The sequence below is a fragment of the Pantoea sp. ICBG 985 genome, from assembly GCF_002928365.1.
GTDB classification, from domain to species: Bacteria; Pseudomonadota; Gammaproteobacteria; order Enterobacterales; family Enterobacteriaceae; genus Pantoea; species Pantoea dispersa.
In genome coordinates, this window is sequence record NZ_POWM01000004.1 from 115,344 (window position 1) to 346,029 (window position 230,686).

The window sequence follows — 230,686 nt, forward strand, 5'->3', positions numbered from 1 at the left end:
ACTGGCGCTGCCGGTGGCGTGAGATCAACGGTGAAGGTGTACGGCGCGGACTCCGGCCCGACGTTGCCTGCCGGATCGGTGACGCTGGCCGTCAGGCTGTGACTGCCCGCTTCCAGGGCGGTATCTGGCGTGAAGCGCCAGCTGCCGTCATTGCCGGCGGTAGCCGAGCCGATGATCACGCCGTTGTCGCGCACGATCACCACGCTGTCAGGCTCGGCGCTACCGCTCAACACTGGTGTGGTGTCGTTGGTCGCCCCGCCAGAGGCCACCGGTACGGCCGGATCAACCTCATCGTTCACCAGCAGCAGGCCGGTCGGCTCGGCCGGTGCCGTGGTATCCACGGTAAAATCAATCGCCGCGGACGGTGCGCTAACGTTGCCCGCCGCGCTGGTTACCGTGGTGGTCAGGCTATGTTCGCCCTGGCTCAGCGCCGGTACCGCGAAGGTCCATGTCCCACCTTCACCCACCAGTACGCTGCCCAGCACCGTATTGCCATCAAGGATGGTGACGGTGCTGCCGGCGTCGGCGGTGCCGCTCAGCTGCGGCGTGGTGTCGTTGGTCGCGGTGCCGCTGTTAATCGGCTGCAGCGTCTCGCCGTTATCGTTGTTCAGCACGACATCAGCGGCGGCAGACGGTGCGGTGAGATCGATAGTGAAATCAAACGCATCAGACGCCGGCCCGCTGTTGCCCGCCGTGTCGGTGACAATGGTGGTCAGGCTATGCGTGCCCGCCTCCAGTGCCGGATCCGGCGTGAAGCTCCAGTTGCCGTTTGCATCGGCCTGCGCCGAGCCAATCACGCTGCCATTGTCGTAAATCGCGACGAGGCTGCCCGGCTCCGCGCTGCCGCTGAACAGCGGCGTGGTGTCATTAGTGACGCCATCCGCCGCGATCGGCAGCGGCGTTGCGCCCTGATCGTTAACCAGCAGCAAGTCTGCGGCGGGCGCCGGATCGGTGAGATCGATGTTCACCTCCAGCGGAGCAGAAGGTGCGCTGGTATTGCCAGCCGGACTGGTTTCGGTCGCCGTCAGGCTGTGCTGCCCCTCGCCCAGCGCGGTGGCTGGCGTGAAGCTCCAGCTGCCGTCGTCGTTAACCGTGGTGGTGCCCAGCACGGTATTGCCATCCGAGACGGTGATGGTGCTGCCGGCGGTGCCGCTGCCGCTCAGGACCGGCGTGGTGTCGTTAGTGGCACCGCTGGTGATCAGCACCGGCGTGCCGCTCTGATCATCACTGAGCTGCACATTGCCCGGCGCGGCTGGCGTGGTGGTATCAATGGTAAAGCTGAGGGCGGCCGAGGGTTCGCTGGTATTGCCAGCGGTATCGGTCACCGTCGCCGTCAGGCTATGGTCGCCCGCTGCCAGCACCGGTGCGGTGAAGCTCCAGCTGCCGTCGTTGCCGACGGTGGCGGTGCCCAGTACCGTATCGCCATCGGAAATGGTCACGGTGCTGCCCGGTTCCGCGCGGCCACTGAGCACCGGCGTGGTGTCATTGGTGAGGCCATTGCTGACCGGCACCGGTGTACCGCTCTGGTCGTTGCTGAGCAGCAGCTCGCTGGCCACAGCAGGGGCGCTGGTATCGACGATGACAATCACCGCCGTACTGCCCGGCCCGGTATTGCCCGCCGTGTCGGTAACGGTGGACGTCAGGTTATGCTGCCCTTCGCTCAGCGGAGCGGTCGGGGTGAAGCTCCAGCTGCCGTCGCTGCCTGCCGTCGCCGTGCCCAGCACCGTATCGCCGTCGCTGACGGTCACCGTGCTGCCAGGTTCAGCGGTACCGCTTAGGGTTGGCGTGGTGTCATTGGTGCTGCCGCCCGCGGCAACCGGTGTGCCGTCGCCATTGCTGAGCTGCAGATTGCCTGCCGCCGCTGGTGCCTGCGTATCGACGGTGACGGTTACCGGTGTTGACGCCGGGCCAGTATTGCCGGCCGCATCGGTCACGGTGCTGGTCAGGCTATGGCTGCCATCGCTGAGGGGCGGCGTGGTGAAGCTCCAGTTGCCATCGTTGCCCACCGTGGTGCTGCCAATCACCGTACCGCCATCGGAGATAATGACCACACCGCCAGCTTCGCCGCTGCCGCTCAGGGTTGGCGCAGAGACGTTAGTGCTGCCTGTGCCCAGCGGATCGCCGTCACCGTTGGTCAGCTGGATGCCAGTCGGTGCTGCGGGCGCGACGGTGTCGATGGTGATGGTGATTACCGGCGAATCCGTCACCGTGCCGCTGCCGTTATCGGCGCTGGCGCGGAATGCGTAGGTGCCGTCGGCCAGCGCTGCTGGCGTGAAGCTCCACTGTCCGTTGCTGCCCGCGACAACGCTGCCCAAAACCGTGCTGCCGTTGTACAGGGTGACGAGATCGCCCGCCCCGGCCTGGCCGCTGAGAATCGGCGTGCTGTCGGTGGTGCTGTCGTTATTGGCCAGTTCGACCAGCGTGCTGCCGTTATCATCGGTGACAATCAGCAGGCTGCTGGTGGCCGGCACGCCCGCCTCAATGTTGACCGTGAACACCGGCGATGCCGGGCTGACATTGCCGGCCGCGTCAGTCACTGTGGTGGTCAGGCTGTGCTGCCCGTTGGTGAGCGCATCTGGCGTAAAGCTCCAGCTACCGTTGCTGGCGGCGGTAACGCTACCGAGCAGCGTGGTGCCGTCATAGATACGCACCACCGCGCCCGCTTCTGCCGAACCGCTCAGGGTTGGTGTGCGATCGTCGGTGGTCTGGCCGGAAGCCAGCGCACCGGTGGCGCTGCCCGCGTTATCCGTCACCTGCAGGCCGCTGACGGCAGCAGGCGCGGTGGTGTCAACGCTAAAGGCGATCGGCGTTGATGCCGGGCTGACGTTGCCGGCGGCATCGGACACCGTGGTGCTCAGGCTGTGATTGCCCTCGCCCAGCGCTGGCGTGGTGAAGCTCCAGCTGCCGTTACTGCCCACGCTGACGCTGCCGAGAACGGTGTTGCCGTCGCGAATCGTGACAATACTGCCGGCTTCCGCCGTGCCGCTCAGCAGCGGTGTCGCATCGTTGATCGCGCTGCCGCCCGTCACCGGCTGTGCGGTACTGCCGGCATCGTTCAGCAGTGCCAGATCGCTGGCTGCCGCCGGTGGCGTGGTATCAACCGTAATGTTCAGGGTGACGGTGTCAATCACATTGCCGTCAACGTCGGTAATGGTGGCGCTGAACGCGTGGCCGCCCTCACTCAGGTTGCTCAGGGCAAAGCTCCACTGCCCATTGCCGTCGGCGGTGGTGCTGCCGAGCAGATCGCCGCCGTCAAAGATGCGGACGAGGCTGCCCGCCCGGGTCAGGCCGGCGAGGGTCGGGCTGTCGTCATTGGTGACGGCGCCGTTTTGCAGTGAGACGAGGGTATTGCCGCTGTCGCCCACCAGCTCAATGCTGGCGCTGGCGGGTGGCAGCGCAGCGTCCACATTGACCACAAATTCCGCGGTCGCGCTGCTGACGTTGCCCGCCGCATCGGTTTGCGTAACGGTCAGGCTGTGGCTGCCGTTGCTGAGCGCTGGCGTGGTAAAGCTCCAGCTGCCGTTGGCCCCGACAAGAGTATTGCCCAGGAGCGTGCTGCCGTCGTAAATGCTGATCAGCGCACCGGCTTCGCCGCTGCCGCTCAGGGTAGGAGTGTTGTCATCGGTGGTAGCGCCCGACGTCAGCGGGCCCTGGCTGGCACCCACGTTGTCGATCACCTGCAGATCGCCGATCGCCGCCGGTGCGGTGGTATCGACGGTGACCACGATAGCCGCTGACGCCGGACCGGTGTTGCCGGCGCTGTCGGTTACCGTGGTAGTCAGGCTGTGATTGCCGTCGCTGAGCGCTGGCGTGGTGAAGCTCCAGCTGCCGTTACTGCCGACAATAGCCGTGCCGAGCACGACGTTGCCATCGCGTACCGTAACGGTGCTGCCGGCCTCTGCCGTGCCGCTCAGCACCAGCGTGTTGTCATTGCTGCTGCCGCCGGCGGCAACCGGCGTCACCGTGCCATTGCTGTCGCCGGTCAGCAGCAGATCGCCTGCCGCACCGGGCGCCACGGTATCAATGGTGACCGTCAGGGTGACGGAGGTGGTGACGTTACCGGCGGCGTCGGTGGCAACCGCGCGGAACGCGTAAGTACCATCTGCCAGCGTGGCGGGAGTGAAGCGCCACTGACCGCTGCCGTCGGCAATAGTACTGCCCAGCAGCGTGGTGCCGTTGTACAGCGTGATGACGGCGTTAGCGCTCGCCAGGCCGCTCAGCACCGGCGTGCTGTCTTTGGTACTGGCGCCATCGCTCAGCGTGCGCAGCGTGGCATCGCTATCGTCGGTAATTTGCAGCGAACTGCTGGTTGACGGCAGGCCCGCCTGAATCGTCACCACAAACGGAGAGGACGCAGCGCTGACATTGCCGGCAGCGTCCGTCAGCGTCACGGTCAGGCTGTGGCTGCCATTGCTCAGCGCTGGCGTGGTAAAACTCCAGTTGCCGTTCGCGCCCACCAGCGCCGTGCCGAGCAGCGTCTGACCATCGTAAACGCTGACGACAGCGCCCGCTTCACCACGGCCGCTCAGGGTCGGCGTGTTATCATCGCTGCTCGATCCGTTTGGTACCGGCGTGGTGCTGCCGCCGTTGTTGTTGGTCAGGGACACGTCCGTGGCCACTGCCGGTGGCTGCGTATCGACGGTGAAATCAACCGGGCTGGTGGCCGGACTGGTGTTGCCGGCAGCATCGGTGACGGTAACCGTCAGGCTGTGCTGTCCTTCACCCAGGGCGGGTGTCGTGAAGCTCCAGCGGCCATCGGCACCGACGGTGACCGTTCCCAGCAGCGTGGTGCCGTCGTAAATACTGACAATGGTCCCCGCTTCGGCCGTGCCGCTCAGCGTAGGCGTGTTGTCATCGGTGCTGGTGCCGCCCGTGATAGCGCCCTGCACGCTGCCCGCGTTATCCGTGATCAGCAGATCGCTGACTGCCGCCGGTGCCGTGGTATCACCGCCGCCGCCATTGTCGCCGCCGCCGTTATCCCCACCACCGCCGCCGCCACCGCCGTTGTTACCGGCGATCAGCGCACCGATACCGGCCAGTGCGGCGCCGGCGATACCAAAGGCGGTCAGTGTTCCGTCACCCGTGACGTTTTCCGCTAACAGCCCTTCCGTGCTGTCGATAGACACAAACTGGAAGCCTTCTGTGCCGGGATCTTCCACCCACCACAGCGCGCCTTTGTCGTCCTGCAGCACCAGATCGCTGTCGCCGTTAGCATCGTAGAATTTATGAATAACAACGACTTCACCGGATTTAGTGGTGACCACTAAATCACTACCATTGCGTGTGAAAGACTTAATATCAGCCTGATTAAGGTTGAGCTTAACCACACTGGGAGCAGTTAAATTAACCTGATTACCGCTCACTTCAGTAGCAATCGTTCCGCCCTTGGGCGTTACAGAGATATTGTTCATTTTATCGATATCCCGCGCAGTTATAAGCTTAATGGCATCCATAAAAACGCCCGGTATCGCCAGACACCGGTATTCTTCGCGAATAATTCAATGAATTACTCACATCCTCTCCAGGCCGGTTTCATCTGCCAGAGGCACAGTGAAAACGCGCTGAGTCGTTATTTGCCGCCCGTGCGAAAAACAGCTCTGCCGAACTCTTTTCAGACTTGCGCCAACAAATCAGTGAGATAGACGCTCTTCCAGTGGTAGCCTTGCATGCCGTAAATTGATTTTTGCGACAGCAAATCAACCTGACGTTGATGTTCAACGCCCTCAATAATCACGCCGCGACATAATTGATTGAGGTGGTCGAGCAGAATGTCGAAAGTGCGATCTTCGCCAAATTGCCAAAAAAATTTTTTATCAATCTTGACGATGTCGAATATTCCGCTATCGAGCATGGTCAGGTTGGAATAACCCGGACCAAAGTCATCGAGCCATAACGGGGCCGGCGTGATTTTGGCTACGCCTTTCAGGATCAGCAGGTCGGCGCTATTAAAGCGTGCGGTGAAGAAGGCAGAGATTTCCAGCCGTAATCGCGTCAGCGCGGCCAGTTTTCTTTGTATTTCAGCATCTTTAAAAATGCCTGAAACAATATCTCTGTCTACATTAACGCTGATGACCTGCTCAAACCCCGCATGGTAAAGCTGAATAAGTTTTTCGACCTGGTGGAGGAATAACTGCCATTTTTCGTCAGCAGAAAGCCGACTGAAGAACCCTGCATCCCTGTCAGGGTTACGCTTATTATTGGTATCTGCATCATCTGCGAAACGCGTCAACAATTCCCATGCCACCACTTCACCGGAAATAGCGTGAACCGGCTCCAGCATCAGAATGTAGTCGGATTTGCAGCGCATTTTACGATCCTTACACTGGCTGATAGCGCGTTAAACCGTCAGCTTTTCTCATGTGATTCGTAAGGGAAACATCGATAAAACTTAACACCTTAACTGAAGGTTAACTTACAACTTACATTTTGAAAAATAGATTTCAGTGAACAACAGCGTGAACTTTAATCGTTTAAACCAATCAATAAAGCTTCATTTTCACTGCATGTTTCACATAAAGATCAGATAATTCTTAGATTTCAGATTTTGCTTATCGGCCCTGACAAAAAATAAAATCCATACTCAATTGATTAATAAGTAATAAATTATACGTCATTGGTATAAATTCTGGCTTTGCCCTTAAGATGAGATATTGCACTGTTTAAAGTGGGATTCCAGAAAGCGTCAAAAAAACGATAGCCTGCACATCGCTCACCTAACGCCTTATGCTTAAATTTTTATTATAGATAGCCAGAAACTCATAAAAGAAAGATTGGTCATTTGCGGGCAGGTGCAACACTAAACCACAGATTTAAAAAACGTTTTTTTCGCTACCGATGCGCTTTCGCTGCTGAATTAAGCAGATAGCTTTTGTTAATAAACGGTTTGAATTTGCTGTTTCGGCCGGGATAATTTCAGAGTGATAGCGATCACGAATTGAATAAATGGCGGGAGGGATTGTCAGGGAAGGTGATAATAACGGGCTCCAGCCGGAGCCCGTTGCGGGAAATACATTTACTCGTCTTCGAGATAGGTATAGCCGTAAAGCCCACTCTCAAACTCTTCAAGGAACTGCGCCCGCAGCTCTTCGTCAATATCCTGCTGCTGTTTTACCTGATCGCGGAATAACGTCATCAGATCGTTAGGATTGAGCTGCACGTATTGCAGCATATCCGCCACGGTATCCCCTTCATCAGACAGCTGCACTTCTACGCTGCCATCCGGGAAGGCGAAGACGTCAACCGCTTCGGTATCGCCAAACAGGTTGTGCATATTGCCGAGGATTTCCTGATACGCCCCGACCATAAAGAAGCCCAGCATCGGTGGATTATCCACATCGTACTCCGGCATTGGCATGGTGGTGGCAATACCGTCGCCGTCAACGTAGTGATCGATGGTGCCATCGGAATCACAGGTGATATCCAGCAGTACCGCGCGACGCTGCGGAGTTTTGTTCAGCCCTTCCAGCGGCAGCACCGGGAACAGCTGATCGATGCCCCACGCATCCGGCATCGACTGGAACAGCGAGAAGTTGACGTAAATCTTGTCCGCCATGCGCTCCTGCAGCTCATCAATGATCGGCCGATGGGCGCGGTTGCTCGGGTCAAGGTGCTGCTGAATATAGTGGCAGATGCTGAGATACAGCTGCTCTGCCCAAGCGCGCTGACCGAGATCGTAGGTGCCTGACGAATAGCCGGTATGGATGTCGAACAGGTCCATCTGGCTGTCATGCAGCCATTCGCGCAGCGAACGGCGTACGCTCGGCTCGTGCATCTCCTGCCAGGTATCCCACAGGCTCTGAATCGGGCGCGGTGAGTCGGCATCCGGTGCGACCGGCGTACTGAATTCATTGCGCTCAACGCCGATGATGTTGGAGACCAGCACGGTATGGTGCGCGGTCACCGCACGCCCCGATTCCGTAATCACGGTCGGATGTTCCAGACCGTGCTCTTCACAGGCGTCGCCGATGGCCCAGATCACGTTATTGGCGTATTCGTTCAGGCCGTAGTTGACTGAGCAGTCTGACTGCGAACGTGTGCCTTCGTAGTCAACCCCAAGCCCGCCGCCGACGTCAAAGCACTTGATGTTGACGCCCAGCTTCGCCAGCTCAACATAGAAGCGCGCCGATTCACGCACGCCGGTGGCGATATCGCGAATATTGGACATCTGCGAGCCGAGGTGGAAATGCAGCAGCTGCAGACTATCGAGACGACCCGCTTTGCGCATGATATCGACCAGCTGCAGCACCTGCGATGCCGCCAGACCAAATTTGGATTTCTCGCCGCCGCTCGACTGCCACTTACCGGAGCCCTGCGATGCCAGACGGGCGCGAATGCCGAGGCGCGGCACCACGTTCAGCCGCTCGGCTTCTTCCAGCACCAGGCGCACTTCGGTCATCTTCTCAATCACCAGATAGACTTTATGGCCGAGCTTTTCACCAATCAGCGCCAGACGGATATATTCGCGGTCTTTATAGCCGTTACACACAATCACCGAGCGGGTTTTCCCAGCGTGCGCCAGCACCGCCATCAGCTCAGCTTTGGAACCCGCCTCCAGCCCCAGCGGCTCGCCGGAGTTGACCAGCGATTCAATCACGCGCTTATGCTGGTTAACTTTGATCGGGTAAACCAGGAAGTAGTCGCCCTTATAGCCGTAGGATTCACGCGCGCGTTTAAAGGCGGCATTAATCGAACGCAGACGGTGCTGCAGAATTTGCGGGAAGCAGAACAGCGCAGGCAGGCGCTGGCCGTCGGCCTCGCGCTCTTTAACCAGCTTCGCCAGGTCAACGCGCACTTCCGGCTGATCCGGATCCGGACAGACGCTGATGTGGCCGAGTTCGTTGACGTCGTAATAGTTGTTTCCCCACCAGGCAATGTTGTAGGTGCGCAGCATTCTGCTTGCGTCCTGATCGTTCATCGCCACCTCCTGCATCGAGCGGAGTACACCCTGTTCGCCAGCTGACGAACCCTTGATATTCTTCATGTCGTCAGACATCACGAACCTCAATTTTCCGTTGAAATATGAAAAAGTTGCCGGATTTTGCTGCTACTGCGCCGGATGGAAATTTCCTCATTCTGCTTATCTTGCCTCAGCAGGTTACCGTGCGCCTTACTGAGGTTAAGTGTAAAACACCGTGCCGGAAGCGGTGCACAACGGGGCAAAATCGTCCCGCATCACCTCACCACAGGCGAGTGAAACACAGCAGAGAAACTGGGGGAATAGCTTAGCCGGCGCTCGTGTCGGGATAATTACCGCAGCGCAGAAAACTTCGACGAGAGAAAAGAGCAGAACTGGAAATGGAAAGGCGTGCCAGCGCGCCAGAACGGCGCCGTGAACCGAAGAGAGCGAAAATGTGGTTCATTGTTTTTATCACCTCCAGCGCCTGCTAACAGCATGCGGAAACGGAGTGGATGAAAATCAGATCAACAGCCTCTGACAGCGCGACGCACGGGGGCGTCATCCATGGGACAACTGCGGCGTTTTATACAGTCTGACGCGGCAAAATGCAAAATCTTTGTCGGCGCGCTGCGGCGGGTGTCAGGAAAATATTCCAGTTGATCTGTAGCGATAAATGCGGATGGCGAAAAAGCACTGGAAAAACGCGCACTGAGTGACCTAAAATAGCCGTCCAGATGGTTTTCCATCTAAACTGATTAACATCCAGGCGGTGTGAGCCTGGTACGCTGACACTTCCTACTGCTTGCGGCTTTGCCTGAAGGGGCGTCGAGCTGGCATCATCCCGCTTACGCTATGCAGTCGAATTCAAACCATTTGCAAGGTAAAGAACAGAATGGCTAAACACCTTTTTACATCCGAGTCCGTATCAGAAGGACATCCTGATAAAATCGCCGATCAGATTTCCGATGCCGTGCTGGACGCCATCCTTGAACAGGATCCCAAAGCACGCGTCGCCTGCGAAACCTACGTAAAAACCGGTATGGTGCTGGTTGGCGGTGAGATCACCACCAGCGCCTGGGTCGATATCGAAGAGATCACCCGCAATACCGTACGTGAAATCGGCTATGTTCATTCCGATATGGGCTTTGATGCTAACTCCTGTGCGGTGCTGAGCGCGATTGGTAAACAGTCGCCGGACATCAACCAGGGCGTAGACCGTACCGATCCGCTGGAACAGGGCGCGGGCGACCAGGGCCTGATGTTTGGTTACGCCACCAATGAAACCGACGTGCTGATGCCGGCACCGGTGACCTACGCGCACCGTCTGGTGCAGCGTCAGGCTGAAGTGCGTAAAAACGGCACGCTGCCATGGCTGCGCCCGGATGCCAAAAGCCAGATTACCTTCCAGTACGACGGCGGCAAGATTGTCGGTATCGATGCGGTAGTGCTGTCAACTCAGCATTCAGAAGAGATTTCTCAGGCCGATCTGCGTGAAGCGGTGATGGAAGAGATCATCAAGCCGGTACTGCCGACCGAGTGGATCAACGCCAGCACCAAATACCACATCAACCCAACCGGTCGTTTCGTGATCGGCGGCCCGATGGGCGACTGCGGCCTGACCGGTCGTAAAATCATCGTCGATACCTACGGCGGCATGGCCCGTCACGGCGGCGGCGCGTTCTCCGGTAAAGATCCATCGAAAGTTGACCGCTCAGCGGCTTACGCTGCGCGCTACGTGGCGAAAAACATCGTTGCCGCTGGCCTGGCCGATCGCTGCGAAATCCAGGTTTCTTACGCGATTGGTGTGGCAGAACCGACCTCAATCATGGTGGAAACCTTCGGTACCGAGAAAGTTTCAACCGAACAGCTGACGCTGCTGGTGCGTGAGTTCTTCGACCTGCGTCCATACGGTCTGATTCAGATGATGGATCTGCTGAAGCCAATCTACAAAGAAACCGCTGCCTACGGTCACTTTGGTCGTGAACACTTCCCGTGGGAACAGACCGACAAAGCCGCCCAGCTGCGCGAGGCCGCAGGCCTGTAATCAACGCGGGTGCGGGCAACGGCTCTCACCCCGATCTTCTCTTAGCGGAGAAGGTAAAATCGAGCCCGCGCAAGCGGGCTTTTTTACTGGCGAAATTTCCACGCTTTCGTCCCTGACCGCTTCCCCTATCCCGCCTCTGCACCATCACACTTTTTGTCTATACCACCGCAGGCGCATTTTTCAGCGCTGTCTACACTGTTAGCACTGCGCTTACAACAAAGTGTTAACGATTACATTTTGAAATCCTTTTAATATCTTCAATTTAGAGATTTTTCAGCGTAGTAACGGTGATTAAAATGCGTTATTTTCAGCGTCGTCTGATAGCCGATATTTATAGTGATGTCAGAAACTTAAAGGGTGCTATACCTTACTGGTTATGTGACTGATTCGGGCAAAAAATGCTGGATTACAGGGTTTCAGCGTGTGTAACCGATTACATCGATGTGATCGCACTCACTTTTTCCCGCAGGCAGCTTACTTAACATTGATAAAAACAAAGATGGATAAACTTCGGAGGCAATATGCCTGGTAATACTCACAAAAGCAGAACCTCAAACAAGGCGATGACCCTGTTTGTCTGCTTTCTGGCCGCTCTGGCGGGCCTGCTGTTCGGTCTGGATATCGGCGTTATCGCCGGTGCTCTGCCCTTCATCGCGAAAGATTTCAACGTTACCGCACATCAGCAGGAGTGGATCGTCAGCTCAATGATGTTCGGTGCTGCGGTCGGTGCCGTGGGCAGCGGCTGGATGTCTTCGCGTCTCGGCCGTAAAAAGAGCCTGATGGCCGGTGCCATCCTGTTCGTTATCGGTTCACTGTGGTCGGCGATGGCGCCAAACCCGGAAATGCTGATTGCCGCACGCGTGGTGCTCGGCCTTGCCGTCGGCGTTGCCTCTTATACCGCCCCGCTGTATCTCTCGGAAATCGCACCAGAGAAGATCCGCGGCAGTATGATTTCCCTGTATCAGCTGATGATCACCATCGGTATTCTCGGCGCTTACCTGTCGGACACCGCGTTCAGTGCCTCGGGCGACTGGCGCTGGATGCTGGGCATCATCACTATTCCAGCGGTGCTGCTGCTGGTTGGCGTGGTGTTCCTGCCAAACAGCCCGCGCTGGCTGGCGGCGAAAGGTGACTTCCGCGATGCACAGCGCGTGCTGGACCGCCTGCGTGACACCAGCGAGCAGGCGAAACGCGAGCTGGATGAGATCCGCGAAAGCCTGAAGATCAAACAGTCCGGCTGGCAACTGTTCCAGAGCAACAGCAACTTCCGCCGCGCGGTGTTCCTCGGCGTGCTGTTGCAGGTGATGCAGCAGTTCACCGGCATGAACGTCATCATGTACTACGCACCGAAAATCTTCGAAATCGCCGGCTTCGCCAATACCACGCAGCAAATGTGGGGCACCGTGATCGTAGGTCTGGTGAACGTGCTGGCCACCTTTATTGCTATCGGTCTGGTGGATCGCTGGGGCCGTAAACCCACGCTGGTGCTGGGCTTCCTGGTGATGGCAGCCGGTATGGGCATCCTTGGTACCATGCTGCACATTGGCATCAACTCTGCCGGTGAGCAGTACTTTGCCATCGCCATGCTGCTGATGTTCATTGTTGGTTTCGCGATGTCAGCCGGTCCGCTGATTTGGGTACTGTGTTCTGAAATTCAGCCGCTGAAAGGGCGTGATTTTGGTATCACCGTCTCTACCGCGACCAACTGGATTGCCAACATGATCGTTGGTGCCACCTTCCTGACCATGCTGAACTCGCTGGGCAACGCGCCGACTTTCTGGGTCTACGCCGCGCTGAACGTGTTCTTTATTCTGCTGACGGTCGCGCTGATTCCGGAGACCAAAAACGTCTCGCTGGAGCACATCGAGCGCAACCTGATGTCGGGCAAAAAACTGCGCGATATCGGCCAGCAGTAAGGCCAGATGCGTTAACCGGGGCTGCCGCAGGGCGGCCCTTTTTTTATCTGCCGCCGGTGCGCATGCAGTTGCGTACCCCGCTGCAACGCCTTATGCTGCCGCACATGAAAACGCCACGTCTGCCTATCGCCCTGCAACAAGCCGTCATGCGCTCGCTGCGCCATTTTTTGCAGCTGGCTCAGCAAAAACTCGAACGTCATTTCGAAGAGCCAACGCTGGTTTATCAGCAGCGCGGCACGGCCGCAGGCACCGCGTGGCTGGAGCAGTGGCAAATTCGCCTCAACCCGGTGCTGCTGCTGGAAAACCAGCAGGCTTTTATTGATGAAGTGGTGCCGCATGAGCTGGCGCATCTGCTGGTGTGGAAAACCTTCGGCCGCGTACCGCCGCACGGCAAAGAGTGGAAGTGGATGATGGAGGACGTGCTGGGCGTGCCCGCCCGCCGCACCCATCAGTTCGCAATCACTTCGGTGCGCAGCAATACCTTCCCCTATCGCTGTCGCTGCCAGCAACATCAGCTGACGGTACGCCGCCACAACCGCGTGGTGCGTGGTGAGAGCGAATATCGCTGCGTGCATTGCGGTACGCTGCTGCAACCCGGTGAATACGCAGCGGATTAGTCCGCGATTCTCATTCCCCGCGCCCGGCCATTCTGTTACCCTGCCGCCCTTTTTCGGTACCAGGTTATTTTTTGGAATATGTCTCGCAAAACGCTGTTATTACTCTCTCTGCTGGTCGCGCCGCTCAGCGCGTACAGCCTCAGTCTCACCCATTACAACCAGAACAATTTTCAGCAGGCGAAAGTGGTCGCGGCAAAGATCAACGCGGATGCGCCGGCGGATTTTTACTGCGGCTGCAAAATCAGCTGGCACGGTAAAAAAGGCGTGCCGGATCTGAGCAGCTGCGGCTATAGCGTGCGCAAGAACGCCAACCGCGCGGAACGCATCGAGTGGGAACACGTCATGCCGGCGTGGGAGTTTGGTCATCAGCGTCAGTGCTGGCAAAATGGCGGACGGAAAAACTGCAGCAAAGACGCAGACTACCGCCGCATCGAAAGCGATCTGCACAACCTGCAGCCAGCCATCGGCGAAGTGAACGGTGACCGCAATAACTTCCAGTACAGCCAGTGGAACGGTGACGAGCAGCAGTACGGTCAGTGCAGCATGAAGATCGATTTTAAGCAGAAGCGCGCCGAGCCTCCCGAGCGCGCGCGCGGCGCCATCGCCCGCACCTACTTCTATATGCGCGACCAGTATCATCTGCGCCTGTCACGCCAGCAAACCCAGCTGTTCACCGCGTGGAACAAGCAGTATCCGGTCACGCCGTGGGAGTGCGAACGTGACCAGCGCATCGCCACGGTGCAGGGAAATCACAATTCCTGGGTACAGCAGGCTTGCCAGCGCTGAAAGCGCTACCCTACACTAGCTTTTTTCGATTGGGCCGCATCGCGCGATGCGGCATAACGCCGGCAGGAACCGCATGCGCATACCCCGCATTTATCACCCCGAAGCTCTAACCGTTAACAGTGAAGTTCTGCTTGATGAGGATGCCGCCAACCACGTCGGCCGCGTGTTGCGCATGAGCGCCGGACAGCAGATCGAGCTGTTTGATGGCAGTAATCTGACTTTTAGCGCCGAAATCACCCAGGCCGACAAAAAGCGTGTAAAAGTAAAGGTCCTTGCCAGCCAGCCTGACGATCGCGAATCCCCGCTGCACTTACACCTCGGTCAGGTGATGTCGCGCGGTGAAAAAATGGAATTCACTATCCAGAAATCGATCGAACTGGGCGTGAATGTGATTACGCCCTTGTTTTCTGAACGCTGTGGCGTAAAGCTGGATGCCGAACGCCTGGCGAAAAAGATTCAGCAGTGGCAGAAAATTGCCATCGCCGCCTGCGAGCAGTGCGGTCGCAATCGCGTGCCGGAAATCCGCGCCGCGATGACGCTCGAAGCCTGGTGTGCCGAAGCGGATGACGGCCTGAAGCTCAACCTGCATCCGCGCGCCAGCCACAGCATCAATACGCTGCCGCAGCCGGTTGAGCGCGTACGGCTGCTGATTGGCCCGGAAGGCGGCCTGTCGGCAGAGGAAATTGCCATGACGGCGCAGCACGGCTTTACCGATATCCTGCTCGGTCCGCGCGTTTTGCGCACCGAAACCACGGCGCTCACCGCCATCACGGCACTTCAGGTGAGGTTTGGTGACCTCGGTTAAGGGATACTTTCAGCCCGAAGACACACGCAGATAACTGACCAGCACAACGCTTTCGCACGGAACGGGGTGGCTGAATTCCCCTTTGAGGAGAGAATAATGATTAAGCTTGGCATCGTTATGGACCCGATTTCGTCCATCAACATTAAAAAAGACTCCAGCTTCGCCATGTTGCTGGAAGCACAGCGCCGCGGTTATGAAATTCACTACATGGAGATGGGCGATCTGTCGCTGCGTGGTGGCGTGACTTACGCGCGCACCCGGCTGCTGAGCGTCGAGCAGAACTACGATCAGTGGTATACGTTTGGCAGCGAGCAGACTATCCCGCTGGCCGATCTTAACGTGGTGCTGATGCGTAAAGACCCGCCGTTTGATACCGAGTTCATTTACGCAACCTATCTGCTGGAGCGCGCGGAAGAGCAAGGCACGCTGATCGTTAACAAACCGCAGAGCCTGCGTGACTGCAACGAAAAACTCTACACCGCCTGGTTTGCCGACCTGACGCCAGACACGCTGGTGACGCGCAACAAAGAGCAGCTGCGCGCGTTCTGGCAGGAGCATGGCGATGTAATCTTCAAGCCGCTCGACGGCATGGGCGGCGCGTCGATTTTCCGCATCAAAAAAGATGATGCCAACTTCGGCGTGATCACTGAAACGCTGACCAACCACGGTCAGTTCTTCTGCATGGCGCAAAATTATCTGCCGGCGATCAAAGACGGTGATAAGCGCGTGCTGGTGGTCGATGGTGAACCGGTGCCATACTGCCTGGCACGCATTCCGCAGGGCGGCGAAACCCGTGGCAACCTCGCCGCCGGTGGCCGCGGCGAAGCCCGTCCGCTGAGCGACAGCGACTGGGAAATTGCCCGCCGCGTAGGTCCGACATTGAAAGCCAAAGGGCTGATTTTTGTCGGCCTCGATATTATCGGTGATAAACTGACAGAAGTTAACGTCACCAGCCCAACCTGCATCCGCGAAATCGAGGCGGCGTTCCCGGTCTCCATCACCGGCATGCTGATGGACGCGATTGAAAAACGTTTGGGCTGAGGATGCCGCAGGAGTGAGAGCTCCGTGAACCACCCAAAGCCGGTGCAGCCGTTCAGCACCGGCTATTTTTGGTAAACGAGTGAGAATGAATTTACAGCACCATTTCTTGATTGCGATGCCGTCGCTGCAGGACCCTTTCTTCAAACGCTCGGTGGTGTATATCTGCGAGCATAACGAAGAGGGTGCCATGGGTTTGATCGTTAACAAGCCGATGGACAACCTGACGGTCGAAGGCATCCTGAAAAAACTTAAAATCAGCCCATCAGAACGCGATCCTGCCATCAAACTGGACAAACCGGTGTTTGCCGGTGGCCCGCTGGCGGAAGATCGTGGCTTTATTCTGCACTCAGCCCAGCGCGTGTTCTCCTCCAGTATCCGCATTTCTGACAATACGGTGATCACCACTTCACGCGATGTGCTGGAAGCGATCGGCACGCGTGAACAGCCAGAGAACGTGCTGGTAGCGCTGGGTTATTGCGCATGGGAGAAGGATCAGCTGGAAAATGAGCTGCTGGAGAATGCCTGGCTGACCACGCCGGCCAATACGCAGATCCTGTTCCAGACGCCGATTGCCGAACGCTGGCGTGAAGCCGCGCGCAGCATGGGTGTGGACATCCATAACATGACCAGCGATGCAGGGCACGCCTGATGGCCAGTGAAACGCTGCTCGGCTTTGACTTCGGTACCAAAAGCATCGGCGTTGCCATCGGGCAACAGCTGACCGGCACTGCGCGCCCGCTCACCGCGCTGAAAGCGCAGGACGGCACGCCGGACTGGGAGCTCATTGGTAAGCTGCTGAAAGAGTGGCAGCCGGATTACGTGGTGGTTGGCCTGCCACTCAACATGGACGGTAGCGAACAGCCGCTGACGGCGCGCGCACGCAAGTTTGCGAACCGGCTGCACGGCCGCTTCGGCGTGCGTGTGGAGCTGCAGGATGAGCGCCTGAGCACCGTTGAAGCGCGTGCCGATCTGTTCGAACGCGGCGGCTATCGCGCGCTGCAGAAAGGCCATATCGATTCGCAGTCCGCGGTGATTATCCTGCAGGACTGGTTCGAGACGCATTAAATCAGCCCGGACGCGGCCGCGCGGTTTCGCGCCGCCGTGTCGGCGGTTCTCAGGGCACGTCCCTGCTCAAATCAATCCCGCCTCGCGCCGGGCCTGCTCGCTCTGGGCGAAAGTCTGCATCCCTGCCTGCGCGCCGGTCTGCAACACACCGGGCAGCTGATGCATTTTGCCTTCGCGGATCAGGTTAGCGACCGCCGGCGTCGCCACCAGTACTTCAAACAGGCCAATGCGGCCGCCGGCTTTGGCGGCGACTAAACGCTGCGCCAGCACCGCTTTCAGGCTGCCGGCCAGCTGCGTGCGCACGAGGTTTTTCTCCTCGGCCGGAAACACATCCACCAGCCGGTCCACCGCCTGCGTCGCGCCGCGCGTATGCAGCGTGGCCAGCACCAGATGGCCGGTCTCAGCAGCGGTCAGCGCCAGCCGGATGGTTTCGCTGTCGCGCAGCTCACCCAGCAGGATCACATCCGGATCTTCACGCAGCGCCGCTTTTAATCCGAGCTGAAACGAAGCGCAGTGCGTGCCGATTTCGCGCTGCTGAATCAGCGAACGCTGGCTGTGATGGACGAACTCGATCGGATCTTCCAGCGTGATAATGTGGCGCGCCTGCTGACGATTGAGGCTATCCACCAGCGCTGCCAGCGTGGTGGATTTGCCGCTGCCGGTCGCGCCGGTGATGAGGATAAGCCCCTCCTCCAGCTGCAGCAGCGAGCGCACCACGTCCGGCAGCTGCAGGCGCGCTATATCCGGTGGCTGGCTGGCAATCAGCCGCAGCGCCAGCGCCAGTCCGTGACGCTGGCGGAACAGATTGGCGCGCAGCCGGCTGCCGTTGCCGAGCGTGATGGCGAAATCGACGTGACCGCTGCTGGCTAACTCGCTGCGCTGCGCGGCGCTAAGCCACTGCTCGCTAAAGGCCTGCAGCCAGCGCTCAGGCAAGCTGTGCTGTTGCGGTATTGGCTCCAGCACGCCCTGCCGGCGCCAGTGCGGTAAATGTCCGCTGCAAAGGTGCAGATCGGCCGCATTATGCTTTACACTAAGCGCCACAACGTCATCCAAATCCATTTAACTTCTCCTGACTATGACTTCCATTGAGCACAACTTACAGCAAGTGCGCGAGCGGATCGCTGCTGCCGCCGCACGTTGCGGCCGCGCGCCAGAAGAAATTACGCTGCTTGCAGTGAGCAAAACCAAACCTGCGAGCGCTATCGCAGAAGCCATTGCCGCCGGACAGCGCGCCTTCGGTGAAAATTACGTGCAGGAAGGGGTTGAAAAAGTTGCCGAACTGGCCGCACATCCTGATCTGCAATGGCACTTTATCGGGCCGTTACAATCCAATAAAAGCCGTCTGGTGGCGGAAAACTTTGCCTGGTGCCATACCGTTGACCGTCTGCGTATCGCGCAGCGGCTGAACGATCAGCGTCCGGCCGCGCTGCCGCCGCTCAACGTGTTAATTCAGGTAAATATCAGTGACGAGCACAGCAAATCTGGCATCATGCTGGAGGCCGTCGCCGGGCTGGCACAACAGATTGCCGCCCTGCCGCGTTTGCGCCTGCGTGGACTGATGGCAATTCCGGCGCCCGAGCAGGATTACGCGCGCCAGCTGGCGGTGTGCCAGCAGATGGCCAGCGCGTTTCGTGCCTTGCAACAGGACTATCCTGGCGTCGATACGCTTTCTCTGGGAATGAGCGACGATATGGATGCGGCGATTGCCGCAGGCAGTACGATGGTGCGCATCGGCACCGCGGTATTTGGCGCGCGGGATTATGCACGCCCTTCACAACAATAATTGAGGAACCTCATGTTAACACTGACGTTTTTAGTCAAAACGCTGATTGATCTGTACGTGATGGTGCTGCTGCTGCGCATCTGGATGCAGTGGTCACGCTGTGACTTTTACAATCCGCTGGCGCAGTTTGTCGTGAAGATCACCCAGCCGATTGTTAAACCGCTGCGCCGCATTTTGCCGGCGCTGGGACCGATTGACACCGCGTCACTGCTGCTGGCATTCGTGCTGACCACGCTGAAATATCCGATTCTGCTGCTGATTCAGGTCGGGGTGTTCTCCGTCGATCCGACCAACCTGCTGGTGGGCCTGCTGTCACTGGTCAAATCCGCCGGCTATCTGGTGTTCTGGGTGATCATCATTCGCTCGCTGATGAGCTGGATCAGCCAGGGACGCGGCGCGATGGACTATGTGCTGATCCAGCTGACCGAACCGCTGATGGCACCGATTCGCCGTATCCTGCCGGCGATGGGCGGCATCGATTTCTCGGCGATGATCGTGATTCTGGTGCTGTATGCGCTGAACTTCCTCGGTATGGACCTGTTCCCGGGTCTCTGGTACCTGCTGTAATTCGTTAATCTGGAACTGTTATGCAAAAAGTTGTGCTCGCCACCGGTAATCCGGGCAAAGTACGTGAACTGGCCGATCTGTTAGCGGCCTTCGGCCTGGATATCGTGGCGCAAACCGAGCTGGGCGTAGAGTCTGCCGAAGAGACCGGGCTGACCTTTATCGAAAACGCCATCCTGAAAGCGCGTCACGCGGCGCAGATCACCGGCCTGCCGGCGATTGCCGATGACTCCGGGCTGGCGGTCGATGCGCTGGGCGGCGCGCCGGGCATTTACTCGGCGCGCTATGCCGGCGTTGATGCCAGCGACCAGCAGAATCTCGACAAACTGCTGCAGGCACTGGAGCTGGTGCCGAACGGCGAGCGCCAGGCTCAGTTCCACTGCGTACTGGTGTACGTGCGTCACGCCGCTGACCCGACGCCACTGGTGTTCCACGGCAGCTGGGCCGGGGAGATTACCCGCGCGGCCGCCGGTGAAGGCGGTTTCGGTTATGATCCGATCTTCTACGTGCCGGCGCTGGGTAAAACCGCCGCCGAGCTAAGCAAGGATGAAAAGCGTGCCGTGTCGCACCGGGGTAAAGCATTGACGCTGCTGCTGGAAGCGATGCGCAATGCCTGAGTTACCACCGTTAAGCCTTTATATCCACATCCCGTGGTGCGTGCAGAAATGTCCGTACTGCGACTTCAACTCGCACGCGCTCAAAGGCGAAGTGCCGCATAGCGAGTATGTACAGCATCTGCTCAAGGATCTTGACCAGGATCTGCCGCTGACCGCCGGGCGCGAAGTGCGCACCATCTTTATCGGCGGCGGCACGCCCAGCCTGCTGAGCAGCGAGGCGATGCAGCAGCTGATGGACGGCGTGCGTGCGCGCCTGCCGCTGGCGGCGGACGCCGAAATCACCATGGAAGCCAATCCGGGCACGGTGGAAGCCGATCGCTTCAGCGGCTATCAGCGGGCGGGCATTAACCGGATTTCGATTGGCGTGCAGAGTTTCAGTCCGCAAAAGCTGACGCGCCTGGGCCGCATCCACGGTCCGGACGAGGCGGTCCGCGCGGCACAGCTGGCGGCCGGTCTCGGCCTGCGCAGCTTTAACCTCGACCTGATGCACGGCCTGCCGGATCAGTCGCTGGAAGAGGCGCTGGACGATTTGCGCCAGGCGATTGCCCTCAACCCGCCGCATCTGTCGTGGTATCAGCTGACCATTGAGCCCAACACGCTGTTTGGTTCACGCCCGCCGGTTTTGCCGGATGACGATGCGCTGTGGGATATCTTTGAGCAGGGTCATCAGCTGCTGAGCGCCGCAGGCTATCAGCAGTATGAAACCTCGGCCTACGCCAAACCGGGCTATCGCTGCGAGCATAACCTGAACTACTGGCGCTTCGGTGATTACCTCGGCATCGGCTGTGGCGCGCACGGCAAGCTGACGCAGCCGGACGGGCGCATCGTGCGCACGGTGAAAACCCGTCACCCGCGCGGTTTTATGAAGGGCAACTATCTGGATAAGCAGCATGACGTGCCGGACGAGGACAAGCCGTTCGAGTTCTTTATGAACCGTTTCCGCCTGCTGGAAGCCGCGCCGCGCGCCGACTTTCAGCGCTACACCGGGCTGGAAGAGGCAGTGATTCGCCCGCAGATCGACGCAGCCATTGCCGCCGGTTATGTGCAGGAGCAGCCAGAGCACTGGCAGATCACCGAAAAAGGCAAACTGTTCCTCAATTCGCTGCTGGAGCTGTTCATGTAAATTCAGCGGAGAAGGCGCGCGCCTTTTCCGCTGGCAGCCGTGCTGTCCGGCACGGCTGCATCTGTTACGCTCAGGCGACCATCACCTCATTATTGATTAACAGCGTCGCGCTGTGGTCGACACTCTCAAAAACCTGCCACACTTTGCCACCGCTCTGCTGCGTCCCCTGCTGCTGCCACTGCTGATAAAATTGCGTGCTATCGCTGAGCTGCACCACGTCGCCGGCATCACCATCAATCAGCCAGCTGCGCGTGCGCTCTGGCAGCAGCACATCCTGGTGCGCCTGCTGCAACAGCTGCTGCGCATCCAGCTGCAGCAGATTGTCTCCTGAGCCAGTGAGATCGATATGCTGCAGGCCGCTGATATGCTGCGTCAGCTGCTGATAATCAAGCTGCTGATGTTCTCCTTCCAGCACCAGCGCAGAGAAGCCCTGCAGCAGTTGTCCGCTGTGCGCCGCCAGCCACTGCTGCACATCATTCAGATGCAGCTGCGCGCCCTCCTGTTCCTGCGTTTCCGGCAGCGTATGGTGCTGTATCAGGCTCTCATCTTTGCCCCAGCGCACAGTATCAATAATCCAGCCGACATCGCGCTTCACCAGCACGTTCCAGCACAGCACTTTTTTATAGGTATCCGGATCTTCACCTGAATGGACGTCAATATAGCCAATCTGCTGGCCCGCCGGAGCCTGCCAGCTAAAGGTGTTCAACCCCTGCTCAGACCGGCTGGCGCCACCGGGCTGCAGGTATTCGCGCCCCAGCAGCTCACCGCTGGGTGAAAAGATATCCACGTAGGTATCGCAATTGTGGAGATAGCCATAATTGAACTCCACGTAATTGGTGGCACCAAAATCAAACTGCACGACTGAATGATCCAGCATCTCAATCGCTTTGCTTTCATAGCCATCCGGCCGGTTCATGATGCCGGTATAGAAACAGTTGTTGCTGGTGCCATGTTTCAGTTCGGTGACTTTCAACCCGCCGTACTGATACACCCGGCCGGTTTGCCAGCTGGTATTGGCGCGACAGTTCCAGTTCTCTTCGCCAGAACTGTGCTTCACGCCAGAGTCATAGTTAATCATCCAGTTGGGCGCATAGTTGCTGATGTTACCCGCCAGATCGACTGCTTTTACCGTAAAGTTGTTGCTACCCGGCTGCATGTCGCGGTCCGGAGTAATCTGCCAGCGGCCATCGGCCCCCACCGTCGCGCTGCCGGCTGCCACGCCGTTCTGGTACAGCGTCACCTGACTGTAAGGCTCAGCCTGTCCGGAAAAATCGAGCCGCTTATCGTCGGTGGTCTGGCCCGGCAGCACCGGCTGGATGGTGCCGACGTCATCGATAGCCTGCAGGATGGTGGGCGTGTTGATACGGGTGTCGATGGTCAGCGTCCAGCTGTCGCTCCATTGACTGACGTTGCCAGCCTTATCGCTGCTGCGGCTGCGAAAACGCCAGTCGCCGTCGGGCAGCAGATCCTGCGGCGGCGTCCAGTGCCAGTGGCCGTTGCTGTCGACGGTGGCCGTACCGCCGACAACCCACTTTCCGCCCGGTGCGGCATACTGAATGCGCACCACGCTGCCAGGCTCGGCTTCGCCGTGCAGTTCCGGCCGGACATCATCGGTGGGTTTGCCGCGGCCAAACTGGCCCTGATACAGCCCGCGATTGTCGTCGTAATAGCTGAACGTCGGCGTTTCCGGGGTAAGCGTATCGAGATGAAAGGTCCACTTCGGCGACGGCTGACTGCGGTTGTCGGCGCGGTCCTCGGCCTGCGCCGTCAGGTTATAGGTTCCGTCCTGCGGCAGATCGAGCTGCGCCTGCCAGTTGCCCTGCGCATCGGCACGGACAGAGGCGAGAAGTTGGTTGCCATTATAGAGATAAACCAGCGCGTTGGCTTCGGCCTGCCCGCGTACCACCGGCTGATCATCGTTGGTATAGCCGTTACGGCGGATGCTGTTACCGTCCTCCACGCCGCCGGTAACGTGGTCTTCAATGGCTTCAATGATCGGTCTGGCGGGCGGATGGGTATCGATATTGTAATCCACGCGCGTGGGTGCGCTGTGATTGCCGGCGGCATCCACGGCGGTGAAGGTGAGCTGGTATTCACCATCGGCCATCGGCTGCGGCGGCATCCACTCGAAGTGGCCATTGATCACCGGCACGCGTAGCGGATTGCCACCGTTAACCGTCACGATGACTTCAACGGCGTCCGGCGTTTGCACCGTTCCCTGCCAGCGTTTTTGCGGATCGTTGTACCAGCCGCGTTCGGCAACGATAACCACAGGGGGTGATAAAACCGGATGTGAACTGGAAGCAGAGGTGTCAGAAAATAACATGAAATTTCCTTAAAAATTAATAAGTTCAACAGGCTGAATGCCCGTTGATATAGTTATTAATGCGGAAATTTTGCCGTTATCAGATTCGTCCCGAATCTAAGACAATCTGTTAAATCACGGCTTAAAAGCTGCGGGGATAAAAAAAGGCGCCGCTGTTCAGAAGAACAATGACGCCGTGATGTTCCGTGCATTGAGCGGCAACGCGGCTGGGTTAGCCCTTTACGTTCTGCATCAGCGTCTTGCGCTGGCTTTCCAGTGCGGTCACCCGGTTACACACTTCATGACCGAAGTTCTGGAAATCCTGCTCCTGATTGTTCCATTCAGTCTGAATCGACTGCTGTAGCCCGCCGAGGTTGCCCATCAGCGCCTGCAGCGGATTGCTGCCGCTGGCGGCCTGTTTGGTACCCATCTCGTTCAGGCTATCCTGCAACACCCCGCCCAGCGTGCTCTGCACCAGCTTCTCGCCGTCGGCGCGCACCTGCTCAATGGCCTGATGATGGAAGGTCAGGCCATCCGGGCGATGCTCGATGATGCGGTTCATCTGCTGCTTCAGCTGACCGTTCAGCGTGGTCAGGCGATTGCGCACATTGCTGTCCGAGCCGAGTTTTTCGACAATCACTTTATCCAGCGCCACGCGGCCCCGCTCCAGACGGGTGGTTGCGCCGCTGTCGACCCACGGCAGATCGCGACGCAGCGCGTTCTGGTAGTCAATCGCCTGCTGGCGCGTGGCGTTATCGACGCTCACCGACTTGCCGTTGAACTGCACATCGCCCTGCGGCGTGATTTCAAGATTGCCGTTGCTGCCCACCACCTGCACGCTCTGGGGCTTGATGATCACATCATCCTTTGGATTGACGCTGCACTGATAGTCAGCATGCGCCTGAGCTGCCGCCAGCAGCAGCGCGGCGAGAAGAGCCTTACGAACCATGAAATCTCCTGCAGATGTGAATAGTCTGATAAGCGGTGGCATTGTGCTGCGTCTGGCGATGCGCAATAAATTGCGCCGCTACGAAAGGTGCATTGGACAAGCGAATCAACCAACACGCACTGAATGTGTAGCGGCGCGATTCATCGCGCGAAGTTATCGCCAGTGGTGATACTTAGTCCCACCAAACGTCGAAGAGTTCAGTGACCTGAATATCGGCGAGATTTTTCTTTTCCAGCCAGTTACGCACCAGCTCGCGGTGCGCGTCGGTGCATTTGCCGGTCTGCTGCAGACACACCAGCCCTTCCCACACCAGATAGCCGCTGCCGTCATAGGCCAGACCATTCGGATCGATCACCTCATTGATGAACTGATCGAGCGTGGCATCCACCTCTTCCTCACTGGTGCCTTCGGCAAAACGCCAGGCAACAGAGAAGCCCAGCTCCTGAAACTCATCAACATGCAACTTTTTACGTAAACGGCGGCTACGTTTTACAGCCATTATTTCACCCTCTCAAACATCAGATCCCATACGCCATGGCCCAGTCGCTGCCCGCGCTGCTCAAATTTGGTTAACGGACGCGTTTCCGGACGCGGCACGTAATTCTGGCTCTCCGACTGATTGCTATAGCCATCGATGCTGCTCATCACTTCCAGCATGTGCGTGGCGTACTCTTCCCAGTCGGTCGCCATGTGGAACACGCCGCCAAGCTTCAGCTTGCGCAGCACCAGCTCGGCAAACGGTACCTGGACGATGCGGCGCTTGTTGTGGCGCGCCTTATGCCATGGATCCGGGAAAAACAGCTGCACCATGCGCAGCGAATTGTCCGGCACCATGTTTTCCAGCACTTCCACCGCGTCGTGACACATCACGCGCAGATTCTGCACGCCAGCCTCTTTGGCCGAGGCCAGGCAAGCACCGACACCCGGCGCATGCACTTCAATGCCGAGGAAGTTCTGATGCGGATTGTTCTGCGCCATGGTCACCAGCGAGGCGCCCATGCCAAAACCAATCTCCAGCACCAGCGGCGCTTCGCGGCCAAACAGCGCGACCATGTCCAGCGGCTGCGGCTGATACTCGACGCCCATCTCCGGCCAGTAATTGTCGAGCGCGAGCTGCTGTCCTTTCGTTAAGCGCCCCTGGCGGCGCACAAAACTGCGGATACGGCGCAAAGGCCGCCCGTTCTCATCAAATTCCGGGGTGATGACGTCATTAATCATGTTGAAACCTGCTGGTTAGCCTGTTCAGGGAAACGGGCATTATGCAAAGTTAAGTAACAGAAGCAAGCCTTTGCAATCTTCCGGTTTACACCCTGATGTCTCTGTGCTGGAATTCCTGCCTGATTGTAGAGTAAACACGGAAAATTTCCTTCTTATGATGCAGGCGCCGCAGTTCGCGCAACAGGTGCTGGAGTGGTACCAACGCTTTGGCCGTAAAACTCTGCCGTGGCAGCTGGAGAAAACGCCCTATAAGGTGTGGCTCTCCGAAGTGATGCTGCAGCAGACGCAGGTTGCCACCGTTATTCCCTATTTCGAACGCTTTATGGCGCGCTTCCCCACGGTTGCCGACCTGGCCGCCGCGCCGCTTGATGAAGTGCTGCATCTGTGGACCGGCCTCGGCTATTACGCACGGGCGCGTAACCTGCACAAGGCGGCTAAACAGGTGGTTGAGCTGCACGGCGGCGTATTCCCGCCTCATTTCGATGACGTCGCGGCGCTGCCGGGCGTCGGCCGCTCCACGGCGGGCGCGATCCTGTCGCTGTCGCTCGGCCTGCATTTCCCGATCCTCGACGGCAACGTAAAACGCGTGCTGGCGCGCTGCTATGCAGTGAGCGGCTGGCCGGGCAAAAAAGAGGTGGAGAAGCGGCTGTGGCAGATCAGTGAAGACGTCACGCCAGCGGAAGGCGTCAGCCAGTTCAATCAGGCGATGATGGATCTCGGCGCGTTAGTGTGTACTCGCTCCCGCCCGAAATGCGAAATCTGCCCGCTGAATAGCGGCTGCGCGGCCTATGCACAAGGCAACTGGGCTGATTATCCCGGTAAGAAACCGAAAGTCACGCTACCAGAGCGCAGCGGCTGGTTCCTGATGCTGCAGCACGGCGACGAGGTGTATCTGGAGCAGCGTCCGCCGGTGGGTTTGTGGGGCGGCCTGTTCTGCTTCCCGCAGTTCACCAGTGAGCAAGCGCTGACTGACTGGCTGGCGGCGCGCGGCATCCACGCGAAGCCGCAGCAGCTTACCGCGTTTCGCCACACCTTCAGCCATTTCCACTTAGATATTGTGCCTATGTGGCTGGCGTGGCCTTCCTCCGGGTCGCTGATGGATGAAGCCGGCGGTCTCTGGTATAACTTAGCGCAACCACCGTCAGTGGGGCTGGCCGCGCCGGTAGAGCGCCTGCTGCATGAGCTGCGCCATCCCCGGCAGCTTCAACTGCGAACCAGTTTGACCGAAGAGGAAGAGTAATGAGCCGCACCATTTTTTGTACTTATCTGCAACGCGACGCTGAAGGCCAGGACTTTCAGCTCTATCCTGGCGAACTGGGTAAGCGCATCTACAATGAGATTTCCAAAGAAGCCTGGCAGCAGTGGATGTCCAAGCAGACCATGTTGATCAACGAGAAGAAGCTCAACATGATGAACCCGGAAGATCGCAAAGTGCTGGAGAAGGAGATGGTGAATTTCCTGTTCGAAGGCAAAGATGTGCACATTGAAGGTTACACCCCGCCAGAAAAATAAACGTTCAGGGCCTCCCTTTGAGGCCCTCTTTTTCGAGTCAGGCACGCATTCACAATGAATAAAAAACTGATAGCACTGCTGGTCATCGCACCCCTGTTAGTCTCCTGCTCCGGACAAAAAAAATCGCAGTACCATGAAGAGTGGGTTAAGGACACCAACGGTTTTGACATTCTGATGGGGCAGTTTGCCGCCAACATCGAGAATATCTGGGGAATCAATGAGGTTCTGATCGCCGGCCCCAAGGACTACGTCAAATACAGCGATAACTATTACACCCGCAGTCACATCAACTTCGACAGCGGTAGCATCACCATTGAGACCATTTCCGGCACCGATCCGATGGCCAGCCTGCGTCAGGCCATCATCACCACGCTGTTGATTGGTGACGATCCGGGCAACGTCGATCTCTACTCTGATGCCAACGATATTCAGATCAGTAAAGAGCCGCTGCTGTACGGCCAGGTGCTGGATAATACCGGTCAGCCGATCCGCTGGCAGGGACGCGCCGGTAACTTTGCTGATTACCTGATTCAGAACAAACTGCAGAAACGCACCTCCGGGCTGCACGTTATCTGGTCGGTGACCATTCCGATGGTGCCTAACCACCTCGACAAACGTGCGCACAAATATCTGCCGCTGGTGCGCAAAGCGGCCGAACAGTATGGCGTTGATGCCTCGCTGATTCTGGCGATCATGCAGACCGAATCGAGCTTTAACCCCTATGCGGTAAGCAACGCCGATGCGCTGGGTCTGATGCAGGTGGTACAGCATACTGCCGGGGTCGATGTGTTCCGCATGAAAGGCAAATGGGGTAAACCGAGCCGCAGCTATCTGCTCGATCCGGCCAATAACATTGATGCCGGTACCGCATATCTGTCGCTGCTGCAGAAGAGCTATCTCGGCGGGATTCAGGATCCGCTGTCGCGCCGTTACGCAGTGATCACCGCTTATAACGGCGGGGCGGGCAGCGTGCTGCGCGTGTTCTCCAGCGATAAAGACCGCGCCTTCGCCACCATCAACGGCATGTCACCGAGCCAGGTGTATCAGACGCTGACCACCAACCATCCGTCGGCCGAGTCGCGCCGCTATCTGTACAAAGTGAGCCAGGCACAGCGCAGCTACCACCGTTATTGATTAGCGCTCATCGCCACCTTCTCCCGCCTGCGGGAGAAGGTGCCGTGTGGTGGGGGAACCGCCCCCTCCTACAACATCATGTTCGCCACTAACCGCTTGTGCCCGCTGTCATCCTCCTCGGTGTAAACCCCCTGCAACTCCGGTGAAAAGCCCGGCAGCAGATTGATACCCGCTTCCAGCGCGAGGAAATAGCGCTGCACTGCCCCGCCCCAGGTTTCGCCTGGCACCACGCACAGCACACCCGGCGGATACGGCAGCGCCCCCTCGGCGGCAATGCGCCCTTCGGCGCTGGCGATCGGCACCAGCTCAACGTCACCGCGAATATACGCCTGATGCGCATCCTGCGGATTGACCTCGACTTTCGGGAAACACGCCTGGCGGAACATGTCGCGCTGCAGATCCTTGACGTCGTAGCTGACGTACAAATCGTGCATCTCCTGGCAGAGGCGACGCAGCGTGTAGCCCTGATAGCGCTCAACGTGCCTGCGATACACGCTCGGCAGCACTTCGGCCAGCAGCGCATCTTCCCGCACGTGCTGTTCAAACTGCTCCAGCATCGCCACCAGATGCGCCATTTTTTCCGGCGTTTCCGCTGGGGTCAGCAGGAACAGGATTGAGTTGAGATCGCACTTCTCCGGCACGATACCGTTCTCGCGCAGATAGTTGGCGAGAATGGTGGCCGGAATGCCAAAGCGGGTGTATTCGCCGCTGGTGGCATCGATGCCTGGCGTGGTGAGCAGCAGTTTGCACGGGTCCACCAGATACTGTCCGGCATCGTAACCGGCAAAACCGTGCCACTTCGCACCCGGTTCGAAGCTGAAATACGCCGGATCGGCGGCGATGGTGGCGGTTTCTGCCGCCTGCCATGGCTTGCCGTGCACCTGCTCCGGCAGGAAGGGCTGAATCAGGCTGCAGCGCTCGAGGATTGCTTTGCGTGCCTCAATGCCCAGCGTGACGCAGTCATACCACATACTGCGCCCCGCTTCGCCCTGATGCATTCTGGCGTTGATATCCAGCGCAGCGAACAGCGGATAGAACGGGCTGGTTGAGGCGTGCAGCATAAACGCGTTGTTCAGCCGCTTGTGTGGGCAGAAGCGTTTCTGGCCGCGAATGTGGTTATCTTTCTTGTGAATCTGCGAAGTCTGCGAGAAGCCCGCCAGCTGCTTATGCACCGACTGGGTGACAAAGATCCCCGGGTCGTTCTCGTTGAGCTCCAGCGTCAGCGGCGAGCAGCCGGCCATCAGCGGAATAAACTGCTCATAACCCAGCCATGCCGAATCAAACAGAATGTAATCACACAGATGCCCGATGCGATCCACCACCTGGCGCGCGTTGTATACCGTGCCATCGTAGGTACCAAGCTGGATGATCGCCAGCCGGAACGGGCGCGGCTGATCCGCGCGCTGTGGCGCGACCTGGCGCACCTGCTCGCGCAGATACGTCTCGTCGAAACAGTGCGCATCAATGCCGCCAATGAAGCCAAATGGATTACGCGCCGCTTCCAGATAAACCGGCGTGGCGCCTGCCTGGATCAGCGCACCGTGATGGTTAGATTTATGGTTATTGCGGTCAAACAGCACCAGATCGCCGCGCGTCAGCAGCGCGTTGGTCACCACTTTGTTGGCGCTGGAGGTACCGTTCAGCACGAAGTAGGTTTTATCGGCGTTGAACACGCGCGCGGCATATTTCTGCGCATCCTTGGCCGAGCCTTCGTGGATCAGTAAATCGCCCAGCTTGACGTCCGCGTTACACATATCGGAGCGAAAGACGTTCTCGCCGTAGAACTCATAAAACTGACGTCCGGCCGGATGGCGGCGGAAAAACGCTCCGCCCTGATGACCCGGGCAGGCAAAGGTGCTGTTCTGCATATCGACATAGCGCGTCAGGGTGTCGAAAAACGGCGGCAGCAGTTCCGCCTCGTACGCCTGCGCCGCCTGCTCCAGCGCCTGCCACTCTTCCGCTGCGCCGTTGATCTCTCCGGTCACGCCCGGCAGCGTCAGCACTGCGTCATCAAAGGCGTTCGCGACAAACACCGGCAGATTGAAGCCGGTCTGGCGCAGCAGCGTCAGCACGCCGCTGCGTGTATCGGCCAGCGAGACCACTACCGCGGCTACGTCGGTGAAATCGGTATTATCCAGCGTCACCACGTCGCGCGCGGTGTTGAGACTCAGGCTTGGCGCTACCGCTACGCTGGCAGCAATTTTCAATGGGTTCATAACACAAATCCCCGTAATGAAGGATGAGTGGGTGCCAGTGGCACAGCAATGAGGAAATTTCCCCGGCGAATAACGTCCGACGGCCGCAACCGATAGACATCAGTAAAGCCAGATCGCGTCTGTCTTTACTCATATCCAACAGCGAACGGGGCGTAGCCTCACCGCATGGTGAGCGGGAAATGCGAACAACAGATGACAGAGGCGCGCTTGTCATGAAGCGCACGGCGACAAGTGCAGATGTGCATTGTACCGGACATGGCGGCGTCCTCAGCGATGAAGATGGGGAAGAAATTCGGGCGACATGATGGCATCTTTTTTTACCGGGAACAACCAATCAGCGCGGAATTTTAATGCAGAACACCAACGTGCTACTTCATTGATTTACATGAATAATAGTTAAGGTGTCTATTTTTAACTGCCTGAATAGTCGAAGATTACGCAAAGTTATGCAGAATGTAACGCCGGTGCGATAGCGACCGCATGCCGCGCCCATCCGCCTGGCACTCCCTAAGACAGAAGCGTACTATGGAGCGCACTTCTTCCAACCAGCCGGAGGCTGCATGTTCAAGGCACTGGTCATTGAAAATGATGAACAGGGATACCGCACATCCCTGCAGGATCTGTCAGAACAACAATTGCCCGATCAGGATGTTACCCTCGAAGTAAGCTACTCCACCCTCAACTACAAAGACGCGCTGGCCATCTGCAATAAAGGGCCGATTGTGCGCCAGTTTCCCATGGTGCCGGGCATCGATTTTGTTGGCCGGGTGATCCACAGCCGTCATCCGGAGTGGCAGCAGGACGATGTTGCGCTGCTCACCGGCTGGGGCGTGGGTGAAAAACACTGGGGCGGGCTGGCGCAGAAAGCCAGCGTCTCCGGCGACTGGCTGGTTAGCGTCCCGGCGGCGCTCAGCCCGCTGCAAACCATGGCGATTGGCACCGCCGGCTTTACCGCGATGCTGTGCGTGCTGGCGCTGGAAAAACAGGGCATCACACCGCAGCACGGTCCGGTACTGGTTACCGGTGCCAGCGGCGGCGTGGGCAGCTTCAGCGTGAGCCTGCTGGCGCGTCTCGGCTATGAGGTGGTGGCATCCAGCGGCCGCGCCAGCGACAGCGCCTACCTGCTCGATACGCTCGGCGCCTCCGCGATTATCGACCGTAACGAACTGAGCGCGCCCGGCAAACCGCTGGCGAAAGAGCGCTGGGCCGCCGCGATCGATAGCGTCGGCAGCCACACGCTGGCCAATGTGTTAGCCGGGATCCAGCGCGACGGCGTGGTCGCCGCCTGCGGCATGGCGCAGGGCCTCGATCTGCCCACCAGCGTCGCGCCGTTTATTCTGCGTGGCGTTACGCTGGCCGGCGTGGACAGCGTGATGTGCGCCAAACCGCTGCGTCAGCAGGCGTGGCAGCGTCTGGCGGAGCTGGTTGACGGCGCGCTGCTGGAGCAAATGACCAAAGTGATTCCACTGAGTGAGGCGCGCGCAGGCGCAGAACAGCTGCTGGCGGGCCAGGTGCGTGGGCGGCTGATTGTCGATTGCCGCCAGGCGCCCTGACCCGGTGCAGGTGCAGTTATGGCCGCAACTGTATCTGCGGCCGATCCTGCGCTGGCGGCGTAACCACCTGCAGGTCGGCCCGATACCAGCGCGTCAGGATCGGTTCGGTCATTACCGCGTGCGGCGCGCCCTGCGCCACCAGCTGGCCGTGGTGTAACAACAACACCCGATCCGACCACAGTGAGGCCAGATTCAAATCGTGCAGCACCGCGCAGACGCTAAAACGGCCATTGCGCGTCAGCCGGTGCAGCAGGCGCAGAGTGGACTGCTGCCAGTAGAGATCGAGCGCGGAGGTGGGTTCATCCAGCAACAGCCAGCCGCGCGGGCCGTCGTCATGCCACAGCTGCGCCAGCACCCGGGCCAGCTGCACGCGCTGCTGCTCCCCGCCCGACAGCGACCGATAGTCGCGCTGCGCCAGCGGCGCACTGCCAGTTAACTGCATCACCTCCTGCACCACCGCCTGGCAGTTACCGGCCGGCCAGGGTGCGCGCCCCATCGCCACCACGTCGGCAGCCGGCAGCGGAAAGGTGACGCTGTTTTGCTGGCGCATCACCGCGCGGCGCTGCGCCAGCGGTTCGCGCGGCCAGGCCGCCAGTGGACGATCGCCCAGCCAGCACTCACCGGCGTCCGCGTGCAGAAAGCCGGTCAGCAGCCGCAGCAGCGTCGACTTACCGGCACCGTTAGGACCGATCAGGGTAACCATTTCGCCCGGCGGCAGCGTCAGGGAAACATCATCGATTAAGGTACGCGTTCCCCGGCAAAACCGCAGTCCGCGCGCCTGCAACTGCTCACTCATTCAGCCCCCTTTGCTGGCGCAGAATCTGCCACAGGAACCACGGCCCGCCCAGCAGACTGGTTAGCAGCCCGACCGGCATTTCGGCCGGAATCACCACGGTGCGCGCCAGCGTATCCGCCAGCAACAGCAGAATCGCTCCCGCCAGCGCCGCGCCCGGCAGCAGCCAGCGGTGGTCACTGCCGAGACAAAAACGCATCACGTGCGGCACCACCAGCCCGACAAAACCGATAATGCCGCTGACCGCCACCGCCGTGCCCACCAGCAGCGCACTCAGCACCAGCAGCTGGCGCTGCGTGCGTTTAACATCGACGCCCATATAGTGCGCGTCCTCTTCGCCCAGCTGCAGCAGATTGAGGCGACGCGCGCGCGTCTGCACCAGCAGCAGCGCCGGAACGATCAGCAGCGCACACACCAGCAGGCTCGGCCACTGGGCACCCGTCAGGCTGCCCATGCCCCACAGCGACAGCTGACGCAGCTGCTGGTCGTTGCTCAGCCAAGACAGCACGCCAACCGCCGCGCCGCATAGCGCATTAATCGCAATGCCCACCAGCAGCAGGCGCGCCAGCTGGCCCTGCGCCAGCCGGCTAAAGCTGAAGATCAGCAGCGTCACTACCAGGCTGCCGGCAAACGCTGCCAGCGAGGGCAGCCACAGCGCCAGCAGCGGCGGCAGGCTGAGCGGCAACACCACTGAGAGCGCCACCGCCAGCCCGGCACCGCTGCTGATCCCCAGCAGTCCGGGATCGGCCAGCGGATTACGAAACAGCCCCTGCATCACCGCGCCGGACACCGCCAGCGCCATGCCAGTCAGCACCGCCAGCAATACGCGCGGCAGGCGAATTGTGAGCCAGATTTGCCAGGCCAGATCGCTGAGCGGCGCCTGCCACAACGTGCGCAGCGACAGCGGCATCGCGCCGAGGTTGGCCGCCAGCAGCATGCACACCAGCATGCTGATACTCATTAACATCAGCCAGCGCATCATCAGGCGGTTAATCATGCTCCACGGCTTCCGCCGCATGGCGCAGGCGCAAAATCGCGTCCGGCGTATCGAGGCCGAAACTCAGCAGCGCCATCTCATCAATCACCAGCAGCGCGTGATGCTGGCCCGCCGGCGTCAGCTGCAGGCCCGGCAGCGCCCACACCGCCTGTTCGCCACCCAGCGTGCGCAGACCCTCTTCGCCGACCACCACCAAATCCGGTGCCGCCGCCACGACGCCCTCCTGCGACAGCTGCTGATAATGCGGCACCGCGCCCATGGCATTAATCAGGCCGGCAGCGCGAATTGCGCCGTCAGCGCCGGTCTGCGCACCAGCCGCCTGGGTGCGTAAGCCGCCGTGCGCCATGATAAACAGCACTTTCACCGGCAGCGGCTGCTGCGGTAGCTGCGCACGCTGTTTGTTGACCTTGTCGATCAACGCGCGGGCCGCCTGTTCACGCTGCAGCGCTTTGCCAATGGTGGCGATTTTGTCCGTGATGGCATCGAGGCGGTTATCCCCACTGACTTCCACCACCGTTACCCCGGCGTCCGCCACCTGCTGCAACACCAGCGACGGTTTAGCCAGCGCGCTGGCCAGTACCAGCGTCGGTTTCAGTGCCAGAATGCCTTCCGCGTTGAGCTGGCGCATATAGCCGACATCCGGCAGCCTGGTGGCCGCCGCCGGATGCTGGCTGGTGCTGTCACGCGCCACCAGCTGCGCCTGCGCATCCAGCGCGTAGACGATCTGCGTTACATCGCCCCCGATAGTAATGATGCGCTGCGCCGCCCACGCCGGCAGCGTCAGCAGAGTAAGCAGTGTCAGGATCAGCGCTTTCATGCGGCGGCTCCTGTCGGCGTCAGCGCCATCACCTGCTCGCGCCAGCGTGCCTGTTCCGGCGTGCCCTCGCTGCGCTGGCCGTACAGCTGGGCAATCTGCGTGCCATCGGCAGCGAACAGCTCCAGACTGGTAACGAAGCCATCGCCGCCCGGCTTGCGCGTCACCCAGCTCTCGTGAATGCGATCCGCCATCAGATGCAGCGTGAACGTGGGATTAAAAACGTTAATCCAGTTATCCAGCGGCACCACTTTCCCGATAGTGCCGGTAAAGATCTGGGTACAGCCGCGATTGCCGACGAAAATCATGATTTCATTGCCATCCTGCTGTACCTGGGCCAGCAGCGTTGCCAGCGCGGTGTTGCTCACCTGACGCGCTAAATCATCCGGCACCGCGCGAAACGCCTGCGGCCGCGAGAGATGGTGACGCTTCAGCAGGCCAAAGAACTGATGCACATCGGTCATGGCACGCCACTCCGCTTCGACAGTGCCGGCATCCGCCCTGTCGCTGAACGGCGGGGCGCTGACCGGCTGCGGCTGCAGCTGAGGCGCGTGCGCCAGCCGGAAGCGCTCAATTAACGCCTGCCACGCCGGCATCTCCGTTTGCGCGGTGGTGTAGATTTTCAGCACCGCATCAGCGTGACGATCGAAAATCTGTATGCTCTGCCGTTCGCCGTGCGCGGTCTGCTCGTGCAGGAAGAAAGCACTGTGCCACTGCGCGGGAAACAGACGCTGGTCGAGCGCACGCGGATTAAGCACCAGCCCGCCATGTTCGCCGAGATGCAGATTGCTGTAGGTTCCCACCTGTTCGTGCACCGCCCAGGCATTGCGCGTAATACTTTTGGTCTCACCCACTGCCGCCAGCGCCGTCAGCAGCGCCGGAAAATCGGCGCGCAGCGGCTGCGCGTCGTGGCCCACGCGCGCTTCGCATAGCTGTGCTTCCCCTATGCCCATCAGCGCGGCTAAATCACGCGCGTACATTTTTGGCTGCTGGCCTTTCAGCGCCAGATAGTGTTGATAGCGTTGATGCATTGCGCTTGCTCCCGTGAAAATGCCCTGCGCCACCGCAGGGCGAAAAGTGATTAGAAGTCGACGTTCACGCCCAGTTGCCAGGTGCGTCCCGGCATCACGGCCAGATTGATGTCGTTGCGCTCCTGCGCGCTGGCGCTGGTCAGCGTGCGGCTGCTGAGGTAATCCCAGTATTTACGATCGGTAATGTTGTAGACACCGCCGCTCAGCCTGACGTTTTTTGTCAGCTGCCAGTATGCGGTGGCATCGATCAGGCCGTAGCCCGGCACGCGCATGTATTCGCTGCTGGCGTCGCTGATGGCCGCCCCGCTGTTGCTGTAGCTCTCACGGTTGGTGGCGCTGGCCTGTTTGCCTTTGACGAAGGTGGCGGTGAGCGCCGCGCCGTAACCGCGCGCTTTGTCGTCCCACGCGACGCCGACAATCGCTTTTAGCGGCGCGACACTGTCGAGATCGATGTATTTGTCGCCCAGATAGCGGGATTTCGCTTTCCCCTCGCTGTAGCCGAGCGCGAACGTGCTGCTCAGGCCATCCACCGTCGGGAACCAGCTGCCGTAGTTGACGCGGGTGCTGATCTCCGCCCCATAAATGTAGGCTTTGTCGCGGTTCTCAGCCTGATAACTGGTGTAGATGTTGGCCGGAACATTGACGAACATCGCCGGGTTGGTGGCGCGACGATAGCGGGTGTAAGCAATAAAGTTTTTGTAGGTGTTGTAGAACACCGAGGTATTGAGGGTGATGCCGTCAGTCGGCTGTCCTTTCAGACCCCACTCAAAATTGTTGCTGGTCTCGGTTTTCAGATCGGCATTACCAATCAGCGCATACTGCGCGCTGCCGGCGTAGCTTGAACCAAGGTTCCACGAGCCGTACAGCTGGCTGGTGGTCGGGAACTCCACGCCGCGCTTATATTGCAGCCAGGTGGTGAGCGCCGGGTTGATATCGTACTGGAAGGTCAGTGACGGCAGCACTTCGGTGTCTGAATTGGTCTTGCCGTACAGTTTTTCCACCTGCTCTGCGGTCAGCACCGTGCTGCCGTTGGTCAGATCGCCGAGGTTCTTCGGTTTGGTGCTTTGATGAATAACGCGCACGCCGGGAATCACCGCGAAATTGTGGCTATCGAGATCGAAATTGATTTTATCCTGCAGATAGCCGGCCACGGTCCAGGAACGGCTGTCCGACTGCGGCTGGGTGATGATGCCGAAGGTGCCCGGGTTCGGCTCCTGGCGGAACGGACGCTCGCTGTTCTCCACGCGCGCGTTGACGCCGCCGCTCAGTTCGTGGCGGCCGAGGGTTTTGCTGGCGCGCGTGTCAAACCCTAAGGTATCGACGTTGTAGTCAGAGTAGACGAAGCCGTACTGACTGGCGCTGGTCGGTAACCAGGTGGTGTCGTGCGCCTCGGTTTGCTGCCAGTAAATTCGCGTGGTCAGCGTATCGATCATCTCGTTGTACGGCGTCCACTCGTCGGCAAGGTTAATGCCCCAGCGGCGCGAATCGCTCTGCTGTTGCGCAGTGCCCCAAATAGTGTTGCCGCTGCTGCTGTCCCAGGTATCGTAGTGGGTGTGATTGGTTTTGTGGTAGTAGTCGAAGGTGGCGCTCAGCTTGTGCTGATCGTTTGGCTGCCAGATGCCCGACGTCATAAAGGCATCCGAGTGCCAGTTGGCCGGGTAGGCGTCTTTTACGCCGCTGTTGTTGCGCGTCTGCTGGCCGTCGCGGCGGCTGTAGACAAACAGGCCGCGCAGTTCATCATCCCCTGCCGCCGCGGTGATGCCGTTGTGCCAGCTGCGGTCTGCCGAACTGTAGTCGCTCTGATAACCGAAATAGTGGGTTTTATCGCTGCTGAGATAGTCGTCCGGCGACTTGTTATGAAACGATACGTTACCGCCGATTGCGGTGTTAGGTTGTTCCACCGATGTAGCGCCCTTCTCAATTTCGACGCTGCCAAACATATACGGGTCGATGTAGTCGCGACCAATACCGAAGGTATTGTTACCGGCGCGACTGACGTACGGACGACCGGTGGCGTCCGGTACCGGAATGCCATCAATATCCAGACCGACACGGTTACTTTCCAGACCGCGAATGTTGTAGCCGGTGTAGCCTGCACGGTCAAAGCCGCTTTTACCGGCTGACGAACCGCCCGCCGCGCCAGTGGCGCTGACCAGCGGCTCATAACGCATGATCGAACCGAAGTCATTGGCGCCGCGTTTTTGCAGATCGCTGGCGGTGAGCGTGGTTTTGCTGCCGGCCTGCTGCTTAGGTGCGGTAACGGTCATTACCGGTTCATTGCTGCTGTTGTTCTCTGCGGAACGCGCCAGCGTACTGCTGTCGCTGGCGGCATAGCTGCAGGCTGCGTGAATGGCTGAAGCCAGGACAGCGACGTTAAACAGACGCTGCCGGAAATTTCCCTGAAGGTGTAAAGACATGCGCGAAATACCTGGTTAATTGTTAGTATTCGCTCACTTATTTGCTGCCAGAAAACCACGGCTTTATGCTAAAAACCGTGAAACAGCGCGTCACGCTGGCCAGATAATGTTATCGATCCCGGCACCTGTGGCACAGTGTCATGTGCGCTTGAGTGCACAGCTGCCGTATATAACTGGCCGCGGTGCCGCAGGGATGCCTGTGGGATTTATAGAGAGTAAAATGATGGCGAAAACAATTTAATGCAATTGCTAATCATTATCAATATCATTTGCATCAAGATGTATCTTTGTGCGCACAATTTGTTAACCCATGATTAATCAGGCACTAACAGGAGGGATAAGATGGCAGATAAACCGGCAGTAACCATTCACTATTGTACCCAATGTAACTGGCTGCTGCGTTCGGCGTGGATGGCGCAGGAGCTGCTGCATACCTTTGCCGGCGATCTCAGCGCGGTCACGCTCCAGCCCGGCAGCGGCGGCGTGTTCGAGATTAGCATTGATGGTCAGGTAATTTGGGAACGCAAACAGGAAGGCGGCTTTCCCGATGCGGCAGCACTGAAGCAGCGGGTGCGCGATGTCTGCTGGCCGGATCGCGAACTGGGGCACGTGGACAAGAAGAAACCGTAACGCGCTTAGCTGTTGGCGATCTTCTCTGCCGCGTCCTGCAGCGCCGCCACGACAATTTCCACCGTGGCCGGTGAAATCTGCTCCTGCGATAGCCGGTGATTGAGCGTATAGCGAAGCGTATGGATCGCCTGCTCCACCTGCGGAATGCTGCGGTTGTTGACCAGGATCGCCAGCGAAGTGAGCCGCCCGATAATCACCGCCACGTTTTCGCCATTTTCCGCCAGCAGCGCGCGGCCCGCATCGTTGAGCGCGTAGGCTTTGCGCGTGGCCTGGGCATCCACCACGCGAATGGCGTCCATCTCTTCCAGCAGCGTCAGGTTGGGATAAATAATGCCGGGGCTGGGGGAATATTCGCCTTTCGACAACTCTTCCACCGATTTGATCAGCTCATAACCGTGCGCCGCGCCGCTGGCCAGAAAGTGCAGCATCAGCAGGCGAATATCACTGGCATCCAGCATCCTTTCGCGCCGCTTTCTGCGTGCGCCGGCACAGCTGGCACGCTGTGCCGCATCGGCGTGCTCTGGAACATCCCGCTGCTGTTTCATCGCCTTCCCGGGGTCAGTTGAGGGAGGTTGATAGTAGTCTGGTGCCTGGTAAAATTCAACACAGGCGGCAGCGGGCGGGCGCCGGTTATTTCTGATGCCAGTAAGCGACGGCGCGCACCAGGTCGCTGTGCGCCGCACGTTGCTGCGTAAAGTAATCGCTCAGCTGTTTCACCGCCGCGCCTTCGCCGGTCAGCCAGATGAAGTAGTCATCAGCAGGCAGCATAATCGGGTCCAGCAGCGGCGTCAGCGCCTCAGTCTGCATGTTGCCGCTGCCGAGCCAGCTCACCGTGACGTCCGGCAGGTCGCCAAGATACGCGCGGCCGACTGGCTCATCAACACAGGCCAGCAGATGAATCTGCTGTGCCTGCATTTCCTGATAGCGGCGCTTAAATGCCGGCAGACCGGTCTCATCGCACACATAAATCTGACAGGCATAATCCACCGGCACGACGCATGAGCCGCGCGGGCCGCCCATCGCAATGCGATCGCCCGGCTGAGCGGCACTCGCCCAGCTGCTGGCGACGCCGCCGTCGTGGATGTAAAAATCCAGCGTCAGCGAATCGCTGCCGTTAAAGGCCAGCGGCGTATAGTCGCGCGCCGCCGGACGCACGCCGTCAGGCCAGACGATGCCTTCGTCGGTCATGTGTGGTAGCGCCAGCGCACCGCTCGGCGTATCCGGGAAAAACACTTTGATATGGTCGTCAAAAGAGGGCGAGTGGAAACCCGCCAGATCGCTGCCGCTAAAGACGATGCGCCAGAAGGCATCGGCCACCCGCGTTTTGCTGGCGACGGTGATGTGACGGAAGCGTAATTCATTGCGCACGCGTTGTGGAGCGCGGTGGTGAGTCGGGTTTGGCAACGTTTCTCTCCCTGCAGCGACGGTCCCGCGCTACTGCGCTGCCGCACACCGCTGATGGTGCATGTTATCGAAAATCATTCTCATTAAACGCCTTGCAAGATACCTATGATATATTTTCGATGCAATGCCGAAAAATGCTATTGGCGAAAACGGAACCGGTTTTTGCAAGGTGAGGAAGCGTTTTTTGGCGGGGATTTTCACGGCTTGAGGTCGCCATAAATGGCGACCCTACAGCGTGTCAGCGTATTTTTGAAAGGTAACGGCTGTCGGGGATGTGAATGACGAAAAACAATGCCGTTGAATATCTGCACGGCAGAACTGCGCATAAAAAAAGCGGAGAGTTGCCTCTCCGCTTGTTTCTGTCTGCGCACCCGATTAGCGGGTCAGATCGTCAAAGAACTTCTTTACGCCGTCGAAGAAGCTTTTCGAACGCGGGCTGTTTTTCTCGCCGGTGGGTCCGCCGAAGCTCTCTTCCAGCTCGCGCAGCAGCGCTTTTTGCTTGTCGTTGAGGCTGACCGGGGTTTCCACCACCACGCGACACAGCAGATCGCCGACCGCACCGCCGCGCACCGACTTCACGCCTTTGCCGCGCATGCGGAACAGTTTGCCGGTCTGGGTTTCTGCCGGCACTTTCAGCTTCACGCGACCGTCGAGCGTCGGCACTTCAATCTCGCCGCCCAGCGCTGCCATGGCAAAGTTGATCGGCACTTCGCAGTACAGGTTGTTATCTTCACGCTCGAAGATCGGGTGTTTCTTCACCGAAACCTGCACGTACAGATCGCCAGCCGGTGCGCCGTGTTCGCCCGCTTCACCTTCTCCGCTGAGGCGGATACGGTCGCCGGTATCGACGCCTGCCGGGATTTTCACCGACAGCGTTTTCTGGCGCTCAACGCGGCCATGGCCGTGACAGGCGTTGCACGGATCTTTAATCACCGAGCCGCGACCGTGACAGGTCGGACAGGCTTGCTGCACGGTAAAGAAGCCCTGACGCATCTGTATCTGGCCCGCACCGTGACAGGTCGGACAGGTCTGCGGCTGGGTGCCCGCTTTGGCGCCGCTGCCGTGGCAGACATCACACTCTTCCAGCGTTGGAATGCGGATCTCTTTGGTCACGCCGCGTACCGCTTCTTCCAGCGTCAGTTCCATGTTGTAGCGTAAATCGGCGCCGCGTGAGGCGCGCTGACGGCGACCACCACCAAAGATATCGCCGAACACGTCGCCAAAGATATCGCTGAAGTCGGCACCGCCGCCACCAAAGCCGCCGCCGAAGCCGCCACCACCGCCCTGCTCAAACGCCGCATGACCGTACTGATCGTAAGCTGCACGCTTCTGCGCATCGGTGAGGATTTCGTAGGCTTCCTTGACCTCTTTGAATTTCGTCTCGGCCTCTTTATCGCCCGGATTACGGTCCGGGTGATACTTCATCGCCAGGCGCTTATAGGCCTTTTTGATTTCGCGCTCATCGGCGGATTTTGAGACGCCTAAGATCTCGTAAAAATCACTCTTAGCCATTTTTCTCTGCCCTTAACATGATCGCACGGGCGTGGAGAAATCTCCGACGCCCGTGCTGGTTTCAACGGCTGTCAGGCCAGCCGTCGCGCCCGGTCAGGGGCAATTATTTTTTATCTTTCACTTCTTCGAATTCAGCGTCGACAACGTCGTCATCTTTCTTCGCCGAAGCGTCGCCGGCATCCGCTGCGCCGGCCTGAGCCTGTTGCTGCGCCAGTTCCATCAGCTTGCTGGACACTTCCATCAGCGCCTGCATTTTGGCTTCGATTTCTGCTTTATCTTCGCCTTTCAGCGCGGTGTTCAGCTCGTTCAGGGCAGACTCGATCGGTGCTTTGTCTTCCGCTGACAGTTTGTCACCGGCTTCGTCCAGCTGCTTACGCGTGCTGTGCGCAATCTGGTCACCCTGGTTACGCGTCTGCACCAGCTCTTCGAATTTACGGTCTGACTCGGCGTTAGCTTCCGCGTCACGAACCATTTTTTCGATCTCTTCCTCGTTCAGGCCAGAAGAAGCTTTGATGGTGATCTTCTGCTCTTTACCGCTGTTTTTGTCCTTCGCAGACACGTGCAGAATACCGTCAGCATCGATGTCGAAGGTCACTTCGATCTGTGGCATACCGCGCGGCGCAGGCTGAATACCGTCGAGGTTAAACTGGCCCAGCGATTTGTTATCCGCTGAACGCTTACGCTCACCCTGCAGCACGTGAATGGTCACGGCAGACTGGTTGTCTTCAGCAGTCGAGAACACCTGGCTGTGCTTGGTTGGGATCGTGGTGTTCTTGCTGATCAGCGACGTCATCACGCCACCCATGGTTTCGATACCCAGCGACAGCGGGGTCACGTCCAGCAGCAGAACGTCTTTTACTTCACCAGCCAGCACGCCGCCCTGTACCGCAGCACCCACAGCGACTGCTTCGTCCGGGTTCACGTCTTTACGTGGCTCTTTACCGAAGAACTCCGCCACTTTCGCCTGCACCATTGGCATACGCGTCTGACCACCGACCAGGATCACGTCGTTGATGTCAGAAACCGACAGGCCAGCGTCGTTCAGCGCCACTTTCAGCGGCTCAATTGAACGGGTAACCAGATCTTCCACCAGTGATTCCAGCTTCGCGCGGGTCACTTTAATGTTCAGGTGCTTAGGACCAGTCGCATCCGCCGTGATGTACGGCAGGTTAACGTCGGTCTGCTGCGCAGAAGAGAGCTCAATTTTCGCTTTCTCTGCGGCTTCTTTCAGGCGCTGCATCGCCAGCGGATCGTTGTGCAGATCGATGCCCTGATCTTTCTTGAATTCGGCAACCAGGTAGTTGATCAGACGGCTGTCGAAGTCTTCACCACCCAGGTGGGTATCACCGTTGGTCGCCAGTACTTCAAAGGTTTTTTCGCCGTCGACTTCGTCGATCTCAATGATAGAGATGTCGAAGGTACCGCCACCCAGGTCATATACCGCGATGGTGCGGTTGCCCTGACCTTTATCCAGGCCGTAAGCCAGTGCCGCTGCGGTCGGTTCGTTGATGATACGTTTTACGTCCAGACCCGCGATACGGCCGGCGTCTTTAGTCGCCTGACGCTGCGCATCGTTGAAGTAAGCTGGAACGGTAATAACCGCTTCGGTTACCGGTTCACCGAGGAAATCTTCCGCGGTTTTCTTCATTTTTTTCAGCACTTCTGCAGAGATCTGCGGCGGTGCCATTTTCTGGCCTTTCACGTCCAGCCATGCGTCACCGTTGTCAGAACCGATGATTTTGTACGGCATGATTTTGATATCACGCTGCACTTCTTCGTCCTGGAAACGACGGCCGATCAGGCGCTTGATTGCAAACAGGGTGTTCTGCGGGTTGGTCACCGCCTGACGTTTAGCCGGTTGACCGACCAGAGTTTCGCCATCCCCGGTATATGCAATGATTGACGGTGTGGTGCGATCGCCTTCGGCGTTTTCAAGCACGCGTGCTTTGCCACCGTCCATAATCGCCACACATGAGTTGGTTGTACCCAGGTCAATACCAATAATCTTACCCATCTAAACGTCTCCCACTTAAATTCTTTGCCAAATTGGGTTGTGAAGCAGAGATGCGGTCACGCTGACCACTTTCAACTGCTGCGGCAGATTTTTTTGCTGCCTCACAATGCTTGATGACAACTAAATGGGGCCGCTTCGAAGCGCATCAAGGGTTAAAACTAAAAAAAATTTAGATTCTCTTACCGCGTGAGATCAAAGTGCGGCAAAAGCCACCTGATTATGATGCAGCGCCCCGCGCCCCACCGCTGTTGGCGCGGGCGTTAAACCAATAAACAATAACGCTGCTGCTGAGGAATTATGGGCAACACCACGCTGGCGAATCCCGCCCCACTGGGCCTGATGGGTTTTGGTATGACCACCATCCTGCTCAACTTACACAACACCGGTCTGTTTGAAATGGATGTGATTATCCTGGCGATGGGCCTCTTTTATGGCGGCATCGCGCAAATCCTTGCCGGGCTGCTGGAGTATAAAAAAGGCAACACCTTCGGCCTGACCGCCTTTACTTCCTACGGCAGTTTCTGGCTGACGCTGGTGGCGATTCTGCTGCTGCCAAAAATGGGACTGGCCGCGGCCGCCGATGGCCATTTCCTCGGCGCTTATCTGGCGCTGTGGGGACTCTTCACGCTGTTTCTGTTCTTTGGCACGCTGCGGGCCGCAAAAGTGCTGCAGTTTGTGTTTGCCAGCCTGACGCTGCTGTTTGCGCTGCTGGCTATCGGTCATCTGCTGGATCACGCGGCGCTGCTGCGTATCGCTGGCTGGGTGGGCATCGTCTGTGGTGCCAGCGCCTTTTATCTGGCGATGGGCGAAGTGCTGAACGAGAAGTTTGAGCGCAGCGTGTTGCCGATTGGCGAGTAATCAACGGCGCGCGGAGCCGTGCCGCTCCGCGCGCTGTCATTACGATGAATGCAGCGAAACATCCAGCTGCGCATTAGCCTGGCGGCTGTCATGCCATAACCACAGCGCCACCAGCATGCCGATCAGCGCCAGCGCCAGCACGTACCAGGCCGGCGCCATCGGCGTCAGCGACATCATTAGCGTCACACTGATCGGCGTCAGGCCGCCAAAGATGGCGTACGACACGTTGTAAGAGAAGGAAATGCCGGTGAAGCGCACCGCCGCCGGAAACGCCCGCACCATAACAAACGGCACCACGCCGACCACGCCCACGCTCAGTCCCGCCAGACCGTACCAGATGAACAGCATCTGCGGCGTGCCGCCAAGCTGCTGGAAAAAGCTCCAGCTGCACAGCGCCAGCAGCAGCGAACCAATCAGTAAGGTACGCGCCGCACCGTAGCGATCGACGATCCAGCCCGCCAGCACGCAGCCGATCAGCAGCATCACGGTCGCGAAACTGTTGGCCTGCAGACTGAGCGCCGCCGGCACGCCATGCTGTTTCTGCATCAGCGTCGGCGCCATCAGAATCACCACCACAATACAGGCTGATAATAGCCAGGTAAGCAGCATCGACACCGCAATGCCGCGCTTATGGCTGGCGAGAATGGTCTGTAGCGGCAGCTTTTCCGCCAGCGCTTTGCGCTGCTGCATCTGACGAAATACCGGGGTTTCATGCAGCCAGCGACGCAGATACATCGCCAGCAGGCCAAACAGGCCGCCGAGGAAGAAAGGAATGCGCCAGCCGTGATCGCGTATCGCCGCCGGCGAGAGCGAAGTATTCAGCACCGTCGCCACCAGCGAACCGAGCAGAATGCCGGCGGTTAAGCCCGCAGTCAGCGTGCCGCAGGCAAAACCGATGCGCTTCTCTGGCACATGCTCCGCAACAAACACCCACGCGCCCGGCACCTCGCCGCCAATGGCCGCGCCCTGCAGCACGCGCATCAGCAACATCAGTAACGGTGCGGCAATGCCAATGCTGGCGTAGGTGGGCAGCGCGCCCATCGCCAGCGTCGGCAGCGCCATCAGCAGAATACTCAGGCTGAACATCTTCTTACGCCCGACTTTGTCGCCAAAGTGCGCCATGATGATGCCGCCCAGCGGGCGCGCCAGATAACCGGCGGCGAAGATGGCAAAGGTCTGCACCTGACGCAGCCATTCCGGGATGTCTGGCGGAAAGAACAGCTCGCCAATCACCGCAGCGAAGAAGACGAAGATGATAAAATCGTAGAATTCCAGCGCCCCGCCCAGGGCAGCCAGCGCCAGGGTTTTGTAATCCTGGCGGTTGAGTCGACGCGTTGTCAGCGAATCCATAAGAGTGCGGTATCCAGAGGCCATGTCAGTATAGTTGTAAAGCTGCGGTTACTATACCGTCAATATTTTGCCACACCAGTCACTCTGCATTTTATGCCTGAAAACGGCAATTTTCAGACGTTTGTCTCACGCCGTGCGCTTTTCGGGCGAAAAGCTGCTACCATTTCCGGGTGGGTTTCGACGTAAGGCCCTTCCAGCAGCTGTAAACAATAGGGTACAGCCGCGAAAATCCCTGGCACTTTCACCGTACCGTCATCCGCTTTCAACCCTTCCAGCGTCTCTTTAATCGATTTCGGCTGTCCCGGCAGATTGAGGATCAGCGACTGCTTGCGGATCACGCCCACCTGGCGTGACAGAATCGCGGTCGGCACAAACTGCAGGCTGATCTGCCGCATCTGCTCGCCAAAGCCGGGCATCTCGCGGTCGGCTACCGCTAAGGTCGCATCCGGCGTGACGTCGCGCCGGGCCGGACCGGTACCGCCGGTGGTCAGCACCAGGTGGCAAAAACGTTCGTCGACCAGCTCGCAAATCGCCTGCTCAATCATCGGCTGTTCATCCGGAACCAGGCGGGTTTCAATCTCAAACGGTGTCGCCAGCGCAGCGCTAAGCCAGCTTTCCAGCGCCGGAATGCCCTGATCCTGATAGATGCCGTTAGCGGCCCGATCGGACACGGAAATTAAGCCAATACGTAAAGTATCCATAGAGTTATCGCTGTGTTGACCGCGGGGCGGTGAGAAAAAGGGGAATGGCAGAAAGGATAATACAAAGCATCAGCGAGGGAAACGCGAAAACCGTGGCGACCGGCAGCCGCCACGGCACATCACCTTACAGCAGTTCGGCGATCATCTTCTCAAGTTTGCCCTGGTCGATGGCAAAGTTGCGGATACCTTCGGCCAGTTTGGTCACCGCCATTGGATCCTGGTTGTGCTGCCACAGGAATTCCGCTTCGGTCATTTTAGCCGGACGCGCTTTCACTTCGCCGCTGTAGCTCAGTTTACGCTCTACGCTGCCTTCGCTCTCGGCCAGCTCTTTCAGCAGGCCTGGAGAGATAGTCAGGCGGTCGCAACCGGCCAGCTCAATGATTTCGCCGACGTTACGGAAGCTGGCGCCCATCACCACGGTTTCATAGCCGTGCTGCTTGTAGTAGTTGTAGATCTCAGACACGGATACCACGCCTGGATCTTCATGCGCTGCGTACTCTTTCTTGTCGGTGTTCTGCTTGTACCAGTCGAGGATACGGCCAACAAATGGCGAAATCAGGAACACGCCCGCTTCGGCACAGGCACGCGCCTGGGCGAAGGAGAACAGCAGCGTCAGGTTACAGTTGATGCCTTCTTTCTCCAGCTGCTCCGCCGCGCGGATGCCCTGCCAGGTTGAGGCCAGTTTGATCAGGATACGATCGTTGCTGATGCCGGCATCGTTGTACAGTTTGATCAGGCTGCGTGCTTTCGCGATGCTCGCTTCGGTGTCGTAAGAGAGTCGCGCGTCAACTTCAGTAGAGATACGTCCCGGGATCAGTTTGAGAATTTCCAGACCAATGTTGACGGCCAGCTTGTCAGAAACCAGCGCCAGCTGCTCTTCTTTGTTGCTGCTCTGCTGACGTGCCCAGCTAATGGCTTCGTCAATCAGTTTGCGGTATTCAGGGATTTGCGCAGCGTTGAGGATCAAAGAAGGGTTAGTGGTGGCATCCTGCGGTTGGTAGAGTTTCATTGCCGCGATATCACCGGTGTCGGCGACCACAGTAGTCAGCTGACGCAAGGAAGTAAGTTTGTCCGTCATGGTTCTCTTTTCTCTTAAGTTGACTGTCAGGGTGTAAAAGGCTGTTGCGATAATATCACGCAGGCTAAGCGGCGCAACATCGCCGCGTGCCCTTTACGATAGCGCTAACAAATGGGAGCGATTTGCCGATCTGTGCAGCTTTTTTGCTACACTCGTCGCGACATTTTTCCCATCCATCCCCTGAATACAGCGGGTCAACGAGGACAGACACAATGCTGATGGTTATCTCGCCAGCCAAGACACTGGATTATGAAAGCCCGCTGGCAACGTCACGGTTTACCCAACCGGCGCTGTTAGAAAAATCACAGCAGCTGATTGACGTGGCGCGCGATCTTTCCCCGGCGCAAATCGCTTCGCTGATGGGCATCAGCGACAAACTGGCGCACCTCAACGCCGACCGTTTCAGCCAGTGGCAGCCGCCCTTCTCACCCGATAATGCGCGGCAGGCAATTCTGGCCTTCAAAGGTGATGTTTATACCGGTTTGCAGGCAGAGACCTTCAGCGAAGCCGACTTTGATTTTGCCCAAAAACACCTGCGCATGCTTTCGGGCCTGTACGGCCTGCTGCGCCCGCTGGATTTGATGCAGCCGTACCGCTTAGAGATGGGCATCAAACTGGCGAATCCGGCCGGCAAAGATCTCTACAGCTTCTGGGGCGACCTGCTGACGCAAAAGCTCAACGACGCGCTGGCGGAACAGGGCGATGACGTGCTGATCAACCTCGCCTCCGATGAGTATTTTAAAGCCATCAAGCCGAAGCAGCTGAATGCCGAGCTGGTTAAGCCGGTGTTCCTCGATGAGAAAAACGGTAAGTTCAAGGTGATCAGTTTCTACGCCAAGAAGGCGCGTGGCCTGATGAGCCGTTATGTGATTGAGAAGCGCCTGACGAAACCGACGCAGCTGAAGAAGTTTGATGTTGACGGTTATTTCTTTGATGCGGCGGAGAGTAAGGGTAACGAGCTGGTATTTAAGCGCCGCGAGCAATAACGCCAGCTTCACCTGAATCGTAGCGGCGCAAATCATTGCGCGTCTGTTAAAAACCCGCGCGTTAAATCGCGCCGCCAGAAAAATGCATAACGGGCCGATGTGACCGGCCCGTAAGATATTTACTTCAGCAAAAACGCCCGCAGCGCGGCGAAATCCGCCTTCATGGCATGCGACAGCAGCGGCAAATCGGCGCGCGCGGCCAGCGCTTCCGGCAGCGGCAGCGGCTGGCCGAGAATCTCTTCCACGCTCTCCTTAAACTTCGCCGGATGCGCGGTGCCGAGGAACAGGCCAAACTCCCCTTCCTGCAGCTGATCGCGCAGCAGACGATAGGCAATCGCCGCGTGCGGTTCTGACAGGTAACCCAGCTCTGCCAGCTCGCGCATGGTGGCTTTGGTGGTCTCATCCGACACCGCGCCGTAGGCCAGATCGGTCAGGCGCCAGGTTTTGCGGCGGAACAGCTCTTCCACACGCGGCCAGTTGTTAGGCTGGCTGACATCCATCGCGTTCGACAGCGTTGCCACGGTCGCGTTCGGCTGCCACTGACCGTCGGCAAGGAAGCGCGGCACGGTATCGTTGGCGTTGGTCGCGGCGATAAAGCGCTTGATCGGCAGACCGAGCGATTTCGCCAGCAGACCGGCCGTGAGATCGCCAAAGTTACCGCTTGGCACCGACACCACCAGCTGATTACGTTTCTCCTGCGGCAGTTGCGCGACCGCCTCGAAGTAATAGCAAATCTGTGCCAGCAGACGGCTGATATTGATGGAGTTAGCCGAGTTCAGGCCGATGGCTTTCTTCAACTCTTCGTCATCAAACGCCTGCTTAACCAGCGCCTGGCAGGCATCGAAGTCGCCGTCGATCGCGATGGTTTCAATGTTGCCGCCCAGCGTACAGAACAGCTTCTCCTGCAGCGGACTGATTTTGCCCTGCGGATACAGGATGACCACGCGCACGTTTTCCATGCCGTAGAACGCGTGCGCCACCGCTGCGCCGGTATCGCCGGAGGTCGCGGTCAGAATGGTGATCTGCTCATCCGCGCCAGACACGTACGACAGCATCTGCGCCATAAAGCGCCCGCCGAAATCTTTAAACGCCAGCGTCGGACCGTGGAACAGTTCGAGGCAGGCCACATCGTCGCTCACCTGGCTCACCGGTGCCGGGAAAGCAAAGGCGTTCTTCACGCGCTCGGCCAGCTGGTGCGCGGCAATTTCATCGCCGATGTAAGCAGAGAGAATCTTGCTGCTGCGGCTGACGAAATCCATCTCCAGCATCGCATCAATGTCGGTCAGCTCGAATTCCGGCAGTTCCAGCGGGAAAAACAGCCCCTGCTGCGAGCCGAGGCCCTGTTTCACGGCCTGCGCGAAGCTAACCTGCTCGTTATGATCCTTAAGGTTGTAGAGTTTCATGCGTTATCCCAGTTTACGTGCGCCAGCCGTATCAAGACGGCAGATATGGACGAAGCCTTCCTCATTCTGCAGATAGTGCTGGCTCAGCCAGTCTGCCATCCGCTGTGCCGTTGCCATCTCGTTGCAAACGGCGAAAAGTGTCGGGCCAGAGCCCGAAATACCGCAGGCCAGCGCGCCAATGTCGCTGGCCGCCTGCCGCGCCTCCGCAAAGCCCGGCAGCAGTTTGGTGCGATACGGCTCGGCGATCACATCCTGCATCAGTTTAGCCGCCAGCAGCGGCTGACGGGTGTGGCAGGCGTGAATAAAGCCGGCCAGCAGACGACCATGTTTGATGGCATCCTGCTTGCGATACTGCGCCGGCAGGATGGCGCGTGCTTCCGCCGTGGAGACTTTGATGCCCGGATAAGCCATTACCCACAGCCAGTCATCAAAGCACGGCACCTCCTGGCTGATGATCCCGTTCTCTTCAATCATCAGCTGTACGCCGCCGAGGAAGCACGGCGCGACGTTGTCATAGTGCACGCTGCCGGAGATGCGCCCTTCCAGCTCGCCCATCAGCGCCAGCAGCTCGGTATCGTTAAGCGGCTGGCCGCAGAACTCATTCATTGCCATCAGGCCGGCCACCACCGAGCAGGCGCTGGAACCGAGGCCTGAGCCAATCGGCATGTTTTTCTCCAGCGTCATCGCCACCGGAACGTCTTTACCAATCGCCTGGCAGAAACGCTGCCAGCACTGGTAAACGATGTTTTCCTGCGGATCGGCGGGCAGTTTGCTGACAAAGCGCCCTTTATTCTGCAGGCTAAACTGCTCTGCCGCTTCGACCGACACGCAGTCGCCCAGCAGCGAGCCATCCACCGGCGAAACCGCCGCGCCCAGCACATCAAAGCCGACGCTGACGTTACCTATCGAGGCCGGTGCATAAATTTTTACCATCATTAAACTCCCAACTTCCACGTCAGCGTGCGCAGCAAATCGGCAAACACACCCGCCGCGGTGACATCATTCCCCGCGCCATATCCGCGCAGAACCAGCGGGATCGGCTGATAATAGCGGCTGTAAAACGCCAGTGCGTTTTCGCCGTTCTTCACTTTGTACAGCGGATCGTTGCCGTCCACCGCATCGATTTTAACTTTGCAGGCGCCGCCCTCTTCAATCGCGCCGACGAAGCGTAACACTTTACCCTCATCACGCGCTTTGGCAACGCGCGCGGCAAAGGCGTTGTCCAGCTCCGGCAGCCGCGCCATAAACTGATCGACGTCGGCGATGTCCGTCAGGCTGGCGGGCAGCAGCGGTTCGATGTCGATGTCGCTCAGCTCCAGCTGATGACCCGCCTCACGCGCCAGAATCAGCAGCTTACGCGCCACGTCAGTACCGGACAGGTCGTCACGCGGATCCGGCTCGGTAAAGCCCAGCTCGCGCGCCATGCGGGTGGCTTCGGACAGCGTCACGCCCTCATCCAGCTTGCCGAAGATAAACGACAGCGAGCCCGACAGGATGCCGGAGAATTTGATCAGCTCATCGCCGGCGTTCAGCAGGTTCTGCAGGTTTTCAATCACCGGCAGACCGGCACCGACGTTGGTGTCGTAAAGGAACTTACGGCGCGATTTCGCCGCCGCCGCACGCATCTGCTGGTAGTAATTCCACGACGAGGTATTGGCCTTTTTATTCGGCGTGACCACGTGGAAACCTTCGGCAAGGAAGTCTGCGTACTGATCGGCCACCGCCTGGCTGGAGGTACAGTCGACGATCACCGGGTTGAGCAGATGGTACTCTTTCACCAGACGAATCAGCCGGCCGAGGTTAAACGGCTCTTTGGCTTCCGCCAGCGCCGCCTTCCAGTTGCTGAGGTCGATGCCGTGCACATTAGTCAGCAGCGCATGCGAATTGGCGATGCCGCACACGCGCAGATCGATATGCTTGCCCTTCAGCCACGCCTGCTGACGGTGCAGCTGCTCAAGCAGCGCGCCACCGACGCCGCCGACGCCCACCACAAACACTTCGATCACCTGATCGGTGGCGAACAGCATCTGATGCACCACGCGTACACCAGTGGTGACGTCATCGTTGCTGACCACGACCGAAATGGAGCGCTCAGAGGAGCCCTGGGCAATCGCCACGATATTAATGTTGGCGCGTGCCAGCGCCGAGAAGAATTTAGCGGAGATGCCGCGCAGCGTGCGCATGCCGTCGCCCACCACCGAAATCACCGCCAGCTGCTCCAGCACGTCGAGCGGATCGAGCAGGCCATCTTTCAGTTCGAGGTAGAATTCCTCTTCCAGCACGCGACGCGCGCGCGCCTGCTCGCTCTGCGGCACGCAGAAGCTGATGCTGTATTCGGAGGAGGATTGGGTAATCAGCACCACGGAAATGCCGGTGCGCGACATCGCGGCAAACACGCGCGCCGCCATGCCCACCATCCCTTTCATGCCCGGACCGGAGACGTTAAACATCGCCATGTTATTCAGATTGGTGATGCCTTTTACCGGATTTTCATCCACTTCGCCTTCGCCGCCAATCAGAGTGCCCGGCGCCTGAGGATTGGCGGTATTTTTGATTAAGCACGGAATCTGGAACTGAGCAATCGGCGCGATGGTGCGCGGGTGCAGCACTTTGGCGCCAAAGTAGGAGAGCTCCATCGCCTCCTGATAGGACATCGACTTCAGCAGACGCGCATCCGGTACCTGACGCGGATCGCAGGTGTAAACGCCATCGACATCGGTCCAGATTTCACAGCAGTCCGCGCGCAGACACGCCGCCAGCACGGCCGCCGAGTAGTCGGAGCCGTTACGCCCCAGCACCACCAGCTCGCCCTTCTCATTGCCGGCGGTGAAGCCCGCCATCAGGATCATGTGGTCGGTCGGGATCTGGCTGGCCGCGATACGCCGGGTGGATTCGGCGATATCTACGGTTGATTCAAGATAGTGGCCCACCGCCAGCAGTTTCTCGACCGGATCGATCACCGTCACTTTGTGGCCGCGCGCCTGCAGCAGCGCTTCCATGATGGCAATCGACAGCTTCTCACCGCGACAGATAATGGCGGCGTTGACGGCATCCGGGCACTGCCCCAGCAGGCTGATGCCGTGCAGCACCTGTTTCAGCTGGGCAAACTCCAGCTCAACGCGGGTTTTCAGGCCATCGTAATCGAAACCTGGCTGAGCATCGGCCAGCCCCTGCAGCAGTTCGGCAAAAATGCGTTCGGCATCGCTGATATTCGGCAGCGCATCCTGGCCGCTGATGGTTTTCTCAATCATCGCTACCAGATGATTGGTGATTTTCGCCGGCGCAGAGAGCACGGTGGCAACCTGTCCCTGTTGCGCATTGCTTTCCAGAATGTCTGCCACGCGGAGAAAACGTTCCGCATTGGCTACCGAGGTTCCGCCGAATTTCAGCACTCGCATGATTGAAGCTCTCCTGAATTTTTGCCGAAAAAAAAGCCCGCACTGTTGAGGTGCGGGCTTCTTTCTTTTGTTTTTCCTGTATGCGTCAGCCCGCACCGTTACCTGTGGTAATGGTGGTGGTAATAATAATGGTGGTGTTCAGGCTGTGGTTACGCATTGAGATTTTTTCTGTCTGTCTTTGTCTTGTCCGTCTGCCTTCCAGAAGTAAAGCAAAGCGCACGTTAAGTCAACGAATTTGTCTTTGCACCCGAATGGTGCTGCTGCGCAGTACTGCGCCGCAGACGCCGAATCGGATTGCGATCGTTCAGGCAGCGTCACAGACGCCCGATCACTCACTGTCCGGAGCCGGTTTTCCCGAGCAATTATCTATAAGTTTTTTTTCTACGTCGTGCAGCAAACGGTGCAGCATGGCGCTGTCGCGCTGCTCAAGCAGACCGATGCGCTGATCGATCCAGTCCGCCAGCTTGGCATCATTGCTGACGTCCAGCGTCACCAGCAGCTGATGAAAGCGCTGACGCAGCGCCTGCAGCTGCTGCGCGTTAGCCGCCTCAACCGGCGCGGCTGCCACCTGATGCAGCGCCGACAGCTGATAGCAGTACACCATCACCGCCTGGCCGAGATTCAGTGAAGGATAGTCCTGCGCCATCGGAATGCCGGTCAGCAGATCGACCTGTTCCAGCTCCTCATTAGTCAGCCCGCTGTCTTCACGGCCAAACACCAGCGCGATGCGATTCAGCCACTGACGCTTCTCCTGCAGGATGGTTTCGACCTGCGCCGGCGTGGCGTAATAGCGAAACTTCGCCCGGCTGCGGGCGGTAGTGGCCACGGAAAAATCGACATCCGCCAGCGCAGCGCTCAGCGTGTCATAGGTTTTCACATGGTCAAGAATCTCACCGGCGCCGTGGGCCACTCGCCGCGCGGCCGGATCCTGCCAGGCGTCACTGGCGACAATACGCAACTCGCTAAATCCCATGGTTTTCATGGCGCGGGCGGCCGCGCCGATATTCTCCGGGCGAGCGGGTGAGACAAGGATCAGGGGGAAATGCATGATTTTTCCATCGAACGGTTAATAACCCGACCTATGTTGGCATGCAGGCGACAAAATACCAACCGCACGGGCCTGAGAAAATAAGATGTTAAGGATGTTAAAACAGGGCAAAAATGCCGGGCAGGCGTAATTATGCGTAATAAGCAAAATTTATGCGCTAAACCCATATTAAAACATTATTTTTCATGCAATTGAAAAGTTATTACCTGCAGGTTTTACTTTTGCGCTGATGCAGCTGAAATGTAGCGAAAATGCTGCTTTTTGTGAGCTAAGCTGGCATTCCAGTAGAAGTTTTTCATAAAAGTGTTAACGTGCTACACTTGCATTTGATATAAGTCAACGAAGCGTTGTTTTTATGCTTATCGGTTGTTGTTGGTGCTGTTAGGTTGCTGTTAATACGGTTAGGATAAGCGCCAGTCCGATACCCACGGGGCACGCAAATATTCATCCTGACTGGCTGAGCTAACACTGAAGTTGACGTAGATGGATGGTGTATTCCGAAGATCATTTCGTACACCGGTTGCGAACGGCCCACTGTTCAGTGGAACAGTTATGGCAACCGCCGTACGCCCTGTTTTCGATTTGTTGGCAAATTTTAGGTAGCGAAACATGCAGACCCCGCACATTCTTATCGTTGAAGACGAACTGGTCACGCGTAACACCCTCAAAAGTATTTTTGAGGCCGAAGGTTACGTGGTCTATGAAGCCACCGACGGCGCCGAGATGCATCAGGTTTTGACCGATAACGACGTCAATCTGGTGATTATGGATATCAACCTGCCGGGCAAAAACGGTTTACTGCTGGCGCGTGAACTGCGCGAACAGGCTAACGTCGCCCTGATGTTCCTCACCGGCCGTGATAACGAAGTGGATAAAATCCTCGGTCTGGAGATCGGTGCCGACGACTACATCACCAAGCCATTTAATCCACGTGAGCTGACGATTCGTGCGCGCAACCTGCTGTCGCGTACCATGAATCTGGCGATGCCGAGCGAAGAGCGCCGTCAGGTCGAGAGCTATCGCTTCAACGGCTGGGAACTGGATATTAACAGCCGCTCGCTGATCAGCCCGAACGGCGATCAGTACAAGCTGCCGCGCAGTGAGTTCCGCGCCATGCTGCACTTCTGTGAAAACCCAGGCAAAATCCAGACGCGTGCTGACCTGCTGAAGAAGATGACCGGTCGCGAGCTGAAGCCGCATGACCGCACGGTGGATGTCACCATTCGCCGCATCCGCAAACACTTTGAGTCGACGCCGGATACGCCGGAAATCATCGCCACTATCCACGGCGAAGGCTACCGCTTCTGCGGCGAGCTGCAGGATTAAGCGTCCGTCGCGAAACAAAAAAACGCCCGTCAGGGCGTTTTTTTATCGGCTCAGTGCCACGGCATAATCGGCACCGCGCTCAGCGCATTTTTCGGTGAACCATCGACCACTTTATCCGAATAGCTCAGGTACACCAGCGCATGACGTTTCTGGTCAAAGAAGCGCACCACCTGCAGCTTTTTAAACACCAGCGAAGTGCGTTTGCGAAACACCACTTCACCCTGCGCCTTGCCCTGCGCGATTTTATCGCTAAGCTCTATCGGTCCCACCTGCTGACAGGAGATGGCCGCGTCGGAAGTATCTTCCGCCAGACCCAGTCCGCCCTTAATACCGCCGGTTTTTGCCCGGCTGATATAACAGGTTACATTTTTAACGTCGGGGTCGTCGAAAGCTTCCACCACGATCTTATGATCGGGGCCAAACATCTTGAATACGGTGTCAACGGAGCCGATCTCCTCGGCCAGCACGCTCTGACTCAACATAAATGTTGCCAGCGTGACTATAAGATTGCGAGCTATTGTCATTGAGTTACCATTGCAAACGGAATAGATGTGAATGTAATGTACTGTTAATCGAACCGAGAACCAAACCTAACGGGTTTCAACCCGCATTGATGTAGCACAGTTAACTGGCAAACCACCCCCGCGCCGTTGTGCAATTCGTGCTACTATTCGGTGACTTCATCGTTGCGCCACCAGAGAGTTATGAGGATGTTTTATGGACCAAGCCGGTATCATTCGCGATTTGCTTGTCTGGCTGGAAAGCCATCTGGATCAACCCCTTTCGCTCGATAACGTTGCGCTAAAAGCGGGCTATTCCAAGTGGCACCTGCAGCGAATGTTCAAGGAAGTTACTGGCCACGCCATCGGCGCGTATATCCGCGCCCGCCGGCTGTCCAAGGCCGCCGTCGCGCTGCGTCTCACCAGCCGGCCGATCCTCGACATTGCGCTGCAGTATCGCTTCGATTCGCAGCAAACCTTTACCCGCGCGTTTAAAAAGCAGTTCAATCAGACACCTGCGTGGTATCGCCGCTCGTCGGAGTGGAATTCGTACGGCATTCGCCCGCCGATTCGCCTCGATGATTACCCGATGCCGCAAGCGCAGTTCGTCACGCTGCCGGAAACTGTGCTGGTGGGGCAAACGCAAAGCTATACCTGTACGCTGGAGCAGATCTCCAGCTACCGCGACGAGATGCGCATCCACTTCTGGAAGCAGTTCCTGCTGGAGACCGATACTGTGCCACCGGTGCTGTATGGCCTGCATCAGGTACGCGCCAGCCATGAGAAGGATGATGAGCAGGAGATTCTGTACACCACGGCGGTGCCGGCCGACCAGCAGGCGCTGAGCATGCAGTCAAACCAGAGCGTGATTCTGGAAGCCGGGGATTATGTGCAGTTCAGCTATCAGGGACCGCGCACTGCGCTGCAGGAGTTTATTCTGCTGCTGTACGGCACCTGTATGCCGACCCTCGGCCTGGTGCGCCGTCAGGGCCAGGATATTGAGCGTTTCTATACGCACGGTGGCAAGAAGCGCAGCGAGCCGCCAATGGAGATTCGCTGCGAATATCTGATTCCGATTCGTCCGCAGCAGTAACGGGCGGTGCGGATGGTCGCCATGAATGGCGACCCTACAGAAGCATCGCCGTTTGTCGCCGATGCGTACTGACCGTGCTCCCGTAGGGTGCGCATTGATGCGCACCGATTCAACCGCATCAACAAGCCCCTACCGTTTGTCGCCGATGCGCATTGCCCATGCACCCCGTAGGGTGCGCATTGATGCGCACCGATATGCGATCATTTATTCGCACCGATACGCGGTCATTCTGCGCCATGCGCTACCGCGATTAACGCTGCAGCTCATCCAGCGCCGGGGCATCCAGATGCGACACATCGCCTGCCGTCTCCACCACCCAGCCGGCGGCGAGCCAGGCGCTTTGCTGATGATCGACGCGCGAAATCGAGCAGTTACGCAGACGCAAACGGCGCTCCGCATGGGCCGGCAGCCCCAGAATGGTACTCACCAGCACACCCAGCGCCATGCCGTGGCTCACCAGCAGCGGGCGGCTACCCGCCGGCAGATCGAGACAGGCATTGAGCGCGTCATGCATGCGCGTCGCCATCTCTTCCATCGACTCACCACCCGGAATCCGGCCGCCTTCGGTGCCATCCACCAGCGCTTTACGCCAGCTCTCCTCTTCCGCCGTCAGGCCGTCGAGCGGACGCTGCTCCAGACAGCCCATATTGAGCTCGCGCAGGCGGGCATCGAGCGTCACCGTACAACCGCAGGCATCAGCGATAATCTCCGCGGTGCGCCGGGTACGTCCTAAATCGCTGGCAATCACGTGAGTAATGCCCAGCGATTTCACGCGCTCGCCCACCTGATGCGCCTGCTGCTCACCTTTATCCGTCAGCGGACTGTCGGACTGCCCCTGAATGCGTCGGGCCGCATTCCAAACCGTTTCACCGTGACGAACAAGATAGACCTGTAACATGCTTAATTTCCGTTATACTGCGACAAATTTGTCTTGAGGGTTCAGGTAATTATGTACCATGTTGTCGCAGCCACCATCAATCCGGCAAAAATCCGCGCAATTGCTCAGGCGTTCAACGACGTTTTCGGCGAAGGATCCTGCCATATTGAAGGGGTCGAGGTCGAGAGCGGCGTCGCCGCGCAACCCTTAAGCGATGCCGAAACGCGAACTGGCGCACGCCAGCGTGTGGCGAACGCGCGTGATGTGCGGCCACAGGCGGATTACTGGGTGGCGATTGAAGCGGGCATCGAAGGCGACTGCGCCTTTGCCTGGATGGTGGTGGAGAATGCGCAGCAGCGCGGTGAATCCCGCTCTGCCAGCTTTACACTGCCGCCGGTGGTGATGGCCGGTCTGGCTGCCGGGCATGAGCTCGGTGACGAAATGGCGCGCTTAACCGGCGTGGAGAATATCAAACACAAGGGCGGTGCGATTGGCGCCTTCACCCACGGCCTGCTGAGCCGCTCCAGTGTCTATCATCAGGCCCTGATTCTGGCGCTCTGTCCATTCACTCACCCGCTGTATCAGCAGTAATCAGCTGCGCCCGAGGCGCGCTTCCAGCCAGCGTTTCAGCTCGGGCGGCGCCTCTTTCAGACTATTGGATCCGCGGGTGATGGTGGCAATCCCGACGCCCAATTCGTTTTTCAGCTCGCGCTGACTGATATCACCGTTGATCAACGCTTCGATAATGCGCAGGCGCGTGCCTAAGGCTTCGCGCTCATCCGGCGTCATCATCAGCTGCAGCAAGGGCAGCGCTACGTCATCGGAAAACGCGTTGTGCATCAGGTCGATGAAACGCAGCCAGTTGTCTTCAACCGGCTGCGGGGAAAGGGGTTGGCTCATGAAGGCTTCCGTACTCATTAACGAGTACGGAAGCATAACACAGTCAGTAACGGCGATTCCACTCACCGTCGGCGAGAATCTTATCCGGCTTGCCCATGAAGTAGCGGTAATAGGCATCGTAGGCCAGCACGTTTTTCACGTAGCCGCGGGTTTCCGAGAAGGGAATGGTTTCGATAAACGCCACCGCATCCAGTTTGCCGCCGCTGGTATTCAGCCAGCTGCGCACCCGCCCCGGGCCGGCATTATAGGCGGCAGAAGAGAAGATGCGGTTCTGACCAAACTGCTGATAGACATACTCCAGATACTGCGTACCAATCTGAATATTGGTCTGCGGATCGAGCAGCTGGCTGCTGTTAACGTAACCCGGAATGTTGTACATCTTCACGGTATGGCTGGCGGTGCCCGGCATCACCTGCATCAGGCCACTGGCGCCAACCGGTGAGCGCGCTTTCGGGTTCCACGCACTCTCCTGACGAGAGATCGCCATGGCGTAGCTTGGCGTGATGCCTTTATCGCTGGTGTATTGCTGATACAGATTGCGCCACGCCAGCGGGAAACGCTCTTTCAGGCTGTCCCACATTTTCGCGGTGATGGTGGCCTGCACGCTGAGATCCCACCAGTCCTGTTCATTGGCGTAGCGCGCCAGCATCTGCTGCTGGGTATGAGTTTTGCTGCTGATCAGGTTGGCCCACTCGCTGCGCGCCAGGTTATCCAGCCCCCAGTACATCAGCTCGCGCACGCGCGCCATCTCCGGCCCCTGCACCACGCTATTGTCCGCCGCCGGGGCCTGATCCACCTGCAGCGGATACTCGACGCCCAGACGCTGTGCCGCCACCATCGGATAGAAACCGCGCTGCTGCATCAGCTTACGCAGAATCTCTTCCGCTTCCTCTTTGCGCCCCTGCGCCATCAGTAAATCGGCCTGCCAGTATTGCCACTCATCTTTCTCTTTGGCTTCCACCGGCAGACGGGCAATCCAGGTGTTCAGGCCGCGACGGTCGTTTTCACTCAGCGCCAGCCGCACGCGCCGCTCAATCAGCGCGGTGGATTCGCTGTTCATCACCACCGCATCGCGCCAGCGCGCCTGCTCCGAGGTGAGATCGGCACCCATCATGCGCCACACCACCGTCTCTTTCAGATCCTGCTCTTCCGCCGGACTCATCTTCTGCGCCTGAACCAGCTGCGGGATCATCATGCGCGCGTTGTCCATATCCTGACGCGCCACGCGGGCAAAGGCGTAGCTGGTGGCCATGCGGGTAAAATCGGTCGGGCCGAGGGTGCTGGCAAAGGTGGTGACGGTCTGGGGATTCTGCTGCAGCGCAATCAGCGCGCTGGCGGTGGTTTGGTAATCCGCCGGCAGCATTTTCGCCAGGTAATTAACCAGGCTGTCGTTGCCGGCTTTCATCGCCAGCCGGATACGTTCGAGGATGGTGATCGGCGACAGCTGCCCTGAGGCCTGCCACACCGAGAACAGCTTGTCGCAGTCGTTCGGTAACGCGGTCCCGCGCAGCCAGATGGCTTTGGCCCCGTCAAACGCCGCCTGTTGCTGGCCAGTCGCCCATTTGGCGTAGTACCAGTTACAGCGCGCCTGCACCGGCTTCGGCTCATCCGGGCTGAAGCTGAGCACGCCCGGCCAGTCCTGGCGGTGCGCCAGCACGTTAACAAAGCGCGTCTGCAGCGAGCGCGCCGGCGGCAGCGTCGGATACTGCTGTATAAAGTTTTTCACCGCCAGCCCGGTCTCCTGATCGAGATCCTGCGCCAGCAGGCGGTACTGCAGGTACGGATAGAGCGGATAATCCTGCAGCGTTGGCATCAGCTGCTCAACCTGGTCCATCTGTTTGTTGTCCCAGGCCTGTTTGATTTGCGCATAGCGCTGTCGTTGCTGATCCAGCGAATCGGCCCACACGCTGCCGGCCGTGCTGACCAGACAGATCCCTATCATCCAGTTACGCCACTTCTCCACTCCGCTCTCCTCATTGCTGCGCTCCAGCTTATGCCGGACTCCCTTCATGCTAACCAGGCCAACCGGCTCTTGCCACGTTCTTCACAAAATTTACCCAGGCGCACCGTGATTGTTCAGCGTCTGCGCCGCAATTGTGCAAATAATCATTAGAAAAACTTATTACCCATCAAATAGCTACGTGTTTTCATTCAGTTACAACTCTGGCACGTGCTTTGCTCTGTTGAATGCCATCTTGTATACCAGCTGGAATTCACTCATGGCATCGACCTTCGGTTTTACGCTTCAGGATTGGCAACGTTGCGCACAGCAGGATGCACAGCAGATCCCTGCACTGCTGGCCGCACATCTCGACGCACTCGATAACCAGGATAATGCCTGGCTGTACCTCGCTTCGCCGGCCCAGCTACTGGCGCAGGTTGAACCGCTGCTGGCGGCGTATCAGCGCAATCCGGCCGCGCTGCCGCTGTTTGGCGTGCCGTTTGCCGTCAAAGACAACATCGACGTGGCAGGCTGGCCGACCACCGCCGCCTGCCCGGCGCTGACGTATCAGGCGGCGGCCGATGCCTTCGTGGTGGCCAGGCTGAAAGCGGCAGGCGCTATCGTCATCGGTAAAACCAACCTCGATCAGTACGCGACCGGTCTGGTTGGCACCCGCTCGCCGTATGGCGCGGTGAGCAACACCTTTAATCCGGCCTACGTCAGCGGCGGCTCCAGCTCCGGCTCCGCGTCAGTGCTGGCGCGCGGCCTGGTCGGCTTCTCGCTCGGCACCGATACCGCCGGCTCCGGCCGCGTGCCGGCAGGTTTTAACAATATCGTCGGACTGAAGCCGACCAAAGGCTGGTTCTCGGCCAGCGGCGTGGTACCGGCCTGCCGTCTCAATGACACCATCTCGGTGTTCGCCCTGACGGTTGCCGATGCCTTTAGCGTCGCCAGCATCGCGGGCGGCTACGACGCCGGTGACGCCTATGCGCGCCAGTCGCTACGCAGCGCACCGGCCAGTTTCCAGCCGCAACCCTCGCTGGCGATCCCTGCCGCGCCGCAGTTTTACGGTGACCAGCAGGCGGAAGCGGCGTGGCTCAGCGCGCTGGAGCAGCTCACGGCGAGCGGTGCGACGCTGCACCCTATCGACTTCGCCCCTTTCCATCAGCTGGCAGAGCAGCTCTATTACGGCCCGTGGGTGGCCGAGCGCACCGTGGCGGTCGGCGAGATGCTCGACCGCCCGGAAGAGATGGATCCGGTGGTGTACGGCATCGTCAGCAGCGGCCGCCAGTACAGCGCCGTCGAGGCGTATCAGGCCGAATACCTGCGTGCCGAACTGACGCGCCAGATCCAGCAGACGCTGGCCCGGTTCGATGCGCTGGTAGTGCCGACCTCGCCCACCATCCATACGCTGGAAGAGATGCAGCAGGAGCCGGTGCACTACAACTCGCAGTTCGGCACCTATACCAACTTCACGAACCTGGCCGACCTCAGCGCGCTGGCGCTACCTGGCCCGTTCCGCGCCGATGGGCTGCCTGCGGGCATCACGCTGATCGCCCCGGCGTGGCACGACCGCGCGCTGGCGACGTTTGGCCTGCGCTGGCAGCAGCAGCTGGCGCTGCCGCTCGGGGCCACCGGCAAAGCGCTGCCGCCGCAGCCCGCCGCGCTGCCGCCGTCGCCTGACCACGTGCGCGTGGCGGTGGTCGGTGCCCATCTCACCGGCATGCCGCTGAATTTCCAGCTCACCACGCGTCAGGCGGTGTGGGTCGAAGAGACGCAAACCGCCAGCCACTATCGCCTGTTCGCCCTGCTCGACGGCCCGATCAAAAAGCCCGGCCTGCTGCGCGGCGACAGCGGTGCCGCCATCACCGTCGAACTGTGGGACATCCCGCTGGCGCGCTTTGGCGAATTCGTCGCGGAAATCCCGGCGCCGCTCGGCATTGGTTCGCTGACGCTGGCGGATGGACGCATCGTGAAAGGCTTTATCTGCGAACCGGCAGCGCTGACGCAGGCGCTGGAAATCACTGAATTCGGCGGCTGGCGCAACTGGCTGACGTCACAGGGGAATCACTAATCATGTTCAGCACCGTTCTGATTGCTAACCGTGGCGAAATCGCCTGTCGTGCCATCCGCACCCTGAAGCGCCTCGGCGTAACCAGCGTGGCGGTCTATTCGGATGCCGACCGCAATGCGCGTCACGTTACCGAAGCCGATGTGGCTATCGCCCTTGGCGGTGACAAAGCCAGCGACAGCTATCTGCGCATCGACAAAATTCTGGCCGCTGCGCAGCAAAGCGGCGCGCAGGCCATCTGGCCCGGCTACGGTTTTCTCTCCGAGAGCCTGCCGTTCGCCGCCGCCTGCGAAGAGGCCGGCATCGCGTTTGTCGGCCCGACCGCGCAGCAGATTGGCGAATTTGGTCTCAAGCATCGCGCCCGTGAGCTGGCCGCCAGCGCCGGCGTGCCGATGACGCCGGGCACGCCGCTGCTCAGTTCGCTGCAGGACGCACTCAGCGCGGCGGAAGATATCGGCTATCCGGTGATGCTGAAAAGCACCGCCGGCGGCGGCGGCATCGGTCTGACCCGCTGCGCTGACGCCACGGCACTGGAAAACGCGTGGGAGAGCGTGCGCCGTCTGGGCGAGCAGTTTTTCAGCGATGCCGGCGTGTTTCTTGAACGCTGCATCGATCGTGCGCGTCATGTGGAAGTGCAGATTTTTGGCGACGGCAAGGGCAAGGTGATTGCGCTGGGCGAACGCGACTGTTCGCTGCAGCGCCGCAATCAGAAGGTGGTGGAAGAGACGCCGGCCCCTAATCTGCCGCAGGCCACGCGCGAAGCGCTACTGGCTTCAGCGGTGCGGCTGGGCGAGCTGGTCAATTACCGCAGCGCCGGCACCGTGGAGTACATCTATGACGCCGCGCAGGACGCGTTTTATTTCCTCGAAGTGAACACCCGCCTGCAGGTGGAGCATCCGGTGACCGAGTGCGTCACCGGCCTTGACCTGGTGGAGTGCATGCTGCAGGTGGCGGCGGACGATGCCATCGACTGGGATCGTCTGCAGCAGGCACCGCACGGCGCATCAATTGAGGTGCGGCTGTACGCCGAAGATCCGCTGAAAAACTTCCAGCCGAGCCCGGGCGTGTTAACCCACGTCAGCTTCCCGCCGGGGGTGCGCGTCGACGGCTGGATCGAGACCGGCAGCGAAGTGACGGCGTTTTACGATCCGATGGTAGCCAAACTGATCGTGCATGGCGAAACGCGCGACGCCGCGCTGGCGAAGCTGCAGCGGGCGCTCGACGCTACCCAACTGCACGGCATCGCCACCAATCTCGATTATCTGCGTCAGATCGTGGCGACCGACGCCTTCCGCAGCGGCAACGTCTGGACGCGCTTCCTTGACGGCTTTACGCCGGCGGCCAGCGTCATCGAAGTGCTGCAGCCGGGGACGTTCAGCAGCATTCAGGACTTTCCCGGCCGCCTGGGCTACTGGGACATCGGCGTGCCGCCGTCCGGCCCGATGGATGACTTCGCCTTCCGCCTGGCCAACCGTATCGTCGGCAACCACGCCAGCGCCGCCGGGCTGGAGTTCACCCTGCAGGGCCCGACGCTGCGTTTCCACAGCGATGCACTGATTGCGCTGACCGGTGCCGACTGTCCGGCCGATCTCGACGGCAGCGCGGTCGACTACTGGCAGCCGGTGGCGGTGAAAGCCGGACAAACCCTGACGCTGGGCCGCGCGCAGAGCGGCTGCCGCACCTATTTAGCGGTGCGTAATGGTTTCGATGTGCCGGAGTATCTTGGCAGCCGCGCCACCTTCTCGCTGGGCCAGTTTGGCGGCCACGCCGGACGCACGTTGCGCGTCGCCGACATGCTGCCGATCTCCCAGCCAGCGCTCGCCGCCTGCACCACGCCAGCCCCGGTCAGCGACCCCGAAGCGCTGGATCGCGCGCTGGTGCCGCACTACGGCAGCGAATGGCGCATTGGCGTGCTGTACGGCCCGCACGGCGCACCGGATTTCTTCACCCAGGCTGCCATCGATGAGTTCTTTGCCAGCGACTGGCAGGTGCATTACAACTCCAACCGGCTGGGCGTCCGTCTGGTCGGGCCTAAACCCAGCTGGACGCGCGCTAACGGCGGTGAAGCCGGGCTGCATCCGTCTAACGTACACGACTGCGAATACGCCATCGGCGCGGTGAACTTTACCGGTGACTTCCCGGTGATCCTGACGCACGACGGCCCAAGCCTTGGTGGCTTCGTCTGCCCGGTCACCATCGCCAAAGCCGAGCTGTGGAAAGTCGGCCAGGTCAAACCGGGCGATCGTATCCGCTTCCACCCGATCAGCGCCGACGAAGCGGTCGCGCTGGAGAAAGCCCAGGCGCACAGCGTAACCACGCTGCGCAGCCAGCACGCACCGGCCTTCGCGGTGCCGTCACTGGCAGCGAGCGACATCGGTTCTGCCACCCTGTTAGCGGCGCTGCCGGCAACCGCCACCACGCCTGCTGCGGTCTACCGCCAGGCGGGCGACAAATATGTGCTGATTGAGTACGGCGATAACGTGCTGGATCTGGCGCTGCGCCTGCGCGTACACCTGCTGATGCAGGCGCTGCGCCAGCGCGCAGAGCCCGGCATCGAAGAGCTGTCGCCCGGCGTGCGCTCGCTGCAGGTGCGCTATGACAGCCTGGTGATCGGTCAGCAGCAGCTGATGACGCTGCTGCTGGAGCTGGAAGCCAGACTGGGCGACGTCAGCGCGCTGAAAGTGCCGTCGCGCATCGTCTGGCTGCCGATGGCGTTTGAAGACAGCGCCACGCTCGGCGCGGTGGAGCGTTACAAAGAGACGGTTCGCGCCAGCGCGCCGTGGCTGCCGAATAACGTTGACTTCATTCAGCGCATCAATGGACTGGCGAGCCGCGAAGCGGTACGCGACACCCTGTTTGCCGCCAGCTATCTGATTCTCGGTCTCGGCGATGTCTATCTCGGCGCGCCGTGCGCGGTGCCGATCGATCCGCGCCATCGCCTGCTGAGTTCCAAATACAGCCCGGCGCGCACCTTTACCGCCGAAGGCACGGTGGGCATTGGCGGCATGTACATGTGCATCTACGGCATGGATTCACCGGGCGGCTATCAGCTGGTGGGGCGCACGCTGCCTATCTGGAATAAGTTCCTGCAAAACGATCAGTTTGCCGCCGGCGAACCCTGGCTGCTGCGCTTCTTCGATCAGGTGCGTTTCTATCCGGTGAGCGAAGCGGAACTGACGCAGCTGCGCGACGATTTCCGCGCCGGTCGTGCCCGCATCCGCATCGAACACAGCGAGTTTGATTTCGCGGCCCATCAGCAATTCCTCACCGACAACGCGCCGGAAATCAGTGCTTTCCGTGAACGTCAGGCCGCGGCGTTTGAGCAGGAAGTCACGCTGTGGGCGCAGGAAGAGCAGGAAGCGCCGCTCACCAGTGAAGAGACGCTGGTGGTCACCGACGCAGAGGACGATGCGCTGGCGGTGTGTGCAGACATGAACGGCAACATCTGGAAAGTGCTGGTTGCGCCGGGCGATACGGTGCAGGCCGGTCAGACGCTGATCATCGTGGAAGCGATGAAGATGGAGCTGGCGATTGTCGCGCCGCAGGCCGGCACGGTGAAACGCATTGCCTGCCAGGCGGGCCGTCCGGTAAGTCCGGGCGATACCCTGCTGTGGCTGGCTTAAGGAGCAGGTATGAACAGTAGCGCGCCCCGCAGCAAAGGCCGTCCCGAAGCGCTGGCCGAAAAGGTTTATCAGGCGCTGAAGCAGGACATCTTTGAATTCCGTCTGATGCCGGGTGACCGCTTCAGCGAAAACGAAATCGCCGATCGGCTGGCGGTGAGCCGCACACCGGTGCGTCAGGCGCTGTTCTGGCTGGAGCGCGAAGGCTACGTCGAGGTGTGGTTTCGCAGCGGCTGGCAGGTACGGCCGTTCGATTTCGCCTACTTCGAGGAGCTGTACGACTTCCGCACCGTGCTGGAACGCGAAGCGGTGCGCCGCCTGTGCGCGCTGCCGCCGCTGGCCTGCGCGGAAACCCTGACCGCGCTGAAAACCTTCTGGATCGACGATGCCCGGCTGGAAGATGGCAAAGCGGTATCAGCGCACGACGAAGCGTTTCACATGGCGCTGGTGGCGGCGGCGGGCAATCAGGAGATGGCGCGCATCCACGCCGAGCTGACAGAAAAAATCCGCATCATTCGCCGTCTCGACTTCACGCGGGATGACCGGGTCGATGCCACGTACCGCGAGCACGCTCAGATCTTACGGGCGATTTTTCAGCAACACACCGAGGAGGCACAGCGCATTTTAACCGACCACATTGCCGTCAGTAAGGCCGAGGTCAGGAAGATTACATTGCATATGTTACAGCAGGCTCGGCTTCAACCCATTGAATAACAACAGATAACACAGTTAGGGGTTTAAATGATGAAACGACGTTCGTTGCTTAAAGCTTTCGCGCTCTCCGCTACCGTTGCCAGCATGGGCTTCGCCTTTACCGCACAGGCGGCAGACACCATCAAAGTCGGCATTATGCATTCGCTGTCCGGCACCATGGCGATTTCCGAAACGCCGCTGAAAGATGTGGCGCTGATGACCATCGATGAGATCAACGCCAAAGGCGGTGTGCTGGGCAAGAAGCTGGAACCGGTGGTGGTCGATCCGGCCTCTAACTGGCCGCTGTTCGCCGAAAAAGCGCGCCAGCTGCTGACTCAGGACAAAGTGGCGGTGGTGTTTGGCTGCTGGACGTCGGTCTCGCGCAAATCGGTGCTGCCGGTGTTTGAAGAGCTGAACGGCCTGCTGTTCTATCCGGTGCAGTACGAAGGCGAAGAGATGTCGCCGAACGTGTTCTACACCGGCGCCGCGCCGAACCAGCAGGCGATCCCGGCGGTGCAATATCTGATGAGCGAAGATGGCGGCAGCGCCAAACGCTTCTTCCTGCTCGGCACCGACTACGTCTATCCGCGCACCACTAACAAGATTCTGCGCGCCTTCCTGCATAGCAAAGGCGTGCAGGATAAGGATATCGAAGAGGTGTACACGCCGTTTGGTTACAGCGATTACCAGACCATCGTGTCCAATATCAAAAAATTCTCCGCCGGTGGCAAAACCGCGGTGATCTCCACCATCAACGGTGATTCCAACGTACCGTTCTACAAAGAGCTGGCGAACCAGGGCATTAAAGCAACCGACATTCCGGTGATCGCCTTCTCGGTGGGGGAAGAAGAGCTGCGCGGCATCGACACCAAACCGCTGGTCGGTCAGCTGGCGGCGTGGAACTACTTTGAGTCAGTGGATAACCCGACTAATGCGAAGTTCGTGGCCGACTACCGCGCTTACGCCAAAGCGCACAACCTGCCGAACGCCAACACCGTAGTGACCAACGATCCGATGGAAGCCACCTACGTTGGTCTGCACATGTGGGCGCAGGCGGTAGAGAAAGCCGGCACCACCGATGTGGATAAAGTGCGCGCCGCAATGGCCGGACAGACGTTTAAAGCACCGGACGGATTTACGCTGACCATGGACAAAACCAACCACCATCTGCACAAGCCGGTCATGATTGGTGAAGTGGAGGAGAACGGCCAGTTCAACGTGGTGTGGCAGACCGAACAGCCGGTACGCGCCCAGCCGTGGAGCCCGTACATCGCCGGGAATGATAAGAAGCCGGACTATCCGGTGAAGTCGGCGCAGTAAGGGGAGGCTGATGGCCCTCGCCCTATGGCCCTATGGCCCTATGGCCCTATGGCCCGCTGGCCCTCACCCCGGCCCTCTCCCAGGGGGAGAGGGAGACACTGCTGCATGTGAGTGAGGCGCTGCTGCATGGGAGTGAAGAGCTGCTGCATGTGAGTGAGGCGCTCTTCACTCGCTCGATCGGTTCCCTCTCCCGCTTGCGGGAGAGGGTTAGGGTGAGGGCCAGACAACGCCTTATCTCCGGTGAGGGCCACACCGCACCCAACCTAACCATAACAGGATGATCACCATGACACTCCGCCGTATTCTCAGCTGCCTGCTGTTACTGCTGCCGTGGCTGGCGCAGGCCGGTGATGGCGCTGACTTCGCCGCCGCCAGCCGCACGCAGCAGGCGACATTGCTGCAGCAGTGGGCTGCGGCGCCGCAGACCAGCCGCTTGCCGCTGCTGCAGGCGCTGCGCAATGAAAGCGTGGTTATCGACCAGAACAAACAGCCGTTCAGCAAGCAGGCTGACCAGCTTCTGCCGCTCGACAGCGCCCGGCAGCCGGACGGCGAAACCAAAAAACTCTTCATGAACAACCGGCTGCGCGTGCTGATTGCCAGCGCCCTCGCCGCCCACCAGCTGGTGAGTGACGATGCGGCGACTCGCCTGCGCGCAGCGCAGCAGTTACAAAACGATGCCGCGCCTGACCAGCTGCCGCTGATTGAACAGCGCCTTGCCGCCGAACAGGACAGCAAAGTACGCGCGGTGCTGGCGATGGCCGCCGCGAATCTGCAGCTCGCCAGCCCGGACGCCGCGCTGCGCCTGAAAGCGGTCACGCTGCTGGGTGAATCGGGCGATCCGGCAATGCAGGCCAGCCTGACGCGCTTAACCCAGGCCAGCAACGAACCCGATGCGCAGGTGCGCGCCGCGGCGGCCGCCAGCCTGCAGCACATCAGGCAGCGCCTGATGTGGGGCGATTGGCTCGGCCAGGCGTTTACCGGGCTGTCGCTCGGTTCCATTCTGCTGCTGGCCGCGCTCGGCCTGGCAATCACCTACGGCCTGCTGGGGGTGATCAACATGGCGCACGGCGAGATGCTGATGCTCGGCGCCTACGCCACCTGGCTGCTGCAGAATCTGTTCCAGCAGTTTGCACCGCAGTGGCTGGCGTGGTACCCGCTGCTGGCGCTGCCGGTGGCCTTCGCCGTCACCGCCGTGATGGGCATGCTGCTGGAACGCACCATCATCCGCCACTTATACGGTCGTCCGCTGGAGACGCTGCTCGCCACCTGGGGCATCAGCCTGATGCTGATTCAGCTGGTGCGCATGCTGTTTGGCGCGCAGAACCTCGAAGTGGCCAACCCGGGCTGGCTGTCCGGCGGCTGGCAGCTGCTGCCAAATCTGGTGCTGCCGTATAACCGCATCGCGGTGATCCTGTTTGTCATCGCGGTGCTGGCGCTCACCTGGCTGCTGCTGAATAAAACCCGGCTGGGGCTGAATGTGCGGGCGGTCACGCAGAACCGCGCCATGGCCGACTGCTGCGGCGTGCCGACCGGGCGCATCGACATGCTGGCGTTTGGACTCGGTTCCGGCATTGCCGGACTCGGCGGCGTCGCGCTGTCGCAGCTGGGCAACGTCGGACCGGAACTGGGTCAGGGCTACATCATCGACTCATTCCTCGTGGTGGTGCTCGGCGGCGTCGGTCAGCTGGCCGGCACCGTGGTGGCGGCTTTTGGTCTCGGCATCCTCAACAAAGTGCTGGAGCCGCAGATTGGCGCGGTGCTCGGCAAAATCCTGATCCTCGTGCTGATTGTGCTGTTTATCCAGAAACGTCCCCAGGGTCTGTTTGCCGTTAAAGGGAGGGTGATTGACTGATGAGCCAGCCACTGACCTTACGCGCGGTGCGCAAAGCGCCGCGCCTGAGCCTGATTCTCGGCGTCATCGTGACCGCGCTGCTGCTGGTGCTGCCGTTCTGCGCCCTGCTGCCCGCCAGCCATCCGCTGGCGATCTCCACCTATACGCTGACGCTGGTGGGCAAAATCCTCTGCTATGCGATTGTCGCGGTGGCGCTGGATCTGGTGTGGGGCTACGCCGGGCTGCTGTCGCTCGGCCACGGGCTGTTTTTTGCCCTCGGCGGCTATGCCATGGGCATGTACCTGATGCGCCAGGCCGCAGGCAGCGGTTTGCCGGCGTTTATGTCGTTTCTGTCGTGGAATGAGCTGCCGTGGTTCTGGGCCGGCAGCCAGCACTTTCTCTGGGCGCTGTGCCTGATTGTGCTGGTGCCAGGCCTGCTGGCTCTGCTGTTTGGCTTCTTCGCCTTCCGCTCCAGAATCAAAGGTGTCTATTTTTCCATCATGACGCAGGCGCTGACGTACGCCGGCATGCTGCTGTTTTTCCGCAACGAAACCGGCTTCGGCGGCAACAACGGCTTCACCGGTTTCACCACCCTGCTCGGTTTCAGCGTCACCGCCACCGGCACGCGTATCGCACTGTTTATCGCGACCGTGCTATTGCTGCTGTTCAGCCTGGCGCTGGGCTTTGCCCTGGCGCGCAGTAAGTTTGGCCGCGTGCTGACGGCGGTACGTGATGCAGAAAACCGTCTGATGTTTATTGGTTACGATCCGAAAGGCTTCAAACTGTTCGTCTGGACGCTCTCCGCCGTGCTGTGCGGGCTGGCCGGTGCGCTGTATGTGCCGCAGGTCGGCATCATCAACCCGAGTGAAATGTCGCCGACCAACTCGATTGAAGCGGCGATTTGGGTGGCGCTCGGTGGACGCGGCACGCTGATTGGCCCGCTGCTGGGTGCGGCTATCGTCAACGGTGCCAAAAGCTGGTTCACCGTCGCCTTCCCGGAATACTGGCTGTTTTTCCTGGGCCTGATGTTCATCCTGGTCACGCTGTTCCTGCCGCGTGGCGTAATTGGCCTGCTGCGCCGGAGGCGTCATGACTGAGCAACTGTTTACCCAACCGCACCCGGCGGATCGCCATCGTCAGCAAACCGATCCGGTGCTGCTGCTGGAGAACATCAACGTCTCGTTTGACGGCTTCCGCGCGCTGACCGATCTGTCATTGCAGATTGGCGTCGGCGAGTTGCGCTGCGTGATCGGCCCGAACGGCGCGGGAAAAACCACGCTGATGGACGTGATCACCGGCAAAACCCGGCCGGACAGCGGCCAGGTAATCTACGACCAGGATACCGATCTGCGCCAGCTGTCGCCGGTCGAAATCGCCCGTGCCGGCATTGGCCGCAAGTTTCAGAAACCCACGGTGTTTGAAGCGCTGACGGTGTTTGAAAACCTCGAGATCGCGCTGAAAAACGATAAATCGGTGTGGGCCAGCTTGCGCGCCCGGCTTAGCGGTGAGCAGCGCGATCGCATCGACGAGGTACTGAAACTGCTGCGGCTCGGCGGCGAACGCCAGCGGCAGGCGGGTCTGCTTTCGCACGGGCAGAAGCAGTTTCTCGAAATCGGCATGCTGCTGGTGCAGGAGCCGCACCTGCTGCTGCTGGACGAACCGGCAGCTGGCATGACCGATGCCGAAACCGACTACACCGCCGAGCTGTTCCGCAGCCTGGCGGGCAAGCACTCGCTGATGGTGGTGGAACATGACATGGGCTTTGTGGAAACCATTGCCGACCACGTGACGGTGCTGCATCAGGGCCAGGTGCTGGCTGAGGGCTCGCTGCGCGAGGTACAGGCGGACGATCGGGTTATCGACGTATATCTGGGGCGCTGAGATGTTACAGGTAGCAGAACTGCATCAATTTTACGGCGGCAGCCATATCCTGCGCGGTCTGTCGTTTGAGGCTCGCCCGGGCGAGATCACCTGCCTGCTGGGGCGCAACGGCGTGGGCAAAACCACGCTGCTGAAGTGTCTGATGGGGCTGATTCCGGTCAAATCCGGCGAGGTTCGCTGGCAGAACCAGCTGATTAACACGCGCAAGCCACACCAGCGCGTGCAGGCCGGTATCGCTTATGTGCCACAGGGGCGCGAAATTTTTCCGCGTCTGACGGTGGAAGAGAACCTGCTGATGGGACTGGCGCGCTTCTCCGGCAGCCAGGCCAGCCGGGTACCGGAGGAGATCTACCAGCTGTTTCCGGTGCTGCGCGAGATGAAAACGCGGCGCGGTGGCGATCTGTCAGGCGGCCAGCAGCAGCAACTGGCGATCGGCCGGGCGCTGGCCTGCCAGCCGCAGCTGTTGATCCTCGATGAGCCGACCGAAGGGATCCAGCCGTCGGTGATCAAAGAGATCGGTGCGGTGATCCGCCAGCTGGCGCAGCGCGGTGACATGGCGATCCTGCTGGTTGAGCAGTTTTATGATTTCGCCGCCGAACTGGCCGACAGCTATCTGGTGATGTCGCGCGGCGAAATTGTGCAGCGTGGCGCAGGGGCGAATATGGAGAGCGAGGGCGTGCGCGGGCTGGTGGCGATTTAGCCGCGCGGCGGGCGGGCAGGCAGAAGACAGGTTGTTAATCTGCAAGAAAAAACTTATGTTTACCCTCCACCCGGCCATTCCGGCCGCAGCGAAGGTTGAGCGAACTGTTACTGATGGAAACCCGCCGCGACGAACGAATCAATAAGCTGGCGCAGGCGCTGAAACACAGCGACACCCTGCACTTAAAACAGGCCGCGCAACTGCTGGACGTGTCAGAAATGACCATCCGCCGCGATTTAACCGGCGCGACGCAGGGCGTGGTGCTGCTGGGTGGCTATGTGATGCGCGACCCGCGGCAGAACGTGGCGCACTATTTTGTAAGCGACCAGCAAAACCTCAACGTCAGCAAGAAACGTCTGCTGGCACAGCGGGCTGCCGCGCTGGTACAGGCCAACGACACGGTATTTTTCGACTGCGGCACCACGTTACCGCTGGTGATCGAAGCGATCGATAACGACCTACCCTTCACCGCCATCTGCAGCGCGATCAACACTTTTCTGGCGTTAAAAGAGAAGCCGCGCTGTCGGGTGATTCTGTGCGGCGGCGAATTCCACGCCGATAACGCCGTGTTTACCCCGCTCGAGCAGGTCACGGTGCTGGATGCGCTCTGCCCCAATAAAGCCTTTATCTCTGCCGCCGGTATGGACGCCGCGCAGGGTGCCACCTGTTATAACCTCAATGAACTGCCCATCAAGCATCTGGCGCTGCAGCGGGCGCAGACCAAAATCGTGGTCGGCGACAGCAGCAAGTACGGCAAGGTACTGCCGGCGCGCATTGGCGACTTCTCGCTGTTTGATATGCTGGTCAGCGACAGCCCGCCTCCGCCCGCGCTGCTCGCCGTGCTGCAGGCGGCCAGGCTCACCCTGCACTGCGGTTAGCATTATTCCGCCGCTGCGTAAGATTGCGCGCAATGCGGCTGTGATTGCCGGGTGAAAACGGCTAAACTTCAGCATCTGACGTTCCACCCATTACAGACCAAGAGGCTCATCACAACGTGGCTCAATTCGTCTATAGCATGCATCGCGTCGGCAAAGTGGTTCCGCCGAAGCGTCACATTCTGAAGAATATCTCCCTTAGCTTTTTCCCTGGCGCCAAAATTGGCGTACTCGGCCTGAACGGCGCGGGTAAATCGACCCTGCTGCGCATCATGGCCGGCATTGATAAAGATATCGAAGGGGAAGCTCGCCCGCAGCCGGGCATCAAAGTCGGCTATCTGCCGCAGGAACCTCAGCTGAACCCGGAACACACCGTGCGTGAGTCGGTGGAAGAAGCCGTCGCGGAAGTGGTTGGCGCGCTGAAGCGTCTCGACGAAGTGTACGCGCTGTACGCCGATCCGGATGCCGACTTCGACAAGCTGGCCGCTGAGCAGGGCCGTCTGGAAGAAGTGATCCAGGCACACGACGGGCACAACCTGGAAACCCAGCTGAACCGCGCTGCCGATGCCATGCGTCTGCCGGAGTGGGATGCCAAAATCGCGAACCTGTCCGGTGGTGAACGCCGCCGCGTCGCGCTGTGCCGTCTGTTGCTGGAAAAGCCAGACATGCTGCTGCTCGACGAACCGACCAACCACCTGGATGCCGAATCCGTCGCGTGGCTGGAGCGTTTCCTGCACGACTTCGAAGGCACCGTGGTAGCTATCACCCACGACCGTTACTTCCTCGATAACGTTGCCGGCTGGATTCTGGAGCTGGACCGTGGTGAAGGGATTCCATGGGAAGGCAACTACTCCTCATGGCTGGAGCAGAAAGATCAGCGTCTGGCGCAGGAGGCTTCTCAGGAAGCGGCACGTCGCAAATCGATCGAGAAAGAGCTGGAGTGGGTGCGTCAGGGCGCGAAAGGCCGTCAGTCCAAGGGCAAAGCCCGTCTGGCGCGCTTTGAAGAGCTCAACAACACCGATTATCAGAAACGTAACGAGACCAACGAACTGTTCATTCCACCTGGCGCGCGCCTCGGCGACAAAGTGCTGGAAGTGAAGAATCTGATCAAAGCGTATGGCGATCGCGTGCTGATTGATGATCTGTCGTTCTCGCTGCCGAAAGGCGCCATCGTCGGCATCATCGGTCCTAACGGCGCCGGTAAATCGACGCTGTTCCGCATGATGTCAGGCCAGGAGCAGCCGGATTCCGGCAGCATCGAGCTGGGCGAAACCGTGAAGCTGGCGTCGGTCGATCAGTTCCGCGATGCGATGGATAATTCCAAAACCGTGTGGGAAGAAGTTTCTGGCGGTCAGGACATCATGCGCATCGGCAATACCGAGATGCCAAGCCGCGCTTATGTCGGTCGCTTTAACTTCAAGGGTACCGATCAGGGCAAACGCGTCGGCGAACTGTCAGGCGGTGAGCGTGGCCGTCTGCACCTGGCGAAACTGCTGCAGGTGGGCGGCAACCTGCTGCTGCTCGACGAACCAACCAACGACCTGGACATCGAAACCCTGCGCGCACTGGAAAACGCCCTGCTGGAGTTCCCGGGCTGCGCGATGGTGATCTCGCACGACCGCTGGTTCCTCGACCGTATCGCCACCCACATCATCGACTATCAGGATGAAGGTAAGGTGGAGTTCTTCGAAGGTAACTTTACCGAGTACGAAGAGTACAAGAAACGCACCCTCGGCGCCGAAGCTCTGGAGCCGAAGCGTATCAAGTACAAGCGCATGGCGAAGTAATCGCTGTGATAACAAAAAGGCGCCGCGGCGCCTTTTTTGTTGTGCTGCGCTAGCTGCCCAGCATCTGCTTCACCAGCTCGACGCAGCGCAGGAAGCGTGTGTCGTAGTCATCCTCTTTGACGTGCACATATTCAATGTGATTTTCACGCAGCATGGTGACCAGCATCGACTGGAACTCGCGGCGATCCATCGAACTGCCGAGGCTGCGCAGGCCGTCGGCCACCCACGGCACGTTATTTTCCAGCAGAATCACCAGGTCAAAGCGGTACTCATCGATCAGCGCCTGCACGAACGGGTGCTCGCGTCCTTCATACTTAAGGCAGAACGCCTGGGTGGTGATGAAGTCCGTGTCAATAAACGCCACTTTGTTGGCGTATTTGACGGCGAAATCGATGTACTGCGCCTGGCCGAGCGCGATTTTGTCGTAGTCGGAGTATTGCAGCGCCATCTCGTCGCCGCCGAGATGCGAGAAGACATAATCGCGGCCATACTCCCACGCGCTGGTGGTGTTAAAGATGTTGGCCAGCTTGTTAACCAGCGTCGATTTGCCGCTCGATTCACCGCCGAGCACCGCCACGGTGCGCACGAAGAACGGCTTCACTTCAGTAGGGATGTATTCCCAGTAGCGGAACGGATCCTGACGAATCTGGCTGCCGCTGATGTTCATAAACGATCGATGCGGATCGATCACCACTGCCGGAATGCCCAGATGCTGCTGATACATCGGCGCATCCGGTTCTTCGCTGGTATAGACGCAGTCGGGCTCAATGCCCTGCTCCGCGAGGAAGGTTTTCACACCGGCGCTCCACACATCCCAGCCGTGCGGATAGGGCTCGATGCCCTCTTCGTCGAACGAATGGATGCGGATATTTTTCTGGTACTTGAAGGTCTGCAGCAGCCAGCGCAGACGATCGCTGATGGTGGGCTGCTGCGACATGGCGCTGTTCTCAAACAGCTCGCGATCGCGCGGATCGTCATGGCCCATGATGATGTGCAGCTCATCGACCTGGCTACAGGCGCGCTGGATCAGGTAGATGTGGCCGGTGTGCAGCGGATAGAACTTCCCGAACACCACGCCCACGGTTTTGTCGCGGCGCGGAAATTCCAGCCCGAGAAAACGGTGCAACGCTTCCAGCTTCTGCGCACTCGGGCTTTTGATTTTGGCATTCAGCAACTGGCTCAGATAGCCTTTGGTCATCCCGCTGGCATCAGCCACCTGCTGCAATGTGTGTCCCTGCTGGCGAATCGCGGTTTTCAGATAGTCAAACGATGACATGTAGTGCCTCCTGCATGGAATTAGAGGGATGGTGCGCGCGGGCCCTCACCCCGGCCCTCTCCCGCCCGCGGGAGAGGGGGAAAATCCTGAACAGAGCGGTTAACAACAGATCGGTACCGTACTTCCCGCCCCTGCGAACGGTTCCCTCTCCCGCCAGCGGGAGAGGGTTAGGGTGAGGGCAAAGGTGGAACCACAAGCCAAACCCCCTCCCCAACAACCGCCTTACAGCTCGTCCAGAATCGCCAGCGCGTCCGCCAGTTTCTTCGCGCTATATACCTTCATACCGTCAATCGCCTTCTTCGGCGCATTCCCTGCCGGCACAATGGCGCGCTTAAAGCCGTGCTTGGCCGCTTCGGAAATGCGCTCCTGGCCGCTCGGCACCGGACGAATCTCCCCGGCCAGCCCGACTTCGCCAAAAATCACCAGATCCTGCGGCAGCGGGCGATCGCGCAGGCTCGACACCATCGCCAGCAGCAGCGCCAGGTCCGCACTGGTCTCGGTGACTTTGACGCCGCCGACCACGTTCACAAACACATCCTGATCGGCCATCTGCAGGCCGCCGTGGCGGTGCAGCACCGCCAGCAGAATCGCCAGACGGTTCTGCTCCAGCCCAACCGCCACGCGGCGCGGATTGCCCATCATCGAATGGTCCACCAGCGCCTGAATCTCAACCAGCAGCGGGCGCGTGCCCTCCCAGACCACCATTACCGAACTGCCGGAGGTGATCTCATCGCCGCGTGACAAAAAGATAGCAGACGGGTTACTGACTTCGCGCATGCCCTGCTCGGTCATGGCAAAGACGCCCAGCTCATTCACCGCACCAAAGCGGTTTTTGTGGCTGCGCAGCGTGCGGAAGCGCGAATCGGCATCGCCGTCCAGCAGCACCGAACAGTCGATACAGTGCTCCAGCACCTTCGGACCAGCCAGCGAGCCATCTTTGGTGACGTGACCGACCATGATGATCGCCACGCCGCGCGTCTTGGCGAAGCGCGTCAGGTAAGCGGCGGTTTCCCGCACCTGCGCCACGCTGCCCGGCGATGACTGGATCTCCGCCATGTGCATCACCTGGATCGAGTCGATCACCATCAGCTTCGGCTGCTCCTGCTCGGCGATCAGGCAGATCTGCTCGATGCTGGTTTCCGACAGCATATTGAGGTTTTCCGTCGGTAATCCCAGACGATGGGCGCGCATCGCTACCTGTTGCAGCGACTCTTCGCCGGTGACGTACAGGGTTTTCATCCCTTCCGCCAGCTTACACATCACCTGCAACAGCAGCGTCGATTTACCGGCACCAGGGTTACCGCCAATCAGTATCGCGCTGCCCGGCACCACGCCACCGCCCAGCACGCGGTCAAACTCTTTAAAACTGGTCGAGAAACGCGGCAGCGCTTCCAGACTGATCTCCGACAGCTTCTGCACCCGGCTGGTGCCGGCGCTACCGGCATAGCCGCTCAGGCGCTCATTGCGCGCGGCCGCAGGCGAGGCGGCAATGCGCACCTCGGTAATGGTATTCCAGGCGTGACAGGCGCTGCATTGCCCCTGCCAGCGCGGATAGTCAGCGCCGCATTCGTTACAGACGAAGGCGCGTTTTGCCGCTTTGGCCAAATCAAATCCTCAGTTAACGCTCTTCGTGAATCAGGCTGCCGGTGAGAATGCAGAACACTCCCATCAGGTCAGCGTGGCGGATAATCACTTCCGTCTGCTCATTCACTTTGGGTTTAGCATGATAGGCGATACCCAGCGCCGCGGTTTTAATCATCGGCAGATCGTTAGCACCATCGCCTATCGCCACGGTTTGTTCCGGTGCGATGTCAAAGCGCTGGGCCAGACTGTTCAGAGTATCGGCTTTAAATTGCGCGTCGACGATTTGCCCCAGCACTTCGCCGGTCAGCTTACCGTCACGCATTTCCAGTTCGTTGGCTACCGCAGCGGCCAGATGCAGCGTCTGCCGCAGGTGATCGGCATAGAAGGTGAACCCGCCCGAGGCAATCGCCACCTGCCAGCCCAGCGCCTGCAACTTGTGCACCAGCGTGGTCAGGCCCGGCATCAGCGGCAGCGTGTCGCGCACCTGCTTCAGGATGTTGGCGTCAGCGCCGGCCAGCTTCGCCACGCGCTCGCGCAGGCTGGCTTTAAAATCCAGCTCGCCGCGCATCGCGCGTTCCGTCACTTCCGCCACCTGCTCGCCACAGCCCGCCAGTTTGGCGATCTCATCGATGCACTCGATCTGGATGGCGGTGGAATCCATGTCCATTACCAGCAGCCCTGGCGTTTTCAGATGGGGAATTTTGCCAAGCGGCGCCACATCAAAGCCAGCCTCATGCGCCAGCTTGCTGGCACGCGGTGTCAGCGAGCCCGCCAGCCGGATTACCTGATACTCATCGACATTCCACGCGCTGACGATCACCATCGCCGCGCCCAGCTGATGCTGATAATCGGTCAGTTTTTGTTTATCGAGCCCGCGCCCATACAGTAACCAGCCAGTCCGACCGGCACGGTAATCCAGCGGCATCACTTCATCACCGCTCAGGGAAAGGGGTAAACCCGGCCAAAGAGAGACATCGGCGGGCAGATCGCACCAGGTAAGACGATTTGGCATTACAGCTCCTGTAGGGACAACAAAACCACGCAAGAGGCTACCTTGTCTGCGCGGGTTCTGGCAACATAATTGCCAGCCTTTCTGCTGTTACGTCACACGGGTTTCTGATGGTCAAAACCGCACTGAAATTTCGCCTGCATCGCACGGTGATCGTTCTTATCTCGCTGGCGCTGTTAGTGGTGCTGATGCAGGGCGCATCATGGTTTAGTCTTGGCCATCAGATGGCCCGTTCCGAGCAGGTCGAGGAGCTGGCGCACACGCTGACGCGCCAGGTGGCGTTCAGCCTGAAACCGCTCATGGATAACAGCGACGATAACCGCACGCAGATTGAAGCCATCCTGAATCAGATGACGGATAACAGCCGCGTGCTGGACGCTTCGGTCTATGCCGACGACGGTAGCCTGGTGGCCCACAGCGGTGAGAGCATTAATGTGCGCGACCGCCTGGCGCTCGACGGTAAACGTGCTGGTAGTTATTTCAATCATCAGATTGTCCAGCCGCTGGAAGGGAAAGAGGGTCCGCAGGGTTTTCTGCGTATCACGCTGGATACGCATGTGCTGGTGACGGAATCGCGTCAGGTGGATAACACCACCAATATTCTGCGCCTGATGATGCTGCTGGCGCTGGCGATCGGCATTATCCTGACCCGTACCCTGCTGCGCGACCGCCGCACCCGCTGGCAGCAATCCCCGTTCCTGCTGACGGCCAGCAGAACGGTGAAAGAGGATAAAGAGGAAGAGACGGCGGCGGAGAGTGTGGAGACGGAGAGGAAAGAGGGTTGAGGCAGATAGCTCTCTACAGAAGCACGTCGCAGATTAATATTGCCGGGAGGTGGCTGGCTGGGATGGGATACAGAGTGACGGTGAAGGTTGGACAGGACAGCCTGATCCTGACGACTGGCAGCTAAAGAGAAAAAGCCGGAAGGATCGTTAAGATTGCGTCCGGCTACTATTATGGGACCTTAATTTTAATCGCTATTGCACTATCTACGACATCATCAAGCAGCATTTCTTCTTTCTGGGAGAAATTAGCATATTGAGACATAGCTCTGCATGTTGATAGTGTTTCAACTATTTCAAGAGAAAAATCATCACCATACTTAATTATTTCATTATAACGAATAGTGAAAAAAATCGCTGACTCAATTTTACCATTCGCATTAAGCTCAACTATTATTTTTTCGAGCGATCTCATTAATTCATTTAAAGCATTCACCAGGGAACCCTCATAGTTTTAACAACCCATGTTCTGGGGAGATTTGAAACCACAGCTTGATATCCTAAGCCAGGATATCCAGCGCCCTGAGCAGCTGCAGAACCTTCACTTCGGGGCCTTAAGTTCTAATAGATTAATTATGATTACTCTCCAGTCATGACGGATTGTTAGTTTTTGGCATAATAGGGAAATTTATTATCACAATAACAACTGTGACGACTATTTTGCAATCATCTTATGACATCAGCGCTAAAATATCACGCTGAGTATAATAATCTTTAAATTTCCATTAATAGATCGAATTGTTAAAACTATTTTCTTTTCGTAGCGTTTATTTGGTAAAATCCGCGAATCGATCCAGCTTTAATAATCAGGCACACAGGTTTTAATGTTTAAACCACCGGTTAGATCTAACTGATCATCTACTACTCTTAAAATTTATGGAGAGTTGTAGCACTATCCTTACCCAAAAAGTTATAGCAATATATCGACATGAGGATAGTTTAAATTAAATTTTATGCTAATCCCCTGATAATTATGGACCTTCCCAATATTTAGTGTTTTCAGTAGCTCTCTCCAAATCGTCCATATCATCCTCTCCAGGCTCACGGTCAAATTTACCTCCAATCATTCCTCTCATCTTCGATAACAATGTAGTAATATCATTGTCATCAATGAAATTGGTAGTTTCTCGCTCATACGCTCTTCGCATCTCCTCATTGATTGTTGATTCGTTATAATAATAATTAGCTATATTGTTTAATGACACCAATATATAATCAATCTCCTTATATAAATCAATTTCCTCAGACTCTGTTAAATAGATTTTCTTTTTAATTCTCGACACTACCACCCCCTTTAATTATTATGTGATTATAAATTTTAATATTGTCAGCAACAGTTAATTCATCAGAATGAAACCGTTGATTACGAATTTATTGTGGCTTAAGGTTGGGGCATGTGTTTCAATAAAAATATCGGTTAGACAATGACTCTAAAGACTAAAGACCCGTAAAAAACCATTTATCAATGATGACAAAAACGCACTAAAAAAAGCCAACAAAAACAATCAACTAATGAAAGTTATAATCATTATTACTTAATTAAATAAAGATTACCGTAAAACATCAAGACCAAAACCAGCCTCGTCACTACAATGGCATTACTTTATATCTCTCACACCTTTATAACACCACTAGCCTCACACGAGTTATATTAGCTTAATCAATGGCGTCCTGGCGTTATTATTTACACTCACAGATAATTATCCATACAGTTCTGGACAAGCAAGTTAAGAATAAGTTTGCGAACACATCAACAATCATAACTTTACCAATCCATTATCGCTATCAATAAAAACATTGAACGATTCACTTCTCGCACAATAATGCAGAAACTCTTCACATTTTTTATATTCCTCGTTAAGAGCAATACACCCAAATCCGACATCATCATGTGGATAAATGGCCACATTTAAATCCAGATTAATATAAAAACAAACCTGACCAACAACTCCAGCATGACACATCATCAATCTTGATAGGCCTCTGAAGTCATGACTTTTTTTACTTAAGCTGAGTGAAAAAGCCGGCAAACAAGAATCACCATAAAGATAACTTTCAAACTCTTCGGTCATTGGCAAAAGTAATTTTTTATCTTTCATCTCCTCATATAAAGCCTGATAATTATCAATCGTTTCTTTATCATCCTCTCTTTCATCATTAAATGAAAGAGCTGCAATAACAATTACACCTTCATCCTCTTTACCAAAAAACCCTTCGAATAAAGATATAGCCTCGTCAATTAGAGGGTATGAAAAAGAATCTTTTTTTTCAAAAAAACCGACCCAACCTTTAGACAATCTAAATCCAGAGAAATTAATTTCATTTAGTGAGAGGCTACTTATCGATTTTAATGATCTTTCCATCACTCATACCTATAGTTATTTTATGCCTTGGCTTTGGTTCCGCTTTACCTATACCAACTTTCCATTCACCTTGTTTATCACTATGCGATGTATTACTTTTACTCCATATTTCATTTGTATGATTATTCTTATAATTCCCACCTTTTACTTTAACAAAATCTTCAGGATGTGATGATGGAGTCCTTACTATATCGCCTATTTCAGCACTGTTTACTTTTTTCTTAGGATTATCTAAGTGGCATTTTGAAAGACCCAGGGGATCAATCCATGCCAGCGGGTTCGGCGCATACTGATAAAGATTTAGCCCACCCGCCAGCCCTATCGGGTCCTGACTGATGAATCGTCCCGCATCCGGATCATAGTAGCGGAACCGGTTATAGTGCAAACCCGTTTCTGCATCGTAGTACTGGCCCTGATAGCGCAGCGGCTGGTGTACTGGCTCAGCATGGCGCACCTGCGCATGCTCTACCCGCACCGTGTTGCCCCACGCACGGTACTCTGCCCGCCACGCTACACTACCATCCGCACTGGTCAGCTCACGCGGCATGCCCGCAACGTCATTGTGATACCAGTGTACCTGCGCTGCGTGCTCCGTTTCACCCTGCTGCAGACTGATCTGTGCCAGTGGTGCAAAGCTCTCGTCTTCATAAATCCAGATGTGCTGGCGCGAGCCACGCACTTCGCTCAGCAGACGGTTGCCGTCCCAGATAAAGCACGTCACGCCAAAGGCGTCACGTTTCCAGCTGCGTCGGCCGAACGCATCGTAGCCGTAAGTAGTGCGCTGTTCTGTGCCGTTACGCGTGCTTACCGCCTCTGTCAGCTGGTGCTCGGCGTTCCAGGAAAACTGTTGCACCGTATGCCGACCAATGCGCTTCTCAGCCACGTTGCCAAAGCTGTCATACGCCCAGCGCCGGTCTTCGTGCACCCTTAGACGGTTATCCTTCAACGGCGGCGAGCCGACCTCATTCAGCAAATTATGTGCGGGGTCAAAAGCAAACCGCTCATCCTGCGCTCGCGTGAGTCGGCCCAGTGCGTCATATTCGTAGCGGTGGTCACCGGTGTAGTGATCGACCATCTGCATTAGCTGGCCGTTGCGTTGCCATACATAATCACGTGCCACCGCCGTGCTGTCACCGCGCATAGCGCGCTGGCTCACCAGCCGGCTCATCTCATCATGAACATACTCGCTGGCCAGCGCTCCCTGGGTACGGCGCACCTCACGGTGCAGCATGTCACGTTCGCTTTCGCTGATGACGCGGCCACCAAAATTGACCTGGACGCGGTGACCGCTGCCATAATAAAGGTTACTCAGCTCACGACCGTCCGGTAGCCTGGTATGAGTACGGTTACCCAGCTCGTCATACTGATGGCGCAGCTCGTAATTAATACCACGAATCAGGCTGCGCTCCGCCAGCAACTGGCTGGCATCATCCCATTCCAGCTCCACACGTCCGCCGTGATTGACGCCAGTTGTCAGACGTCCCAGCGCATCGTAACTGAAGCGGGTACGCTGCCACTTTGCATCTCCGCCGCGTGCCACCAGCTTCTCAAGCAGCCTGCCGCAGTTATCGCGCCGATAACGCGTGCGAATTTCCGGACCGCTGCCGTCGCCTCGCTCGGTACGCGTCAGCGCATTTCCACTGGCATCATATTCATAACAGGTGGCAGAACCATCGAACCTCTGTTCACCGATCAGATTGTTATGCGCATCGTAACTGAAGCTATAGCGCGTGCCATTTTCATTGATGAGAGCAACCAGACGACGTGCGCGATCGTATTCATAGCTAATAGGGTTACCGAGCGCATCTGTTCGCGTCAACGGCAGACCGTCCCCCGCCAGCGTCCAGCGTGTTGCCTGATTCTGTGCGTCATACCAGGCTGTCAGGCGCTGCCAGCGGTCAAACTCGAAGCGCTCGACACCGCCATCCGCATGCACAATGCGCTGTGGCAGGCCATCACGACGGTTATAAAGAGTGGTAACGTTGCCTGCGGCATCAGTTTGCTGCCTGAGCCAGCCGTACTTGTCATAATCAAAACATGTGGTGCGTCCGGAACAATCGGTATGGCTAGTTAAAAAGCCGGCACTGTTCCAGCTCAGCTTTTGAACACCTGCTGCCGCGTCGCGGATACGAACCAGGTTACCCTGATCGTTATGGTTATATTCGGTAATGCGGCCAATCTCATCAGTGAAGCGAATCAGGCTGCCTGCAACGTCATAATGGTATTCGCGAATACCGCCCAGCATGTTTGTAACCCGCACTGGCAGGTTCCAGCGAGCGTGGTAATCAAAGCGTGTCGTCTGGCCATCCGGTTCGATAACAGCAGTGCAGTTACCGCGCTCATCATAGCGATAACGCGTCACGCGGCCAGCCTGATTAGTAAGCTGTATGATCTGTCCACGCGCGTTACGGCGAATGCGGATATAGCCGCCCGAAGCATCTCGAAAACCGGTTAACTCGTGGTTATCGTCAAAGTCATAGCGCGTGACGCGGCCCAATGCGTCAGTGATGGTTGTACTGTTACTGGCGTACTCGAAACGCCATTCACCGCCAAGGCTGTCACGATGCGCCAGTACTTTGCCATCCGGTGAGTGTTTATCGTAGTGATAGAAACACTCAAGTTCGCCCCCTCGACGATGTGCCACCATTACATGATTTCGATAACGAAATTCACGCAGCACCTCATCATGCTCATTGCGAACAGCACTTAAATCTCCTTCAGAAGAATAATCATAGCTGCAGAGCTTTTCGGCACTCAGGGGGGCAGATGGATAACAAACGCTTACGGCAGTGATACGTTCAACGCTTCGATCTTCATCAAGCATCAGTCGGGTAAATGTAATATTGAAGCGTCGCCCTGCACTGTCAGTAATTACTATCGGCTGATGTTGCGCGTTGTACTGCAGAGTAAGGCGGTTACCGTGGCGATCGCTGATTGCCGAAAGTAGCCAGCGGCCCTCTCCTGCCTGATGAGTGAAGTGCCAGTTCTGGCTTTCATCAGGCGCAGAAATGCAAAACTCGCCCGGCTGTGGCTGGGAAAGTGATAGCTGCTCATAGCGATGCAACTGCGGCTCCCGACCCGACTGTGGCCAGGGAAAATCAATTTCTCGACCCTGTTCATCAACCAGAATCAGCAGTTCGTTGTCTTTGCGTAATTCCTGAGCGAAAGGTAAAGACCACCCCTGACCTAACCAGCCGTTACCTGTTTCATCGGAGAAATACAAACGCTGCCAGTTAAGCGGTACCGCAGCGGGAAAAGAAAAATCTTTATCATGATCGTCAAAAAGTAATTTAATACCCAGCAAAGGATTTACCGGACTACCAATTGCCATCTCAACCTCTGGCAATGGCCTCTGCGGAATTTTGCAGGGCTCAGTTTTTTTCTGCCCATGCCCTTTATCATTTCCGCCTTTATTGCTGCCGGCCTTTTTCGCTTTAATAACTTCGTCAGCGTCTTTTTTTGCTGCTTTAGTTTCTGCTCTGGCAGCAGAACTTTCTGCCTTCACTGCAGCCTTTTCAGCCAGTGCTGTGCTTTCTTTGGCGACGGTTTTCCCGACTTTTGCCGCCTCAACCGCTTTGCCAGCCTTCGCTGCCAGCTTACCCGCTTTAAAAGCGGCCCCACCGCCAGGCACAAAGTTGGCTGCAGCTGAGGCAGCTGAAAGTGCCGCGTTGCCATAATCGCCCTCAGCGGTATAAATGGCAGCGTTAGCGCCGTCTGCAACGGCACCAATGACGGGTACAGCGCCAAGAACATCCAGGCCGGTGTGCACCCAGTCGCCATAATCGCTCCACCAGCTTTTCTTTTTAGGCGGGTTGGCACTGCCCGCCGTAACGTGGCCCTGGGGCGCAGGCGCATATTGTAATTTACCAATCGTGTTTCCGGTTGCCATTGGAGCTCCGTGCAGGAAATTCAGGTATTAATGAGTAAGGATATGTGCGGGTACTTTCAGATTAATAAAAGGTAAAGTAACGTTGACGCAGCCGCCATTTAAAATGGCGACTAGCTAATCTGTAGGTTGAGGTTTCAATCTGAAGACAATATCCTTTATGGAAGAATCATAAAAGATCATAAATTAAGAGGGTGAGAAAATTAAACCCGCATGCCTTTAGCAACAGCCAGTCTTTTGATTTCCATTAATTTAAGTGCCGTAGCATCATTGTTTTTACCTTCCTTCTTAAGCATGTCTTCGAGTAGATTGCTAAACCCCCATCCCGCTTTTGTCACTGCGTTTGGGTTGGCGCCATGATGTAAGAGGTATTCAACCTGATCGAGGTCCATTCTTGTCAAAGCAAAAATAAGCGCCGTTTTACCAGCGGTATCGGGCTTATTAACATCGGCACCTATACTGACAAGATACTCCAGCACAGGCATTGAGTTTTCTGACGTTGCGTTCATGATCAATGGACGTGCACTACTAACAGCATTTTTATCAAGACCTCCCGCAATCAATGCTTTAAGATAGCGGGGATCGTTTGAGCGGGCCATAGCATCTGCAGCACTGCCATATTGAGGAATAATGTACAACGGATCCGCGCCTTTCTTTACCAGTTCGGTTACGATTTGAAAACTGGCATCTGTTTTTTTGTTTGTTGCGGTTAAAAGCGCGTACATCAAAAGTGTCATTCCCTTCTTGCCTGACATATTCAGGATATCGACCTTAGCTAAGGTATCCACTGCAAAAGCGTTTCCCTCTCTGATAGCAACAGCGGCTTTCAAAGCATAACCTGAGAATTATTTTCAGCTGAAACAGCCTTAGCCAGACATTTATTCACAACAAGAAGAATGAATACGAAAGCAAAGAACTTTATGCAGTACGTCCCTGTAATAATTTTTAGCACTCCCTTTCCTTCTTAAAAGGTCCTCATGCCTTTACTTTCGGCTATTTTTTTGATGTCGAGAAGTTTTTTCATTGTAGTATCATTGTCGCCTTTTTCAATTTTTTTCTGTAGCATTTCTCTAAAACCCCAGCCTGCTTTATTTTTTACGTTAGGATTTGCACCATGTTGTAACAGGAAATCAACTTCATCTAAATCATACCTCCCCAATCCCACCATCAGTGCAGTTTTGCCCGCTGAGTCAGGTTGATCTACATCAGCACCGATACCGACCAGATATTCCAGCACTTTTCTTGAATGGTGGGAAGTTGCATTAATAATTAGCGGACGATAATTGCTCACTGCATTTTTATCCAGACCGCCATCAATTAAGGCCTTCAGGTAACGAGGATCGTCTGAAGTCGCCATCACTTCAGCTACACTTCCGTATTCAGGAATATCAAATAAAGGATCGGCTCCAGCTCTTACCAACACACTAATAGTCTGGTCTCCAGTGGCTGTTTTATTTTTTACTGCATTCAGTAAGGAATATAACAAAAGTGTCATTCCTTCTTTTCCGGGAGAGTTAAGATCAGTAAAGACTGCCTTTTTCTTAATCTCATCGAAAGACTGATTCTTTATCAGGATAGCCAATTCAAGTTGTTCTGCATCAAAAAATCTTGAGGGGGATAGTTGAGTGACTGCTGCGCAGTCAAATGAAAATAACATGGCCACCATAGAAACCACAGTGATGAATTTCACTCCCCCTCCTTTTATCACCTTCACCGGCGTTAAATACTCAGTAGTCAGCTGGAGGCCATTTCATGCCTTTTTTAATAGCCAGAGTTTTAATCGATTCTAACTTTGCAGTGTTACCTGAATTCGACTGGCGCTCTATAATTTTTGCGAGCATATTATTAAAACCCCAGCCATTCTCTGTTGTGACTCGCGGATCTGCACCATGCTCCAGTAACCAGATTACACTATCCAGTTGAAAGCCTGATAAAGATTCAATCAGAACGGTTTGACCAAGTGAGTCTTTTTTATTGACGTCTGCCCCCATCTTAACAAGATAGCTCATGACCTTTAAGCTATGCTCGGAAGCGGCGCCGAAAATGATCGGAGTATCCTCGACTTCTGCATTTGGGCTCAACCCGCCATCAATCAGAGCAGCAATGAAAACAGGATCATCTGATTTCACTGAAACTTCAGCTGCGCTACCAAAATCAGGAATTTGTTGTAACGGATTCGCTCCGGCTCGAACTAAATCTGAAACAATCGCCAGGTGTTTTCTATCTTTATCATAGCTATTTTGTAAAGCAAAAAATAATAACGTCATGTCTTGCTTGCCGGGTTTATTTAGATCGGTTTGCATTGCAAGCTTTTTAACTTCCGGTTCATTACCACGTTCAATTTCCTGAGCAAGGGACAATTGCGTACCAGAAAAGAAATTCTCAGCAGATTGATTTTTCATTGCGCTACATCCGAAGGCCGATAATAATACAACCAATAAAATAAAGAACATCTTCACTTTTTGATTCACACTTAAGTGTAACATTTTGCACTCCCATTAAATAGCAGATAAAACTTCCTCATCCTCTTGCTTTTCACTTTCTATACACGGTATTACTTGTTCCATGCCATGTCTCGCTATTGGATCACCTTTACCGCCATCCATATCATGGCGTGTACCTACAGATGAGGGAGTAAGCGCAACTAAAGCACTGCCTACTACTGCGCCAGCAAGGCCACCATATACTCCTCCTAACTTAGCTCCCGCAAATGATGTAACGCCTATTGTAGCAAGACCGCCCCAAAAACCAGGCTCCTGCACAGCAGTTAAAACCTCACCTTTAACCCGGTATGCATTGATGTTTTCTTTGTCAGGACTTTTACCTAATCCGCCGTATTTTTCTACCGTCTTACTATTCAACCCAGCAGAGTTATATGTCCATCCCGATTTGCCACTTGCTCTTGAGCATGCAGAAGCCATTCCACCGCCTAACGAGTGACCGGTACAATCAATAGGGGATTTACTCATCATGATTTTATTACCAATTCTGACAGATTGCTCATAATAATCAGATTGTAAGTTCATTCCCTGTTTAGCATTATTCTTCCAGTCTTCAAGAGAAGTTGGCCTTGTCCCTCGGAATACCACTGAGGCGGACATATCATCACCAAAAACTTTTTTATCTGGCTCATACACTCGTGCTTTAAATCCTTCATTCCCTGCAATATTTAAATCTTTAGATTTCAAGCCATAATTTTTAAGCCTGGCATTATCATTACTGATATCATCCCACCCTTCCAAAATATCTTTTCCGGACTTTGGGTCGGCTTCATAAACTTGTTTTGCAAGTCTCGCTTTTTCCATCCCCGTATTATTCAGTTCCAGCCTTTCAGCAGCTGCCCGAACTTTTGGGTCACTGCTCTGCTTACCTTTTGCTATCAGCGCCTTGCGTCGCTCCCAGGTTTCTTTTTTGGTCAGATTACCGCCGCGCCCTCCCTTGGCCTTGCCGTTCATGGCAAAGATATCCTGTACGCGGTTGAGGGGAAAACCACCGATATAGGTATCCGGACTGTGCTCAATTGACCAGCAGTCACCCTCAACTGTACCGCTGACTACGCCCTTGTTACGCCCGGCCGCATCTCCAATCGTCGTCGGCACAAAGCTAATGTCATAGACGAATGCCGGGTGGCCATTGAAGCGTACGCTTTCCACCGTACTTTTTGAGGGTGCCAGTGTGGCAGTAACCGGATATGGCACTGGCGGCTGAATGCCTGGGGTGAAACACAAATCGGGTAGTAATCCCACCACCTTATACACACCATCCTTACGTGCAGCGTAATTATCAGCCATGACCTGACTCCTGCGAGATGAGCCCTACCAGTGAAGGCGGTAGCGGGGTAAAACTATCGTCATTGGTATCCGCGATTTGTTGTTGTGCCTTCTGCACTATCGCCTTACGTTCTGTTGCAGTGATGAAACGTAACTCTGTTACTGCTGCCTCAAGCAATTCAGAAAACACTGTGCGATAAGTACAGTGCACTTTGCGCTCGGGCAAATTAACCACCAGCGTGTCCAGTTGCAAATCGTAGCTTACTCCAGCCCCCAGTTGTGTGGTGACAAAGGCAAATAAGGTTTCAACCGGTACTGAAAAACTGATTTCCTGTCCGGGCTTATCCTGTTGTGAGATAAGATTTTTTAGCGTAACCGGAATATGCGACAGCGGCTTGGGTAATGGAAACTGCATCCACGGATGAGCGCCACACCAGTAATCAAAGCGAAAATCCTGCGGCAGAAAAGGATGACGCTGCTGCTTCCACGCCTCGTCATAAGTACCGGCAAAGCCAATACGCGGTTTCCAGCCACGACCATAAAAACCAAAACCGGCAGGCAAGGTTTCATCATCAATGTTTTTAATCGGCTGGGGCAGTAATTCAAACTGTGGCGCTGCGATACGCTGTAACTTAAGCTGTTTCTGCGCCCTGGCGGGTAGCCAGCCAACACCGACGCTATTAGTGGCGGATGCAATCTCGTCGCCATGATCTAAGCGGAACATTCCGCCCTGCGCATGCTCGTAACGTAATTCGAGAGCAGTGATCGCTTTAGCCTCGCTTAATTGCCAGCTAGTCACCATTTTGCGCCACTCGCGTGGGCCATACACGTTTAGTAAACGAGTAAAATCGCCAATACGCGCTCCGACGGTGAAATGACGCGCCGGCTTACCTTCCGGAGCGTGAGCACTACCGTTGATAATGACATCCAAACGCGGCTTATAGGGTGCCAGATCGCTCTCGAATCGAACACTGCTTCTGCCCGGCTCATCGTAATATTCATCCTGTTCAACCAATTCACCCTGATCTTCGCATAACGTAAGTTGGCCGCTGTGAATATCCAGATCGTAACTGACGCGTGTCACCAGCACACTAAATCCATGATCGTGCTGGTCTATCGACTCAAAAAGCTGTGCCGGGAAAGCACTATAGTTGACAAAATTTTCCATAGTTAGTTGATATCTATCTGCGTTCCGTCAATGTCTATCACCTTCTCACCAACCAGCTTAATTTTGTTTGCACTGATGGTAATGGTGCCGTTCTGTTCGAGCACGATCATCGATTCGCCACAAACCAGGGTAATCTTGTCTTCCGCACTAAACTCCGCCGATGTTCCTGCTGAAAGGCCAATGTCCCGCCCGGTATTAAGTGAATATTTCATGCCAACGTTGTGCATTTGCATCGCACCCACGTTAGTCATCCAGCCGGCCCCTACATTGAGTACATAAGCAGCACCAATATTGGTATTCTGCGCCAGCCCGACATTTAACATCGAGGCTAATGCGACCGTTTCAGTTTTCGTCTGATCGACTTTCAGCGTTTGGTTGCCATTGATGGTCACTGACTGATTCTGACCAATACGCACATTTTCATTCTGATCAACCGTTTCAGTGCGGTTACTGTGCACAATGATGGTTTCATTACCGTCCACTGTTTCCGTACGGTTTTGGTGAATGGTAATGGTTTCGTTCTGATCGACGGTTTCAGTGCGGTTCTTTTTAACCTCAGTGGTTTCGTTGCCGCCGATGGTTTTAGTGCGATTACTACCAACCGAGTGGGTTTCATCATTTTCCACCTCGGTGTCCATATTTTTCTCAGCATGCAGCCACACCTGCTCCTCGCCCGCCTTGTCCTCGAAGCGCAGCGCGTTTGCCGTGTCCGCCGTGCCGTCCTTCGAACGGCTTAAAAACCCCATCTGCGTCGCCGCCGCCGGCAGCGCCCACGGCGGCATGCTCGCCTCGTTGTACACGCGACCGATGATCAGCGGCCGGTCCGGGTCGCCATTGATGAAGTCCACCACTACCTCGTCGTTCACCCGCGGGATCTGCACCCCGCCGAAGCCCTGACCCGCCCACGCGCTCGACACCCGCACCCAGCACGAGCTCGTGTCGTCGCCCTTCGCCAGGCGGTCCCAGTGGAACTTCACCTTCACCCGGCCGTAGCGGTCCGTCCAGATTGACTCTCCCGCCGGGCCCACCACCTTCGCCGTCTGCGGCCCGTGCGTCTTCGGCCACGCCGTCGCCGGCTCCGCCCGGTACGTCACCGACGACGGCAGCACCGTGAACGTGATGTTGTGCCGCGCACCGCCGCCGCCGCTCGCGTACCCGTTCTCCTCGAAGTCGTACCGCGCCGACGTCACCAGGTACTCCCCGTTGTCGCTGAAGTGCGGCGCGTTCACGATGCCGAACCGGTACCCCGGCGCGATGCCCGTCGCCGTCCCCGTTCCGCTCACGCTGTGGTGCGCAACCTGCCACACCTCCTGGCGGATGCGCGTGTAAAATTCGCCGTGGCTGTGATCGACAAAATGGCCCGGCCAGTCGTACACGTCCACCGCCCCCGGCACCGGCGACACCGGGTTCTGCCGCGCCTGCAGCATCCACGCGTTCGGCTTGCGGAAGTCGTAGTCGTCCGTGCTGTACATCCCCGGCGTCACGCTCTCGCACAGCGACCACTGGCTGATGCCCTCCTCCGTCACGCTCCCGCCCGACGCCGTCACGTGGTACGGTATCGTCTCATAGCCCGCGAACGCCTCGTGCTGGTCCGCCCCGTCGCACAGCACCATCACGTGACGCTCCGCCTCGTGGCGGAACCAGTAGTAAATCCCCTCCAGCTCCATCAGCCGGCTGATGAAGTCGAAGCTGCTCTCCTGGTACTGCACGCAGTACTCCCACACCCGGTAGCTGCTGCCCAGCCGCGTCTCCACGTTCACCCCGTTCTCCTGCAGCAGCGCCTGCACTATCTGCGGCACCGTCTGACCCTGGAATATCCGCAGGTTGCGGTCCCGGCGCATCGGCCACAGGTCCGGCTCCACCCGCAGCTGGTACACCGCGTAGCGCGTCCCGCTCAGCTCCTCGCTGCGCACCGCCACCCGCGTGATTTTGCCGTTGAGGTAGCGCGGCGACAGCAGGCTCTGCGTCGGCAGCGTGAACGTGACCGGCTGCCCCAGCAGCGCGTGCCGGTCGATGCGCGCGTCCGTGGCCAGCAGCTCGGCGTTCAGCTCAAACGACTGCGACAGCGCCTCGGCGCCGGTGAGTTTCCAGAACAGCAGGCCGTCCATCGGCAGCTGCGCGGTGATGCGTGAGAACATAATAAATCCCTGATGATTAACTGTGTGGATCGAGCAACCAGACGCCTTCTTCGCTGATGGTCAGCGTTTGCTCGCGCGTGCCGCCCTGGCCGCTGATGGCAAAGGTATAATTGCCTGGCGCCAGCTGCAGCGCGGCAAAACCGTTGGCGGCAGGCACCAGCGCCTGCGGTTTACCATTCACCTGGACGCGTTCGCCCTGCTGCAGCTTGATGTAAACCTGCGCGACCGGCTCCGGCGGCGGTGCAGGCTGCGGCTCCGCTTCGCGCGGTTTTTCCGGCGTTACCGCTGCCGTTGCGGCTGGCGCTGACGACGCTGAAGGTGAAACTGCCGGATCAGCAGCTGGCGCGCTGTTTTGCACCGTCTCTGCCGGCGCCGCAGGCTCATCGCCCCCGGACATCAGCAGCCCCACGCACAATCCCACCAGCACGCCCGCGGCCACCAGCCCCGGCAGCGCAAAGCGATGGCGCAGCAGCGATTTCACCGGCGAAAGCGTTTCGGCTTCGTTCGCCTCTTCCACCGGCACCAGCATGGTGCCCGGTCCGCTGATTTTGGCGCTCAGCAGCGGTTCCGGTTCGCGCTCTGGCAGCGCCATCAGCCCGGCAAAGACATCAATATCCTGCGGCCGATCTTCCGGTTTGAGCGCCAGCGCGCGGTCCACCGCCGTCAGCAAGGCCTGGGAGTAGCCCGGCAGGCGGCGCGCGGCCAGCGGCTGGTAGTTATCTTCGATGCTGCGCACCACGCTCACCGGCGGTGGCGCCCCGGTGATCAGCGTGTGCAGCACCGCGCCCAGCGCGTAAATATCCGTCCACGCGCCCTGTTCGCTTTCGTCGTTATCGCTGTATTGCTCGATGGGCGCATAGCCCGGACGCAGCATGGTTTCGCTCTCATCCGACAGGTTACCAATGGTTTTACGCGCAGAGCCAAAATCCAGCAGCACCGGCTCGCCGCTGCTCTGAATCTGGATGTTATCCAGCGAGATATCGCGGTGCAGGTAACCGGCGTCGTGGATGGTTTTGATCGCACCCAGCAGCGGCGGCAGCAGGCGACGAATCCAGGCTTCATCCACCAGTTGCGGATTGCGCTCGCGCAGGTTCGATAAGGTGGTGCCGCTGTAAAACACCGTGCCCATGTAAGCGGTGTCGTTCTGCACCCAGAAACGCAGCACGTGCAGCAGATTTGGATGGTTGAAGCGGGCCAGCAGGCGCGCCTCCTGAATAAAGCTGTTCAGCCCGGCATGAAAGGTTTTGCTGAAGCGTTCGCTGCGCAGCACCAGATTCAGGTCATCGCTGCGCACCGCCAGCGAAGCCGGCATAAACTCTTTGATGGCGATATCACGCTCCAGCTGATGATCCCAGGCACGATAAACAATGCCAAAGCCGCCACCACCGATCACTTCTTTAATTTCAAACTCATTGAAACGGTAACCCACCGGCAGAGCGTTGGGTACGTTGAGGGGATTATCGTGTTCCGACATTTTCGAAAACTCTCTGATCACTAACGGCTTTAGACATCGAACTGGCAAACAAACTCGCCCTGCTCACAGCGTACCTGCACGCGACGATAGCGTTCATCGCGGGCGTGAGCGCTGAGCAGCATCTGGCTCATCTGCGGCAACAGGGTATTGGTAAGGATGGCGTCGACCATGCGGCCACCGGACTCCACTTCCGTGCAGCGCTGCACGATCTGGCTGATGACCGAATCGTCAATCTGCGCGCTGATGCCGTAGTTGTCGGCGAGACGCTGAACAATGCGGCCCAGCTGCAGCCGGACGATTTCCGCCAGCATCGCGTCGCTCAGCGGGTAATACGGCACCACCAGCAGACGACCCAGCAGCGCCGGCGGGAACACCTCCAGCAGCGGTTTGCGCAGCGCGGTGCTCAGCGCTTCCGGATCCGGCATCAGCTCCGGATCGGCACACATCGCACTGATCAGCTGCGTACCGACGTTGGAGGTCAGGATAATGATGGTGTTACGGAAGTCGATGTGGCGCCCTTCGCCATCCTCCATCCAGCCTTTATCGAACACCTGGAAGAACAGTTCGTGCACATCCGGATGCGCCTTCTCAATCTCATCCAGCAGCACCACGCTGTAGGGACGACGCCGCACCGCTTCGGTCAGCACGCCGCCTTCGCCATAGCCCACGTAACCCGGCGGTGCGCCTTTCAGGGTGGAAACGGTGTGGGCTTCCTGAAACTCGCTCATGTTGATGGTGATGATGTTCTGCTCGCCGCCGTACAGCGACTCGGCCAGCGCCAGCGCGGTTTCGGTTTTGCCGACGCCGGAGGGACCGCACAGCATAAAGACGCCGACCGGTTTGTTCGGATTGTCGAGGCGCGCGCGTGAGGTGCGCACGCGTTTGGCGATCAGATCGAGACCGTGTCGCTGGCCAATCACGCGCTGGTTGAGCGTATCCGCGAGATTGAGCACCGCGTCGATTTCGTTTTTCACCATGCGCCCCAGCGGAATCCCGGTCCAGTCTGCGACCACGGCGGCCACCACGCTGGCATCCACGGCGGCAAACAGCAGCGGCGCTTCGCCCTGCACCTGCTGCAGCTGCCGTTGCGTCGCGTCCAACTCATCGCGCAGCGCGGCTTCGCCCTCCGTCACGCAGCGCGCCCGCAGGGCGATCAGCTGATCGACCAGTTCACGCTCCTGCTGCCAGCGCTGCTGCAACGCATCGCGCTCGGTTTCCAGCGTTGCGCGCTGCGCGGCAACCGCCTGCGAACGCGCCGCATCGCCCAGCCCGACTTTGCTTTCGCGCTCAATGATCTCCGCTTCAATCTCCAGCGCGGCCAGACGATGCAGGCAATCTTCCAGTGCCGCAGGCTGTGCGCCCTGGCTCACCGCCACGCGTGCGCAGGCGGTGTCCAGCAGCGCCACCGCTTTGTCCGGCAGCTGGCGCGCCGGAATGTAACGGTGCGACAGCTTCACCGCCGCGCTGACCGCCTCATCCAGCAGCAGTACCTGATGATGCTTCTCCAGCGCGCTGACGGTGCTGCGCAGCATCAGAATCGCTTTGGCTTCATCCGGCTCCTGCACCTGCACGGTCTGGAAACGACGCGTCAGCGCCGGATCTTTCTCAATGTACTTTTTGTATTCGGCCCAGGTGGTGGCACCGATGGTGCGCAGCTGGCCGCGCGCCAGCGCCGGTTTCAGCAGGTTGGCGGCATCGCCGGTGCCCTGCTGGCCGCCGGCACCGACCAGCGTGTGGATTTCGTCGACGAACAGCACAATCGGCGTCGGGCTGGACTGCACTTCATTAATCAGCGCCTGCAGGCGCGCTTCAAACTCGCCTTTCATGCCGGCACCGGCCTGCAGCATGCCGATATCCAGCAGCCACAGCTGCACATCGCGCAGCGGAGCCGGTACGTCGCCAGCGGCAATACGCAGCGCCAGGCCTTCGACCACTGCGGTTTTGCCAACACCCGCTTCACCGGTCAGCAGCGGGTTGTTCTGCCGGCGACGCATCAGAATATCCACCATCTGGCGGATCTCTTCATCACGGCCGGTGACCGGATCGATGCGTCCTTCGCGTGCACGCGCGGTGAGATCCTGCGCGTACTGCGCCAGCGTGCTGGTGCTGGCTGCGGGTGCGGCACTCTCCGCGCCCGGCTGTGCCACCAGCGCCTGCTGTGCTTCTTTACTGCTGGCGAGCAGCGTGTCGAACTGCTCCAGCAGCGCATCAGCATTGATACGGCCAAACTGGCCGGAGATGCCTTTCAGCACGCTGGCGAGGTTGAAGGTTTTGAGCATGCCAATCAGCAGATGGCCGCCGCGAATGCGCGTCGCACCGTACTTCAGCGAGGCGTAGACCCAGGCGCGCTCGACGGCGCTGTCGATGTGTTCGGCGAGATCGGAAACCGCGCTCGCACCGCGCGGCAGGCGGTCGAGCGCCGCGACGATATCCCGCGTCAGCGCGTTTTCATCCAGTGAAAAATGGCTGATCACCCGCTGTAAGTCGCCATCCTGCTGCTGCATCAGCTGGTGCAGCCAGTGCACCAGCTCAACATAAGGATTGCCGCGCAGTTTACAAAAGGCGGTGGCGCTTTCCAGCGAGGTAAATAACAGCGTATCCAGTTTGCCGAATAACACGGCACGGCTGATTTCTGACATATCGGGTCTCTTTAATGAAAGAAGCAGGCTGTGTAACAGGGAAAAGCGATTGGGCTAGCTTGCGGCTGCCTCAACCTCAAACATGAAATCTTCGCGATCCTGCGGCTGTGGCGCGTGTCCCAGCCAACTGGTGTAGCCCAGCCGGGCATTGCCTCCCAGCGTGACGCTTTGCACCTCTTCCGCCGCCAGGATCAGGCTGAGGTCCCACTGCATCTCGATGCCGAGATAGTGACGCACCCAGTCGCGCACTTCGCGCGCGCCCGGCGCATCCGGCAGAAAGTGGGCATACTGCTGCGCGCTCAGCGGACCGAGCCGCAGGCGAAAACGGTGCTGCACATCGCGCACCGCCACACCCAGGAACGCCGATTCGCCCAGCCGCGGCATCTGGCGTCCGGCCCCCAGCCGCGCCTGATCGCGCGCGTCCAGCGTCAGCCACTGCGGCACGTTCTGTGCCAGCTGCACCGGTACGCCAAAGTAGTGACGCAGAATGCGTACCAGCCCTTCAGCGTCGTGACCGTGGCGGCTAAGATGGCCGACCAGCATCAGCCGCGCATGCAGGCTGAGCGAACTGGCCTGCTGCTGCGCCGGTAAACCGATGCCGGCCAGACAGGCAAGGTAATCAACAAAGCGGCGGTTATCGGCGCGATCCAGCGAGACGGCCGGCTGCGCATCGGCCCAGGCGCGATAAAACAGCAGCGTGGCGCGATGGTGAAAGATGTCGGCAAATGCCGCCAGGCTGTGATCCTGATGGTGCACGATGCGCTCGTGCACATATTCCGTCAGGTGGGTCGGCAGCGGACCGTTGGGGCCAAACAGGCCAAAGCTGTAAATCGCCACGTCATGGCGCACGTCCTCTGCGCGCGGCTGCACGCTGGCCAGCGTTGCCGGGGCAAACGCCAGCGACGGTTGCTGACCAATGCGCAGCGCTTCGAACTTCGGCAGCGGCGCACGTCCCAGCGGATAGCGCTGGCCGCCCTGCGCATCCAGCCGGCGTAGCAGCTGAAACAGATCGTAGCGCCACGGTGCCGCCATTACTGCCTGCCAGAAATCGTCCGGCAGCCGCTGGGCGCGCTGCAGCGGAATGATCGGCGCCTCGCTCATAGCAGCGCCTTCCTGCCCATGCGCGGCGGCCAGTAGCCTACCTCGCCGCGCTGCTGGCTGTTGAGGGTGAATTCGGTAAAACTATTCAGCGCCACCAGCCGGCTGCACACGCGTTCCAGCACGCTGCCGAGCAGCCACGGGCTGGCACCGGAAAACGCCTGTTCGTCGACCTCCAGCGTGATGCTGACGCCGCGCGCAAACACCACCGGGCCCGGTTCCGGCACCCGGCGATTGACCGCGCTGAGCTGGCAGTGGCGAATACCGTCAATCTGGCGCGCCACCGCCGCTTCGGCGAGATTAGCGTACAGGCTCAGCAACTGGCGCAGCGCGGCGGCGCCCTGGCCGTCGCTGCTGTCCATCAGGCTCAGGTAGTTCATCTGCAGGTGGCTGATCAGACGCCACGCGGAGAGCCCTTCGGCCAGCGCCGGACGCGGCGGCGTCGGGCCTTTACACAATTTCAGCTGACCGACCGGGATCGAATCCGGCATGACGAAATTGCCCTGCTCCTGCTGCAACAGCATCAGCGGCAGGTCGCGGCTGGTGCAGAGCACGTCCGCCGACAGGTAGCGCATGTCGTCGCGCCACGGCGTGTGATGCTCATCCACCAGCGACAAAAACACTTCTGAGCCGATATAGCCGGTGCGCGTGCCGTAACGCTGCGCCTGCTCAGACAGCGTGCGCTGCTCGCGGCGCAGCGAGAAATAGGCACCGTAATCGCCGTCGTCGCCGCTGAAGGTGCTCCAGAACGGGCGGAATAACTGCTCTTCGCGCTTGCCCTCAACGGTGGCGAACAGCCGCTGCACCGAGTGCACTTCGTAGTCCAGCGGCCGGATGTTATCCACCACCAGATGATATTCGTGCTGGCTGTCGCTGACCTTCAGGCGCTCGGCCGTTTTGGGAAACAGGTTGATCACCGGCGTGCAGTGCAGCGCCAGATGGCTGCTGTCCACCATGCTTTCCAGCGCGCTGTCGGCCTTATCCAGCAGGATGATGATGTCGAATTCCTGCGCGTTATCGCAGCGGCGCAGAAACGGTGCCAGCTGGCTCAGGCTGATGAACTGGAAGCGCGCCGGAAAGGCAAAATACTCCTGCAGCAGCCGGTAGCCGTCGAAGTTACGCAGATCGTCCGGCAGCAGCGCCTGCTCCGGCGCAAAGCCCTCCTGCTGTAGCGAGTCATCCGGCAGCACCTGGCGCAGCGGTTTCTGTTCGACCGATTGCAGCACGATGCCGACGCGGTGCTGCATCAGCAGCTCCAGCAGTTTCTGCGCCTGAATGTCCGGGCCGCTGAGATACAGCATTAAATCGGCGACATTCAGCTGGCTGAGCGACGAAATGCCTTCGCAGGCGATACGCACGCGCAGCGCGCTGGCGGCACCGCGACCGCTGAGCTTCAGTTCGCCCAGCGGCAGATCGCCCGGCACGCCGCCGAGTGAAACGTCGCTGATGCGCAGCGGATGCAGCGTGACATCATGCGCCGTGGTGTAGCTGCAGGTTACGCCGCTTTTTTTCAGGTGCTGGCTCTCCATCATGGTGCCGCGCGGCACGTGGAAGCCATTGCTGATGTCGCCTTTGCGGCTGTCCGGCGTGAGCTGTGCAATCGCCATCGACGGCGTAGGTGACAGATAAGACGGAGCAATCATCTCCAGCAGCCGCTGCGAAAAGCGCGGGAATTCGGCGTCCATTTTGAGCTGCACGCGCGACGTGAGGAAAGCAAAGCCCTCCATCAGGCGCTCAACGTAAGGATCGGCGACTTCGATGCCGCGCATCCCCAGCCGCCCGGCGACTTTCGGATAGCGCGCAGCGAACTCCGCGCCCAGCTCACGCAGATAGGCCAGTTCGCGGTTGTAGTAGTCGAGCAGTTTGCTGTCCATGATTAACCTGCATCCAGTAGTTCAAAATGACCGCTTTCCAGATCAACCTGGGTGCGGAACAGAAACTCCAGCGGATAAGGCACGCACCACAGGCGGCCTTTGATCTCAATCGATAACACGTTGTGCAGGCTGAGCGACTTCAGATCGCTGACGCAGCGTACCTGCAGCCCCTGCGGCAGAATGCGCGGCTCAAAGTGCAGAATGGCATCGGTCATTTTGCGCTGCATATCCTGCCATTCGATGTCGGAGATATTCTGTCCGGCTAGCGGCGCCACGCCAAAATTCCACACCGAGCGCTGCACTTCACCAAAGGCGCTGAGATCCTGCTGGGCTTCGTTGTTGATGGTGTTAAACAGCCACTGCAGATCGCGCAGCACGTGGCGGCGCAGCGTGCTGTGGGAAATCAGCGTGGTATTGCTGGCTTCGCTCTGCTTGTCCGGCGCGTTGTCAGTCAGACGATCGAGTAACGAGGATTGCAACTTGTCGCGCGCGGTTAGCGCATCGCGATTTTTACGCGCGCGGAAACCGCCATGCAGCTGGGCATAGCCGTCGTTGTGCGAGCTGTTATCACGGCTCATCGCTGCCGCCTGGCTGGAACGTCAGCTGCTGCAGCGTCAGCAGCGGATACTCGCCGCTGTCGCTCAGCCACAGCTTCTGGCCGTGACCGGTAAACTGGCTGTCATCGTGGCCCAGCGGCTGCCATTCCGTGACGCTGGCGCGCAGGTAGCGCTCATCCGCCCCCGGCAGCAGCGGGTAGCGCACCGGGATCTGGCAAATCTGCTCGCTGCCATCTACCAGCTGCACGCGCGTATGGCGCCAGACCAAATCGGTGACGCTGGCAGGCGCCTGAAATTCCATCTCGCGGATCGCGGCGAACGGAATCCAGTAGTAGCGGCCGTTGGCGATGGCTTCGCACACCGGCCCGAAGCGGCTGTCGCCGTCCATCAGCCACGCGAAGTCTGTTGTCTGTTCCTGCTGTTGCAGCTGGCCCGGATTGGCGTCGGCCTGCGCCAGCGCGGCGGCACGCTGCTCAGCGCCCTGCGCGAAGTCACCGCGAATCTCGGCGGTCAGCGCAGCCAGCAGGCTTTCGCACCACGCCCACGCGCTGCCCGGCAGCTGCGGCTGCGCCGCGCCGCGCAGTACCGCTTCACGCTGCTGCTCACCGGCAATGGCCTGCTGCAGTAAGGTGACGGTCGGCTGCGCCTGGGGCGTCAGCGCCAGCCACGATTGCAGCTGGGTTTGCGCGCGCGTCCAGTTGCCCGCCAGGCACAACAGCTGCACAAACGCCGCGCGCAGGTCGGCACTGGCCGGGCTGGCCTGAATCTGGCGGGTGATATCAGCGAGGTTATCGGCCAGTGAGGCACTGGCGAGGCGCGATTGTAACGACTCCATGCAAGCTCCTTTTGCGTTAGTTAATGGTGCGGTAAACCGCAGCGGCGGGATCTTTCAGCTCCGGATGCAGCTGTTCTACCAGCTGGACTTTCAGCGGTGCGCTGGCGCTCAGCCACGGCGACCACACTTTGCGTACTTCCTGCAACCGTGCACGCAGCGCGCTCTCATCGGCGGCATCGCTGGCGGGCATCTGCACCACCACCTGATCCGGTGCCTGCCAGCCGTTGAACTGGCTGCTGAACGGCAGCACCAGCCAGCTGTCTGGCGACTTCTCGTTGCTCAGCACCATGCGTTCGCTGTTGACGGTAGTGATGCTGAGCTCGGCGCTCTGCTGTTTGTTATTCAGGCCGGCAATCGGGAAGCCCTGCAGGAACGTCACCACCACGCTTTTCGCCGCACCGTTGCCCATCTGCGTCAGGCTGCTGCGGCCGCTCAGCCAGCCATCCTGACCGCAGCTCAGCCCCTGTTTTGACGGCACGAACAGCGCGCTGGTCTGCGCCGGATGCTGCCACCAGGTGCGGAAGTGACAGCCGTCGAGCAGGCTGAACTGCAGCCACGGCGTGGTATCGGCCTGCGGCGAGTTGAGCACCGGCGCGGCAGGGGCAACCGCAGCGGTCTCTGGCTGCTGCACGGGCGCGGGCGGCGGCGTTACCACCGTTTGCCACTGCTGCGCTTTGGCAGCGCTGCCGCTGGCGATCGGGTTGCCGTCATCATCATTGAGCGTCCAGTTGAGCTGCTGCAGCGCTTTACACTGCGATGCCATCAGCCCGGCGACGCGCGGCAGAAAATCCTCCAGCGCCGCGACGTTTTTCGCGCCGTGGGTGACGATGCGCAGATCAACATTGCGCTTACACCAGCTCGCCAGCTGGTTATCTTTCACGTCATCAATCCAGACATCCAGTTTCTGTGCCGGGGACTGCACGATGCGATAGTTCTCAGCAAATGCGTGCGTGCTGAGCAGCAGCGCAGCCAGACCCAGTAATCCATGTTTCATGTTGGCGTTCTCAATCTCGAAGAGGGAAAAACTGCGCCGCTTCGGACAGCGAGTGCAGTAAGGTGGTGTCCTGCGGTGAGCCAATCCAGACGGCCAGCGCGCTGAAGTTATCCTGCTGACCGTTATCCGGCTGACCGTTGCGAATGATTTGCTGCATCAGCGTCAGCCACTCTTCCGGTGTATTGACCATGTGCAGCGACTGCTGCATCTGCTCCAGCGTCACGCCGTGCCAGAAGCCATCGGTGCACAGCAAAAAGGCGTCGCCGTCTTCTATTTCCACCACATCGCTGTAGCTGGCGTCGCGCTGCTCATCGCCCATGCCGAGGGCAAAATAGAGCAGGTTACTGTTGATACCTTCGGTCTGGTGGCCGGCATCTTTCATCTGCTGCACCAGGCTGTGGTCGGTAGTCACGTGATAGAGGTAGCCGCGGCGAAACAGATACAGCCGGCTGTCGCCCGCGTGCGCCCAGTAGGCCAGCTCGTAGTCGCGGTCGACAAACAGGCTGACCAGCGTGGTGCCCATGCGGCTGTGTTCGCTGCTGGCTTTCTGCTGCTGGCGAATCGCGTGATTCGCGTGGTTGACGTAGTTGCGAATCGACTGCGCATCCAGGTGCGCGTTACCGTCGAACGCCTCCATCAGGCTGCTGCGCGCGATGCGGGCGGCCACATCGCCGCCGGGAAATCCTGCTACGCCGTCGCACACCACGAAGCAGGCTGAGCGTTCGCCGATTACCTCACCGGTTTGATCCTGATTGCTGGCGCGATCGCCCTGATTCGACGTGGAAGCAATGGTGATATTCATGCGTCATCCGTGTGGGTTTGTGAATCTTTGTACTGATTAACTTCCAGGTCGTAGGCATGCAGGAAAGCTTCGCCGAACAGGGTATGGAAATCGTCCTCAATCTCGCCCGCCGTCTCGCCGTAGCGCTCAACAAAATGCTCCCACAGCGCGGCTTTGCGGCTGCCCGGCAGGCCGAGGCGCGACAGCGATCCCGCCTGGCGTGCTTCCTCTTCCAGCTGATCCGGATTAAAGGATTGCAGCATCGAAGCGATAATGGCGCGGATCCCGGCGATCATGCCGAGCTGATGCGCCTGCAGATCGATCAGCGCATCACGCACCGCCTGACGCGGCGGCATGAAGCCCGGCATGCGGCTGCCAAACATCTGCATCAGCACGGTTTTGCCGGACGGCAGCAGTTTGAACGGGTTGTTGGCGTCGTCGAGGATCACCGTCATATCCGCTTTAACGCCACGCTTAAGAATCGAACGTGACGACAGCAGCGCAACGGTGCCCTGCGAGAACATGCTTAGCATCTGGCCAAACTGCAGCATCTGTTCACGGTCGAACTGCGGCGTGGGCTGCAGATCGCGCAACCCCATGCCTTCCAGCAGTGCATCCAGCAGTTCGCCTTTCAGCGCGTCGCCGCTGCTGTGGCTGGCAGTCGTCTGACTGGCGGGTGCCGCGTTCTGATGGCTGGAAGCCACCGGATCGATACGCAGCCGCCCTTTCGGCGTCGGCGACGGTACACGTTGCACCGCCTGCGGCGTGGGCAGCGTAATGCCGCCGTAATCCATCTGCGGCGCGACCGTCTCTGGCTGCTCCGCCTGCGGTTCGATCAGCGGCGACGTGGCCTGGGTTTCGGTGTCATCAAACAGTGGCGAACTGCTGAGATCCGCCAGCTCGACCGGTGCCGTCTCCGGCGAGGGTTCACTGGGCGTTTCGGGCTGGGCGACGGGCTGCGGTTGAACCGTCTGTGCCGGCGCGATCTCCGGCTGCGCCAGCGGAACCGCATTGCCCATCATCAGGCCGAGCGGATCGTCGTGGTTGCGCACGTCGCTGCTGCTCTGGCTGCCAAACAGGCTGAGCGGATCGAGCTCGGTGGCACTCTCAACCTGCGGCTGCGCGGCGGCATTCTGCTGCGCCGACAGCGTGCTGGGGGTGCGATCGTCGAAGATACTTTCCTGCGCGAACAGCGCATCACCTTCATCGAACAGGCTGGTGTTTTTCGGCTGCTGGCCAATATCCAGCGGCGCATCGTTCACCAGCTGAGCCAGCGGATCCTCCGGGTTGCGATCGAGGCTGGCCGGCGCGGTGAGCGGATTGGCCTCCGGCAGCACCTCGGCCGCTGCTTTGCGCTTCGACAGATCGTCGGAGATCGAAAACTCTTTGGCGAGACTGTCCCAGATCTCGCTGGGGATCGCGGCGGTGCTGGCATCTTTTTCCGCCGGTGGCGCATCAGCCATTACCGCCGCCTGTACCACCGGCTGCGGTGCCAGCGTGGCGGCCTGCGGCTGCTGCGCGCCGTTGAGATCGTTGACCAGCAGCTGGTAATCATCGATGCCCAGCACGTCGCCATCCTGTAATTCCACCTGACGCCCGCGCTCCAGCGGGATGTCATTGAGCAGCACGCGCGTCACGTTGCCCCGGTTGGTGAGGCGGCATTCGCCAGCGGCGGTGATGTGCACAATCGCCTGCAGGCGAGAAATGGTGCGATCGTCATCCGGCAGCACCAGATTGTTGTCCACTCCGCGGCCAATGGTGCCGCCGGGCGGCATAAAGTCACAGCGGGTTTGCGGCGGCTGGTGGCCGGGTTTAGTCGTTATTATCGTAAAGCGCATAACGGGTTCCTGCGGTTAGCGGTTCGGCATCTATATTGCGCGGCTCTCCGGGAAAGACGCGGAATATAGGAAGCGGGTGATACGATGCTGCGAGCAATATCAGGTGATTGAGGCAATGCGTTAAAGCACGATGCGTTGTGTCATATTTGTCATTTAGTCTTTGAGTGAGCTTTGAAATGATTGCAATTTTATTCTGTTGACCAATCAATAAACGATATAATTTTTTGGCTGTAATGCATTATTAGAATTCGTGGCAAAAATTTATTTAGCTCATTAAATAAAACCAACAATCAAACCGATACCCACGCCTAAAAACAACAGAAAAAAACTGATAAGGTTTAAATTATGAAGCCTCAGCATCCATGATATATTTTCTTTAGGCTGTGACTGTATGAAATTGTATGCATTCTTACTTACAGGCTTTCCTTTCGCTAACTTCATCTCTTTCCCATTATAGAGATCAATAAAATAGACTATCTTATTGGCATTAAATAGAGGACCAAAAAAAGAATAGATATTCGTTACTATGTCTAAGTCAAGATCACGACGTCTAAACTCACTGATCAACTCAACGTATTTACGTTCATTCTTTTTAAAGATGCAGTATGAAAAAACCTGCATAATTAACGAAAATAAAATCAATAGAAAAGCTAAATGCAGAAAGAAATCAACTTTATTCATAGTGTTTCCTAATAATATTTTCGCTTTTTTCAGAGTGATTGTTATGCGTATAACTATTTGACATTTTTACATACACTCTGCGTAACTCAGCAATATTATTAAGATAACTATTTTCAAATCGATGTGTTATTTCCCGATCATAGTAAATATCACTATCAGTTTCATTTAGACCCAAAATATAATAATTAAAAGCATAACGCTCGGCAGCTTCAACCTCATAAATAACCGCTATTTTCACTTGCTGTTCATTCTTTCCTGATATAATTCCTACTGCAGAAATCTTGTGGCAACCTGTCGCTTCCCATTCATCCTGACCGATAGTTAACAAAAATTGGTCAACATGCTCGCCATCTCTGCTCCAGCCAATAAAACAGACTGGATGAACCTCCCTCACCCAACCCCGTCCCTGTATCAGCATTCCTATGCTTTTATCGTCGCGTTTGACGGTGAAAGATTGCTGCAGATTCAATTGAACACGCTCGAGTCCGTTGTGCTGAGCCAGGGCCATTATAGCTGGCTTATATTCTTGTTTATCGCCTGGTATAAGCGCTGTCGTCGCGGAAGCAATGTTCCAAACGAGTAAGCAAGGCAGTACACAACAATATAATTTCGCTTTCATGCTATCAAATATCCTGATTCGTATTTATTTTAAAAAGAACATTTATCATGCTTTATTTCGTGTTGTACGCAATGTGCGAACCAGTAAGTGTTTTTTAACCATATTGATTGGTGTGTTTTCAGGCTGATTGATGTCAGCCAGACCTTGTATCACTTAGATTTCCTTCAGCGCACTGGTCTTCTATCCTGCCATTAAGTTTCTTACAACTAACTAAAGCTAAGGATTCTGCCCTAACTGCTAAAGATCTCACAGCACATGCTAATGCAAATAGTAAGGTAAGTCTTTTTATCATGTATTCTCCAATGAGTAGCCATTATCATAACCCTCGTAAATCAAATAAAATAAACCTTGCATTCAATATGATTCTTACAAAGCGGCCCCACAGGGGCCGCTCATGAAAGCAATCATGCTTCTTTATTTTCTTTGATATTCCAGCCAGCACTACTTTCAGCACCTTTACCGCCCGAAGACGTTTGCTCCCAGTATTGTTGTTTGACTTTAGCAGCCTGGAATGCGTAGCTGACGCCTAAAACGTCACCGTTATTAGAACCATTATAGTTTACGGAAACAACCAAAACATCTTCTAAAGTAATTCTTGCATACTCAACTTGTTGACCACCTGCTTTACAAACTGAAAGTTCAACTTTAGATATATGCTTACCGCTTGCACAATGTTTCAGGATTGCTGTAGTGGATTTGTCGATGAGAGCATCTACAGCCAGATTATTAAATGCGGCCTTACCTGCTCCGCCGCCACCGCCTACGGCCATATTACCTGGTTGCGTTGCCCCCCAACCAAAGGAGGTAATATCTGTCCAGCCTGTATGGTTTGAATCTTTAGACTCACCTGTTACACCATCAACTTTCAGAAACATATCAATAGCCATAATTTCAACTCTTCTTTAGTTAAGAAAATGCTTTAGAAGCATCGTAATAGCAAATAGAAAAGTATGGGGCTGCTTAACCAGTCCATAGTTTACCATTGCTCCTAGGTTATCTCCGCTACATGGAGATATAAAATCAAAATTGAATAATCTTGACTTTTTCAAATTGAAACATTATTTTCTTTGAACGCACGTCAATTGTCATTAATCGGAGGAAAGAAAATGAAGGAATCGCCACTTAATATAGCAATGAAAGTAATTTTAAATATTTTAATAATCTTCTCTTTATTTTCAGCATGCTATTGCGGCTATTTATTGATTAAATCCTTATACATAACCATTGCCTTTGAGAAAATTGACCTGATATCCTCAGGATATTTGATTGGTCAGTTATTATTTATTGTTTTCACTATATTAATTATTATTTTATTAAGAAAAGTGAAATCTAGATTTTTTTCCTGACCAGATCCGACAGATGTAAAACAAATACTGAAGCGGTGAAGATTGCCAGGAGAATCACTGCATTCAGTATGTTCATCCATAGCCCGCCGGACCAGTTCATGATGAAAATACAATAACCACCCAAACCAAAAAAAAGCAAACCTGAGATAATGCTAATGAAAAGGCTTAGAATATAGAGTATTACTTTTCTAGACATTCCTGATCCCATCGACATAAACATTGAAAATATTATTGGATAAAGTCGGACTGGTACTCTGTAATTCAATAGCCTCTAAATATGGGTCGAGGTATTCTTTAAGAAGAAAGTAAAGTAAATCCAGATCACCATTACTACGTAATTCATTATATATTTTTGGATTGCGTGCCTTGAGATCGTTTGATGAATAAACCGAGTCTGAAGCCGCAGCACCAATTGAAAAAATAGATCCAATACCAAGGGAGAAAATGAAGCGCGCAATAGCTTTTTCAAAGAAAAGAATGAGAATCTGACTGAGTGCTATATAATTAAAAGCCATTTTTCCCGCAATTGTACCTCCTACTTTTGCTGCCAGCTTTTCAGCTTGTTCAGCCGTGAGGTTACTCCAATAGTTTTGCACCACTATTGTCGCCATTTTCTTCAGGCTATCCGAAGATGCCCCTCTTTTGATTAGTGCTGCAAGTCTGATTTTATCGGTCTGATTTCTCCATCGATGATCAGTATCAAAGTAATCTTTTGCCACTAAAGAGATATCTTGTGTGAATGAAGTTAAACCACCGATTACACTTTCAAAGAATGTATGCCTGATACTTTGTTTGCCATTAATTAATTGAAGCATACCTTGTGCAATTTTATTTACATCAGACATAATTCACACTCTCCATAGTCATATTTAACCAACAAAAGTCTTTGAAATCTTAAAACCTAATTAAATGAAAAAGCAGCGTAAATCAAAATTTTTTAATAAAGCACGCCTGTATCAGCGTGCTTTGTTATTAAAATCAATTCTCATTCGATTTGAGTGAAGGCAGTTTAGATACCAGACGCAGTGACACCGTCAGGCCTTCCAGCTGGTAGTGCGGACGCAGGAAGAATTTCGCAGCGTAGTAGCCCGGGTTATCTTCCTGCTCTTCCACGCTCACCTCGGCGGCAGCCAGCGGCTTACGCGATTTGGTTTCCTGTGACGAGTTCGCCGGGTCACCGTCGACATAGCTCATCACCCAATCGTTCAGCCAGCGCTCCATTTCATCACGCTCGCGGAATGAACCGATCTTGTCGCGCACGATGCACTTGAGGTAGTGCGCGAAGCGGCAGCAGGCAAACAGATACGGCAGGCGTGCAGCCAGACGTGCGTTGGCGGTCGCATCGGCATCATGGTATTCCGCAGGCTTTTGCAGTGACTGCGCACCAATAAAGGCAGCAAAGTCCGAGTTTTTGCGGTGCACCAGCGGCATGAAGCCGTTTTTCGCCAGCTCGGCTTCACGACGATCGCTGATGGCAATCTCCGTCGGGCATTTCATGTCTACGCCGCCGTCATCACTCGGGAAGGTGTGGCACGGCAGGTTTTCAACCGCACCGCCAGACTCGACGCCGCGGATCGCGGTGCACCAGCCGTACTCTTTGAAAGAACGGTTGATGTTGGCTGCCATGGCGTAGGCGGCGTTGCTCCAGGTGTAGCCGTTGTGATTTGAGCCATCGGTCTGCTCTTCAAAATCAAAGCTATCCACCGGATTGGTGCGAATGCCATACGGCAGGCGCGCCAGGAAGCGCGGCATGACCAGGCCGAGATAACGGGCATCTTCCGATTCACGCAGACTGCGCCAGGCGGCATATTCGGTGTTCTGGAAGATTTTGGTCAGATCGCGCGGGTTCGCCAGCTCCTGCCATGACTCCATCTGCATGACGGTCGGCGCGGTACCGGTGATGAACGGGCAGTGTGCCGCCGCACTGATACGCGCCATTTCGCCCAGCAATTCCACGTCCTGCGGGCTGTGATCGAAATAGTAATCGCCCACCAGGCAACCAAACGGTTCGCCACCGAACTGACCGTACTCCTGCTCATAAATCTTCTTAAACAGCGGACTCTGATCCCAGCCAGCGCCTTTAAAACGCTTCAGGCTGCGTCCCAGCTCCTGCTTGGAGATGCTCATGAAACGGATTTTCAGCATCTCGTCGGTTTCGGTGTTATTCACCAGGTAGCTCAGACCGCGCCACGCGCTCTCCAGCTGCTGAAACTCTTCATGATGAATAATCTGGTTGATCTGCTGTGACAGCTTGTCGTCAATCTCAGCGATCAGCGCCTGGATGGTGCGATAGGTATCATTCGAGATGGTGACGGTGTTTTCCAGCGCCTGCTGCGCCAGCGTCTTCACGGCACTTTCGACGGCTGCACGCGCCTGCTCGCTGGTTGGACGAAATTCTTTGTTCAGCAGGGCGCTGAGTTCATTCTCGCTGTAGTGCGAGGCGCCCTGTTGCTGCTGATGCGAAGACTGGGTCATGATTACTCCTCCTTACCTTCAGCGTTTTCATCCTGCTTCGGCAGGTGGGTCAGCGCTTTCAACAGCGTTGGATCCTGCAGAATCTTACCGATCAGCTCTTCCGCACCGTTTTTGCCGTCCATGTAGGTCAGCAGATTCGAAAGCTGGGTACGCGCTTCCAGCAGGTTGCTCAGCGGTTCGACTTTACGGGCAATCGCATCCGGTGAGAAATCGTCCATGCTCTCGAAGGTCAGTTCGACGTTAAGTTTGCCTTCGCCGTTGAGCGTGTTATCCACCTGAAACGCCGCGCGCGGCTTCAGCGCTTTCATGCGCTCATCGAAGTTATCGATATCAATTTCCAGGAATTTACGCTCATCAAGGCTCGCCTGCGGCTCGAGTGGTTTACCGACCAGGTCCGCCATGACGCCCATCACAAACGGCAGCTGAATTTTGCGTTCCGCGCCATAAATTTCCACGTCATATTCAATCTGAACGCGAGGCGCGCGATTGCGGGCAATGAACTTTTGCCCACTGGATTTCGTTGGTGCCATGGTTTTCTCCATTAAGGGTGCGCGGGTAAAGTTTCGCAGGAGGCGCGCAGGTCTCGCTGCGTTGAGTTGTTACGCTCGCTTAGTCGCGGCGTCCAAAGATATTTTCCAGCTGATGCACGCCGTCTGGCGCCAGATCGCGGATGATGTCCATAAAATCGAGTTCAATCAGCCGCTGTACGCGGTCGATCATCAGCGGTGCCGGATGGCTGGGTTCGTGCTGAGCAAAGTAGTGCTTCACCTTCTCCAGCATCAGCTGCGCATCGGCGCGCGAACTGAGCTGCACGCTGCGCCAGTCAGCCGTGCGAACCGCTGCGGCGGGCGCGGCGACGCTCGGTTCCGGCGGCGGCTCTGTTACCACGGCAGGCTGCAGCGCGCTGAGGTCAGTGGCCTGACAGCGTTCGGCGATCATGGCGATCTGCCTGCGCAGCTGCGACAGCTCCGGCACCGCCGCTTCACCCAGCTGTTCGGTCAGAGTTTCGGTAATGGTTTGCAAACGCTCACTTATCTGTAGCACCGCTTCAATACCGGGCTGCTCACCGCGCGCCAGCTCATCGGTCAGGCGCGGCAGACCGCCAGGATAGTCCGCGACTTCGGTCTTGCTGCCGTCGCACAGCGCTGCGGCATCGCGCAGCGTGATGCCATCCGAGGCGTAGCGCAGCAGCCAGCTCTGGCGTACCGCGCTGCTCAGCGCTGATTTATCGCCCAGCAGCGCCACCGCGTTGATGCGGTAAAACGGATCCTGTTCGCCGTACTCTTCCAGTCGCGGCCACAGCGGCTCCCAGTACAGCAGCAGCGCCTGCTCAATCAGCTTCAGTCCCTGCGCATAGCCCGGCAGCCCTTTCAACTCGGTCCAGGCATGAGTAAGCGCTAACATCACTCGCAGGTCTTTGCTGCGGCTGAGCAAGTCAATCGCCAGCTTTTCGACTTTATTCCAGTCGGCTGATTCAGCCGGGATAATGGTCTCACCAAATTGCTGTTCGGCTTTACCGGTACTGGCCTGCTCCATCGCCTGGTAATCCGCGTGATACTCCAGGTTGTCGCCGCAGGGGTTATCACTGCTGACCGGCGCCAGCAGCGCGTCAATATTCATCGTCATAGCGGTTGGCCTCAGGATTCAAACATCGGAGGATAAAGTCCGTTTCGTCCGGGTTTTGCCCCGCCGGCCGGGTCAAACAGCAGTGAGAACAGCTGTGCGGTGAAGTTGCCGCTGTGCACCTGGGTGTAAAGCGGGAAACCGTCGCTCTGGTTTGTCCACCAGAAGCTGGTGTAAAACTGCGGGTCGAAGCTGTCACCCGGCAGTTTCCAGTTGAGCGTTGACGGCTCGCCGTCGCCAATCACCTGTAAAATGTCCGATTGTTCGCCGTCAGTTTGCGGCTGCTGGGGCTGCGGAATACTCAGCAGCGCCTGGTCGAGCTGCTCTGGCGTACCGCCGTTTTGCACCACGCGCAGCAGCATATTGCCGACCTGCTGATACCACTCGCCCGAGCGGGCCAGCAGCGCCGGTGACCACTCGGCGGGCGTAAAATGGCGCAGCGCGCACAGCGGATAGTTGCGGCCGACGCTGTCGCGGGCGGCAATCAGGCAGCCCATCTGGATCAGCTGACTGCCGAGCATCGGCGGCACGACAAAATTCCACACCGGCGCTTTGAGAAAGGCGCGCGACGGGGCGTTTTTACTCTCTTCACTGGTTTGCCAGTGATGCAGTCCGACCTGAAACCAGTTCGACCACTGCCGGTACAGCACATCGGGGAAGCGTCGCTTCACAAAGTCACCCGAGCTGGGCAATTTGCCGTACCAGCCGGGTGCTGCGTAATGAGTCATTATCAGGTCCTGTTTCAGGGGCAGCTAAAGCCGGGAAGCTGGAACGGGTTACGAATACTGCCAGGGGTGAACGACAACGTGACCTGATGGCCATCGACGTTAAAACTGGCCTCGCGGGTCAGGCCACCGACCGCGGTTAAGCGAGCGCGATCGAAGAAGCGGTTCAGCGCCCACGGACCGCTGGTCACCAGTGTTGAGGTGGTGCCGTTGGTCAGGCCAAGCTGCATCCGCACCTGGCTGGTGCCGCCCGGTCCGGGCCAGCTCACCATCTGCACCGCCTGCGGGCCGTGGCTGTAACGCAGAATCTGGCCATCGACGTCGAGCGTCAGGTTGAGAATGTCGTTATCCATTTTCACCGTACGCAGCGTGACGCGGAACGACGGCGTGGTCGCCCCGTTAGCAAAGAAGGCATCACGAATCGACTGCGCCTGCTGGAACGGACGCAGCAGCGCCTCACCGCCCGGTAGCGTTTTGCCGTCGATACCTGGCGTGAAACGCCACGCCGTATTGGTGGTATCCACTTTGCTGGCCAGATTGTCGCGGAAGAAGCTGTCCATCAGCCCGCTGCCCGGCGCGAACATGCGCGCCAGATCGTCCGGCGTCACTTCGCTGCGCGCATTGCGCACCAGCGGATAACGGCCGGCAATCGCCTGGCGGCAGAAGCTGCCCACTTCCATGGTGATGCGCTTGCGCACGTTATCCATATCGCGGCGCTGTGCATCGCTGCTGGCGCCCACGGCCATGCTGGAAACCATATTCTGCAGCGAACCCGGTAAGCGACCGGCGCTGGCCTGCAGACGACTGATGGCATCGCCGGAAGGCGGCGGCATGCCACTATTGGCGGCGTCCTGCACCGCCGTCAGATAGCGGTAGAGATCGTCGATCTGATGCAGAAAATCATCCACCGCCAGCACTTTACTGCCCTGCTGCAGCGGCTGTGCCAGCTCCAGCACAGGCGCAAAGTGCACCGCCACCGCCTGCTCCGGTGCCTGCTGGGCTGCGCCCTGGCCCGGCGCCGCGCTGGCTTTGGAGGAACTGAACAGCGCTTCTAAAGTGCGCGTGGCGCTGTTGCCCGTCGCCGGCTGTGCCTGGGTACTTTGCTCATCCGGCTGTGCGCGGTTCAGCGTCAGCAGCTTACTAAGGTTAACCACCAGCTGGCGCAGTGGCGAGTGGTTGCCCGACAGCAGACGTGCGGTGTTGATGCGCTGCGACAAATCCGCGCTGCTGTTGAGCTGGATATCGCTGAGGAACTGCTCCCACTGGCGGATGTAATCCTGCACGTAAAGCTGGCGCACCGCGAGGTCGGTCTGCTGACTGTTCTCCGGCGACGCAACGCCGCCCAGCACCCAGACATCATCCTGGAACAGCGCCTGCGTGACCGGTGCGATTTGTTTATCGACGTGCTGCCAGTAACCGTCTGGCGTGAACAGGCCGGCCACGCCGTCATTGACTGATTTGCCGCTTTTGCGTGAAAACACCAGCTCACTCTGCGGCCCGCCCAGCGCCGCGAGGGTGACCGGTTGCAGGCTGCCGTCACGCTGCAGCAGGCGCTTCAGACGTCCGTAGACGCGCTGCGACAGCGGCATTTGGTTAATCAGCGCCTGCTCGCGCTTTACCAGCGCATCATCCTTCGCGTATGGCGAGGATTGAATCTGTGTCTCCAGCAGCTGCTGCAGATGCCACGCCAGCTGTTTCACTTCCTGCTGCGTCACGTTTTGCGGCAGTTCGCGGCTAACATTCAGCATCAGCCAGGCATGCAGGAATTTGCCGTCATAATGTTTTGGCTGATACAGCATCTGGTAAGCTTTCAGCGCTTCGTAGCTGTAATCCGCATCGCTGCCGTTGTCGTTACGCAGCCAGCGGGTGATGTTTTGCGCCACCTGCGGCAGCAGCAGCTGTTTCAGCGCTTTGTCATACAGGGTGCGCGTGGCGTCGCTGACTTCGGTACCGCGATACAGCCCCATGCGGCGCGTCAGCGGGGGATCTTCCAGCGAAAAGTCGGCACTTTTCGGCAGCTGCAGCAGCGTGTTGAGATACGGCACCAGCGCAAACAGATCGCCATTGCCCTGGCGTTCCAGCTGTTGTCCCAGCTGTTCCACCTGCGGCGTTTTACCCGCCATCTCCTGTAAATAGGCTTTGTTTTTGCTGTAGCTGGTGAGCCACAGCGCTCCGGCAATCAGTACCAGCACCAGCAGCGCCAGATAGCCGGACCACAATCCGGCGCGATTGCGCAGCTCCCACCAGCGGTTACTGCCCGCCAGGCCTGACTCCTGGAAGATGACATTTTCCAGCACGCCTTTCAGGAAGAAGCTCTGGCCTTTGTTCGGCGGGATCGGTGACTCTTTGTCGACCTGGTCCCAGCTGCCGGATTCGCCGCTGCGCTGTCCCGGCAGATGCAGGGCGCGGCTCAGCTCGCCCATCACGCGGTCAAACGGCAGCCCTTCCTGAGTACCGCTGGCGAAATAGATACCGCGCGGCGCGAACTGGGTTTCGAAATCAGAGCGGGCAAACAGCGTATCCAGCGCATCCGCCAGCAGCGGACGCAGCGCGGCGAACTCCTGCGGGAACAGATAGCTCTCCGCCCGCGCCTGCGCATCGCTCTCCGCCAGCAGCGTATCGGCCAGGCCGGCATCCAGACGCTGCTGCAGCAGTGAATACTCCTGCTGAAACTGGCTGTTGAGCTCAAACTCTGCGGTCGACGCCTGCGCCCACGGGAAGGTAAAGCCCCAGATTTGCTCGCGCTGGGTTTTATCCAGCGAAGCGAAGTAGCTGCGGAAACCTTTGAGCAGGTCGGTTTTGGTGACCAGCACATAAACCGGGAAGCGAATGCCAAGGCGATCGTGCAGCTCCATCAGCCGCTGACGCAGTGCGATCGCCTGATTGCGCTGCGCTTCCGGCGATTGCGTCAGTAAATCAGACACGCTGAGCGTGACAATCACGCCATTGACGGGCTGACGGCCGCGATATTTGCGCAGCAGGTCGAGAAAGTGATGCCACTCGCTGGCGTCGCGCTCCTGCTGACTCTCCTGGGTGGTATAGCGGCCGGCGGTATCCAGCAGCACCGCTTCGTTGGTGAACCACCAGTCGCAGTTGCGCGTGCCGCCAATGCCGCGCAGCGCCGCTTTGCCGAACTTGTCCGCCAGCGGGAACTGCAGCCCGGAGTTGACCAGCGCGGTGGTTTTACCGGCACCCGGTGCGCCAATGATCATGTACCACGGCAGCTGGTAGAGGTATTGATGGCTAAAGCGCTGCGCCCAGAAAGGCGCGCCCTTACTGCTGGCGCGCTGGAAGTGCGCTTTTTTCAGCATGTCGGTGGCTTCGGAGAAACGGCTCGCCAGCACCTGCTCTTCATTGGTCAGGCGTTTGCGGTCCTGCTCCGGCGCATCGCTTTTGCTGGTTTCGAGGCTCGACATCAGTTTGCGGTTGAGCCAGAAGTTATACAGGCGCGGAATCGCCTGGCTCAGCCCCCAGACCAGATAGAGCAGCGCAATACTGATGATGCGGTTCTGCTCTGGCTCCAGCGGCCGCGAGTCGACAATGGAAAACACCGGGCCAATCACCCAGATGATAAAGGAGAGCGCGGTAATGCCGACAAAACCCCAGGCAAGGCGGCTGGTCAGCACCGCAAAAAGCATATTCAGCATGGATTAGTTCCCTCTCGCCAGGCCGTTGAGTTCCGCTTGCGTCGCATCCGGCGCGACCAGCAGAGTAATTTCTACGCGACGGTTGCGGGCGCGATTCTCCGCGCTGGTGTTCGGCACCAGCGGATGGCTTTCGCCCCGCCCTTCGGCCTTAACGCGCGACGGCTGCGCCAGCTGCTGCTGCAGCAGGGTTTGCACCGACTGCGCGCGCGCCAGCGAGAGTTCATAGTTGGAGGCGAAGCGGGCGCTGCGAATCGGCACGTTGTCGCTGTAGCCAATCACCAGAATCTTCCCGCTGACGTTATTCATCGCGGCGGCAATGCGCTGAATCACCGCATCGTAGCGGCCACGCACTTCGGTGGATGCCGAGGCGAACAGGCCATCGCCCTTCAGCGTGACCACGCTCTGGTCGGCTTCATCGCGCACCGCCACCAGGCCGGCATCAATTTCCGGCTTGAGGAACGCTTTCAGGTTCAGCGTGGCGGGTGGCGGCGGTGCCGGATTGCTGATTTTGACTTCCGGCAGCGCGGTCTGATAGATGCTGGCCAGCACTGGCGAGGTGTAGTCGCCGAGACGCCAGTTCAGGACGATGTAGAACAGGCAGGCAGCAAAGCCGGCCACCGCCGCACAGGCCCACAGTGGAATCATCGGCCGCCACAGCTTGCGCAGCACCGGCTGATCGGTGGGATGCGGTGACAGCGCCGCCGGGTAACTGCCGCGCACGCTTTTGATCATCTGCAGCAGACGCTGTTTGATGGTTTCCAGCTGCGAACGCCCGTTATCCAGCACGCGGTAGCGCCCTTCAAAGCCGAGCAGCAGGCAGAAATAGATCAGCTCCAGCAGCAGGATATGCTGACGCGGATTTTGCGACAGCTTGGCCAGCAGCTGAAAGAACTTCTCACCGCCCCAGGTTTCATTGTGAAACGTCACCAGCAGGCCGTTGCTGGTCCACACGCCGCGGCTGCCCCACGGCGTCAGCGCCGCCGCTTCATCCAGCGCGGTGCACAGGCAGTAGCGCGCGCCGACGATCACTTCATAACTCAGCCCCGACTGCTGGCAGCTAAGCTCAAAGCGACGGATCTGATCGATCAGCTGCTGGCGCAGCCGCGCCGGATCGTCGTGCGAGACGGAGTGGCGAATCTGCGGGATCGCGTTAATCAGCGGATTCGCCGCGGCGACCAGCACATTCTGATGGCTGACATCCTGCTGTGTGACGTCACTGTTCGGTTTCTGTTGTTCCTGCATCATGCGGCGTGCTCAGTTTTGATTATTCTGACTGACTACGAATGGCCCAGAACTCCATGTTCAGGCCCGGAAACTCACCGGCCAGATGCAACGCAAAGGCACCTGAGCGCTCCATCTCCTGCCACAGCTCGCTGTTCTTATCGAGCTCAAAATAGCTGTAGCCGGCATGCCACGGGATTTGCGGCGGCGCGCCCGGCATGGCTTTCAGCGCCAGTCCCGGCAGCTGCAGCTGTACCAGATCGCGGATTTTGGTGACGGGCGCGACTTTCATCTGCGCCGGGAAGTGGGTTTTCAGCGCCTCGGCTGGCACGCTGGCTTTGACCGCCAGCACAAAGCCGAACTCGCGCACCATGCTGCTTTCCGGCACCGTGGCCACGTTGAGGCCGTGCGAGCGCTGCGTCAGCGGCAGCTGGATGGCGCTCTCTTCCATCACCTGCGACAGTCCCTGGCGCAGCAGTAGCGTTAAGCGGGCAAAGCAGCTGTACAGATCGTCATGGTCATACAGCGGCAGCGCGTCCGGGGTGCGCGCCGGCATCCAGCTGCTCAATTCAGCGGCCATCTGCAGCCAGTGACTGTAGAGCGTTTCCGGGTGCAGCAGCGGCAGATGCTGTAGGTGCGCGTGCAGGCCAAGCTGACGGTTGAGTAAGGTCAGCAGCATAAAATCGACCATGTCGGCACTGTTAAAACGGCCGGTACCCGGCGTGCGCTGGCTCAGCTGCTGGCTGCGCTGCTGAATCAGGCCGTGCAGGTCATTGAGCATGCTTTGCAGCGGCCGGCTGGCGTTGAGCGTCAGCATCGGCGGAATGTAATCGGTGTCGAGGCGCACGTGGTTATCGCTGCGTTTTTCAACCACCTGCGCCACACCCATCGCCGTCCACTCCGCGGTGAGATCCTGTTCCAGCATCAGGCGCAGGCGCAGTTTGCCGAACTGAACGGTGGCAGCGCCGACCGCCTGAGCGTTGTCATCTTCGACTTCGGCTTCCCACGCCAGATAGCGCGCCAGTGAATCCTGCGTCTCCTGAAACGCCACCGCTTCGCGCCCGTTGCGCCGGGCCGGGATCGCCAGTACCACTTTGCTGCGATCGACATTCGCCGGCAGATCCAGCGGGGCCGGACCGTGCTGTGGCTGGCTGAAAGAGAAAAAGGTGCCGTCAGGCAGACATCCGCTGGCGGCACTCAGCGCCAGTTTTCCCTGGCGCAGCAGTGCTTCATCAAATTCGAGATCAAAAAAACCCCAGGTGTAGGCGCGCTGCGACTGCCCCCACTCGCGCAGGGTGCTGTGTAGAAAATTTTCCGACTGCTGGAAATGGTGAGGGCGCAGGAACATCCCCTCGGTCCAGACAACCTTTTCGGCTCGGTTCATAGGCATCCTTACTGCTTAACCACGCGCAGGCCGTTGATATCCGCCACGACGCGGGCATTCAACTCACCATCGTTATTTTTCCAGAACTGCCAGAATGCGCTGTCGTCGCCATCCGGGAAGGGTAGCGCGAGGCGCCAGACTTTACCGTCCAGCGCCTGATACTCGGCCATGATGCCGATGAAGCGCGCTTCCGGCAGGCTTTTCGCGCTGAGGGTTTTACTCAGCTGACCTGACATCAGGAAGAACTGCTGATTGTTGAGCAGCGTGCTGCCCAACGCGGTGGCGGGCTGGTTCTGCAGGGAGTAGAAATCAGCGGACATGAATTCCGCATCGGAGGTCAGCAACATCACCCGGACTTTGAGCGGCGCACCCGCGTTGATCTGCGGATGCGCCTGAAAGTCGAGATTGTAGCGTGCAACCGGCGCCGGACTGTTGCTGCTGCAGGCGGCCAGCAGGCAAGCCAGCAGCAGTAATCCGGCGCGGCGGAGAGAAATCATCGTCATCATTCAGCCCTCCCTGCTTACCGTGTTAGTTGATGATCCAGGTGCCGCTGTTGCTGTTCTGGCACGCTTTGCTGTCGCCATCCACCGCGACGCAGGTCTTTTTCTTGCTGCTGGCGCGGGCGCGACGCTTCGGCTGATCCGCTTTGATGGTCTGCTCATACAGCGCGCTTTTCACCACCGCGCGGAACGGGACATAACCGATCAGCTGCACCGCAGGCTGAGCCGCCGGCTGCTGCGCTTTTTTGTCATCGGCCGGTGCAGTCTCAGGCTGCGCTTCGTCTGCGGCCTGCGCCGACTCGCCAAGTGCCAGCCAGTTGTTTTCAACCTGGCCAATCACGGTGTAGGTTTCACCGCTTTTCAGCGTATCCACCACTTTGCCGCCGAAGCTCGGGCGGGTCATGATCGAAGCCGGATAGAGCGCGCGATAAGCCTCGTTCACCGGGCTGAACTGTGCCGGCGGCTGGACGGCATAACGGTGCGACAGCGTGACGCCGTCAACGGTGCTGCTGACAATAGTGTCGTCTGTCATCTTTGGCGGTGCTTTACAGCCAGCCACTGCGAAAACAAACATCAGGCCCAACGCCATACGGAGATTCACCATTTTCTTCATGTTTAGTTCCATTAACGCCTAAAAAGTGGCCAGAGGCCGGTTAAGAGCAAAATGAACCGTGCGCACGGCTGGAGCCGGCGTCGATTCAGTACCAGTTAAAAAGTTGACCCTTTAATGAGTGTGGCTAACGCATCGCGCCAGCGAGGCAAAAATTGATCAGTCTGAATTAAGTATTAAAAATGCAACATTAGTGACAGGGATGATGTCGGAAGAATTCTGATCGTTTCACAAACGATCAGCAACATGATCAATTTTTGCTAAGCGAAGGGGTCGGCCACAGCCAAACCTCGGTTTCTCTTATGCCATCCCTGGTATAAAAACTATCACGTTCAATGAATCTGGTTAATCGGTAACGATTAAGAGGATAACAGCAACAACTTACGGCATTCGCTGACAGCATTGCTATTTATTGAGATATATCAAGAACATATAAAAGACTGGAAACATCATAGCTACCGCACGAGCCAGGTAAAACCTGCCCGTGAGCATGCAATCACAATCCATTTGTTAATGTCTGACGGAAGTTTACAGAAGCCTGACAAAATTTCAACGCGCCGCTAGCAGAGGAAATTAGTTCAGTAAAGGTTAACAAATATTTTTAATGCAAATTTGCGTCACTTTTGCCCGCAAGCCTAAGACTATTCTTAGCAATCCATTAAAACTGTGAAAGATTGTAAATGAAAGATGAAATTTTGCTCGCGCGATCATTAAAAATTGTCATAAAAAAAAATGGCGCTGAGCGGCACGCATTTTCTCTGCGCGCGATAAAACCCAGGCAGGCGGTGAAAAAGGGGTGATAAAGACAAACTGTCAGTGAAAAAAACCAGCCAGGCGGACCAGGCTGGTTTAATTCGCTAAAATAGCAGGTATCGGGATTGTTAAGCAGTCAGAATAGATTGCAGCTCAGGCAAGGTTTTCACCTGCCAGGTGGGCGTGATGTGCGCCGGCAGCGGACGCGTGCCGTGATCGATCCAGCAGGTTTTCACGCCGGCATTCATACCACCGAGAATATCCGATTCCGGCGTGTCGCCGACCATTAATACCCGGCGGCGATCGGGATTGCCCAGCAGCTGCAGCGTATGGTCAAAAATCGCCGCGTCCGGCTTGGGTACGCCCACCTGTTCGGAGATCACCAGCGCGTCAAAGTAGTCACGGAAACCGGTGCGTTCAAGGCGCGCCTGCTGCAGCGCCGTAAAACCGTTGGTGATGATGGCGATTTTTACCTTGCCCTTGAGCGTATCCAGCAGGCGGGCTGCGCCATCAAGCGGCAGGCAGATCTCGGCCATCGCATTAAGAAAGTCGCTGTTAAGCACTTCCGGCGCCACGCGCAGTTTTTCGCCCCACAGCGTGAAGCGGCGCGTCTGGAGCTGTAACGCTGAAATAGTGCCGTTCTGGTAATCGACCCACAGCGGTTTGTTGACGGCCTGATAATCAGCGTAATCCTGATCGCTGAAGTGCACGTCGTAGCTGGCAAACATGCGCTGCAGGCCGGCGAAGGCGTCAAAGTGGAAAAGTGTGTCATCCGCATCGAACAGGATGCAGTCCCAGTCGTTTAACATAGTGCCCCTTTTGAATAACGTCAGAGCGTGAGCGCCATGATGATGGCATCCTCGCGCCCGCTGGCGGTGGGATAGTAGTTTGGCCGCACGCTGACCTGATGAAAATCCAGCTGCTGATACAGCGCAATGGCGGGCTGATTGGAGGCGCGTACCTCCAGCCACAGCGTCATCACCGCACGCTGCTCCAGTTCGGTAATCAGCTGCTGTAGCAGCTGACGCGCATAGCCGCGGCGCTGGAACGCGGGATCGACCGCGATGTTGAACAGCGACGCTTCATCCAGCACCACCTGGGTGATGGCGAAGCCGGCCAGCTGGCCGTCCGCGTGCAGGCAAAGATTGACGTAACGTTCGCCCTGATTGCTGGCAAAGGTCTGCTCGCTCCACGGAAACGCATGCGCGCGGCGCTCGATCTCCAGCAGCCGCGGCTGTAAATCAGGGGTGATGAAAGAGATGGCTGTCATGGTTACACATCTGTTGCCACAGCGCGCGTTTGGCCGCGCCGCTGCTGATTAATTCATTGAAAACGGCGCTGGTGAACGTGATGCCGTTAAAAGGATGATCGCTGGTCACACCCAGCAGCCAGCCAGCACAGTCGACGTGCTCCGGCAGCATCGGCAGCTGTTCTGGCGTCAGCGTCATTACCTGCCCCGGCTGAATGCTCAGCGTCCGCAGTACGTCGCGCACCAGCGGCTCCTGCAGATCCGGCGCCTGCTCAGCGACCAGCACCAGCCGCGTGTCCGGCGTTAGCGTGACGGCAATTTCGCCTTGCAGCACGCGCGGACGTCGCAGCTGATACTGCGTAATCCCCATTTGCTGTAGAAGCCAGTCGCGCCTTGTGCTCATGCTGTTACCTGTAATCCTGCCAGAATGCGACGCTATGCTAGCAAACCCATCGAACATGCGCCAACAAAGCACTATAATCGCCGCTCTGATTTAACAGGAGCGTTCCATGTCTGCTTTTACCCCGGCCAGCGAAGTGATTCTGCGCCACAGTGATGAATTTACCGCCCGCCACGTACTGTTCGCCGGCGACCTGCAGGATGACCTGCCCGCCCAGCTGGAGACCGCGTCGAGCCGCGTGCACACTCAGCAGTACCATCACTGGCAGAACCTCAGCCGTCGCCTCGGTGAACGGGCAGTGTACGGGCTGGTGGCCGGTGCGGCCGACGTAGCCGGTTGCGACACGCTGGTCTATTTCTGGCCGAAGAACAAACCGGAAGCGCAGTTCCAGCTGCAAAACCTGCTGTCGCTGCTGCCGCTGGGCTGCGATATTTTTGTCGTCGGTGAAAACCGCAGCGGCGTGCGCAGCGCCGAAGGCATGCTGGAGAGCTGGGCCACGCTGGAGAAGATCGACAGCGCGCGCCGCTGCGGGCTGTATCACGGTCAGCTGACGCAGCAGGCCAGCTTTGACGCCAGCGCGTTCGGCAATCGCTATCAGCTGGACGATCTCACCATTCATACCCTGCCGGGCGTGTTCAGCCGCGACGGGCTGGATATCGGCAGCGATCTGCTGCTTTCCACCCTGATGCCGCATACCAAAGGCAAAGTGCTGGATATCGGCTGTGGCAGTGGCGTATTAGCCGCCGCGCTGGCGCAGCATTCGCCGAAAGTCCGGCTGTGGCTGTGCGATGTGCACGCCGCCGCCATCGAGGCGAGTAAAGCCACGCTGGCCGCTAACGGTCTGGAAGGCGAAGTGTTTGCCAGTAACGTGTTCTCGGACGTCAGCGGCCGTTTTGATCTGATCATCTCTAACCCGCCGTTCCATGACGGTCTGCAAACCAGCCTTGATGCCGCCCACACGCTGATTCGCGGTGCGGTGAAGCATCTCAACAGCGGCGGCGAGCTGCGCATCGTGGCCAACGCCTTCCTGCCTTATCCGCAGGTGCTGGATGAAACCTTCGGTAACCATGAAGTGCTGGCGCAGACCGGCCGCTTCAAAGTGTATCGCGCCGTATATGGCCGCGGCGCGAAGGCGCGCTAAGTGTAGTAAAACCCGCGATGCGACGGGGAAAACGTTGCTTTTTGCAGCAGTCGTTTCACCGTCGCAAAATATGTGTTGACGCAATGAGTAAAATCTCTAAAATGCGCCTCCGTGGTTAGCAATACTGTAATGTATTGCAGGTAGGCGAAGGTGGCGGAATTGGTAGACGCGCTAGCTTCAGGTGTTAGTGTCCTTACGGACGTGAGGGTTCAAGTCCCTCTCTTCGCACCAATAATCACAGAGTTTATATCGCGTGCACTGCGCGAAGGTGGCGGAATTGGTAGACGCGCTAGCTTCAGGTGTTAGTGTTCTTACGGACGTGAGGGTTCAAGTCCCTCTCTTCGCACCATGCGGTGATATAAACAGACAACTACGATGCGAAGGTGGCGGAATTGGTAGACGCGCTAGCTTCAGGTGTTAGTGTTCTTACGGACGTGAGGGTTCAAGTCCCTCTCTTCGCACCAACGTTGTCACACTTCTTCTGCAGTACATCCCTATTGATTGTTACCGCTGTTATCACGCCTTTGCGTGATATTGTCGTTTCTGCTCGCCGTTAAATGACGTGAAAATTCACTGAGATAGCCGCCAGACCGCCAGCCAGCGCCAGGCAGGAAGGCAGCAGCAGATAATGACGCAGACGATGGTGAAACAGCATCACCACGGTAAGCAGCAGCGCGACTATCATCACTAAGCGCCACTGGCTGAAACTCGGCTCCCACAGTGCAAACACCGGCATGGCCGCGCAGGGCAGCAATACGCCCCAGCCGCTATCCAGACGTTTACCCATCACCCAGCTTACGCCCCACAAGCCACAGGCGGCTATCATCGCCATGATCATCGCGCAACCCTTCAAATGATAAATATTCCTATTATCATATGATAATACTTCTCATTTTGCAGCGAATTTTTTGCCCTGCCCGCGCCGGATGACAGAATTACTGGAAAATGATAGATTGCCGCCGATAACTATTTTGATAACACAGCAAAAACGTGCTCACTATCCGCGTTGTGGGATTATTTCCTGCGGGTAGCGCTTTGATATTTCAGGGCTGTCACGAGTAATAATAATGAAATTACAATCTTATGATGAGTTGAAACACAGCAAGTATCGGCTGTCGCTGATGCTATTTTTGTTTTTGAATGTCGCCGTTTCGCTTTTTTGTCTGCTGCCGTTTTTCGGCACGGATAATCCCATCAATTCGCTGCCGGTAACACTGGTGGCGGGCTTTAGCACCACGCTGCTGGCGCTATGTTTAATCGCGCCAAATCTAAAATTCCCGTTATTAAATCCTGTCGCATTGCTATTAGGCGCGCTGTGGGCCTGGCATATCAATCATCGTTACCATCTGGTGTTTTATTTTGACGGTAGCTTTTTAATAATCAGTCTGCTGAGCGTATTTTTTATCAGCGCGATTGCCCTGAGTGATTATTTGCTTGCGTTCTGTTTACATATTACGCCACCGGTATTAACCGTACTGTTACTGGACGATGGTCAGCATTTAATGACCATTCTGTTCACCATTACGCTGCCGCTGATCGGCTTCTCGCTGCACCATTTGATGCGCCGCCGCTTCGACACCTTCACTCTGCGGCTGGTGCGCCAGCTGTATGAGGAGAAGCAAAGTTTCAGCGATTTGAGCATGCTTGATCCGCTCACCGGCCTGTATAACCGGCGCGGGCTGAAGAACCGGCTGGATACCATCATGGAAAATCATGCCGGCAGCCACTTTGTGCTGCTGCTGGATATTGATCACTTCAAGGCCTACAACGATAACTACGGTCATGCCATGGGCGATCAGGCGCTGGCGCGGGTGTCGGTTGCCATTCGCGATGCGGTGCGCTCGCGCGATGTGGTGACGCGCTACGGCGGCGAAGAGTTTCTGGTGCTGATGACCAACGTTAATGCCTCGATTGCCATGAAGCTGGCCGAACGCATCCGTCAGTACGTGGTTGATCTGGAAATTTCCCACCGCTTCAATGATAAAGTCTCGACCCACGTGACCATCAGCGCCGGTATCGCGCCGATTTTCGCAGAAGACTTCGACCAGGCGGTAGCCAACGCCGACCGCGCGCTGTACGTGGCGAAGAATCAGGGACGTAACACCATTCTGGCGTGGGAGGATTTACCGAAGCTGGCGCCGGTAAGCAGCGATCTGGTGTAAGCGGTGCGGCGACAACGCCGCACCCTCTCCGGGGAATTTCACGCAAAATGCGCGGTGGCCAGGCAGTGAGCGCTGCTGGCATCTTGCTCAGTGAATCGGGAACGATTATCATTTGTTTTTCGCTTCCCGTTTTCACTCAGGAGCCGCATGGCCATCATCACGCGTCAGGATCATCGCTTTAGCGCGCATCCGCTGATCTTTATGCAGAGCGATCGCAGCTTAGCCAGCGCGCTGGAAGATCTGATGTGCGACCAGCGTAGCTACATGCGGGAAAACGTGAAGCTGGGCCAGCCGGCCCCCGCAGGAACCCTGACGCTGGCCGAATGGTCCACACCGTTTCACTATCGCCGCCTGACGCAGCGCTACAGCGACTATCTCTATCGCCACCATCCCGATGTTCCGCAGGAAGCCAAACCGCTGCAGTCGCTGTGGGCCCAGTGGTATTTTGGCCTGCTGCTGCCACCATTAATGCTGGCGCTGCTGCAGGAGCCGCGCGCGCTCGACTGCTCGCCGCAGCGCATCCACGTTGAGTTCCACGAAAACGGCCATCCCTGCGCCTTCTGGATTGATGTGCAGGAGGATGAGGATGCGCGCTATCTCACTCCGCAGCAGCGTATCGAACGCCTGATTCAGCATGGCCTGATCCCCGCCGTCAACGGCATGGCGCAGCACGGTGACATCAACGCGCGGCTAATCTGGAACAACTTAGGCTTCTCGTTTTACTGGTTCCTCGGCGAACTGCAGCAGCAGCTGCCTGCGGCTACCCGGCATCAACTGGAACAGGCGCTGTTTTTCAGCAAATCCCTGTCCGACGGCAGTGATAATCCGCTGTATCGCACCATGATCCCGCGCAACGGCGCGATGGAGCGGCGCAGCTGCTGCCAGCGCTATCGCATTCCGGACGTCGAACGCTGCGGTAACTGCACGTTAAATGCCGTGTAAGCGCGGCGTATTCTGTTACAGATTCTCCGTTTCTCCCGTTTACAGCTTTCCCGCCTTATGGCAGCTTTTACGCTCTGTTTTTACCGGAGAAAAAAATGAGCCTGGAGTCGGTACGGCACTTCTTTGCCGAACACGCACCGGATATCGACATCATCGAGATGCCGGAAAGCACTGCCACCGTAGAACTGGCCGCACGCGTACATGGCGTGACGCCGGGGCAAATCGCCAAAACCCTGTCGCTGAAAGTGAAAGAAAGCGTGGTGCTGATTGTCACACGCGGCGACGCCCGGCTGGACAATCGCAAGCTGAAGGCAGCGCTCGGGGCAAAAGCGCGCATGCTGAGCGTGGATGAAGTGGTGAACTGGACCGGCCATCCGGTCGGCGGCGTGTGCCCGTTCGGGCTGGAAAATCCACTGACCGTCTATTGCGATGTGTCGCTGCGCAGTTTCGATGAAGTGTTACCTGCGGCCGGTTCGATTCACAGCGCGGTGCGCATTTCGCCGCAGCGCATGGCTGAGCTCACGGCGGCGAAATGGATTGACGTCTGCGAGGCGCGTTAACGCGTCTCTTTCGCCACCGCCCCGGATATTTCGATGCCGCGCGTCTCGCGGCCAAACGCCACGAACACGCAAATCAGCACTGCCACCGTGCCGGCGACAATCGCCATGCCCAGCCCGTAGTTACCGCCGTGGGCTTCGGCGATGCGTGACTGCAGCGTGGCGTTGACCGAAGCAATTAAATTCCCCAGCTGGTAAACGAAGCCCGGCAGTACCGCACGCGCATTGGCCGGCACCAGCTCGGTCAGGTAGGTCGGCACCACGCCCCATGCGCCCTGCACCATAAACTGCATCAGGAACGCGCCGATCCCAATCGCCCAGGAACCGCTGGAGAACGCCCACAGCGGCAGCACCGGCAGCGCCAGAAACGACGCCAGCATGATGGCTTTTTTACGCCCGATACGCTCGGACAACGAGCCGAACGTAATGCCGCCGAGCATCGCCGCGATGTTATAGCCGATGGCGATAATGCTCACCGTGTGGGCGTCAAACTGGTGCTGCACTTTCAGGAACGTCGGGTAGAGATCCTGCGTGCCGTGGCTGAAGAAGTTAAAACAGGCCATCAGCAGCACCATGTAAATACAGATTTTCCAGTGCTGGCGGATGATGGGCAGCAGCGCGTGATTCTCTTTACGCTCGCGCGCCGCCAGCCATACCGGCGATTCCGGCACTTTAAAATAGATAAACGGCAGCAGCAGAATCGGCAGCGCGCCAATCAGGAACATGCCGCGCCAGCCCACCTGTTCGAAGAACAGGCCAAACACTATCGACGCCAGCAGATAGCCGCACGGATAACCGGCCTGGAAAATGCCGGACATCAGGCCGCGCGAACGGTCGGGAATGGTTTCCATCGCCAGCGAAGAGGCCACGCCCCAGATGCCACCCATCGCCACGCCGTAAATCACGCGGAAGGTCAGGAAGGCAGCAAAGTTGGGCGACCATGCCGACAGCAACTCAAACAGCGAAAACAGCACGATGTTGAGCATCAGGATCGGCCGGCGGCCATATTTTTCCGCCAGCCGGCCAAAGATCAATGCGCCCACCGGTCGTACGGCCAGCGTCAGCATAATGGCAATGGAAACATCGGAGACGCTGGTGTTGAAGTAGCGCGCAAGATCGCTGAGCACAAACACCAGAATAAAGAAGTCGAACGCATCCAGCGTCCAGCTTGCGAAACTGGCGAAAGCCACGTTGCGCTGGGTCGCAGTCCAGTTAAACATAAGGGTATCCTGTCTGATTGCTTCCGGCTCGCGGCCAGATTTTTATTGGAACGTTATCCAGCGAATGGTTGCACTGGTTATTATTGTGTTAACCATTTGTATATAGCATGTCAGAAAGGCGCCGCGCGGCGGGGAATTGTCAGCGAGTGATTCGCGATGTAAGGAAGCGTGTCGGCAGGAAAGCGGCGCACGGTACTCCGGCCGGGAGACCGCGCGCCGCAGCAAAATCTCAGCGTTTCAATCCGTTGAACGTCTGCTCAATCACTTCCAGCAGCAGCGGATTGTTTACGTTCTGCATCACATGCACCAGTGCGCCCGCGTCCGCCGGCACGCCGACATCCAGCCGCAGCGGCGTGCGGTAGCGCCAGGTCTTGCCGCGCGTGGCACCGGGACGCAGCTCAATATCGACGTGATAATCCACGCCGTCCGCCACGCGCTGGTTGAGCAGCCAGGCAATGACCAGCGCATCGTGGATCCAGCAACCCGGCAGATGGCGGGTGCGGATGGAGTAATCAATCCACGGTCGCAGCGTTTCGCGCACAAACTGCGGCAGTGGATGATCGCAGGCGGTCAGGCGCGTGAGATCCTGATGGGTCAGCAGCGTCTGCGTGGTGGCATCCATTGGCACCAGCGTGATGGTGGCGCCGCTGTGCAGCACCTGATGCGCCGCTTCCGGATCGAGGCCAAAATTGGTGTCTTTGATGTAGTCATCCAGCGCGAATACGCCGCCCATAATGACGATCTCCGCTACGGAATCCGCCATCTGCGGATAGCGCTGCAGCGCCTGCGCCACGTTGGTCAGCGGGCCTATTGCCACCAGCGTAAACTCGCCGGGATTGTCACAAATCAGCTGGCCCATCACGCCCGCCGCATCGTTGCCGTCCGCTGCCACCATCTGCGGCTGACGCACGCCGCGCCACAGTTCGCCCAGCGCCGGGTCGGCGACGTTATCCAGCCGCGCGCGCCACGGCGCCGGATCTTCGCGCAGCGCCTGCAGCGCGCCCTGCACTACCGGAATGTTCAGTCCGAGCCGCTGCAGCAGATCTTTAGCCACCCGCGCTCCCACCGCGCTCGGCGTGTTGCCGCTCACGGTGGTGATCAGCTCAACGGCCAGCGCGCGTGACGCCAGCGCTAAGGCCAGCGCCAGCCCGTCATCGGTGTTAGCGCCAGCAATACCATTCCCCGGATCACAATCAATAATTAGTCTTTTCATAATGTTATATATTTATTTTTGTTGAGATAGCTGGCAGCCACAGGACTCACCGATCTCCAGATGGTGAGGAAATTCGGCCAGCTGCGCCTCGCCATGACCGTTTTTCAGCATGGCGATGGCGCTGCGTGCCATTTCGCGCAGCGGCTGGCGCACGGTGGTGAGCGTGGGCACATGAAAGGCCGACTGCTCGGTACCGTTGAAACACACCAGCGCGACATCGTGCGGCACGCGCAGGCCATGTTCGGACAGCGCGCGAATACAGCCAATCGCCTGCCCTTCGTTACTGGTAAACAGCGCGCGCGGCACCCGGCCGCTGGCAATCATGCGCTGCCCGGCGTCGTAACCGCCCTGGCGCGAATAGCCGGCCGGAAAAATCAGCGCTTCATCTACCGTCAGCCCGTGCTGCGCCATGGCGTCGCGCCAGCCCTGAATACGATCCTGCGCGTTAAGCATCTCGCGCGGACCGCTGATCATGCCGACCTGCTGATAGCCGTGGCTGAGCAGATGCGCCGTAACCTGACGCGCCGCTTCACGTTCGTTCACGCACAGCATGCTGACGCCGGGGCGCGGTTCGATGCGGTCCAGCATCACCAGCGGCGTTCCGCTCGCCTGGATGACATCAATATAGGGATGGCGATCGACGCTGGTGTAAAACAGGCCATCCACCTGGCGATTCAGCAAACCCTGAATCAGCTCCAGCTCGCGCTGGCGATCGTCGCCGGCATCGCCCAGCAGCATTACGTGGCCGTGGTTCAGCGACTCCTGCAGCAGCACGTGCGCCATTGAGGCGACAAACGGGTTTGCGATATTCGGCACGATCAGGCCAAAGGTTTTGGTACTGCCGGAGGCCAGTGCGCGCGCCACAGCATTCGGGCGATAGCCGGTTTGCTGGATGGCGGCCAGCACGCGCTGACGCGTGGCTTCGGCCACCGGACGCGGTCCGTTGTTGATCACATAGCTGACCACCGCCACCGAGGTTCCGGCGGCTTTGGCGACGTCACTGCGTGTCACATTTCCGGTTGGGGATTTCGCCAATATTGCCTCTGCGTTAATGCCGCTGGCCGGGAGTACCGGCCAGCGTAATCAAAGAATGTTGCACCATCCTGCGCGTCAGATAGCATCCTCCGGCAGATTCAGATCGCGTCCGCGCGTTTCCGGTGCCACGAAGGTGGTGAGGAAACCGATGGTCGCCATGGCCGAGAAGTACACGGCAATCGGCCACCAGTGGCCGGTAAACGACAGCAGCGCCGCCGCCACCAGCGGTGCGGTGCCTCCTGAAAGGATAGACCCCAGCTCTTTGGCAACTGCCATTTTGGTGTAACGGTGTTTGACGCCAAACATCTCCACGCCCCACGCCGCCTGCACACCAAAGATGCCCAGCGACGCCAGCGCCATCCCCACCACAATCACCGGAATCACGATGGCCGGCTCGCGGCTGTCCATCAGGCTAAAGGCGGGCCAGGCGTAAACCATCAGTAACAGGCAGAAGCCGCGATAGGTGATGCGTCGGCCAAAGCGGTCCGACAGCCAGCCGGCAAACGGGATGATCAGGAAACCGAGCAGCGAGGCGATGAACACCGCGGTGGTCGGCACCGATTTGTCCAGCATCAGCACTTTGGCGACGTAGCCGACGATAAAGCCCTGTGCCAGATAGGACGGGCCGTTCTCACCGATGCGCAGGCCCACCATGGTCCAGAAGGCGCGGCTGCGCTGCCAGAAGCTGCGGCTGTCGGGTTGCGTCGCGCTTTGCGCCAGCGTTTCATGGCGCTGCGCCTGCAGTTCCGCCTGCTGACGCTCAAACACCGGCGTTTCACGCAGATGACGGCGAATCCACAGCGCGACCGCAGCAATCAACACGCTGCTGAGGAACGGAATACGCCAGCCCCAGTCGAGCAGCGTGGCTTTATCCATCTGAATCACCGCCAGCCACACCAGCGACGCAATCAGCGTGCCGCTGTTGGAACCAAGCGCAATCACCGACGACACCAGGCCACGGCGCTCAACCGGCGCGTATTCACCCAGCATCACCGTGCCGCCCGAGAGCTCTGCGCCGGCGCCCAGCCCCTGTGTGAAACGCAGCAGCACCAGGCAGGCCGGCGCCCACAGACCAATCGTTGCATAGGAAGGAATCAGGCCGATCAGCGTGGTCGAAGCGCCCATCAGAATGATGGTGCTGATCATCACTACCTTGCGGCCCTTGCGATCGCCAATCCAGCCAAACAGCAGCGCCCCGATCGGGCGCGCAATAAAGCCGACCGACCAGGTGGCAAAGCTGGAGAGCAGCGCCATTGCCGGGGTGGCTTCGGGGAAGAATACATCGCCAAAAATGATGCCGGCAGCAAGGCCATACAGGGCGAAATCCGCGTATTCCATCGCGGTGCCCAGCCAGCAGGAGAAGGTGGCGCGCCAGAAATCTTTGCGCCCGGTGGTGGTTTCCAGCCGCGCATCGGCGGCGGAAGCGGGTGAACCTTGTTGCGTAACGGAGTGATGTACCGTCATAACCATTTCCCTGAAAGAGGTGAAAACAGTAAACGCCCATCCGTGGGTCGGTTCCCTGGCAACAAGCGGAACTCCCCGGTGGCGACGTTCAGTAGGCAAACCTGGATGAAAGGTCAGTAAAGAATTCCCTGGTGTTGGAATTCATCTATTTGCCTGATTTCGCCGATGTTTTTTTCATCGATCGCATTAGCACGGCAAATGTAACTGGGTCATCTCAAGGCCAACTTCGTCTCTGGCACCGTGAGTTGTCACTGTGAAGACAGTCTATCTACGCGCGTAGATAAATCAAGTGATCAACAGGAAAATAATTAACTTATCTTCACAATGGTGCAGGAGAAAAAGATAAAAACGGCGTTAATTCATGACATTACATTACAGCCAGCGTCATTAAAAAATCCACGCACGCTGCGTGATTAACGACTATTGCTTATCATTGGCAAAAACGGCGACCAAACTTTCACCGCGCCGTTTTCGCACATTTCAGTTAAGTTTTGATGACACCCGGGCATTATTCTTAAAACCGCCCGGGCCGCGCGAAATCCTGCGTGCCTGCAGTAGACTGGATGACCTTCACTCAGGAGCATTATGACCATTATCCTCATGCGACACGGCAAGCCAGACCATCCGGTAAGCGGGCGCTTTACGGCGCGGGCGCTGGCGGACTGGTGTGAAGGCTACGACCAGGCGGTGATTTGTGATGCGCCGCCGCCGCGCAGTATGGCGATTGCGCGCATGGCCAGCGTGATTGCCTGCAGTCCGTTGCCGCGCGCGCGTTCGTCGCTGGCGCGGCTTGGCCTGCAGGCGCAGGACGTGGATGAGGTGTTCAGTGAAGTGGCGATGCCGCTGCTGCCGTTTGCGCGCCTGCATCTGCCGCTGACGCTGTGGCTGGCGCTGCTGCGCCTGCTGTGGCTGTGCGGTTACGCCGGGCGCGTGGAATCAGTGCAGCATGCCCGGCAGCGCGCGCAGCGGGCGGCAGACAAACTGATTGCCCTGTCGCAACAGGGCACGGTGCTGCTGGTGGGCCACGGTATTATGAACAAACTGATTGCGCGCCAACTGCGCAAGCGCGGCTGGCAGGCAGAAAAACACGCCAGCAGCCGCCACTGGAGCAGCGCGATTTATCACCGGCCGTTTATTTGATGGCGGCCGTCGCACTCAGGACGACAGCTGAAAGTAGCTCAGGACTTCGCAGCCGGTGCCAGCCTGCGGCGTGGCGATGACCTTCATCTGCGTCAGATCGATCAGGCTAAGCGAACCGTCACCCTGATTAGCGATCAGCAGGCTGCGGTTATCGGCGCTAAAACAGCCATCCATCGGCTGATTGCCGACCGCAACGTCACCCAATGGATTAAGCAAGTCGTCAAACAGCGTCACCACTCCTTCCCCGTCGCCAATCGCCACCAGCCGCTCACCGTTGGCGCTGAAGCGCACCACCTGGCACGGCTGCTGATGGCCGGGCAGCGTGATGCGCTGGCGGATACGATGGCTCTGACGATCCACCACGTACAGCAGCGGCGCGTCTGCCGCGCTGGCCACCAGATAGGGGTGCTTTGGCGAGGCGGCAATGCCGGCAATCGGTCCTGGCAGCAGGATGTTATCAATGATGCGCCCTTCCGCCTCGCACAGATCCACCACCGTGATGCTGGCGTCCTCTTCGTTTTCAGTAAACAGCTTGCGGCCGCTGGGCGACAGCGTCAGCCGGTGCGCGTTGTGCGACGGCAGCCGGATGGTTTTCTCCAGCGTGTCGCTGTGCGGCTCAATCACCGCCACCGCCGCGCTGTACTCACAGCACAGATACACTTTGCCATCGCGCCCCAGCTGGCCGCTGTGCGGTGCCTTGAGCGGTGACAGATCGATAAAGCCGCGAATCTGCCGCCGGCGCAAATCGATAATCGCCACCTTGTGCCCCGGATGCGGATTGTCGCCGTGGACGCCATCACCGTAGATCGGCACATACGCCTTCTCCAGCGCGGGCAGCATCAGCAGCTCATGCGGTCGCGGCGGTAAGGCATTCAGCTCCTGCTCAACGGCGAAGCTGTCGGGATTGAGAAACAGCACGCGGTTGCCCTGCTTATCAACCGCCAGTAACCCACGCTTGTGTGGCTGCATAGTGCCTCCTTTTTTTCGTTGCCTGCTCTAAGCGTAGCTAACCTGCCTGCGCGTTGGGCAAGCGGCGGCCAGGCCAGGGGAAAATACAGCGCCGTTAACGGACCGCCGATCGCTCATTTTTATTCCGCGCCGCGGCCTGCGCCTGCAGAGGGTTATTTTATTAGGAATAGTCTTAATCGAGCAAAAATAAAAAACGCACTTCCTCATCATTTTATTGATACCTCTTTTTAGCCATCCCGGATCCCGGCATTTCCGGTAAATCTGAAAGCGAAAAAAATTCGTAGCCTTGCCGCTGCGGATCGATTATTAAGCAAGGGTAGTCTTTTTACACACAGCCGTCAGGACACATAAGCGCGCTCAAGCCGCCAGCATCAGGGAATCCTTGCTCCCCATAATCACAATAATCAGGTGCATCATGACAAAAAAACGTCTCCAGCCAGCCCTTACGCTCTGGCAACACTGGCAGAGAATCGCCTTTACCGGCCAGACATTACTGCAGAAAAAACAGCATACTGCGCTCTGCGCGCCGGAATATGATCCCAGCGAAGAGGACAATATCGTGTTGCTTTCGGGTGAGAAAGCGCTGCCGGAAATACCCAAAAAAATCTGGATGTACTGGGACAATGAATATTTACCGAAATCGATGGCGTTAAATATCCAGCAGCTGCGTCAGGATAATCCCGACCATCAGGTGTATGTATTAAACCGTTTAACGCTTAAAGAAGTCCTGCCGGATTTTATTTTTACCTCGACACAATTAAGTGAGCAGCAAAAAAGTGAAGTCATTCGCCTCGAATTATTATTACGCTACGGCGGAATTGCGATTGACTGCAGCACACTGTTATTTGAAGACCTGAGCTGGGTGCACCATGCGCATCAGGAACGTCGCATGGATGTGATTGGCTATTACCGCGAAATTGCCACCGTCAACTATCTGGCACCGGTGATTGAAAACTGGTTTCTCGCCGCTGCGCCCAATAATCCTTTTATTCGCGAGTGGCAAAAACAGTACGCGCCGATCAAGCATCTGGGGGCGCACAACTATTTTAATGAGCTGGCAAAGCGCGATGATTTTGCCCTGCTGACGCAGAAAATCGCCGAGCCGGCTCAGCAGCTGGGTTCGCTGGCGCAGCAGGCGGCGATGCGCGAACATCGCCGCGTGAACCTGTATCTGCGTAAATGCGAGGCCAACGCCTATTACTATCAGCGGCTGAACAACTGGCAAAGTGATGCCTTTGCGCACACGGTGCTGTTCCATCAGCGCCCGCATACGCCGCCGCCGGTGATCAAGCTGAGCGGCATTGAGCAGCTGCATCTCGACTTCAATCTGCGTCTCGGTAACTACAACCGTCGCAGCCTGCTGGGAGCGATGATGCAGCCCAGCGCACCGCTCAGCGCGCCGCTGGCCTCACCCATCAACAAAGCGCGTGCGTAGCCAGTGGATAAAGGTGGTGACGGCACGCGGCACCTGCGCTGCGTAAGGCCGCACCACCCACAGGCGGTCGGCAAAGGCATCGACCGCCTGCCACTCCGGCAGCACCTGCTGCAGCGTGCCGCTGGCCAGCGCCGCGCTGGCGCTGAAGTCCGGCAGCATGGCAATGCCCAGCCCCTGCAGCGCAGCGTCACGAATCGACTCGCTGTTATTAGTGGCGAAATTACCCTGAATCTTCACCTGCACCGTTTCGCTGTCATCGCTGTGCAGACGAAAGCGCCACTGCGGCGACTCCAGCCCGCGCGGATAATAGAGGCAGTTATGCTGCTGCAGCGCCTGCGGCGTATCTGGCGTGCCGTGACGGGTCAGATAGTCCGGCGCGGCCACCAGTAGCGTGCGCGTTTCACACAGCGGCAGCGCGACGTGCGTTTCCGGCAGCTGCTGGCTGTGGCGAATGGCGAGATCGAATCCTTCGCTGCCCAGCGACACCAGCCGATCGCTGACGTTGAGCTGCAACCGCACCTGCGGATAGTCGCGCAGAAAGTCGCCGATAATCGGCACCAGTTGCTGCCGGGCAAACGCCACCGGCGCGCTGATGCGCACCAGACCGCGCACCGGCCCGGCTTCGTCACGCACGCTAAAGAAGCTCTGCGCGATGCGCGCAAACGGCTCACGCAGGTCGTCCACCAGCTTTTCACCGGCCGACGTCAGCCGCACGCTGCGCGTGGTGCGCTGCACCAGCGCCACGCCCGCCATCTGCTCCAGCTCTTTGATTTTCTGGCTCATCGCCGCTTTACTGACATCCAGGCGTTCAGCCGCGCGGGTAAAACTGCCCTGTTCCGCCAGTACCGTCAGCCAGTGCAAATGCACCCAGAGTGCATCGGTTTTAATTTCTTTCATCAGGATTGTTCAAAATAATAAATAATCATTTTAATCAGCGCGCTTTTTCTTTCCGGCAGCAAGCGGCAGCATAGCGTTTCATCCTACTCTTTCCGCGTGGGCAAAAACGAGGATTTATTGATGCCGTTACTGACTTTTGATGTTATTCAGGGCCGTTCTGAAGCAGAGATTCGCACCTTACTCGACGCCGCGCATCGCGCAGTACTCACGGCATTTAAGGTTCCGGCGCGCGATCGTTACCAGATTGTTCATGAAAACAAGCGTTATCAGATGGTCTTTCAGGATACCGGGCTGGGCTTTGCGCGCAGCGACAATCTGGTGATGGTACGCGTGTACACCAGCCCAAGAAGTGAAGAACAGAAAACGCACTTCATGGCAGAGTTAGCGCGCGAGTTGCGGGAGAATTGTGGCGTGCAGGGCAACGATCTGATGATCAGTTTTATCACCAACAGCAAAGGTGACTGGAGCTTTGCCGACGGCGAAGCGCAGTATCTCACCGGTAAGTTGTAACGCCCGCGCGCGCCCTGGCTGGCAGCAGCGCGCCGGTTGCTGCCAGACTAAATCAGACTCCGCCTAAACCCGCCTTAAACGATTCGCAATGCATCGCACAAATCTGGTTGGATGTGTTGCAGCCCTGTGACAGCCAATATAGATTGACGCAAAACCCCCGCAGAGGGCCGCAGACGCAGGTAACGCGTTCTTTTTACTTAATGTGAGGATCTGCCGTTGGAGTTGCTTTCAATAGTGCTCTTTTTGGCTGCGATCGCAGTCTATTCGTTTAAAGCCGGGCGAAATAAATTCTGGTTTATCCTGATCTTGCTGCTGCTCACCCTGTTCATCGTGCTCAACGCCACGCTGTATGCCAGTAACTATTTTACCGGCGATGGCATCAACGATGCGGTGCTCTACACCCTGACCAACAGCCTGACCGGCGCGGGCGTGAGCAAATATGTGGTACCGGCGCTTGGCTTGATCATCGGCCTGTTTTTACTGTTTTGTTTTCTCTCCTGGGTGCTGCGCCGGCATAAACGTCCGCATCATCTCGGCTGGAGCCTGCTGGCGATCGCCTGTGCTGCCGGCTCGGTGCAAACCACGCCGGCGTTTCGCCAGGTGAAAGAGCTGATCGCCTCCCACGCGCGCCAGGCCGACTCGGATTTCGAAACCTATTACAAAACGCCGAACAAGCAGATTAACGCGCCGAAGCTCAACCTGGTGTATATCTACGGCGAAAGCCTTGAGCGCACCTACTTCAATCAACAGGCTTTTCCTGGCCTGGCACCGGAACTCAGCCGCGAAAAAGATCACAGCATTGACTTCAGCAACACCGAGCAACTGCCCGGCACCGATTACACCATCGCCGGCATGGTAGCGTCGCAGTGCGGTATTCCGCTATTTGCGCCGTTCGACGGCAACGCCTCGGCTTCGCTTTCCAGCTTCTATCCGCAAAATATCTGCCTCGGCGATATCCTCAAACACTCCGGCTATGAGAACTGGTTTATTCAGGGCGCAGACCTGCGCTTTGCCGGTAAAGACACTTTTTTGCTGTCACACGGTTTTGACGCCGCCAATATGTACGGCTCGCAGGAGCTGAAGAGCCGCGTCGCCGACCCCAGCTACCGTAACAACTGGGGCTTTTACGACGATACGGTGATGGATGAAGTGTTTGAAAAGTATGAGGAGCTGTCGCGTCAGCAGAAACGCTTTGCGCTGTTTACGCTCACCGTGGACACCCATCATCCGGACGGCTTTATTTCGCGCAGCTGTCAGCGCAAAAGTTACAGCTATGACGGCAAACCCAATCAGTCGTTTAGCGCGGTGGCCTGTTCCCAGGAGCACGTGGCGCGCCTGATTGCCCGCATCAAAGCCTCGCCGTGGTTTAAAAACACCGTGATTGTGGTGAGTTCCGATCATCTGGCGATGAATAACACGGCGCATCAGTATCTGATCAAGCAGCCGCGCCGCGATCTGTTTATGGTGATCCGTGGCGATCAGCCGCAGGCCGAGGTGCTGGACGGCAAGCGCAGCACGCTGGATAACGGCGCCACGGTGCTGGATATTCTCGGCGGGGATAACGCGATTGGCCTTGGCCGCAGCGGGCTGTCTTCGGCCTCGCTCTCCAGCCAGTTCGATGACATGGCGAAGAAGGTCACGGCGTGGAAAGCCGATATCATTCAGCTGTGGAATTTCCCCCGCCAGATGAAGACGTTCACCATCGACCAGCCCAAAAATACCTTTAGCTTCTCGGGCGCGACGTTCAGGCTGCCGATCCTGTTCCGCGTATCCGATCATCAGGTAGAGCCGCTGCCGGAAGGCGAATACGCCGCGCCGCTGCGCTTCCAGCTGGCCGATTTTGCCGCCAGCGATAAGTTTGTCTGGGTCGATCGCTGCTTCAAAATGGGCCGGCTGTGGCAGCCGGCGCTGGCGCTGTCGACCGATCTCTGTCTGGCGATGGGCCAGACCGGCGGACAACCCACGGTGACGCGCATCGACCAGCCGGTGTGGCAGGGCAAAGCGCAGTTCCCGCAGGTGAAAGTCAGCGCGGTGACCTATCAGCTCAACGAACAGCAAATGCGCATCGAGGATAATGCCATTCGCTACCAGGCGGACAGCTTCCTTCTGACCGTGCCGGGCGCGCCAGCCAGCGTGAAGCGCTTTAGCGGTATTTCACGGCCGGAAAGCTGGGGGCGCTGGTCGAACGCCAACCTCGCGCCGGAGGTGAACATTGAATATGTCGATCCGCTGCCGGCGCGTTTTGACGTAGTGATCACCGCACGCGCCTATGGGGCTAACGCCCATCGACCGATTCCGGTGCGCGTCGGCGAGCAAGTGCAGCAGCTCAATCTGGGTGACGCGTTCTCCACGCAAACGCTGCATTTCACCAACCCCGGCGCCAGCCGCAACCTGATCATCACGCCGCCAGAACCACAGCTGTCTAATCTCGGCAACATTACCGGTCAGGATCCACGCAAACTTGGTATCGGCATGGCGGAGATAAAAATAATTCCGCAGCCCGAAAATTGATAAAAATGCGTGCCAGACCAGGGCCTGCCAGCGTGCAGGCCCTTTTTATTGCCGCTTAGCGTTACTCTTTGTACGAATTGATATTTTTCGAGACGTCGCGCAAAATCCACATCATCACATGGTGCAACTATCACCACCTGGACAACCTTGCAGGCAACAGGAAAGGCGACCAGGAGCAACAGGGATGATACCGACGATGATGAACACCCATAAGGCATTCAAAGCGCTGCAGCAGGCGGGCGTGGCCGATCACCAGGCCGAAGTGATGGTCGACATTTTTGCCGAAATGCAGCAGGAAAACAGCCTGACCAAAACGCACCTTTCGCAGGCCATGGAAGGCGTGATGCGGGCAAATCACGCCACCGCGCAGCGTGTCGATAAACTGGCACAGAGCCTCAGGCATTTTGAAAATGAGGTCCGCCATACGTTTAAAGCCATTGAGCTGCGGTTTGACAACGTCGATGAGCAATTCCGGAAAATTGATCAACGCTTTGAACAAATCGATCAACGCTTCGAAAAGGTGGATGCGCAATTCAGATCAATCGATAAACGCTTTGAAAAAGTGGATGCGCAATTCAGAACAATCGATCAACGTTTTGAACAAATCGATGAACAATTCAGGAAAATTGATCAACGCTTTGAAAAGATGGATGAGCAATTCAGGAAAATCGCTCAACGCTTTGAACAAATCGATGAGCAATTCAGGAAAATCGATCAACGCTTTGAACAAATCGATGAGCAATTCAGGAAAATCGATCAGCGTTTTGAACAAATCGATGAGCGATTCAGGCAAATTGATAAACGCTTTGAAAAGATGGATGAGCAATTCAGGCAAATTGATAAACGCTTTGAAAAAGTGGATGAGCGCCTGCTGGATCTCGACCATCGCATGCAGCTCGGTTTCAATGAGCTCAAACGCGATAATCTCTGGCATCGGCGGCTGATGATGGCGATGGCCAGCGCCTTTGTGTTGTCAGCCGCCAAATATATTTTTGCCGGTTAGCCGGGTAGCCAGCCCGACGCGCGCGTCAGGCCTGACGTAATGTCTCCAGCCTGGCGCGTTGTTGCCCGCGAGCGTCGAAATTGTCTGCCGCCAGCCAGCGCTCAAAGCCCAGCTTCACCTGCGGCCATTCGCTGTCGATGATAGAGAACCAGGCGGTATCCCGGCTGCGATTTTTATACACCACCACCTGACGAAACGTGCCTTCATAACGGAAGCCCAGCCGCAGTGCGGCGTTGTACGACGGCTGGTTACAGCTATCGCATTTCCACTCGTAGCGACGATAGCCGAGTTGTTCGAAGGCGTAACGCATCAGCAGATAGTGGGCTTCGGTGGCCATGCGGGTTTGCTTCAGCAACGGAGAGAACACCACAAAGCCGACCTCCATCACGCCGTGCTGCGGTTCAATGCGCATCAGCGCCAGCGAGCCGACCGCCTGCCCGCTTTGCCGGTCAATAACCGCGAAGTGCAGGTAATCCGGACTCTGCTGGCACTGCTGCGCAAACGCCAGATAAGACGCTTCATCGTCAAAGCGCCCGACCGGCAGCCAGGTCCAGTCGCGGTCATCTTCCGCCAGCGCATAAGCCGCATACAGCTCGCGACCGTGACGTGCGGCATCCAGCGGCTCCAGCCGGCAATACTGGCCGGTGAAAATCTGCCCCTGCGGCAGCGGGCGCGGCTGCCACGCCTCCAGCGCCGGGCCGATGGGTTGTCCATAACGATTGGTCTGCGATGACATACGGCGATTCCTTCTGTGTGAGAGTGACAGCGTGCAGCGTGCCACTTTGCTGGTTCCGGAAAAAGCGCCACAATGTGACAAATCGATAGATCCACGGAGGCGCCGATGCGCGCATTAAACCGGCATTCGCTGCTGCTGGAACCGCTAGAGGCCGACGGCAGCCTGACACTGCAACAGCAGCTGTATCAGCGGCTGCGCCAGGCGATACTGAATGGTCAGCTGGCGGCGGGCACGCGCCTGCCGGCGACCCGCCAGCTGGCGGCTGAACTGCAGGTGTCGCGCAATACGGTGATCGCCGTCTGGTCACAGCTGCAGGCGGAAGGATTTATCCTCAGCGACCGCCAGGGAAGCCGCGTCAGCCGACTGGCGCACACGCCGCTGCCAGCGCAGGCGTCCGACGACAGCGCCGACTGGCCGGTTTCCGCGCGCGCTGCCGGGTTGCACTCGCTGCATCGCCTCTCCAGCCAGGAGTTGGCGCTGCGCCCGAGCACGCCGGCGCTGGCGCATTTCCCGCTGGCACAGTGGCGTCGCGCGCTCAATCAAACCGCGCAGCAGGCACAGCTGCTGGGCTACGGCGATCCGCTGGGTGAGCTGGCGCTGCGTGAGGCGCTGGCGCAGCATCTGGCGCTGGCGCGCGGCGTGCGCTGTGCGCCGCAGCAGATTGTGATTACCGAAGGCGCGCAGCAGGCGCTGACGCTGTGCGTCGCGCTGCTCACCAATCGTGGTGACACCGGCTGGGTGGAAGAGCCGGGCTATCGCGGCGCCAAAGCAGCGATGCGCCTCGGCGATCTGCAGATCGAGCCGATTGCGGTGGATGCACAGGGACTGGCACCGACAGCGCAGGACTGGCAGCAGCGCCCGCCGCGGCTGATTTACACCACGCCGACGCATCAGTATCCCACCGGCGCGATCATGAGCGCCGCGCGCCGGCTGGCGCTGCTGGCGGCGGCACAGCGGCATCAGGCATGGATTATCGAAGATGATTACGACAGCGATTTTCGCTACAGCGGCGAGCCCATCGCCGCGATGCAGGGCATGGCGCAGCCGACGCCGGTGATTTACATCAGCTCCTTCAGCAAAACCCTGTTTCCGGCGCTGCGCATCGGCTACATGGTACTGCCGGCCCCGCTACTGCCGCGGCTGCGGCCGGCCTTGCATGAGCTGTTACGCGGCGGTAACCGGCCGGAACAGCAGGCGCTGGCGCTGTTTTTACGCAGCGGGGATTTCAATCGCCACCTGAGCAAAATGCGCCGTCTGTATCGTCAGCGGCAGGCCACGCTGCGGGCTGCGCTCCAGGAGACGTTTGGTGCTCAGGTGCCGCTGCTGGGCGGTGAGTGCGGTATGCATCTGGTGTTGCCGCTGGCGGATACGGTGGATGATGTGGCGCTGACGGCGCAGTTGTTTCGCCATGGCTATGCGCCTGGCGCGCTGTCCGGCTTTTATCTGGGCGGGCAAAAACAGCAGGGACTGGTGCTGGGATACGGTAATACCAGCACCAGTCAGATAATGGCAGGCGTGGCGCAGTTAGCGCGCCTGCTGCCGGGCATTAACCCTTGAAGAAAATGTCGCCGGATTTGCCCATCACGATCTTGCCGCTGTCGTCGGTGATCAGGATGTAGTTAGCGTTGATGTAAGCCCAGTGCGTGCCTTCCTGCGGTGCAGGCAGGTGGCGCGGCTGCCACTCAACGATGGTGTACTGCTTTTTACGGTACTCATCCGGCACGACGTCACCGACTTTATACTCTTTGTAATCGATGATGATAGTGTGCAGATCGTAATTATTGGCGGCGGATGGCGCTTCACCCGGACCGTTTTGTGACGGACGAATCGGCGCGACATCGCCACTGGATTCTGCCGGTTCACTGCTGGCGGGCGCATCGCTGGTGGCCGCTGGCGCTGAGGCGTCAGGTGCGGTTTGCTGCACCTGCGGCGGCATCGGTACGCTATCGGTTTGCTCACCTTCTGCCAGTGCTGCTGGCGTCAGGCTTAAAGCGCCCAGAAAAATTCCTGCTGAAAGAAGGGTGACGTGTGTCCTGCGCATTGGTGATTTCCACTCTGGTTAATTATTTAACTGTCCCATTTACTGACAAGCGCCACGTGCGGAAGGTTCCCGCGCCGCGCTTTGCGCGTCAAATTTCGCTCCACAGCATACCTCAGGCGGCGCGCTTTGCTGAGCAGCAAAATTGCAAGCAACCGTGTTCAGCACCCGGCGATCTTTACGCGCCAAATCACGCAGCAGCGCAATGCCGAGATAGTTGCTCCAGTTGAAGGCGTTTTGCAGCACCACGATGGCATTGCCGTGGGCGCGATCGTAGCCAATAAAGCTGGCATAACCGCCAATATACCCCACCTGATAAGTGATCTGCTGCTGACCATAGGTATCGGTTACCCAGGCGATATTCTGCGCCTGATTGCCATGCTGCTCATAAGGATGATTGACCTGCGCCAGCGCCTGGCCGAGCGCGCCCTGTGCATCGCTGTGCAGATGCGCATCGAGGTAGCGAATCAGATCGCGCGCATTGCTGTACAGGCTGGCGGCCGCCACCATATTGCCGCGAAAGGCCCAGTCCGGCGTCAGCTGACCGCGCGCGATCAGTTTCGGCTGATCGCCGGCGTGGCCCAGCGCGCGCCACGGATAGCCGCGCAGGGTTTGTGGATGGAAGCTGCTGCTGGTCATGCCGAGCGGACCAAACAGCTGATGCTGCGCCAGCGTTTCAATGTCCTGATGCAGGCGATGCTGCAGAATATAGCCCAGCAGCGTATAGCCGAGATTGGAGTACTGCGCCGCCGGGTGCGCGGGGGCGCTGAAATCGGCCAGATAACTCAGCACGGCATCGCTATCCAGATTGCCGTAAAAATTTTCGCCGCTGCGCAGGTAAGCCATAAATTTCAGGAACATCGGCAGATCCATATCCTGACGCGGCAGCCCTGAGGTGTGCGTGACCAGCTGCAGCAGCGTGATACGTTTTGCATCCTCACTCAGCGGCACGCCGCGCGGCAGCAGCGTGGCCAGCGTGTCGTTCCAGTGCAGCTCGCCGCGATCCACCAGCCCGATAATGACCTCTGCGGTAACGCCTTTGCTCAGCGAGCCCAGCGCAAACAGCGTATCCGGCGTGATGGGATAACGCTGACGCGCATCGGTGACGCCATAGCTGTAAAACTGCGGCGCGCCGCGCTGGTGAATAATGGCGATGCTGATGCCCGCTACCTGCTTTTGCTGCATGTAGTGGCGCACAATGTCATCGACGTTTTCATGGAAGGAGGCGTGGGAAAGGTATACGCGATCGCCCACCGGCGCGGACGTTTGCGACAGCGTTCCGCAGCCGCTGAGCAGCAGACACAGGGCTGACAGCCGCAGGTGCAACCATGCGCGAGAAAGCGTCAGCCGCTGAAGTCTGACGAAGCGGGAAATAGCCATCAATTGATAAGTTATTTTTTATGTTATGCAGCAGGTGCCACTGGTGTTGGTGGCGAAATATACCACAGAACAGCGGGTGCGCCACCTGTCAGCCGCAGGTGGCGCCGGGCATTATTGATTAACCGGGATAACCGATCCTTTGTAGTGCTGGTTGATAAATTCAGCAGTTTGCTTTGATTCGAGATCTTTCGCTAACGCGAGAATGCGCGGGTCGCTGGCCAGCTTTGGCGTGGTGACCAGCACGTTGGCATACGGATTATCCTTTGCCTGTTCCAGCGCCAGCGCGTCTTTTGACGGCACCAGCCCGGCCTGCAGGGCATAGTTACCGTTAATAATCGCCAGCTGCGCATCATCCAGCGCGCGCGGCAGCTGCGGCGCTTCAACTTCAATGATCTTCAGATGGTGCGGGTTGTCACTGATGTCCGCCGTGGTCACCAGCGTACTGGCACTGCGGCTTTTCAGCGTAATCAGGCCGTTGGCCTGTAGTAGATAGAGCGCGCGGCTCAGGTTAGTGACGTTGTTGGGCACCGCCGCCTGCGCGCCATCCGGCAAATCTTTCAGAGATTTCACTTTGTGCGAATAAATCCCGAGTGGCTCAATATGCACGGTCGCCACCACGGTAAATTTTTCGCCCAGCGCTTTTTCCTGATCGCGCAGATAAGGCACATGCTGGAAATAGTTGGCATCGACGTCGCCACGCGCCAGCAGCTCGTTGGCGTTTAAATTGCCGTTAAGCTCGATGACCTTCAGGTCGAGCTGTTTGTCGGTTTGTTTGATGTAGTTGAGGATCTCACTGTGCGGCACCGGATCGGCGGCCACGCGCAGTGCCGCGGCGGACGCCACGCTGCTGAACAGGGCCATCAGGGCCAGTGACGCTATCATCGTTTTCTGCATGGGCTTTCCTTACGTTTCTTATGATTTCACTGTGCTTAATGCATCAGCGTAATAGCGCTGCGCCACATCGCGATGGGAACGCAGACGCCCTTTGAGGTAGTTCCAGCCCACTTCGCGCAGCAGCGGATTGTCAGGATCGCTGGTCGGGCCGTGGGCTTCTGCCGCCAGCTGCGGCGGCAGCTGATACAGCGGTACTTCGGCGTCCAGCTGCGCACCGAGGAAAAAAGCGATTGACACGCGTTCACGATTAGCCGGCGGCGACACCACGCGGTGCACGGTGGCGCGCAGATACCCATTGCTGGCAATCTCCAGCAGTTCGCCGATGTTGACCACAAACGCGCCCGGCTTGGGCAGCGCATCCACCCAGTGACCGGGTGACACTTCCACCTGCAAACCGGGCTGATCGTCCTGCAGCAAAAAGGTGAGGAAGCCGGAGTCTTTGTGCGCGCCGACGCCCTGCTGGCTGGCTTCTGCCGCCTGGCCGGGATAACGAATCAGCTTGATGTGCTCATTGGGCTGGGTGCCATACAGCGCGTCGAACGCATCCGGCGGCAGCGCCAGCGCTTTAGCAAAGGCCCGCAGCAGGCGCAGCGCGATGGCGGTCATCGCCTGCTGCCAGGCGTGCATCACCGGACGCAATTGCGGTAACGCCTCCGGCCATAAGTTGGGGCCCTGCAGCCGTTTCCACGCCGGATCGCCCGGCTGCAGCGTCAGCGCCGCGCGTTCGGCACCGATATCAAACTGTTCACGCTGACCGCGCTGGTCGCGGGTGTATTCCACACCGGCATGGTTGTAGCCGCGAAAATGCGGCGAGTGGATCATCGCCACGCGCTGCTTCTCCGCCTGCGGCAGGGCAAAAAACGCCCGCGTGATACTCTGCACGTTGTGCAGCAGTTGCGGGTTGATGCCGTGATTAACCAGATAGAAGAAACCGACGTCACGCGCGGTCTCCCGCAGCTGCGCCAGATAAGCTGCCTGCTCTGCGTCGGGTAGTTCCAGCAGGGCCAGATCCAGTACTGGCAGGGTATCCGCCATGATGTTGTCTCCTCGCTATCGGTAAATCCTGCGTTTACGCTGACATTCGCCGCCGTTTCCCGCCAATACTGTTGCGCAATAAGTTATGGCGATTCCTTTTTAGGCGCACTTCGGCTATCGATATGCAAAAAGCGGTAAATCAGGCGCGCTGCCGCTATAATCGCGCCCAGCAATTTTTGCCCACCAATGCACACCGCAGGAGACGCCGGATGAATCAGGGTCCGTTAACCGAAAAAGAGCTGAACTGGCTTGATGACATGCTGGAAAAATATGGCAACGAACACTCCGTGGTGGACACCGCCGAACTGGACGGCATGCTGACCGCCCTGCTCTCCGGCCCGAACGATATCGAACCGAGCGAATGGCTGGTGGCGATCTGGGGCGGTGAGAAGAAGATTCCTCAGTGGGCGAACGCGCGCGAAATGGACCGCTTCATGGCGCTGACTTTCCAGCACTTCAACGACATCGCCGAGCGGCTGGCGGAGTACCCGGAGCAGTTCGATCCGCTGTTCGGCGAGCAGGAGATGGAAGGCCAGCTGTTTACCGTGGTGGAAGACTGGTGCTACGGCTATATGCGCGGCGTGGCGCTGGATGCAGACTGGTCGCAGCTGCCGGCGGCACAGCAACCGGCGCTGCAGGCGATTGCGCTGCACGGCAGTGAAGCGCAGCTGGCGCAGCGTGAAGCCTTCACCCCGGACGCGTTTGAGGCCAGCATCGAGGCGATTCGTCCGGCGGCGCTGGAACTGCACGAATACTGGCAGGAACAGCGCATGGCGCAGCCCGATCCGGCTCCGCAGCTGCCGCATTTTGCCGGTGAAAAAACCGGCCGCAACGATCCCTGCCCGTGCGGCAGCGGCAAAAAGTTTAAGCAGTGCTGCCTGAATAAAGCCTGAGACGCTCACGTCTATGCAGGCCAGCGCTAAAACTGGCCTGCGCACCGCGTTATTTCCCGGACGCGAGAAACTCCATCACCGCCGCATTCAGCGGCGCAGGGCACTCTTCAGGTAACCAGTGACCGCAGCCAGGTAACACTTTGCCGGTGACCTGCGAGGCGTAGCGGCTGACCACCTGCTGCTCATAAGCACCCAGTCCGCCGTGACCGCCACCGCCAATCGCCAGCATCGGCACAGCAATTTTCTCGCGGGAGAGCTCTTTATTGTCCGCCACTCCCTGATTCAGCACCCGGTAATATTCAAAGGCGGCGTTCAGGCTGTGCGGTTTTGCATAGGATTTGCTGTAGAGATCCAGCAGCGCCGGGGTGAACACCGCTTTGTTGGCGGCATGTTCTTTGATGAAATGCTCGAAGAACAGACGCTCTTTACCGGCGATCAGCTGTTCAGCCAGCTGTCCCTGCGCCGCAAAGAAGCTGAAGTGCCACACCAGGGATTCGCCTTCGGGCGTAAAGGCCGGGAACTGATAGATACTTTCATCCGGGATTGGCGCTTCCATAAAGATGGCGCGGCGGATGCTGTCCTGATGTTTCACCAGCAGCGGATAGGTATTCCAGATGCCAATGTCGTGCGCCACCAGATCGAACTTTTTGCCGCCGGCGAACTGTTGTGCCAGCTGATAAAGCAGCGGCGCGACATCGGTGGCGCGATACGAATGCGGCACGTCAGACTGCCCCAGCCCCGGCAGATCCACCGCCACGACGGTGTGGTTTTTTGCCAGTTCCGGCATCAGCTGGTGCCACTCGTACCACGTCTGTCCGAAACCGTGCACCAGATACACCAGCGGTCCGCTGCCGCCCTTCACATAATGCAGGCGTACGCCATCCACAGTTTGATAGCTGCTGGTGAAACCGGCGGGCAGCGGGAATTCATCCGCGGCGGTGCTGGCGGCGGAAAACAGCGCGGCCGAGGCAAGCAGCAGGGTTAACAGTAATTTTTTGAACACGTGATTGATCTCCATTTTGTCATAATGCCATTTAAAACAGTGGGTTAAATTTTTTAAGTCAGCCCGGCAGGTCAGTGACCTTGTACGCGCTGGTGCCGCGCGCCGGCCTGGAAACCGTGCTGACGCGCCTGCAGTGCGATGAGAAAGCCAACCGCCAGCAGCAACAGCAGCGCCAGCGGGAAAGACGCCACGCCCCAATGGGTAAGCAACACGCCACCGGCCAGACCGCCGCCGGCAATCGCGCTGTTCCACACCACCACATTCATCGACAGCGCCACATCCGCGCCCTCGCCTGCCGCATCCGCCAGCGCCGTTTGCAGCAGCGTGGCCGCCCCGCCAAACGTCAGTCCCCACAGCGCCACGCCGACATAAACCAGCAGCGGCAAGCGCGCCAGCCAGATGAACAGCAGCGAGACCAGCGCAAACAGCGCCAGACTGCCGAGCACGGCGACGCGCAGGTGGTGATCGACGAGGCGACCGGCCAGGCCGATAGCCGCCAGCGCCGCGATGCCAAACACCAGCAGCACGCTGTCCACCTGTCCGGCGAGGCCCGCCTGGGTAACGAACGGCGCGATGTAGGTGTAAAGAATGTTGTGCGCCGTCATCCACGCCAGCACCACGCCCAGCACCGGACGCACGCCTGGCGTCATGAACACTGTGCGCAGCGGCAGACGCTGATCGCTGCTTTGTCCCGGATAGTCAGGCACCCGCAGCAGCACCCAGCCGATCAGCAGCAGCGTCAGCGCTGACATGATGCCGAACGCCGTGCGCCAGCCCACCGCCGTGCCCAGCCAGGTGCCGACGGGAACACCCAGCGCAAGCGCAATCGGCGTGCCGACCATCGCCACGGCGAGCGCTTTGCCCTGCTGATGGACCGGCACCATGCGCCGCGCATAGCCGGCCAGCAGGCTCCAGGCGAGTCCCGCCGCTGCACCGGCGAAAAAGCGCGCCACCAGCGTCAGTGCGAAGTGGGTCGAGAACGTGGTGATGGAGTTGAAAATCAGGAAACCGACGATAGCCAGCAACAGCACGTTACGGCGGCGCCAGCCCTGGGTGGCGATGGTCAGTGGAATCGCCGCCAGCAGCGAGCCAAGCGCATAAACGGTTACGGTCTGCCCGGCCAGCGCGGTGGAAATGCCGAGGCCCGCCGCCATCTGCGGCAGCAGTCCGGCCGGTAAGGTTTCGGTGATGATGCAGATAAAACCGGTCATGGCCAGCGCCAGCAGCGCGCCCAGCGGTAGCGGCCGGGTTTTATCCGCGGCGGTATTCAAAGTCGTCACAATCAGCGTTCCCGATGTCATCAGCGTGCAGGTGAGGCGCGCGCCTGTCGTTAAAATTATATGTACCGATCAGTATATAAAGTGGCGAAGTGCGATAACCTGTTACGGCTTAAGGACACACTACCGCGGATACGCTATCCGCCGCCCGCAGGCACAAATATATACTGATCGATACATTAATTGACGCGCGAGACCGTTGTCAACGACTTATGTATCGATTAGTATTTAAGCATTGAGCTTAACGGAGCACTGAGATGGCCACTATGGGACGGCCGCGTACGTTCGATCGTGATGCGGCCATTGAACAAGCGATGAAGATTTTCTGGCAGCACGGTTATGAGTCGACATCGTTAACGCAGCTGAAGGCGGGAATTGCCGGCGGTATTTCCGCACCGAGCTTCTACGCGGCCTTTGGCTCGAAGCAGGCGCTGTTTCAGGAGTGTGTGCAGCGCTATCTGTCGACTTACGCGCAGGTGGTGGAGCCGCTGTGGGATAACAGCCTGCCGCCCCGCACCGCGATGGAGACCGCGCTGCGGCGCTCTGCCAGCATGCAGTGTGAGTCCGGCCATCCGCTGGGATGTATGGTCGGCCTGGGCGTGATGAGTGCGCCTTCCGCCGAACACGCGGATGTCACCCAGCCGCTGGCGCGCTCACGCGCCCGCACGCTGGCAGGCATGACGGCCTGCGTGCAGCGCGGCATCGACAGCGGCGAACTGCGCGCCAACACTGATGCCGCCGCCCTCGCCATCGCCCTCGACGCTTTTCTGCTGGGCGTGTCGGTGCTGGTGCGCGATGGCGTCAACGGCGCGCAGATCGATACCGCCATCGCCCACGTCATGGCCGCGTGGGACGCGGCAAAATCCGTGACGGATTAAGCATCCCTGCCGCCCGGCGTTGCGCGCTGAGCATTACCCCGCCGGTTTGACTTCGGTGACCAGCGTTGGCAGCTGCCATGCGCCGCCGGCGCGGATGGCACGACACATACCGGTGGTGGCCTCGCTGCTCTGGACAAACTGGCGGCCATCCCACACCCATGCAGCGGTGCTCCAGCAGTCACCAATGCCGCGCCCTTTCTGCGCTTCGCTGATCACGCCGTCGTGATAATCAGATCCGGAATCGGTGATCAGCTGCGGCGTGCCCTGCAGCGCGTTATCCAGCAGCCAGAAACCGTAGCCTTCGTTGTAAGCCCCGCGCCAGCACAGCGCGGCAATCAGCACGTGCTGCGCATCCACCGGCGTCAGCGTAGGCGGTTCTGCGCCCTCTTCCGGCTGATCGTCGGACGGCGCGAGATTGTCACAGCTGTCGTCATCGGTCAGCGAGGCAATCAGCTTTGGCTTGACCTGCGCCAGTTCGTCCGGCGTCAGCGGGCGCGGCGCGGCTTTTAGCACATGGACCTGCTGGATCACCGGCATCGCCACTGCCGCCGGTACGCTGGCTTCCGGCTGGTTGCCCTTGCGCACCAGCGCGCCCGGCGTGTTCAGCCGTCCCTGCGCCTCATCCATTTTTAACAGCGTGGCAAAGGCCCCGTTGCCGGAGAGCTCAAACGGCTCGGCCGCACCGCGAAACTCCACTCTGGCGCTGCCTTTGATGGCGGCGATCAGCGCCTGGGTCTGTGCGTCGCTCAGCGTCCACTCATCGTTCTCCGCTTTGCTGACCTCGCCCAGCGCGCGATCGTCAATCCACAGCGCCAGCGCATTCACCTGCTGCGCATCATCGTCGCCGGTATCGGCCAGCACCACGCGCCCGTGCGTCAGGCTGTCTGGCCCGCCGGCGCGCGTCAGCAGCACCGATCCGCCCGCGCCTTCTTCGGCGCTGTAGCCGGCGGCGCGGCAGGTCAGCGTATTATCACAAGCCAGCTCCCAGTCTTTATGGCTAAACGAGACGCCTTCGTCGGCCCACAACGGCGTGCTCAGGCTGGCGAACAGCGTCAGCGCCAGCAGCAATCGGCTTTTCATGCCATCTCTCCCTAATGGTAAAGGTGGCTAGTGTGATGATTTTTGCGGCGCGGGAGAAGTGAATTTTTTGCGGCGGGTCTTATTCCATCGCTGCCTGTGGTTGTGGCTGACGCGCCATCAGGCTCAGCGCCACCAGCATCGCCAGCGCCACGGCAATCGCGCCGGCGAGATACACCGAAGCCACGCCGCGGTGGGCGGCCAGCGCGCCCGCCAGCGGACTGGTGACTGCCAGCGCGATATCGAGAAACGCCACGTAAGCCCCCATCGCCAGGCTGCGGGTGTGCGGCGGCGCACGGCGCACCGCTTCCACGCCGAACGCCGGAAAGGCCAGCGAATAGCCAAAACCGGTCAGCGCCGCGCCGAAATAAACCAGCGTCGCGCTATCCGCGCGCCAAATCAGCAGCTGACCGCAGGCTTCAATCAGCACGCATACCAGCGCGACACGCGCGCCGCCCAGCTTATCCGGCAGATGGGCAAAGAACAGACGCGCCGCGATAAACGCCACGCCAAACGCGGTGAACGCCAGCGACGCGTTGCCCCAGGCCCTGGCCGCAAACAGCAGCGCGATAAAAGCAGTAATCATGCCAAAGCCGACGCTGGCGAGCGCCAGACCCAGTCCCGGCCGCCACACCGCGCCCATGACTTTGTAGAACGGCGTGCGTTTGGTCGAGGTCGGCGCGACGGCGCGCACCTGGGTGATAAACATCAGCGGCAGCAGCGGTACCAAGATGATCGCCATGGCGATGCCGGTGAAGTGCCAGCCGTGATAAATCGCCACGCCCAGCGGCGCACCCAGCGCCCAGGCGCCGTAAATCGCGATACCGATCCACGCCATCACTTTACCGGCATTGGCCGGCCCCACCAGCCCGAGTCCCCAGCCGAGCGCGCCAGTGGCCAGCAGGCTCTCGCCCAGCGCCAGCACCACACGCCCCAGCAGCAGAATGGCCACCGAGCTGGCAGGCCGATCAATGAACAGCAGCGAAATCAGATAGATCACGCCGGAACTCGCCACCACTAACAGCCCGGTCAGCACCGCGCGTTTCGCGCCGCGCATATCGGCGAAGTTGCCCGCCCACGAACGCGTCAGCAGCGATGCGATAAACTGCGCGCCGATGACCGTGCCGATCGCCAGCGTATCCATGCCGAGGTTCTGCTGCAGATGCAGCGGCAGCACCGGCAGCTGCATCCCCATGGTGAGAAAAGCGATAAACACCGCCAGCGTCACCGGCAGCAAGGTGATAAATACATTATTTTTCATCGATATAATCCAGAAAAACTGCCGCGCGCAGCGGCAGCGTGATATCAGAGATGGGTGTAATAGGCAGGCGTATCGAGCTCGCTCAGCAGGTCCGGGCGGGTTGCAGACCAGTCCAGCAGCGTGCGCGTGCGCTGGCTGGAGACCGCCATGTTGCCCGCCGCCATGTTGGCGAACCAGCCAAAGTGTGCCCGGTCGCGCTCGCCGCTGGGTAATCCGAGCTGGCGTCCAATCGTCTCCGCGATTGCGCGGAACGGCACCGCCTCATCGGCCACCGCGTGATAAACGCGTTCGGTGACGCCCTGCTCCAGCGCCAGCCGATAGACGCGCGCCGCATCGCGACGGTGCACGCCGGACCAGCAGTTCTCACCGCTGCCGCACCAGGCGGAAATCCCGCTCTCACGCGCCAGCCGCACCAGAATCGGCACGAAACCGTGGTCGCCGAGGCCATGTACCGACGGCGCCAGCCGCACTGTCGCCACGTGCACGCCGCGCTGTGATAGCGCCTGCGCCGCCGCTTCCGACTGACGCGGTGACACCGGCTGCGGCTGATCCAGCTCCGTCGCCCCGCGCGCCATACCGGACAGGCCGGACGTCACCAGCAGCATGCGATCCGATCCGGCAATCGCCTCGCCGAGCAGCTCGATCACCTGACGGTCCTGCTCGCAGTTCTGCACGAAGCGCGAGAAATCGTGGTTAAACGCGGTATGAATGATGGCGTCTGCGGATTGCGCGGCGTCACGCAGCACGTCAGCATCCTCCAGCGAACCGCGAATAACCTGTGCGCCAGTGACGGCCAGCGCCACGGCTTTTTCCGCCGAACGCGCCAGCCCTGTTACCTGATGGCCCGCCGCGATCAAATCTTCCACCACCGCTGAACCTACCCAGCCAGTGGCCCCGGTGACAAATATCTGCATGGTCTTCTCTCCTGCACGTTAAAACGCGAGTGTTTCGTCGTGTTAATATGATGCGTGCTGTGGAGCGGTGGCGCTAATCGCATCAGCAATGCAGGAGCAAGCCTTGTCGGGCAAGGCCTGAGAGCATGAAGACCACTACTTATTCGGCGAGAGTTCAGGTTTACAGTGCCGCGACAATTTGCTGGCGCAGCCACTGCTGGGCGGGATCGCGATGCAGGCGCTCGTGCCACAGCATCAGGATGTCAAATCCTTCAATCTGTAGCGGCGGTGCAAGTACGGTGAGCTGCGGCGCGTTTCGCACCAGGCGCTCCGGCAGTACAGCGACCAAATCGCTGCTGGCCAGCGTGTCGAGCATAAACAGAAAATGCGGCACTGAGAGCGCGACGCGGCGCGTGCGGCCGAGCGTTGCCAGCGCGCGATCGGTGGCCGCACTGAAGCCGCCGCCATCCGGCGAAACCATCACAAACTCCAGCTGACAAAAACGGTCCAGCGTCAGGGGCTGCTGCAGCTGCGGATGATCGTGCCGGCCAGCCAGCACGTAGCGCTCGCTGAACAAGCGGCGCTGATGCAGCGTCGGCGGCGCGTTGTCGCCGGTGTGAAACACCATATCCAGCTCGCCCTTCTCCAGCTGCTGCGCCACCTGCGGCGGATTGAGTGCGAACACCGCCATGCGGCTGCGCGGTGCCGCTTCACGAATGAGTTTCAGCGCCGGCAGGATCAGCGCCGATGACATGTAATCGGTGGCGGCAATGCGCCAGGTAAGCTCCGCGCGCGCCGGATCGAACGCTGCCGGCGGTGCCACCGCGCGCTCCAGCGCTTCCAGCGCCAGACGCAGCGGCTCGCGCAGGGCCTCGGCGCGGGCGGTGGGCAACATGCCGCGCGGACCGGGCAACAGCAACGGATCGTCAAACAGCACCCGCAGGCGCGCCAGCTGGGCGCTCACCGACGGCTGCGACAGATTGAGGCGCTGCGCCGCGCGCGTCACGTTCTGCTCCACCAGCAACACGTCTAAGGTGTGCAGCAGATTCAAATCCAGCGAGTGCATATTCATGTCATCTATACCTGAGATATCAGCAATTGATTTCTACTATAGCCAGCACTGGCTTAACCTGCAGCGGTTTTCATCTCACAGGATACCGCCATGAATGTTTTGATTGTGTATGCCCATCCGGAACCGCGCTCGCTGAACGGATCGCTGAAAGACTTTGCCGTGAATCATCTGCAGCAGGCGGGCCATCAGGTGCAGGTGTCAGATCTGTACGCCATGCAGTGGAAAGCACCGCTGGATGCCGCCGACACGCTGGCGCCCCCGGTGGGCGCGCATTTTGATGCCACGCTGGATTCGCGTTTCGCCTACGACAACCAGCTGCAGGCAGCGGACATTGCCGCCGAGCAGGAGAAGCTGCGCTGGGCCGACACGGTGATTTTTCAGTTTCCGCTGTGGTGGTTTTCGATGCCGGCAATCATGAAAGGCTGGTTTGACCGCGTGTATGCCAACGGTTTTGCCTATGGCGTCGGCGAGCACAACGATCACCACTGGGGCGATCGCTACGGCGAAGGCGCGCTCGCCGGCAAGCGCGCCATGCTGGTGGTGACCACCGGCGGCTGGGAGTCGCACTACGCGCCGCGCGGCATCAACGGCCCGATTGAGGATCTGCTGTTCCCGATCCAGCACGGCATGCTGTTCTATCCCGGCTTCAGCGTGCTGCCACCGCTGGTGCTGTATCGCGTGCAGAAGTCGGCGCAGGAACGCTTTGCCGACTGGTGCGCCGCGCTGGCGCAACGACTGGATCGCTTAGCGCAGGATCAACCGATTGCCTTCCGTCGTCAGAACGGCGGTGAATATGTGATTCCGGCGCTGACGCTGCGCGAGGATCTTGCGGAAGGTGAGCGCGGATTTGGCGTGCACGTGGCGCGCTGAGCCGCAGGCCGCCAAACCGCAGCGGCGCGCTGCTGTATTATTCAAACAGCCAGCGCCCCGCCTGCGCCGACGCAATCAGCATGCCCAGCGTGAAATCCGGCACCACCGGCACTTCACGCTTGTTGAACGGGTTGAGGATTTGCGCCAGCGACGGTTCGTCCGGGTAGTAGGTTCCAATAGCGAAATTCGCGCGATCGACCGCGAACTCGCTGAAAAACTCCTCCATCAGCGCGGCGGCTTCGTCGCGCTCGAAGTTGAGATCGCTGTCGATATCAATCTGCGGCGTGAGCGTTTTCTGCTTGAACAGATACACGCCGTCATAGCGCCGCACCAGTTCATAGATACGCTGTTCGAGTTGCTCTGTCATCGTCGCCTCTTCGCCTGTGCTGATTGGATCGCAGGGCATTTTGCCATGCCTTGCCCTCTTCGCCTAAGCATTAACGTGCGGCGCTGAGGACCTCGATAGCCGTCTGCTGAAAACGGGTAGTTTCCGTTATTTCGGCGATGATGTGTTTACGAAAGGCTTTGCGCTGCGTGCGTGAGTTTTTAGCAAAGAAATCGGCGACGGGAACAAGCTTGATATCCACATCTTCAGACATGCGGTTAAGCGCGATACCCGCCTTAGATAAAGCGGTTCCACCACAAAATATCAGCTGATGGCTCCCGAAGTTCAAAGGCTGTAACAGCCGCAGCAATTCAACAATATAGAAATCCTTTTCCACGATAGCGACAGACTCGATGCCTAATGCATCGGATACATCAGGAAATAACGCTATGAGATCATCCATTTAATTTACTGCTTCCTACTGACAAGGTGCGTTTAAAACGTGGCGACGTTTTGATCTGCATGGATGCAGGAATCTGCGTGGTTTTCCCACTGTTATAGGCATCCGACGCGCCAACCAGACGATAATCAACCTTCAGACGTTCGAGCGTCTCGATGACAACGGCAGCAGAACCACCGGGTGCAGCAGGCATTACCTTGCCCGTAATCGCGTTCTTTCTTGCTTTGGTGTACACGCCATAGCCAACCTTAAGCAGCTGACCTTCGTTCACCAGTTCCCGCAGTACACGGCCAATCTGGTCGTAACCGGCAAGATCGTTGAAGTCATCACGCGTGAAAACATAACGCTTAGAGCGTTTCAGCCGTGACTGCATGCGCGCTTTAATAGTCATGTTGCGTCCTCTCTGTTCATTTTTGCATCATAGCAAACATACGACATTATGGAAAGCAAACATACGACATCAAGTCTTCTGCAGGCCTTGCTCTCAGCAGGTTTCAGCATAATTAAGGTTTCAGGTTAGCAGACAGTGTTACTGCATGAAGTCATTCCCGATGACCTTCGCCATCGGGATTCCTCATCACTTAAGCGGCAGATAGATATCCGTCAGCAATTCGTGTTCCGCCACCTCATGCACGAAGTTGTGATAGTGGAAGAACAGCGGGAAATCGCGCAGCTCTTCACCGCTGGCCGGCAACCATTCGCTGTAGAGCGATCGCGCCAGCTCGGTCAGCGCGCTGTGCGAGCCGTGATGACGCAGCACCGCGCAGCGTCCGCCGGGAATGGTGCTGTTAACGACGCCAAAGGCGTTGTCTTCGTTAACCGGCGCCGTCACCGAACCGCAAAGGTGATACTGAAAATCCCCAGCGGGCGTGCTGGCCGGATCGTGCGGCGCGACACCGAACGTCTGGCTGCTGCGCACCGGCGATGCTCCGCTGCTTTTGCGCCAGGCAATAAACTGCGCCGCCGTTTCGTTGATGCGCTGCGGATCGCCGTGATGCGTGAGCATCGCCACCGGCGTGGTGGCAAACATTTTAATCTCAACTGACATACTCTCTCTCCGTTTGACGGGTGGCTGAGGCATGCGCTGATGCCAGGTCATCCACACCGGCTGCTGACGAAATTCACTCGGCGTCACGTCAAATACCTGCTTAAAGGCGCGACTGAATGATTCGGCATGCTGAAAACCGGCATCGAGCGCAATCTCAATGATTTTCTCGTGCGGATTGAATGCCAGCCGGTACGACGCCCGCTTGAGCCGCATCAGCTGGATGTAACGCCCCGGCGGCATGCCGCACCAGGCGCTGAACTGGCGGTGAAAGTGGTACGGCGAAAAGTGCGCCACTTCACTTAGTTGCTCCAGCAGCAGCGCTTCATCAAGATGGCGTTCGATGTAGTCGAACACTTTGTCAAAGCGCTTGCGGTAGGTCTCACGGTGATGGTTTTTGTTTACTGGCATAGCATCCTCTCTGGGGAATGAGTATGCCCTTGTGGCTCGGAGTGGGCCTGATGGATCTTGCGGAATTTTGAGGGAAAGTCTTTATTTTTTGTTGACGATGCTCAAGTTGCGATCAACACCGTACATTGACTTTTTACTCGCAGGGCGGTTTACTTTTTTAATCATAGTCACACCATTAGTGAATGTATGACCTCAAAAATAAACTGGCTGTTGCAGAACACCGCTCCAGGAAGCCTGGTTTTACAAAACTGGCTAACCCGAAACAACATATCGCCTTCACTGGCATTTAAATATGCGCAAAATGGCTGGCTGGAAAAACTGCGTGCTGGTGTTTATGTCCGCGCCGGCCGGGAACCTGACTGGAGCGATGCGCTATGGTGTCTGCAGAACCAGCTTGAAGCATCGGTCTATCTGGCTGGACTGAGTAGCCTCTCCTGGCAAGGACGATCCCATTACCTGCAGCTTAAACAGAGCCAATGCTGGATTAGCGTTGAAAGTAAAACCATATTGCCCAAATGGTTTAAAGAATTTCCCCATGTTGAGTGGCTTACGTTATCGGCCTTAAAACTTCCTCAACTGGATGAGAAGTACCGAACCCAGCTTGAGATCAAAGGGAAAAAAATAACTGCCAGCGTGCCAGAACTGGCCGCCTACGAGCTATTAAGCGCGGTGCCTAAGGAAATCTCATTTGAGCACGCTGCCGAGCTTTTTCAGGGGCTGGTCAATCTCAACCCACGTAAAGTGGAGAACCTTCTCACGCTCAGCCAGTCTGTGCGAACCAAGCGCTTGTATCTGTTTTTCGCCAGCTTCTATGAACATGCATGGTTCAAACGTGTGGATACCAGCAAAATCGACCTGGGATCGGGCAACCGACAAATCGTTGTTAATGGCAAACTGGACACGCAATACCAGATTACTGTGCCCGAAAATTTTATTAAGAAGGGAATAAGCCATGGATAAAACCTCACCTTACTACCGCCAGGTCGCGCTGCTGGTGCGGGCATTACCCTATGTCGCTAACGAGACCTGTTTTGCGCTGAAAGGTGGAACTGCGATCAATTTATTCATCCGTGATTTTCCCCGATTATCCGTTGATATCGATCTGGCTTATATCCCACTGGAAAGCAGAGAGGTTGCGTTACCTAACGTGCGGGAAGCGCTTGCCCGCATCGCTGCCGAACTGGAAGCGCAAGCCGGAATCAGCGCAGTGCTGCAAACCAATAACCCCGATGAGATGCGCATTATTGTCACCACGAATGACGCGCAAATTAAAATTGAAGTTTCACCCGTTGCCCGTGGAACATTTTATCCACCGCAAGAACGCGATGTCGTGGAAGCGGTGGAGGAAGAATTTGGTTTTGCCGCGATCCCGGTTACCTCACTGCCTGACTTATACGGTGGCAAGCTATGTGCTGCGTTAGATCGCCAGCATCCCAGAGATTTTTACGACGTTAAAATGCTTCTTGATACCCAGGGAATCGACCGGGCGATTTTCAATGGCTTTATTACTTATTTGCTTAGCCATAAGCGTCCATTGTCCGAAGTGCTCAGCCCGCGCTGGAAGGATATTACCGCGCCCTTTCAAAATGAATTCAGCGGCATGACCTTTGAGGATGTCTCACTGGAAGCGCTGAGAGAGGTTCCGGAAAGCATGCTCAGGGCGCTGAAGGCGCATTTTACTCAGCAGGACTTCGATTTCCTGATGTCATTCAAACGCGGCGAGCCTGACTGGAATTTAGCACCAGAGACCCACATTCAAAATTTGCCAGCCGTTCAATGGAAGCTCAGCAACATTAGAAAAATGTCGGAGGAAAAGCGCACGCAATCACTGGATAAACTGGAAAAGATCATGACTGAATGGCTAAGTTAGTTTATTAAAATTGCTATAGTGACACTGAAAGTGAAACTATCAAGTTTATTATAAACTCTGACCTGCTCCATTTCCATCAATTAATAAAGACGTTTCTTCGTCCAAAGGGCGCTTAGGATGCTTAACCTGTTCATAATGTTAAAGATCAATTCACCTTATTTATTAACTGATACTAACTTCAATACTCCATAATGTGCTTGTCGGTGACAGTTAGGGCATAATGCAATGGCATTTTCCACAGAATCTTCGCCACCATTAGAAAGCCACTCAATGTGATGAACCTCAAGAAATGGTGTGCCGTCTTCTTTGAGAAAAGGAGCATCACTCTTACAGCTTTGGCACTTGCCACTTGCTCTTGAAAGAACTTCGGCAACTACATATGGGCTTCGTTTATAAACTCGCGTTGTTACTGTGATTACCTCAGGATTTTTACTCTCCATTGTTAAAATCTCTTTGCGTTCTAATGGGGAAAGTTCTGACGCACTATCAACAGCTTTTTCAAACTCAGATTTTACAATGCGAAAACACCACTTACCTTGCTTATCCTGGTACAGCTCCCATACACCATGCACAGAGGGTTGATAAATTTCAAAAATGTTTCCACGTTTGAATAATCGGTCATATTGGTGGTGACGATGAGTGACATCATCTGTTCTCCTGGCTGTCTTGTTGAAACTCCAGTAGCTCCGGTTACAGTTAACCGTATTAACTATGAGATTAAGCCAGGTATCGTCTTTATAATGTGGAAATAACTTTCTAAGGTAATCATCTACCTGCTTAGCCGTTGCCGTCCCTCCGAATTGTTCTTCAACCACTTGCACAGTCGTAGTTCTTATTGGTTGATCACCGTACTTGTATGTTCGTTTGGCTTTTGCAGACATGGTCAGACCTCTCGCAATCCAGGATTATCTCATATTAACCATCATGTAATTTATGTATAACTTTCTGACTTAAAGCAATTAAAGCCATGAAATCTCTTTAATAGTACAAACGTAGCGACCTCATCAGATTGTCAGAAGGATCAAACCTTATCAAGGTACCCATTTATCATACGACATCTAATCTAGTCCATAGCTAGTGCCTGGTAATGCTGTCATTCAAACCCTCAAAAACTACAGCCGCTTAAATGTTATATGCGCAGTGCCCTTCTGAAAGTTAACCGCTCCCGATGCGATGCCGGGAGCGGTTTATCATTCAGACGACTTTCTGTTTACCGACAATGACCCGAATAAATTCCTGCACCTGCTTTTGTTTCCGCGCCGACAGTTTGCACACCTGGCGCAGCGACTGCATCAATTCGCTCTCTTCATGCCGGGCGGTGAGCACAATGCAGCCTTTCATTACCTTCACTTCAACCGCCGTACCACTGGCAAAACCAGCCTCTTCCAGCCATTGTCCTTTCATAGTGATGGCAGGAGTCCGACGATAATCCGGATAGCGGCTCGCATAGCCAACGGTTATTTGGCGATTATTTGCCGCGAGGACTTCTGGTTCAGCAGGTTGTGCAATAGAATGCGTGTCAGTCATGATTACTATTCCTTCTAAATAGTAGTTGTGATTAGCGGCGCGGGTGTGTTGGCGCACATCCGCGCCGCGCTAAATACCTGTATATATCATCAGGAAAGAGACAGGAAGTCCAGTATGAAATAGTGCAAAAAAAGCTATTTATAAAATCATTTGAATATAAAAATTACGCTTTAGCTGGCAGGAAATAATAAAAAGCGCACCAGCAAGGTGCGCAAAAATAAAGATCAGGTTTTTTTACGCGAGGCTTTTTTACCTGTGCTGGCTGCCCGTTCGGCTTTGATTTTTTCCAGCAACGCGGCGGCGCTATTTTCTCCGCTGATTAATTCCGGGTTTTCTGCCCGCCACTGGGCAGTGAGTTCGCCCCGGAAGGCTCTCGCCAGAATCGATTGTGTCAGATTGTTTACGCGGGCAAGTGCGTTGTTGACCTGCTTTTCAATGGTGTCGGCGTAAGCGAAGAGTTGTTCTACGCGGCGGACTATTTCGTTTTGTTCAAGAAGTGGAGGTAAATGTATTGGCATTTTTTTCATCGAGCCAACATTAAAATGTTGTTGTGCTATACCAACACGATTCGCTGATACATTTATTTTAGCGACATTTGAATTCATAAATATACAGCCAAAATATGAATTTAGTTTATCTGAAGGACGAGCTATTACAAGATCAGAACAGTTTGCTATTGGCAATGAATCAGGAATGACGCAGGTTGTACCAGGAGCACCTGATCTAACGATGGCTAAATCGCCTGGAGATAAACGAGATTTAAAAATTTCTTTATGGAAATCGTCTGAAACATATAATAAATTTTTATTTGAAAATTTAAATTCCCTTATATTTTGAGATCGTAGAAATGGAACCCCTTCACTTTTATACCTATCAATCATTTTCCCAACATAGCCAACAGTAATTTCTGTACAAATCTCCTCGAAAGTTGTATTTCCCCAATCAGATAAATTTATCCCTTGTTCATTTCTCCAGTGTTCAGTTAGCTTTCCACTTACCGCAGCCCCCAACACCGCCTGACGAAAACTTTTCAGGATTTTTGAGATTTTCTCAAGACGTGCATTGATGCTGTCTACCTGAACCAGCAGCGTATCAATTTTTTCAGCGATGATTTTTTGTTCAAAAAAAGACGGAATTGGTATATTTATTAAATCAAAGCTTGACGGCTTGATATTATTGATATTTGCACCAGCAGAAAGTGATGAAATTTTGTTTCTATAAAATGACGATATTGTGAAGTGAGCAATAAATTTTGGGAATATACGTTTATCTGGTCGCAAAGCCCCGCAAAATGCACCGAAGCTACATTCAAATGGTAGAAGCTGATGTGCGGATTTCCCGACTACAGATTTGCTCCCTGATGACATAGCAATAACAATATCTTCAGAAGATATTTTTTGACTTTCTTTAACAAGGTTTTCAGGCACAAAAACTAAGTCCGTAGTATCAAACTTACCGTTTTGAATATTGTTTGCACGAATAAGAGGCAAATAATCATCTTTTAGATAATTGATTGCCTGCTCTCTTTTATAAGTGACACCTCGGATTAGAGTTGTGACCGTCGATACTGAGGCGCTAGCCCACCCCTCCGGCAATTTCCCCGCACTCATCCCTTCACCTCACCAAACGCTTCCTGCAGCAACTGACGCTGTGCATCGGCTTCATCGCTCGCCCCCAGTTCACGCATCAGCGCATCCAGTTCCCCCAGCGCCTGCACCAGTTCGCCCATGGCTTCTGCCGCTAAAATATCCGGCTCCGGCAGGTTGTCGGCATCAATACTGTCTTTATCTTTCAGCCAGGAGATATCCAGCGAATCGGACTTCGCCGTGCGGATCCACTCGCGACTGAATTTGCGCCAGCGGCTGGTCGCCAGATGCTGATCGGTGTTCTTATTCTCTTCGCTGTCGGCTATTTCCGTCTCTTCAGCGTTAAAGCTCCACTCCCCCTCGCTACGCGGGCTTAATCCGTGCGGGTCTTCACCATACACGCGCTCAAACGGTTGTAAATGGTCGTCGGTGAATGGCGTACGCTTGCCGAAGCTCGGCATATTGGTTCGCAGATCATAGACCCACACATCATCGGTGCAGTTCTTATCCTGAGTCGGCTTCGCTACGGTGCCTTTGGTGAAGAACAGCACGTTGGTCTTCACGCCCTGAGCGTAAAAAATACCGGTCGGCAGACGCAGGATGGTATGCAGATGGCACTTGTCCATCAGGTCACGACGGATGTCGGTGCCTTTGCCGCCTTCGAATAACACGTTATCCGGCACCACCACCGCCGCACGGCCACCAGGGAGCAGAGTTTCAACGATATGCTGCATAAAGCAGAGCTGTTTATTGCTGGTCGGGTGAACGAAGGTACGGGTAATGTTGGTGCCCGCCGCGCTGCCAAACGGGGGATTGGTGGCAACCACATGCGCCATCGGCAAGGTTTCGCCATCGCTACCCAATGTGTTACCCAGGCGGATCGCGCCACCGTGGTCGAGATTGCCTTCGATGTCGTGCAACAGGCAATTCATTAGCGCCAGACGGCGGGTGCCCGGCACCAGTTCCAGACCAACGAAGGCGCGATGGATCTGGAAATCTTGCGTATCGTTATCAAGGTCATCCAGATCATTGGTCTGCGACTTAACGTAGCGGTCGGCTTCAATCAGAAAGCCCGCCGTCCCGGCTGCAGGATCCTGTACCACTTCACGCGGCTGCGGTTTCAGCAGGTGGATAATGGTTTTGATCAGCGGACGCGGGGTGAAGTACTGACCGGCACCCGACTTGGTTTCGTTGGCATTTTTCTGCAACAATCCTTCGTACATATCACCGAAGTCATCGCGGGATTTGCCGTGCGTGCCGTTGTACCAGTCCAGCGAATCCATATTGCTGACCAGCTCGGTTAACTGCTTGGGCTGGGTAATGGTGGTGTTGACGTTCTGGAACACCGCCTGCACCAGTTTCTGGTTATCGGCACCCAGATGCACCAGCAGATTCCGGTAGAACTGCAGCTGTTCCTGCCCGATGCGGGATTTCAGATCATCCCAGCGATAGCCTTTGGGCAAGTAATCCGCTTCCTGGCCGGTCTCTTTACACATTTTCAGAAACAGCAGCGAGGCGAGTTCATTAACGTAGTTTTGATAGGAGACGCCGCCGTCGCGCAGGTTGTCACAGAGCTTCCACAGCTTCGCGACCAGATCGTTATTGTTCATTGCGTATTCCGTAAATAAACAGCGGCCCTGTTCAGGGCCGCAGAAGAAGACATTGCCGGGGATGATAACGCGTTAAGCAGGCTCGTCCCAGATGTAATCGCTGAACTTATCGAGCAGGTTGTCGAGGTCATCGTCGAACGTTTTTTGCAGCATCGCCTTTCCGCCACGCCGATGGAAATTGCCCGTTTTGAAAACGTCGTCGTCAAGCACCACCTTCTCTTTCAGCGCCGTAGCTAAACGGTCGAGCCAGGTTACCTGCTCGCTGTTCCAGTCGTTTTCGCCTTTGATGCGCTCCAGCGCATGATCGACACGCTCATCAAACGGCTTCAGCGCATCACCCACCGCCGCACGGCGGATATGGCCAATCAGCCGGGCTGCGATATCTTCGTTGCGCGTCTCTTTCCAGGCTTTGCGCAGGGAAGATTCCTCAAAATGCTGGCGATCAAACCACTCCTGCAATTCGACCAGCCCTTTGCGGGTGAGATCGCGCGGACGATTGATCACCGCCTGTAAGGCTGGCTGCGCATTCGGTGAACGTTGCACCAGCGAATCAAAGGCTTCAAGGAAATCCTGCGGGGTGTCGTACTCACCATAGAGCGACTTAACGCTTACCACTTCATCGTCAATATCGAGGAAGATTGGCGCATCATTCAGGCTATTGATATCGGCTTTCAGCTTCTCAAGACGGGCAATGAAGCCTGGCAGTTTATTGAAGACTTCGGCACTCCAGTGCGCTCCTTTATCCCGCAAACGCGAGGCGAAACCGTTAAAAGTAACGCCCGCTGCGTCCTGACAGAGTTCATCAAGACGACGCACCTGCTTATCTACGGTTTCGCTGCGGTCACGGTTAAACGTGGCCAGGCCGATAATACGCTGGAGCTTAGCAATCAGCTGTTCATGGCTGTGCTCGGCAAAGCTGCGACCATCCGCCTCCATGGTTTTGAAAGTCTCGGAGTCGGTGATTTCATTGACCAGCGTTTGCAGTTCGACCTGAGGACGGACAACTACCGGGCGCATGGTATCGACACTTTCCAGCGAGCTATAAATATCGACACAGTCAAAAATCTTAAAGCTGGTTTTAGCCGCCGCCGGACACAGACGCGTCGCACGGCCTTTCATCTGCTCATACAGAATGCGGCTGCGTACCTTACGCAGGAAAACGATGTTACAAATCGACGGGATATCCACGCCGGTGGTCAGCAGATCGACAGTGACGACGATATTCGGCAGCCGCTCTTTGTTAAAGCGGGTGATCATGGTCTGCACTTTACGCGCGTCTTTATCGGCATCACCGGTAATCTTGATAATCGCGTCGTGTTCCAGCTGCGGATACTTTTTCTTAAACGCGGCACGTAGCTCTTCCACCACCATATCGGCATGGGCGTTAGTGACGCAGAATACCAGCGTTTTTTGCAGCCCGGTCGGTTCGAGATACTCAGTCAGTTCATTACAGACGGCGCGGTTAAACGCAGGAATAATCAGCTTGCGGTTAAAGTCGGCGACCTCAAAATCCTGCTCGTCTTCCAGGGTATCGTTAATCACTTCACCCTGCGAACTAATACGCTCTACCTGCTCACCCTGAGCAAGATAAACGCCATCCTGCGCGTTGCGGGTGGTGATCTGAATCGGCGGATCCTGATCGATCAGATAACCGTCGATCACCGCAGTACGATAGGTGTAGCGGTAAACCGGATCGCCGAAAATCTGCACCGTATGCAGGGCGGGCGTAGCGGTTAGTGCAACCTTCACGGCATCAAAGTGATCGAGAATACGGCGATAGGCTGAGACGTAATCCAACTGGCTGCGGAATTGAAGTTCACCTTCGGTCTGCTCTTTATCAAGAATGTAACCGCGATGTGCTTCATCCACCACGATACAGTCGTAACGACCAACCGGCATGGGTTCGTCAGATTGCAGGGTGCGTTTAACCAGCGACTGAACCGTGGCAACGTGAATTTTAGTGCTGTCTTCCGGGAACTTATCCGTCAGCCCTTTAATATCGAAGATGCTATTAAAGGTGTCGCCATTTATACGCGTATCGTCAAACGCGCCCAGCGCCTGCTCACCCAGAGAACGTCGATCAACCAGGAAGAGAATGCGCTTAAAACGCTGGGACTGGATAAGACGGAACATCAGGGCGATCGCGGTACGGGTTTTACCGGTACCGGTCGCCATTGCCAGCAGGATCTCCTGCTGCCCATTGACGATGGCATTTTCTACCGCCCGCACAGCATCTTCCTGGTAGTAGCGCAGGCCCAGCTCGCTCATCCCTGGATTATCAGTAAACCACTGATTTTGTCTCTGTGGATCGCTGCCGAGCATGTCCAGCAGCTCTTCCGGACGATGCCACTCCGGCAAGGCTTTTGACATGTTGGTGGTGTAGCGAACGTCACGGTACCAGATGCCGCTTTTGGTCTTCATCGCCGCGCGATATTCACGCCCGTTGGTGGAGTAGCAGAAGGGAATTTTAAAGCGCTGTTCGCCGCTGGTATCCTGCCAGCTGATTTCATAGAGCGGTACCGCTTCGTGCACATCTTCTGCCGCGTACTCTTCCAGCAACGTATCGCGTAAGAACGCATTATCGAAGTATTTACTGTAGCGATAGGACTCATTGAGTTTGGAGGGAACATCAATATTCTTACGCTTCGCTTCAACGACTGCGATGGGCTTAAGGCCAACAAATAAAACGTAGTCCGCAAAACCCTGCTTGCCCGTTTCATCTTTACCGGTTGGCCATTCAGCAATAGCTTTGTTGACTCCTGGCTCCGGGCGCGCGCCTTCAGAGAAGCGCAACGCTTTGCTATCGGCCTGCCAGCCTGCTTTACGCAGCTGTGCATCAATCAGGAAGCGACTCTCTTCTTCACTCAGATCAAGCGTACGCTTGATGGCCTGATCGGTGATTTCATTCTGGTATGCCTTACGTTCCTGTTCAGTCTGCTTCGCCAGTTCTGCATTTTTCTCAGCTAACTGGGCTTCCAGCGCCGAAAGTCGTGCTTGTGTTTGCGCCTCAGTTTCCTGCTGCTTACCTTCCAGAATAGCGATATAGCCGTTCAGGCTTATCAGCTTCTGCTGCTGTGCTGCCAGCTCAGACTGACTCTGCGCTTTTTCGCGTGACTGCTGCTCCAGCTGCTGTTTAAGCGTCAGCACCTCCTGGTAGTAGAGGTTTTCGCCACGTTCAGGCAACGCAAAAACAGGCACTGCGAAATCATAATTTTTCGTGACCAGACGGTAATACCAGACACCCAGACGGAAGCCGAGCCGAAGGCACATCTGGGCATCATCAAGATCGTTATGGTATTCATGCACCGCCTGGTTACCGACACGGCGCAATTTGTGGAATACAGAAAGAATAGTGTCATCAACAAAGGCAATTTTGCCTAACTCGCGGAGGAGATCATGTTGATTCTCGCAGGAAGGGACGCCCAGTAGCAGGCCAAGGTGTTTAGCCGTCGCTTCACCAAACATACGCATTTTAACCAGCGTAGTGTTGGGATCATCCGGATAATTGTTTTCCGCCGCACAGGCGATGGTATAAGTGAAATCGTTAACGCCCTTCAGAAACTCAAAATTAGATTTATTCATCATTGGTTTTGGTCTGTCGCTGTGCAGCCTATCCATATGTTTATGGCTTATAAGCTTTTATCTTAGCTTGCTGCGTCTTTACGGGCAACGAACAACGTCCCATCAACTAATTAATTCTTAAGGATTCGTTGATTTTGATGTGCCGTACTAAGCACAAAAGCCCTAAACTTTTTCAGCAAAGACATTTGATCTGCCCAAATGTCAGATACAAAGATCATTAAACCGATTTAACTCAAACCAGGTCGATTTAAGCCAAGAGAAAAAATCAAAAAAAACCTTGCAGCTACTGAATCCCAGACACAAAAAAAGCCGCTCGTAAGCGACTTAAGTTGCATCAGATGGTGCCGAAGGCCGGACTCGAACCGGCACGTCATAACAGGGTAAGAAACCATCCCCAAAACCCACTTAACCAATTGAATTTCATGGTTACGAGGGAAGACTTCAGCAACATTCACAGGACATAATCCCGTGAAAAAGCCCCGACAAAATAACCGGGGTTAAGATGAGTTTCAATAGAGACAAGTATTTAATTTTAGATGCAAGCGGTAACTACTTCGTGCGAATAACAATACCGCAGTACATGCGCCAGTACTTCGGAGGTAAGCGGTACTTTATGAAGAGTTCTGGCACAAGCGATGTACGGCAAGCTCGCGTGTTCCGCGATATTGTTGCTCTTGAGTTCACCAGACTTAGAGAAGATCTCAAACCTAAGCCTACAGGTTCAAAGGTAGAGCGTGTGTTAGGTGAATTAAGTCAAATTAAGCAACACGCATTAACAGCCCCGATTGTGCACAACACGCCAGTACAAGCTTGCCCGTCTCTTGTAAAGATGCGTGATCTGTATCTCATACAATTTAGTGAGAGACGTAAACTCACCACCCTTTCAAAAACTAACAAAGCGGTTGAAGTCCTATTAGACCACTTAAACAAACGTGATTTACAGTTGGGCGAAGTTAACCGCACGGTGGTTACAGGTTGGCTCGATGAGTTAAAACTGTGTCGAGCGCCCCAAACCATCCAGAACTACATCAGTGCTCTCGCGCAAATATGGGATTTAGCGCGTAATCGCTATCACGACGCACCGCAGGATAATCCGTGGCGTGGGCATGCACTGGAAGCTAAGAGCAGCAAGGTTAGCTATGAGGTTTTTACCAACCTTGAACTGGCTAAGGTATTCGCAGCAATGCAAGGAGACGATGAGATGCAGGCGGTAACGCTGATAGGTATGTACAGCGGAATGCGTCTTAATGAGATCTGCACCCTCAAACTAGAGAATATAACAACCGTTGAGGGTGTAATGTGCTTCGAGATAAAGGAAGGTAAGACGAAATCATCAGCACGCTTAGTGCCGGTTCACTCAGCAATTATTGAACTGATCACTAGGCTCTCTGAGAAGTCCTACAATGGCTTCATGTTCTATCATGCGTCTGTAACTGACCGGGCAGATGGCAAGCGCTCTACATGGCATACGCAGCGTTTTACGAGGGCTAAGCGGAAGGCATTAGGTGAAACAGGGACAGGGCGGAAAGTGTTTCACAGCTTGCGCCACGCGTTTGCTCAACAGCTTGACCGATGCCAAGTGCCAGAAGACAGGATCGCGCTTCTTATGGGGCATGACCGAGGAAACACAGAAAGTTTCAAAACATATTCTAAGAATTCTGCCTCATCTTTAGAGTTATCGGTTTATGTGGAGAAAATTAATTATGATTTCGTGCTATCTAGTTGAGTTAATAGAGTTCAAAAAACCATCCAAATGACCAACTGTGGATTTATACAGTTTTCACCAATGCTTGGTCTTGAATTTCTCACGCTTCGCCATAACATAAACACTACATATAGTGGCTAGAATTACTTATAGTCACTATATGCATTATCTTTAATACCTCTGATTAGGAGTTACACCAATGGCAAGTAATACAAAGCAAACTGGTGGTAGCGTGGCTTCATTAGCTGCTAAAACTCTCAACAACCCTAGCGCATCTGGCATTCAAAAAAGCCTTGCAGGTTCTGCACTCTCTCAGTCCGGTTCTGCGAATCAAACTGGGGGTGTAATGGAACGCAAAGCATCGGCTGCACTCAAAAACCCAAACTCCAGTGCTGTGACAAAAGAGCTTGCTGCATCAGTTCTTGCTCAGGCGACTAAAGATCGTAAGTAATTTTGGGGCGGGGAAACCCGCCTTTCTATCACAATTAGCTTTGGGGAAAAGTGTTGAATAATTCGCCCGTACTTAAGCTGCAAGAAATGGCAAGCTCAAAATCAACTGATATCGAAGAATTACTCTCTAGAGCAAAAATGATATCAGTTAAACTGTCATTAAATGACATTTCCGAATGGCTTGAACATGAGTTAAATGGATATCCAGATAGTACCGCATTACCTGACTACCGGATACTTAAGGATAATCCAATTCGTGCTTTTAATCCTTACGTGGGATGGATTCCCTTACAAGTTGATAACATTGAGGATGCAGAGATCTATGGGCATTTGACCACTGTTCATTTAAACAATCCTGTATCAATGCTTGTTGAATATGCCTTAAGCGATGGAACTCTTTATAGTGAACTCCCTTCACCCCACACTAAATTCCTTCAAGATGCTACTGGATGTGACTATAGAATCGCTTGGGCAATCAACCCAGCGCAAATAACTAAAATTCTTTCCAACACTAAATCAAAAGTTTTAGATTGGTCGCTCCTTCTTGAATCTAAAGGGATACTTGGTGAAGGTCTACTGTTTTCACATGAAGAGAAACTCGAGGCTAAAGGTATGACAGTGAATAACATTAATAACTTTCATGGGGCAGTAAGCAATGCCGGTTCGATTGGAGCAGGCAATATTGGCGACATTTCCCAACATAACATAATTTCCGCAGGTGATTTTAACTCTCTTGAAAAGCAGCTTAAGGAATGGGGTATTGCCAAAGAAGATATATCAGCGCTTCACCAAGCTATACAAGACTCACCGACTCCTACCGGCCCAGATAATATAGGTTCTAATGTTGGCAAATGGCTGGGAGACATGGTTGGTAAAGCTTACTCCGGCTCCCTAAAGATCGCAGCATCAGCAGCCCCGGCTTTACTCACTAACGCAATTTGCCGTTATTATAATATCCCTGTTTGATTAAGCCACGACGCTGGATGAAGCTCGGCCTTTGCAGATAAATACGCTGCGTAGGCCTCTTTTTCACTACCAAACATCCCTAGTACTATCTCTCGACTATCCACCATGATGCGAGCACGCCAGCGGCTTCGGTGCTTGTACCAGTCAGTGCCGCGTGCTTTAGTTCGGTTTTGTTGATTCTCTTGCGGTGTAAGCACTCGAAGATTATTTAGACGATTATCGCTACGCACTCCATTGATATGATCAATTACCATGCCATCAGGTATGCAACCGCGCACAAGAGTGTACAACACCCTGTGCGCTAAGAATTTACGCGCCTTACCATCGGCTGTGAATGACACTACACGATAACCATGATTACCGATGTAAGTATCTGCGGGAGCACCGGCTTTAGCTGTAACACAGCCATTCCCTGCCCGCTTATCCTTAGCGTGGAACAAGCGTCCAGTCTCAGGAACGAACGTGTACAGCTCCGCAAGAAATGCAGAGTTCTCGTATATACTACGCATAATTTTGCTCTTACTAAGTTAAATTTAACACGGGAGATATTTGTTACAGCGAAGAGGCAATCAGGATGGGGCAATCGGTTTAACGCAAAGCCTCTAATAAAGCTGCTGAACGTGCTTGCCTAACCGCATCAGTCATTGACGACTGCTCAGCTAGTATCTTCATAGCGGCCCCTTCTAAACGTGTCGCTCTATTAGGCTCGCTTGTTCGTTTAGTACGCGTCCTCTTTAGTACTGCATCAATACTCACGTGCTCAGGGGTAGCGTCAGAATGCACAGTTGCGGCTTTATCAAGAGCGACGAGTTCAGCGAGCAAATGTATCTCCCTGCGAATCTCCAGCGCTTCCCGTACCGCTGCTGCCGGAACCTCGCACAGCTCAGGCTGAACATCCCACATACCGACCGCAATATCCTGAATACTCCACCCGGTCTGCACGTGAATAACGTAATCCATCGGGTACAGACACTGCCCGCGCTGCTGCTCGGCTACGTCAGGGGGCCATGCAGTGTGAACCGGTGTACCCGCTACCGCTGAGGCGCTTAGCTGTCCCATGACTTCTACGCAGTACCGCACGCCAGATGGCGAGGTATCGCTAAGCGTTAGGTTACTGAGCGCGTCGAACTCCCCGGCGTACTGCTTTAGTTCCTTCTCGGATTTAATCAGCACGGTTCACCTCCAGCGCCCTTCAGCGCATTCAGGGCTGCTACTGCTGCGGTGCTGTACCACAGACGACCGTTCACCATTACCCGGTACACTCCGGTTGCTGTACGGGTGCCTGCTGGCTCCCCTTCACGTTTGTTAGCCTTGCCCTTGCCAGAACGTACACGCCACGCAATGCCGGATGGTGACGCCTTATCAATCTTAATCAGCTTCGCAAGGGTTAGAGCCTCCTGCAATGTAGTCTCTCTCTGGCGCATCTGGCCTCTCTCCTATTCGGTTCTCGATATATTCAACGATGGTTCTGTACTCAGGGTCTTGCATGTACCGCCGGTGCTGCGTTGTATCGGGCTGTAGGTACTGCGAGCGGCCTGAGCCTTCAGGCTGAAGCAGCACGCCCCGCTGTAGCTTCCAGCCACCACAAACGACTTCCAGCTTCAACAGCTCGCCTTTGAACCAGTCAAGATACTGCTTGCGCTGCACACGCTCCTGATATCGCTCTGAGGCTTCCTCATCACGCTTGTACGTCATCATCCCGCTATGAATGCACTCAGGCTCGATGATCACGAATACCTGCTTAGAACGCTGCACAGCGCAAGCACGGCACGCTAAGTTTCTCGTGTACTGCTGAACACCCCCGCAACGAGGACACGCCCAATCACCGGCTATGAAGGATTTCTCCCCCGCCATGATTGCGCTGTGCCGTTGCGGATTATGCTGAAGGATGTGAAGTAATCGAGGCTGGTACTCTGGATAGCCCAAGCGCATAAGCTGTAACTCGCGGTTGGTAGGGTGCTTACCGTTGCCTAAAGGTGGGATTGGCCCCTTACGCCAACTCATCTGCGAATACCTTGCTTACCATTTGTGGGCGTCTGCGCTGTAGCAAAACATCAATCTTGCGCTGCTCATCGCGGGCCTGTACCAGCTCTGACCGGATGTTATCGCTACACTGGATAGTTACCCAGCCTGTTGTACCCCCGCTCTGCTGGGCTACATCGTTCCACCAACTAAGCGTCCAGCCACCATCACGGAACTGCACCGCAACAGAGTTACCGGCTTCTTTCGGTTCAATACTGGCGGTTACGCTGTGGCTACCGGGAACCATAGCCATTGCATCGGCTTTAGCTTTCCAGTCTGTGTCTACAATCAGGAACTGCACATCCTGCCCGGCCATATTCTTAGCAATGTTCATACGCCCAGCCTGAGCATTTTCACGGATTAGCTGAATCTCTTCCGGACAGAACTGTTCCCGCATTTTCTGCGTGAGCATGTACGCGGTGAGGGATTTGACCAGCTCTGCTCCTCGGTCATCTGCCTGCGACGCTTCACGAGCGATACGCTGCTGATTCAGAGCATTGCCTTTACTTCGGATACTAAGGTTCACCAGCTTAACGAGGAACCCGCGTAATAACAGGTCTACGTCTTTATCACTGGCAATCTGTACATCGCGGAATGCATCATCCATGCGGCTTAGAATCGTTCCGTAGTGCGTCTGCAAGTAGAATCCGGCCTTTGATGCGTCGGGTTGATACTGCTGGATAGCTGGCAGGTCAGCGCGCTCTGTGGCTACCTGTATAGCATCAAGAAGGGCTTTAGCCTTAGAAGTAAGGCAATCAATTGGGACATTCTGTAGAACGCGCTGAGGGGCTTCCTGCTGCGCCTGCTGGGCGTGTGCTGCTGCTTGAGCCTGAACAGGTGAGGTCAGGATAATTGATTCAGTCATACTGTTTCTCCAGTGTAATTAATAGGTCATGGTCTAATTAATAAGGTATTAATCATCGATGGCGGTGCGGGCTATATCGAGCATTCGCTGTCCGTCGCCGGGTGCGTACCCGTCCTGTTCCTGAAGTGAGCCAGACTTCGCATACACGGCAATCAGGCGGGTGTCTGCTGCTGTAAGTTCTTTATCAGCGGTCATGCTGTCCAGCTCTGCGGTGAGGCGTGCACGCTGCGGCCCACGTGCTGTACGCAGCTCGCGTGCAATGTCATGGAACCGACTCCGCTCCGCATGGCTGAAGCTGGTCTTCTTCGATTGCTGGCTTTTGTAATCATGTATCGGGTTGTACTGACCGGTGCGGTTACTGCGGAATGTGCTGTTGAAATTACTCATACTTTCTCCTTAAAGATTCTGTTTCCGGGCATCAGTGAAATTAGAAATACAGCCCCGTGTCGTGATTGACCGGCACTAGCGGGGCTATATTGGGCTATCAGCCTGTTGTATAAGGCGACCAAACCTTTGCAGGCTGCCGTCACTGGACTTGCTCGGGGAATTAATCTGGTGGGGTTACTACAGTTATTACTCGGTGAGGATAATGCGGACCAAGGTATATATATATATTTATATATAAGACTTTTGTGTAGTTTGGGTGGGTGCAAGTGCACCCAGTTTGCACCCAGTTAGCGATTGCGTCTTAACCATGACTTAACGGTGTTAACAGATACACCCAAAGCCGTTGCAATCTCTTGCTGACGTTTACCTGCATCACGCATAGAAAGGGCTTGTTCCGGTAAAGATACGCCAGTTTCCACGGACATAAGACGCGCCTCTAATTCGGCTACTCGGCGCGCTAGGTCTGCATTAGCGGCTTCACCAGCCTGCAAACGTTGCTCGTGGTCATTCAGTTTTCGAACAACCATAGCGGCATTCTGTAGGCTCATTAATCCACTCGACAGGGTGTCAGCATCCATACGGATAGGGTTTCCCTGTTGCTGCGCGGTGACAATCGCGGGGTGTCCTGCGTTAGCCTTCATAGCCTTCTTCATGCGTTTACGCTGCTGTGGTCGATTCATCACAGGTTTAACATCCTTACCGGGTAGTAGGTCGCGAACAATCTGCACTGATGGAGTGATTTCACCAGTGTGATAAACATCAAGTGATGTCTTAACTGCGCGGGTCACTTGCGTTTGATTTAGGCTAATACGATTCGGGTTCTGCATAGCTATACGGCGTATAACGCTTTCAGCTCGTAGCTTGTCAGCAATAGCTAATTGCATGGTATTACCGCTTTGCGCCTTGAATCGTTGATACAGCTCGTTAGTACTGGGTGCTGCCAGCTCATTCATTGATGGTATGTGTCCCGCTTTCCATGCTTTCCAATTCATAGCCTGCAATCGGTTTAGGTCTGCTGGCACGTCCGGGAACTGGTCTGGCAGGGTAGTGCAATCAATCATTGTTATCTCCTTATGGTTGGATTCTGAAGGGCTGCTACCAATGGGATTACTCAGCTTGTAATAGTCATCTGAGTACTCTCTAACTGGTTCGCTTATCTCTCTCCTTACAAGTGTCCATCTAATTAACCATCCATAACGGAAAGGATTTATCAGGTGCTCACTGCCTAGGCTTTCTCTCTCCTACAAGCGTCCAACTAATTAACCATTACTCAATTCCTTCTTAATCCTAAACACTGTAGCTCTGCCGCATCCAGCCACTTTCGCTACTTCATCTGGCTTAAGTCCACGCTGTAACAGCTCCTGCACCTTCTCTCGCAGCTCGGTATCCTTCGGCTTGCCTTTAAACACTCCAGCCTCTTTAGCTATCGCTATGCCCTCTGATTGACGCTGGCGTATGAATGAGCGCTCCAGCTCACCGACTGCGCCCAGCATCGTTATCATGAATCGGCTGGTAGGGTTATCAGTGAAATCCATGCGGTTATCAATGAAGTGCACTGTCACGCCCTTCGCTAGCAAGCCGTCGAGTATCTCCAACAAGTCACGGGTGTTACGAGCTAACCGGTCAACGCTCTTAACGTACACTGCATCACCGGCACGTACGCGCTGTAACAACACCTGTAGCTGTGGTCTGTCCGCGTTCTTACCCGATACCCTGTCTATCAACAGCTCATCGCACACCGGCTTCAATGCATCCTCCTGACGTGCTGTGTTCTGCTCTTTGGTGCTTACCCTTGCGTATCCGAATCTCATCGCTGAACCCTCATGCATCAGTGAAGTATCAATAAAGTGACACTAACGGTATTGTATCAATTAAGTTATGTCAATTCATTATTGATACTACAATGCCGTGTTAAGCTCGGTATCACTCTTGTGTACTCAATTGAGACAGAGCCTTGCGCGGTGAGATAGGCGCTGTGTTGCATAGAATCTCATGCGCTGCGCATCACACCGCGCCAGCACAGGCAGTGATACACGGCTGCACTTTCATTCGGACAGTAGGTTGTCGCAGGGTGTACGGGGGAAAAGACGTTGTATGATTCAGGGGGAGGCACTCGGGTGAGCCTAATAAAAATCTGTTGTCGGTTTTTAGCTGCGTATACGAGGAAAGGCATTATAAGCTTTGTAACACCATGCAGAACGTTCTTTAAATACCGGTAGCAGATTATAATTTTCAAAGTTAATGATGGGTTAAGGTAGATTTACATCACTTAGCGATTTGTGTACTCAGAATATTACATTTAACTCAATCGATTGTAGATTAAGGCACGACCTTGTAGCGTTTCTGAAGGTTAGGGAAATTTTGAATTTTCAAAAATCAATAAAATGAGCAGCATACTCGCGCTGGATTCAGAGAGTGAAAAAAGCGCTGAGCGGTTGACAGTAACTGCACGCCTTACCGGGTGCGGAGTTAGGATTTTAACAAGCCCCATATGGCGGTTTTTTGTGAAAATCAACTCTTGTGCTGATTAAAATGCTGGCTAATATATTCACCATGTAGTGCCACAAAGCAAAAGACACTACATGTTGTTCTTATGCTGTTTGTAGTACATAAAACCGGGAACACTCTTGTGACCCGGTTCTCTGGGCATAACCAACATGATTTTGTAGACTCAAACGTCAGTCACCCTTTCCTGCATTCCAACAGTGTGATTGTTGCCTAGCTTGCTTGGTTATGTAAACCGATAGAAGTAGTCAAAAGGAACGTTCAATGCTTATTCAGAAAAAGCGTATTCGTAATATTGATAACTACATAGCCAACTTCGATGGCAGAGAAATCTACATTGCCCACCCGTTACCAGATCCCAAGAAAGCTGAATCGATAGGTTTCTCAAGTAACAGGGAGTTAGGTGAAGAAGTTCTACCTAAAGTTATTGGGCCGATCACAAGATTCAATTCAATTGGTAAATCGGTTCCTGATAAAAAAGCACCAAAAGAAACAGCCTATCGACAAATATCTTGGACGCGAAAACAATGGGTCGGAGGTGGCGATACTCAAGAGATAACAGACACTCGCGAAATTGAATATAAGCGATATAAAAGGATTATCACGCCACCACCAAGCATAGAGCTTAAGATTGTTGAAAATTTGCAAGGAGAGAAATTGGTAATTTCTCCAAAACTAACTTTGTCTGATAATAATAAAGAGCTGGTTACACACTGCGTAAATCTTTTTCTTGAAATTTTTAGTTTATGTGAGCCTGTTGATGATCAACTCAACACGATTATCAAAAGTAAGTCGATAAAACTCAACTGGAACTTGCTACCGCAAGGTCAACATCCTTGGGGCAAGATTGGAACTCAAATCATTTCAGCCATAAACATTCGAAGTAAGTCTAATGCAGCCGTAGTTGAAGGCAGACTCGAACTAATTAATGGCAGGAAACCTGATTTTGTAGCAGTTGGTAACGCAGGATTTCAAGGCTACGTTGTATTTGGGTTTACCAAGCACAATGTTTTTGTTTTGGAAAGCTCTCAATGTAACAATGCTACCTACATCTTTGATAGTGATTGGCCACAGTTGTCACAACTCAGTAAAGCTGAAATATTGGATGCTAATCTGCATAAAGGAAGAGTCATTCATAAAAACTCGTGGCAAGCCGAAATTGTAAAATTCTTGCCATAGCTACTTTACGGCGCGGGAGAAATATCCGCGCTATTTTCATTTCTTCATCTTTTCTAAAGGTAGTAGAAGCCATAAAGCCCCGTTGGTAGTACTAGCAACAAGCGGAGCATAGCGACTTCATCATCTGTCTAGAGTGCTCACAATAACATCAGGATAACCGTATACTCTTGGTGGCGTGACAAATGAATCATGATGATTTTGATTGGGTTTAAAGATTAGAAGTATCTTTGGCAACTCTACTATTTGGTATGTAACGAATTACAGTTTGAGCCATGACCCCAGAGATGATCATTTTACTTAGCTCAACAGTGGTTGAAGGAAGCTTCCAGGTAACACTGTCTGCATTAGCAAATTCAGGTTTTCCATATTTCTGAGTTAACAGCTGGTTCAACGTGTTAAACTGGCGAACAATGATTCCTTCATTCATCTGTTCAACACTGGTTACATTCGTCTGCACTAAACGATCTGAATCATCAAAAAGGAAGTTAACGTTATAAAGCCCGCTGCCAATATCTACCTTATCGATTCGAACCTTACCAACACTACCTTTGTATTTTTCAGGTGCTATAAGATGTGCCCCGTTTCCTTGCGCCGCTACTACCTCTGAAGGTCTCATATCCCATTTGGTATTACCATATCCATCACCACCCGCATACGTCCACACAGGCACAATAAGAAAAGCTGCTGCTATCATGATTTTATTCATTTCGCTTCCTAACGGTTTGTCGATTTAGGAAACATCTTAAAACTTAGTCAGCAGAAATCAAGGCATAGGAAACCTAATGCGCCGTGATGGGGTATAAACCGATCAGCGCCGTAGGCATCATCTGTGTTCTACTTTCACTCATTCTCTTATCAGGTAGCCGTTATAGTCCGGAGGCTGAAGCCGTGGCAGAGCCAGATACTTTCCCGATCTGGTTAGGATGCCCATCTATCGCCTGTTTATTCCCTGTGCTGTCTCACGACATGGCATAACGGAACACCGCGCAAAGTGTGGAACGTATGAAAGTTTTGGGATGGTTTAGAGACGCGGGCAACGTCATAGCTGTTCAAGTTAAGAAACTGTACGTGTTTGAAGCTTGGAACGACACGCCGCTATGAGTTAACATCCCAATTGCCACTATCAACTTAAGCGGCTTTTTTACGGGATACTTTACGAGCAATCATCACATACATATGAGGCAGAATTTTCTATTTAACTCATTGATATGTAATGATTTTAATGAATGGTGCCGAAGGCCGGACTCGAACCGGCACGTATTTCTACGGTTGATTTTGAATCAACTGCGTCTACCGATTTCGCCACTTCGGCACTGAAGAGGATGCGGAAAACGTGGGCGATTATACCGTTACGCGCTTGCGGCGCAACCGGAATCGATGGGGATGTGCGCTAAGCGTCGAAAAAAGCAGCGCTGCCAAAAACGCTGCGCAAAACCCCGGCAGTCGCCTCCGGAACACTCCCAAACTCGCGCGCGGCGGCCACTTCTCCGGAACTTTCTGCCGCCACATGCCTCTTAACCACAACTGACGCAGTCAGACGTATAAGCACAACGAGGTTGAGATGAAAAAAGCAACACAACGGTTAGTTTGGGGATGGGGTATCGCGGCGGCACTGGTGGCCGGTAGCGCATCGGCGGCGAGCTGGCAGGATCAGCTGAGCAGCGCCGCATCGCAGCTGTCGCAGCAGAACAGCGGCAACACCGCCACCAGCAACACGCAGAACGGCGGACTGTCGCTCTCTTCGCTCAGCGGCCTGCTGAACGGCGGCGATAAAGCGGTGAGCGCCAACAGCATGACCAACGCCGCCGGCGTGATGGAATATTGCGTGCAGCACAACGTGGTGGATAACAATGTGAAGTCGGTGAAAGATCAGGTGCTGAATAAGCTGGGCCTGAGCAGCACCACCGCGCAGCAGCAGAAAACCGATTACCAGCAGGGGATTCAGGGCCTGCTGAACACCGGCAACGGTCAGCAGCTGAATCTGCAGAGCCTGAGCAACTCGCCGATGGGTGAGAAGCTGAAAACCAAAGCCTGCGATGTGGTGCTGAAGCAGGGCAAAAAATACATCGGCATGTGATTCCTTCACGCGGGTTCAGGGGCCGCCTTCCTGCCGTCTGAATCGCCGCTCACCTTATGCCAGCCGGCGCGGGCTGTCCCCCGCGCCCTCTTCTCCTCACGTTGCCGCTAAGCGCTCAATAACGTCCGCGTCGCATCCGCCACGCGCGCCAGCAGCGCCCTCGCCTGTTCAAACGACTGAATATTGGTGTAGCCAATCACCAGGCCATAGCGCTTTTGCGTCTGCGCGTACCAGCCCGACAGCGGCCGCACGTATAGCGCCTGCTGCGCCCACAGCGTCGCCAGCGCCACATCCTGCGTGCCGCGCCGCAGAAAGGCCACGATGTGCATACCGCCGTCGGTCAGCTCAAAGGTAAACAGCCCCGGAAAGCAGGCTTCGATGGCCTCCAGCATCATGCGGCGGCGCTGCTGATAGAGAATGCGCATCTTTTTGATATGGCGATAAAAATGCCCTTCGCTGAGAAACTGCGCGAGGATTTTCTGCGGCAGCAGCGGCAGGCCGGTTTCCAGAATCTCGCCCAGCTCGCCGAACTGCGCCAGCGTGTGCTGCGGCATCACCAGATAGCCGATGCGCATCGCCGGCATCATGGTTTTGCTGAAGGTGCCGGTGTAAATCACCCGGTCGTGCACATCCAGGCTTTTCAGCGCCGGAATCACCTTACGCGTGTAGTGAAATTCGCCGTCGTAATCATCCTCAATGATCCAGCTGTCATGCTGCTGCGCCCACGCCAGCAGCTGATGCTTGCGCGGCAGCGACAGACTCACCGCCAGCGGGCTCTGGTGCGTTGGCGTTACCACCGCAAAGCGCGCGTCGGCGTGATAGCGCAGCAGATAATCCACGTCCACGCCCTGCCCGTCCACCGGCACATAGTGCAGGTTGGGTGCGATGCGCTTAAGCAGCTGCTGGCCGAAGAAGTAGCCGGGATCTTCGAACAGCACTTTGTCGCCCGGCTGCGCCAGCACCGCCAGAATCAGCCGCAGATTGGCACGGTAGCCGCTGGTGATAAAGATCTGCTCCGGCTGGCAGGTGAGGCCGCGCGAAATGTTCAGGTAGCTGGCGATGGCCGCCCGCAGCGGCGCATATCCCATCACCGGCGGTATCATCATCTCGTCCGGCCGCAGGCTGCGCGCCGCTTTCGCCGACAACAGCCGCCACTTTTTGTGCGGAAACTCGTCCAGCGCCGGGATGCCGAGCCGCAGCTCGCCTTTGCCCTCGGTCACCGGCAGCAGCGCGGGCATCATCGCCGGTGCGCGCGTTGGCGTAGCTGCGCTCGCCAGCTTCAGCTGCGGATTGACGCGCGTGCCCTTCGCGCCCTGGCTGACAAAATAGCCTTCGCCGATGAGGATTTCATAGGCGGCCTCCACCGTTTTACGCGCCACCTGCAGCTCGCCCGCCAGCACGCGGATCGCCGGTACGCGGTCGCCCGGCCGGAGCTGTCCGGCAAGAATCTGCTGCCGGAAGCGCTGGTAAATCTCTTTGTAACCCACGCGTCACTCCTTCCTCAGCCACTGCGCTATGTCCTACCTGTTTTCACGCGTAATGGCCCTGTTCGCTCAGACATAGCAGTTTAAGATGCAGGCATTCCCCCCGCAATACGGATGACAGCCATGAAGATTGTGCATTACGCCACCGCAGAACAACTCGCGCGCTGCTACCCGCTGATGCGTGCGCTGCGCGGGCGGCTGGCGGATGAGGCACAGTTTATCGCCCAGGCGCAGCGTCAGCAGACGCAGGGTTATCGCCTCGCCGGTATCGAACATCAGGGACAGCCAGCGGTACTGGCCGGTTATCGCCTGCTGGAGAATTTTATCCACGGCAGCTTCTGCTACGTCGATGACCTGGTGAGCGATCCCGCGCTGCGCGGTCAGGGCTTCGGCGCCGCACTGCTCGACGGCTTAGCGGTGCTGGCGCGTGAGTACGGCTGCCACCGTATGGTGCTGGATACCGCAATCAGTAATACCCGGGCGCAGGCGTTTTATCAGCGCTGCGGCTATCAGGCGCTCGGCCTGCATTTTTATCGCTCTATCGTATGAGGAACCACTGCATGAATGTGCTGCACATTAAAGTCAGCCCGGATCTGGCGGGATCGGTGTCGCGCATCGCCTCGGCGCGTCTGATCGAAAAGCTGCGCAGCCGCCATCACGATCTGCACGAGACGGTGCTGGATCTGGCGCAACAGCCGCTGCCGCATCTGGATGCCTTCACCATCAGGGCTTTTTTTACCCCACCGGAGGCGCGTGATGAAGCGCAGCGTAACGCCATTCGCACCTCGGAACGGCTGGTGGATCAGCTGTTTGCCTGCGACACCCTGGTTATCTCATCGCCGATGTGGAACCTCGGGCTGCCGTCGGTGCTGAAAGCCTGGTTCGACCATATTACCCGCGCCGGCCGCACCTTCGCCTTTACCCCCGAAGGCACCAAAATCGGGCTGGTGAGCGACAGGAAAGTTTACTGCGTGATGGCCAGCGGCAGCGTGTTTGCCCACGGGCCCTTTATGCAGGATGACCAGTTCACGCCGTACGTGCGCGCGGCGCTGGCGTACATCGGCATCAGCGATGTGCAGTTTATCCGCGTCGACGGCACGCACGACCCGCTCAGCCGTGCCCGCGCGTTACCCGAAGCACTCGAAACCATTGAACGTCTGTTCTGACGGAGGAAAATCATGACTCAACGCGTAAACCATTTTAAAACCACCCCGGCGCTGGCCAAAGCGATGTCGGATTTGTCGAATAGCGTCGCCAGCACGTCGCTGGAGAAGTCGCTCAGGCATCTGGTGGATATCCGCGCCTCGCAGCTCAACCACTGCGCGTTCTGCCTCGATATGCACATCAAGCAGGCGGCGATTGACGGCGAGCACGAGCTGCGGCTGCACCATGTGGCGATCTGGCGTGAATCGCCGCTGTTCAGCGCGCGCGAGAAAACCGCCTTTGCCCTGACCGAAGCGCTGACGCGCATTGGCGAGCACGGCGTTGACGAGGCGCTGTACGGCGAGCTGCGCGCGCACTTCTCCGAGGTGGAGATCAGCGAGCTGACCTTTAAGATCGCGGTGATCAATACCTGGAACCGGCTGATGATCCTGTCGCAGATGACACCCGGCGCGCTCGACAGCGCTTACGGGCTGGATCGTGCTGATTTGCGGTAATTTTTATCGCCAGTGGCTGCGGCTGCTGGCGATAGCATGTTTTTCTGCGCGCCCTGACGCTATAGTGAGGTTTTGCACCACACAGGACACCGCGCATGAAAGGCATCAACATTGCGATTTACTTCGATCCCGACCTGATTCGCATCTGCGTTCACCAGCCGGATGACAGCTACCTCAGCCAGACGTTTCATTACGCCGACAGCGTGATTGAGGAGATTTATCAGTGGCTGGAGCAGTTCACGCCGGGTCGCACCCACATTTGCCTGATTGAGCACGACACCGCCGATATCCTCGCCGATGAGCTGGTGGACAATGGTTATCACGTGCATCAGGTGAGCCAGCATGCGCTGCTCAGCTGGTTCGCCAGTGAACCACCCGCCACGCCGGACGGCTCGCCGGTGCGCGCGCTGCTGCGCTATCTGGAGAACGAGAAGCCGGCAGAGTATCAGTCACGCACGCCGCAGATTGAAGCGCTGATGGAGTTGCTGGATGAGCTGGACGATCTGGAAGGCGTGGAGAGCGAGGAAGATGAGGATAACCTGCCGGATAACGTGCTGCGCCTGATGAAGCAGAAGAAAATCAGCGCCAGCGACGCCGCCCAGCGCCTGTTGCCAGACGTGAATGAACGCATTCGCGAGCATTTGATTCATTATCCCGAGCTGATGACGCCGGATTTGCTGGAAGATTTTTTCCCCGAGCTGCTGGAAGCGATGGAAACGCCGAAGCATTGATGCTGTCCAGGTGCGCATAAATGCGCACCCTACGAAAAAACCGGTGTACAGGGTACTGTAGGGTCGCCATTCATGGCGACCGTTGCGCTGGCAGCTGCGCGCATAAATGCGCACCCTACGAAAAAAACGGTGCACAGGATACTGTAGGGTCGCCATTCATGGCGACCGTTGCGCTGGCAGCTGCGCGCCTGATATTAACCAGGGAATAAATCATGCTGGAACTGTTCAAAGCCATCGGGCTCGGCCTGGTGGTGATTTTGCCGCTTGCTAACCCGTTAACCACCGTGGCGCTGTTTCTCGGCCTCGCGGGTGACATGAACTTTCAGGAACGCAATCGCCAGGCGCTGCAGGCGTCAATCTACGTGTTCCTGATTATGATGGTCGCCTGGTACGCCGGTAACGCGGTGCTGCACACCTTTGGCATCTCCATTCCCGGTCTGCGCATGGCCGGCGGGCTGATTGTCGCCTTTATTGGCTTTCGCATGCTGTTCCCCGCCAAACCGGTCGGGCATTCGGTTGAGGCCAAACACAAGCTGGATGAACTCGACGCCAGCGACGATCCGCGCGAAACGGTGAATATCGCCTTTGTGCCGCTGGCGATGCCGAGCACCGCCGGACCGGGCACCATCGCGATGATCATCAGTTCGGCCTCGACGGTGAAAGCCGGCGTCGATTTCCCCGCGTGGGTGGTGGCCATCGCGCCGGTGCTGACGTTCCTGGCGGTGGCAGTGATTTTATGGATTTCGCTGCGCAGCTCCGGCGCCATCATGAAGCTGGTCGGCAAAGGCGGCATCGAAGCGATTTCGCGCCTGATGGGCTTTTTACTGGTGTGTATGGGCGTGCAGTTTGTCATCAACGGCGTGCTGGAAGTGGCGCACACCTTTCATTAAACAATAAAAAATCGCACCGTACGCTAGCGGCGCGATTCATCGCGCAATGCCCGCCATCACGTGACGCCGGGCATTGCCATCAGGACAGCGCGATAAGTCGCGCCGCTACGTTTTAGTGCAGCGTTTTCCGCACATCCGCCACCTGTTCTTTCGTCACTGCCGGCGCGTGGTTGCTCCAGCCCTGACGAATAAAGGTGGCCAGCTGCGCCACTTCATCATCGGTCAGACGATACGCAAACGGCGGCATCGCCAGCGTCGACGGCGCTTTCTCCGTTGAGGGCTGCTGCGCACCGGCCAGAATGGTGTGAATCAACCCGCTGGGATCCTGCGCATTAACGATAGTGGCCTGATCCAATTCCGGGAAGATCCCCGGTGCGCCTTTGCCGGTGACAAAGTGACAGGCACCGCAGTTGTCGAGATACAGACGCTCGCCTTCGCTTAGATTCTTCGCCGCCGTCAGCTTCGCTTCGGTCTTCTGCTGCGCCTGCACGTCATACGCCTGCAGCGGCGGATTGCCGCCGAGGAACTTCAGGTAAGCGGCAATCGCCTGCAGATCGGCATCCGTCATATGCGAGCTGGAGTGCTCCACCACTGACGTCATCTCGCCGCCCACCGCGGCTTTATCGTTACGTCCGGTTTGCAGATAATCGACAATCTCCTGCTCGCTCCAGCGTGGCACACCGCGCAGCGACGGCACCTCCCAGTTATTCAGGCTGCCGCCGGCGAGGAAGCGATCGTCGCTGCTGTCCAGCGCCTTCTCGTTCATGCCGATGCCGCGCGGCGTGTGGCAGCTGCCGCAGTGGCCGAGGCTTTCCACGATGTAAGCACCGCGATTAACCTCCGCTGACGCACCGCCAATCGGCTGGAACGGCTTGTCCGAAGTAAACGCCCAGTTCCAGAAACGCATGCCCCAGCGCTGGCTGAACGGGAAGCTCAGCTTTGTTTCCGGCGGCTGCGCGCTGTCCGGCTTCACGCCCTGCATGAAGTAGACGTACAGCGCGTGTAGGTCTTCATCGCTGATTTTGGCGTAATCCGGGTACGGCATCGCCGGGTAAAGACGCGAGCCGTCCGGCAGCACGCCTTTGCGCACCGCATCCGAGAACTGCTGCTCGCTGTAGTTGCCGATACCGTGCTGTTTATCCGGCGTGATGTTGGTGGAGTAAATGGTGCCGAGGTTCGACTCAATCGCCAGCCCGCCGGCATAATCCGCTTTGCCGGCCACGGTATGGCACGCCATACAGTCGCCAAGGCGCGCCAGATACTCGCCCTTTTTAATCAGTGATGCGTCATCTGCTGCCTGCGCCTGCGCCTGCACCGCACAGCTGCCCAGCAGCACCGCGTGAGCGATTAACAATGATTTTAATTTCATGTGCTTATGCCTGTACCAGTGGGCCGGGATTCTGCAAATAGTGCTCTTTAATAGCCTGCGCCGCCATCAGGGTAATCGCGCCGATGGTGTCGGTCGGGTTCGCCTGGAAGTTCTGCGGGAAGGCGTTACCGCCCGGCACAAACACGTTGTGCACATCCCAGCTTTGCAGGTACTTGTTCAGCGCCGAGGTTTTCGGGTTGTCGCCCATCACCGCGCCGCCCACGTTGTGGGTAGAGACGTATTTGGTCAGGTCAAAATCAGCGCCCATCGGCAGGAAGCTCATGCTCATGCTGTCCGGATTCAGCTCTTTGGCGATATCGCCAACGATGCCTTTCAGGTGCTGCTGCAGCTTGAGCTCGTTCTGTTTCCAGTTAAAGGTCATGCGCAGCAGCGGCTGACCGCGATGGTCGGTGTAGTGCGGATCCAGATCCAGATAGATATCGCGGTACGACTGGCAGGTAGTGGTAATACTGATCTTCATCGAATGGTTGTACCACTGCTCCAGCCCCTCTTTGTACCCCATGCCCCAGCTCGGTGTGCCTTTCGGCAGCGCGGTGCCAATCGGCGTACCGGTTGCCTGCGAACTGTGGATTTTGGCGCCGCCCAGGAAGCCAAGTCCCGGACCGTCGAAGTTGCCGGGCGAGATGTCATTAAACATCTGACCGGTCGCGCCAGCGGTGGCGAAGGCGTTGAAGTTTTTGTCTTTGAAGAACAGCGTGGCGCCGCCGTTGGAGAGAAACGCATAGTTACGCCCGACGACGCCCTCCTCGGTGATCGGGTTGTAAGGCTTACCGATGCCGGACAGCAGCATCAGGCGCACGTTGTACAGCTGGAAGCTGGAGAGCACTACAATCTTCGCCGGCTGGAACACTTCGTTGCCGTCGACATCGAAATAGAGCACTCCCTTCGCGGTTTTGCCGTCGTCGTGCAGCACCACTTTGTACACTTCCGCGTGCACTTCATAGGAGAAGTTCGGCATGCGCTTCAGCGCGTCCATCACCGCCGTCTGCGGCGAGGCTTTTGAATAGTTCAGGCACGGATATTTCGAGCAGTAGCCGCAGTAGTTGCAGGGAGCGATCTGGTTGCCGTACGGGTTTTTCCACGCGCGCGAGACGCAGGCTGAGGGGTTCGGGAACGGGTGATAGCCCAGCTTCTTCGCCGCCTCTTTGAACATCACGTTGTTCAGCGTATCGTCCAGCGCCGGTAGCGGATACGGCTCAGAACGCGGGCCTTCAAACGGATCGCCGCCTTCCAGAATTTGCCCGCGCAGGTTGCCGGTGGTGCCCGACTGGCCGCAAATCAGCTCAAACTTGTAGAAATACGGCTCGATCTCATCCCAGGTGAACGGGAAGTCCATCACGCGCATGTCATCCTGCAGGATGCCGGGCTTATAGGCCTGATCGACATAGGTTTTCAGTTTGATATCGGTGGGCGTGGGACGAATCAGTACCGCCGTCCAGTGCATGCCCGCGCCGCCGACGCCGGTACCCGGGGCAAATGCGCCCCATTTGCGGGTTGGCAGCGCCGTCTGGTCCATGTTGTAACGCACGGTGACCGCCACTTCTTTTGGCGTGGCGAACACTTTGTTGCGCACGTTATAGGCGTACTCATCGGCCGGTTTCGGGTAAGCGAAATCCGGGTAGTCGCGCTCGCCGCCGCGCTCAAGGGCGCGCACGTCCAGACCGGCCATCGCCAGCTCGATGCTCATCAGCGAGCCGGCCCAGCCGAGGCCGCACACCACGACGTCGACTTCTTTCTTTGTAATCTGTGCCATGTTTTTCTGTCTCACATACCAAATACGGGGATTCAGGCGCGTTCGCCCATCAGGCTGACCGGTCCGAGCGGATACGGCACGTTGTGCTGCTTCACCCACTCGGTGAAGCTGGCGCGTGCCCCCGGGAAGCCGATGGCGATCCAGGCTTTCATGCCTTTGTTGCCGCCGTACATCGGGTCAGCGAGGTAGCCGTGTTTGGTATCGGAAAGCAGCTGGCTGAAGAACTGCGAGGCTTTCAGGTTTGGTTCGCCCAGCGCGGCGAAGTCGATACCGTCGTTTTTATTCACTTTGGTCAGCACCGCGTCTTTCTCTGCCAGCGTCAGCTGAGAGAACGCTTTGTGGTAGGTGCTCTGCGTCCACTGCTCCACCAGTTTGATGCCGGTGCGATACATCTGCTGCGGCGTGAACGGGATCTGATAGCCCATGGTGGCGGGCGCGTGCACGTCAAACGGCCCCTGCAGGTAGATCTCTGCGCCGAACTCCGGGCTGTGCAACTGCTGGTCAATGAAGATTGGCACGTTGGTTTCCAGCGCACCTGGCGCTTTGCCGTTGCCACCGGCGGGGATCAGGCGATCGGTCGCGGCCAGAATAAATTGCCACTCCTCAGCGCTAAAAAAGATCGGTTTATAGTCGGCAAGGTCCGGTGCTGCCATTTCCGCAGCCTGGGCTGCAGTCAGTCCTTTTAAAACCAGGTCGCTTAATGGCAAAGCCAGCAACGACCCAAGTAAAAACTTACGTCTGGTGGTCGGTTTTTCTAAAAGCATGGCGCGACGACTCTCACTTGCTAAGAAAGGGAATTATTTTTGTTAATAGATTTATAAATCGGCAAACAAGCTGGCAATCTTATGGATACAGATATTTCAGGATGTAAGCATTAAATTATAAATGTGTTTTGATGAGAAACCATCAACCTGACGAAAAGTCGCCAGGCGCTGTGGACGCGCTTTCGCAGCGGGAATTGCGCTTTTAACCGTACAAATGCCAGGAGATTAGCGCCAGAGACTGGGCAAATGACTGAAACAAATCGGCGTGAGAAATAGTCGCTCAGCTTAATTAATCAGAAAAAATCATACTTCCATACCAGAGCTTATTCTTATCAATAACCGCTTATTGGCTCAATGCGCAACGTCTGAGCGGTTTATTTCCTGAATATGACAGCGCGCGCACAAAATAACCGATTAGTTAATTTCCGGTATTAATTGTTATTTCCGGCACAGCTCAGAACAAACCGGCATTTAGCCAGCAGCGCGACAGCGATAAAGTCGTCGCATCAATTACTCAGGATAATCATGATGCGAGCACTCTTATTGTTCTTCACCTTATTCAGCAGCGCCTTTGCCCTGCAGGCCGCCACGCCAAAAGACACGCTGGTGGTGGCCCTGCCGCTCGACGGCATTATCAGCTTCGACCCGGCAGAAAGTTTTGAGACCGTCAGTAACAGCGTGCAGCGCAATATTTATCAGACTCTGGTAGAGGCCGATCGCGATGCGCCACAAAAACTCGCGCCGCTGCTCGCCACCTCATGGCAGCCCGGCAGCACGCCGCACAGCCTGATGTTCAATCTGAAACCGGATGCGCATTTCGTTAGCGGTAACCCGGTGACCGCGCAGGACGTGGTGTTTTCGCTGACGCGCGCGGTGCAGCTCAATAAAGCCCCGTCGTTTATTCTCGCTGAGTTTGGCTGGACGGCGGACAACATCGCCAGCCAGCTGCGGGTTGTGAACGATCATCAGCTGGAGATTCAGTGGCCGGCGCAGATTGGTCAGGACCTGGCGCTGCGCCTGCTGACCGCGCCGGTAGCCTCGGTGGTGGACAGCAAAACCGTGCAGCAGCACATCACCGCCAACGACAGCGGCAACGGCTGGCTGCACACTCACTCCGCGGGCAGCGGCGCATTCAGCATCCAGCAATATGTGCCGCAGCAGGCGCTGGTGCTGAGCGCAAATCCGCACGCCAGCCCGCAGCCGCAGCTGAAACGCATCCTGCTAAAAGGCGTGGCCGATGCCGGTGCGCGCCGCCTGCTGATTCAGCAGGGCGATGTCGATGTGGCGTACCAGCTGGGCCCGGACCAGATCGATGCGCTGAAAAACGACCAGCAGCTGCGCATTGAGGCCTTCCCGTCGAGCCTGGTCTATTACCTGGCATTTAATACGCAAAACAAAGCGCAGCCGGCGCTGGGTAATCCGGCGCTGTGGCAGGCGGCGCGCTGGCTGGTGGATTACAACGCCATTTCACGCGATCTGCTGAAAGGCCAGTACCGTATTCACCAGAGCTTCCTGCCGCAGGGCTTTGATGGCGCGCTGGAGAATCAGCCGTTCCATTACGATGTAGCCAAAGCTAAAGCGATCCTGGCTCAGGGCGGTATCAGGCCCGGCAGCAAATTCTCGCTGACGGTGATCAACCAGCCGCCGTACATCGACGTGGCGCAGGCGCTGCAGGCCAGCTTTGCCAAAGCCGACGTGCAGATTGAACTGCAGCCGGTGGCGGAATCGGAACTGTGGGGCAAAATGCGCGGACGTGATTTCCAGTCGATCTTTATTTACTGGGGCGCCGATTATGTGGATCCGAATACCAACGCCAGCGCCTTTGCCTATAACGTGCCGGGCGGCTCTAAAACGCTGGCGTGGCGCGTCGGCTGGGAGATTCCCGAACTGAGCGCGCAGACGCGCACCGCAGCCGGTGAGAGCGACGCCAGCCAGCGCCGCGCGCTGTATACCGCGCTGCAACAGCGCGTACAGCAGGATTCGCCGTTCGTGGTGATGCTTCAGGGCGCGCAGCAGGTGGCGGTGCGCAATAACGTCAGCCACGTGCAGCAGGGCATCGGCGTGAGCCTGCTGTTTTTCGATGCGGTAGAGAAGAGGTAGGCAGATACGCGCTGCCCCTCATCCCAGCCCTCTCCCGCCCGCGGGAGAAGGGCCGATCGCGCGGGCAGCAAACGGAACTCCCCTTATTTTTCACCCAAATATCCCTCTCTCTCCCGTGCACCGCTTGCTATTCTTTGAGTCATTACGCAATGCCGGAGAGCGCAAACATCATGACTACCCCACTGCTGATCGCCCAGACGCCTGACCTTCAACTGCATCTGTTGCCCGCCATGGCTAACCGTCACGGACTGATAACCGGTGCGACCGGCACCGGTAAAACCGTGACGCTGCAAAAGCTGGCTGAATCCTTCTCCGCCATCGGCGTGCCGGTGTTTATGGCCGATGTCAAAGGCGATCTTTCCGGTATTGCGGCCGCGGGCGATGGCTCGGAAAAGCTGCTGGCGCGGCTGGCGAAGATTGGCGTCACCGACTGGCAGGCGCAGAAAAATCCGGTGATGCTGTGGGATATCTTCGGCCAGCAGGGCCATCCGGTGCGCGCGACGGTGTCCGATCTCGGCCCGCTGCTGCTGGCGCGGCTGCTCAGCCTCAACGAAGTGCAGTCCGGCGTGCTGCAAATTATCTTCCGTATCGCCGACGATCAGGGCCTGCTGCTGCTGGACTTCAAAGATTTGCGCGCCATGACACAATATATCGGTGATAACGCCAAAGCATTTCAGACGCAGTACGGCAATATCAGCAGCGCCTCGGTGGGCGCTATTCAGCGCGGCCTGCTGGCGCTGGAGCAGCAAGGGGCTGAACACTTCTTTGGCGAGCCAATGCTGGATATCCGTGACTGGATGCGCTGCGACGCTGATGGCAAAGGCTTCATCAATATCCTGGCAGCGGAAAAGCTTTATCAGCAGCCGAAACTCTACGCCACCAGCCTGCTGTGGCTGCTGGCGGAACTGTATGAACAGCTGCCGGAAGCCGGCGATCTGGACAAACCAAAGATGGTGTTCTTCTTTGACGAAGCGCATCTGCTGTTTAACGACGCGCCGCCGGTGCTGCTGGAGAAAGTGGAACAGGTGATTCGCCTGATTCGCTCGAAAGGCGTTGGCGTGTACTTTGTCACGCAGAATCCGGCGGACATTCCGGATAATGTGCTCGGTCAGTTGGGTAACCGCGTGCAGCATGCGCTGCGTGCCTTCACGCCGAAAGACCAGAAAGCGGTGAAAAGCGCCGCCGAAACGATGCGCGCCAACCCGGCGTTTAATACCGTGGAGGCGATTCAGGCGCTGGGCACCGGCGAGGCGCTGATCTCCTTCCTCGATGAGAAAGGCAGTCCGTCGATGGTGCAGCGCGCCATGGTGATCGCGCCGGGCTCGCGCATGGGGCCGGCCACTCCTGATGAACGCAACAGCCTGATCAACCATTCGCCGCTGTACGGCAAATACGACAGTGCCGTCGATCGCGAATCGGCGTTCGAAATGTTACAGCAGGGCGTACAGGCCGCGCCGCAGCAGGCCGATGCGCCGCCCAGCAAAGGCAATAGCGTGGCGGTGGATGACGGCATTCTGGGTGGGCTGAAAGAGATTCTGTTCGGCAGCACCGGGCCGCGCGGCGGCAAGCGCGACGGCGTAGTGCAGAGCGTGGCGAAAAGCGCGGCGCGCCAGGTGACCAATCAGATCATCCGCGGCGTGCTGGGCAGTCTGCTCGGTGGACGCCGCCGTTAATCGCCCTCTGCTATGATCGTGGTATGGATAAATATCAACAATTAAAACGGAGCAAGCGTCTGGCCCTGTCGCTGCTGCTGATTGCCGCCGCGACCTTTGTCGTGACGCTGTTTCTGCCGCCCACGTTCTGGGTGCTGGGGCTGAAGGCGATTGCCGAAGCGGCGATGGTCGGCGCGCTGGCCGACTGGTTTGCGGTGGTGGCGCTGTTTCGTCGCGTGCCGGTGCCGTTCATCTCGCGCCATACGGCAATCATTCCACGCAACAAAGATCGCATCGGCGAGAATCTTGGCCGCTTCGTGCAGGAGAAGTTTCTCGATACCGATTCGCTGCTGGCACTGATTCGCCGCCACGATCCGTCACAGCTGCTGGCGCAGTGGCTCAATACGCCGGGCAACGCCGATCGCATTGGTCGCCATCTGCTGCAGGTGATGCGCGGTTTCCTCGATCTTACTGACGATCAGCGTATTCAGCGCTTTTTGCGCCGCGCGGTGCATCGCGCGCTGGATAAGGTCGATCTGACCCAGTCCAGCGCGCTGCTGCTGGACAGCCTGACCAAAAACAATCGCCATCAGGAACTGCTGGACGCTGCAGTGCAACAGCTGCTGCGTCTGCTGCACAAACCCGGCACGCGCGAGTTTATCGCGCTGCAGATTGTGCGCTGGCTGAAACGCGAACATCCGATCAAAGCCAAAGTGCTGCCAACCGAATGGCTGGGCGAACACAGCGCCGAGCTGGTCGCCAATGCGGTGGATTCGATTCTGGATGAAGTGGCGCGCGACCAGGGCCACGAATTCCGCCTCGGTTTTAACCGCGCGGTACAGCGCCTGATAGATCGACTGAAAAGCGATCCGGAGATGGCTGAACGCGCTGAGACCATCAAACACTGGCTGAAAGAGGATGAGTCGTTTAACCGTTATATCAGCGAGCTGTGGCAGGACCTGCGCCGCTGGCTGAAGAGCGACCTCAACAGTGATGATTCGCGCGTGCAGGAGCGGGTGCGGCTGGCGGCGCTGTGGCTGGGCGAAACGCTGGCTGCCGATGAAGCACTGCGTACCTCAATGAATCAGCATCTGGAAGACGCTGCGCGCAGCGTCGCGCCGGAGTTTGCGGCGTTTCTCACCCGTCACATCAGCGATACGGTGAAGAGCTGGGATGCGCGCGAGATGTCGCAACAGATTGAGCTGAACATTGGCCGTGATTTGCAGTTTATCCGCATCAACGGCACGCTGGTGGGCGGTACCATTGGTCTGGTGCTGTTTTTGCTGTCGCAGCTGCCGGGCTGGGTGCAGACGTTGCGCTAACGGTGCGGGCATCGACCTGGTTGCCATGTATAAAAAAGGTCGCCATGAATGGCGACCCTACGGTAACGGTGCGGGAAGAACAGGGGCGTCCTGAATCGCGCCCCTGCAACCCTCACTACCGCCGTTTCAGCAACAGGTACAAACTGATGGCAAAGAATGCGCCGCTTGGCAGAATCGCGCCCAGCACCGGCGGTAAACCGTACACCAGACTCAGTGGCCCGAAGATCTGATCCAGCACGTAGAACAGGAAGCCAAAGCTGATGCCGGTGACCACGCGCACGCCCATCGATACGCTTCTCAGCGGACCAAAGATAAACGACAGCGCCATCAGCATCATCACCGCCACCGACAGCGGCTGGAAGATTTTGCCCCACATATTCAGCAGGTAGCGCCCGGATTCCTGGCCGCTCTGTTTGAGATATTTACTGTAGTTATACAGACCGCTGATCGACAGCGCGTCCGGGTCCAGCGCCACCACGCCCAGCTTGTCTGGCGTCAGATTGGTTTTCCATTCGCCGCTCAGGCTCTGTGAACCGGTAATCTGCTTCGGATCTTTCAGGTCCGACTCATCCACCTGCGACAGCTCCCACAGTTTGCGATCTTTATTCCAGACCGCGGTGGCGGCATAGCGCACGCTCAGCAGACGCCGCTGGTCGGTAAAGCGATAGATACTGACGCCGTCGATCTCGTTGTCGCCTTTAATGCGCTCAATGTAGATAAAGTCGTTGCCGTCTTTCGCCCACAGGCCGTTTTGCGTCGAAACCAGCGAGCCGCCGTACAGCTGCTGCGCCCGGTAGTTACGCGCCATCTGCTCGCCCTGCGGGGCGACAAATTCGCCCACCGCCATGGTCAGCAGCACCAGCGGAATCGCAGTTTTCATTACCGCCAGCGCCACCTGCAGACGGGTAAAGCCGGAGGCCTGCATCACCACCAGTTCGCTGCGCTGCGCCAGCGTGCCCAGCCCCAGCAGCGCGCCCAGCAGCGCCGCCATCGGGAAGAAGATCTCGATATCTTTCGGCACGCTGAGCAGCGTGTAGTAACCGGCATCCAGCGCGGTATACGCGCCCTGCCCGGTTTTACGCAGCTGATCAACGAACTTAATGATGCCCGACAGCGACACCAGCATGAACAGCGTCATCATGATGGTGTTGAAGATGGTTTTGCCGATATAGCGGTCAAGGACCTTAAACATCACACGGATCCTCCACGGCTAAAGCGCGCGCGGAAACGGCGCATCGGTACGGTATCCCATACGTTGAGCGCCACCGCCAGCGCCAGATACGCCAGGTTGACCACCCACATCCAGATCGCCGGATCAAACCGGCCTTTCGCCGCGTTGGAGCGCAGCGAGCTCTGCAGCAGGAAGAAGATCAGGTAGAGCAGCATTGCCGGCAGCATCGACAACACGCGGCCCTGGCGCGGGTTAACCACGCTGAGCGGCACCACCATCAGCGCCATCACCAGCACAGCGAACACCAGCGTCAGACGCCAGTGCAGCTCCGCCTGGAACTGCGGCGTTCTGGTTTTTATCAGCGTGCTGATATCGGCCTGATCGGCATCGTTAGGATCGAGCACCGCCTCTTTGTATCCCACCAGCGCCTGATAATTGACGAAGTCGGTAATACGGAAGTCACGCAGCAGCGCCGTGCCTTCAAAGCGTGTGCCTTTGTCCAGCGTCACGGTCTGCGAGCCATCTTTGTGCTGCTCCATGTGACCGCTGTCGGCCAGCACCACCGATGGCCGTGCATTGCCCTTGGGTCGCAGTTGCGCCAGGAACACGCTGCCGAATTTGTTGCCCTTCACGTCTTCGACGAACAGCACGGTATTGCCGTCGCTGGAGGTCTGGAACTGCCCCGCCGCCAGCGCCGCCGCTCCCGGGTTGGCTTTGGCATTTTGTGTCACTTCATCCTGATAGCGCGAGGACCACGGGCCAAGCCAGATCACGTTGACCGCCGCCACCAGCGAGGTGAACAGCATCAGGATCATCGCCGCTTTAATCAGGACGCCTTTACCCAGCCCGCAGGCGTGCATCACCGTAATTTCACTTTCGGTGTAAAGCCGCCCAAGGGTCATTAAAATCGCCAGAAACAAGCTTAGGGGCAGGATAAGTTGTGCCATTTCAGGCACGCCAAGTCCTAACAATGTCAGAACCAGATTTGTTGGGATTTCGCCATCCACCGCCGCACCCAAAATCCTGACTAACTTCTGGCAAAAGAAGATAAGTAGCAGGATGAACAGGATAGCCAGCTGGCTTTTGAGCGTTTCCCGAACCAGATATCTAATGATGATCACGCTTAGTACGCCTGTGAAAACTTGTCTTTTTGCAGGAAAATCGCTAGTTTCAACGCTTATCAGCCATTTTTCTTCATCAATGGCCGTCATGGTAGCTAAAATAGTATGACGAACGCGTTAGGGTGGTGAAAAAACAACACATTGTCACCCCACTCATTATGGCCGCCGGCGTTAAATTGTCATGGCGTCGCAACAAATTAATGGGTTACGAACGCGCTACATTCTAACGACAGCTAAGGCCGTTGTCTTTAAGATTCAGGAGAGTGCATGGAGTTCAGTGTAAAAAGCGGTAGCCCGGAAAAACAGCGCAGCGCCTGCATTGTGGTTGGCGTTTTCGAACCGCGTCGTCTGTCACCGATTGCCGAGCAGCTGGATAAGATCAGCGATGGCTACATCAGCGCGCTGCTGCGCCGCGGTGAGCTGGAGGGCAAAGTGGGCCAGACGCTGCTGCTGCACCATGTGCCAAATATCCTGTCCGAACGTATCCTGCTGATCGGCTGTGGTAAAGAGCGTGAGCTGGATGAGCGCCAGTACAAACAGGTGATTCAGAAAACCATCAATACCCTGAACGATACCGGTTCGATGGAAGCGGTGTGCTTCCTGACCGAACTGCACGTTAAAGGGCGCAATACCTACTGGAAAGTGCGTCAGGCGGTAGAAACCTCTAAAGAGGCGCTGTACAACTTCGACCAGCTGAAAAGCAACAAAGTTGAGCCGCGCCGTCCGCTGCGCAAGCTGGTGTTCAACGTGCCGACCCGCCGTGAGCTGACCAGCGGTGAGCGCGCTATTCAGCACGGCCTGGCCGTTGCCGCCGGCGTCAAAGCGGCGAAAGACCTGAGCAATATGCCGCCGAATATTTGTAACGCCGCGTATCTGGCGTCGCAGGCACGTCAGCTGGCCGATGCGTACAGCAAAAACGTTACCACCCGCGTGATTGGCGAACAGCAGATGAAAGAGCTGGGCATGAACGCCTATCTGGCGGTCGGTGCCGGTTCGCACAATGAGTCGCTGATGTCGGTGATTGAGTACAAAGGCAGCAGCGACGCCGATGCGCGCCCTATCGTGCTGGTAGGTAAAGGGCTGACCTTTGACTCCGGCGGCATCTCCATCAAGCCTGCCGAGGCGATGGATGAGATGAAATATGACATGTGCGGCGCGGCGTCGGTGTACGGCGTGATGCGCATGGTGGCGGAGCTGAATCTGCCGCTGAACGTGGTCGGCGTGCTGGTGGGCTGTGAAAACATGCCGGACGGACGCGCGATGCGTCCGGGCGACGTGCTGACCACTATGTCCGGCCAGACGGTTGAAGTGCTGAATACCGATGCCGAGGGCCGCCTGGTGCTGTGCGATGCGCTGACCTACGTTGAGCGCTTCGATCCGGAAGTGGTGATTGACGTCGCCACTCTGACCGGCGCCTGCGTGATCGCGCTGGGTCATCACGTCAGCGGGTTGATGTCGAACCACAATCCGCTGGCGCACGAGCTGATCAGCGCGTCAGAGCAGTCGGGCGACCGCGCGTGGCGTCTGCCGATGGCCGATGAGTATCAGGAGCAGCTGGAATCCAACTTTGCCGATATGGCTAACATCGGTGGCCGTCCGGGCGGCGCAATTACCGCCGCCTGCTTCCTGGCACGCTTTGCGCGCAAGTTTAACTGGGCGCACCTGGATATCGCCGGCACCGCCTGGCGCTCCGGCAAAGCCAAAGGCGCGACCGGCCGTCCGGTGCCGCTGCTGTCGCAGTTCCTGCTGAACCGCGCTGGCCTGAACGGCGACGATTAAGAGCCGGGGCGAATGCTGCAACGGTGCGTATGGATGCGTTTGACAGCGTGCGGCCATTGGAACGGTGCGCATGAATGCGTTAAATACCGTGCGGCCATTGATACGGTGCGCATGAATGCGCACCCTACGGTGTAGGGTCGCCGTTCACGGCGACCTGATTATCAGCCGCACGGTTTACAGGGTCGCCATTAATGGCGACCTTATTATTGGACGCCGCAATCTTACTGTCGCACAATGCGCCCCACTGTCATTGATGGAAATAACCTGCCATGAAAAACGCCACCTTCTTCGTGATGGAGTCTGAAAGCGCCAGCGACGGCTTAAGCGCCATCGAAGCGCTGGTGTGCGATTTGGCCGCCAGCCGCTGGCGAGACGGTAAGCGCATCCTGATTGCCTGCGAAGATGAACAGCAGGCCAATCGGCTGGATGAAGCACTGTGGCAGCGTCCGGCCAACGCCTTTGTGCCGCACAACCTGGCCGGCGAAGGCCCGCGCTACGGCGCGCCGGTTGAGCTGGCCTGGCCGCAGCGACGCGGCAGTGCGCCGCGCGATCTGCTGATCAGCCTGCTGCCGCAGTTTGCAGATTTTGCTACCGGTTTCCATGAAGTGATAGACTTCGTACCTTATGAAGAATCCCTGAAACAACTGGCGCGTGACCGCTATAAAGCGTATCGCAGCGTTGGTTTCCAATTGAATACGGCGACGCCACCCCCGCCGCAAACGACATAGCAGATATGGAAAAGACATATAACCCGCAAGATATCGAGCAGCCGCTCTACGAGCACTGGGAACAGCAGGGCTACTTCAAACCGAATGGCGATACCAGCCAGGAAAGCTTTTGCATCATGATCCCGCCGCCGAACGTCACCGGTAGCTTGCATATGGGTCACGCCTTCCAGCAAACCATCATGGATACCATGATCCGCTACCAGCGCATGCAGGGTAAAAACACCCTGTGGCAGGCAGGTACGGACCACGCCGGTATCGCCACGCAGATGGTGGTTGAGCGCAAGATCGCCGCTGAAGAGGGCAAAACGCGTCAGGATTACGGTCGTGACGCCTTTATCGAAAAAATCTGGCAGTGGAAGGCTGAATCCGGCGGCACCATCACCCGCCAGATGCGTCGCCTTGGCAACTCGGTTGACTGGGAGCGCGAGCGCTTCACCATGGATGAAGGCCTGTCCAACGCGGTGAAAGAAGTCTTCGTCCGTCTGTACAAAGAAAACCTGATCTACCGTGGCAAGCGCCTGGTGAACTGGGACCCGAAACTGCGCACGGCGATCTCTGACCTCGAAGTGGAAAACCGCGAGAGCAAAGGCTCAATGTGGCACATTCGCTATCCGCTGGCGGACGGCGTGAAAACTGCCGAAGGCAAAGATTACCTGGTGGTGGCCACCACCCGTCCGGAAACCCTGCTGGGCGATACCGGCGTGGCGGTCAACCCGGAAGATCCACGTTATAAAGATCTGATCGGCAAAGAGGTGATCCTGCCGCTGGTGAACCGTCGTATTCCGATCGTCGGCGACGAACACGCCGATATGGAGAAAGGTACCGGCTGCGTGAAGATCACCCCGGCGCACGACTTCAACGACTACGAAGTGGGCCGTCGTCACAAGCTGCCGATGATCAACATCCTGACCTTTGATGGCGATATCCGCGAGCGTGCGGAAGTGTTCGACACCAACGGTGAAGTCAGCGATGCCTGTTCCGATGAAATTCCGCCGCAGTTCCAGAAGATGGAGCGTTTTGCCGCGCGTAAAGCGATTGTCGCCGCCGTTGACGAGCTCGGCCTGCTCGACGAAATCAAACCACACGATCTGACGGTGCCCTACGGCGACCGCGGCGGCGTGGTGATCGAGCCGATGCTGACCGATCAGTGGTACGTGCGCACGGCCCCGCTGGCGAAAGTCGCGGTGGAAGCGGTAGAAAACGGCGACATTCAGTTTGTGCCGAAGCAGTATGAAAACATGTACTTCTCGTGGATGCGCGACATCCAGGACTGGTGCATCTCGCGTCAGCTGTGGTGGGGCCACCGCATTCCGGCCTGGTACGACAACAACGGTAACGTCTATGTCGGCCGCAGCGAAGAAGAAGTGCGCCAGGAAAACAATCTGGCCGCTGACGTGACGCTGCGCCAGGATGACGACGTGCTTGATACCTGGTTCTCTTCCGGCCTGTGGACATTCTCTACGCTGGGCTGGCCGGAGAATACCGAAGCGCTGCGCACCTTCCATCCTACCAGCGTGCTGGTGAGCGGCTTCGATATCATCTTCTTCTGGATTGCGCGCATGATCATGCTGACCATGCACTTCATCAAAGATGAGAACGGCAAGCCGCAGGTACCGTTTAAAACCGTCTACATGACCGGTTTGATCCGCGATGAAGAAGGCCAGAAGATGTCCAAGTCGAAAGGCAACGTCATCGATCCGCTGGATATGGTAGACGGTATTTCGCTGGAAGATCTGCTGGAGAAACGCACCGGCAACATGATGCAGCCGCAGCTGGCTGAGAAGATTCGCAAACGCACCGAGAAGCAGTTCCCGGACGGTATCGTGCCTTCCGGCACCGATGCGCTGCGCTTCACCCTCGCCGCGCTGGCGTCCACCGGTCGTGACATCAACTGGGATATGAAGCGCCTGGAAGGCTACCGCAACTTCTGTAACAAACTGTGGAACGCCAGCCGCTTCGTGCTGATGAACACCGAAGATCAGGATTGCGGCCAGAACGGCGGCGAGCTGAAGCTGTCGCTGGCGGATCGCTGGATCCTGACGGAATTCAACAGCACCGTGAAAGCGTACCGTGAAGCGCTGGATAGCTATCGCTTTGATATCGCTGCCAACATTCTGTACGACTTCACCTGGAACCAGTTCTGTGACTGGTACCTGGAGCTGACCAAGCCGGTGATGAACAGCGGCAGCGAAGCGGAGCTGCGCGGCACGCGCAACACGCTGGTGACGGTGCTGGAAGCGTTGCTGCGCCTGGCGCATCCGATCATCCCGTTCATTACCGAGACCATCTGGCAGCGCGTGAAAGTGCTGAAGAACATCGACCACGATACCATCATGCTGCAGCCGTTCCCGCAGTATGACGCGGCGAAGGAAGACGCGGAAGCGAAGGCCGATATCGAGTGGATGAAGCAGGCGATTGTGGCGGTGCGTAATATCCGTGCCGAAATGAACATCGCGCCGAGCAAGCCGCTCGACGTGCTGCTGCGCGACTGCTCGCCGGCGGCGCAGCGTCGTGTTGAAGAGAACCGCAACTTCCTGTCGCGCCTGGCGCGTCTGGAGAGCCTGACCATTCTGCCAGCCGGCGAGAAAGGTCCGGTCTCGGTGACCAAGATTGTTGATGGCGCAGAGCTGCTGATCCCGATGGCAGACCTGGTCAACAAGGAAGCCGAGCTGGAGCGTCTGGCGAAAGAGCTGGTGAAGCTGGATGTTGAGATCGAGAAGATTCAGACCAAACTGGCTAACGAAGGCTTTGTATCGCGCGCACCGGAAGCGGTGGTGGCGAAAGAGCGCGAGCGCGTAGCCGAGCTGGAGCAATCAAAAGCAAAACTGATTGAACAGCAGGGCGTGATTGCGGCATTGTAAGCGCTTCAGTCCTGACGCTTAATCGAAGCCGGGCACTGCCCGGCTTTTTTCTATCGGAAGATTATGATGACCACCGCCACGCCACTTAACCTGCAGGTGCGCCCGATTATCGCCGCCGATAATCCGCGGATTGCGCAGGTGATCCGCGATGTCTCCGCCGAGTTTGGCCTGACGGCGGATAAAGGTTATACCGTGTCCGACCCGCAGCTCGATCGGTTGTTTGAGCTGTACAGTGCGGCGGACAGCGCCTATTGGATCGTGGAGCATGAAGGTCAGGTGGTCGGCGGCGGCGGCGTGGCACCGCTCGCCTGCAGCGCACCGGATATCTGTGAGTTGCAGAAGATGTATTTCCTGCCGTCGGTGCGCGGGCTGGGTTTAGCGCGCGAACTGGCGCTGCGCGCAATGGATTTTGCCCGCCAGCGCGGGTTCCGGCGCTGCTACCTGGAGACCACCGGCAGCCTGACGCGCGCCATTAAACTCTACCAGTCGCTGGGCTTTGAACAGATTGCGGACGCGATGGGCTGTACCGGCCACGTGGATTGCGAAGTGAGAATGCTGCGGGTGTTGTGAGGGAAAAACCACTCACTTCTTTACCGCAACACTCTGCGCCAGCTGACCTATCAACGCTCCCAGCATCTCCACCGCCGCCTCGGCGCGTGCATCCCACGGCCAGGCGGTGTTGAAGCGGAAGCAGTGGCTAAAACTCTCGCTGCTTGAAAACAGCTGGCCTGGCGCAATACTGATGCCCTGCTGCAGCGCCAGATGATACAGCTGCGTGGCGTTAATCTGCTCCGGCAAGGTAATCCACAAAAAGTAGCCACCGGGCGTATCGCTGATGTGCGCCTCGGCGGGCAGCACGCGGCGCAGCGCCTGCTGTGCCAGCTGTTTGCGCTTCGCCAGCGTCTGTCTTAGCTTTTTCAAATGCGTGTCATAGCTGCGGGTGCTGAGAAAATCCGCCAGTGCCAGCTGCATCGGCGCGCTGGTCGAGAGCGTACTCATCATCTGAATACGCTGCACGCGCTGCGCATAGCGCCCCGCCGCAACCCAGCCCACGCGAAATCCCGCCACCAGATTTTTCGAAAAGCTGCCGCAGTGCAGCACGTAACCCTCGCGGTCGAACGCTCTGGCCGGCAACGGCTTATCATGGCCGTGATACAGGTCGCTATAAACATCATCCTCTATCATCGCCACCTGATAACGCGTCAGCAGTGCCACCAGCTGCTGTTTGCGCCCGGCGCTAAGCGTGAAGCCGAGCGGATTCTGCCGGTTGGTCATCAGCCAGCAGGCTTTCACCGGCCAGCGCTGCAGCGCCTGCTCCAGCTCATCCAGATCGATGCCCTGCTCCACATCGCTGGCAATAGCAATCGCGTTCAGCTTAAGCCGTTCAATCGCCTGCAACGCGCCGTAAAATGAAGGGTTTTCGATCACCACCCAGTCGCCCGGTTCGGTCACCGCCTGCAGGCTGAGATTCAGCGCTTCCATTGCACCGTTAGTAATGACGATGTCATCCGGCGACAGCGTAATGCCCTGCTGCGCATAACGCTGGGCGAGGATTTTTCGCAGCGCTTCATTACCGGGCGGCAGATTATTCAGGGCATCGGTGGGTTTAAGATTGTGCGAGACCTTCACCAGCGAGCGCATCAGCTGGCGCTGGGGAAACAGTTCCGGATCGGGGAAGGCAGAACCAAACGGCATGATGGCCGGATCGCGCGTCGCCTGCAGCACATCAAACACGAAGCTGTTGGTATCGGCCTGATCGGTTTTAGCGATCGCCTGGGTTGGCAAACGCGGACGGCTCTCCGCCGCGCGCGGTGCCACGTAGTAGCCCGACTGCGGCTTCGACACAATCCAGCCCTGGCTCTCCAGCACCTCGTAAGCGTGCATCACCGTCATCAGGCTGAGTCCGCTCTGTTCCGCCTGCTGGCGCAGCGACGGCAGCTTTTCACCCGGCGGCCAGATGCGTGCTTCGATTTGCGTACGTAGCTGATCTACCAGCTGCTGGTATTTGGCCATGGCTCCATTCCCTGCGACCTGCGTGCGCGCCAGTATAGCCTGCCAGCCATTGCTGCGGCTAAAAATCCGTGTCCTTTTCCCGCGCAACGCCAGTTTTCCTTCAAGACCTTTCTCGTTGGGAGAATTATCCGATCAACTAATAATCGCCACCTGCCGTTTGATGCGGCCAGATCCACCAGGACAGTGATTATTACTTAACAGGATAAGCTCATGAGCACAGCACTCACCAACGCAAAACAACTCTGGACCACCGATCCGCAACGTACTTTTAGCGGCTCAGCGCCAACCGAAGCAGGCGGCATCATGGAAATCGTAATGGACAGTACCGTCTATACCGTTACCATCGCCGCTAACGGCAGCTGGAGCTGGCAGCCGCCGTTTCCGCTGGCTGAAGGCCCGCATAATCTCTCCGTACGCACCATTGACCGCGCTGGCAACGTCGGTGCCCCTTCGCTGTTTATCGTAAACGTCGACCTTACCGCGCCGGACCAGCCGCTGATTATTGGTGTCGATGACAATGCGGGGAATAAAACCGGTCCGGTGAATTCCGGCCAGCAGACCGATGACCGCACGCCGACCCTGAAGGGTGTGGCCGAGCCGGACAGCATCGTTCGCCTGTACAATGCGCAGAACCAGCTGATTGGCAGCGCTAAAGCCAACAGCAACGGCTACTGGGAAATCACCCCGACGCTGGCTGACGGTGAGCATGCACTTTACGTCACCGCCACCGATGGCCGTGGCTACGTCAGTCAGGCATCTGAAGCATTTACGCTGACCGTTGCCGATGACTCTGCAGTCCCGGTTCCCGGCAAGGTGGAAATCACCCACGCGCTGGATAACGCGGGTGCCGCTCAGGGCAAGCTGCTGAACGGCGCGCTGACCGATGACACCACGCCAACGCTGCGCGGTACTGCGCCAGCCGGCAGCAATGTGCTGGTCCAGTACCGGGACGTGAACGGCCAGTGGGTTGACGGCGGTTACGCCACGCTGAGCGGCACCGAGTGGAGCTGGACGCCGGATAAAGCGCTGGGTGAAGGCAACTGGGAGTTCCGTGCTTACGCCGGCAGCGGCTGGACCGATGAATTCACGCTGGAGATCGATTTAACACCGCAGAGCGAACTCTCCATCACGCACGCGTGGGATGATTTTGGCATCAACACCGGTCTGTTACACAATGGCGCCATCACCGATGACCGCACGCCAGCGCTGAACGGCCGCGCAGAGGCGAACAGCATTGTCTATATTCACTTCCGCAACGTGCTGGGGAACTGGGAACTGCTGGGCAGCGTGCAGGCAGGAGCTGACGGCAACTGGGTGTATGAAACTGATCGTCTCTCGCCGGGCAGCTATCAGTTCTCGGCCAGTGATAATGATAAAACGCATAACAGCAGTAGCGATTTTGCATTGACGATAGCCGCTGATGCAGGACTAGCACCACAAATTACCAGTGCGTTTGATAACGTTGGTAAATTAACCGGCTCGTTAAAATCCGGCGCGACGACTGACGATGCGACACCAGAACTTCGAGGCGTAGCTGAAGCCAACTCAGTAGTATTCATCGAATATCGATCTCTGAACGGCAACTGGAATACCGGTCACTCAGTTAAAACAGATCACACAGGCAACTGGTCATTTATTCCGGAAGAAAACCTGCACAGTGGCAGCTGGCAATTTATCGCTAAGGCGGGTGAATCAGGTGAACAATCATTACAATTTGATCTAAATATCCAACCTGAAGCGCCAGTCATTTTAGGTGCGTTTGATGATTCACTCCCTTCAACCGGGCTGATACAACACGGCGGTTTTACAGATGATCTAACACCTATATTGAAAGGTACAGGTTTTCCGGGACAAATTATTACTATTGAGTATGGCCAGTTTGGTGATCCATGGATAGCAGGCGGCACAGCGGTTGTAGATAAAGATGGTAACTGGTCATGGCAATCGCCAGCACTGAAAGAGCAAACTGGCTGGGAATTTCGTGCCAGTAACTCTGGCCAGACTGGCACTCCGAAGTGGAGTAACACTTTCGCTATCAACGTAACCGATTCCGGAAAAGAGTCACCAGGCTATTTATGGGATTTTAATGATGGAACATTGCAAGGATGGAAGGCTGCGGGGAAATATGGCCAATCTGGTGAGCTGACAGTAAAAAAATGGAGTGGCAACGGAACAAATCAGTTGGGTAGTATGACGAATGGTCTCACCGACGGCTACAACGGAGAAGTTGCTTACCGTACTATCATTGTGGAAAAAGGAAAAACTTATGAAGTTTCTTATGATGCCCTTCAACACACATCAGGGGGCGATTACAAATCAAAACTCGGGATGAGCATTGATGGAAAATCGGTCATTCCGGAAACACTTCAAAAAACAAGCTGGACACATTACACAGGTTATTATACGGCAACCGAAACAAAAAAAGTTAAGGTAGCTATTACCAATGGTACCTCGAGTAGAAACGGTAACGATTTCGCGATAGACAACATCGGTATTAAACCTGTCGAAGAAAAAACAGATAATCACCTTGCCGATATGAAAACCAGCAACGAGGTAATTGGCCTGAGTGGTGAACAAAGTAGTTTCGATTTAGCTAACCTGCTGACAGAAAAAGGGTCAGTTAATACCATTAATATGTCTGACAAAATCGATAACGATTTACTGGTCGATGTAAAAACGATTCTTCAGCATGGCGAGATGAATTTATTTATAGAAAACAGTAATATCCAGATGAAAGTCAATGGTGATATCGGGGATGTCGTTAAGCTAAAAGATCTAATGCCCGATTCACACGATAGCGTTAGCTGGATACAACAAAATGGTAACGTCACCATTGCTGGCGTTCATTACAGCGTCTATAACCACGGCGATGCTGAACTGCTGGTGCAGGAAGGGGTGAAAGTCGAGCTGGTGTAAGTTTTTCTCCTCCTTTTTAGGTGAGCTTGAGGTAAAAGCCGCAGCAGGGATGCTGCGGCTTTTTTTGTTGGGTTTGGTGCGGTCTGGCCCTCACCCCGTCCCTCTCCCGCACGCGGGAGAGGGAGAAAAGACACACAGCGCGCACGCGGGAGAGGGAGAAAAGACATACCGCACGCGAGAGAGGAGCTACAGGCGGCAGAAAACAGCCCCTACTCCACCATCAGCGCTGCGGGTTTGTCCTTCACAAAATCCGGCAGCTCGCTGATGCGCTCTGGCGGCAGCGGTTTGCCTAGCAGGAAACCCTGCAGGGTGTCGCAGCCGAGTCCGGTGAGGAACGCTTGCTGATCCTGGGTTTCCACGCCTTCGGCCACCACTTTGAGATCCAGCGACTGCGCCAGTGCGACGATGGCGGAGACGATGGTGGCGTCTTCCGATTTCGCCTGCAGCTCGTTAACAAAGGCGCGGTCGATTTTCAGCTCGCTGGCCGGTAAGCGCTTGAGATACAGCAGGCTGGAGTAGCCGGTGCCGAAGTCATCAATCGAAGCTTTTACCCCCATGCTGGTCAGTTCGGTGAGGATGCGCACGCTCTCTTCCGGATCGCGCATCGCGGTGGTTTCGGTGACTTCCAGCGTCAGCAGCTCCGCCGGGATCTGGTGCTGTTCCAGCGCCTGCGTCACGGTGTCGACCAGGTTGCACTGCTCAAACTGCAAGGCTGAGAGGTTCACCGCCACCGACCAGTGCGGATGGCCCTGCTGGTGCCAGATGTGCAGCTGGCGGCAGGCCTCGTTAATCACCCAGTTGCCGATATTAATGATCATGCCGGTCTTCTCGGCAATCGGCAAAAACTTGTCCGGCGTCAGCAGGCCGCGCGTCGGGTGCTGCCAGCGCAGCAGCGCTTCGAAGCCAATGATCGGCCCGCTCGGCGCGCAGTACTTAGGCTGATAGAACAGACGCAGCTCGTTGCTATCCAGCGCCTGCCACAGGTCATTATTAAGTTGCAGTTGCGACTGCGCCAGCGTGTTCATGGACGGCTGGAAGAAGTTGTAGCCGTTGCGGCCGTTGTTCTTGGTGTGATACATCGCGGCGTCGGCGTTAAACATCAGCTCGCGCTCGTCCTTGCCGTCACCGGGATAAACGGCGATGCCGATACTCAGCGACACCATCAGCTCGTAGCGTGACACGCTAAACGGGCGATCCACGGCTTTTACCAGCGCATCCGCCACCGCTGCGGCATCATTGGGGTCGCCGATCTCAATCAGCAGCACAAACTCGTCACCGCCCAGCCGCGCCAGCGTGTAGTGCCCTTTCATCTGGTCGGTCATGCGTTCGGTTACCGCAATCAGCAGGTTATCGCCGACGTGGTGACCAAAGGCATCGTTGACCGCTTTGAAACCGTCGAGATCCATAAACATCAGCGCAAACTGCGAGCGCTCGCGGTTGGCCTTGTTGATCGCCTGCTCGAGGCGATCCTCCAGCAGGATGCGGTTCGGCAGTCGCGTCAGGTTATCGTGCAGCGCCAGCTGCGCCAGCTCGCGGTTGGCCTCTGCCAGCGAGCGCGCAAGGATCGAGGTGCGCGCCTGCATACGCGCGTCGAGCATCGAAACCAGCAGCGTAATGCCGAGGATCGCCAGCGTCACTACCGTGACCAGCATCGCCAGCCAGTCGCTGTTCACGCCGTGATGCGTGGCGTGACTGTGCATCGGGAAGTTCGCCGCCGCCATGCCGGTATAGTGCATGCCGGCAATGGCGCAGCCCATCACCACGGCCGCCCCGACGCGCAGTAGCGTGACGCGGCCATGCCCTTCGCGCAGGTTGAACGCCAGCCACAGCGCGGCACCGGAAGCCACCAGCGCAATCAGCACCGAAACCGCAATCCAGCCCCAGTTCCAGCTGATGCCCGGCTCAAACATCAGCGCCGCCATGCCGGTGTAGTGCATCGCCACCACGCCGGAACCCAGTACCAGCGCGCCGCCCAGCAGTCGTCGCCACGGCAAGTCGCCGGACGAGCACACCAGCCACAGGGCAAAGATGGAGGCAAGAATCGCCACCACCATTGAGGCGGCGGTGAGCAGCGGATCGTAGCTCATCACCATATCCAGGCTCATCGACAGCATGCCGATAAAGTGCATGGCCCAGATGCCCACGCCCATGGCGAAACCGCCGCCCAACAGCCAGACCAGCGCCACCCGGCCGGTCGAGGAAGCGACGCGCCCCGCCATATCCAGCGCGGTAAACGAGGCCAGCATCGCTACCAGTATCGAAACGAGAACGGTAAACGCATCGTACGAAGTCACTAACATAGTGATTTCCCATATAAAAAAGCTGCGTTAAGTCAGCTGTGGTGTTGTTGAAATGAAAAAGAAAATGTTGGTTTTATAATTGAAATTATCGGCAGACCGGCTGCCGATATGAGTCACTGAACGATGAAAGCTTCCGATGTAAAGGAGAACAAAAATTGCTGGTCAGGCGCCGGTGAGCGGCAGCACGTTATCAGGATACAGCGCCGTCACTGGCGGTGATGCGGTGAATTCGCCGATGCGCTCCGCCGGCGTCGGTTTGCCCAGCAGATACCCCTGCAGCGTGTCAAAGCCAAGACCGGTCAGCAGGCGCTGCTGCTCTTCGGTCTCCACGCCCTCCGCCACCATGCGCAGGTTAAGGCTTTGCGCCAGCGTCAGCATGGCGGTCACCACGGTTGCATCCTCACTGTCGGCACGCAGGCTGTTAATGAAGGCGCGATCAATTTTCAGTTCGCTGGCCTCAAGATGCTTGAGGTGCAGCAGATTGGCGTAGCCAATGCCGAAGTTGTCGATGGCCACTTTGACGCCAAGCCGCTGCAGTTCGGCGATGCGCTGCTGGCTGAACTGCGGATCGCGCATGGCGATGTTTTCCGTGATTTCCAGCATCAGCGCGCCTTCCGGCAGCTGATAGCGCTGCAGCGTCTGGCGCAGCGTGTCGATCAGATCGCGCTGATGAAACTGCAGTGCGGACAGGTTAACCGAGACGCTCCAGTCGCGGTTGCCCTCGTCCAGCCACTGCCGCAGCTGACGGCAGGCTTCGTTGATCACCCAGTTACCGAGCGCCACGATCTGGCCGGTTTTCTCGGCGCGCGCCAGAAACATATCCGGCATCAGTAAGCCGCGGCGCGGATGCTGCCAGCGCAGTAACGCCTCAAAACCCATCAGAATGGTCCCGCCCGCGCGAAACTTCGGCTGGTAGAACAGGCGCATCTCCTGGCACTCCAGCGCGTTCCATAAATCGTTGGCCAGCGCCAGCTGATGCTGTGCCACCGCGCTCATCACCGGCTCAAACAGGCTCCAGCCGTTACGCCCGCTGTGCTTGGTGTGATACATGGCCGAGTCAGCGTTAAACATCATCTCCTGCGGGCTGCGGCCATGCTGCGGGAAGATCACGATGCCGATGCTGAGCGAGACGCGCAGCGAGTAACGATCCAGCTCAAACGGTGCATCAATGCTGTGCACCAGCCGCTGCGCCAGCGCTTCAGCCTGGGTTGCCGCGTACTGCGGACACAGCATGACAAACTCATCGCCGCCAAGGCGCGCCAGCAAAATGTCCGCTTCCAGCTGGGTGCGCAGCCGTTCCGCCACGGCAACCAGCAAACGATCGCCGACGTGATGCCCCCACGTATCGTTCACCGCTTTGAAGCCATCGAGATCCATAAACATCAGGGCAAAGGGCTGGTCATACAGCGTCGCGTGTTTGATTTGCATGCTGAGCTGCTGGTCGAGCATCACGCGATTGGGCAGTGCGGTGAGATTATCGTGCAGCGCCAGCTGGCGCAGCTCGCTGTTGGCGCGCCGCAGCCGGGCGGCAAGACGCGCTGCGCGCAGCTGGGCGTCCAGCATTGAGATCAGCAATGTCAGACCGAGAATGGTGAGCGTGATGATGGTCACCCACACCGCCAGCCCCTCCTGCCCCATGCCGTGGTGCTGCATGCTGCCCGGTGCGCTGAACTGCGCGGCCGCCATGCCGGTGTAGTGCATGCCGGCAATCGCCACCCCCATCGCCAGCGCCGCGCAGGCGCGCATCAGCAGCAGGCTCTCGCCATGGCGCAGATGGAATGCCAGCCACAGCGCGGCACCGGATGCGCCGTAGGCAATCAGTACCGACAACGCAACCAGGCGAAGATCCCAGTGAATGGCGGGTTCAATCAGCAGCGCCAGCATGCCGAGATAGTGCATGGCAACCACGCCGCTGCCGAGAATTACCGTGCCGCGCAGCAGCCGGCGGCGCGTCAGATGGCTGCCCTGCAGACCCTGCGCAAAGGCGAAGATGCTGGTGAGAATTGCCAGCAGCAGCGAGAAGGCGGTGAGCGGAATGTCATAGCGCATGGTCATCGGCATCATCATCGCCAGCATGCCAATGAAGTGCATCGCCCAGATGCCAATCCCCATCGCCGTACCGCCGGCCACCAGCCACAGCTTCGCCAGCAGGCCGCGCGACACGGCGACGCGCCCGGCGGTATCCAGCGCCGTAAACGCCGCGATAAACGCCACAATCAGCGAAACGGCAACCAGAACGCTATCCCAGGTAACCAGCAACATGTGCGCTCCTCAACTCAACCCGCGGCGGCGCAGGTGCGGTATCGTCAATTAACAACAGAAAAAGTGAAAACATCAATGAGAGGCAGGTAATGACCACCAGCGATGCGGCAACACAAAAACAGATCCATAAATAACTGGAGGTATTGCACGGCTATTTTTTATTCTCATCGTCTGTCGCGGCCGGGAAAAGTAATGATATCTGATTAATGCATGAACATAGCATTGAACCTGAAGTCGCGGTAGAGGGGGGAATCACTTGCCGTTTGGTTTTTTTAACGGGCCGCCAGCCCTTGTTATGACTGCATTAACGGGGAAAAGGAGAAATTGATTAGCGAAAATTCTCCGGTGCGTTGTACAAGCGGCAAAAGGGTGTTCTATAGTAAATAAAACTGATATAAATCACTAACTCAGCCTTTAAGAATTTTCTTAGGTGGCAGGGCATTAAGTTCGTTTGCCGATCGCGGCGTCTTGTTATTTACGGGTTCGTTTCATTAATAAATCACCAGGCGAAAAAGCACTGACCTTGGATAATCAGTAAGGATTGATTATGAAACTCAAGCTTTTTCTTTTGGCTACCAGCCTGAGCGCCGCGCTCGCCCCTGCAACGGTTTTTGCTGCCACCACAACGGGAACCATCAATGCCACATTGACGCTCACCACCGGCTGTCTGGTGAACGGTCAGTCCGCCACCAGCGGGGTTAACTTCGGTACCCTGAACTTTGGTAGCAGCGCTGCAACCTTTGATACCTTAAACGCCACCCTGGTGGGCGCATCCGGGAACGGCATTTTTGTCCGCTGCACCACCGGTCAAACCTTCAATGTGCAGGTCACCAGCAGTAATCCGGCACCGGCCACTATTTACGGTACGGTGAGCGGCCAGCCGCGTTATCTGATCCTCGGTTCCAACAATACGCAGGGCATTGCTTATACGCTTTACAGCGACGCCGCGTTTACCACCGCCATCGCCAACAACACCAACATTGCCGCCAGCGGCACCACCGATCCGACGCTCGGCACCAACTATGCCATTTACGGTCGGGTAGTCGGCGGCGGCTTTAACCCACTGATTCCGGCCGGTACCTACACCGATACTATTAACGTGGCGGTGAACTACTGACGCCAGCGGTGGGGTAAGAAGGATGGTCTGGCTGCTGCGTGCTGGCAGCCTGGCCCTGCTGATAGGGAGCGTCCCGGCCTGGAGTTTGCCGACGGCCACCTTCCAGGTCTCTGCGTCAGTGGTGGCAGGCTGCGTGATTTCCGGTACCAATACCGGCGTGTTTGGCACGCTGAATTTTGGCACCCAGTCGGGCGTGGCGAGCAGCAGCGTCAGCGCCAGCTACGTGCAAAGCACCACCCTCACCCTCGCCTGCACGCCGGGTACCGCCCTCAGCATGAGCATCAATGGCGGCAGCAATTACACCAGCAGCCGCAATCTCAAACACACCAGTAACACCGATACCGTGGCCTACAGCCTGTACACCAACGCAGCGCACACCACGGCGATTCCGGTTAACTCGCCGGTGGCGCTGAGTTACAGCAACGCCAATAACATCGTGCTGCCGATTTATGGCCTGTTAACCCTGCCCGGCCCGACGCGCGCCGGGACTTATACCGATACGTTAACCGTCACCCTGAGCTGGTGATGGCAGCATAAAAAGGATGAAAAATGATGAGCCTGCGCGCCCTGCTTCTGTGGTTTCTTCTGGCCCTGTCGCCCGCCAGCTTCGCGGCCAACTCGCTGATGATCTGGCCGATCGATCCCGCCATCAATCCGCAGGAAAAAGCCAGTGAACTGTGGCTGGAGAATCGCGGTAACGCCACCACCATCATGCAGGTGCGCATCTTCAACTGGCAGCAGATTGACGGCCAGGAACAGTATCAAACGCAGCAGCAGGTGGTCGCCAGCCCGCCGATGGTGCGGCTGGAGCCGGGGCAGAAGCAGCTGGTGCGTCTGATTCGCCAGAGCGCGCCGCCCGCGGGCGTAGAGCAAGCCTATCGCGTGGTGCTGGATGAGATCCCGACGCCGCGCTCGCCGGGCGAGAATCAGGCCGGGCTGACGTTTCAGATGCGCTACTCGGTGCCGCTGTTTGTCTATGGCGATGGCCTGACGCGCGACAGCGCCAAAGCCGATCTCAGCTGGCGTCAGGTCAGCCGCGACGGCAAACGCTGGCTGGAGCTGACCAATCGCGGCAACGGCCACGCGCGCCTGAGCAACGTCACCGTCGGCGGTCGCGCGCTCGGCAACGGCCTGTTTGGCTATGTGCTGGCTAACAGCAGCCACCGCTGGCCGCTGAACAGCCCAGTGAGCGGTGAACTCGCGGCCGAGGTGAATAAAACTCACTGGCGCAGCGCTGCCGCGCGCTGATGAAACTGACGCCGCCTCCCTGCGCGCTGGCGGTGACCAGCGTGCTGTGCTTTTCCCCGCTGAGCAGCGCAGAGACTTTCTCTGAGCTGCCACCGCCGCCTGCCGTCAGCCACAGCGCCAGCGGCCAGCAATACATGCTGGAACTGGTGGTGAACCAGCGCGAACGGGGCGAGATTGTGCCGGTAGAGCGGCGCGACGGTGAGTTCTGGCTGCGCAGCGGCGATCTGCAGCGCGCCGGCATTCCGGCGGTGAAGCTGGCTGGCGAACAGATCGCTCCCGGTCAGTTGGGTGAGGTTAAAGTGGAATACGATGAACGCCGTCAGCGCCTGCTGCTGACGGTACCGCCCGCCTGGCTGCCAGAGCAGACGCTCGGTCAGCCGCAAAATGGCCCACGCTACCCCGGCCAGGCCAGCAACGGCGCGCTGCTCAACTACGACTTCTACGCTACGCGCACCGACAACGCCGGTTCGCGCCTCTCCAGCTGGAACGAGCTACGCCTGTTCGGCCCGGCCGGCCAGTTCTCCAGCAACGGTGTCTATATCCAGCAGCTTGCGGGCGATACCAGCGGCCAGCAGCAGGGTTATATTCGCTACGACACCTGGTACAGCAACGAGAACGAGAACGCCGCGCTGAGCTGGCGCGCCGGCGATTTGATTACGGATGCGCTGGGCTGGAGCAACAGCGTGCGCCTTGGCGGCGTGCAGATCGCGCGTGACTTCAGCGTGCGGCCAGATCTGGTCACCTACCCGCTGCCGGCCTTTAGCGGCCAGGCGGCGGTGCCGTCGTCAGTCGATCTGTTTATCAATGGCTATCGCAGCGCGCAGGCCAACGTGCAGCCGGGGCCGTGGTCGCTGACCAATGTGCCGTTCGTGAACGGGGCGGGCGATGCGGTGATCACCACCACCGACGCGGTCGGTCGTCAGGTGACGACGACGCTGCCGTTCTACGTCTCCAGCAGCCTGCTGAAAACCGGCCTGTCTGATTACGCCTTCTCCGCCGGGGCGATTCGCGAGAACTACGGCATCAAAAACTTTGATTACGGCGTGGCGGCGGCCAGCGGTTCCTATCGCTACGGCCTGCGCGACCGGCTGACGCTGGAATCGCACGCCGAAGGCAGCAGTGACGTGGCGATGGGCGGTGCCGGCGCGCTGGTGAAGCTGGGCAGCCTTGGCGTCATCAATGCCGCGCTGGCGCAGAGCCAGCTGGACGGCAGGCCCGGCACCCAGTACAGCTGGGGTTACCAGTACAACAACAGCTGGTTCAGCCTCGGCACCCAGCACACGCTGCGCAGCGCGGATTTCGGCAACCTGGCGCTGGTCGGCAGCCGCGGCGATAGCGCCAACACCAGCTATTCGCTCGCCAGACGCAGCGCGCAGTACACCGCCAGCCTGTCGCTCAGCCAGTACGGCAGCCTCGGTCTGGCGTATCTGGACATCGCCGGCGGCAGCGGCGATCGCACCCGCCTGTGGAATTTATCGTGGAGTAAAAACCTGTGGGGCAACAGCAGCCTGTACATCTCCGCCAGCCGCGACCAGCAACAGGGCGACTGGAGCGGCGCGATTTCGCTGGTGATTCCGTTTGGCGAACAGAGCAGCGCATCGATCAGCGTCGAGCGCGATCAGCAGGGGCAAAGCAATCAGCGCCTGTACGTGTCGCGCGCCATGCCGAGCGACGGCGGTTTTGCTTACGATGCGTCATGGGCGCATCAGGGCGGCGACAGCGGCGATTATCGTCAGGGCAGCCTGCGCTATCGCAACAACAAGATCGATACTTCCGCCGGCTTTTACGGCGACGATGACAACACCACGCAGTGGGCCGATTTCACCGGCTCGCTGGTGCTGATGGACAACCATGTGTTCGCCGCCAACAACATCAACGATGCCTTTGTGGTGGTGAAAACCCGCTATCCGGACGTGACGGTACGCTACGAGAACCAGACGATGGGCCGCACCGATGACGCAGGCTATTTGCTGGTGCCGTCCATCAGCAGCTATTACGGCGCGAAGTACGATATCGATACCCTCGATCTGCCGGCTGACATGACCGCGCCGAGAGTGGAGCAGCGCTTCGCGGTGAAGCGCAAAAGTGGCTATCTGCTGAATTTCCCGGTGGAGCGCCTGCGCGCCGCCAGCGTGATCCTGCACGACAGCAACGGCCAGCCGCTGCCGGTCTCCAGCCAGGTATTGCGCCGCGATCGCGCCACCGAATATGTCGGCTGGGACGGCCTCGTGTGGATGGAAGATCTCAGCGCCAGCAACCCGATGCGCGTGGTGACGCCGGACGGACGCCAGTGCGAGACCACGCTGGCTATCGCTGAGGGGCAGCCTAAAGCGCTGCAGACTTACGGTCCACTCACCTGCCCGCTGCCGCCTGCCGCGCCCGGTACGGCAGTGAATGCCGCCAACAACTCACAGTCAGGGATCTCGCCATGAGGAAATTTCTGTTTTTGCTGCTGTGGCTGCTGCCGGCCAGCAGCTACGCGCTCTGTTCGCTTTCGGCCCCCAGCGCCAGCTTTGGCACGCAAACCACGTTTTACGTGCAGTCAACGGCGGTCAATACTTCCAGTAACACCAATGTTAACTGCGGCACCGGCACGCTCAACCTGCTGGGCAGCGATTACGTCGCCTATGCGTTTACCACCGCCAACTACCTGAGCGGCACGCGCGCCACCATGAAGGCATCGGCCAGCGGCACCGATAACGTGCCGATTCAGCTGTGCATCGACAGCGCCTGTGCCACCGAGTTGCGCCAGGGCGGCAGCTATCGCTGGAACTCTTCCGCGCTGCTGGCGCTCGGCAACAGCCTCAATTTTGTCATTCCACTCTATTTCCGTACTGTGCCTGGCCAGGTGATTGCCGCCGGCAGTTACACCACCACCATCACGCTGACGGTGAGTTATAACGTGTGCGCCGGGTTGAACGTGGCCGGCGTGTGCGTTGGTACGGTGCAGAGCAGCAGCGGGACGGCGATGCCGATCACCGTGAATATGGTGATCACCAACGACTGCACCACGATTACGGCGCCGAACGTCAGCTTCGGCAGTGCGCCGCTGGTCGGTAGTTTTTCTACCGTGCAGCAGACGATTAACGTGGTGTGTTCAAAGGGCAGCACGTATACGGTAGGACTGAGTAATGGCAGCTTTTTCAGCGGCACCACGCGGCAGATGGCGAGCGGCACCAACCGGCTGGCGTACGATATTTATAAAGGTACTACCACCACTAATCGCTGGGGCCCGAGCGGCAGCGACCGCTGGAGCAGCGCGACCTCGACATCGCTCAACGCGGATACCGTGACGCGCAACTTTACTTATACGGCGCAGATTCTGACTACGCAGAATACGCCCGCAGCGGGCAATTACAGCGATAGCGTGGTGGTGGATGTGGCGTTTTAGCGGGGTGGGACGGGAGCTGGCTGGCACCCTGATCCCCCGCCTTCTCCCGCCAGCGGGAGAAGGGGCCGATCGCGCGGGGGTTGAGGTGAAGTGCAGGTTTGCGAAACCGCACTGAACGGTTCCCTCTCCCGCGTGCGGGAGAGGGTTAGGGTGAGGGCCAGCGCGCAGAGCAGGAGCTGGCTTGCCCCCTCATCCCCCGCCTTCTCCCGCCAGCGGGAGAAGGAGCCGATCGCGCGGATGTTGAGGTGAAGCGCAGGTCTGCAAACCGCACCGAACGGTTCCCTCTCCCGCGTGCGGGAGAGGGTCAGGGTGAGGGCCAGCACGCAGACGGGAACTCGCTGGCCCCCTCATCCCCCGCCTTCTCCCGCTGACGGGAGAAGGAGCCCACCGCGCGGGCGTTGAGGTGAAGTGCAGGTCTGCGAAACCGCACTGAACGGTTCCCTCTCCCGCGTGCGGGAGAGGGTCAGGGTGAGGGCCAGCACGCAGAGCAGGAGCTGGCTGGCACCCTCATCCCCCGCCTTCTCCCGCCAGCGGGAGAAGGGGTTGTTCGAGCGGGGGGTTGGGTGAAGTGCAGGTTTGCAAACCCGCACCGAGCGGTTCCCTCTCCCGCGTGCGGGAGAGGGTTAGGGTGAGGGCCAGCGGGAGAAGGAGCCAACCAAGCGAGTGTTGAGGTGAAGTGCAGGTCTGCAAACCCGCACCGAGCGGTTCCCTCTCCCGCGTGCGGGAGAGGGTTAGGGTGAGGGCAAGTGAGAGAAAGTTAAAGTGAGGCTCAGCGCATACCAACTCTAACTACAGCGACGCGCCCACTACCGTTGCGCTGTGCCGCGCCTGGTACTGTTTCACCATGCGGCCAATCAGCAGTGTGCCTACCAGACCGCACACGGCGGCGAACGACAGCCAGACGCCCGGCATCGCTTTATCGCCTGTAGCATGAATCAGATAGCTCGAAATCGCCGGCGTAAAACCGCCGAACAGCGCGGTCGCCAGGCTGTAAGCCAGCGAAAAGCCCGAAGCGCGCACTTCAGCCGGCATGATCTCCGCCAGATACACCACCATCGCGCCGTTATAGCTGGCGTACAGGAACGATAACCATAGCTCCGCTTCAACCAGGTGCGCAAAGGTCGGCGATCCCACCAGCCCGTGCAGCACCGGCCAGGTCGTCAGGATCATCAACACGGTAAAGGTAATCAGCAGTGGCCGCCGCCCAACGCGGTCCGACAGCGCGCCCATCACCGGCAGCCAGAACAGGTTCGAGATGCCGACAAACAGCGTCACGAGGAAGCTCTGTTTGTCACTCATCATCAGCACGGTTTTACCAAAGGTCGGGGTGAATGCGGTGATCATGTAGAACATCACCGTGGTGGTGACCACCATCAGCATGCCGGCCAGCACCAGCGCCCAGTTCTGTCCCACTGAACGCACAATCTGGCCCATCGACGGGTGCGATTTACGCTGGCTAAAGGCTTCGGTCTCTTCCAGCATGCGGCGAATCCAGAACAGGAACGGCACAATCAGACAGCCGACCACAAACGGAATACGCCAGCCCCATTCGGTCACCGCGTCCTTCGCCAGCAGATGATTAAGCCCCAGCCCCAGCAGCGCGGCAAAGATTACCGCTACCTGCTGGCTGCCCGACTGCCAGCTGACGTAAAAGCCTTTGCGGCCTTTAGGAGCCACTTCAGACAGATAAACCGAAACGCCGCCCAGCTCCACGCCTGCCGAGAAACCCTGCAGCAGGCGACCCAGCAGAATCAGAATCGGTGCCGCCGCGCCCAGCGTGGCGTAGCCTGGTACCAGCGCGATAGTCAGCGTACCGAGCGCCATCAGGCCGAGCGTCAGTAGCAGCCCTTTGCGCCGCCCGTGATGGTCAATGTAGGCCCCCAGTATAATCGCCCCGAGCGGACGCATCAGGAAGCCGGCGCCAAAGGTCATCAGCGTCAGCATCAGCGAGGCAAACGGATCGTCGCCCGGGAAAAAGGTTTTTGCAATGGCGGTGGCGTAGTAGCCAAACACCATAAAATCGTACATCTCAAGGAAGTTACCGCTGGTAACGCTAAAGATGGTTTTGGCACCGCCCTGCGATGACTTTTGTAAAGCGTGACTTGAGCTCATATCGTCCTTCCTGGTTTTTCTCCTGTTTTAGCCTGCCGGCGCGCGAATAGATGTGATCCTGTTCACCATTGCACTTTACAAAAGTACAAACAAAGGTAACAAATAATTAACACAGCCGGTCCGATCAGCTTATGAGGAAAGTTAATAATTCTGGGCTTTCCAGGTGACAGGTGCAGCACAGACTATCGACTTTACGAGTGGTATAAATTCAGCGATATCAATCCCCAACAAACAATATCATGAGCCATATCCCACTCTTTTTAATGCCTTTTTCATTAGCAGAACTTATTAAGATCAGTCTTAGAAACGAGACGATTCTGGTACATGCCGCCATCCCCTCCCCCTTTATGCTGGGCAGGCAACGGTAATCACGCCGTTGTTGATTTTGGTGGAGAATACTTATGCTAACACCTCTCAGCTTTGACCCCTTTTCATCCATTAATACCTTGCGAGTGGGCACACCTTATCCGCTGCTGAGCGGCAGCCTGCCGGCGCAGGCCGGTGAAATCATTGAATTCATTATCAACGATCACCGCTACAGTACGCCGATTGCCGCCGACGGCAGCTGGTCATTTCAGCCGCCGTTCTCGCTGAGCGAAGGCAGCCACGACATGGTGGCGCGCATCGGCGACAACGGTGAACCGCATCCGTTCTCTGTTGACGTCGCGCTCTCGGTGCCGGACAAACCGGCGATCACCGCGCTGTTTGATGATGTCGGCAGCGAAACCGGCCCGGTCGGGCGCGGTCACACTATTGATGACACCACGCCCAAAGTGCAGGGCTATGCGCTGCCGGGCAGCACGGTACGGCTGTACGATCACGACAGGCTGATTGGCAGCACCGTGGCCAGTAAAAGCGGCGAATGGTCGCTGGAGCCGCTGCTGGGCGCGGGCGGGCATCAGCTAACCGTCACCGCCACCGACGAGTTTGGCCGCGTCAGCGAACCTTCTGACCACTTTGACATCACTGTGGTTGAAAGCGGACCGGTGCCGCCGACCATCAGCTACGCGATTGACGATGTCGGCACCGTACAGGGCCAGCTCGCCAGCGGTTCCACCACCGACGACTTCTCGCCGCTGATCGTGGGCCGCGCGGAGCCGAACAGCATCGTTTATCTGTTCGCGCAGAACGATCACGGCGGCATCGGCTATAAAGGCAGCGTTAAAACCGATGCCAACGGCGACTGGGTGATTCAGTCGCGCGCGATGATCAGCGGTGACGGCATCTACACCTTCTACGCCTCCTATGAGAACAGCAAAGACGACTACCGCCCGGATTTCAGCCTTAATATGTCGGCGCTGGAGAATCTGCGTCCGGCTATCGACTGTGCGCGTGACGATACCGGTGCCCATACCGGCCAGGTGCACCATCGCGGCACCACCGACGATAAAACGCCGGTGCTTGAAGGTCGCGGTGCGCCGGGCAGCATCGTTGAGATTGAGTACAACCTGAGTAACAGCGGCTGGCACAGCGCGGGCAGCGTGACGGTCGATGCGCAGGGCAACTGGCAGTTCGCCGGCTTTGAACTGACCTATTTTGGCGAATGGGGTTTCCGCTCGCGCGGCGTGGCCGATGGCAAAGCCAGCGCGTGGAGCGATAAGTTTGAGCTGCTGGTGATCCCCGGTGCGCCGCTGGAGCCGACCATCGACTACGCCTGGGACAACGCGGGCCCGCTGCAGGGGCCGGTTTATCAGCACGACTCAACCGATGACACCACGCCAACGCTGCACGGCAGCGGCACGCCGGGCCAGGTGATTGAGATCGAATATGGCGTGCAGGGTGAAGGCCTGCGCCACGCCGGCAGCGTGCTGGTCGATGCCGACGGCAAGTGGAGCTTCACCTCGCCGTATCTGCATCAGCCTGGCGTGTGGGAATATCAGGCGCGCGCCTCGACCGGCGAGATGAAGAGCAACTGGAGCAGCAAATTCGTGCTCGACGTCAGCCCTGACGCCGCGTTCGATCAGCAGGCGCAGGATGAAGCCCAGCCGGACGCGATGACGCTGCACCAGCTGCTGAGCGAAGGTGGCAAAGGGCTGTTCATCGAGGATGACAGCACCCAGCTGCTGGTGAACGGCAAGCCGGGCGACAGCGTGCAGCTGCAGGATATTCTGCCAGCAGGCGAAGCGGTTGATGGCTGGACGCAGCAGACCGGCACCCTGACCATTGCCGGCACGCAATACCACGTCTGGAACCACGGCGACGCCGAACTGCTGGTGCAGGATGGCGTACAACTGCAACTGGTGTAACCCCCCGATGCCGTGCGCGTAGCACGGCATCACCCCGCTCTCTTTCCCCGGCTTTTAACCCGCTCGGACTTTTCTCCCTTCGGGACAGGTCTCATACAGCGCTTTACGTCATCTATTACAAAATGCGCCCTTTATAACCAGACGCAGCGGGGCTCGCTGCAATAGACCCAACGTAAAACACAGGAAAAATCCCATGGATCTGTTTGATTTTAAAGAGGTGAAGTACCTCGAGCGCGACACCAACACCCCAACGTTTTTCGGTAAAATCGATTCAGAAGTGGGCAAAGGCGGCCAGGTAATGATTACGCTTGGCGACAGGAATTTCTTTGTCGACATCAACCCGCAGGACGGCAGCTGGAAGTGGACGCCACCGGAAGCGCTGGCCGACGGTGAATACAGCCTCTCCTTTATGACCATCGATACCGCCGGTAACCTCAGCACGCCGACGCAGCGCACGCTGATAGTCGACACCACGCCGCCGGCCGCACCGACGCTGCTCAACCTGTACGACGATCAGGGCGCCATCACCGGCAGCTTTGACGCCGGTAAAATGACTGATGACCGCCGCCCGACCCTGACCGGCATCGCCGAAAAGGGCACCGTGGTGTATCTGAAAGAGGGCAACACCGTGATCGGCAGCGCCAAAGCCGATGAGAAAACTGGCCTGTGGACGCTGGAGCCGACGGTGGATCTGGCGGATGGTCGTCACAACCTGACGCTGGTGGCTGCGGAAACCTTCGCCGGTAAGGTGCGTGAGGGCAAAGTATCCGATGAGTTTAACATTACTATCGGAAAAGACGGCGACGTGCCGAGCGATCCGGGCGGCGTGGCCAAAATCATTGAGGCGATCGACAATGCCGGCAGCCTGACCGGCTCACTGAAAAGCGGCGGCATCACCGACGACACTACGCCAGAGCTGCGCGGCAGTGCGCCGGAAGGCAGCGTGGTGCGTATTCAGTACCGTAACGATAAAGGTGAATGGATCGACGGCGGCAATGCGGTGATGAACGGCACCAGCTGGAGCTGGACGCCAAACCCGGCGCTGGGTGCCGGTAACTGGGAGTTCCGCGCCAACGCCGGCAGCGGCTGGACCGACGAATTCAAGCTGGATATCGATCTCGCACCGGCAGCAAAAACGGAAATCACCCACGCTTACGATGACTTTGGCCCGTTCACCGGCACGCTGGGCAACGGCGCGATTACCGATGACCGCACGCCAAACCTGCACGGCCGCGCCGAATCTAACAGCCTGGTGTATATCCACTATCGCAACGTGCTGGGCACATGGGAACTGCTGGACAGCGTGACTGCCGGTGCCGATGGCCGCTGGGAGTATGAGACTGACCGTCTTTCTCCGGGGACGTATGAGTTTCAGGCCGGGAGAACGGCAACCCGTGATGCGAACGGTAAACCGTTTGGGCTGCAGATTGTGGCGCCGGGCAGCGTCGCACCAGAGATCGCTATGGCCTGGGATGACGTGGGCAAAATCACCGGTGAGGTGAAATCGGGCGGGCTGACCAATGATACTCAGCCGGAGCTGCGCGGCAGTGCCGAGGCGAATGCGGTTGTACAGGTCGAGTACTCACGCGACGGCAAAACCTGGCATAGCGGGTCGACGGTTGCGGATGCGAATGGCCGCTGGTCGTTTACGCCCAAGGACGAGCTGGAATATGGTAACTGGGATTTCAGGGCGAAAACCACTAATGGAACTAGCTATAGTGCAAATTATTCGTTAAACATTATTGACAGTGAAACCATTACTCATGTTTACAACTTTGAAGACATTACCCCTGTCAATATCAATAAAGATGTTAATTACGGGAACCTGACATTTATCTATAAAAAGCATGACAATGTTACTACAGCAATAGAAGATCATGAGCGCTGGGGCGGTCTTTTCGTCATCCGAAAAGATAGCAATGTTAATGAGTTCGTGCAAAAAGTTAATTTCCAGGAAAAAATAAATTACTTTGAACTCACCGCACTTGATTGGGAAAGTTCCAAATCCTACATCAGCTTCTTTGATGAAAGCGGGAAAGAACTGGGGCGAGTTTACTCCAATGATGAAAGAGGAAATAGCAGAGAGGTATTACAATTCTACTCTGGTAACGCAGAAATTAGTTACGCTGAAATCCATATTATTGGGTCGCTTACTGGCTACGGGATTGATAACATCATAACTGAACGCTACTCTAAACATGAAATAAACACTAACAGTCATGGTTTTGATAACCTTGAAGGATACGATGCAGGATATCTATTTAACAGGACCGGAGAACGTCTGAAAAGTGGATTATTTGTTAAAACAATTTACGGCACTGACCTTGGAATAATTGCCGACCCAGGTGCTAACAAAAACAACATTTTCTACATTAGAGGGAACTCATCATATGAGTTTAACTTCGAAAAAACAGATAAATTTTCTTTTGATTTTAGCTACTTAGATAATGCCAACACCCATAAGATAATAGTTTACTCAACTAATGGTTCTATCTTGCATGAAGAATACTTACCAGCAACAGAATCAAAAGTAAAGCATTATGAACATTTCTCACCACCGGGAAGCAGTATTTCACATATCGAATTTATTGTAGGAAGCGATAGTGTTCCCGGCAATACCAATGGAGGCTTCGCCATAGATAACATCGCCTGGGGTGCAAACGTTGACTCAGGCCTGGAATCATTTGACAAGTATGACAATGACTTCAAGTTCGATATGACAAAAGTTAACACTTTATGGGGTGGCGTTAAATTCTCCGGAAAAGCGCATGAGGGTGCAGTTTCACATATAGCATCATCTAAAGTTTACGGTGGCTTCGGAGAACATCATGCATTTTTATTAGGCGACAACTCAACGTATACGTATGACTTTGGCAGCACGGAAAAGATCGAATTTGCACTGAACGCCGTTCATTCAGCCAACCGACATGAAATTATCGTTTACTCAACAACCGGTGAAATTCTCTTCCGTGAAATGCTCGCAACCGTGGATTTAAAAACCGTAACACCTCCCAATACCTATCAGTTTATCGCACCGCCGGGTAAAAAAATTGGTCACATCGATTTTGTACTGGGTCAGGAGGGAACAAGTGATGACAGTGATATCGGCATTACAATTGACGATATCAAATGGGGCGAATATGTCCATCCGGAGGTCAACACCAACGGCGGCAAACTGTACCTGTTTGACGAAAACGACCTCTATGACCCGATCCAGGTTTTCGACGCCGATAATCAGCTCTATCAGCTGCTGGTCAACAGCGAAGATCAAACGGTGATTTTTGCCGACCAGGTTGAGGACGGCAGCAGAACCAGCGTGATTCAGATGGACAATGCCGGCAATAACGCCCTGACGCTGAGCCTGCAGGATGTGCTCAGGCACGGCAGTGAGAACCTGGCGATTGATGATGCCACTAAGCAAATCATCGTCAACGGCAACCAGGGCGACACCGTGCGCCTCGAAGACATCCTGCCAGAGGGCAGTGAGCAAAACGGCTGGGCCGAGCAGGCTGGCACCGTGACCATCGCCGGCACCCAGTACCACGTCTGGAGCAACGGCGACGCTGAGCTGCTGGTGCAGGACGGCGTGAAAACCGAGCTGGTGTAAGGGAGAGCCATCATGAACCAGATTCTTAATGCATCTTACCGCTACACCGACGACCCGCGCCGCGGCTACAGCGGCACCAGTCCGCAGGCGCGCAACGGCTTTGCGGAAATCGTCATCGACGGCAACAAGCCGTACACAGTCAGTGTCGGCCCGGACGGCCGCTGGAGCTGGACGCCGCCCGCCGACTGGACGCCAGGCGAACACATCGTGTCGGTGCGCATGATTGACGCCGCCGGCAACATCGGTGACCCCGCTCAGTTCATTCAGGTGGTCGACTACACGGCGCCGGACGCGCCGCGCCTGCTCAATATGTACGATGACCAGGGCGACATCACCGGCAGCTTCGACGCCGGACGCATGACCGACGACCGTCGCCCGACCCTGACCGGCGTCGCCGAAAAGGGCACCGTGGTATACCTGAAAGAGGGCGATACGGTGATCGGCAGCGCGCAGGCCGACGCCAAAACCGGCATCTGGACGCTGGAGCCGGACGCCGACCTGAACGACGGCACCCACCAGCTGACGCTGGTGGCGGTTGAAACCTTTAACGGCAAGCTGCGTGAGGGTGAACCGTCTGAACCGTTCGAACTGCTGATTGGCCGCGACGGGTCTGCCGCCACGGTGATTTCCCACGCGGTGGATGATGCCGGCCCGGTCACTGGCTCGCTGCTGAGCGGCGCGCTCACCGACGACGCTACGCCGCAACTGCACGGCAGCGCCCCGGCGGGCAGCACGGTTTTTGTGCAGTACCGTAACGCCAGCGGCGAATGGGTCGACGGCGGCGCGGCGCAGATGGACGGCACCCGCTGGAGCTGGACACCACCGGCTGAGCTGGACGCCGGCAGCTGGGAGTTCCGCGCCGGTCAGGAAGGCAGCTGGAGCGACAGCTTCGGGCTCGATATCGCCTTCGCCGGCAGCGACGCGCTGCACGCCACGCTGACCCACGCCACCGACGATTTCGGCCCGGTCACCGGCACGCTGCTAAGCGGCGCGCTCACCGATGACACCACGCCAACCCTTAGCGGGCGCGGCGAAGCCAACAGCAACGTGGTGGTGCGCTACGGCATTGCTGGCGAGTTCACCCATTCCGTGGTGGTGACAGTGGGCGCGGACAGCAACTGGAGCTTCACGCCGCCGGCGCTGGAGTACGGCGTCTGGTCGTTTGCCGCGCAGGCGCAGGGCGACAGCCAGTGGAGCGATACGTTTGAGCTCGTCCTGATGCCGGGCGGCCAGCACACGCCAGAAATCCTCCGCGTGTATGACGACGTGGCGCTGTATATCGGCGAAGTCAGCAACGGCGGCATCACTAATGATCGCCAGCCGGAGCTGAGCGGCGTCGCCGAGGCCAACAGCGTGCTCAACGTCTACGACGGCAGCACGCTGATCGGCAGCGTGCAGGTCGGCTCAGACGGCAACTGGCGCTTTATCACGCCAGAGCTCAGCGATGACTCGCACAGCCTCAGCGTCAGTTACGGCGCTTACGACGCTGGCCTGCCTGCGTACAGTATCGTCGTGGACGCCACGCCGCCGGGCGAGGTGGAAATCAACGCGCTCGCCCCGCTCGGCCTGACGCTCAGCGACGTGGTGGAAGCCGGTCAGCAGGGCCTGTTCATTGACGACGGCAAAACCCAGCTGCGCGTCAGCGGCCAGGCCGGCGACAGCGTGCAGCTCAGCGACATCCTGCCAGAAGGCGAAGCGGTCAGCGGCTGGACGCAGCAGGCGGGCACCGTCACCATCGCTGGCAGCCAGTACCACGTATTCAGCCACGGCGATGCGGAACTGCTGGTGCAGGACGGCGTGAAAATCGAGCTGGTGTAATCCCCCGATGCCGTGCGCGCAGCACGGCATCAACTTCTCCTTTTCCTCTGTTTTTAATCCGTTCGGATTTTTCTCCCTTCGGGACGTATCTCATACGGCGTGTTACGTCATCTATTACAAAATGCGCTTTCAATAACAAAGCGCGGCGGCTTTCGCTGCAATAAACCGACGACCAACACAGGAATATCTTCCATGGAACTGTTCAATTATGAAGAGGTGAAATACCTCGAGCGCGACACCAACACCCCCACGTTTTTTGGCTATGCAAATTCAGAAATTGGTAAGGGCGGCACCATGCTGATTACCGTCGGCAAAGAGACCTTTACGGTAGATATCGACCCTGCCAACGGCTACTGGAGCTGGACACCTGCAACGCCGCTGGATGATGGTTACTACAACATGTCTTTTCAGTCGATTGATAAGGCTGGCAACGTCAGTACACCCAGTCTGCGTACGCTGATTATTGATACCACGCCGCCAGCAGCGCCGACGCTGCTGAACATGTATGACGATCAGGGCGACATCACCGGCAGCTTCGATTCTGGCAAGATGACCGACGACCGCCGCCCGACCCTGACCGGCATCGCCGAAAAAGGCGTGATTGTTTATCTGAAAGAAGGCAATACGGTTATCGGCAGCGCGAAGGCGGATGAGAATACCGGGATGTGGAAGATCGAGCCGGAGGTTGACCTTACCGACGGTCAGCATGATTTGGCGCTGGTGGCGAATGAAACCTTTGCCGGTAAGGTGCGCGAGGGTGAGGTTTCGGATGAGTTCATCATTATTATTGGTAAAGACGGAGAAGTGCCGGTTGATCCAGGCGGCGTGGCGAAAATTATTGATGCCGTCGATAACGTCGGCAGCGTGACCGGCTCATTGAAGAGCGATGGCATCACCGACGATACCACCCCAGAGCTGCGTGGCAGCGCGCCAGCAGGCAGTGTGGTACGTATTCAGTACCGTAATGCTCAGGGTGAATGGGTTGATGGCGGCAATGCGGTGATGAAGGGCACCAGCTGGAGCTGGACGCCGAATCCAGCGCTAGGCGAAGGAAACTGGCAATTCAGGGCAAATGCCGGTGACGAATGGAGCAACGAATTCAAACTCAATATTGATTTGACGCCTGCAAGCGAGACCACGATTGCTTACGCCTGGGATAATTATGGTCATGCCACTGGCATGTTAGGTAATTCCGCCCGGACAGATGACCGTACCCCCACGTTACACGGACGCGCCGAAGCAAACAGTATTGTTTATATTGAATACGGTAAAGCTGGAGCACCATGGATTCCAGGTTATTCAGTTCAGGTTGGTGCTGATGGTAACTGGGAGTTCACAATACCTATCGAATTAGATAATGGTAACTGGGAGTTCCGGGCAAAAAGTGGTAATAGTGGCGCATTCACACCCAAGTTCAAACTCAATGTGATTGATAATAACCTTGCTCCAACTATTGATTTTGCCCTGGATAATGTGGGTAAAACACAAGGCAAATTAGCGTCTGGTAGCGTAACTGACGATACAACTCCCGAGTTACAAGGCCATGCCGAAGCCAACAGCACAGTCTATATAGAATACTATCTTGGAAACAACAGTAAAAACATCGCCTCAGTTACTGCTAATATATATGGAGAGTGGACATTTTCTCCACCAAAACTTAGCTATGGGAACTGGACTTTCAATGCTTATACAAACGACAAAGCGCAGAGCTCTTTTGAAATAAAAGTCAGAGAGGCTGATCTTATCAGCCATCGTGAAGATTTTAGTAACGGAACCTATATAATTCAGCAAGGCACTTCAGTTACCCTGGCCTCTGGCATCAAAGTATACAATCAGTATGGAAATGCTTCCCAAAGGAATGAATTTTTAGTCGGACCAGACTTAGGCACTGGGAACCCTTCAAATTCTAAACAAACAGCAGTACATTTTTATATTGATAAATCTAACTACTTTAAGTTTGACGCTCAGGCTCAACAAGCCACTCATAATATGATACGGTTTTATAATGAGAAGGATGAACTTATCGGCTCCATCGAACTCTCAAAATGGGGCGGAATGAAACCCTACGAGTTCATTGCCCCACAAGGTCAGTTAATAAGCAAAGTATCGGCGTTCAATAGTTTTTATGATGACGGCACAGGCAATTCACGCTACGACACTATTTTTTTAGACAATTTCGAATGGGGTATAAAAGATAATGTTGTCAAATCCACTGATATATCAGTGAATGAAATTTCCACATTAGACGCCGATGCGTTTAGTGCTCTAGAAAATATAACTGCCGAAGAAGTGTTCTCTAAAGGAACCAAAGATCTCTTCATCGATGACGGCAAAACCCAACTAATGGTCAACGGTAACCAGGGCGATACCGTACGTCTGGAAGATATCCTGCCTGAAGGCAGCGAGCAGGAAGGCTGGACCGAGCAAACCGGCACCGTGACCATCGCCGGTAACCAGTACCACGTGTTCAGCCACGGCGACGCCGAACTGCTGGTGCAGGACGGCGTAACGGTGAATCTGGTTTAACTGCGATTCGGCACAGCTCGTGACATGGCGGCCTGCTCCGGCCGCCACAATAAAAAAGGTCGTCATAATTGACGACCTTACAGATAAGGTAGCTGTGTTTACGCCGGTGAAACTATTTCTTCACCGTCTCCATGCCCATCAAACCAATCTTCAGATAACCCGCTTCACGCAGCTGATCCATCACCGACATCAGCGTTTCATAATCGACTGATTTGTCCGCCTGGAAAAAGATGGTGGTCTCTTTGTTGCCTTCGGTTTGTGCGGTGAGCGCGTTCACCAGCGTCTCTTTGGTCACCGCATCGTTACCGATGTAGATCTGTTTATCCGCTTTGATCGACAGATAAACCGGCTTCTC

Annotated in this window: 188 protein-coding genes, 4 tRNA genes, 1 pseudogene and 1 other annotated feature (2 of these 194 only partly in view); of the genes and pseudogenes, 78 read left to right on the top strand and 115 right to left on the bottom strand. The window is 57.2% G+C overall.

Annotation, left to right across the window (positions count from 1 at the left end):
* The 3 genes from C1Y42_RS13160 to speA form a co-directional block, all read right to left on the bottom strand.
* On the bottom strand, positions 1-5,411 hold the start of the coding sequence (locus C1Y42_RS13160; RefSeq protein ID WP_104093878.1) for an Ig-like domain-containing protein. It extends 7,573 nt beyond the left edge of the window; 5,411 of the gene's 12,984 nt are visible here — the first part of the coding sequence; the start codon lies at positions 5,409-5,411; the stop codon falls past the left edge of the window.
* Positions 5,412-5,611: 200 nt separating this feature from the next.
* Positions 5,612-6,307: an EAL domain-containing protein gene (locus C1Y42_RS13165; RefSeq protein ID WP_058776232.1), complete on the bottom strand. Its 696-nt coding sequence runs from the start codon at positions 6,305-6,307 to the stop codon at positions 5,612-5,614.
* A gap of 705 nt (positions 6,308-7,012) precedes the next feature.
* Positions 7,013-8,992, bottom strand: a complete 1,980-nt coding sequence (gene speA / locus C1Y42_RS13170) for a biosynthetic arginine decarboxylase (RefSeq protein WP_071813582.1) — start codon at positions 8,990-8,992, stop codon at positions 7,013-7,015.
* Positions 8,993-9,788: 796 nt separating this feature from the next.
* Here speA and metK point away from each other — a divergent pair.
* The 8 genes from metK to ruvX all read left to right on the top strand — a co-directional run bounded on the left by metK (position 9,789) and on the right by ruvX (position 17,170).
* Positions 9,789-10,940, top strand: a complete 1,152-nt coding sequence (gene metK / locus C1Y42_RS13175) for a methionine adenosyltransferase (protein ID WP_021506636.1) — start codon at positions 9,789-9,791, stop codon at positions 10,938-10,940.
* 521 nt (positions 10,941-11,461) lie between these two features.
* On the top strand, positions 11,462-12,856 hold the full coding sequence (locus tag C1Y42_RS13180; RefSeq protein WP_031279461.1) for a sugar porter family MFS transporter: 1,395 nt from the start codon (positions 11,462-11,464) through the stop codon (positions 12,854-12,856).
* A gap of 104 nt (positions 12,857-12,960) precedes the next feature.
* Positions 12,961-13,473: a SprT family zinc-dependent metalloprotease gene (locus C1Y42_RS13185; protein ID WP_088517903.1), complete on the top strand. Its 513-nt coding sequence runs from the start codon at positions 12,961-12,963 to the stop codon at positions 13,471-13,473.
* Positions 13,474-13,551: 78 nt separating this feature from the next.
* The gene (gene endA / locus C1Y42_RS13190) at positions 13,552-14,259 is read left to right on the top strand and encodes a deoxyribonuclease I (protein WP_104093687.1); all 708 of its coding nucleotides are present in this window, start codon (positions 13,552-13,554) and stop codon (positions 14,257-14,259) included.
* Positions 14,260-14,332: 73 nt separating this feature from the next.
* Positions 14,333-15,064 (top strand): 16S rRNA (uracil(1498)-N(3))-methyltransferase, encoded by a 732-nt coding sequence (gene rsmE, locus C1Y42_RS13195; protein ID WP_021506632.1) that lies wholly within the window; start codon positions 14,333-14,335, stop codon positions 15,062-15,064.
* 96 nt (positions 15,065-15,160) lie between these two features.
* Positions 15,161-16,105, top strand: a complete 945-nt coding sequence (gene gshB / locus C1Y42_RS13200; protein ID WP_021506631.1) for a glutathione synthase — start codon at positions 15,161-15,163, stop codon at positions 16,103-16,105.
* 85 nt (positions 16,106-16,190) lie between these two features.
* The gene (locus C1Y42_RS13205; RefSeq protein ID WP_021506630.1) at positions 16,191-16,754 is read left to right on the top strand and encodes a YqgE/AlgH family protein; all 564 of its coding nucleotides are present in this window, start codon (positions 16,191-16,193) and stop codon (positions 16,752-16,754) included.
* The gene (ruvX, locus tag C1Y42_RS13210; protein WP_058757113.1) at positions 16,754-17,170 is read left to right on the top strand and encodes a Holliday junction resolvase RuvX; all 417 of its coding nucleotides are present in this window, start codon (positions 16,754-16,756) and stop codon (positions 17,168-17,170) included. The genes C1Y42_RS13205 and ruvX overlap by 1 nt, the downstream gene beginning before the upstream one ends.
* Before the next feature lie 66 nt (positions 17,171-17,236).
* Here ruvX and C1Y42_RS13215 read toward each other — a convergent pair whose 3' ends face one another.
* Entirely contained in the window at positions 17,237-18,229 is a 993-nt protein-coding gene (locus tag C1Y42_RS13215; RefSeq protein ID WP_104093688.1) for a type IV pilus twitching motility protein PilT, read from the bottom strand.
* A 16-nt stretch (positions 18,230-18,245) separates the two neighbouring features.
* Between C1Y42_RS13215 and C1Y42_RS13220 the strand changes: the two genes are divergently transcribed.
* From C1Y42_RS13220 to hemW, 4 genes are read left to right on the top strand one after another with little or no spacing between them, the layout of a single operon-like run.
* Positions 18,246-18,953 (top strand): YggS family pyridoxal phosphate-dependent enzyme, encoded by a 708-nt coding sequence (locus C1Y42_RS13220; protein ID WP_021506627.1) that lies wholly within the window; start codon positions 18,246-18,248, stop codon positions 18,951-18,953.
* Between the two features lie 12 nt (positions 18,954-18,965).
* Positions 18,966-19,520: a YggT family protein gene (locus C1Y42_RS13225; protein ID WP_021506626.1), complete on the top strand. Its 555-nt coding sequence runs from the start codon at positions 18,966-18,968 to the stop codon at positions 19,518-19,520.
* A gap of 20 nt (positions 19,521-19,540) precedes the next feature.
* Positions 19,541-20,134 carry an XTP/dITP diphosphatase gene (locus C1Y42_RS13230; RefSeq protein WP_104093689.1) on the top strand — a complete coding sequence of 198 codons (594 nt, stop codon included), beginning with the start codon at positions 19,541-19,543 and terminating at the stop codon, positions 20,132-20,134.
* On the top strand, positions 20,127-21,257 hold the full coding sequence (gene hemW, locus C1Y42_RS13235; RefSeq protein ID WP_104093690.1) for a radical SAM family heme chaperone HemW: 1,131 nt from the start codon (positions 20,127-20,129) through the stop codon (positions 21,255-21,257). Before C1Y42_RS13230 ends, hemW begins: the two co-directional genes overlap by 8 nt.
* A 70-nt stretch (positions 21,258-21,327) precedes the next feature.
* Here hemW and C1Y42_RS13240 read toward each other — a convergent pair whose 3' ends face one another.
* From C1Y42_RS13240 to trmB, 4 genes are all read right to left on the bottom strand, one after another.
* A complete protein-coding gene (locus tag C1Y42_RS13240; protein ID WP_104093691.1) occupies positions 21,328-23,583 on the bottom strand; it encodes an Ig-like domain-containing protein in 2,256 nt (751 codons plus the stop codon).
* Positions 23,584-23,794: 211 nt separating this feature from the next.
* Positions 23,795-24,511, bottom strand: a complete 717-nt coding sequence (locus tag C1Y42_RS13245; protein ID WP_058757118.1) for a DUF2884 domain-containing protein — start codon at positions 24,509-24,511, stop codon at positions 23,795-23,797.
* Positions 24,512-24,683: 172 nt separating this feature from the next.
* On the bottom strand, positions 24,684-25,010 hold the full coding sequence (locus tag C1Y42_RS13250; RefSeq protein WP_021313105.1) for a YggL family protein: 327 nt from the start codon (positions 25,008-25,010) through the stop codon (positions 24,684-24,686).
* Entirely contained in the window at positions 25,010-25,729 is a 720-nt protein-coding gene (trmB, locus tag C1Y42_RS13255) for a tRNA (guanosine(46)-N7)-methyltransferase TrmB (protein ID WP_021506621.1), read from the bottom strand. Before trmB ends, C1Y42_RS13250 begins: the two co-directional genes overlap by 1 nt.
* 154 nt (positions 25,730-25,883) lie before the next feature.
* On the opposite strand from trmB, the gene mutY reads away from it, so the two are divergent.
* From mutY to mltC, 3 genes are read left to right on the top strand one after another with little or no spacing between them, the layout of a single operon-like run.
* On the top strand, positions 25,884-26,969 hold the full coding sequence (gene mutY, locus C1Y42_RS13260) for an A/G-specific adenine glycosylase (protein ID WP_104093692.1): 1,086 nt from the start codon (positions 25,884-25,886) through the stop codon (positions 26,967-26,969).
* Entirely contained in the window at positions 26,969-27,241 is a 273-nt protein-coding gene (locus tag C1Y42_RS13265) for an oxidative damage protection protein (RefSeq protein ID WP_010617014.1), read from the top strand. The genes mutY and C1Y42_RS13265 overlap by 1 nt, the downstream gene beginning before the upstream one ends.
* 54 nt (positions 27,242-27,295) lie before the next feature.
* On the top strand, positions 27,296-28,375 hold the full coding sequence (gene mltC, locus C1Y42_RS13270) for a membrane-bound lytic murein transglycosylase MltC (protein WP_021506619.1): 1,080 nt from the start codon (positions 27,296-27,298) through the stop codon (positions 28,373-28,375).
* Between the two features lie 68 nt (positions 28,376-28,443).
* Here mltC and C1Y42_RS13275 read toward each other — a convergent pair whose 3' ends face one another.
* A complete protein-coding gene (locus tag C1Y42_RS13275) occupies positions 28,444-30,591 on the bottom strand; it encodes an ornithine decarboxylase (RefSeq protein WP_104093693.1) in 2,148 nt (715 codons plus the stop codon).
* Between the two features lie 560 nt (positions 30,592-31,151).
* On the opposite strand from C1Y42_RS13275, the gene C1Y42_RS13280 reads away from it, so the two are divergent.
* Positions 31,152-32,144 (top strand): MDR family oxidoreductase, encoded by a 993-nt coding sequence (locus C1Y42_RS13280; protein WP_104093694.1) that lies wholly within the window; start codon positions 31,152-31,154, stop codon positions 32,142-32,144.
* 16 nt (positions 32,145-32,160) lie between these two features.
* Here the strand turns inward: C1Y42_RS13280 and C1Y42_RS13285 are convergent, their stop codons facing one another.
* The 5 genes from C1Y42_RS13285 to C1Y42_RS13305 are packed head-to-tail and all read right to left on the bottom strand — an operon-like array spanning position 32,161 to position 38,196.
* Complete coding sequence (locus C1Y42_RS13285) at positions 32,161-32,940, bottom strand: heme ABC transporter ATP-binding protein (protein WP_104093695.1); 780 nt, start codon at positions 32,938-32,940, stop codon at positions 32,161-32,163.
* Positions 32,933-33,919 carry a FecCD family ABC transporter permease gene (locus C1Y42_RS13290; RefSeq protein ID WP_370445705.1) on the bottom strand — a complete coding sequence of 329 codons (987 nt, stop codon included), beginning with the start codon at positions 33,917-33,919 and terminating at the stop codon, positions 32,933-32,935. The genes C1Y42_RS13285 and C1Y42_RS13290 overlap by 8 nt, the downstream gene beginning before the upstream one ends.
* Before the next feature lie 7 nt (positions 33,920-33,926).
* Positions 33,927-34,751, bottom strand: coding sequence for a hemin ABC transporter substrate-binding protein (locus C1Y42_RS13295; RefSeq protein WP_104093697.1), 825 nt, complete (start codon positions 34,749-34,751; stop codon positions 33,927-33,929).
* The gene (locus C1Y42_RS13300) at positions 34,748-35,779 is read right to left on the bottom strand and encodes a hemin-degrading factor (RefSeq protein WP_104093698.1); all 1,032 of its coding nucleotides are present in this window, start codon (positions 35,777-35,779) and stop codon (positions 34,748-34,750) included. Before C1Y42_RS13300 ends, C1Y42_RS13295 begins: the two co-directional genes overlap by 4 nt.
* A 50-nt stretch (positions 35,780-35,829) precedes the next feature.
* Positions 35,830-38,196, bottom strand: a complete 2,367-nt coding sequence (locus C1Y42_RS13305) for a TonB-dependent receptor domain-containing protein (RefSeq protein ID WP_104093699.1) — start codon at positions 38,194-38,196, stop codon at positions 35,830-35,832.
* A 342-nt stretch (positions 38,197-38,538) separates the two neighbouring features.
* Here C1Y42_RS13305 and C1Y42_RS13310 point away from each other — a divergent pair, with 342 nt between their 5' ends.
* The gene (locus tag C1Y42_RS13310; RefSeq protein WP_021506610.1) at positions 38,539-38,826 is read left to right on the top strand and encodes a SelT/SelW/SelH family protein; all 288 of its coding nucleotides are present in this window, start codon (positions 38,539-38,541) and stop codon (positions 38,824-38,826) included.
* A gap of 5 nt (positions 38,827-38,831) precedes the next feature.
* Here C1Y42_RS13310 and C1Y42_RS13315 read toward each other — a convergent pair whose 3' ends face one another.
* The 4 genes from C1Y42_RS13315 to dnaK form a co-directional block, all read right to left on the bottom strand.
* Positions 38,832-39,371, bottom strand: coding sequence for a PadR family transcriptional regulator (locus C1Y42_RS13315; RefSeq protein ID WP_021314062.1), 540 nt, complete (start codon positions 39,369-39,371; stop codon positions 38,832-38,834).
* 85 nt (positions 39,372-39,456) lie between these two features.
* Positions 39,457-40,230: a siderophore-interacting protein gene (locus tag C1Y42_RS13320; RefSeq protein ID WP_104093700.1), complete on the bottom strand. Its 774-nt coding sequence runs from the start codon at positions 40,228-40,230 to the stop codon at positions 39,457-39,459.
* 375 nt (positions 40,231-40,605) lie between these two features.
* Positions 40,606-41,742, bottom strand: a complete 1,137-nt coding sequence (gene dnaJ / locus C1Y42_RS13325; protein ID WP_104093701.1) for a molecular chaperone DnaJ — start codon at positions 41,740-41,742, stop codon at positions 40,606-40,608.
* Positions 41,743-41,845: 103 nt separating this feature from the next.
* A complete protein-coding gene (gene dnaK / locus C1Y42_RS13330; protein ID WP_021508662.1) occupies positions 41,846-43,756 on the bottom strand; it encodes a molecular chaperone DnaK in 1,911 nt (636 codons plus the stop codon).
* Between the two features lie 297 nt (positions 43,757-44,053).
* Here dnaK and satP point away from each other — a divergent pair, with 297 nt between their 5' ends.
* On the top strand, positions 44,054-44,614 hold the full coding sequence (satP, locus tag C1Y42_RS13335) for an acetate uptake transporter (RefSeq protein ID WP_058757128.1): 561 nt from the start codon (positions 44,054-44,056) through the stop codon (positions 44,612-44,614).
* Between the two features lie 39 nt (positions 44,615-44,653).
* Here the strand turns inward: satP and C1Y42_RS13340 are convergent, their stop codons facing one another.
* The 3 genes from C1Y42_RS13340 to tal form a co-directional block, all read right to left on the bottom strand.
* A complete protein-coding gene (locus C1Y42_RS13340) occupies positions 44,654-45,964 on the bottom strand; it encodes an MFS transporter (RefSeq protein WP_058757129.1) in 1,311 nt (436 codons plus the stop codon).
* Between the two features lie 113 nt (positions 45,965-46,077).
* On the bottom strand, positions 46,078-46,665 hold the full coding sequence (gene mog, locus C1Y42_RS13345) for a molybdopterin adenylyltransferase (protein WP_059011780.1): 588 nt from the start codon (positions 46,663-46,665) through the stop codon (positions 46,078-46,080).
* 124 nt (positions 46,666-46,789) lie between these two features.
* On the bottom strand, positions 46,790-47,743 hold the full coding sequence (gene tal / locus C1Y42_RS13350; RefSeq protein ID WP_058757131.1) for a transaldolase: 954 nt from the start codon (positions 47,741-47,743) through the stop codon (positions 46,790-46,792).
* A gap of 212 nt (positions 47,744-47,955) precedes the next feature.
* Here tal and yaaA point away from each other — a divergent pair, with 212 nt between their 5' ends.
* Positions 47,956-48,729 (top strand): peroxide stress protein YaaA, encoded by a 774-nt coding sequence (gene yaaA / locus C1Y42_RS13355; protein WP_058757132.1) that lies wholly within the window; start codon positions 47,956-47,958, stop codon positions 48,727-48,729.
* A 119-nt stretch (positions 48,730-48,848) separates the two neighbouring features.
* Here the strand turns inward: yaaA and thrC are convergent, their stop codons facing one another.
* The 5 genes from thrC to C1Y42_RS13380 all read right to left on the bottom strand — a co-directional run bounded on the left by thrC (position 48,849) and on the right by C1Y42_RS13380 (position 54,578).
* Positions 48,849-50,132 carry a threonine synthase gene (gene thrC, locus C1Y42_RS13360; protein WP_021508656.1) on the bottom strand — a complete coding sequence of 428 codons (1,284 nt, stop codon included), beginning with the start codon at positions 50,130-50,132 and terminating at the stop codon, positions 48,849-48,851.
* A 3-nt stretch (positions 50,133-50,135) separates the two neighbouring features.
* Positions 50,136-51,065 carry a homoserine kinase gene (gene thrB, locus C1Y42_RS13365; RefSeq protein WP_104093879.1) on the bottom strand — a complete coding sequence of 310 codons (930 nt, stop codon included), beginning with the start codon at positions 51,063-51,065 and terminating at the stop codon, positions 50,136-50,138.
* Positions 51,066-51,067: 2 nt separating this feature from the next.
* Positions 51,068-53,530, bottom strand: a complete 2,463-nt coding sequence (gene thrA / locus C1Y42_RS13370; RefSeq protein WP_021508654.1) for a bifunctional aspartate kinase/homoserine dehydrogenase I — start codon at positions 53,528-53,530, stop codon at positions 51,068-51,070.
* A gap of 26 nt (positions 53,531-53,556) precedes the next feature.
* Positions 53,557-53,680 (bottom strand) — a sequence feature (Thr leader region).
* A complete protein-coding gene (gene thrL, locus C1Y42_RS23750) occupies positions 53,616-53,687 on the bottom strand; it encodes a thr operon leader peptide (RefSeq protein WP_128601299.1) in 72 nt (23 codons plus the stop codon). It overlaps the preceding feature by 65 nt.
* Positions 53,688-53,858: 171 nt before the next feature.
* Positions 53,859-54,578 (bottom strand): tRNA/rRNA methyltransferase, encoded by a 720-nt coding sequence (locus C1Y42_RS13380; protein WP_104093702.1) that lies wholly within the window; start codon positions 54,576-54,578, stop codon positions 53,859-53,861.
* A 609-nt stretch (positions 54,579-55,187) separates the two neighbouring features.
* Between C1Y42_RS13380 and arcA the strand changes: the two genes are divergently transcribed.
* Positions 55,188-55,904, top strand: coding sequence for a two-component system response regulator ArcA (gene arcA / locus C1Y42_RS13385; protein ID WP_021508652.1), 717 nt, complete (start codon positions 55,188-55,190; stop codon positions 55,902-55,904).
* Between the two features lie 50 nt (positions 55,905-55,954).
* Here arcA and creA read toward each other — a convergent pair whose 3' ends face one another.
* Entirely contained in the window at positions 55,955-56,428 is a 474-nt protein-coding gene (gene creA, locus C1Y42_RS13390; RefSeq protein ID WP_022548913.1) for a protein CreA, read from the bottom strand.
* Between the two features lie 193 nt (positions 56,429-56,621).
* Between creA and robA the strand changes: the two genes are divergently transcribed.
* On the top strand, positions 56,622-57,497 hold the full coding sequence (gene robA, locus C1Y42_RS13395; RefSeq protein ID WP_021508651.1) for an MDR efflux pump AcrAB transcriptional activator RobA: 876 nt from the start codon (positions 56,622-56,624) through the stop codon (positions 57,495-57,497).
* 250 nt (positions 57,498-57,747) lie between these two features.
* On the opposite strand, the gene gpmB is transcribed toward robA, so the two are convergent.
* Complete coding sequence (gene gpmB / locus C1Y42_RS13400; RefSeq protein WP_104093703.1) at positions 57,748-58,395, bottom strand: 2,3-diphosphoglycerate-dependent phosphoglycerate mutase GpmB; 648 nt, start codon at positions 58,393-58,395, stop codon at positions 57,748-57,750.
* A 51-nt stretch (positions 58,396-58,446) separates the two neighbouring features.
* On the opposite strand from gpmB, the gene yjjX reads away from it, so the two are divergent.
* Entirely contained in the window at positions 58,447-58,965 is a 519-nt protein-coding gene (gene yjjX, locus C1Y42_RS13405; protein ID WP_104093704.1) for an inosine/xanthosine triphosphatase, read from the top strand.
* Here the strand turns inward: yjjX and trpR are convergent, their stop codons facing one another.
* Positions 58,966-59,274, bottom strand: a complete 309-nt coding sequence (gene trpR / locus C1Y42_RS13410) for a trp operon repressor (protein ID WP_021508685.1) — start codon at positions 59,272-59,274, stop codon at positions 58,966-58,968. It abuts the gene before it with no gap.
* A 43-nt stretch (positions 59,275-59,317) separates the two neighbouring features.
* A complete protein-coding gene (gene sltY, locus C1Y42_RS13415) occupies positions 59,318-61,237 on the bottom strand; it encodes a murein transglycosylase (protein ID WP_058771515.1) in 1,920 nt (639 codons plus the stop codon).
* Positions 61,238-61,493: 256 nt separating this feature from the next.
* Here sltY and atzF point away from each other — a divergent pair, with 256 nt between their 5' ends.
* The 10 genes from atzF (at position 61,494) to ettA (ending at position 75,994) form a co-directional block, all read left to right on the top strand.
* Complete coding sequence (gene atzF, locus C1Y42_RS13420) at positions 61,494-63,290, top strand: allophanate hydrolase (protein WP_104093705.1); 1,797 nt, start codon at positions 61,494-61,496, stop codon at positions 63,288-63,290.
* A 2-nt stretch (positions 63,291-63,292) separates the two neighbouring features.
* Positions 63,293-66,910, top strand: a complete 3,618-nt coding sequence (uca, locus tag C1Y42_RS13425) for an urea carboxylase (protein WP_104093706.1) — start codon at positions 63,293-63,295, stop codon at positions 66,908-66,910.
* A 9-nt stretch (positions 66,911-66,919) separates the two neighbouring features.
* Complete coding sequence (locus C1Y42_RS13430) at positions 66,920-67,621, top strand: GntR family transcriptional regulator (protein WP_104093707.1); 702 nt, start codon at positions 66,920-66,922, stop codon at positions 67,619-67,621.
* Positions 67,622-67,651: 30 nt separating this feature from the next.
* Positions 67,652-68,920: an urea ABC transporter substrate-binding protein gene (urtA, locus tag C1Y42_RS13435; protein ID WP_104093880.1), complete on the top strand. Its 1,269-nt coding sequence runs from the start codon at positions 67,652-67,654 to the stop codon at positions 68,918-68,920.
* A gap of 286 nt (positions 68,921-69,206) precedes the next feature.
* Positions 69,207-70,772, top strand: coding sequence for an urea ABC transporter permease subunit UrtB (gene urtB, locus C1Y42_RS13445; protein ID WP_104093709.1), 1,566 nt, complete (start codon positions 69,207-69,209; stop codon positions 70,770-70,772).
* Complete coding sequence (gene urtC, locus C1Y42_RS13450) at positions 70,772-71,848, top strand: urea ABC transporter permease subunit UrtC (protein ID WP_058757138.1); 1,077 nt, start codon at positions 70,772-70,774, stop codon at positions 71,846-71,848. The genes urtB and urtC overlap by 1 nt, the downstream gene beginning before the upstream one ends.
* The gene (gene urtD, locus C1Y42_RS13455) at positions 71,841-72,632 is read left to right on the top strand and encodes an urea ABC transporter ATP-binding protein UrtD (protein ID WP_058771510.1); all 792 of its coding nucleotides are present in this window, start codon (positions 71,841-71,843) and stop codon (positions 72,630-72,632) included. Before urtC ends, urtD begins: the two co-directional genes overlap by 8 nt.
* Before the next feature lies 1 nt (position 72,633).
* Positions 72,634-73,332 (top strand): urea ABC transporter ATP-binding subunit UrtE, encoded by a 699-nt coding sequence (gene urtE, locus C1Y42_RS13460; RefSeq protein WP_104093710.1) that lies wholly within the window; start codon positions 72,634-72,636, stop codon positions 73,330-73,332.
* A gap of 113 nt (positions 73,333-73,445) precedes the next feature.
* The gene (gene deoR / locus C1Y42_RS13465; RefSeq protein WP_104093881.1) at positions 73,446-74,210 is read left to right on the top strand and encodes a DNA-binding transcriptional repressor DeoR; all 765 of its coding nucleotides are present in this window, start codon (positions 73,446-73,448) and stop codon (positions 74,208-74,210) included.
* A gap of 116 nt (positions 74,211-74,326) precedes the next feature.
* On the top strand, positions 74,327-75,994 hold the full coding sequence (gene ettA / locus C1Y42_RS13470; RefSeq protein WP_104093711.1) for an energy-dependent translational throttle protein EttA: 1,668 nt from the start codon (positions 74,327-74,329) through the stop codon (positions 75,992-75,994).
* A 49-nt stretch (positions 75,995-76,043) separates the two neighbouring features.
* Here ettA and nadR read toward each other — a convergent pair whose 3' ends face one another.
* The 3 genes from nadR to serB all read right to left on the bottom strand — a co-directional run bounded on the left by nadR (position 76,044) and on the right by serB (position 79,866).
* On the bottom strand, positions 76,044-77,270 hold the full coding sequence (nadR, locus tag C1Y42_RS13475) for a multifunctional transcriptional regulator/nicotinamide-nucleotide adenylyltransferase/ribosylnicotinamide kinase NadR (protein WP_104093712.1): 1,227 nt from the start codon (positions 77,268-77,270) through the stop codon (positions 76,044-76,046).
* A 222-nt stretch (positions 77,271-77,492) separates the two neighbouring features.
* Positions 77,493-78,875, bottom strand: coding sequence for a DNA repair protein RadA (gene radA / locus C1Y42_RS13480; RefSeq protein ID WP_021506810.1), 1,383 nt, complete (start codon positions 78,873-78,875; stop codon positions 77,493-77,495).
* Positions 78,876-78,888: 13 nt separating this feature from the next.
* Positions 78,889-79,866: a phosphoserine phosphatase gene (serB, locus tag C1Y42_RS13485; RefSeq protein ID WP_021506809.1), complete on the bottom strand. Its 978-nt coding sequence runs from the start codon at positions 79,864-79,866 to the stop codon at positions 78,889-78,891.
* 107 nt (positions 79,867-79,973) lie between these two features.
* Between serB and C1Y42_RS13490 the strand changes: the two genes are divergently transcribed.
* Entirely contained in the window at positions 79,974-80,648 is a 675-nt protein-coding gene (locus tag C1Y42_RS13490; protein ID WP_021506808.1) for a YtjB family periplasmic protein, read from the top strand.
* Between the two features lie 169 nt (positions 80,649-80,817).
* Here the strand turns inward: C1Y42_RS13490 and C1Y42_RS13495 are convergent, their stop codons facing one another.
* From C1Y42_RS13495 to C1Y42_RS13675, 35 genes are all read right to left on the bottom strand, one after another.
* Entirely contained in the window at positions 80,818-81,081 is a 264-nt protein-coding gene (locus C1Y42_RS13495; RefSeq protein WP_146068797.1) for a hypothetical protein, read from the bottom strand.
* Positions 81,082-81,616: 535 nt separating this feature from the next.
* Positions 81,617-81,928 (bottom strand): hypothetical protein, encoded by a 312-nt coding sequence (locus tag C1Y42_RS13505; RefSeq protein WP_104093713.1) that lies wholly within the window; start codon positions 81,926-81,928, stop codon positions 81,617-81,619.
* A 474-nt stretch (positions 81,929-82,402) separates the two neighbouring features.
* Positions 82,403-83,008, bottom strand: coding sequence for a hypothetical protein (locus tag C1Y42_RS13510; RefSeq protein WP_104093714.1), 606 nt, complete (start codon positions 83,006-83,008; stop codon positions 82,403-82,405).
* Positions 82,980-86,897, bottom strand: coding sequence for an RHS repeat-associated core domain-containing protein (locus C1Y42_RS13515; protein ID WP_021506805.1), 3,918 nt, complete (start codon positions 86,895-86,897; stop codon positions 82,980-82,982). The genes C1Y42_RS13510 and C1Y42_RS13515 overlap by 29 nt, the downstream gene beginning before the upstream one ends.
* A 200-nt stretch (positions 86,898-87,097) precedes the next feature.
* Entirely contained in the window at positions 87,098-87,724 is a 627-nt protein-coding gene (locus C1Y42_RS13520) for an ankyrin repeat domain-containing protein (RefSeq protein ID WP_233210721.1), read from the bottom strand.
* A 134-nt stretch (positions 87,725-87,858) separates the two neighbouring features.
* Positions 87,859-88,584: an ankyrin repeat domain-containing protein gene (locus C1Y42_RS13525; protein WP_233210722.1), complete on the bottom strand. Its 726-nt coding sequence runs from the start codon at positions 88,582-88,584 to the stop codon at positions 87,859-87,861.
* A gap of 37 nt (positions 88,585-88,621) precedes the next feature.
* A complete protein-coding gene (locus C1Y42_RS13530; protein WP_370445698.1) occupies positions 88,622-89,380 on the bottom strand; it encodes an ankyrin repeat domain-containing protein in 759 nt (252 codons plus the stop codon).
* 12 nt (positions 89,381-89,392) lie between these two features.
* Positions 89,393-90,685, bottom strand: a complete 1,293-nt coding sequence (locus C1Y42_RS13535) for a PAAR-like domain-containing protein (RefSeq protein WP_104093715.1) — start codon at positions 90,683-90,685, stop codon at positions 89,393-89,395.
* Positions 90,678-91,832: a DUF2169 domain-containing protein gene (locus C1Y42_RS13540; protein WP_104093716.1), complete on the bottom strand. Its 1,155-nt coding sequence runs from the start codon at positions 91,830-91,832 to the stop codon at positions 90,678-90,680. Before C1Y42_RS13540 ends, C1Y42_RS13535 begins: the two co-directional genes overlap by 8 nt.
* 2 nt (positions 91,833-91,834) lie before the next feature.
* Entirely contained in the window at positions 91,835-93,970 is a 2,136-nt protein-coding gene (locus C1Y42_RS13545) for a type VI secretion system Vgr family protein (RefSeq protein ID WP_104093717.1), read from the bottom strand.
* A 16-nt stretch (positions 93,971-93,986) separates the two neighbouring features.
* Positions 93,987-95,444, bottom strand: coding sequence for a serine/threonine-protein kinase (locus C1Y42_RS13550; protein WP_058775981.1), 1,458 nt, complete (start codon positions 95,442-95,444; stop codon positions 93,987-93,989).
* A gap of 29 nt (positions 95,445-95,473) precedes the next feature.
* Positions 95,474-98,083 carry a type VI secretion system ATPase TssH gene (gene tssH, locus C1Y42_RS13555; protein ID WP_104093718.1) on the bottom strand — a complete coding sequence of 870 codons (2,610 nt, stop codon included), beginning with the start codon at positions 98,081-98,083 and terminating at the stop codon, positions 95,474-95,476.
* A gap of 54 nt (positions 98,084-98,137) precedes the next feature.
* Entirely contained in the window at positions 98,138-99,184 is a 1,047-nt protein-coding gene (gene tssG / locus C1Y42_RS13560) for a type VI secretion system baseplate subunit TssG (RefSeq protein ID WP_104093719.1), read from the bottom strand.
* Complete coding sequence (gene tssF / locus C1Y42_RS13565) at positions 99,181-101,055, bottom strand: type VI secretion system baseplate subunit TssF (protein WP_104093720.1); 1,875 nt, start codon at positions 101,053-101,055, stop codon at positions 99,181-99,183. The genes tssG and tssF overlap by 4 nt, the downstream gene beginning before the upstream one ends.
* A 2-nt stretch (positions 101,056-101,057) precedes the next feature.
* Positions 101,058-101,633 carry a type VI secretion system baseplate subunit TssE gene (gene tssE / locus C1Y42_RS13570; RefSeq protein ID WP_021506795.1) on the bottom strand — a complete coding sequence of 192 codons (576 nt, stop codon included), beginning with the start codon at positions 101,631-101,633 and terminating at the stop codon, positions 101,058-101,060.
* Positions 101,623-102,447: a type VI secretion system accessory protein TagJ gene (locus C1Y42_RS13575; protein ID WP_104093721.1), complete on the bottom strand. Its 825-nt coding sequence runs from the start codon at positions 102,445-102,447 to the stop codon at positions 101,623-101,625. The genes tssE and C1Y42_RS13575 overlap by 11 nt, the downstream gene beginning before the upstream one ends.
* A gap of 16 nt (positions 102,448-102,463) precedes the next feature.
* The gene (locus tag C1Y42_RS13580; protein ID WP_058757159.1) at positions 102,464-103,441 is read right to left on the bottom strand and encodes a hypothetical protein; all 978 of its coding nucleotides are present in this window, start codon (positions 103,439-103,441) and stop codon (positions 102,464-102,466) included.
* Between the two features lie 10 nt (positions 103,442-103,451).
* Entirely contained in the window at positions 103,452-104,243 is a 792-nt protein-coding gene (locus C1Y42_RS13585) for a PP2C family serine/threonine-protein phosphatase (RefSeq protein ID WP_021506792.1), read from the bottom strand.
* Positions 104,240-106,060: a type VI secretion system-associated FHA domain protein TagH gene (gene tagH / locus C1Y42_RS13590; protein ID WP_104093722.1), complete on the bottom strand. Its 1,821-nt coding sequence runs from the start codon at positions 106,058-106,060 to the stop codon at positions 104,240-104,242. The genes C1Y42_RS13585 and tagH overlap by 4 nt, the downstream gene beginning before the upstream one ends.
* 273 nt (positions 106,061-106,333) lie before the next feature.
* Complete coding sequence (locus tag C1Y42_RS13595; protein ID WP_104093723.1) at positions 106,334-106,741, bottom strand: hypothetical protein; 408 nt, start codon at positions 106,739-106,741, stop codon at positions 106,334-106,336.
* Positions 106,734-107,360 (bottom strand): hypothetical protein, encoded by a 627-nt coding sequence (locus C1Y42_RS13600; protein ID WP_058777970.1) that lies wholly within the window; start codon positions 107,358-107,360, stop codon positions 106,734-106,736. Before C1Y42_RS13600 ends, C1Y42_RS13595 begins: the two co-directional genes overlap by 8 nt.
* A 404-nt stretch (positions 107,361-107,764) precedes the next feature.
* Complete coding sequence (locus C1Y42_RS13605) at positions 107,765-108,247, bottom strand: type VI secretion system tube protein Hcp (protein WP_072208636.1); 483 nt, start codon at positions 108,245-108,247, stop codon at positions 107,765-107,767.
* A 647-nt stretch (positions 108,248-108,894) separates the two neighbouring features.
* Positions 108,895-109,551 (bottom strand): hypothetical protein, encoded by a 657-nt coding sequence (locus tag C1Y42_RS13615; RefSeq protein WP_058776444.1) that lies wholly within the window; start codon positions 109,549-109,551, stop codon positions 108,895-108,897.
* A gap of 133 nt (positions 109,552-109,684) precedes the next feature.
* Entirely contained in the window at positions 109,685-111,181 is a 1,497-nt protein-coding gene (gene tssC / locus C1Y42_RS13620) for a type VI secretion system contractile sheath large subunit (RefSeq protein ID WP_104093724.1), read from the bottom strand.
* A 2-nt stretch (positions 111,182-111,183) separates the two neighbouring features.
* Positions 111,184-111,711 carry a type VI secretion system contractile sheath small subunit gene (gene tssB / locus C1Y42_RS13625; RefSeq protein WP_104093725.1) on the bottom strand — a complete coding sequence of 176 codons (528 nt, stop codon included), beginning with the start codon at positions 111,709-111,711 and terminating at the stop codon, positions 111,184-111,186.
* A gap of 79 nt (positions 111,712-111,790) precedes the next feature.
* Entirely contained in the window at positions 111,791-112,801 is a 1,011-nt protein-coding gene (tssA, locus tag C1Y42_RS13630) for a type VI secretion system protein TssA (protein ID WP_058771462.1), read from the bottom strand.
* Between the two features lie 17 nt (positions 112,802-112,818).
* Complete coding sequence (gene tagF, locus C1Y42_RS13635; RefSeq protein ID WP_021506784.1) at positions 112,819-113,532, bottom strand: type VI secretion system-associated protein TagF; 714 nt, start codon at positions 113,530-113,532, stop codon at positions 112,819-112,821.
* 14 nt (positions 113,533-113,546) lie between these two features.
* Complete coding sequence (gene tssM, locus C1Y42_RS13640; RefSeq protein ID WP_104093726.1) at positions 113,547-117,176, bottom strand: type VI secretion system membrane subunit TssM; 3,630 nt, start codon at positions 117,174-117,176, stop codon at positions 113,547-113,549.
* Between the two features lie 3 nt (positions 117,177-117,179).
* Entirely contained in the window at positions 117,180-118,421 is a 1,242-nt protein-coding gene (locus C1Y42_RS13645; RefSeq protein ID WP_021506782.1) for a DotU family type VI secretion system protein, read from the bottom strand.
* 19 nt (positions 118,422-118,440) lie between these two features.
* Positions 118,441-119,781, bottom strand: coding sequence for a type VI secretion system baseplate subunit TssK (tssK, locus tag C1Y42_RS13650; RefSeq protein ID WP_104093727.1), 1,341 nt, complete (start codon positions 119,779-119,781; stop codon positions 118,441-118,443).
* Positions 119,782-119,789: 8 nt separating this feature from the next.
* Positions 119,790-120,287 carry a type VI secretion system lipoprotein TssJ gene (gene tssJ, locus C1Y42_RS13655; protein ID WP_021506780.1) on the bottom strand — a complete coding sequence of 166 codons (498 nt, stop codon included), beginning with the start codon at positions 120,285-120,287 and terminating at the stop codon, positions 119,790-119,792.
* Positions 120,288-120,309: 22 nt separating this feature from the next.
* A complete protein-coding gene (locus tag C1Y42_RS13660) occupies positions 120,310-120,906 on the bottom strand; it encodes an SH3 domain-containing protein (protein WP_031279568.1) in 597 nt (198 codons plus the stop codon).
* Between the two features lie 866 nt (positions 120,907-121,772).
* Positions 121,773-122,453 (bottom strand): pyrimidine 5'-nucleotidase, encoded by a 681-nt coding sequence (gene yjjG, locus C1Y42_RS13665; RefSeq protein ID WP_021506777.1) that lies wholly within the window; start codon positions 122,451-122,453, stop codon positions 121,773-121,775.
* Positions 122,454-122,473: 20 nt separating this feature from the next.
* Positions 122,474-122,914, bottom strand: coding sequence for a ribosomal protein S18-alanine N-acetyltransferase (gene rimI / locus C1Y42_RS13670; protein ID WP_021506776.1), 441 nt, complete (start codon positions 122,912-122,914; stop codon positions 122,474-122,476).
* Positions 122,886-123,296 carry a DNA polymerase III subunit psi gene (locus C1Y42_RS13675; RefSeq protein ID WP_104093728.1) on the bottom strand — a complete coding sequence of 137 codons (411 nt, stop codon included), beginning with the start codon at positions 123,294-123,296 and terminating at the stop codon, positions 122,886-122,888. Before C1Y42_RS13675 ends, rimI begins: the two co-directional genes overlap by 29 nt.
* A gap of 106 nt (positions 123,297-123,402) precedes the next feature.
* Between C1Y42_RS13675 and rsmC the strand changes: the two genes are divergently transcribed.
* The 4 genes from rsmC to C1Y42_RS13695 all read left to right on the top strand — a co-directional run bounded on the left by rsmC (position 123,403) and on the right by C1Y42_RS13695 (position 124,898).
* Positions 123,403-124,434, top strand: a complete 1,032-nt coding sequence (gene rsmC, locus C1Y42_RS13680) for a 16S rRNA (guanine(1207)-N(2))-methyltransferase RsmC (protein WP_104093729.1) — start codon at positions 123,403-123,405, stop codon at positions 124,432-124,434.
* Positions 124,435-124,578: 144 nt separating this feature from the next.
* Positions 124,579-124,665 (top strand) — tRNA-Leu (locus C1Y42_RS13685).
* Positions 124,666-124,696: 31 nt separating this feature from the next.
* Positions 124,697-124,783: transfer RNA gene (locus C1Y42_RS13690), tRNA-Leu, on the top strand.
* A gap of 28 nt (positions 124,784-124,811) precedes the next feature.
* Positions 124,812-124,898: transfer RNA gene (locus tag C1Y42_RS13695), tRNA-Leu, on the top strand.
* An 89-nt stretch (positions 124,899-124,987) separates the two neighbouring features.
* Here C1Y42_RS13695 and C1Y42_RS13700 read toward each other — a convergent pair.
* Positions 124,988-125,272 (bottom strand): DUF1435 domain-containing protein, encoded by a 285-nt coding sequence (locus C1Y42_RS13700; protein WP_104093730.1) that lies wholly within the window; start codon positions 125,270-125,272, stop codon positions 124,988-124,990.
* Positions 125,273-125,501: 229 nt separating this feature from the next.
* Between C1Y42_RS13700 and C1Y42_RS13705 the strand changes: the two genes are divergently transcribed.
* The 3 genes from C1Y42_RS13705 to C1Y42_RS13715 all read left to right on the top strand — a co-directional run bounded on the left by C1Y42_RS13705 (position 125,502) and on the right by C1Y42_RS13715 (position 128,098).
* Complete coding sequence (locus tag C1Y42_RS13705) at positions 125,502-126,596, top strand: diguanylate cyclase (protein ID WP_104093731.1); 1,095 nt, start codon at positions 125,502-125,504, stop codon at positions 126,594-126,596.
* A 147-nt stretch (positions 126,597-126,743) separates the two neighbouring features.
* Positions 126,744-127,538, top strand: coding sequence for a siderophore-iron reductase FhuF (fhuF, locus tag C1Y42_RS13710; protein ID WP_104093732.1), 795 nt, complete (start codon positions 126,744-126,746; stop codon positions 127,536-127,538).
* A 95-nt stretch (positions 127,539-127,633) separates the two neighbouring features.
* Complete coding sequence (locus C1Y42_RS13715) at positions 127,634-128,098, top strand: YbaK/EbsC family protein (protein WP_058757173.1); 465 nt, start codon at positions 127,634-127,636, stop codon at positions 128,096-128,098.
* On the opposite strand, the gene C1Y42_RS13720 is transcribed toward C1Y42_RS13715, so the two are convergent.
* The 4 genes from C1Y42_RS13720 to C1Y42_RS13735 form a co-directional block, all read right to left on the bottom strand.
* Complete coding sequence (locus C1Y42_RS13720) at positions 128,095-129,315, bottom strand: MFS transporter (RefSeq protein WP_021506769.1); 1,221 nt, start codon at positions 129,313-129,315, stop codon at positions 128,095-128,097. The genes C1Y42_RS13715 and C1Y42_RS13720 overlap by 4 nt on opposite strands.
* A gap of 229 nt (positions 129,316-129,544) precedes the next feature.
* A complete protein-coding gene (locus tag C1Y42_RS13725) occupies positions 129,545-130,528 on the bottom strand; it encodes a nucleoside hydrolase (protein ID WP_059011088.1) in 984 nt (327 codons plus the stop codon).
* 12 nt (positions 130,529-130,540) lie between these two features.
* Positions 130,541-131,563 (bottom strand): LacI family DNA-binding transcriptional regulator, encoded by a 1,023-nt coding sequence (locus C1Y42_RS13730; RefSeq protein WP_058771438.1) that lies wholly within the window; start codon positions 131,561-131,563, stop codon positions 130,541-130,543.
* Positions 131,564-131,638: 75 nt separating this feature from the next.
* Complete coding sequence (locus C1Y42_RS13735; RefSeq protein WP_058771437.1) at positions 131,639-133,027, bottom strand: MFS transporter; 1,389 nt, start codon at positions 133,025-133,027, stop codon at positions 131,639-131,641.
* A 585-nt stretch (positions 133,028-133,612) separates the two neighbouring features.
* Here C1Y42_RS13735 and C1Y42_RS13740 point away from each other — a divergent pair.
* A complete protein-coding gene (locus C1Y42_RS13740) occupies positions 133,613-134,167 on the top strand; it encodes a histidine phosphatase family protein (protein WP_021506764.1) in 555 nt (184 codons plus the stop codon).
* A gap of 15 nt (positions 134,168-134,182) precedes the next feature.
* Here C1Y42_RS13740 and C1Y42_RS13745 read toward each other — a convergent pair whose 3' ends face one another.
* The gene (locus C1Y42_RS13745) at positions 134,183-135,136 is read right to left on the bottom strand and encodes a hypothetical protein (RefSeq protein WP_104093733.1); all 954 of its coding nucleotides are present in this window, start codon (positions 135,134-135,136) and stop codon (positions 134,183-134,185) included.
* A gap of 415 nt (positions 135,137-135,551) precedes the next feature.
* Between C1Y42_RS13745 and C1Y42_RS13750 the strand changes: the two genes are divergently transcribed.
* Positions 135,552-136,571, top strand: a complete 1,020-nt coding sequence (locus C1Y42_RS13750) for a glycosyltransferase family 32 protein (protein WP_104093734.1) — start codon at positions 135,552-135,554, stop codon at positions 136,569-136,571.
* Here the strand turns inward: C1Y42_RS13750 and C1Y42_RS13755 are convergent.
* A complete protein-coding gene (locus C1Y42_RS13755; RefSeq protein WP_021506761.1) occupies positions 136,545-137,468 on the bottom strand; it encodes a LysR family transcriptional regulator in 924 nt (307 codons plus the stop codon). The genes C1Y42_RS13750 and C1Y42_RS13755 overlap by 27 nt on opposite strands.
* Before the next feature lie 120 nt (positions 137,469-137,588).
* Between C1Y42_RS13755 and C1Y42_RS13760 the strand changes: the two genes are divergently transcribed.
* The 3 genes from C1Y42_RS13760 to C1Y42_RS13770 all read left to right on the top strand — a co-directional run bounded on the left by C1Y42_RS13760 (position 137,589) and on the right by C1Y42_RS13770 (position 141,492).
* Entirely contained in the window at positions 137,589-137,978 is a 390-nt protein-coding gene (locus tag C1Y42_RS13760; RefSeq protein WP_021506760.1) for a tautomerase family protein, read from the top strand.
* A gap of 210 nt (positions 137,979-138,188) precedes the next feature.
* Positions 138,189-140,489, top strand: coding sequence for a phosphatidylglycerol--membrane-oligosaccharide glycerophosphotransferase (gene opgB / locus C1Y42_RS13765; protein ID WP_104093735.1), 2,301 nt, complete (start codon positions 138,189-138,191; stop codon positions 140,487-140,489).
* A gap of 184 nt (positions 140,490-140,673) precedes the next feature.
* Complete coding sequence (locus C1Y42_RS13770; protein ID WP_104093736.1) at positions 140,674-141,492, top strand: hypothetical protein; 819 nt, start codon at positions 140,674-140,676, stop codon at positions 141,490-141,492.
* A 25-nt stretch (positions 141,493-141,517) separates the two neighbouring features.
* Here C1Y42_RS13770 and C1Y42_RS13775 read toward each other — a convergent pair whose 3' ends face one another.
* Positions 141,518-142,228, bottom strand: a complete 711-nt coding sequence (locus C1Y42_RS13775; RefSeq protein WP_104093737.1) for a GNAT family N-acetyltransferase — start codon at positions 142,226-142,228, stop codon at positions 141,518-141,520.
* A gap of 105 nt (positions 142,229-142,333) precedes the next feature.
* On the opposite strand from C1Y42_RS13775, the gene C1Y42_RS13780 reads away from it, so the two are divergent.
* Positions 142,334-143,785 carry a PLP-dependent aminotransferase family protein gene (locus C1Y42_RS13780; RefSeq protein WP_104093738.1) on the top strand — a complete coding sequence of 484 codons (1,452 nt, stop codon included), beginning with the start codon at positions 142,334-142,336 and terminating at the stop codon, positions 143,783-143,785.
* On the opposite strand, the gene C1Y42_RS13785 is transcribed toward C1Y42_RS13780, so the two are convergent.
* The 4 genes from C1Y42_RS13785 to C1Y42_RS13800 all read right to left on the bottom strand — a co-directional run bounded on the left by C1Y42_RS13785 (position 143,775) and on the right by C1Y42_RS13800 (position 147,578).
* Complete coding sequence (locus C1Y42_RS13785; protein ID WP_031279558.1) at positions 143,775-144,269, bottom strand: RcnB family protein; 495 nt, start codon at positions 144,267-144,269, stop codon at positions 143,775-143,777. The two genes, C1Y42_RS13780 and C1Y42_RS13785, sit on opposite strands and share 11 nt — an antisense overlap.
* Positions 144,270-144,308: 39 nt before the next feature.
* Entirely contained in the window at positions 144,309-145,646 is a 1,338-nt protein-coding gene (locus C1Y42_RS13790) for a serine hydrolase domain-containing protein (RefSeq protein WP_370445706.1), read from the bottom strand.
* 111 nt (positions 145,647-145,757) lie between these two features.
* Positions 145,758-146,540 carry a MetQ/NlpA family ABC transporter substrate-binding protein gene (locus C1Y42_RS13795; RefSeq protein ID WP_104093739.1) on the bottom strand — a complete coding sequence of 261 codons (783 nt, stop codon included), beginning with the start codon at positions 146,538-146,540 and terminating at the stop codon, positions 145,758-145,760.
* A gap of 18 nt (positions 146,541-146,558) precedes the next feature.
* Positions 146,559-147,578 carry an isopenicillin N synthase family oxygenase gene (locus tag C1Y42_RS13800; protein WP_233210727.1) on the bottom strand — a complete coding sequence of 340 codons (1,020 nt, stop codon included), beginning with the start codon at positions 147,576-147,578 and terminating at the stop codon, positions 146,559-146,561.
* 206 nt (positions 147,579-147,784) lie between these two features.
* Here C1Y42_RS13800 and C1Y42_RS13805 point away from each other — a divergent pair, with 206 nt between their 5' ends.
* Complete coding sequence (locus C1Y42_RS13805; RefSeq protein ID WP_104093741.1) at positions 147,785-148,468, top strand: YecA family protein; 684 nt, start codon at positions 147,785-147,787, stop codon at positions 148,466-148,468.
* Between the two features lie 49 nt (positions 148,469-148,517).
* Here the strand turns inward: C1Y42_RS13805 and C1Y42_RS13810 are convergent, their stop codons facing one another.
* Together C1Y42_RS13810 and C1Y42_RS13815 are read right to left on the bottom strand one after the other, a co-directional pair.
* On the bottom strand, positions 148,518-149,471 hold the full coding sequence (locus C1Y42_RS13810; protein ID WP_104093886.1) for an alpha/beta fold hydrolase: 954 nt from the start codon (positions 149,469-149,471) through the stop codon (positions 148,518-148,520).
* Positions 149,472-149,542: 71 nt separating this feature from the next.
* Positions 149,543-150,682 carry an MFS transporter gene (locus tag C1Y42_RS13815; protein WP_233210728.1) on the bottom strand — a complete coding sequence of 380 codons (1,140 nt, stop codon included), beginning with the start codon at positions 150,680-150,682 and terminating at the stop codon, positions 149,543-149,545.
* A 323-nt stretch (positions 150,683-151,005) separates the two neighbouring features.
* Between C1Y42_RS13815 and C1Y42_RS13820 the strand changes: the two genes are divergently transcribed.
* Positions 151,006-151,626 carry a TetR/AcrR family transcriptional regulator gene (locus C1Y42_RS13820; protein WP_104093743.1) on the top strand — a complete coding sequence of 207 codons (621 nt, stop codon included), beginning with the start codon at positions 151,006-151,008 and terminating at the stop codon, positions 151,624-151,626.
* Between the two features lie 33 nt (positions 151,627-151,659).
* Here the strand turns inward: C1Y42_RS13820 and C1Y42_RS13825 are convergent, their stop codons facing one another.
* From C1Y42_RS13825 to C1Y42_RS13840, 4 genes are all read right to left on the bottom strand, one after another.
* Positions 151,660-152,706 (bottom strand): DUF1176 domain-containing protein, encoded by a 1,047-nt coding sequence (locus C1Y42_RS13825; protein ID WP_058776427.1) that lies wholly within the window; start codon positions 152,704-152,706, stop codon positions 151,660-151,662.
* A gap of 79 nt (positions 152,707-152,785) precedes the next feature.
* Complete coding sequence (locus C1Y42_RS13830; RefSeq protein WP_104093744.1) at positions 152,786-153,964, bottom strand: arabinose transporter; 1,179 nt, start codon at positions 153,962-153,964, stop codon at positions 152,786-152,788.
* 44 nt (positions 153,965-154,008) lie between these two features.
* Positions 154,009-154,878 (bottom strand): SDR family oxidoreductase, encoded by an 870-nt coding sequence (locus tag C1Y42_RS13835; RefSeq protein ID WP_104093745.1) that lies wholly within the window; start codon positions 154,876-154,878, stop codon positions 154,009-154,011.
* 160 nt (positions 154,879-155,038) lie between these two features.
* Entirely contained in the window at positions 155,039-155,929 is an 891-nt protein-coding gene (locus tag C1Y42_RS13840; RefSeq protein ID WP_104093746.1) for a LysR family transcriptional regulator, read from the bottom strand.
* A 90-nt stretch (positions 155,930-156,019) separates the two neighbouring features.
* Here C1Y42_RS13840 and C1Y42_RS13845 point away from each other — a divergent pair, with 90 nt between their 5' ends.
* Positions 156,020-156,799 (top strand): NAD(P)H-dependent oxidoreductase, encoded by a 780-nt coding sequence (locus tag C1Y42_RS13845; protein WP_104093747.1) that lies wholly within the window; start codon positions 156,020-156,022, stop codon positions 156,797-156,799.
* Between the two features lie 37 nt (positions 156,800-156,836).
* Here C1Y42_RS13845 and C1Y42_RS13850 read toward each other — a convergent pair whose 3' ends face one another.
* The 4 genes and pseudogenes from C1Y42_RS13850 to C1Y42_RS13865 form a co-directional block, all read right to left on the bottom strand.
* On the bottom strand, positions 156,837-157,166 hold the full coding sequence (locus tag C1Y42_RS13850) for a DUF1493 family protein (RefSeq protein ID WP_104093887.1): 330 nt from the start codon (positions 157,164-157,166) through the stop codon (positions 156,837-156,839).
* Positions 157,167-157,290: 124 nt separating this feature from the next.
* Positions 157,291-157,587, bottom strand: a pseudogene (locus C1Y42_RS13855) (nucleotidyl transferase AbiEii/AbiGii toxin family protein); the annotation flags it as partial.
* The gene (locus C1Y42_RS13860; protein ID WP_058776421.1) at positions 157,580-157,975 is read right to left on the bottom strand and encodes a DUF6088 family protein; all 396 of its coding nucleotides are present in this window, start codon (positions 157,973-157,975) and stop codon (positions 157,580-157,582) included. The gene C1Y42_RS13860 and the pseudogene C1Y42_RS13855, both read right to left, overlap by 8 nt.
* 186 nt (positions 157,976-158,161) lie before the next feature.
* The gene (locus tag C1Y42_RS13865; protein WP_104093748.1) at positions 158,162-159,040 is read right to left on the bottom strand and encodes a GyrI-like domain-containing protein; all 879 of its coding nucleotides are present in this window, start codon (positions 159,038-159,040) and stop codon (positions 158,162-158,164) included.
* Between the two features lie 186 nt (positions 159,041-159,226).
* Between C1Y42_RS13865 and C1Y42_RS13870 the strand changes: the two genes are divergently transcribed.
* Together C1Y42_RS13870 and C1Y42_RS13875 are read left to right on the top strand one after the other, a co-directional pair.
* Entirely contained in the window at positions 159,227-160,000 is a 774-nt protein-coding gene (locus C1Y42_RS13870) for a type IV toxin-antitoxin system AbiEi family antitoxin (protein WP_104093749.1), read from the top strand.
* Positions 159,993-160,910, top strand: a complete 918-nt coding sequence (locus C1Y42_RS13875) for a nucleotidyl transferase AbiEii/AbiGii toxin family protein (protein ID WP_104093750.1) — start codon at positions 159,993-159,995, stop codon at positions 160,908-160,910. The genes C1Y42_RS13870 and C1Y42_RS13875 overlap by 8 nt, the downstream gene beginning before the upstream one ends.
* 155 nt (positions 160,911-161,065) lie before the next feature.
* On the opposite strand, the gene C1Y42_RS13880 is transcribed toward C1Y42_RS13875, so the two are convergent.
* From C1Y42_RS13880 to hsdR, 5 genes are all read right to left on the bottom strand, one after another.
* Complete coding sequence (locus C1Y42_RS13880; protein WP_104093751.1) at positions 161,066-161,791, bottom strand: HNH endonuclease; 726 nt, start codon at positions 161,789-161,791, stop codon at positions 161,066-161,068.
* Between the two features lie 313 nt (positions 161,792-162,104).
* Positions 162,105-162,437, bottom strand: a complete 333-nt coding sequence (gene symE / locus C1Y42_RS13885; protein ID WP_031279549.1) for an endoribonuclease SymE — start codon at positions 162,435-162,437, stop codon at positions 162,105-162,107.
* 224 nt (positions 162,438-162,661) lie between these two features.
* Positions 162,662-164,047 carry a restriction endonuclease subunit S gene (locus C1Y42_RS13890; RefSeq protein WP_104093752.1) on the bottom strand — a complete coding sequence of 462 codons (1,386 nt, stop codon included), beginning with the start codon at positions 164,045-164,047 and terminating at the stop codon, positions 162,662-162,664.
* Positions 164,044-165,633, bottom strand: coding sequence for a type I restriction-modification system methyltransferase (gene hsdM / locus C1Y42_RS13895; protein ID WP_104093753.1), 1,590 nt, complete (start codon positions 165,631-165,633; stop codon positions 164,044-164,046). Before hsdM ends, C1Y42_RS13890 begins: the two co-directional genes overlap by 4 nt.
* A gap of 72 nt (positions 165,634-165,705) precedes the next feature.
* Positions 165,706-169,218 (bottom strand): type I restriction-modification system endonuclease, encoded by a 3,513-nt coding sequence (hsdR, locus tag C1Y42_RS13900; RefSeq protein WP_104093754.1) that lies wholly within the window; start codon positions 169,216-169,218, stop codon positions 165,706-165,708.
* Between the two features lie 499 nt (positions 169,219-169,717).
* On the opposite strand from hsdR, the gene C1Y42_RS13905 reads away from it, so the two are divergent.
* The 3 genes from C1Y42_RS13905 to C1Y42_RS13915 all read left to right on the top strand — a co-directional run bounded on the left by C1Y42_RS13905 (position 169,718) and on the right by C1Y42_RS13915 (position 172,336).
* Positions 169,718-170,941, top strand: coding sequence for a site-specific integrase (locus C1Y42_RS13905; RefSeq protein ID WP_104093755.1), 1,224 nt, complete (start codon positions 169,718-169,720; stop codon positions 170,939-170,941).
* Between the two features lie 178 nt (positions 170,942-171,119).
* The gene (locus tag C1Y42_RS13910; protein ID WP_104093756.1) at positions 171,120-171,371 is read left to right on the top strand and encodes a hypothetical protein; all 252 of its coding nucleotides are present in this window, start codon (positions 171,120-171,122) and stop codon (positions 171,369-171,371) included.
* A 50-nt stretch (positions 171,372-171,421) separates the two neighbouring features.
* On the top strand, positions 171,422-172,336 hold the full coding sequence (locus C1Y42_RS13915) for an abortive phage resistance protein (protein WP_233210724.1): 915 nt from the start codon (positions 171,422-171,424) through the stop codon (positions 172,334-172,336).
* Here C1Y42_RS13915 and C1Y42_RS13920 read toward each other — a convergent pair.
* From C1Y42_RS13920 to C1Y42_RS13955, 7 genes are all read right to left on the bottom strand, one after another.
* Positions 172,318-172,845, bottom strand: coding sequence for an HNH endonuclease signature motif containing protein (locus tag C1Y42_RS13920; RefSeq protein ID WP_104093758.1), 528 nt, complete (start codon positions 172,843-172,845; stop codon positions 172,318-172,320). The genes C1Y42_RS13915 and C1Y42_RS13920 overlap by 19 nt on opposite strands.
* Positions 172,846-172,924: 79 nt before the next feature.
* Positions 172,925-173,509 (bottom strand): hypothetical protein, encoded by a 585-nt coding sequence (locus C1Y42_RS13925; RefSeq protein ID WP_199188991.1) that lies wholly within the window; start codon positions 173,507-173,509, stop codon positions 172,925-172,927.
* Between the two features lie 195 nt (positions 173,510-173,704).
* Entirely contained in the window at positions 173,705-174,067 is a 363-nt protein-coding gene (locus C1Y42_RS23895) for a hypothetical protein (RefSeq protein ID WP_233210725.1), read from the bottom strand.
* A gap of 259 nt (positions 174,068-174,326) precedes the next feature.
* Positions 174,327-175,223 (bottom strand): hypothetical protein, encoded by an 897-nt coding sequence (locus C1Y42_RS13940; RefSeq protein WP_104093761.1) that lies wholly within the window; start codon positions 175,221-175,223, stop codon positions 174,327-174,329.
* Between the two features lie 48 nt (positions 175,224-175,271).
* A complete protein-coding gene (locus C1Y42_RS13945) occupies positions 175,272-175,610 on the bottom strand; it encodes a hypothetical protein (protein WP_104093762.1) in 339 nt (112 codons plus the stop codon).
* A gap of 287 nt (positions 175,611-175,897) precedes the next feature.
* Positions 175,898-176,671: a helix-turn-helix domain-containing protein gene (locus C1Y42_RS13950; RefSeq protein WP_104093763.1), complete on the bottom strand. Its 774-nt coding sequence runs from the start codon at positions 176,669-176,671 to the stop codon at positions 175,898-175,900.
* Positions 176,672-176,869: 198 nt separating this feature from the next.
* The gene (locus C1Y42_RS13955; RefSeq protein WP_104093764.1) at positions 176,870-177,421 is read right to left on the bottom strand and encodes a recombinase family protein; all 552 of its coding nucleotides are present in this window, start codon (positions 177,419-177,421) and stop codon (positions 176,870-176,872) included.
* 958 nt (positions 177,422-178,379) lie between these two features.
* Between C1Y42_RS13955 and C1Y42_RS13960 the strand changes: the two genes are divergently transcribed.
* On the top strand, positions 178,380-179,294 hold the full coding sequence (locus C1Y42_RS13960) for a hypothetical protein (protein WP_104093765.1): 915 nt from the start codon (positions 178,380-178,382) through the stop codon (positions 179,292-179,294).
* 208 nt (positions 179,295-179,502) lie between these two features.
* On the opposite strand, the gene C1Y42_RS13965 is transcribed toward C1Y42_RS13960, so the two are convergent.
* On the bottom strand, positions 179,503-180,000 hold the full coding sequence (locus C1Y42_RS13965) for a hypothetical protein (RefSeq protein ID WP_104093766.1): 498 nt from the start codon (positions 179,998-180,000) through the stop codon (positions 179,503-179,505).
* A gap of 521 nt (positions 180,001-180,521) precedes the next feature.
* Positions 180,522-180,606: transfer RNA gene (locus C1Y42_RS13970), tRNA-Leu, on the bottom strand.
* A gap of 249 nt (positions 180,607-180,855) precedes the next feature.
* Here C1Y42_RS13970 and C1Y42_RS13975 point away from each other — a divergent pair.
* Positions 180,856-181,371: a DUF2501 domain-containing protein gene (locus C1Y42_RS13975; RefSeq protein ID WP_104093767.1), complete on the top strand. Its 516-nt coding sequence runs from the start codon at positions 180,856-180,858 to the stop codon at positions 181,369-181,371.
* 107 nt (positions 181,372-181,478) lie between these two features.
* On the opposite strand, the gene C1Y42_RS13980 is transcribed toward C1Y42_RS13975, so the two are convergent.
* Positions 181,479-182,858 carry a PLP-dependent aminotransferase family protein gene (locus tag C1Y42_RS13980; protein ID WP_104093768.1) on the bottom strand — a complete coding sequence of 460 codons (1,380 nt, stop codon included), beginning with the start codon at positions 182,856-182,858 and terminating at the stop codon, positions 181,479-181,481.
* A 120-nt stretch (positions 182,859-182,978) separates the two neighbouring features.
* Here C1Y42_RS13980 and C1Y42_RS13985 point away from each other — a divergent pair, with 120 nt between their 5' ends.
* The 5 genes from C1Y42_RS13985 to C1Y42_RS14005 all read left to right on the top strand — a co-directional run bounded on the left by C1Y42_RS13985 (position 182,979) and on the right by C1Y42_RS14005 (position 186,134).
* The gene (locus tag C1Y42_RS13985) at positions 182,979-183,404 is read left to right on the top strand and encodes a GNAT family N-acetyltransferase (RefSeq protein WP_104093769.1); all 426 of its coding nucleotides are present in this window, start codon (positions 182,979-182,981) and stop codon (positions 183,402-183,404) included.
* 11 nt (positions 183,405-183,415) lie between these two features.
* On the top strand, positions 183,416-184,021 hold the full coding sequence (locus C1Y42_RS13990) for an FMN-dependent NADH-azoreductase (RefSeq protein ID WP_104093770.1): 606 nt from the start codon (positions 183,416-183,418) through the stop codon (positions 184,019-184,021).
* 12 nt (positions 184,022-184,033) lie between these two features.
* On the top strand, positions 184,034-184,513 hold the full coding sequence (locus C1Y42_RS13995; RefSeq protein ID WP_104093771.1) for a carboxymuconolactone decarboxylase family protein: 480 nt from the start codon (positions 184,034-184,036) through the stop codon (positions 184,511-184,513).
* Between the two features lie 95 nt (positions 184,514-184,608).
* A complete protein-coding gene (locus C1Y42_RS14000) occupies positions 184,609-185,244 on the top strand; it encodes a hypothetical protein (protein WP_021506729.1) in 636 nt (211 codons plus the stop codon).
* Positions 185,245-185,456: 212 nt separating this feature from the next.
* Positions 185,457-186,134 carry a MarC family NAAT transporter gene (locus C1Y42_RS14005; protein WP_021506728.1) on the top strand — a complete coding sequence of 226 codons (678 nt, stop codon included), beginning with the start codon at positions 185,457-185,459 and terminating at the stop codon, positions 186,132-186,134.
* A gap of 112 nt (positions 186,135-186,246) precedes the next feature.
* Here the strand turns inward: C1Y42_RS14005 and C1Y42_RS14010 are convergent, their stop codons facing one another.
* From C1Y42_RS14010 to C1Y42_RS14020, 3 genes are read right to left on the bottom strand one after another with little or no spacing between them, the layout of a single operon-like run.
* A complete protein-coding gene (locus tag C1Y42_RS14010; protein WP_104093772.1) occupies positions 186,247-187,503 on the bottom strand; it encodes a cytochrome c in 1,257 nt (418 codons plus the stop codon).
* Between the two features lie 4 nt (positions 187,504-187,507).
* Positions 187,508-189,277 carry a GMC family oxidoreductase gene (locus tag C1Y42_RS14015; protein ID WP_104093773.1) on the bottom strand — a complete coding sequence of 590 codons (1,770 nt, stop codon included), beginning with the start codon at positions 189,275-189,277 and terminating at the stop codon, positions 187,508-187,510.
* 32 nt (positions 189,278-189,309) lie between these two features.
* On the bottom strand, positions 189,310-190,041 hold the full coding sequence (locus C1Y42_RS14020; RefSeq protein WP_031279537.1) for a gluconate 2-dehydrogenase subunit 3 family protein: 732 nt from the start codon (positions 190,039-190,041) through the stop codon (positions 189,310-189,312).
* 525 nt (positions 190,042-190,566) lie between these two features.
* Between C1Y42_RS14020 and C1Y42_RS14025 the strand changes: the two genes are divergently transcribed.
* The 3 genes from C1Y42_RS14025 to C1Y42_RS14035 all read left to right on the top strand — a co-directional run bounded on the left by C1Y42_RS14025 (position 190,567) and on the right by C1Y42_RS14035 (position 195,115).
* Complete coding sequence (locus tag C1Y42_RS14025; protein WP_370445699.1) at positions 190,567-192,141, top strand: ABC transporter substrate-binding protein; 1,575 nt, start codon at positions 190,567-190,569, stop codon at positions 192,139-192,141.
* A 170-nt stretch (positions 192,142-192,311) separates the two neighbouring features.
* Positions 192,312-193,814 carry a helicase HerA-like C-terminal domain-containing protein gene (locus C1Y42_RS14030; RefSeq protein WP_058776585.1) on the top strand — a complete coding sequence of 501 codons (1,503 nt, stop codon included), beginning with the start codon at positions 192,312-192,314 and terminating at the stop codon, positions 193,812-193,814.
* Positions 193,815-193,837: 23 nt separating this feature from the next.
* Positions 193,838-195,115, top strand: coding sequence for a DUF445 domain-containing protein (locus C1Y42_RS14035; protein WP_104093775.1), 1,278 nt, complete (start codon positions 193,838-193,840; stop codon positions 195,113-195,115).
* A gap of 115 nt (positions 195,116-195,230) precedes the next feature.
* Here the strand turns inward: C1Y42_RS14035 and lptG are convergent, their stop codons facing one another.
* The gene (lptG, locus tag C1Y42_RS14040) at positions 195,231-196,307 is read right to left on the bottom strand and encodes an LPS export ABC transporter permease LptG (RefSeq protein ID WP_021506721.1); all 1,077 of its coding nucleotides are present in this window, start codon (positions 196,305-196,307) and stop codon (positions 195,231-195,233) included.
* The gene (gene lptF / locus C1Y42_RS14045) at positions 196,307-197,407 is read right to left on the bottom strand and encodes an LPS export ABC transporter permease LptF (RefSeq protein WP_104093776.1); all 1,101 of its coding nucleotides are present in this window, start codon (positions 197,405-197,407) and stop codon (positions 196,307-196,309) included. The genes lptG and lptF overlap by 1 nt, the downstream gene beginning before the upstream one ends.
* Before the next feature lie 267 nt (positions 197,408-197,674).
* Here lptF and pepA point away from each other — a divergent pair, with 267 nt between their 5' ends.
* The 4 genes from pepA (at position 197,675) to C1Y42_RS14065 (ending at position 203,345) form a co-directional block, all read left to right on the top strand.
* Positions 197,675-199,186, top strand: a complete 1,512-nt coding sequence (gene pepA / locus C1Y42_RS14050) for a leucyl aminopeptidase (RefSeq protein ID WP_021506719.1) — start codon at positions 197,675-197,677, stop codon at positions 199,184-199,186.
* Positions 199,187-199,455: 269 nt separating this feature from the next.
* Positions 199,456-199,914, top strand: a complete 459-nt coding sequence (locus C1Y42_RS14055; RefSeq protein WP_021506718.1) for a DNA polymerase III subunit chi — start codon at positions 199,456-199,458, stop codon at positions 199,912-199,914.
* A gap of 5 nt (positions 199,915-199,919) precedes the next feature.
* Positions 199,920-202,775 (top strand): valine--tRNA ligase, encoded by a 2,856-nt coding sequence (locus C1Y42_RS14060; RefSeq protein WP_058757216.1) that lies wholly within the window; start codon positions 199,920-199,922, stop codon positions 202,773-202,775.
* Positions 202,776-202,838: 63 nt separating this feature from the next.
* Entirely contained in the window at positions 202,839-203,345 is a 507-nt protein-coding gene (locus tag C1Y42_RS14065) for a GNAT family N-acetyltransferase (RefSeq protein WP_370445700.1), read from the top strand.
* Positions 203,346-203,357: 12 nt separating this feature from the next.
* On the opposite strand, the gene C1Y42_RS14070 is transcribed toward C1Y42_RS14065, so the two are convergent.
* Positions 203,358-204,788 (bottom strand): PLP-dependent aminotransferase family protein, encoded by a 1,431-nt coding sequence (locus tag C1Y42_RS14070; protein ID WP_104093777.1) that lies wholly within the window; start codon positions 204,786-204,788, stop codon positions 203,358-203,360.
* Between the two features lie 210 nt (positions 204,789-204,998).
* Between C1Y42_RS14070 and C1Y42_RS14075 the strand changes: the two genes are divergently transcribed.
* Complete coding sequence (locus C1Y42_RS14075) at positions 204,999-207,704, top strand: Ig-like domain-containing protein (protein WP_104093778.1); 2,706 nt, start codon at positions 204,999-205,001, stop codon at positions 207,702-207,704.
* 209 nt (positions 207,705-207,913) lie between these two features.
* On the opposite strand, the gene C1Y42_RS14080 is transcribed toward C1Y42_RS14075, so the two are convergent.
* Positions 207,914-210,004, bottom strand: a complete 2,091-nt coding sequence (locus tag C1Y42_RS14080; RefSeq protein ID WP_104093779.1) for a bifunctional diguanylate cyclase/phosphodiesterase — start codon at positions 210,002-210,004, stop codon at positions 207,914-207,916.
* A gap of 162 nt (positions 210,005-210,166) precedes the next feature.
* On the bottom strand, positions 210,167-212,266 hold the full coding sequence (locus C1Y42_RS14085) for a bifunctional diguanylate cyclase/phosphodiesterase (RefSeq protein ID WP_104093780.1): 2,100 nt from the start codon (positions 212,264-212,266) through the stop codon (positions 210,167-210,169).
* A gap of 547 nt (positions 212,267-212,813) precedes the next feature.
* Between C1Y42_RS14085 and C1Y42_RS14090 the strand changes: the two genes are divergently transcribed.
* The 5 genes from C1Y42_RS14090 to C1Y42_RS14110 are packed head-to-tail and all read left to right on the top strand — an operon-like array spanning position 212,814 to position 218,022.
* The gene (locus C1Y42_RS14090) at positions 212,814-213,383 is read left to right on the top strand and encodes a spore coat protein U domain-containing protein (protein ID WP_021509578.1); all 570 of its coding nucleotides are present in this window, start codon (positions 212,814-212,816) and stop codon (positions 213,381-213,383) included.
* 22 nt (positions 213,384-213,405) lie between these two features.
* Complete coding sequence (locus C1Y42_RS14095; RefSeq protein ID WP_021509579.1) at positions 213,406-213,909, top strand: spore coat U domain-containing protein; 504 nt, start codon at positions 213,406-213,408, stop codon at positions 213,907-213,909.
* Positions 213,910-213,932: 23 nt separating this feature from the next.
* Entirely contained in the window at positions 213,933-214,631 is a 699-nt protein-coding gene (locus C1Y42_RS14100) for a molecular chaperone (protein WP_370445701.1), read from the top strand.
* Positions 214,631-217,063, top strand: coding sequence for a fimbria/pilus outer membrane usher protein (locus tag C1Y42_RS14105; RefSeq protein WP_104093781.1), 2,433 nt, complete (start codon positions 214,631-214,633; stop codon positions 217,061-217,063). Before C1Y42_RS14100 ends, C1Y42_RS14105 begins: the two co-directional genes overlap by 1 nt.
* Complete coding sequence (locus tag C1Y42_RS14110; protein ID WP_104093782.1) at positions 217,060-218,022, top strand: spore coat U domain-containing protein; 963 nt, start codon at positions 217,060-217,062, stop codon at positions 218,020-218,022. The genes C1Y42_RS14105 and C1Y42_RS14110 overlap by 4 nt, the downstream gene beginning before the upstream one ends.
* A gap of 789 nt (positions 218,023-218,811) precedes the next feature.
* Here C1Y42_RS14110 and C1Y42_RS14115 read toward each other — a convergent pair.
* Positions 218,812-220,134, bottom strand: a complete 1,323-nt coding sequence (locus tag C1Y42_RS14115; protein WP_021509584.1) for an MFS transporter — start codon at positions 220,132-220,134, stop codon at positions 218,812-218,814.
* A gap of 401 nt (positions 220,135-220,535) precedes the next feature.
* On the opposite strand from C1Y42_RS14115, the gene C1Y42_RS14125 reads away from it, so the two are divergent.
* The 4 genes from C1Y42_RS14125 (at position 220,536) to C1Y42_RS14140 (ending at position 230,331) form a co-directional block, all read left to right on the top strand.
* Positions 220,536-222,380, top strand: a complete 1,845-nt coding sequence (locus C1Y42_RS14125; RefSeq protein WP_233210726.1) for an Ig-like domain-containing protein — start codon at positions 220,536-220,538, stop codon at positions 222,378-222,380.
* Between the two features lie 193 nt (positions 222,381-222,573).
* Entirely contained in the window at positions 222,574-225,987 is a 3,414-nt protein-coding gene (locus C1Y42_RS14130; RefSeq protein ID WP_104093784.1) for an Ig-like domain-containing protein, read from the top strand.
* Between the two features lie 12 nt (positions 225,988-225,999).
* Complete coding sequence (locus C1Y42_RS14135; protein WP_104093785.1) at positions 226,000-227,805, top strand: Ig-like domain-containing protein; 1,806 nt, start codon at positions 226,000-226,002, stop codon at positions 227,803-227,805.
* A gap of 192 nt (positions 227,806-227,997) precedes the next feature.
* Positions 227,998-230,331, top strand: a complete 2,334-nt coding sequence (locus tag C1Y42_RS14140) for an Ig-like domain-containing protein (protein ID WP_104093786.1) — start codon at positions 227,998-228,000, stop codon at positions 230,329-230,331.
* A 112-nt stretch (positions 230,332-230,443) separates the two neighbouring features.
* Here the strand turns inward: C1Y42_RS14140 and exbD are convergent, their stop codons facing one another.
* Positions 230,444-230,686, bottom strand: partial view of a TonB system transport protein ExbD gene (gene exbD / locus C1Y42_RS14145; RefSeq protein ID WP_021509588.1) — the 3' portion only. Its footprint extends 180 nt past the window's final position; 243 of the gene's 423 nt are visible here — the last part of the coding sequence; its start codon lies off the right edge, out of view; the stop codon is at positions 230,444-230,446.

What these genes read in the sequence shown, in the direction of transcription:
- C1Y42_RS14020 (WP_031279537.1), bottom strand. Translation starts at nt 190,041, where the DNA reads ATGCTTTTAGAAAAACCGACCACCAGACGTAAGTTTTTACTTGGGTCG.
- urtB (WP_104093709.1), top strand. Translation starts at nt 69,207, where the DNA reads ATGACACTCCGCCGTATTCTCAGCTGCCTGCTGTTACTGCTGCCGTGG.
- C1Y42_RS13985 (WP_104093769.1), top strand. Translation starts at nt 182,979, where the DNA reads ATGAAGATTGTGCATTACGCCACCGCAGAACAACTCGCGCGCTGCTAC.
- C1Y42_RS14070 (WP_104093777.1), bottom strand. Translation starts at nt 204,788, where the DNA reads ATGGCCAAATACCAGCAGCTGGTAGATCAGCTACGTACGCAAATCGAA.
- C1Y42_RS13705 (WP_104093731.1), top strand. Translation starts at nt 125,502, where the DNA reads ATGAAATTACAATCTTATGATGAGTTGAAACACAGCAAGTATCGGCTG.
- C1Y42_RS13945 (WP_104093762.1), bottom strand. Translation starts at nt 175,610, where the DNA reads ATGAGTAATTTCAACAGCACATTCCGCAGTAACCGCACCGGTCAGTAC.
- C1Y42_RS13225 (WP_021506626.1), top strand. Translation starts at nt 18,966, where the DNA reads ATGTTAACACTGACGTTTTTAGTCAAAACGCTGATTGATCTGTACGTG.
- C1Y42_RS13575 (WP_104093721.1), bottom strand. Translation starts at nt 102,447, where the DNA reads ATGGAGTCGTTACAATCGCGCCTCGCCAGTGCCTCACTGGCCGATAAC.
- C1Y42_RS14055 (WP_021506718.1), top strand. Translation starts at nt 199,456, where the DNA reads ATGAAAAACGCCACCTTCTTCGTGATGGAGTCTGAAAGCGCCAGCGAC.
- hemW (WP_104093690.1), top strand. Translation starts at nt 20,127, where the DNA reads ATGCCTGAGTTACCACCGTTAAGCCTTTATATCCACATCCCGTGGTGC.
- C1Y42_RS13305 (WP_104093699.1), bottom strand. Translation starts at nt 38,196, where the DNA reads ATGTCTTTACACCTTCAGGGAAATTTCCGGCAGCGTCTGTTTAACGTC.
- symE (WP_031279549.1), bottom strand. Translation starts at nt 162,437, where the DNA reads ATGACTGACACGCATTCTATTGCACAACCTGCTGAACCAGAAGTCCTC.
- C1Y42_RS13725 (WP_059011088.1), bottom strand. Translation starts at nt 130,528, where the DNA reads ATGAAAAGACTAATTATTGATTGTGATCCGGGGAATGGTATTGCTGGC.
- C1Y42_RS14030 (WP_058776585.1), top strand. Translation starts at nt 192,312, where the DNA reads ATGACTACCCCACTGCTGATCGCCCAGACGCCTGACCTTCAACTGCAT.
- C1Y42_RS13975 (WP_104093767.1), top strand. Translation starts at nt 180,856, where the DNA reads ATGAAAAAAGCAACACAACGGTTAGTTTGGGGATGGGGTATCGCGGCG.
- C1Y42_RS13165 (WP_058776232.1), bottom strand. Translation starts at nt 6,307, where the DNA reads ATGCGCTGCAAATCCGACTACATTCTGATGCTGGAGCCGGTTCACGCT.
- C1Y42_RS13300 (WP_104093698.1), bottom strand. Translation starts at nt 35,779, where the DNA reads ATGCATCAACGCTATCAACACTATCTGGCGCTGAAAGGCCAGCAGCCA.
- dnaJ (WP_104093701.1), bottom strand. Translation starts at nt 41,742, where the DNA reads ATGGCTAAGAGTGATTTTTACGAGATCTTAGGCGTCTCAAAATCCGCC.
- tagH (WP_104093722.1), bottom strand. Translation starts at nt 106,060, where the DNA reads ATGCGCTTTACGATAATAACGACTAAACCCGGCCACCAGCCGCCGCAA.
- C1Y42_RS13815 (WP_233210728.1), bottom strand. Translation starts at nt 150,682, where the DNA reads ATGACCGGTTTTATCTGCATCATCACCGAAACCTTACCGGCCGGACTG.
- C1Y42_RS14000 (WP_021506729.1), top strand. Translation starts at nt 184,609, where the DNA reads ATGAAAGGCATCAACATTGCGATTTACTTCGATCCCGACCTGATTCGC.
- C1Y42_RS14010 (WP_104093772.1), bottom strand. Translation starts at nt 187,503, where the DNA reads ATGAAATTAAAATCATTGTTAATCGCTCACGCGGTGCTGCTGGGCAGC.
- C1Y42_RS13940 (WP_104093761.1), bottom strand. Translation starts at nt 175,223, where the DNA reads ATGACTGAATCAATTATCCTGACCTCACCTGTTCAGGCTCAAGCAGCA.
- C1Y42_RS13795 (WP_104093739.1), bottom strand. Translation starts at nt 146,540, where the DNA reads ATGCAGAAAACGATGATAGCGTCACTGGCCCTGATGGCCCTGTTCAGC.
- C1Y42_RS14115 (WP_021509584.1), bottom strand. Translation starts at nt 220,134, where the DNA reads ATGAGCTCAAGTCACGCTTTACAAAAGTCATCGCAGGGCGGTGCCAAA.
- nadR (WP_104093712.1), bottom strand. Translation starts at nt 77,270, where the DNA reads ATGTCATCGTTTGACTATCTGAAAACCGCGATTCGCCAGCAGGGACAC.
- mltC (WP_021506619.1), top strand. Translation starts at nt 27,296, where the DNA reads ATGAATAAAAAACTGATAGCACTGCTGGTCATCGCACCCCTGTTAGTC.
- C1Y42_RS14015 (WP_104093773.1), bottom strand. Translation starts at nt 189,277, where the DNA reads ATGGCACAGATTACAAAGAAAGAAGTCGACGTCGTGGTGTGCGGCCTC.
- C1Y42_RS13550 (WP_058775981.1), bottom strand. Translation starts at nt 95,444, where the DNA reads ATGTCGGAACACGATAATCCCCTCAACGTACCCAACGCTCTGCCGGTG.
- C1Y42_RS14140 (WP_104093786.1), top strand. Translation starts at nt 227,998, where the DNA reads ATGGAACTGTTCAATTATGAAGAGGTGAAATACCTCGAGCGCGACACC.
- urtD (WP_058771510.1), top strand. Translation starts at nt 71,841, where the DNA reads ATGACTGAGCAACTGTTTACCCAACCGCACCCGGCGGATCGCCATCGT.
- metK (WP_021506636.1), top strand. Translation starts at nt 9,789, where the DNA reads ATGGCTAAACACCTTTTTACATCCGAGTCCGTATCAGAAGGACATCCT.
- C1Y42_RS13545 (WP_104093717.1), bottom strand. Translation starts at nt 93,970, where the DNA reads ATGTTCTCACGCATCACCGCGCAGCTGCCGATGGACGGCCTGCTGTTC.
- C1Y42_RS14090 (WP_021509578.1), top strand. Translation starts at nt 212,814, where the DNA reads ATGAAACTCAAGCTTTTTCTTTTGGCTACCAGCCTGAGCGCCGCGCTC.
- C1Y42_RS13585 (WP_021506792.1), bottom strand. Translation starts at nt 104,243, where the DNA reads ATGAATATCACCATTGCTTCCACGTCGAATCAGGGCGATCGCGCCAGC.
- C1Y42_RS13950 (WP_104093763.1), bottom strand. Translation starts at nt 176,671, where the DNA reads ATGATTGATTGCACTACCCTGCCAGACCAGTTCCCGGACGTGCCAGCA.
- C1Y42_RS13995 (WP_104093771.1), top strand. Translation starts at nt 184,034, where the DNA reads ATGACTCAACGCGTAAACCATTTTAAAACCACCCCGGCGCTGGCCAAA.
- C1Y42_RS13645 (WP_021506782.1), bottom strand. Translation starts at nt 118,421, where the DNA reads ATGATGCAGGAACAACAGAAACCGAACAGTGACGTCACACAGCAGGAT.
- gshB (WP_021506631.1), top strand. Translation starts at nt 15,161, where the DNA reads ATGATTAAGCTTGGCATCGTTATGGACCCGATTTCGTCCATCAACATT.
- C1Y42_RS13675 (WP_104093728.1), bottom strand. Translation starts at nt 123,296, where the DNA reads ATGAGCACAAGGCGCGACTGGCTTCTACAGCAAATGGGGATTACGCAG.
- C1Y42_RS13745 (WP_104093733.1), bottom strand. Translation starts at nt 135,136, where the DNA reads ATGCAGCCACACAAGCGTGGGTTACTGGCGGTTGATAAGCAGGGCAAC.
- C1Y42_RS13990 (WP_104093770.1), top strand. Translation starts at nt 183,416, where the DNA reads ATGAATGTGCTGCACATTAAAGTCAGCCCGGATCTGGCGGGATCGGTG.
- yjjX (WP_104093704.1), top strand. Translation starts at nt 58,447, where the DNA reads ATGTACCATGTTGTCGCAGCCACCATCAATCCGGCAAAAATCCGCGCA.
- lptG (WP_021506721.1), bottom strand. Translation starts at nt 196,307, where the DNA reads ATGTTTAAGGTCCTTGACCGCTATATCGGCAAAACCATCTTCAACACC.
- tssF (WP_104093720.1), bottom strand. Translation starts at nt 101,055, where the DNA reads ATGGACAGCAAACTGCTCGACTACTACAACCGCGAACTGGCCTATCTG.
- trpR (WP_021508685.1), bottom strand. Translation starts at nt 59,274, where the DNA reads ATGAGCCAACCCCTTTCCCCGCAGCCGGTTGAAGACAACTGGCTGCGT.
- C1Y42_RS13605 (WP_072208636.1), bottom strand. Translation starts at nt 108,247, where the DNA reads ATGGCTATTGATATGTTTCTGAAAGTTGATGGTGTAACAGGTGAGTCT.
- uca (WP_104093706.1), top strand. Translation starts at nt 63,293, where the DNA reads ATGTTCAGCACCGTTCTGATTGCTAACCGTGGCGAAATCGCCTGTCGT.
- C1Y42_RS13715 (WP_058757173.1), top strand. Translation starts at nt 127,634, where the DNA reads ATGAGCCTGGAGTCGGTACGGCACTTCTTTGCCGAACACGCACCGGAT.
- C1Y42_RS13865 (WP_104093748.1), bottom strand. Translation starts at nt 159,040, where the DNA reads ATGCCAGTAAACAAAAACCATCACCGTGAGACCTACCGCAAGCGCTTT.
- urtA (WP_104093880.1), top strand. Translation starts at nt 67,652, where the DNA reads ATGAAACGACGTTCGTTGCTTAAAGCTTTCGCGCTCTCCGCTACCGTT.
- C1Y42_RS13250 (WP_021313105.1), bottom strand. Translation starts at nt 25,010, where the DNA reads ATGGCTGTAAAACGTAGCCGCCGTTTACGTAAAAAGTTGCATGTTGAT.
- dnaK (WP_021508662.1), bottom strand. Translation starts at nt 43,756, where the DNA reads ATGGGTAAGATTATTGGTATTGACCTGGGTACAACCAACTCATGTGTG.
- C1Y42_RS13180 (WP_031279461.1), top strand. Translation starts at nt 11,462, where the DNA reads ATGCCTGGTAATACTCACAAAAGCAGAACCTCAAACAAGGCGATGACC.
- C1Y42_RS13890 (WP_104093752.1), bottom strand. Translation starts at nt 164,047, where the DNA reads ATGAGTGCGGGGAAATTGCCGGAGGGGTGGGCTAGCGCCTCAGTATCG.
- creA (WP_022548913.1), bottom strand. Translation starts at nt 56,428, where the DNA reads ATGACAATAGCTCGCAATCTTATAGTCACGCTGGCAACATTTATGTTG.
- urtC (WP_058757138.1), top strand. Translation starts at nt 70,772, where the DNA reads ATGAGCCAGCCACTGACCTTACGCGCGGTGCGCAAAGCGCCGCGCCTG.
- C1Y42_RS13580 (WP_058757159.1), bottom strand. Translation starts at nt 103,441, where the DNA reads ATGAAACATGGATTACTGGGTCTGGCTGCGCTGCTGCTCAGCACGCAC.
- C1Y42_RS13295 (WP_104093697.1), bottom strand. Translation starts at nt 34,751, where the DNA reads ATGAAAGCGCTGATCCTGACACTGCTTACTCTGCTGACGCTGCCGGCG.
- speA (WP_071813582.1), bottom strand. Translation starts at nt 8,992, where the DNA reads ATGTCTGACGACATGAAGAATATCAAGGGTTCGTCAGCTGGCGAACAG.
- C1Y42_RS13230 (WP_104093689.1), top strand. Translation starts at nt 19,541, where the DNA reads ATGCAAAAAGTTGTGCTCGCCACCGGTAATCCGGGCAAAGTACGTGAA.
- C1Y42_RS13595 (WP_104093723.1), bottom strand. Translation starts at nt 106,741, where the DNA reads ATGAATAAAGTTGATTTCTTTCTGCATTTAGCTTTTCTATTGATTTTA.
- rsmE (WP_021506632.1), top strand. Translation starts at nt 14,333, where the DNA reads ATGCGCATACCCCGCATTTATCACCCCGAAGCTCTAACCGTTAACAGT.
- fhuF (WP_104093732.1), top strand. Translation starts at nt 126,744, where the DNA reads ATGGCCATCATCACGCGTCAGGATCATCGCTTTAGCGCGCATCCGCTG.
- C1Y42_RS13280 (WP_104093694.1), top strand. Translation starts at nt 31,152, where the DNA reads ATGTTCAAGGCACTGGTCATTGAAAATGATGAACAGGGATACCGCACA.
- arcA (WP_021508652.1), top strand. Translation starts at nt 55,188, where the DNA reads ATGCAGACCCCGCACATTCTTATCGTTGAAGACGAACTGGTCACGCGT.
- trmB (WP_021506621.1), bottom strand. Translation starts at nt 25,729, where the DNA reads ATGATTAATGACGTCATCACCCCGGAATTTGATGAGAACGGGCGGCCT.
- C1Y42_RS14085 (WP_104093780.1), bottom strand. Translation starts at nt 212,266, where the DNA reads ATGTTGCTGGTTACCTGGGATAGCGTTCTGGTTGCCGTTTCGCTGATT.
- C1Y42_RS13185 (WP_088517903.1), top strand. Translation starts at nt 12,961, where the DNA reads ATGAAAACGCCACGTCTGCCTATCGCCCTGCAACAAGCCGTCATGCGC.
- C1Y42_RS13965 (WP_104093766.1), bottom strand. Translation starts at nt 180,000, where the DNA reads ATGAATAAAATCATGATAGCAGCAGCTTTTCTTATTGTGCCTGTGTGG.
- C1Y42_RS13660 (WP_031279568.1), bottom strand. Translation starts at nt 120,906, where the DNA reads ATGGAACTAAACATGAAGAAAATGGTGAATCTCCGTATGGCGTTGGGC.
- tssA (WP_058771462.1), bottom strand. Translation starts at nt 112,801, where the DNA reads ATGAATATTGACGCGCTGCTGGCGCCGGTCAGCAGTGATAACCCCTGC.
- mutY (WP_104093692.1), top strand. Translation starts at nt 25,884, where the DNA reads ATGATGCAGGCGCCGCAGTTCGCGCAACAGGTGCTGGAGTGGTACCAA.
- C1Y42_RS13845 (WP_104093747.1), top strand. Translation starts at nt 156,020, where the DNA reads ATGAATGTTTTGATTGTGTATGCCCATCCGGAACCGCGCTCGCTGAAC.
- C1Y42_RS14105 (WP_104093781.1), top strand. Translation starts at nt 214,631, where the DNA reads ATGAAACTGACGCCGCCTCCCTGCGCGCTGGCGGTGACCAGCGTGCTG.
- C1Y42_RS13215 (WP_104093688.1), bottom strand. Translation starts at nt 18,229, where the DNA reads ATGGATTTGGATGACGTTGTGGCGCTTAGTGTAAAGCATAATGCGGCC.
- endA (WP_104093687.1), top strand. Translation starts at nt 13,552, where the DNA reads ATGTCTCGCAAAACGCTGTTATTACTCTCTCTGCTGGTCGCGCCGCTC.
- C1Y42_RS14125 (WP_233210726.1), top strand. Translation starts at nt 220,536, where the DNA reads ATGCTAACACCTCTCAGCTTTGACCCCTTTTCATCCATTAATACCTTG.
- C1Y42_RS14060 (WP_058757216.1), top strand. Translation starts at nt 199,920, where the DNA reads ATGGAAAAGACATATAACCCGCAAGATATCGAGCAGCCGCTCTACGAG.
- C1Y42_RS13380 (WP_104093702.1), bottom strand. Translation starts at nt 54,578, where the DNA reads ATGCATTTCCCCCTGATCCTTGTCTCACCCGCTCGCCCGGAGAATATC.
- thrB (WP_104093879.1), bottom strand. Translation starts at nt 51,065, where the DNA reads ATGGTAAAAATTTATGCACCGGCCTCGATAGGTAACGTCAGCGTCGGC.
- C1Y42_RS13340 (WP_058757129.1), bottom strand. Translation starts at nt 45,964, where the DNA reads ATGGATTCGCTGACAACGCGTCGACTCAACCGCCAGGATTACAAAACC.
- C1Y42_RS13265 (WP_010617014.1), top strand. Translation starts at nt 26,969, where the DNA reads ATGAGCCGCACCATTTTTTGTACTTATCTGCAACGCGACGCTGAAGGC.
- deoR (WP_104093881.1), top strand. Translation starts at nt 73,446, where the DNA reads ATGGAAACCCGCCGCGACGAACGAATCAATAAGCTGGCGCAGGCGCTG.
- C1Y42_RS13825 (WP_058776427.1), bottom strand. Translation starts at nt 152,706, where the DNA reads ATGAAAAGCCGATTGCTGCTGGCGCTGACGCTGTTCGCCAGCCTGAGC.
- C1Y42_RS13840 (WP_104093746.1), bottom strand. Translation starts at nt 155,929, where the DNA reads ATGAATATGCACTCGCTGGATTTGAATCTGCTGCACACCTTAGACGTG.
- tssK (WP_104093727.1), bottom strand. Translation starts at nt 119,781, where the DNA reads ATGAACCGAGCCGAAAAGGTTGTCTGGACCGAGGGGATGTTCCTGCGC.
- tssB (WP_104093725.1), bottom strand. Translation starts at nt 111,711, where the DNA reads ATGGCACCAACGAAATCCAGTGGGCAAAAGTTCATTGCCCGCAATCGC.
- yaaA (WP_058757132.1), top strand. Translation starts at nt 47,956, where the DNA reads ATGCTGATGGTTATCTCGCCAGCCAAGACACTGGATTATGAAAGCCCG.
- C1Y42_RS13910 (WP_104093756.1), top strand. Translation starts at nt 171,120, where the DNA reads ATGGCAAGTAATACAAAGCAAACTGGTGGTAGCGTGGCTTCATTAGCT.
- C1Y42_RS14135 (WP_104093785.1), top strand. Translation starts at nt 226,000, where the DNA reads ATGAACCAGATTCTTAATGCATCTTACCGCTACACCGACGACCCGCGC.
- C1Y42_RS13530 (WP_370445698.1), bottom strand. Translation starts at nt 89,380, where the DNA reads ATGTTACACTTAAGTGTGAATCAAAAAGTGAAGATGTTCTTTATTTTA.
- C1Y42_RS13770 (WP_104093736.1), top strand. Translation starts at nt 140,674, where the DNA reads ATGATACCGACGATGATGAACACCCATAAGGCATTCAAAGCGCTGCAG.
- C1Y42_RS13785 (WP_031279558.1), bottom strand. Translation starts at nt 144,269, where the DNA reads ATGCGCAGGACACACGTCACCCTTCTTTCAGCAGGAATTTTTCTGGGC.
- robA (WP_021508651.1), top strand. Translation starts at nt 56,622, where the DNA reads ATGGACCAAGCCGGTATCATTCGCGATTTGCTTGTCTGGCTGGAAAGC.
- mog (WP_059011780.1), bottom strand. Translation starts at nt 46,665, where the DNA reads ATGGATACTTTACGTATTGGCTTAATTTCCGTGTCCGATCGGGCCGCT.
- C1Y42_RS13780 (WP_104093738.1), top strand. Translation starts at nt 142,334, where the DNA reads ATGCGCGCATTAAACCGGCATTCGCTGCTGCTGGAACCGCTAGAGGCC.
- C1Y42_RS13275 (WP_104093693.1), bottom strand. Translation starts at nt 30,591, where the DNA reads ATGAACCCATTGAAAATTGCTGCCAGCGTAGCGGTAGCGCCAAGCCTG.
- C1Y42_RS14035 (WP_104093775.1), top strand. Translation starts at nt 193,838, where the DNA reads ATGGATAAATATCAACAATTAAAACGGAGCAAGCGTCTGGCCCTGTCG.
- tssJ (WP_021506780.1), bottom strand. Translation starts at nt 120,287, where the DNA reads ATGATGACGATGATTTCTCTCCGCCGCGCCGGATTACTGCTGCTGGCT.
- tssH (WP_104093718.1), bottom strand. Translation starts at nt 98,083, where the DNA reads ATGTCAGAAATCAGCCGTGCCGTGTTATTCGGCAAACTGGATACGCTG.
- hsdM (WP_104093753.1), bottom strand. Translation starts at nt 165,633, where the DNA reads ATGAACAATAACGATCTGGTCGCGAAGCTGTGGAAGCTCTGTGACAAC.
- ruvX (WP_058757113.1), top strand. Translation starts at nt 16,754, where the DNA reads ATGGCCAGTGAAACGCTGCTCGGCTTTGACTTCGGTACCAAAAGCATC.
- pepA (WP_021506719.1), top strand. Translation starts at nt 197,675, where the DNA reads ATGGAGTTCAGTGTAAAAAGCGGTAGCCCGGAAAAACAGCGCAGCGCC.
- C1Y42_RS13245 (WP_058757118.1), bottom strand. Translation starts at nt 24,511, where the DNA reads ATGGTTCGTAAGGCTCTTCTCGCCGCGCTGCTGCTGGCGGCAGCTCAG.
- C1Y42_RS13960 (WP_104093765.1), top strand. Translation starts at nt 178,380, where the DNA reads ATGCTTATTCAGAAAAAGCGTATTCGTAATATTGATAACTACATAGCC.
- C1Y42_RS13240 (WP_104093691.1), bottom strand. Translation starts at nt 23,583, where the DNA reads ATGTTATTTTCTGACACCTCTGCTTCCAGTTCACATCCGGTTTTATCA.
- C1Y42_RS13805 (WP_104093741.1), top strand. Translation starts at nt 147,785, where the DNA reads ATGAATCAGGGTCCGTTAACCGAAAAAGAGCTGAACTGGCTTGATGAC.
- tssG (WP_104093719.1), bottom strand. Translation starts at nt 99,184, where the DNA reads ATGAGCGAGGCGCCGATCATTCCGCTGCAGCGCGCCCAGCGGCTGCCG.
- C1Y42_RS13860 (WP_058776421.1), bottom strand. Translation starts at nt 157,975, where the DNA reads ATGACTATTAAAGCGCGCATGCAGTCACGGCTGAAACGCTCTAAGCGT.
- C1Y42_RS14110 (WP_104093782.1), top strand. Translation starts at nt 217,060, where the DNA reads ATGAGGAAATTTCTGTTTTTGCTGCTGTGGCTGCTGCCGGCCAGCAGC.
- C1Y42_RS13760 (WP_021506760.1), top strand. Translation starts at nt 137,589, where the DNA reads ATGCCGTTACTGACTTTTGATGTTATTCAGGGCCGTTCTGAAGCAGAG.
- C1Y42_RS14100 (WP_370445701.1), top strand. Translation starts at nt 213,933, where the DNA reads ATGATGAGCCTGCGCGCCCTGCTTCTGTGGTTTCTTCTGGCCCTGTCG.
- atzF (WP_104093705.1), top strand. Translation starts at nt 61,494, where the DNA reads ATGGCATCGACCTTCGGTTTTACGCTTCAGGATTGGCAACGTTGCGCA.
- C1Y42_RS14005 (WP_021506728.1), top strand. Translation starts at nt 185,457, where the DNA reads ATGCTGGAACTGTTCAAAGCCATCGGGCTCGGCCTGGTGGTGATTTTG.
- C1Y42_RS13285 (WP_104093695.1), bottom strand. Translation starts at nt 32,940, where the DNA reads ATGAGTGAGCAGTTGCAGGCGCGCGGACTGCGGTTTTGCCGGGGAACG.
- C1Y42_RS14065 (WP_370445700.1), top strand. Translation starts at nt 202,839, where the DNA reads ATGATGACCACCGCCACGCCACTTAACCTGCAGGTGCGCCCGATTATC.
- C1Y42_RS13490 (WP_021506808.1), top strand. Translation starts at nt 79,974, where the DNA reads ATGGTCAAAACCGCACTGAAATTTCGCCTGCATCGCACGGTGATCGTT.
- C1Y42_RS13955 (WP_104093764.1), bottom strand. Translation starts at nt 177,421, where the DNA reads ATGAGATTCGGATACGCAAGGGTAAGCACCAAAGAGCAGAACACAGCA.
- C1Y42_RS13540 (WP_104093716.1), bottom strand. Translation starts at nt 91,832, where the DNA reads ATGGAAAATTTTGTCAACTATAGTGCTTTCCCGGCACAGCTTTTTGAG.
- C1Y42_RS13920 (WP_104093758.1), bottom strand. Translation starts at nt 172,845, where the DNA reads ATGCGTAGTATATACGAGAACTCTGCATTTCTTGCGGAGCTGTACACG.
- thrA (WP_021508654.1), bottom strand. Translation starts at nt 53,530, where the DNA reads ATGCGAGTGCTGAAATTCGGCGGAACCTCGGTAGCCAATGCGGAACGT.
- C1Y42_RS13310 (WP_021506610.1), top strand. Translation starts at nt 38,539, where the DNA reads ATGGCAGATAAACCGGCAGTAACCATTCACTATTGTACCCAATGTAAC.
- C1Y42_RS13615 (WP_058776444.1), bottom strand. Translation starts at nt 109,551, where the DNA reads ATGTCTGATGTAAATAAAATTGCACAAGGTATGCTTCAATTAATTAAT.
- C1Y42_RS13600 (WP_058777970.1), bottom strand. Translation starts at nt 107,360, where the DNA reads ATGAAAGCGAAATTATATTGTTGTGTACTGCCTTGCTTACTCGTTTGG.
- C1Y42_RS13315 (WP_021314062.1), bottom strand. Translation starts at nt 39,371, where the DNA reads ATGAAACAGCAGCGGGATGTTCCAGAGCACGCCGATGCGGCACAGCGT.
- tssC (WP_104093724.1), bottom strand. Translation starts at nt 111,181, where the DNA reads ATGACCCAGTCTTCGCATCAGCAGCAACAGGGCGCCTCGCACTACAGC.
- C1Y42_RS13870 (WP_104093749.1), top strand. Translation starts at nt 159,227, where the DNA reads ATGACCTCAAAAATAAACTGGCTGTTGCAGAACACCGCTCCAGGAAGC.
- C1Y42_RS13790 (WP_370445706.1), bottom strand. Translation starts at nt 145,646, where the DNA reads ATGGCTATTTCCCGCTTCGTCAGACTTCAGCGGCTGACGCTTTCTCGC.
- urtE (WP_104093710.1), top strand. Translation starts at nt 72,634, where the DNA reads ATGTTACAGGTAGCAGAACTGCATCAATTTTACGGCGGCAGCCATATC.
- C1Y42_RS13835 (WP_104093745.1), bottom strand. Translation starts at nt 154,878, where the DNA reads ATGCAGATATTTGTCACCGGGGCCACTGGCTGGGTAGGTTCAGCGGTG.
- C1Y42_RS13775 (WP_104093737.1), bottom strand. Translation starts at nt 142,228, where the DNA reads ATGTCATCGCAGACCAATCGTTATGGACAACCCATCGGCCCGGCGCTG.
- tagF (WP_021506784.1), bottom strand. Translation starts at nt 113,532, where the DNA reads ATGACTCATTACGCAGCACCCGGCTGGTACGGCAAATTGCCCAGCTCG.
- C1Y42_RS13905 (WP_104093755.1), top strand. Translation starts at nt 169,718, where the DNA reads ATGAGTTTCAATAGAGACAAGTATTTAATTTTAGATGCAAGCGGTAAC.
- tssE (WP_021506795.1), bottom strand. Translation starts at nt 101,633, where the DNA reads ATGAGCCGTGATAACAGCTCGCACAACGACGGCTATGCCCAGCTGCAT.
- C1Y42_RS13875 (WP_104093750.1), top strand. Translation starts at nt 159,993, where the DNA reads ATGGATAAAACCTCACCTTACTACCGCCAGGTCGCGCTGCTGGTGCGG.
- C1Y42_RS13205 (WP_021506630.1), top strand. Translation starts at nt 16,191, where the DNA reads ATGAATTTACAGCACCATTTCTTGATTGCGATGCCGTCGCTGCAGGAC.
- C1Y42_RS14025 (WP_370445699.1), top strand. Translation starts at nt 190,567, where the DNA reads ATGATGCGAGCACTCTTATTGTTCTTCACCTTATTCAGCAGCGCCTTT.
- tssM (WP_104093726.1), bottom strand. Translation starts at nt 117,176, where the DNA reads ATGCTGAATATGCTTTTTGCGGTGCTGACCAGCCGCCTTGCCTGGGGT.
- C1Y42_RS13515 (WP_021506805.1), bottom strand. Translation starts at nt 86,897, where the DNA reads ATGGCAACCGGAAACACGATTGGTAAATTACAATATGCGCCTGCGCCC.
- C1Y42_RS13880 (WP_104093751.1), bottom strand. Translation starts at nt 161,791, where the DNA reads ATGTCTGCAAAAGCCAAACGAACATACAAGTACGGTGATCAACCAATA.
- rsmC (WP_104093729.1), top strand. Translation starts at nt 123,403, where the DNA reads ATGTCTGCTTTTACCCCGGCCAGCGAAGTGATTCTGCGCCACAGTGAT.
- C1Y42_RS13755 (WP_021506761.1), bottom strand. Translation starts at nt 137,468, where the DNA reads ATGAAAGAAATTAAAACCGATGCACTCTGGGTGCATTTGCACTGGCTG.
- C1Y42_RS14095 (WP_021509579.1), top strand. Translation starts at nt 213,406, where the DNA reads ATGGTCTGGCTGCTGCGTGCTGGCAGCCTGGCCCTGCTGATAGGGAGC.
- C1Y42_RS13850 (WP_104093887.1), bottom strand. Translation starts at nt 157,166, where the DNA reads ATGACAGAGCAACTCGAACAGCGTATCTATGAACTGGTGCGGCGCTAT.
- C1Y42_RS13290 (WP_370445705.1), bottom strand. Translation starts at nt 33,919, where the DNA reads ATGATGCGCTGGCTGATGTTAATGAGTATCAGCATGCTGGTGTGCATG.
- thrC (WP_021508656.1), bottom strand. Translation starts at nt 50,132, where the DNA reads ATGAAACTCTACAACCTTAAGGATCATAACGAGCAGGTTAGCTTCGCG.
- yjjG (WP_021506777.1), bottom strand. Translation starts at nt 122,453, where the DNA reads ATGTTAAACGACTGGGACTGCATCCTGTTCGATGCGGATGACACACTT.
- C1Y42_RS13820 (WP_104093743.1), top strand. Translation starts at nt 151,006, where the DNA reads ATGGCCACTATGGGACGGCCGCGTACGTTCGATCGTGATGCGGCCATT.
- C1Y42_RS13740 (WP_021506764.1), top strand. Translation starts at nt 133,613, where the DNA reads ATGACCATTATCCTCATGCGACACGGCAAGCCAGACCATCCGGTAAGC.
- satP (WP_058757128.1), top strand. Translation starts at nt 44,054, where the DNA reads ATGGGCAACACCACGCTGGCGAATCCCGCCCCACTGGGCCTGATGGGT.
- C1Y42_RS13700 (WP_104093730.1), bottom strand. Translation starts at nt 125,272, where the DNA reads ATGATCATGGCGATGATAGCCGCCTGTGGCTTGTGGGGCGTAAGCTGG.
- rimI (WP_021506776.1), bottom strand. Translation starts at nt 122,914, where the DNA reads ATGACAGCCATCTCTTTCATCACCCCTGATTTACAGCCGCGGCTGCTG.
- C1Y42_RS13735 (WP_058771437.1), bottom strand. Translation starts at nt 133,027, where the DNA reads ATGACGGTACATCACTCCGTTACGCAACAAGGTTCACCCGCTTCCGCC.
- serB (WP_021506809.1), bottom strand. Translation starts at nt 79,866, where the DNA reads ATGCCAAATCGTCTTACCTGGTGCGATCTGCCCGCCGATGTCTCTCTT.
- C1Y42_RS14075 (WP_104093778.1), top strand. Translation starts at nt 204,999, where the DNA reads ATGAGCACAGCACTCACCAACGCAAAACAACTCTGGACCACCGATCCG.
- C1Y42_RS13750 (WP_104093734.1), top strand. Translation starts at nt 135,552, where the DNA reads ATGACAAAAAAACGTCTCCAGCCAGCCCTTACGCTCTGGCAACACTGG.
- C1Y42_RS13830 (WP_104093744.1), bottom strand. Translation starts at nt 153,964, where the DNA reads ATGAAAAATAATGTATTTATCACCTTGCTGCCGGTGACGCTGGCGGTG.
- C1Y42_RS14130 (WP_104093784.1), top strand. Translation starts at nt 222,574, where the DNA reads ATGGATCTGTTTGATTTTAAAGAGGTGAAGTACCTCGAGCGCGACACC.
- C1Y42_RS13720 (WP_021506769.1), bottom strand. Translation starts at nt 129,315, where the DNA reads ATGTTTAACTGGACTGCGACCCAGCGCAACGTGGCTTTCGCCAGTTTC.
- hsdR (WP_104093754.1), bottom strand. Translation starts at nt 169,218, where the DNA reads ATGATGAATAAATCTAATTTTGAGTTTCTGAAGGGCGTTAACGATTTC.
- C1Y42_RS13430 (WP_104093707.1), top strand. Translation starts at nt 66,920, where the DNA reads ATGAACAGTAGCGCGCCCCGCAGCAAAGGCCGTCCCGAAGCGCTGGCC.
- C1Y42_RS13220 (WP_021506627.1), top strand. Translation starts at nt 18,246, where the DNA reads ATGACTTCCATTGAGCACAACTTACAGCAAGTGCGCGAGCGGATCGCT.
- C1Y42_RS13535 (WP_104093715.1), bottom strand. Translation starts at nt 90,685, where the DNA reads ATGGCTGATAATTACGCTGCACGTAAGGATGGTGTGTATAAGGTGGTG.
- C1Y42_RS13510 (WP_104093714.1), bottom strand. Translation starts at nt 83,008, where the DNA reads ATGGAAAGATCATTAAAATCGATAAGTAGCCTCTCACTAAATGAAATT.
- C1Y42_RS14080 (WP_104093779.1), bottom strand. Translation starts at nt 210,004, where the DNA reads ATGTTAGTGACTTCGTACGATGCGTTTACCGTTCTCGTTTCGATACTG.
- gpmB (WP_104093703.1), bottom strand. Translation starts at nt 58,395, where the DNA reads ATGTTACAGGTCTATCTTGTTCGTCACGGTGAAACGGTTTGGAATGCG.
- tal (WP_058757131.1), bottom strand. Translation starts at nt 47,743, where the DNA reads ATGACGGACAAACTTACTTCCTTGCGTCAGCTGACTACTGTGGTCGCC.